Genomic DNA, 228,902 nt, shown 5'->3' on the forward strand with positions numbered 1-228,902 from the left:
CGTGGCCGCCGCGCTCGATCTTCTCGAAGTTCATGATCGGGCGTGGATCGTCGGCATCGAAGGGATCGGGCGACAGGCTGCGGCCCAGGTCGCCCGAGGTCAGCATCGAAAGGATAGGCAGCAGGTTCGCCGTGATCTTCTGGTAGTGCTCCCGGTTGTGCCGGAACGTGCGAACCTGGGCGTCGAGCACCTTGCTGCGCTGGTTCTGCGCGACATGGTGCTCGTAGTAGGCGACGAATCCCATCAGGTCGGCGCTCGCCGCCTCGGAGGGCCGGCGCATATTGCCACGGTGGGCATCGTGCAGCAGCTTGCGCATCTCGGGTTGGTCGCGCCAGCCATTGCCCAGCAACAGCTCGTAGAAGCGCCGCAGCGAGGCTTCCAGCACCGGCTCGATGCCGCCTTCGATGTACTTGGTGAGCTTGATGAGGTTCGGCCGCTCCTCCAGTTCGACCAGGCCTTGCACCACGACGTTGACGGCGTCCCAGCCGAAGGCCGTGAAGGCGCCGGCCGTGTCGGGCGGCATGATGGACTGGATGCGCGATGCGATCTCGGTGGGCTTTTGCCAGTTGAAGGTGAAGTCCAGGCGGACACCGCGTTCCGGAAAGGAGGGGTGGAACTCCATGAAGGTGTCCGCCTCGCGGTAGTCCTCGCAGGCCCGCTCGACCACCCGCTTCAGGCGGCGGCTGTTCTTGGGATCGATCACGATCACGACGTCGCCGCGACGCACGGCCTGGGTGATCAGGTTGGCCAGCGCCACGCCCTTGCCCGACTGCGTGGTGCCCACCAGCAGCGTGCCGCCTTCAAAGTTCTGCAGCGGCCGGTGCAGCGGGCGTTCGGTCGGCTCCACCCCGTGGATGTAGGGCAGGCCGATCTCGGCATCGGGCTGGGCCGCGCCACCTTGCCCCAGGGCATGCTGTAGCCACGGGGGCACGGTGAACTCGCGGTAGTCCACCTTGGCGAGCTCGTAGAGACGCTGCGCATGCACGGGCCGCCACTCAAAGCCGAAACCCAGGAACACCTGGGCCGGATCGGTGCACAGGCGGCCCAGTTCCTGCGTGCTCAGCCCCTGGATGCGGCGCCCGCCGAGCGATCCGCGCAGCCGCAGTATCCGCAGCGCCTGGGCCGTCCGTCTGCAGGCCATCAGCAGGCAGGCGGCAGCGAGGACTAGCGAAGGAAGGACAGGCAGCGGGCCGATCAGCGCGATGAGCGCAAAGTACAGCGAGGCGGCCAGCCACACCAGGCCCGCATGGGCCTCGAAGGCACGCCGCCAGGGCATTTCGTAGCGGCGCACCAGCATGTCAGCGGCCCCGGTGCAGTGTGGCTGCAGAGTCGGAAGATGCGATCACTTCTCCCTCGGCTGCGGGGGCAAAGGCCTTCGGGTCCAGGCCTTCGACATGCGCGGGCGCCAGGATCACGCCTGCAACGGTGGCGTCGCGAATCCGGCGTGAGACCGTTGGCGGGCCGCCCGGCTGCGGACGGCGGATCATCCGCGTGTCGTCCAGGGCGCGGATCGCGATGCTGGGCTGTATGCCGCGTCGCTCGAAATCGGCCAGCGGCACGAAGATGCCCTCGGCCAAGGTGCAGACGTCCGAACTGGCGGCGCTGTCATTGAGGGTCGCCACGATCTCGGCCAGGGCATTGCGCACGGCAGGGTTCAGGCGCATCGGTGCCCGCAGGCGGATGGCGAGTGGTTCCGGCCCTGAAAGCGTTGCAGCGGGCGCTTCAGCCAAGGGGGCGGCCTCTTGCGGCGCAGCGATGGGCGCGTCGGTATTGCTGGCGTCATCCAGCAGCGACAGCTGTTCTGCCGGCGCCGCTGTCGCTGTTGCTTCGGGCGGGGCGGTCAGTGGAGGAGAGGGCGTGGCAGTCGCGGCGGCTGGCGAATCTTCGGCTGCCACTGGCTTCGCGTTCGGTGCCTGACCCGGCGGCTTCGTTGGGGAGGGTGGCTGAGCGAGAAGGTGGATGGTCAGGGCGGCGGGCTGGGGATCGAGGCCTGCCAGTAAGATCGCCGCATTGGCGAGCTTCACCGCTTCGATGGCTGTTTTCGCGCCCGGCGGCTGTATGTCCCAGGTTTCTCGACCGCCACCGCCAGCCACCAGAACCTTCGCCTCGAGCAGCAGGTCCAGCAAGGTGTGGGGTGATTTGGGGATGCCGGCCAGTTGGTCACTCTCCAGCAGCGACAGCGCATCCTCGGCCGCTGTGGGCCAGACCAGGAACAACCCCTCCGGCCCGAGCCAGACGCGGCTCTTGTCGCGGTTCGGCGCCCACGCGGAATGGCCGGCGGCGAGGCGGCGCAGCGCGTCCACGAGATAGCGCTCGAGGTGCGATCCATACTGGGGTTTGCCGTAGCGGTCGGCGCTGGCCAGCAGGTTGCGGTCGATGACCAGTGCCATCGACCGGCGCACGAGTTCGTCCAGAACGTTGTGCTCTCGGTACTGGGGGACACCCGCGATGCTGGCCAGGAGCTGCGGCACCACGATGGAATTGCCATCGCCCAGCATCTGCAGCACTTCGGCCGGGACGACATGGGGTAGGGCGAACAGGCCTGTGCCGCGGGACTCCCGCGCATTGGCGCGCCAGCGCACGAAGTAGCGATCGGCCACTCGTCGCTCCAGCCATGGTGCCAGGCCGCCCAGGAAGGCGGGCCATTCCTCGCCGTCTGCGGTGGTCACGATCAGCTGGGTCAGCGTCCGGTGCAATTCGCAGCACAGGCCGCCGATGAAGGTCGCGATGCGCCAGCGCGGCTCCAGCTCACGCCGCTCGGAAATCGTGGCGCGACCGGAGAAGATATGCGCGTCCGTGCCCTGCAGGCTGAAGAACGCCGTCTCCAGCCCGAGCTGCAGCAGGCCGCCAGGTGTGTGGAAGTAATTGTCGGCGGTGGCGGGGAGCAAGTGCACGAAACGTGCGTAGCCGTGAACCAGCGGCATCAGCTCGCGCTCGAAGGTGGCGCGATCAGCGCCGAAGCACAGCTTGATGCGGGCCAGGAGCGCCTGCTGTCCCGCGATCACCGCAGCCAAGGGCACGGCCTCGAAGCCGGGATCCGAGGATGCGAAGGGTTGTGCGGCGGCGTTGGAGGAGGAGCCGGTAGCCATCGAAGAATCTCCGCGCCTGTGCGGGGCGCATGGACATTCATTGTGCGGAAAAGGCTAGGTTTCGGCTGCCGGCAATGAAGGCGAAGTGGAGGGGGTTTCGCCATTGGCATCCGTGAGCAAGTCCTGAACAGGCATCAGATGGGCGATCAGATCCTCGGAAGCCGGCGGCGGCTCGGCGAAGGATGCGGTGAGGCGCGGATCGCGGGCGTGTCGATCGAGTAATTGGCAGAAGGGGCAGGGCCGTGCCGTCGTGTCGGCGCCTCCCAGCGCGTCCAGGAATTCGCTGCCGCAGCGGGCGCACGCCGCCAGGCGGAAGCTGGGAGCCTTGGCGATCCACAGGCCTTCGGTGTGGGCCGCGAGGTCGAAAGCCCGGTCGAAGCTGATGCGGGGCGGGGGCCGGTACATCGACTGGTAGTAGCGGTACGCGCCGACCAGGGCTTCAGGCGCCGGAAATCCCAGATGGCGCATGCGCTGGAAGTTGGCGATGACGACCGACGCTTCAATCCGTTGCAGGAGGTTGGCGTTGTGGTACCACTCGCGGGAATTCGGGGCCCTGCCGCAGGGGGGCATGGCGTGCGCATTGAACAGCAGGTACAGCAGCTCGCGCGGGCGCAGCCCGGTGAGGTGGTGGATCGTGCGGATGCGCGCCCCCAGTGCTGCGCAATCATGGGCCAGCTGCAGCGCCCGCACGCGCTGGCTGATTTTGCTGCCCGGCATCTATCGGGACACCTGAATGTGCATAGGCGACGCAGGGAGGGGCGGACGCGCGGCGGCCAGGGTGCCCGCAAGTGCCGGCGGCGAGTCGATCAGCGCGACCAGATCGGCCCGCGGCACGAACAAGGATGTCTGGCCGACCGCATGCACCAGGTTCCAGACCTCGGCGGGGTTCATCGCCCGCAGGCGCTCGGCCTGGGCCGCATGCAGGTTGAATTTGCGGCAGGTCTCCACCATGTCGCGTGCCGTGCCGACAAGGATGGCATGGAGCAATTGCAGGTTGGTGGATTGCACATCGGATAGAAGCAGGTGGCGCATGATCGTTTCCTCAGATACCCCTCTGAAGGGGAGTGTCAACAACGTTTCACGGGTACTCGATTCGGATGGGCGGTGGTAAGGTTTGACTCAGCATATGCTGTGACCTGTGAATATGTGCACACCATTTGCTGCTTTCATGATGGATGGCTGAATTTGCCACCCGAAAGGGAAGGTGTTGGCGGTCGCTTCCGAAACTGGCTACATTCGGTAACTGAAGTAGCGGTAGAACACGCACTTTTGAGTTTTTTCCGTAGGAGATCGTGTGACTGCCAAGACAATGCCGTCGAGCCGCGCGGTGCCACGCCCGCCAGCGAGTCGGCGCGGAAGGCCGGAAGACAGCCGTGCAGTGAGTCGCGCAGGCCGTTCCCTTTCGGAAGGTGATCTCGACCTGGTTCCGGGAGTGCGTGACCGTTTGCAGGCGAGGTTGGTCGCCATGGGCATTCCCGCCGACAAGATGGTTTCGCATGTGGCCGGGATCACGCGGCGCGCGGCCCAAAGCGTGCGTCGCTGGTTCGATGCCAGCGAGCCTGGTTTGCCGGATCTGGAATCATTCGCCCGGCTGTGTGCGGGTCTGGGTTGCAGTGCCGACGAGATCATCGGCGCGCTGCGCCCGCACGCCGATGACCAGGCCCACTGCACGCAACTCATCCAGGTGGCCAATTGCATCCAGGCCATTACCGATTCACTTGCCCACCATGGCCAGTTGGGCACGCCGATGCAGGTCCCCGGAGACGAAATGGCGCCTCATCTGAAGGCGGGGGATCTTGTCTTTGTCGATCCGACCGTGACTCAACTGGCAGGCAACGGAATCTATGCGTTCACCTGCAATGGCAGTCTTTTAATTCGGCGGGTGGAGCGACGCGTTGACCGGAGCATCGTGCTCAAATGCGACAACAAGGCGTACCAGGACTACGAGTGGACGGGCGCAACGGCGGCGGCAAGGCGCAGCGTCAAAATCCTCGGCAAGGTGCGCAGCGCCATCAGCGCGCAGGTGTTCTGACGCTAGCCGGCGCCGGTGCGTGGAAGCGGGCGGAAGGGGAATATCCCCCCCGCCACGGTTCGTTTACGAACCGCTGACACCGCTCATGCCGCTTCGGCCAGCGGCTTCCATTCAGCCGCCGTCAGCTCGATCAGCTTGCCGCCCAAGACCTCGAACTCGGTGGCCCGGTCGTAGTCCTCGACTTCCTGGCTGTAGTGCGTTACCGCGTTGACCAGACCGTAGGCCGAAAGCTGGCCCTCGGCGATCAGGTGCCGCAGAACGCCCGAGCGTTCGGTGTCGTTGAGCGTGTAGCGCTGGGCCAGCACCTCGACCGACTTCACAGGATCGCCCTTGAGCGGGATACCCAGCGTCTTTTGCATCTTCGCCGCGGCCTGACGGAACGTCACCTCTGACACCGCGGCCTGCACGACGTCGCGCACCTTCAGGAAGAAGGCCTTGTCGTCGGCCTGCAGGGTGTCGTCCTGATAGACCGTCACGCCCTCATCCTCCTGGGCGAGCGAACGCCCGACGTGCGTCTTGCGCAGGGCGCGGTCCGCGACGATCAGGCCATTGCGGCACACGAGCCGGAACAGCAGCGGCTGCACCGACAGCGTGCCCTGGCCGACCTCGGAGTTCGAGATCGCGATGCCCGCCTGCACGATGTCGCCGGGCGCCATCTCGAACTTCAGCTGGGGCGTGACGCACTTGATGTACATGCGCGTCTCGGTCAGCTCCACCGACTCGAACCGGAACTCGGGCAGGCCCTTGAGGATCGGCAGGACATGCACGGCCAGGTCGTAGTTGTCCAGGCGCCGGTAGCGGTCGGACAGCACGGCACGCACCTGCCCGTCGAGGGTGCGCAGCAGGCGCCGGTCGGGCTCGCTTTGCAGCCAGGTGTTGACGTTGCGGTCCAGCAGCGCCGGCTGGTTCTCGCGCATGCGCTCGAAATAGGCATACGGAATGTTCAGCTTGTCGGCGAGCTGGCGACGTGCGAGCGGTGTCACGCCATACGCCGCGGGCCCGCTTGTTTCTTCGACCACGAGGGTCGTTCCACCGCCTTCGCTGGTGCTGTGGCGCACCAGGGGCGAGGGCACCACCAGATCCTTCTTGGTGTTGAGCTGGCGCTCCAGCTCCTGTGCCAGATTCAACAGGGTACGTCCGCTTCTCATGACAATCTCCTTCGGTGAGGAAAAGCGGAGACGGCAGAGCCCCGGCGGGGATGCACGTCCCCGCATGGGCTGATGAAGGACCGGCGAGAGCCGGCCCACGATGGCGCAACCGTGGTTGCGCGCAGAACTCCAAGGCTGCCTTCGCCGCATGACCTGTGTCATCAACGGCCTGGTCTGGCAGCGACCAGGGGAGAAACCTTTTCAGTGCAGGCTCAGGACCTGAACCTGCGCTGAAAAAGCCGGGGGTGGGCGAACCCACTCCCCGACGAACGTCACGCGGCGCGCAGCAGGCTGGCTTCCTGCCGCTGCCGCCACACATCGGCCCAGTCCGTGCCCGCCTGCCGGGGCAGGAAGACGCGCACCGTGCGGGGGCCGCTCTGGGCTTCCTCGCGCTTGAGTCGGCGCGCCACCGCATAGGCGCTGGCCTGGCCCGTGAAATCGCCGTCGGCATCGTTGTCGCCATAGACGCACACGCTGCGCACGGTGTCGGGCACCCAGAGCTTCTCGAGATTGCCCGCGCTCAGCGCGCACCACACCGGCTTGCCGGTCGCCAGGAACACCGCGACGCCGGTCTCGATGCCTTCGCAGACGGCCAGTTCATCCGTCGCCTCGGCCAGCCGCACGGCCGCGCCCGAGAAGCCGCCGCAGAGCACCTTCTTCGCATCGGGTGCATCGAGCTTGCGGCCCGCGCTCAGGTAGGTACGGTGCAGCGTCACGGCGCCCTGGGCATCCCGCACGCTGGCCAGCATCGCGGGGTACTCGGCCACCTTGCGGGCCTTGGCCGCTCCTTCCTTCTGGTAGTAGCCCAGCGCGGGATGAAAGCGCAGCGACGGCGGGTAGCTGGCCAGGGCCAGTCCCCGGCCGCGCAGGTAGCGGTCCACCTCGTCGCCGAGGGCGACGGGCCGCGCCTCGTTCCAGATGCGCTGCACCAGCTTCTTCATGCACTGCGGCGCGGCGGCATCCACCGGCGCAGCCGGCGGCAGCATGCCCAACACTTTCTCGACCGCGCACAGCGCCGCATGGAAGTCCATGCCCTTGCAGGCCTGCAGCAGCTTGAAGCCCCCGCCCGGACCGCACTTGCGGCAGTGGTAGTTCCCTTCGCCGAACTTGTCGGTGTACTGGAAGCGGTCCACGCCGTCCTTGCAGAGCGGGCAGGGACCAGGCTTGCGCTTGAGCAGCCGCTCGTCCAGGCCCAGGGCCCCGAGGATCTCGCTCCAACGCCCGTGTGCGCGCTGCTTGACGGCCTCCATGCGGGCGGCGTACTCAGCGTTCAGCACGGCAGCCTCCGTCGGGCAATGGCTGCGCATCGGCGCCGACCAGCGCCACCGAGCAGCCCGGCATGGCGCCGACTCCCACGGTCACTTCGAAGCGCTGGCCGTGCAGCAGGGGATATTTCCCCAGGCCGAGGTCGGACAGCAGGGAGACCAGCGTGGCGGCAGGGTCGGTCGAGCGCAGGCGGCGGATCAGGGCGGCCAGCGCATCGCGGTCGGCCTCCATGTCGGACTCGCGGTAGCGCTCATGCTCGTCGATGAAGCTGGACAGCTGGCACACGGGTTCGCCCGAGGTTTCCTCCGCGGGAACCAGGATCTGATCATCGCAGCAGACGCCATCGTCCACGATGACGGCCTCCTGGTCGCCGATGCGGATGCGTACCGACTCGCAGACGATGACCAGCGGCCAGACCCAGCGGCCCTCCAACTGGGCGCGCGCCGTTTCCGACTGCGGCTCGATCCGAGCCTTGTCGCTCTCGATGTAGCGGACATGGGGGTGAATCCAATGACCCTTGTCCAGGTAGTAGGCCTGGGCGATCATCCACCTCTTGTGCCTGGCGAGCATCCAGTGTCCAGCGTTCTCGTTGTCGGGAAATCCCAGCGACACCAGCGTGACCTGGCCTGATTCGATCTCATGCCGACCGGGCGCCATGGCAACGGTTGCCAGATAGTCTCGCTCGCCATGGCCCGACTGGATGGGATAGCCCGTGATGCGCTGGAAAATCTCCGCAGGCAGTGCGTCCATGTCATTGAGCAGATCCACATGGCCCCACTGGCGCATCGCATCGAAGTACGTCGCAACGAATTGCTGCGGCGCGAGCTGTGACTTCGCCATCTCCAGGATCATCCGCCAGGACTGCTTGACCTGGGCTTCGATCCGCCGGAGCTGCTGATCGGCATCGATCAGCGTGTCCCGGTCGGGAAGCCGCGCCATGAATTGCTGCGGGTCGAGATGGATGACGTTCACGTGACCGACCTTGAAGTAGGTCGGCCGCTTGACGCAGAAGCCCTGGAGAAAGACCAGCGTGTCTCGCGTGGCCTTGCCGCTGCCGTTGCCCGCGACATGCACCGCGCCGATCGGCGTGGGCACCAGCGCGAGATGATCGTCGGCGTAGCGGCGTTCCATCGGCTTGCCGTTGAACACCACATCGACCGGAAAGCCCTCGCACAGCGTTTCCATGCGATTGTCGAGATCGGCGATCTGGACGCCATGCAGCTCGATGGTGGTGCCCGCCACGGCTTGCACCATGATCTCGACCTCGAAGGCTTCGCGCCGCAGTGCCGCAGCGGTGTTGATGTCGACGCGCAGCAGGCCCGATGCGGCAACGATGCGCGTGGCCGCATACAGGCCCTTGGTGAAACCGATGCCGAAAGGGTGCTCCTGGGTGACCGTGTCGTCGTCCCATCCAGACTCATGGAAGCTCAGCAGCTTCTGGAAGTCCTCGATGCCATGTCCATCGTCGTGCACGCGCAGCACCTGCTCTTCGGCCAGGTGCTCGACGGCGATGTGGAACGCGCCCGCGCGGCGGGCGTTCTGCAGCAGCTCGGTGACCAGCGTGAACCGGTCGGTGAAGGCGAAGCGCTGGTTGCGCAGTGCGCCTTCTTCGTTGATGCGGATCTGGATCTGCATGGCGATCTCCTGAAATGCCAGCGGCCGCCCCGCACTGCGGGCAGCCCGCCGGCGGGGTGGTAGGGGGAAATCAGGCGCGTCCGCTTATGTCGCGGGGCACCGATGCGGTGAACAACTGGCCGCAGGCCAGGGCCTGGGCCAGGCTGTGGTGCTCGAACTCCCAGGGGAGCAGGTGCCGGCAATCCAGCACCTTGCCGCTCGCGTCCAGGCGCTCGACCTTGAAACCCAGCGGGTGCCAGTGCACCCGGTAAGGCAGGCGGTCGGCGCCGGCGATGACGAAGCGGCGGCCGGCCTGGCCGGTCAGCACCTCGCTTTCCTTGACGAGGTATTCGATGTCGCCCAGGGCCTGAACCGGGAGCCAGGGACTGGCGCGGGCTGTGCGATGTGCAATGGTGTGGTGCATGACTTGACTCCTCAGTGATCGTCTGGCTCACAGACGGATGGGGAAGATGCCGCCTTGGTACCAAGGCGCGCGGGCAACCGATCGGGCCGCGATCGCGCGGTACCCTCCGGCGTCGCGCAAGGGGGCGCGGAGCAGGGCAGCCGCAGGTCATTGCGCATGGTTTCTTCCATCGCGACGGCGTCCGGGTAGTCCAGGCGGCCGGCGAGGCCGTAGGCCACGAAGATCGCCAGCAGGCAGAGAACATCCTTCCATGAGGTCATGGCGGACTCCTTTCGAGGTTGAGGGTGGGAGCGCGGTGCGCTCCCACGATGGGGCGTCAGGCAAAGAGATCGCCCTCGAGGGCGACGCGCCTGACTTCTTCGTTGATCCACTGCGGGTTGCGGGCCAATCGGGCCTCTACCCAGTCGGGGTGGTCCACGATGGCTTCGCGCACCCAGGCGGGATAGCGCAGCAGGGTCTGGCGCAGCCACTGGGGGATCGCGAGACGAATGAAGTCCCGCACCTCCTCGGCATCGACCAGGCCGCAGTACGGCAGCGGTGACAGCGGGCTGCAGCCAACCACGCGCAGGCAGGACACAAAGCTGAACGGCCTGAGGTCCTTGTCGCGCTCGGTGAACACCCAGCGCAGCGTGTCGAACTTCTCTTCCAGCGGCGTCTCGGGGTCGGCCAGGCGGCCGATCTCCTTGAGCAGCCGCCAGTGCAGCAGCACGACGTCTTCCTCGCTCCATTCGATGGGCTGGTCTTCGTCCGCGTCGAGCGAAGCGAGGGCGCCCATGGACGGGGCAAGGGGCGCGTCCCCGGCTTGCAGCCGGCGGAGCAGCGCATCAAACAATGGCTGCGGCGACTGCTGATCCCCCGCAGGGGCACAGACGGAGGGAACGGAAAAAGTCTCGGGTGCAAGGCTGTGGTGCAGCATGGTCGGCTCCTGGGCGTGAAAGCGGGAGCCAACGCACCGATCAGGGGCGGTTAGCCCCAAGGGGTGGATGGGTGGACGGATCCGATGTGGGGATCGGGGACTCCAGGGCTGACTTGGATCGCAGCGGGATGCGCTGCGGGGCCGGTGTGCCAGCGACCGGCGGGGGAAGCTTTCGGCGCCAGGCCGAGGGGCGTGATCGCCCACGGGGCTGGCCTCGAAAGCCGCCGGCGGGAAGCGCTACGTCGAGACAGCGATCCCGCGCGTCGCGCTCGGGCCGTGTCGATGAAAACTCCAGGGCTTGCCAGGGGGTGCAGGGCCAGCTACTGCATGCTTCGCACAGTAGGGGCCCTCCCGTTGCACGTCAATGCCCGGCACGCCCGCAATGCCTGCCAATGCCGAAAGCAACCTGAGTTCGTGGTCGTTTCGCGTGGCGATGCCTGGCAGCGTGGCCGATCATTTCTCCGAACAGCGCTGCCTTAGGAGAACGCGACCATGGCCGACATCGATTTCGTCAAGCATGACCAAGGGGGTGTCAACGCCCGCATCCTCGCGAAGGAAACCAAGGCCGACTTCCGCCGCGTCGAAGCCGCCTCCTTGAAAATCAAGGCCAGTTTTGCCAGCGCCGAGGGCAAGCGCCTGTTCATCCGCTACTTCAACACCTTCCAACTGGGCATCCACTTCATCTCGGTGATCTCGCGAACCCGGCTGAACCACGATGACGTCAGCAAGGTCGAGGCGCTGATCCGGTCGCAGATGGACAAGGTGGCCGAGGAACTGAACAAGGCGATCGACGGTGCCGAGGCGCTGTTTCACGCCAATGGCATCACCAGCACCGCGACCTATGACACCGTGCCCCTGGATCTGGAGGTAGGGGTTCTGTCGTCGAGCAGCCGCCGGTATCTGGAGATACTGGGCAAGCTCGATCAACTGATGCCCTTGCTGCAGACGCTCGAGATCCATGAGGTCATCACCCAGCAGGCCGTCGATGTCGAAAGGGCGGCGCTCAAGCGCAAGGTGCGTGATGTTGCGAACGGGGCGCGCAACCTGGCGACCCGATTACGGAGGGAGATGAATGCGCTGGATACACGCCGCCCTGCGGGTGACGGTAGAAGCGAAGCTGACGCGGAACGCCCCCATGCCGACGAAACGCAGCCAACCAATGAAGCCGCAGCCAGCATCCTATCGGAGGCTGATGAAGGACCGGGCATGGCGGTGGCCGACGACATTCCACCATCCACGTCTCCGGAAACCGGCACAGTCCCGATGGAGTCGGCATAGCATCGTGACGTCTCCACGGGCAACTGGCTGCACACAGGGCCGATTGCCAGCACTGCGTTGAATCCAGCCGACACGCCATGGGCTCGCGAGCATAGAGTAGCGCAGCGGGGTGAATGATTGATCATCGCCCCGCAGCCCACCTGGCCAGCCTGGTGCGTCGCAGTCGTCACCTGCCTTCAGGCCGCGTCCAACTCGGCCCCATGTATCGAACACTATCTCCGCTGGCTCTGTGCTCCACGGGCGACAGGTGTTCATGATCTGACGATTCAAACCCTTCTACACCCATTGCCCTGTGCCTGACCGGAACGCCTGCACAGCGGTAGGAGCTGTGCGTTCCTCGGCAGCGAAAGCCATTCCAGACCACCTTCGCTGCGACTGAGCTGGTCATCCCCCTGCACCTTTGGCGATCGCCAAGACAAGGAATGATCATGCGAGTTACCTCGACCACCTCTCCCGCTCAACCTACCCATCAGGCGGAGCGGCCCATATTGCCCGAGACGGGCTTCGTCCGCCAGAAGCTGCTGCTGCGCTTCGTCCCGTTTTCCAAGTCCACCCTCTGGCGGCGCGTCAATGCTGGCGTGTTTCCCGCCCCGGTTCGCCTGTCGGTCGGGATCACGGCATGGCGGGCCGAAGACGTTCGGCGCTGGATTGCTGAGCAGAATTGAACGACGGGTGTGTTCCGGCTGCAGGACAGTGTGCGGGTACCCACCTTTATCGCATGAGCCTGTGCGCGTCATTGAAGGCAAGCCGCGATTTGTGTGGTCTGGTGCCACGGAGTCTGGAGCACTACATCAATGCCACCCCTGGCCTATGCGCGGCGATGGCGAGAGGTTAGTGCGCTTAGTGCTTTATGTGGAGCTGCAACAGACAGCAACGGTTCGACGTCTGGCTGATTCGGAACCACGGATCCCTTTGTGATAATAAATTTGTAGAGATAACTACATCATTGCAGTGATCATGACAGAGATTTAAGCTGCTGCCATGACTCTTGGTTCCGACCCCTGGCTGGCCCTCATTGTCAGCCTCCCATCCGCGAGCGCCACGGCGCGCATGCGGATCTGGCGCGCGGTCAAGGCGCTGGGCTGCGCCGCCTTGCGCGACGGCGCCTACCTGCTGCCCGCGCAGACCGAACAGGCTGCGCAGCTACAGGCACTGGCCGACGAGGCTCTGCAGGAAGGTGGCCAAGCCTGGTTGCTGCAGGTGCAGGCCCGGGACATGGCCGAGCAGGCCACCTTCCAGGCGCTGTTCGACCGGGCAGCCGACTACGCACCCTGGCTGGAGGCACTGGCGCAGGCGCGCCAGACATTCTCCAGCCTGAGCGCAGCTGAACTTCAGCGCCTGCAACGCAAGCTCGCGCGGGCCTACGAGGCCATCCGCAAGATCGACTTCTTCTCCGGTGAAACCTCGATCCGCGCCGAAGCCCAATGGCGGGACTTTGCCAACGCCATCGAAGCCATGCAGTCGCCGGGCGAGCCGCAGGCGACGGTCGGCCGCATTGCCCGGCGCGACCGCATGCAGTACCAGGGGCGGCTCTGGGCCACGCGCCGCCACCTGTGGGTGGATCGTGTGGCAAGCGCCTGGCTGATCCAGCGCTTTATCGACCCTAGCGCACGCTTTCTGTGGCTGGACACGCCGGCCGACTGCCCATCTGACGCGCTGGGCTTCGATTTCGACAGCGCAACCTTCTCTCATGTAGGCGAGCGGGTGACGTTCGAGGTCCTGCTGGCGAGCTTTGGCCTCGGTGACGACCGTGGTCTATCTCGACTGGCAGCGATGGTGCATGTGCTCGACGTGGGCGGCTCTTCCACGCCCGAGGCCAGCGGCTTCGAGGCCGTGCTGGCCGGCGCGCGCAAGCGTTGGCCGGACGACGACGCGTTGCTGGCCGACATCGGCGGGGTGTTGGACTCGCTCCATGCGCATTTCTCCAGCCCGCGCAAGCCGTAGCACACAGGCACCGCAGGAGCGAACATGAACGACCTGAACACCACGGCGGCGCCCGATGCGGGCGTTGCAAGCGACCCCCACTACACGCTCTGGCAACTCGTGCGCTACATGCTGGCCCTGGGCTCCTGGGGCTTTGGCGGCCCGGTGGCCCTGGCGGGCTACATGTACCGCGATCTGGTGGAAAGGCGCCAGTGGATCACCGACGCGGACTACAAGGAGGGCCTGGCGCTGGCCCAGTTGATGCCGGGGCCGCTGGCCGCGCAATTGGCGATGTACCTGGGCTATGTCCATTACCGCTTCATCGGCGCCACCCTTGTCGGCGTGGCCTTCGTGCTGCCGTCCTTCCTCATGGTGGTGGCACTGGGCGCTGCCTATACAGCCTACGGCGGCCTCGGCTGGATGCAGTCGGTGTTCTACGGCGTGGGCGCCGCGGTGATCGGCATCATCGCCATCAGCGCCTACAAGCTGACCTCCAAGAGCATTGGCAGGGACCGGTTGCTGTGGCCGATCTTTCTGATCAGCGCAGCGATCACCGTGGCCACACAGTCCGAAGAGGTCTGGCTGTTCCTCGGAGCCGGTGTGCTGGTGTGGTTCTGGCGCGCGCCGCCTGCCTGGCTCAAACGCGGCGGCCCTCTCCACAGTGTGGCCGCTCCCGTGGCTGCCCTGTTCGGGGCCAGCGCCATCGATTGGGTCAAGCTCAAGCAGATCGGCCTGTACTTCGCCTATGCGGGCAGCTTTGTCTTCGGCAGCGGCCTGGCCATCGTGCCCTTCCTCTATGGCGGCGTCGTCAAAGAGTACGGCTGGCTGACCGACCGCCAGTTCGTGGACGCAGTGGCCGTGGCCATGATCACCCCAGGGCCGGTGGTCATCACCACCGGCTTCATCGGCTTTCTCGTGTCCGGCTTCTGGGGGGCCGTGGTGGCGGCGCTGGCTACCTTCGTGCCGTGCTACCTGTTCACCGTCATTCCGGCCCCGTACTTCAAGAAGTACGGCAAGCGCCCGGACGTCATCGCCTTTGTGGACGGCGTGACGGCGGCGGCCATTGGCTCGATCGCGGGTGCGGTGATCGTGATCGGGCAGCGCTCCATCACGGACTGGATCACGGCGGCGCTGGCCCTGGCGACGACCGCCGTCCTGTGGCGCTTCAAGAAGATTCCCGAGCCGGCCGTCGTTGCGGTGGCCGCCGTGATCGGGCTGATCGTGCATCCCCTGGTCGCACACGCCTGACGGGATGCCTCACACACCAAGGAGCACTGCGATGGATCTGCAAGCACGTCCCCTCACTCTCAATCCGGCAACCCTCCATGGTTTGTCCGAAAAACTGATCGTCAGTCACCACGCGAACAACTACACCGGCGCCGTCAAGCGCCTGGGTGCCATCCGCCAGCAATTGGCACAGCTGGACTGGCCGAGCGCGCCGGTCTTCGCGATCAATGGCCTGAAGCGCGAGGAGCTGATCGCCGCCAACTCGGCCTGGCTCCACGAGCTGTATTTCGACTCGCTGGGCGGCGACGGGGCCTTGCCGGACTCCGGCCTGGCCGTGGCCGTGGCGCGCGACTTCGGCAGCGTCGACCGCTGGCGTGCTGAATTCTCCGCGCTGGCCAAGGCCATGGGCGGCGGCTCGGGCTGGGCGCTGCTGTCATGGTCCACGCGCGAGGCACGGCTGATCAACCAATGGGCGGCCGACCACACGCACCTGCTGGTCGGAGCCACACCGCTGCTGGCGCTGGACATGTACGAGCACGCCTACCACATGGATTTCGGCGCCAAGGCGGCCGCCTATGTGGATGCCTTCATGCAGAAAATCCGCTGGGAGGCCGTGATGCTGCACTACGGTGCGGCCGTAGGCGTAACGCTTGAAACGAAGGAGTAGCACCATGCAATGGATCACCCGCGAACGCCCCAAGATCGACCGCATCGCCTGCCCCTGGCTGATCGCGCGCTTCATCGATATGGAGCCCGAGTTTCTCTATGTGCCGGCCAGCGAGGTGCTGAGCACCGCCAACGCCACCGGTGCCATCCCCTACGACATCCCGAATGTCGAGCTGAGCCACGTGGGCGATCTGTGCAGCTTTGACGCCTTCCTGGCGAAGTACCACCTCCATGATCCGGCGCTGGATCAGTTGGCGGGGGTCGTGCGCGGCGCTGATACTTCCCGGCTCGACCTGACGCCGCAATCTGCGGGGCTCTATGCACTCTCGCTCGGGCTGTCGCACAACTTCAGCGACGACCACGAAATGCTCCAGCACGGCATGGTGATGTACGACGCGCTCTATGCGTGGTGCCGCGCATGCCAGGCCGAGACGCACAACTGGCCGCCAGCCATGACCGCCTGACCCGCCATGCAGAAAGCCTCTCGAACGCCCGCCATCGCCCGGCGCCTCATGCACTTGGCCGCCGCCGGAACCATGCTCTGTGCACTTGCCGCCGCAGCCAAGGAGGTGCCGCTGACCGGCCCGCAGATCCGGGCCGCCATCAGCGGCAAGTACCTGACCGATGAACGCCACTGGGGACACAAGTATTTTGTGGACGGGCGCGTCGAGCGGTCGGAAAACGGCCGCCAGCGGACGGCGCGCTGGTCCATCAAGGGCCATCGGCTCTGCCTGCTGCAACTGGAAATCAGTAAGGATGAGCCGATCTGCTACAGCGTCCTGCGCGACGGGCAGGAGCTGCAGTACAAGGACAATGCGCAGTTCGTGGTGTTTCGAGGAGTCATACGACCTAGCCCCAAGCGCGAGCCATAACCGGCTGCGCGGCTAGTGCTCGTGCCGATGGTGCGCATCCGGCACATGTGGGTGTGCATGCACCATCGGCTCATGTACGTGGGGGTGGCTGTGCGCGCCGACCGGCATTGGATCGTGCGTGTGGTTATGGTGACCGTCGTCGTGCCGATGGGCATGCTCATGTTCAAGTCGCTCGTGCGCATGCTCGTGTCCGTGGGACTCCGCCAAGTGCAACACCACCCCCAGCACCATCAGCAGGCCACCCACGGCCATGACCCAGGTGCCGCTACGGTCCCCCAGAGCAATGGCAATTGCGGCGCCGATAAAGGGGGCGAAGGCGAACACCGAACCCGTGCGCGCCGCGCCGAAGGCACGCTGGGCCAGCAGGTAAAAGCGCAGGCTCAGGCCGTAGCCCGTGGCTCCCACGGCCATCAGGCCCAGGGCCGATCCAAGCGTCGGCAGCGGATCGCCCGCCACAACAGCCAGAATGGCCGTGGCCGAAGCGCCCAGTATGGCCTTGCCCAGCACCACTTGGCCGGGATCACGCTCGGCCAGCGCCCGCGACAAGGTGTTGTCCCCTCCCCAGGCCATCGTGGCGACCAGAACGGCAAGCAGCCCCCAGAGCTGGCTGCCGCCCTGGCGCCCCTGGTCGAGCACCAGGGCTATGCCGCCGGCCAGCAGCAGAAGCATGGCGGCCCAGACACGCCGATCCATGGTCTCGCCATACAGAAGCCGTGCCAGCATGGCCGTGAACAGGGCTTCGAGCGTCAGCATCAGCGAGGCACCCGTGCCGCTGGTGTGTTGTAGGCCCCAGGCCAGCGCGACCGGCCCCAGCACGGCACCGAAGGCTGCCATCGACAGCAGCCGCGGAAAATCTGCGCGCATCAGGCGCGCCTCTTGGCTCACATGCTGGCGCGAGAGCATGCCGACGATGGCTGCACCGGCGTAGAGCAGCGCCGCCGTCGAGAACGCCCCCACGCCCGCGCCGATACGCTGCACCAGCGGAGTGCTGATACCGAACAAGGCAGCAGCCAGCAAGGCCAACAGGCCGCCCCGCAGGGCGGGCCAATGCATGTGAGCGTTCATAGTGCGCAGCGTATCTCTGTTGCCTTACTTGACCGTGAAGCGAACGGTCACGGTCTTTTTGCCGGCGGTTTGCAGCGCTGCCACGACCTTGGCGCCCGAGCCCAGCTTCACGCCCTTAGCCTCCAGCTTGTTGCCGCCGGCGGGCTTGAGGTCGGCCTCGGACTTGTCCGCGCCGTTGAGCACCGTCAGCTTGCCGCTCACGCCGGCGGTGTCGTAGTCCTTGCCGTGGTCAATGACATAGAGGGTGGCGCCATCGGCGGCGGCCACCAGCTCGAACGACAGGTCGCTGGCGGTTCGCACGATCCCGCCGTGCTGCGGCTTTCCATCCCCATGCGCGAAGACGGCGGGAGCGGCCAGTAGGGAGGCCGCACACAAAGTGGAAGTGACCAGCAGGCGCAGGCAAGCAGGTTTAATGTTCATCAGATCATCCTTTCAGGGTGCGGCGCGCTTGGAAAGAAGGCGGCACCGCAAAGCCTTGTCGAAAGCAGCATTCGTGCGGGGTGTCAGACGGATCGCATTAAAAAGCCTCCTGCAGTGCTGGTGCATTGCTCGCCACCTCTGGCTCCGCCTGCAGCAGCCGCTCGGTGGGCTTGCGACCCAGCAACCAATACAACACTGGAGTGAGCAGCGTGTCGAGTACCGTCGAGCTGACCAGGCCACCGAAGATCACCACCGCCACTGGGTGCAGGATTTCCTTACCCGGCGCATCGGCGGCCAGCAGCAGCGGCGTCAACGCGAAGGCGGCGACCAGTGCGGTCATGAGCACGGGCGTCAGCCGCTCCAACGAGCCGCGCACGATCATGGGGATGCCGAACTGCTCGCCCTCGAAGCGGCACAGGTTGATGTAGTGGCTGATCTTCAGGATGCCGTTGCGCGTGGCGATGCCCGCCAGCGTGATGAAGCCCACCATCGAGGCCACAGACAGGCTCACGCCCGCGATCCACATCGCCACCACGCTGCCGATGAGCGCTAGCGGGATATTGGCCATTACGATGCCGGCCAGCACCGCCGAGCGGTAGCGCGAGTACAACACCAAGAAGATCATCGCCAGCGAGACCAGCGACAGAGCGCCGATCAACTGCGCCGCCTGCTCCTGGGCCTGGAACTGGCCTTCCATGCTGATGAAGTAGCCAGGTGGCAGCTGCGTCTCGCCGATGGCCTGGCGGATCTGCGCCACGATAGCGCTCATGTCGCGGCCATCGGTGTTCGCATAGACCACAATGCGCCGGCGCCCGTTTTCGCGGCCGATCTGGTTGGGGCCATCCTCCTCCGCCACCGTGGCGAAGGCCGAGACCGGCAGGCGCCCGGCCGGCGTGTCGATCAGCGTCGCGGCCAGGTCCTGCGGGCTGCGCCGCTGGTCAGGCAGGCGCAGCACCAGGTCGTAGCGGCGCGGGCCGTCTACGATCTCGGCGCTGTGTGCGCCGTCGGTCAGCGCCTTGAGCACGCGCACCGCCTCGCCGGGCGCGAGGCCCGTCTGCGCCAGCTTGCGCGGGTCGATGCGCACGCTGATCTGCGGGATCAGCACCTGTTTTTCCACGGTGAGGTCCACCAGTCCCGGGATGCCGGAAAGGCGGCCGCGCAGTTGCTCGGCCAGACCCCGCAGGGCATCCGTGTCGTCACCAAAGACCTTGAGCGCGATCTGCGCCCGCACGCCCGAGAGCAGGTGATCCAGGCGGTGCGAGATCGGCTGGCCGATGGTGGCCTGCGCTGGCAACAGGGCCAGGCGTTCGCGGATGTGGGCCATGATGGCTTCGCGGCTGCGAGCCGATGGCTTGAGGTCCACGTCGATTTCGGCCGCATGCACGCCCTCGGCATGCTCGTCCAGCTCGGCGCGGCCGGTGCGCCGGCCGACCTGGCGCACTTCGGGCACCTCGGCGATCAGCCGCTCGGCCTCGGCGCCGATGCGGTTGGCCTGCTCCAGCGAGGTGCCCGGAGAGAGCACCAGCCCGAGCACCAGCGAACCCTCGTTGAATGCCGGCAGGAAGGCGCGCGGGAAGAACGGCACGCTGGCTGCGGCCAGCAGCACTGCCACGGCGGCTCCCGCCACCAGAATCCGTGCCCTTGGGAAAGACCAGGCCAGCACGCGGGTGTCCAGCCGCTTGAGCCAGGCGACCAGCGGGCTGTCGCCATGGTCGATGCGCTTCATGCGCGGCAGCATGTAGTAGGCCAGTACCGGCGTCACCGTCATCGACACCAGCATGGAGGCCAAGATGGAGACGATGTAGGCCACGCCCAGCGGCGCGAACAGCCGCCCTTCGATGCCCGGCAGCGCGAACAGCGGCACAAACACCAGCACCACGACCAGCGTGGCATAGACAATGCCCGAGCGCACCTCCACACTGGCGCGGCGTACCACCTCCAGCACCGGCACGGAATCCCCCACCGCGCGGTTCTGCTTCAGACGCCGCAGTATGTTCTCCACGTCCACCACGGCGTCGTCCACCAGTTCGCCGATGGCAATGGCCAGCCCGCCCAGCGTCATCACGTTGATCGACAGGCCGAAGGCACGGAAGGCCAGCGCCGCCACCGCCAACGAAAGGGGGATGGCCAGCAGCGAGATCAGCGTGGTGCGTGCCGACAGCAGGAAGGCGAACAGGATGACCGCCACCATCACGGCGCCGTCGCGCAGCGCCTCGCCCACGTTGCCCACCGAGGCTCGGATGAAGTCGGCCTGGCGGAACAGCACCTGCGGCTTCGCCAGCCCCTTGGGCAGACCGGGCTCCAGCTCCTGCAGCGCCGTCTCTACGGCAGCGGTGAGTTTCACGGTGTCGGCGCCGGGTTGCTTCTGCACGCTGGCAATCACGGCGGGGCCGCCGTTGTAGCCGCCATCGCCGCGCTTGAGACCCGGCGCGAAGCCGACCTGCGCCACCTGCTCCAGCAGCACGGGCCGGCCATCCTTCCAGGCGACGGCCACACCGGCGAGGTCGCCGCCCAGGGCGTCACGGTCGGCCGAGCGGCCGACGTGGCGAATCAGGAACTCGCGCCCGTTCAGGTCAATGAAGCCGCCGCCCGCGTTGGAGGCATAGCCTTTCATGGCCTGCTCCACCTGGGTGAGCGAGACACCGAACTGCGCCATGCGTGCGGTGTCCGGCGCGACGCGCAGGGTGCGCACGTCGCCGCCGATAGGGATCACCTGCGACACGCCGGGAATGGACAGCAGACGCGGGCGCAGCACGAAGTCCGCGTACTCGCGGGCCTGCATGGGCGAGGCGCCACCGTCGGCCTGCGCCGAGATCGGTAGCGCGATCAGCATGATCTCGCCCATGATCGAGGACACCGGCCCCATGGTCGGCTCGATACCGGCGGGCAGTTGCGCGCGCGCCAGCGCCAGGCGCTCGACGACGAGCTGGCGGTTGCGGTAGATGTCGGTACCCCAGTCGAACTCCGCATAGACGATGGACAGGCCCACGCCGGACATCGAGCGCACGCGGGTGACCCCCGGCATGCCGTTGAGCGCGGTCTCTAACGGGAAGGTGACGAGTTGCTCCACCTCCTGTGGCGCCATGCCGCCGGCCTCCGTCAGTACGGTGACCAGGGGTTTGTCCAGGTTGGGGAACACGTCCACGGGCGTGCGCCAGGCGCTGACGGCACCCCACACCAGCAGGAAGGCCGCGACGGCGAGCACGAAAAGGCGGTTGCGCAGACTGCTGCGCACGATCCAGTCGAACATCGCGTGCTCCTTACCGGATCTGCGCCAGCAATGCGGCGCCTTCGACCACGACGCGGTTGTCCGCGCCCAGTCCTTGCACGACGACCACCGTCGCCGCGTCCAGCGTCCGCACGCTCACCGGCTGCGGGATGTAGCGCTCCGCGCCGGACTTGATCCACACCACCTGCTCGTTGGCGGCATTGCGCACCACGGCCTGGGCCGGCAGCACGAAGCCTTCGACGCGTTCGGCGAGCTGGGCGATCAGCGTCACGGGCTGGCCCACCGCGAGCGGCAGTGCTTGCCCGGCGCCAGCGGTTTGCAGACGGAAGTTGACCGGCATCACGCCGTCACGCAGCGCGCCACCCGCGCCCACCAGTTGCAGACGCGCGCCGGGCGCCTCGCGCAGGGAGGCGCCAGCCATGCGGGCCGGCAGCGCCGTGTCCGCGGTCGTGGCCTCGACCATCAGCCGGGAGGGATCGACGATCTCGAACAGCAGTTCGCGGGCATCGGCCACCTGTCCGGCCACGGCCTGCGTGCGGGCGATCACGCCCGAGACGGGAGCTACCAGCGCTTCGCGTGCGCCCAGGCTGGCACCAATGCTCTTTTCTCGTGCGGACAGGCTTTGCAGCTCGGCCCTGGCCGCCTCGATTTCCTTACGCGGCACTGTGCCTTCCAGCGATTGCAGGCGCTCGACGCGCTGGGCCGCGAGCTGCCGGCTGCTGCGCAGCTCGGCCAGTTGCGCTTCCTGGTTGGCCTGCGCATAGGGTTCGGCATGGTGGCGGATATAGGCCAGTACCTCGCCTTGCCGCACCGCTTGGCCCGCCACCGGCAGGCCGCGCGGGCCTGCCTCGACGCGGCCGCCATGCACGGCCTGCACGCGGCCGCCGGCGTTCGGGTCCATCACCACACGGCCGGCCAGCTCGACCGTGGCCTGCGCCTGTGAGGCGGCGACGATCTGCGTGCGGATGCCCATGCGCCGCTGCGCGAGCATCGGCACGTTCACGCTACCTTCCGGCAAGCGCATCAATCCGTTGACGTTTGCGGTCTGCGGCGCATCAAGGTGTTCGTCGTTGGGGCCATGCGCTCCGGGCGAGCCCCAAGCAGGAGAACCCGCCAGCAGGTGGATGGCCGCTGCCAGCAGCGAGACAGAAATAAGACGGTTATTCATTGGGCGCCTCCTTGGGCCTTGCGGGAGCTGCGGGTCATCCAGACGCTGGCCGCAGCCAGCAACAGCATCACGAGCACGACCCAGGCCACGTTGGGGATGCCGTGTCCGCCGTCGTCATGCGCATGTCCGTGGTCATCACCATTGGCAGCAGCCGCAGCAGCGTTCGCCGGGCCGGTCTGCAGCGTCCCCTCCAGCAGATCCGATTCCGTGCCGGCCAGGATCGTGACGATCAGGGGATGCGCCCCCGGAGCCTTCAGCACCTTGAGGAAAGCCGGGTCATCGACGGCGTAGTCGCCCATGTCCTCGTGGAATTTGGCGACTGCCTTCGCCGTGCCGGATTCGACTTCGACTGTGGCTTGCAGCACCGGCTCGCTGGTCTCGAAGCGGTTGATGAGCATCGACAGCTCGTCACCCCAGAGGTGGGCCACCAGCTCGAAGCTCTCGGAGCGGGCCTCCATGCGCGGCGCGGTGCTGGCGCTGCCTGCCGTCGCTGCGGGGCTGTCCAGGTGCTCGCCATTGGGACCGTGGGCTCCAGGCGAAGCCCAGGCGCCGGCACTGGTAAGAATCAGCAGAAAGGCCAGCGCGGCGCAGGCCAGCCATTGCAGCCAGCCACCGAGCCTGGAGCCATGGCGGGAAAGGGTTATGGAGTTCATGGAAGGAGTCCGAGGGTTTGTTGCAGTAGTGCCTGGGCCAGGCCCAGCGCCGCCTGTTGGCGTGCCAGGGCGGCGTCTGCCTGCGCGGCGGCGTTGGCCGCGCGCAGCAGTTCGGGCAGCGGGGTTTCTCCCGCCTGGAACGATTTGTCGATGAGCTGGGTGCGCTCGCGCAGCAGCGAGGCGCGGTCGCGCGCATCCTCCAGTTGGCGGGCGGCGTTGCGCACGGCCGAGCGGGCCAGGCCGAGGTCCGCCTCCTGCCTTTCGCGCAGCCGCAGCTCCGTGGTTTCCGCAACATCCAGATCGCCCAGCGCGGCGGCCTGCAGCGGCGCGTTACGGCCATCGGTACCAAAGGGAATGCGCACTCCGATGCCGACGCTGCGCTGAGCTGCCTGACCGGTGCCCGGCGATTCCTCGCGGTAGCGCAGCAGTAGCTCGGGGGCATCGCGCCGCGAGGTATTGACTACCTCTACCCGCTTGCGCGCCCGCTCCATGGCCTGGGCGGCCAACTGCAGCTCGGGGTGTTCCTCACTGGTCTCCGCGTCGAGCCCGGCGAACAACGTGGACGGCGTCGCCACTTCCGGCATGGCTTCCAGGCCAGTCAGGTTGCGCCACTGCGCCTGCGCTGCCAGAAGCCTCTGGCGCACCTCGCCCAGCAGGGATTGGGCGTCCAGCAGCTCGGCACGCGCCGCCAGCGCATCGGCACGCGCAAGGTCGCCGGAATGCACGCGGCGCTGCACGTCGTTGGCCAGGCGCTGCAGGTATTGCACCTGGGCCGCGGCCGCATCGGCTTCGGCCTGGGCTGCCGACCAGCGCCAGGCCGCCTCGCGCACCTGGCCGGCCACCCGCAGGCGCGCTGCACGGGTTTGCGTGTCGGCAAGCCGGAGTTCGGCGCCGGCCGCCGCGGACCGGGCATCGCGCTGGCCCGGTTGCCACAGTGGCAATGCGACACCGACTTCGTTCTCGCGCCGCCCGGCATTGGTTTGCCAGCGGTCATTGCGGTGGTTGAGTTCGAGCGACGGCGGCGCGGCCCAGAGGCTGGAGGCTGCCGTCTGTTCGGCTTGGGCACGCCGACCTTGGGCCTGGGCCTCGCGCGCCTGCACAGCGCGCTGCCATGCAGTCTCCACGGCGTCGGCCAGCGTGACGCGGCGGTTGTCAGCCGGAGTGGCTGGAAGGGTTGGCGGAGGGGTTTGCGCGGCGGCGGGCAAAGCGCCCCCCACAGCCGCGCAGCCTGCGATGGCGCAAGCCACGAACCAAGGAACGGGTTTCACGAAAGTCCTGACTCACTCGATGGCGATCCGCAGGCACGCACCGTCACGTCCAAATGGATACGTGGACGCGCACGGCTACGTGAGGGGAACGCCGGCTTGAAAACGTCCCGGCCGCGCGGGGGCGCAGCGGGGGAAGGGTTTTCTGAAGATCAGGACAGCCGAGGGGGCCTTCGCAGGCCGTCGAGCAAGGGCGCCGGCAAGAGCCGCTCATCCATCATGGGCGGACGAGCGGGATATATGGGAATGAGTGTGAAGTGGGTCGCAGCCTGCAAAAAAGGGCTGCTCACGCCGCCATCGGCGACTACATGCTCCCAGGATTCATCGGAATCGTCTTGGACGACCGAGCCATCGTCATGGTGGTGGTGCGCCCCGCTCAGCGAGTGCATCGCCATGTGCGCCACTTCGTGGGCATCCGCGAATGCCTCAGCCTGCCCTCCAAGGGCAAGGGACTGCCACAGGATGGAGAGCAACATCAGGGCAAGGGCGAACTTGCGGCGCATCGTGGAATTCTAATTTGCTAATAGATGCCAGAATCACTGAGGGGGCAAGCGCATCGTCATGCGGCGGCGGGTTGCACCTCGACCGTGACATGCGACAGCTCGTGGATATGCGCCAGCAGCGCCTTGTAGTGCGCAGGCTCCTTCGGCTCCCGGGCCATCAGCGAAACGATGGCCGCGAAATGTCCCGGCCCCACCTGCCAGACATGAAGATCGGTAACCTCGCTTCCGGTGGGCTGCATGGCCTCATGAATCTCCTGCCGCACTTCCTGCCCCTCGGCGGCGGCATCCAGCAGCACGCTGCCGGAGTCCTGGATCAGCCTCCATGACCACCGGGCGATCACCAGTGCGCCGGCCACGCCCATGACCGGATCGGCCCAGAGCCAGCCATAGCTGCTACCCAGCAGCAAGGCGACGATGGCCAGCACGGATGTCAGCGCATCGGCCAGCACATGGATGTATGCGGCGCGCAGGTTGTTGTCGCGGCTCTTGCTCGGCGCATGATGGTCGTCGTGGTCATGATCATGGTGGTGGTGATGTCCATGATGGTGACCATGATGCGCATGGTCGTCCTTCAGCAGCCAGGCACAGACCAAGTTGACGACCAACCCGACAGCAGCCACGGCGATTGCCTGATTGAAATCAATGTGGATCGGCTGGGTCAGCCGCACCAGGCTTTCCCAAGCGATCAGCAGGGCGATCAAGGCCAGGACGATCGCGCTGGCAAAGCCGGCCAGATCGCCGAGCTTGCCCGTACCGAAGGTAAAGCGCGGATTGCCCGCATGCTTGCGCGCGAACCGGTAGGCCAGTGCGGTAATCAGCATGGCGCCGGCATGAGTGGACATATGCCAGCCGTCGGCCACCAGCGCCATCGAGCCGTAGATCGTGCCAGCGCTGATCTCCACCAGCATCATGCTGGCCGTGAGAGCGATCACCAGCCACACCTTGCGCTCGTTGCGTTGGTGGTCGGTGCCCAGGAAGAAATGGTCGTGTGCGGACGCGGCGAGTGTGGTGGTTGTGGCGCTGGTCATTCGTGGTTTCCTGAATGGGAACGGTCTGCGGGCGGCAAGTTCACTTCATGTAGGCCCGGATGACTTCGATCATTTCCTCGCCGCCCTGGTGGCGTTCTTTGTCGTCCGATGGTGCTATGACGTGCTCGCGCAGGTGGTCTTCCATCACCTCGGCGGTCAAGCCACTGACCGCGCCCCGGACGGAAGCGATCTGGCGCAGCACCTCGACACAGGCCGCATCTGCCTCCAGGGCGCGCTCGATGCCTTCGAGCTGGCCCTTGATGCGGCGGACACGCGCGATCAACTTGGATTTTTCTCGGGAGGTGTGGGACATGGAATGGGTCAAGCAATATACTCTAGGGGGCTATATTAAATGACGAAACCAGGCATGCCAACGAGGTTCATACAAAACTCGACTGAGCGGATGGGCTTCAGGCTGGCTGACTTGATGAGTCGAGATCATAGAAATCGATGTTTACTTTGCAATATCGGGCAGTGGCGGTAATGGATGAGCGGTATGCCAAGTCCAGACCATTGATTTGCTGTCCGTCTGAATCACTTTTTCTTTGAGGGACCGATCCTTGGGACTCATGAATTCGCTGATCAAATGCAAGGGGACGGGCGTGGCGCCGCAATCCAGCAGCAGGGCGTTGGGGAAGGCCGCCGCGGCTTTGGCGTCATAGCGCAGCGGTTTCAGGAAGCGCCGCTTCTGGGCGATCAAACTATCGATAAGCGGCAATTCATGGACGCCCTCCACCGGAATCCACTGTTCGCTGAGCAGCATCAGGCTGGCGGCGTCGATCTCGTAGGTGAATTCCCGCCGGGCGCGGATCAGCGCCGCCATGATGAGTCGAACAGGGTGGCCGGTATCTGCATCGCGGGCTTCCAGCATGGCCGCATAGATGCGGGCCAAACGATCCCACGCGCGCGCATCCATCAAAAGCGGAGCATCCGGCATGTGGCGGATCCAGATGCGGCAGTCACGCTCACCGCGTTCGCAGGCCTTGAATTCTCCGATTACGAGCGCCAGCGGCGCTTGGCCGTCGTGGGGTTGCAGCACCGCCAGCTTGGCGTGCCGGCGCTGCGCGATGTCGGCCTTCGCGGATTCGCTGAAGGGCTCGGGGACATAGAGCCTTTCGGCCAGGGACTTGCCCTTGACCTCAATGTCAGCCGCGGCCTCCAGCAGGTACTTGCACAGGACGCCCTGGTTCCGCTTGCCGGCCATGGCCGGCGTCCACCGGTTGAAGCCGGCTTGCTCGAACAGGAAGTGCAGGACGGCCCTGAGCGTCATCCGTCGCCGTGGTACAGCGACCTCTCCCGGTTCGTCCGGCTCGCCACGCGCCACCGCCCGTCCATGGATGCGCGTCCACGGAAAGTCGACGCGAAGCTCGATGTGGCCTGGATGCGTTTCGAGCACGGCGTCGCCCACCAGGTCACCCAGTCCCGAATAGGCGTTGTCGGGCTCATAGGATGGGCACAGTGGATGATGGGTTTTGCCGGTGTCCGGCATCCGCTTCACGAGGTAGTGGCGGTGCCGCGCCACATACATCTCGATCCCGTCGGGCATGCACAGGCAGCGCGGTCGTTCCGCCGTGTCGTGGATCTGGGCGAGCGCGTCTTGCAGGCCCGGGTCGGTGAGCTGCCAGACCCGGCCGCGGATGGCGAAGCGCTGTACGTCTGGAGATAAATCGACTGTGGATCCGCCCATGGCCGCTACACCAGGTCGGTGGTCAGGGTGTCCAGCGATGGCAGGCGGCGGGGGAATTGCTCCCGCACCGCGCTGCGATCGGCGATGCCCAGCAGCAGTCCTACCTGGGACTCGTCCGCGCCTCTCGCATAGAGGCGGTCGGCCACGGTATGGCGTACCGTGAGCGCGGTCATCTGCTTGAGCTCCGCGTAGCGGAAAAGTTTTCGGTAGGTCTCCTGGATGGCGCGGCATCGGAACCGCTTCTGGCCCTCCGCCCCGTAGGGCTTGATCTCGAAGCCCTGGCCGCTCGCGGACAGAAAGAGCCGGCTGGCCGGATCGAGACCCCGGTATTCGCTGCTGGCTCCCAGCCCTTGCTGGGCGGCCACGCGTTCCGCCAGGTAGGCATTCAAGGCTTCCTCAAGCCGTACGCTACAGAAGAAAAGCGGACGTTCCCGCCCAGTGATGGCGACATCAGGCCGGATGCATGAGACTCGGCGCACACCGCCGTCGGCATGGAGATAGTCGCGAACTTCAAGGCGGGCGATTTCCAGCGGCCGCGCTCCCGTGGCGAGCAGGATGTAGTAGAGGGCCAGGTCCTCGTGGGGCTGGTGACTGCGGCCCCGAATGCGCAATGCACCCGAGGTGATTTCCTCGTCGGTGAGAACGCGGATGTGCCGTGCATGGGCCGGTGGCTCACTGCCCAATTCGTCCAGAGCATTGCGGATGGCCTCGCGATGCAGCCGGAGTCTGCGCACAAAGGCCGCGCCCTCCGCATTCAGTCCTGCGATGCCGGCGGTCGACGCGACATGCATGGAAACGGCCTTGATGCGCCGCTCGACGGCCGTGCGCGTGATGCCGTGCCGGGATGCGACGGCGTCGTAGGTATCGCCTTCCAGAATGCCGCGCAACATGGTGATCGCGAGCGTCCAGGAGCTTTGCTGAGCTCCATCCGGGGCGTCGATGGGTTCCTCCACTTGCACGCTATCGCTCCTTGTTGCAGCAGCCTGCTCCATGGAGCCATGCTGAACAATTACCTGGCTGCGCGCCAGCCGAAACCGCAGCGAAATGCGGAGAGTTTCGGCATCAGCCAAGTGTGCGCCTTGCTCGCAAAAGCTACGCCTTGGGCAATCCCGAAGAATCGACTCGGGATTGTTGGGGCTGTTGGATCTTGCCCGTGCGACCGCTTGAGGGCCCGAAATCAGGGGTTGATGGCGACCTGTTGAGCGAGAGCATGAACCATCGGAACTTCCCGACATTCATGAAGGAGCACTCCATGGCACAAGCCATCGTCACGGTGCAGGGCGAACCGGGCTCTTTGCCGACCCTGCTGGGCCAGGCCCCTGCACGCATCCCCACCGGCGGCAAGATTCGCCCAGGCATCATGGTGCTCACGCGCAAGGCGGCCGAGCAGCCCGAGGCCAAGGCCATCTATACCCAGGGTGTGGCGGAGGGGCGGTCGTTCGAGGCGATCGAGAAGGCGCTGGCGCAGGCGCTGCCCCAGCTCAAATCCCCGCTGGTGCCGCGCAACGTTCCGTGGTTCACGGTACGCGGGTCGGACTTCCCCAACCCGGAAATCGCCCGCGAGATCCTCGACACCTATGGCGAGGATCGGGGGCAGGGCCATCGGTTGTACCGCTTCCCGGTCGTCTTCCCGTCGGACCACTGGCAGACCGTGATGCCGCACGAGCTGGCGGCCTGGAGCACGCATGAAAAGCGCTTCTGGTCGCAGTACTCGCCCGACGGGCAGGTGCGCCACTGCATACGCCATGCACCGGTGCCGGTGGACGACACCGGGCGGCGCACGATCCGCGTCTTCGGTGGGCGCAAGACCATGCCCCGCGAGGAAAACGGCGGTATCTGCAACCCGGAAACCTGCCCCGAGTACCAGGCCCGCCAATGCAATCTCACGGGCCGCTTCCTGTTCTTCATTCCCGGCATTCGTTCGATCAGTGCGCTGGAACTGCCCACCACAAGCTTCTACGCGATGAGCGCCGCCATCCAGCGCTTCCAGGCCATCGCCCAGATGCGCGGCGGACGCATCTCCGGGTTTCTGGGGCGCGACCGCACGAGCTTCTTCCTGACCAAGGTGCTCAAGGAGGTGCCGCACATTGACGAGCAGGGGCGGGCGGTACGCGTGCCCCAATGGATCATCGAGCTCGAGGCGCCCGTGGACGTGACCGCACTGCTGCGGGATCACGAGGACGCGGAGACCGCCATCCAGCAGGCGCGGCTCGCCACGCAGGTGCTTGAAAACTCTCACACGCCTCCCGATGCCGTGAATGCCTCGGCCGAAAGTGACACGGCCGCGCAGTACCCCGGCTGCCCCACGCTCGAACAGTTGCTGGACAGGGCGCAGGTGATGGGGGTGCCTCGCGAACGCTATGCGGCCTACGCGGATCGCCGCTGGGGGCGGGGCTGGCGGGTCAATCCGCATGGCCGTGGCCGTGCCTGGGATGAGCTCGACCGGTACCGCAACGATCCAGCGGGTTACTTGGACAAGATCGAGACCGAGCTGAGTCAAATGGCCTGAACCGGGGAGGCACCATGCGAATCGCACAATTTTCTGATCTGCACTACGGCACGAAGACCCTGGTGGAGGCCGACCGCTGCTTCGGCGCAGCCATCGACCGCGCCGTGGCCCTGGGCGCACAGGTCGCTGTGATCTCTGGCGATGCGACGGACCATGCACTCGATCTGCATGCGCCCGCCGCAGCACGGCTGGTAGCGCAGGTACGCCGCCTCGCCGATCACTGTCCGGTCCTCATGCTGCAAGGAACCTACTCGCACGAACCACCCGGCACGCTTTCAGTGTTCCGCTCGGTTGGCGGGCGTCACTCCATCCATGTTGCTGATCGCATTCAACAGGTGGCGCTGACCCGGCGCGGCTGGGTGGCGTCGGCGGCGTGGTGCTTCGAGGCCTTGCCACCGGATGCCGAGGTGCTGATTTCCTGCCTGCCCACGGTGAACAAGGCTGCGGTGGCCGCTGCCATCGGGGCGACGGATGCGGCGCAGTCGGTGGGCGAGCAACTGGGACGGCTGCTTGCTGGATTCGCCCCGCTGCACCGGCGTGTGCGCAGTTTGGGCTTGCCCACGATCGGGGTGTCGCACGGGACCGTGTTCGGTTGCCTGAGCGAGCACGGGGTTCCGATGGCGGGCTTCGACCATGAGTTCACCACCGGTGCCCTGTTTGCCGCCGAGGCCCAGGCTTTCATGTTGGGCCATATCCACCGGCACCAGTCCTGGGCGCAGCAAGGGCTGGCGGGCGAACAGCTGATCGCCTATGCAGGCTCCATTGGCCGCTTTCACTATGGAGAGGAGGGAGAGAAGGGATTCCTGCTGTGGGAGGTGGGCGCGGAGTCGGCCCGCTGCACCCTGGAGCCCACCCCGGCGCGCCGAACCATGGATATCGTGTTCGAGGGCCGCCCGGATCTCGACACTTTGCGCGAGGCGGTCGCACGGCAGGACATCGCTGGTGCCAGCGTGCGCGTGCGCTGGACCGTGGCGGAGGAAGACCGTGGCGCCGTGGACCGCGACGCCATCCAGCGGATCCTCGCTGGGGCCGCCGAGACGAAGCTGGAGGGCCGCATCGTTCCCGTGGTGCGCACACGCATGGCAGGCATCTCGCGCATGGCGCGGATGGAGGACAAGCTGCGTGCCTGGGCACAGGTGTCCGACATCAATCCGGAACCGCTGCTGGCGTGCCTGGCGGCGCTGGAGGAGGCAGCTCCCGAAGACATTGCCGCCAAGCTTCTGGGCGAGAAGGCAGAAGAGAGTCAGCCTGCCGAGCCGATGCGGCTGGTGGCTTGACGTAGCAGGTAGGCAGGACTACGGCAGTACTTCCAGGAGCGCTTCGGCGACCGCATTGAAATCACCGAAAGCCTGCGCGAATGCCGGTGTGTCGCCCCCATAGACCAGGGGCAGCAGGTTGCCGGTGAACTCCGCCTGGATCTTTGCGTCCGCGCGGGCTTGCCGCAACGCGCCGCTCAGCACCTGGCGGGGCGCTGCGGCAAAGTCCGGAAACTGGGCGCCGAATTCCTTCTGGTCACCCGCGACCAGCGCGGGGAACGCCCGCCGGGCGGCGGCCAGCACCTCGGGTTGGCGCTGGTAAATGCGATGCACGTCATACAGATGCCGGACCAGGGCGGTATCCCAGGCTTGGCGCATCAGTCCGGCGCGATGCTGCGCGTAACGGCGCAGGAATGAGAGGGATTTCTCCGCAACCGTTTCTGCCACGGCCACCACCGGCACCTCGAAGGCGTGATCGCTGCGGCCGGCGAGTGCGTCGGCCAGGCTGGTGATTCGGCGGACTTCCGTGGGCAGCACCGGCGTGCGTGCCGTCAACTCGATCTGCAGGTGCGGGCGCAGGCCGGCGATGGAAGCGTAGTGCCGCGCATAGCAGAAGTAGCGATTCTCGTTGAACGCTTGCCCCTTGGCTTTGTCCTCGGTCAGGCCAATGCCGGCCAGGGTGTTGGTCACCAGGGTTCTCAGCTCCGACAGACGTCGCCGGGTTTCGGCACGCGACTGATCCAGGTCAGGGAACACCACCTTCAGGTCGGCATCCTCGGACATGCGCTCGATCAGTCCGTAGGCCTTGGACAGGCTGGTGCCGCCGCAGAACACCAGTTGCACCCCTTCGGGTTGCAGGGCGAACAGGGCCCGGAGCGCATCGGTCAGGTGCTCATCCTTTTCCAGCAGGCCTGCCGTGATCCTGCCTGGCGCCGCTTCCGCGACAAGCGCTTCGATCAGTTCCTGCCGCTGCGGCGCCAGCACCCTCATGCGTGCTCGTACCGGATCGCCTTGCCGTTGAAGCCCAGCTTGCGGGCGATGCGGCGCCGGCCGACGTTGAAGACGATGCCCGCGGGCACCTGGGTACTGCGCCCGGCGTTGTACTCCTGGGTCAGGCGGCTGGCCATGACGGTCACTCCCAGCTTCTGCAGTGCCTCGGGGGCCAGAACCTCCAGCGGTCGTACCGGAATCGGCTCGCCGGTCAGCACACTCGGTTTGGCCTTGGCATAGACGCCCAGGCCCAGGCGAACCAGCGTGCCCTCCAGCATCAGCTCGCGCAGCGCGCGGCCGACCTGCGCGGCACTGCCGAAATGGTTGAATTCGTTGCGCAGGAGCACATCGTCGCCGCGGTTGGCAACGGAGCGTCTGATGCGGTTGAGCGTGTTCATGGCGGTGGAGGGGCGATCCTTGGTGGACGATTTTACCTCTCTTGCAAATTCATATAACTTACTGATTGCAAAAGGTATTTTTGCGCGTAACTCGATCATTTTCTGGGAAAGGCGTTCCGGAGTCAGGCCGCTACTCCCAAGCCCTTGATCTCTCCCGACCCCGCGGGAAACTGGGATGCATCAACCCCATGGAGATCACCGCCATGCAACTACTATCCCTGACCCTCAAGGGTTTTCGTGGGATCCGCGACGGCCTGGGCCTGAATGTCCTGACCCTGGATTTCGAGGCTCTGTGCGATGGGGCCGAACTGGTCGCCATCGCTGGCGCCAACGGGCGCGGCAAGACCACGGTGCTCGACAACATGCACCCATATCTCGCCATGCCCTCGCGCGCGTCCGCCGCGGGCGCCGGTGGCTTCAGCTATTACGACCATGTGTTCCTCCCGGAGAACGAGAAGGATCTGGTCTGGGCCTTGGAGGGGCGCAGCTACCGCTCCCAGGTCGTGATCCGGCTCAACGGCCGACGCCGGACGGAGGCCTTCCTATTCGTACTCTCCGATGCAGGGGCTTGGCGCCCGCTCACCCTGGAGGACGGCACGGTGTCTGACGGCAAGGTCGAAACCTATACGCGCTGCGTGGAGCACTTGTGCGGCAGCGCCGACACTTTCTTCACCTCGGTGTTCGGCGCCCAGGGCAAGCGCCAGCTCAGCGACTACCGCAACGCGGAGATCAAGACACTGCTGGCCGACCTGCTGGGACAGGAGCAGATCCGGGAACTGGGGCGCAAGGCCGGGGAGACGGCCAAGCTGCTGAAGGCCGGGCTGGTGGCGCTGCGCCAGGAGGCCGCAGCCATGGACTCCGAGACTGGGCGGCTGGCGCGCGCGCAGTCCGATGCCGCCGATGCGCCGGCACGTGCCGATCAGGCCCAGGCAGCCGCGACAGCGGCAGCGTTGACGCTGGGGGAGGCGCGCCAAGTCTACGCCCAGGTCACGGTACAGCGCGAGCAGGCCCGCGAGGCCGATGCGCGGCGTGCCCAGTTGCTGCAGGAGCGGGAAGCTGTGCAAGCAGCAGGCAGAACCGGAATGCAGGAGCTGGAGGACCGCGAAAAAGATGAGCTTCAGCGGCTGGATCGGCTCACGCGCCGCGCCGCGCAGCGGCAGGCCCAGGTCGGGCAGCGCCGCGAACGGCTGGAGGACGCACAGGCCCGGTGCCGCGCCTTGCTGGCCCGGGAGCACTTGGTGCGCAACGCGCTCCGGCGCTTGCCGCAGGCCGAGCGGTTGCTGGCGCTGCGCGCTGAGCGTGCACGCCAGGGTCGAGACCAGGTGGCCGAGTGGGAGCAGGCCAAGGGTCAGTTGCGCGCTCTGGTGCAACGGGTTCAGGGCATCGAGCGCGAGGCGGGGCAGGCTGCCTTGCAGGCGCAGTCGCTCCGGCGCCGTTTGGGCCTGGCCGCTGAAGTACCGTGCGCGGGCATGCCGCTGCAGGGGGCTTGCCAGTTGCTGGCCGATACCCGGGAGGCTCAGGCACTGATCCCCAGCGCCGATGCGGTGCTGCGGCGTCTGGCCGACGAGAAGGTAGAGGTCGAACGGGACGGCTGGGCTGTCAAGGCACGAGTCCAGGCCTTGGCGAAGGCTGGCGGTCAATTGGAGGCCGTCGAACGGCGCCTGGAGCGCGCGCGCAATCGCGCGTCACGGCTGGCCTTGCTGGCGGCGAAGGCGGACGACATGCGGGTCGTGCGCCAGCGCCTGGCTGAGGTTCTGGCTGAACTGTCCGGCCTGGGTGATCCTGGGGGAGAAGAAGCTTCGGTCGAAGCAGGAGCCGAGCGGGAGGAGCGGGACGCCATTACCGCAGGCATGCAGGCCATCGACGCACAGCGGACGCAGCAGTCCGAGCGGCTGCGGCAGGCGCTGGCCCGGCTGGATGCAGTGCTGCAGACCTTGCCTGAACCCTTTGAACCCCAGCAGTTGGTCACCGCCGCGACGGCGTGCGATCACGCCGTCGCGGCGCATGAGAATGCGCAACGAGCGCATATTGACGCCTTGAAGCAGTTGGAAAGCCTGCAGGCGCTGCGCCAGCAACAGAAGGTATTGGCCCAGTGCCAGGCCACGGCACGTCGGCGCGTCCAGCGCGTCGAGAGCGCGATGGGCGATTGGGCCCTGCTGGCGCGGTGCATGAGCAATGACGGCTTGATCGCGCTGGCGATCGACGACGCGGGGCCGGCCCTGTCAGGACTGGCGAACGAATTGCTGCTGGCCTGCTATGGCCCACGCTTCACGGTCTCCATCCTCACGCAGGCAGAGACGGCCAAGGGCGAGAAGCGGGAGGACTTCGATATCCTGGTGCATGACGCCGAATCGGGGGAGGGCAAGAGCGTGCGGCTCATGAGCGGAGGGGAGCGGGTCTGGATCAACGAATGCCTGGTGCGAGCCGTGGCGCTGTACCTGGCGCAGACCAGCGAGCGGCGCTACGAGACACTGTTTTCCGATGAGGCCGACGGCGCGCTGGATCCAGACCGAAAGCGCATGTTCGGCGCAATGAAGCGCGAGGTATTGCGGTTGGGCGGCTACCGGCGCGAATTCTTCGTTTCGCAGACGCCCGAGTTGGCGGGTATGGCAGATGCAGTGATTGATCTGGAGGCACTGCGGACTGACGCCGATCCGGTTCCCATGGAGCGATGGCGATGAAGACGGCCAAACCCCGGCGCATGGTTTCGGCGCCGGGGTGGTCTTACAGGATGGGATCTTGGGGAGCGAAGGCCGGCAGTCCCGCGATGGTGGGTGCCTCGCTGTCGAATTTCAGCCAGACGATGCCGGCTTGCTCAGCGGCCTCGAAAATCGTTGCCAGATCGGATTCCAAAGGCAAGCGATAGCGCGGTGAGCCTACGAATACGAAGCCCCCGAAGTCGGTTGGATAGGCATTGACGGATAAATCGTCTTCTCGCAGCTTCTGCCGCGTGGCTGGCGTCAGATGGGTTAGCGAAAGCGCCGTCAGGGGTTCGGCCAGTTCGCGCAGCCGCTCAATGCAATGGGTGTGCATGGTTCATTCCTTGTGTGGCGATATCGGCATGGATTCCGGGATACCTTGCGGACTTCGCGAACTTCATGTCAGAGTGCAAAGGAAACCCGTGGGGATTCCCGAAAGCGAACCACGGGTCAGTGGCCGCTATCGGTGTGTGTGCAGCGTGACAGCTTCGATTACATCAATCCCTGCTCGGCGAACGACAGCAGGTGGTCGCCCGCGACGATGAAGTGGTCGATGCAGCGCACATCCACCAGCGCCAGCGCCGAGCGCAAGGTTTGCGTCAGTTGCCGATCGGCCGCACTGGGCTCGACGTGGCCGCTGGGGTGGTTGTGGGCCATGGCGATGGCGGCCGCATTGTGCCGCATGGCAGCCTTGACAACCTCGCGTGGATAGACCGACGTCTGCGTCAAGGTGCCGCGAAACATCACCTCAGCGTCGATGATGCGCTGCTGTGCATCGAGGAAGACCATCAGGAATATCTCGTGCTCGAGATTGGCAAAGCGCAGGCGCAGCCATTCCTTGAAGGCGGCCGGACTGTTCACCATCGGTCGAAGGATCCAGTCGTGTCGTAGATCCCTCATCAGCAGTTCTTTGGAGAGATCCAGAATGCGCCGCAGGCGTTGCTGCTGGGATGCCTGTGTTGCCAAGGGCAATGCCGCCTGGATGTATGGGTGGCTGTCTGCTGCCATTGGCTCGGCATGTCCAGGCGAAAGCAGTTCGTTGATGAGAGCCTGGTCGCTCATGAGTGTGATTTCCACGGCGTTCTCCTTGATTGAAAAGCAAGGGAACGCCTATTCCCCCGGGGACGGCGTCCCCGGTGGGAAGAAGGTGCGCAACGGTTGTCGGCACGGTGGTCTTGGCAGGTAACGACTGCGACGCCGGCGAGTTGCCGGAGAACCTCCATCAGGAGGAAAGTGGGTTTTGGCAGTGTGACCCTGGCCTCGCTGCGTCACAAGGGGGGGATACCTGTGCCGGCAGGAAGCCGTGGTGATTGACCCGCAATTCATTCCCGAATTCGGGTGGCGATTGCGCAGCGGTGTCGCCCATCGTCAACACCTTGAACGCCAGATGCATGTGACATGAGGTCTCGTGACACTTGAATGTCACTCCAGTGCCATTCAAGAAATTTCTTGATCAAGTGCCGTTGATTCGCTCTCAGCGAGGTCTTTTTGCGTCAGCATAGTGGCCATCAAGGGGTTTCACCATGATCTGCCTGGGCTCCCAGATCCGTTTGACGCACAAGGAAATCGAGTATTTTCGTTGGCTGACCGACATCGAGCCGGTCGGCATCCGCACGTGCGCGGATCTGGATGCGTATGTGGCGCAGTGCAAGGCGCACTACTGGGGCGTGTCCCAGGACACGCAGTTCCTCCACTGGATGATCGACCAGGAGGTTGCGCGTTGCCTGGCGGCGTGAGCCTGCAACAGAGGAAATTGGTCAGTTGTCCAGCGCTGGCCGGTGAAGCACCGCGCTCCCCCGGCCGGGTGGCCAGGGGGGCGGGATGAATGGCTCAGCCGACGGCTTGAGCCGCTCGGGGCGCCGAGTCCACCGCTTCGGGCTTCGCCTGCGGGGCGGCGGGTGTCTCCGCGATGGCGGGCGCCTTGAATGCCGCGCGGGCGGCACGTACCTTCGGGTTTTTCGCCAGACGCTGGATCTGCGCCGTGGCGGGCTCGGAAGGCTCCTCGGGCAGGCAGGCTGAGGCGAGGTCGCTTCCGCGTCCCAGCACGCGCCGTGCATTCGCTGGGAACCGGACGAACAGGCCGCCGAGCAGCCAGCGCACGAAGCGGCCGAAGCGCTGGTTGCGTGTCTCGCGCGCCTGGTGCAGGCGCAGCGACTCGCGGCAGCACAGGTACAGCGCCAGGTGCTCGCGCTTCATCTCGGGGTCGGTGTCCAACTGCGCCAGCACTTCGGCGGCGATCACGGGGTCTTTGCCGGCACGCCGGTAGAAGGACACCCAGGCGCGTTCCTCCTCTGTGCCGATGGCGCTGCGCTTGGGGCGGGCTCGCGCTGCGGTCAGGTTCATGGTCCTATCTCCTTGCTCATGGGAAGCACGCGCCCAGCCCTGATCGGGAGGCGTCAGTCTCCCGGGGTTGTGGCGGTGTGCCGCTTTGCTAAGCTGGCATCCCACACGCCTTGGACAGCCCACACATGCTTCGTGCAGGCCACTCACTCCGGTTCACGCCCACCGAGATCGAGGAATTCCGAAGACTCGGACTCGATGTCGACGGGACGCGAACGCAGGACGATCTCGGCCAGGCGCTGGCCCGATGGGCCGGCACGCTGGCCGGGGAACGTCCGGAACTGCTGGACAAGATCGCCTTTGCCATGGCAAAAGCGAAGGGAACCTCGCTACCCGCGCGCTTGACGCGCGTGCGCTGAGGTAGCTCGCCGGGCGTTGGCTTCGGCGACCGCGATCCAGCGGTCGGCGATCCGGTCCAGGTAGACCAGATCGTCGGTTTCGATTTCGCCCGCTGTGCGCAGGCGGGTGATGACTTCCTTGACCAGAAAGGGATCCTCCCGGGCCAGTTCGACGACGGTGGTGGCGATGCGCCGGCGGTACAGATCGACCGGCATGGTCAAGCTGCAACGCGGCAGTCCGCACACGGGCGGCCCATGCACTTGCCGAGGCAAGGCAGGGGACGCAGCAGTACCGCAAGCTTGCGCTGCGGCAAGGGGGCAGGGCGAGCAAGGCCCGATCCACCCAACAGCACCGGAATGCGGCGCGACTCTCTGGCTGCAAGGGCAGCAAACATGGCGTTCTCCTTCGTTGAAAAAGGGGAACGCCCAACCCCGGCGGGGACTGGGGTCCCCGTTCGGGTGTGCCTCGCGCAAGCGGGGCGGCTAGGCGCCGGCCTGGACGGCCGACGTGGGATGAAGGCCCGGTGCCTTGCGGCAAGGGCCTTCGCTCTGTGGCGCGCAACGGTGAAGCTGCGCGTCAATTGGGAAGGTCGGCCTGGCGGCCGACAGGAACTCACGGCTGCCGAGGCAGCCACCCAGGCCAGCGCCAGGGAACTCGAGGGCAGGTAACGACTGCGACGCCAGCAGAGCTGGACTTCGGCGCAGCGCGAGCTGCGAGGAAGGCTTTGTGGACGCGATGCCCACGGGAAGCCCTTGCAGTATGGTCTTCTCGGATGCCAGCGGCGATCGAATAAGGGGAGTGCCTGCCGGAAACACCCCTCAGGTCGGGCACTTGCGGGTGGCGACCTGATGCCGACCGTAGCTTCCTTCAATAAAAAGCGCCCCACCACCTTTCGGTAGTGGAGCGCAAACTCACGCGGCCTGGCGCATCGCCTCGCCATCCAGGCTGGCGTTGCCCGCCTCATCCTTGTCGAGGTCGAGCTGCTTGAGCAGCTCGCGCTGGCGTACCAGCAGCACGGTCAGCCGGCTTTCGTGCTCGAACGGTCGGGCCAGCTCGAGCGTCAGATCCTCCAGCCGCTTGCGTCGCATGGCGAGCTGCGTGGCTGTCGCGGCCTGCTGCTCGCCCACCGATGCCAGTACCGCCAGCAGCGCGGACACGAGGCCCGGCCCGGTCTGGTACGGCTCGGCGTCGTAGCGGCAGCGCCCCGCGAGGAAGAATGCTGGCGTGGCCTCGGTGCCAATGGCCTGCAGCCCCAGCTCGAAGCCGCCGAAGCGGCCCACGACCTGGCCGGACCGCAAGGCGCTACCGCGGATGCCCGCACGCGCGGTCTTCACCAGCTCGCGCAAGGCGTCGCCCACCGCATCCGGCCCGGCGATCTTGCGGCCACCGAGTTCCACCGCGATCCGCCCCATGGTCTGGGGCTCGGCTTGGGCCTGGGCCGCGTCTTCCACATGCAGCGCCAGCTTCTGCTCCAGCGAATCGATCAGCATCGGCAGCCGTCCCACCTCGCTCTCGTTGGCCCAGCGCTGATTGCGCCAGACCGAGAACAGGGTGGAGAGCTTGGCCACCTCGGCGTCCACACCAGCCTTCTCGATCACCATCGGGTTGCCCGACGCCAAGGCCTTGACCTCGGCATAGCTCAGCGTAGCCAGTTCCACGTCCTCGATGGCCCGCAGGCCCTTGTCGCCGCGCATGACCTGCGCGATGAAACGCGCCTTGGTCTCCAGCGTCTGCCACATGTACGCGTCGAAGCTCTGCTCGGTCACGTAGCGGAAGATCTCGACCTCCTCGCATTCGTTGCCCTGGCGCAGGATGCGGCCCTCGCGCTGCTCGACGTCACAGGGACGCCACGGGGCATCGAGGTGGTGCAGCGCCACCAGGCGGGTCTGCACATTGGTGCCCACGCCCATCTTGCCGGTCGATCCCAGCAGCACGCGCACACGGCCTTCGCGGACCGCCTTGAACAGCGTGGCCTTCTGGACGTCGGTGCCGGCGTCGTGGATGAATGCGATCTCCCGCTCCGGGATGCCCGCGTCCACCAGCCGCTGCTCCAGATCCTCGTAGACGCTGAAGGCTTTGCCGCCCTTGGGGCTGGACAGGTCGCAGAACAACAGCTGCGCGCCGCGGAAGCCCGCCGTGCGCTGCCAGATCGCCAGCACCTCGCGGGCGCAGGCGCCAACCTTGCCCTCCGGATCGAACCGCGCCGTGGGCGCGACCAGCCGGAAATCCAGCGCCGCCGCCCGCCCGTCGTTCGTGACCGCGAGCATGTTGTCCTCGGTCGGATCGACATGCCCGTTGCGGATCGCCTCGGCTCGCTTCACCAGCGTCTGCACATAGGCCTTGAGGGCCGCGCTCGCCGGACAGGCCACCGTGCGCGCCTTGCCGCCACGCAGCTTCGGCACCGGCAGGTTCAACATCTCGGCGGTGCGGATGTCCGCGACCTCGCCGAAGACGGCCATCAGCTCCGACACGTTGATGAAGCGCGCGAAGCGCGTGTGCATGCGGTAGCCGCTGCCGTCCGGCGCGATCTCCAGCGCCGTCACCGACTCCCCGAAGGTCGCGGCCCAGGCATCGAACTGCTGCAGGCCCAGTTCCTCCAGCCGGCGCGGCTGCAGGTAGCGCTGCATCGTGTGGATCTCGGCCATGGTGTTGGCCACCGGCGTCGCAGTCGCGAAGACCACGCCGCGCTGCGCATTGCCGTGCAGCTTCATCGTGTAGCGCGTCTTCAGGTACAGATCGAACGCGCGCTCCGAGTTGGACAGCGGCAGGCCCGCGACCCGCGTCATCTTCGTGAACCTATAGAGATTCTTGAAGCAATGTGCCTCGTCTATCCACAAGCCGTCGATGCCCAACTGTTCCCAGGTCAGCAGGTCGTCCTTCTTCTTGTCGGCGGCCAGCCGTTCCAGCCGCACCTTCCAGCTCTTCTTCTGCGCCTCGAGCTGCTTGATGATCCGGTTGCTCCGGTCACCGCTCTTCTCGGCGCGTACGGCCATTTCTATCTCATGGATCACCTCCGCGATGTAGTCCTCGGTGAATTGCGGCGACATCCGGATGCGCTCGAAGCTCGAGTGAGTGATGACCACCGCGTCCCAGTCGCCCGTGGCGATGCGCGACACCAGCTCACGCCGGCGATCGCCTTCCAGATCCTCCTTTCCGGCCATAAGCACCGAGGCTTGTGGGTACAGGCGCACGAACTCGGCCGTGTACTGGGCGAGCATGTGGTTCGGGACCACATGGCAGGGCTTCGCGAGGAAGCCCAGGCGGCGCATCTCCATGCTCGCGATCACACACACCGCCGTCTTGCCGGCACCGACCACGTGGAATAGGCCCACATTGCCGGTCTGCACGACGCGCCAGACGGAGTCGCGCTGGTGCGGATGCAGTTCGAAGCACTGCGAGAACCCCGGCAGCTTCAGGTGCGAGCCATCGAAATGCCGCGGCCGCGTGGCGTTGAACAGGTCGTTGTAGACCCGGCACAGCCGCTCGCGCCGCCCGCTGTCCTCGAAGGCCCAGGCCGCAAAGCGGTCCTTGAGCGCCCCGAACTTCTCCCGCGCCGCCAGCGTTTCCGCCGGATTGACGTGGTAGCGGTCCGTGGCCGGATCGCGGTCGCGCACCGTCGGCACCTGCACGTTCAGCGCCGCCTGCACCAGGTCGATCGCGTTCATGCGCGCGGTGCCCCATTCCTGGGTCACCTTGACGTTGTGCCGCGCACTCCACTCGGGATAGGCCACCGACCAGGCGCCGGCCTCGGCCGAGTACGACACCTGGCAGTCCTTGAGTTCGAGCACCTCGTGGATGAAGCCCTCGACGTCGCCCGCCGGAATCCACACCGCACCCAGGCGCGGCTCGATGGAAGCGGGCGGCAGGTCTTCGGGCTGCACCCGCTCCAACGCCTCCACGTTGCGGCGGACGGACGGGCCGGACAGCACCGCCTGCTTGAGCTTCTCCTTGACGTTGCCCGACAGGTAGTCGTCGGAGGTCTTCCAGGCGCGGTCCGCCGGGTCGAGAAAGATCTGTCCGGCCTCGGACAGCGCGGCCAGCACCTCGTCCTCGGGCGCCGACAGCAACTGCGCCATATAGGCCGGATCGACCCGGCCGCGCCATTGCACGGATGTGGCCAACGCCTCCAAGGGCTCGCCGACCGCCGTGGGCGCCGACACCCGCCGCAGCGTGCGCTGGGTGAACAGCGCCGCCTTGCGCGCGGTGTCCGACTCCTCGTCGTAGTGCTCCAGCGACAGCAGCAGCGGGTAGTCCGGGTCACGCCGGAAAGCCAGTGCGTTGGCCCGCGTGCTGAGGCAGCCGTGGCGCGCCACGTAGCGGTCGTAGGTGCCGTTGAGCACCACCCGCAGATGGGTAAGCCCTTCGTCACCGTCCTGCGCCAACTGCGCATCGAGCAGTGCCCGGGCATGGTCCCGGATCGCGCACAGGCCCGCGATGCGGGCGCGCTGCGTGGCGTTCAGGCTGTCATGCAGATCGACCAGCTCGGCGCCTTCGACCCGGTGCACGCGCCCGTGGTGGACGCGAAAGCTGCCGGGCCGTGCGCCGGGCTCGGCCGGTACGGAAGCGCGCACGGACGCCAGCGCCACCGGCTTGGCCGTTTCGTACACGCCGTTGGGCAGCAGCGCGATGCGTTCGGCCAGCGCCGGCTCGAGGTCGCCCTCGAACACGACCGTCGGCACTTCCTCGTAGCCGTTGCTCTCCTGCGTGACCTGGCCGATACAGAAACCGGGGTTCCGGGCGTACCAGGCGTTGATCTGCAGGTACTTTTGCGCGCACCGCGGATGCCGCAGTTCGTCAGGCACCATCACGCGCTCCAGCCAGGCACCGCTCACGGCCTCGCCGGGATGGCGCTTGCGCAGGAACAGAATGTCCGTCTGCACGTCCGTCGAGGCCAGGCCGGCGAAGGCGCCCTGGGGCAGCCGGATCGCGCCCAGCAGCTCGGCCTGGGAGGCGACGTACTCGCGCACGGCGTCCGCGCGCGCCTCCATCGTGCCGGTGCTGGTGATGAAGCACACCAGCCCGCCGGGGCGAACCAGGTCCAGCGCGCGCCCGAAGAAGTAGTTGTGGATGCGGAAGCGTGCGTAGGGCTTGGGGCCCGCATCGGCGGCCGGGTAGTTGCCGAACGGCACGTTGCCGATCACCAGGTCGAACCAGTTCTCGGGCAGCTCCACCTTCTCGAACGGCGCGATGCGCACGTCGGCGCCATGCGGCACATACAGCGCCCGCAGCAGCCGGCCGGAGAGCCGGTCGATCTCGATGGCCGTGACCGCGCTGCGCTCGGCGAGCGCGCGGGGCATGGCGCCCAGGAAGTGGCCGACGCCGGCCGCGGGCTCGAGCACGCGCCCGCCAGTGAAGCCGAAGCGCTCCACGGCCTGCCACATGGCCTCGATCACATGGACCTCGGTGTAGTGGCTGTTGTTGACCGAGGCTCGGGCGGACGCGTAGTCATCGGCGGGCAGCAGGGTCTGCAACTCCTCGGCGCGGCCGCGCCAGGACGGATCCGTGCCTTCGAGGTTGAAGGCCGCGGGCAGACCGCCCCAGCCGGTGAAGCGAATCAACTGGCGGCGCTGGTCGGCGCTCGCAGGCTGCTGGCCGGCTTCGAGGCCTTGCAGCACTTGGATCGCGGCCACGTTGGCCTCGAACTTCGTGGCAGTGCCGTTCAGTCCGAGCAACTGCTCGCGGCCGAGGGCCGGCCACAGGCTGCGCGGGGCGTCAGGCTTCTTGCCGTCAATGACGCGCCAGCTCGCACGCGGTGCTGCCGCGGGCGGAGGCTCCAGGTCGGCGACGGCACAGGAGGTGGGGGCAGCGACCGCCTCAGGGGAAGGCGGTGCGCTGAACAGATCTATCTCGGGAGACGGATCGGGAAGATCAGGTCTGTCCGGATCGAATCCGGGCAGCCACAGCGAAGGCGTGGAATGGCGAGCCATCGGTGGTTCTCCGAAAGGAAGCGGGGAACGCGCCGACCCATGGGGGAGGCGAGCTCCCCGGATGGGATGGACGAATGGGCACGGCCCTGGGCCCTGTGGGCGATAGGGCCAGGGCGTGTGGTGAACGGGCTGCGCAGGGCTGCCGTGGCGGTGGGGCGGGTATCGACCGCTACGCCCGAGCGGACTCGGGAACGCCCGTGGGGCGTGCGTTGGCCGGAGCCAGGATGCGAGGATCAGTATGTGGCGCGGCGGGCTTGGGCCGCGAGTTCTTGGAGCGGCGCCTGCGCAAGCGACAGCCCACCGGGAAGAAACCCCGTGGCGCTGTACTTCCCATCCCGGGAGTCAACCGTGAAATGCGGGGCGATACCATGCCAATGGCGTCGAAATTTGACATCGATATCTGCTGGGAGAGGGCGGGTCGCAGACGCCGATGACCAAGGATGTTTTATGAGTGACTACTTCAGCGACCGCGAACTGGGTCCCAAAGCCAGGGTCGAGCAGGAGATGGGCCCTGTGACCTGGGCTGGTATCGCGGCGCTCGCGGCTTCATTGGCCAATAGCGGGGCCTTTGGGGCGAGCTATCCGAAGCGGTGCCCCGATGGGCAGGCCATCTGCGGCAACGAGATATCCGATCTGAAAAGCGCGATCGAAGCAGAACTCCACGGCTTGACATGGCCACTGCAGACCGACCGAATCGATGAGGAAAGCTTCATTCGCACCAGCGAACCCTGGGCGCCTTCGACCTTGATGGCGCTGGACTTCGTGGAGTTCGTTTGGCGCAAGGTGGCGCTGCCTGTCGTTGGCTGGCATCACGACTACCACCGACACCACCACCTCACGTTCGACATCGAGGCGGGGCGTGCGGCATTCCGTTCGGATGTGAACCGGATCCTGGCTCGCAATGGCATGGCCTATGAACTGGGAGAGGACGGTGGGATGCGGCGTTTGCTGCCGGCCGTGCTCGGGGAAGCCCTGGTGCGGACCTACTTCCGGACCGGGGATCGGACGCTGGACGTGATGCTGGAGGAGAGCCGGACGAAGTTCTCAGACCCGGATCCCCTGATTCGGCGTGAAGCGCTGGAGCGGCTGTTCGATGCCTGGGAGCGCATCAAGTCCCTGGCCGATGCCAACAAGGCCAGGTCGGTTCAGCTGATCCTGGACAGGTGCGCTTCCGAGCCCGCGTTTCGCGAGGTTCTCGAGAAGGAGGCGCGCGAGCTGACGCAGATCGGCAACGGTCATCTGTTGCGCCACCATGAGCGCAACCAGACACCGGTGATCGATGTCGACCATGTGGACTGCCTATACCACCGGTTGTTCGCGTTGGTCGAGTTGGTCATCCGCCGGAACTCGCCGCGCTAGGAAACCGGTCGACGATGGCGCAACCACACCGACCACCGCCGCTCGAAACACTGCGCGACGCGATCGCCGAAGCCTTGTGGGGTGCCGTGAGCGCACCCGCGCTGCCCGCCGCCTGCGTTGCCCTGGGCCTGCGCGACGGCGATTCGGTCGAGGCGATGAACAGCAAGCGCAAATACGTGCGCAGCCGCATCACAACATTCAAGGGGCCAGAGCTGCTCGCGCTGGCGCAGCGCGTGGTGGAAGAGTACGGTGTTGCGGACTTGGCAGACTACGTGAGTGAGCTGACGACGCATGCCGATCACCGCATCACGGATCTCACCCGTCGCGCCGTAATCGCGGAACTGGTCTCGGTGGGAGAGTTATTCGGCGATCTGCCAGTCTGGGACGGCATCGCCGTGCTGAGTCCGGATCTCGAGAAGCCCGCGCAATACTCAACCAAGTTCGCGGCCACGCTGCGCGATGACATTCAGCGGCACTATGTAGAAGACAACGATCTGAATAATGCCGAACTGCTGGAGCGGTGCGGCGCATTGACGTGCTCGCAGCAGCGCTTCTTCGACATGCTGGAAAGGGTTGTCGATCCGGTCTGCCGCCGCGGGCGGGAGCAGGAACGCCTCGTTCAAGCGTTGAACAAGCTGCTGGTGGCGGACGGCTTCGTGCTTGTCGTCATCGGAGAGGTCTCGCGGCATCCGCAGTACGGTGTGCGCCGCGCGGCCAGTGGGGTGGCCGGCGCGCCGAAGAACCTGATCTTTGCAGCGATCAACTGCAAGCCGGACCTGTACTTTGCCGACGCGATCAACAACGACGTTGCCATCGCCAACGATTCCGACGCCTTGATCTACGACCGTGTGTTGTCCGATGGCGGCCTTCGCTGGGACGCTCTGGTCGATTGGTGGCGCGACCGGGAGCGACAAGAGGAGGTGGCGGACGCCAGGAAGAGCCTTTTCGTGAGACTGCGCGCCGCGGTTCACGCCGCCCAGTCGCCCGGCGAAGTGGCTATCTTTGAGGCCTACTACGCTCACTTCGCGCGCAGCATGGGCGACAAGCTGCCGGCGCTGATTCCTCAGGTCTATCTGCACTACGACCCCAGGACGGCGTCGGAGCGTGGCGCCGGCCGCGTCCTCGCGAGGCAGCGCATGGACTTTCTGCTCCTTCTGGGGCATGGCGTCCGTGTCGTGGTAGAGGTGGATGGCAAGCACCATTTCGCCAATGGAGAGGTGGCGTCGCCGGCGCGGTATGCGGAGATGGCGGCGGAAGACCGCCGCCTGCGCTTGCAGGGCTACGAGGTCTATCGTTTCGGCGCCGCCGAGTTTGCGGATGTTGAGCGCGTTGATGGGCGTTACGCGGTGGGGCCACGCTCGAAGCAGCTCATCGTGGACTTCTTCGAAAAGCTGTTCGCCCGGCATCTGGATCGTTCGAGCGCATAGTCGCCGCTGACACGCACAGCGAAGCCCGAGATGGGAGTCTCGGGGTCCGCCGTGCGGCCTGCGGTTCAGGCTTCAGTGGAAAACACGGGGCTCGACGGTCTCGCCGCACATGAAGGCGAGGTAGCCGGCTGCCTTGCCGATATCCGCAAAGCAGGCCACGACGGTTCCGTCATGCAACACCTGCCAGGGCATGTCGGCCTTGTCACGATCCTTGCGGATCGTCAGGTCGGGCGTGCGATAGACCGGGTGCCGGTAGAGGTCGCGGCCCGATTCCCAGTCGATCAGGCGCAGTAGGCAATTCGCCAAGATGGCCGTGCCACCACCATCGGCGCCGGCCTCGATCAGCAACGGCACTTTCATCATGCCGCCAGAACGGCCGATCCGGCCGACCACATCGCGCTCGTCCAGCCAGCAGCGGCCGGTAGCGGTGTCGCCCTGCACCAGCCGCACCTTGCAGCCATCGCGGCGACATTTCTCCAGCGCCCGGACCGCCTTCGGATCGGTGCCCGGGTCGAAGTAGGTCTGCAGTGTCAGTTGTGAACGGCCCCAGGCGGCGATGGCGGCCTGGTACTTGGCGTAGCCGACCAGCGCGCCGTGGTCGCTGGTCGCGAAGGCCAGGTCAGGCCGTTGCAGCCGGGCGGCGATTTGGTCGGCATGGCTGCGCGCGTTGTCGAAGCCCAGGCAGGTGTAGCCATCGCCGCAGGGGATGACGTACAGCCGTTGCTCGGCATTCAGGGTCACGTTCATGGCGGGTTCCTTGAGGGTTGGGGCAGAACCCGCTCCCCAGCGGAGCGAGCCCCGCCGGGTTGGATTGGAAAAGCAGATGCCGTGGCATCCACCCGATGCTTCAGGCGACCAGCCGTTGCGGCTGGGCCCGCACCGTGGTGACGAACAGGCGCCGCAGCGCCGTCACTGCACCAATGGTCAGGGATGCGCAGGCGCCGACCTCGGCCATGCCCGGTCGCACACCAGGATGCTGACGAAAATCAGGCAACCGCTGGAGAGAGAGGACAGTTGGCGGCCTGTCGGCGGTCTCGGGGCGCGGGTTGGGTATTCAGCCTGCGTGCAGGACGACCGAAGGCCGGTCGAAGTGGTGTTCGACAACCCGGTTGCCGACGTTGAAGCACTGATCCAGGAAGATGCCTTCGATCAGGCTGGCGGGTGGCTCGATGCCCAGGGTCGCTAGTTTGTCGGCCACGGTGTTGATGTCGCTCCAATCCAGGCCAGGGTCGCCCAGACTGTCGTAAACGAACGCTTCCTCCTGATGGGGAGCCGCATCGTTGTCGTGGATCACGTGCAGGTACAGCTCACGCAGCGGCCGGTCGTAGCCGGCCACTATGGTGAGCTTGCGGCCCTGGCGGAGCAGGTGCAGGAGATGGCGGCTCATGCCGGCCGCTCCAGTGACGTCGTCACTGCGACGGGGGCGGGGCGCCTCGGACGGCGGGTGCGACTGAAGTCCATGCCGCACTGGTGGCAGCGGAACCAAGTTCGCAAGCCCAGCGCGCCGAGCAGCGCACCTTCACCTGGGCAGAGGGGACATGCGGGGGCATGGCGATGAGACATAAGGGTGATCTCCAGAAAAAGCGGGAACACCCTCCCCACGGGAGCAGTGTTCCCAGGGGGATATGAAGCGAAAGGGCGGCTGTCCTTTCTCGGGCAGGTGACGACTGCGACGCCCGGCTGGGCCGGGAGGGCTTGCGCAATGCAAGCAGGGGAATTTCCAGTATGGCTGCGATGCCACAAGATCTGTGGCGCTGCCGATCCGAAGTCAACCGGTAAGCGTCTGGATCGATGGCCGAATCACGGTGGCATAGGTGTCCGAGCTGCGCCTGGGCTGCCCCCTATGGCTGTGGAGTGTGGAAAAGCAGTAAAATGCATGAAATTTCAATGAGAAACTAGCCATGCCTGCCGTTGCCCAATCTCCTGTTGTCTCCTTGAGAGGCGGGGCTGCCCACCTTGCCGACGAGTTGCAAGCCGGGCGCGTTTACCGGAGGGAGGATCTCGCAGGCCTGTCCACGGCGGTGGATCGGCATCTGCGTGAATTGGTGGCTACCGGAAAGCTGAAGAAGCTGGCTCAAGGCCTGTACCACGCACCGAAGCAGTCCAGCTTCGGTCCACTTCCACCGGCCGATGAGCAAGTGGTGGGCGGGTTCCTGCGCGACAAAGATTTCCTGGTGTTCTCTCCCTCGGCATACAACGCCGTGGGTCTGGGTACCACCCAGCTCTACAACCGCACGCTGGTCTACAACCACAAGCGCCACGGCGTCTTCAAGCTCGGCAACCGGCAGTTCGACTTCCGGATGAAGCCGCGCTTTCCCAGGAAGCTGACGCCGGAGTTCCTGTATGTGGATCTGCTGAACAACCTGGACGAACTGGCGGAGGACCGTGATGCGGTCTTGCGGCAGGCGCGCAGCAAACTGCCTTCATTCGATCCCAGCCGTCTGCAGCGCGCCGCCGACAGCTTTGGCAGCGTGGCCACGCGCAAGCGTCTGCGGGAGTGGGTGGGTGGCTGAATTCCTGCACGAACGACGAGACTTCGATCAGTTGCTGTCGGTGGTTGCAGACGAGCGCGGCCTCGATCCCGTGCTGGTCGAGAAGGACTACTGGATCATGCATTGCCTGTGGGGCCTTCAGGCGCAGGGCTTTCAGTTCGAGCTGAAGGGCGGGACGTCCTTGTCGAAGGGGTTCGGTGTCATCCACCGCTTCTCCGAAGACATCGACATCCGCATCGAGCCGCCCGATGACATGGACGTGAAGACCGGGCGCAACCAGGACAAGCCGGCGCATGTCGAATCGCGGCGTGCGTACTACGACGCGCTGGCAGCAAGGATTCGAATTCCGGGCATCGACAGTGTTGAGCGCGACATACAGTTCGACGACGACAAGATGCGCAGCGCCGGTATTCGCTTGATCTACGCACCCCGTGTCCCCGCGCTCGCCGGCGTCAAGGATGGCATCCTGCTGGAACTCGGGTTCGATGACACTGCTCCAAATCGGCCGATCACGATTTCGTCGTGGGCGCTGGATGCGGCCGTAGAGCGCGGTGTGATGGTGGAAGACAACCGTGCAGTGGCCGTGCCGTGCTACGCGCCCACGCACACATTCGTCGAGAAGTTGCAGACGATCTCCACCAAGTACCGCCGACTCGATGAAGCCCAGGCGTTTCCCGCCAACTTCCTGCGGCACTACTACGACGTGTACTGTTTGTTGGCGTTGGAGGAGGTCCAGACCTTCATGAGAACGCCGGCTTACCACAAGCGCAAGGCGCAGCGCTTCCGAACCGGCGACGAGCAGGCCATTGCCCGCAATCCAGCTTTTTTGCTGGCTGACGCCGATCAGCGTCTGCGTTTTGCGCAGGAATAGCCTACTAGCGTATTCGGGACGTTCGTTAGATCGCAATATCTGGGGGTTACGCCGTCGATCATGGCGGCAATGTCCGGAGAGAACCTTCGCCGTAGATCCTCATAGGATTGTCCCAGCCGCCAGGTGCTGGTGATTCCGACTTGGCACTCGGGTACCTGTCGTAACGCATCTTCCAAGATCGATAGGCAACAGAAGTGCCTCGACTCATGGCAATGCTCTGGGTGCAGGACCCCATCAAAATCCAAAAAAAGTATGGGCACAGTGCAATTTCAGAAACAGATTTCCAACAGGGATGAAATTTCCACCGAGTTAGCGAGCCAATGAGACTATTTGGTCGTGGTCTTTTTAGTCTCATTGAACGGAAATCGGGTGGATGTCTTCCCGAAAGCGTGTTCCACCCCAAGCCGACTTTGGTCGGGCGCTGCAGCAGTTGCGCGCGGCACGCGGCTTGGTTCAGGAAGACATGTTGCTGGCAACGAGCCGCCGACACATCAGTCGCATCGAGCAGGGACATCAAGTGCCCAGTATCCGCACCATCGAGGTATTGGCCGAGCAGATGCAGATCCACCCCTTGGCTGTCGGGCTCTGCGTCCGGCAGTGGCAGCCCTCGCGGATCGTAGATGCGGGTTTCAGCACCGAGGGCGCGCAGCAGTCGCGCAGCCTCTTCGGTCAGCAATCGGCTATAGGAGCGCTCTCTCACAGAGCCGTAGAGCAGCAGGATGCGGGGTGCATGGGTAGAACGCTGTGCGGGCACGAGTCGCTCAAGATCGGCCTGCTCGAAGAGCGTGGCATCAACGTTGGGAAGATCCGGATTCATACCAGTCCTTTGAAGAGTTCACGACCTTGACCACCAGCAGCATGACCGGCACCTCGATGAGCACCCCCACCACCGTGGCCAGGGCCGCACCCGAATGAAAACCGAACAGGCTGATGGCTGTCGCCACGGCCAGCTCGAAGAAGTTGGAAGCACCGATCAATGCTGATGGGCAGGCAATGGCATGCTTTTCTCCCGCTGCGCGATTGAGCCAATACGCCAGTGCCGAGTTGAAGAACACCTGGATCAGGATGGGTACGGCCAGCAATGCGATGACCAGGGGCTGCTGCAGGATGGCCTCGCCCTGGAACGCGAACAGCAGCACCAGGGTGAGCAGTAGCGCAGCAATGGACCAGGGACCAATGCGATGCAGCGCAGCGTCGAACACGGCTTGACCTCGGGCCAGCAGTGCCCGGCGCAACCATTGGGCCAGCACAACGGGAATCAAGATGTACAGGACGACAGAGGTGAGCAACGTGTCCCACGGCACCGTGATTGCCGACAGGCCCAGCAGGAAAGCCACGAGCGGCGCGAACGCGACGATCATGATGCTGTCGTTCAGCGCGACCTGGGACAGCGTGAACAGCGGGTCGCCCCCCGTGAGACGGCTCCACACGAACACCATGGCGGTGCACGGGGCGGCGGCCAGCAGGATCAAGCCAGCGATGTAGCTGTCGATCTGGTCAGCTGGCAGGTATGGGGCAAACCACTGACGTATGAACAGCCAGCCCAAAAAAGCCATGGAAAACGGCTTGACCAGCCAGTTCACGAACAAGGTGACCCCGATGCCGCGCATGTGGTTGCGCACTTCGCCCAGGGCGGCAAAGTCCACCTTGAGCAGCATCGGAATGATCATCACCCAGATGAGCAGGCCCACCGGAATGTTCACGCGGGCGACTTCCCACGCACCAATCGCGCGTGCTGCGCCAGGAAACACCTGGCCCAACCCGATCCCCACCACGATGCACAGCACCACCCACACGGTGAGGTAGCGCTCGAACACGCTCATGCTGGATTTCTGCATCGCGTTTCTCAGTTTGTGACCAGTTGGCGAGCGGTGGTCTGAAGCACCGCCTTGGCCAGCTTGTCTTCGGGAAGGCTCACCAGCAGTTCGAGCCGACGCTTCATGGCGTGCAGCGTCTGTCGGAAGGCTTCAAGTTTCTGCTCGTCCGTGCCGTCGCCCTCGCTGGGGTCTGCATAGCCCCAGTGCGCTGTGGCGGGGTGGCCTGGCCAGATGGGGCAGACCTCGCCCGCCGCGTTGTCGCACACCGTGATGATCAGGTCCATCTGGGGCGTGTCGGGCGTGGCGAACTCATCCCAGCTCTTGCTGCGCAGGCCTTCGGTGGAAATGCCTGCTTTTTGCAGCACCTGCAGACCTAGGGGGTTGGGTTGCTGGTTGTCGCGTGGGCTGCTCCCAGCGGAGTAGGCCTTGAACCGACCGGCACCCATGTCATTGAGCAGCGCTTCGGCCAGGATGCTGCGCGCCGAGTTGTGAGTGCAAAGAAAGAGAACTTTCAAGGGTTGTGGGGTTGCGCTCATGGTGAACTCCAGGGTCAATGGTGGTGAGATAGGTGAATCTGGGCTGAGCGCACAGGCGCTTGGGGCATGGATTGCCCTACAGGGAACCCTCAGCAGTTGCAGGAGGCGGCCTCTTCAGTGAGGCATAGCGCACCCTGGCAACAGTTTTCTGTCAGGTAGGCCAGCAGACCGTTCATGGTCTGGTACGAGGCGCGATACACCAGGTTGCGCCCGTGGCGCTCCTGGCTCACCAGGCCAGCATGGGCCAACTCTTTGAGGTGAAACGACAGGGTGTTGGAGGCTACTCCCAGCTGCTCGGAGATTGCGCCAGGGGTGAGACCATCCTTGCCTGCCACGACGAGTGCGCGGAAGACACGGAGGCGTACTTCTTGAGCAAGCGCTGCAAGCGAGCGGACAACTTCAGGCTCATTCATTTCTCAATAATACACCAATTATTGAAATATAAGCCGGCTAAATCCACTCCTATTTGCATGGCGAGTGGCGGCTCGGGAAATGCGATTCGCCCCAATGGCCGTGATGAGTGGCACGCTCCAAAATCACACACCCTGGCTCGACCATCGAGGTACGCAGTCCAAAAGGCGCCAGCATCGGTCAGGGGTGGCGGCTTGCATCCGAAATCCTTGATTGAAGGAATCAGTCAGTAGACTGATTGGTCTTCTCTCAGGGCCGTCAACAACAACAGAAGGGATTTCTCGACTGCGGCACGATCCCGCTCACTCAGGCAGGCAAGCAATTGCACTGCGTGGTCATCCAGGGCAGCATTCCAATGATTGACTGACTGAAACCCTTCGTCGGTGAGCGTGACCAACCATTTCCGGGAATCGGCGGGATTGGGCTCCTTGACGACCAGACCACGGGTCGCCAGTGCGTCAACAGAACGCGACACCCAACTTTTTTCGCGTCCAACCCGCCTGCCCAGTTCAGTCATCGCAAGCGTCCCGGAGCGCTCCAGTTCGGCGAGCAGATTGCATTGGCTGTTCATCTTGCTGTTGCGTTCCACTGACCTACTTTGCGATTGTGTGAACAAACGGGCGACCTCCCGCAACAGACTTCCCGAAATGGCCGTTGTCATTTTGGTGCGTATTGCAGTGGATAGTATGAAGTCTTGGATTTTTCGTGTGGCCAACTCTTCCACTCAAGAGCCAAGGCGGTCGGCTCATAGCGCCGAAACTAGCTAGTGGAAGTGAGCATGTTCAGCCAGCTATGCGGTCTGGCTACCTTCGTGCCCTTCGAAGAAGGCGCAGGCCATTGCCCACGACCAGCAAGCTGGCCCCCATGTCTGCGAAGACCGCCATCCACATGGTCGCGGTGCCGACCACCGCCATCACCAGGAAGACGCTTTTGATACCCAGTGCCAAAGTAATGTTCTGCCACAGAACGGCGTGAGTATGTTTGGACAGTCGCACCGTCTCGGCTACACGCTGCAGATCGTCGTTCATGATGACCACATCGGCTGCTTCCATGGCCGTGTCGGTTCCCGCCGCACCCATGGCAAAACCGATGTCAGCCTGCGCTAGCGCCGGCGCATCGTTGATGCCGTCGCCGGTCATTCCAGTGGCGCCATAGCGCTTTTGCATTTCCTTGATGGCGTCGAGCTTGGCTTCGGGGAGCAAATCGCCACGGGCTTCATCAATTCCGGCCTGGGCAGCGATGGCCATTGCCGTGGCCGCGTTGTCACCCGTCAGCATCACCGGCGTCACTCCCAGCGCCTTGAGGTCGACGATGGCCTGTTTCGACGTCTCGCGAATGGTGTCCGCTACCGCAAACAGCGCCAGGACGCGCGATTCGTCCGCCAGGAGGGTGACCGTGCGGCCTTGTTTTTCTTGGATGGCCAGCTCCGCCTCCAACTCCGGACCGCACAGTCCTTGCTCATGGATCAGACGGTGATTGCCCAGCGTCAACCGCACACCATTGACCATGCCTTCGACGCCGCGCCCGGGCAGCGCTTTGAAGTTTTCAGCCTCGGGCCCCTTGATCTCCAGTCCCTGGACGATTGCCTTAGAGACAGGGTGGTCGGACCGAACCGCAAGGCTGGCAGCCATTTGCTGGACTTCCGTCTCATCAGCACCACCCCACACCTGCCACTTCACCAGCTTGGGTTTGCCTTCGGTGATGGTGCCGGTCTTGTCGAGCGCCACCGCCTTAAGGAGCCGGGCATCTTCCAGGTAGGTTCCGCCCTTGATCAGGATCCCGCGGCGCGCTCCTGCAGCCAATCCGCTGACCACCGTGACCGGCGTGGAAATGACCAGAGCGCACGGGCAGGCGATCACCAGCAGAACCAGGGCCTTGTAGAGCGCCTCCAGCCAGGTAAGGCCCATCAGAAAAGGAGTAAGGACAGCTACCGCCACGGCAATGGCGAAAACTGCGGGGGTGTAGATAGAGGCGAACCGGTCCACAAATCGCTGCGTCGGAGCGCGCGTTCCTTGCGCTTGTTCGACAGCTTGGATGATCCTGGCCAAGGTGGTATTGCTCGACAAGGCCGTAACCTCGAACTCCAGTTCACCGGTCTCGTTGATCGTGCCGGCGAACACCTGGTCTCCAGGTGCCTTGTCCACGGGGATGCTCTCGCCAGTCACAGGGGCCTGGTTGATGGCGCCGTTGCCCTTGGTCACCATACCATCCAGCGGCACGCGTTCGCCAGGCTTGATGCGCACGGTCGCTCCAATGGCCACCGAGGCCACCGGTGTAGCGGTCCATGCTCCGTTGGTGCCCAGTACCAAAGCCTCTTCGGGCGCCAGTTCCAGCAAGCCCTTGATAGCGTTTCGGGCCCGGTCCACTGCCTTGGCTTCGATGAGCTCCGCAATCGCGTACAGAGCCATCACCATCGCGGCTTCTGGCCACTGACCAATGAGGAATGCGCCGGTGACGGCCACCGACATCAGCGCATTGATGTTCAGCCTGCCGCGCAGCAGCGCCGCAATGCCTTTTTTGTAGGTGTCGATGCCGGCCAGCCAGATAGCCAGAGCGGCAATCGCCATGCCGGCCACTTTCCAAGCCATCTGGTCTGGCGCGAAGAACGCGAGAACCTCAGCCCCCGTGGCGAACACGAGTGCGGCAACCAAACGTGAGATGCCGCCTGCAAAACCATGTCCATGGTCGTCGCCTTCGGCGGATCCAACCACGTGTCCCCCCTTGGCTTCGCCCGCGTCTGCCACTGGTTGCGGATCGAAACCCGCATTGCGGATGGCTTCGAGTGCCAACGGGTAGTCCCGGCAAATCGCCGAGGGCTGATTCAAATCAAGGGACAACACCATGACCGTTCGCAAACCCCTCTCGCTCACTTTGATTGCCTTCGCTATCGCGGCTCCAGGATTGGCATCTGCCTCGTCGCTGTACCATCCCGCCGACGGCGAAGTGGGCATGACCACCCATCCCGACCACATGCAGAGCACAATGTCCCGTGGCGATGTGCTTCAGGCTGTCGAAGTGGCGCGCAAGGATGGCACCCTGGCGATCCTTTCACGCGGGGGTGCGTTGCCTGTCAAAGCAACGGGCGTAACGAAGACCCGCGAGCAAGTTCAACAGGAATTTCTCAACATGTCGGCAGCTGAAAAGAAGGCGCTTCTGGACATGAACGGCGGCGCTCGCTGATTTCCCACCCCAGTGCCCTTCAGCGGCCATCCAAGCCTCAGTGCGCCCTTCATGACGCATGCTAGACTTCAATAATGCGCCGCTTGATCGCTGTTTTTATGCTTGCATTGCTTCCGTTCCAGTTCAGCTGGTCTGCGGTGGCTGCTTATTGCATGCATGAGAACTCAACCGCGCAGTCGCAGCACCTTGGGCATCACGAACACAAGCATGAAGCCAAAGGCGGGAATGGTCAGGCCGAAAAGTCCAGCCAGGGAGCCGATGCATTTGATGTTGACTGTTCAGTCTGTCATGGCGCGGGTATCGGGGCCTTAAACTGGTCAGATGCAAAGCCAGTCTTCATCCATGAAAGCCGCGTGGAGCCTCCTTCAGGCAAGCGCCTGCTGGCTGTAACCCCCACGCCCCCAGACCGCCCTCAGTGGTCCGTCCTCGCCTGATCGGCGGGGGCACCTCACTTCTCTTTTTCAGTCTTGTCCGCCATCGCGGCGGAAGCAGTTGCGTGTGTTGCAGCTGAAGTGACTGACGAGTTGCCAGGCAGCTGCACGGTTGCCAGTCCGCCGATTCCCGCGTGTTTTGAAATCACTGGAGAATCGGATGTTCAAGGGTACTTACCTTCAAGAGATGCCGCACGCATGGCGCGGCCGTAGAAAGATCAAGCTCGCGGCAGGCGCCGCAGCTATATGGCTGGCCTCGGGCGGTGCCTTTTCGCAGGGCTTGCCACCAGGGCACGTCGTTGGAGAACGAGCACCTGAGGCTGCTGCAGCCGCCACTGCGGAGCCATTGTCGTTGGCCAAGGCCATCGAATTGGCCCTGGAGGGAAATCCGGAGGTGGCTGCGGCGAAACGCCAATTGGAGGCAACCGAAGGACAGGTTCTTCAAGGACGCTCGCGCCCCAATCCAGAGCTTGCGTACTCCCTGGAAGACGCACGCTCCAAGACGCGTACGCAGAGCTGGCAACTCAATCTTCCCTTAGAACTGGGTGGGAAACGTGCGGCGCGCACCAAGGCGGCCGAAAAATCACGCGAGCAAGCACAAGCCCAACTCGCCGAGCTTAAAGCTACCGTGCGGGCCAATGTCGCTGCCGCTTACTTTGACGTTCTGACTGCGCAGGAACGATTGGTACTGGCCAGAGACAGCGCAGCGTTGGCCAAATCCTCAACGGATACCGTCGCAAAGCGTGTAGCTGCTGGCAAAGTATCCCCTGTGGAAGAGTCCAAGGCCCGGGTTGCAGAAGCCGGCGTCCGCGTCGAACTCGCCCAGGCTGCGAGCGAACAACGCAATGCTCTGTCCCGTCTGTTCGCGCTGTTGGGACGGATCGACACGCCTTTCACCGTCCTGGAGGGCAAGGCCGAGAACCTGCCCTCGGCCCCGAGCCTCGCCGATCTCCAGCCCCTGATTTCTTCAGCGCCAGGCGTGGTACTTGCGCGAATCGAGGTGGATCGGCGCAAGGCCTTGAGCGACCTGGAACAAAGCAAGCGCGTGCCCGATGTCACCGTCAGCGTCGGCATGCAGCGCAGCAACGAGACGCAGCGAAACGTCCTTCTTCTCGGGGTCTCTGTGCCTCTTCCCGTCTTCGACCGCAACCAAGGCAACCTCCTGGAGGCGCTGAAACTTGAAGACAAGGCCCGCGATGAGCTGCAAGCGGCCACCGTGCGCCTGCACAGCGAAGTGGCGCAGGCACGAGAGCGCCTTACCACGATCACCGCAGAGGTTCAGTCACTGCAGCAGGACGTTCTGCCCGGTGCTAAGTCGGCCTATGACGCCGCCGCCATTGGTTTCGAGAACGGTAAGTTCAATTTCCTGGAAGTGCTCGATGCCCAACGCACTTACTTCACCGCCAAATCCCAGTACCTCAAAGCCCTTGGCGAAGCACACCGTGCAGCGGCTGATATCGACCGCCTGCTCGGGGCCAGCATGGTTCCCGGCCTGATCGCAACGCAACACTGAGCATGACCATGAACATGAACTCCAGCAAATCCACCATCAGTAAAAAACACCTGATCGCCATAGCAGTAGTCCTCGCACTAGGGGTCAGCGCGGGAGCCTTCATCTTGCAAGGTGGCGGCAAGCCCAAAGCTGCGACCGCCGAGGGCGATGGCCACGGGCACGGCGGCCACACCGAGGCCAAGGGGCACGGCGACGGCGAGCACCATGGCAAGGGTGGCGAAATGGGCCACGACGATGACAAGGGGCATGCCGATGGTGAACACCACGAAAAGAGCGAAGCCAAGGGCCCACATGGCGGTACCGTGTTCAAGGAAGGCGACTTCAGCTTGGAAGCGTTGTTGTCTGAAGACGGTGGCGAGCCTCGACTGCGAATCTGGCTGTCCGACAAAGATAAACCGCTGCCCCTGAATGCTGCAACGGTCACGGCAACTGTGATCCGCCCGACAGATGAAAAGCAGAAGCTGACGTTTACCACTGAAAAGTACAGTCTGGTCAGCCGCGAGATCGTTGCGGAACCCCACGCGTTCGACATCGAGATCATCGCGCAGACTGCCACAGAGCCCTTCATGTTCCTGATGAGCAAGGAAGAAGGAAAGATCGAACTGAGCGATGCCCAGATCAAGGCTGCATCCATCAAGGTGGACTCTTCGATCAAAGCCAACATCAAGACAGCGTTGCTCCTTCCCGGCGAGATACGCTTGAACGAAGACCGCACGTCTCACGTTGTGCCCCGGCTTGCGGGAGTCGTGGAAAGCGTCAATGCCAGCTTGGGTCAAGTGGTCAAGAAAGGACAAGTCTTGGCGGTGATCGCGAGCCCGACTGCTTCCGAGCAACGCAGCGAGCTGCAGACGGCCCAAAAGCGCTTAACGCTGGCAAAGACCACCTACGAGCGAGAGAAAAAGCTGTGGGAGCAGAAGGTGTCTGCCGAGCAGGACTACCTGCAGGCTAAGCAGGCCTTGAGCGAAGCAGAAGTTGCTGTCGCCAACGCCCATCAGAAGCTGAGCGCCATGGGGTTGTCTGCCTCGTCAGTATCTGGACTCAATCGCATAGAGCTGCGTGCGCCCTTTGACGGCATCGTCATCGAAAAGCACCTGAGTCTCGGCGAAGCCGTGAAGGAAGATGCTGCGGTTTTCACCATCTCGGACCTTTCCCAGGTGTGGACCGAGATCAATGTTCCGGCAAAAGACTTACCAGCGGTGCGTGTGGGTGAAAAGGTCACGATCAAGGCCACCGCCTTTGACGCCTCCGCTACAGGCACTGTCGCTTTTGTAGGAGCGCTCATTGGCGAGCAAACCCGCACGGCAAAAGCCCGCGTGGTTCTTGACAACCCCAAGGGCGCTTGGCGCCCCGGCCTGTTTGTCAATGTTGAGGTGGTGTCCGAAGAAACGGTAGCGCCTGTAACCATCTCGGCCGACGCCGTCCAAAACGTCGGGGAAAAGCCGGTGGTCTTCCTCAAGGTTGATGGAGGCTTTCTCGCTCAACCCGTGAAGCTGGGCCGAAGCGATGGCAAGCGGGTCGAAGTCCTCTCGGGTCTCAAAGCCGGTATGCCCTACGCCTCGACCGGCAGCTTCGTCGTGAAGTCTGAACTCGGCAAGGGATCTGCCGAACACACGCACTGATCGCGGAGCGCATACATGTTTGAAAAACTCATTCGATTCTCTATCGAGCAGCGATGGTTGGTGCTTCTAGCGGCCCTGGGCATGGTGGCGCTTGGCGTCTTCAGCTACCAAAAGCTGCCTATCGATGCGGTCCCTGACATTACGAACGTCCAGGTTCAGATCAACACCCAGGCCGCAGGCTACTCGCCTTTGGAGACTGAGCAGCGGGTTACATACCCCATTGAGACGGTCATGGCTGGCCTGCCAAACCTGGAACAGACCAGGTCGCTTTCGCGGTACGGTCTGTCGCAGGTGACCGTCATTTTTAAAGACGGAACCGACATCTATTTTGCTCGCCAGCTCGTCAACGAGCGTATCCAGGAGGCGCGTGACAAGCTGCCTGCAGGCATCACGCCAGCGCTGGGGCCCATCTCGACCGGGCTGGGCGAAATCTATCTCTGGACTGTAGAAACCAAGGACGGGGCGAAGAAGCCTGACGGCTCGCCCTATACCGCGACAGACCTGCGCGAGATTCAGGACTGGATCATCAAGCCACAGCTGCGAAATGTTCCAGGCGTGACCGAGATCAACTCCATTGGTGGCTTTGCCAAGGAGTACCAGATTGCACCCATCCCAGAACGACTGGCATCCCTGGGCGTGACATTGCAGGATGTAGTCACTGCGCTGGACCGCAATAACGGCAACGTGGGCGCGGGCTATATCGAAAAGCGCGGCGAGCAGTACCTCATTCGCGCGCCCGGTCAAGTCAAATCGCTGGAAGACATTGGAAACGTGATCCTCAGCAGTGCCAACGGTGTTCCTGTGCGCGTGCGCGACGTGGCAGAGGTGGGCATTGGCCGAGAGCTGCGCACCGGTGCCGCAACCGACAACGGGCGCGAAGTGGTCCTCGGCACGGTGTTCATGCTGATCGGTGAGAACAGCCGGACCGTCTCGCAGGCAGTGGACAAGAAGATGTTGGAAGTCAACAAGAGCCTCCCAGAGGGAGTGCACGCGGTGACGGTCTACGACCGTACCGTGCTTGTTGACAAAGCCATCAGCACGGTGAAGAAGAACCTGCTGGAGGGCGCGGTTCTCGTGATCGTGATCCTGTTCCTCTTTCTGGGCAACATCCGCGCTGCCATCATCACGGCAATGGTCATCCCCTTGTCGATGCTCTTCACCTTCACGGGTATGGTCCAGTACAAGGTGAGCGCCAACCTGATGAGCCTGGGAGCGCTGGACTTCGGCATCATCATCGATGGCGCTGTGGTGATCGTTGAGAACTGCGTACGGCGCCTTGCCCATGCACAAGCGCACCACGGTCGGCCACTGACGCGGGCCGAGCGCTTCCATGAGGTGTTCTTGGCATCCCAGGAGTCAAGGCGCCCATTGCTATTCGGCCAGCTCATCATCATGGTGGTGTACCTGCCCATCTTCGCGCTCACGGGGGTGGAAGGAAAGATGTTCCACCCCATGGCCTTCACTGTGGTCGCTGCTTTGGTGGGCGCAATGATCCTGTCGGTAACCTTCATCCCCGCAGCGGTAGCCTTGTTCATCGGCAATCGGGTCAGCGAGAAGGAGAACTTCCTGCTGGGCCATGCCAAGCGCTTGTACGGTCCGCTGCTCGACCGTGTCATGGCCGCAAAGGCGGTCGTACTGACCGCAGCCGCAGTTGCGGTGGTCTTGTGCGGCTTGATCGCCACGCGCATGGGCAGCGAGTTTGTGCCCAATCTCAATGAAGGCGACTTTGCGATCCAGGCGCTGCGCATCCCAGGCACCAGTCTTTCCCAGTCAGTCCAAATGCAGCAGCAGATTGAAAGGACCTTGAAAGAGAAATTCCCCGAGATCGAGCGCATTTTCGCCAGAACCGGAACAGCGGAGATCGCCTCAGACCCCATGCCGCCGAACATTTCGGACGGGTACATCATGCTCAAGCCAACGGCCGAATGGCCCGAACCTCGAAAAACCCGCGACGAACTACTCGCGGCGATTCAGGAAGTCATCGGGAAAATCCCCGGCAACAACTATGAGTTCTCCCAGCCCATTCAGCTGCGCTTTAACGAGCTGATCTCCGGGGTGCGCAGTGACGTGGCCGTGAAGATCTTCGGTGACGACATGGATGTCCTGAACAAGTCCGCTGAAGAAGTATCTGCGATGCTGCAGAAGATCCAAGGTTCCTCTGAGGTGAAGGTGGAGCAGACGACGGGCCTTCCTATGCTCACAGTGAACATCGACCGCCAAAAGGCCGCCCGCTATGGTCTGAACGTCGCCGACATCCAAGACACCGTGGCCACCGCGATTGGTGGTCGTGAGGCGGGCACCATGTTCGAGGGAGACCGCCGGTTTGACATCTTGGTTCGCTTGCCTGAGGCACTGCGTAACGACTTGGAAGGGATGAAGCGGCTGCCGATACCGCTGCCGCGTTCTGCCAGTGGTACGGATGCCAAGACGAACTTCATCCCGCTGGGCGAAGTGGCAACGTTCGAGCTCGCTCCTGGCCCGAATCAGGTGAGCCGAGAAAACGGCAAGCGCCGCATCGTCGTGAGCACCAACGTGCGCGGGCGCGATGTGGGCTCTTTCGTCGCAGAGGCTGAGCTAGGCCTGGCCCAGATCAAGATTCCTACCGGCTATTGGACGAGCTGGGGGGGAACCTTCGAGAACTTGCAGTCGGCCACTCAGCGCCTGCAGATCGTCGTGCCGGTGTCCCTGCTGCTGGTTTTTGTGCTGCTATTCGCTATGTTCGGCAACGTCAAGGATGGTCTGCTGGTCTTCACCGGCATCCCATTCGCTTTGACGGGGGGCATCCTGGCGCTTTGGCTTCGCGACATTCCGATGTCTATCTCTGCGGCGGTCGGCTTCATCGCGCTTTCTGGGGTGGCCGTGCTCAATGGTCTGGTGATGATTTCGTACATCCGCAGCTTGAGGGAAGGCGGTGTGGGTCTTGACGAAGCAATCCGTGACGGAGCGCTCACCCGGCTACGGCCGGTTCTGATGACTGCCCTTGTGGCCTCGCTGGGCTTCATTCCCATGGCCATTGCGACAGGTACCGGCGCTGAAGTCCAGCGTCCCCTGGCCACTGTAGTGATCGGCGGAATTCTCTCGTCCACGCTGCTCACGCTTCTCGTACTGCCGATTCTTTACCGTCTGGCCCACCGACCCGATGAGGAAGATGAGGATGTGTCTGCTGAGCCATCGCATCCCCCGGACGTGTCTGCGCCCGTGTAGTTGAAACGGTCCCGCTCGCTGATTGCGGGACCGTCCCCTTTCTCCAACCCCTAAGGAACTGTCATGAAACTCTCACAACTCATTCTTGCCCTGTCAGTGTCGATCTCGGGCGCAGCCTTCGCTGCGGACAATCACGGCCACGACCTAAAGCCGATGCACGGTGGTGCTGTCGCAGAAGCCAAGGAGGTCGAGTACGAATTCGTTGCCAGCGCCGACAAGCTGCAGCTCTATATGCGCGACCATGGAAAGCCAGTTGCCGTGGCGGGAATGACCGCCAAGGTCACGCTGCTGGCAGGCAGCGAGAAACAGGATGTCCAGCTCCAAGCCGGTGACGGCAAGCTGGAAGCCACGGGCAGTTTCAAAGTCCCCGCCGGTACCAAAGCCGTCGTCGCCGTTTCGAAGGCCGGCAAGTCGGTTGCCTCCGTGCGTTTCACGCTGAAGTAGTACGAAGCCTGGCTGGGGGGGGCGCCCTCGCGACGCCCCAGTGTTGATCCATTTTTCGCAGTCCGTTCATGTCAAAGCAGCTGACTACATATCGGCGAGTTCGATCCGCCCATCGGCAACATGCCTGTGCTGGAGGCTAAAAAAAGGAGCGATCCATGTCAATGCAGGTGGCACAGGTCGCGCTTTTTGCCAAGCTGTTCTGGATTTGGATCGGCTTGTTGACCTCCGTGTTTGTGTTTTGGAGGTTGCGGCGTATCTGGCTCAAACGCCACCCGCCATTGGACGTGAGACTCAAGTACAGCCGACGCTTGGCCAAGAGACTGAGGGATCGGCAGGCAATGCGTTTGAAATACCGAAAAGCACCGAAATCGCGGCACCGCCAGATGCAATCCAAGGAAACAGACCGTGGGTAAAAGTGCCGGAGTCGCTGACAAACCTGCAGTCGCTGATCAACAACCTCCACAGCAAAGAATCAGATCCATGACAAAAATTCCTGCACATTCAGGCACCCGCCGCCTCTGCGTGATCCTTACTTCTGTGCTGGCTGCTAGCTTGCTGGCGGGTTGTGCTACCCCTACTGGGGCCGATCCTTCCGCAGAAGCGCCATACTGTTACAAAGCCAGGAAGGGTCGAGTAATCGCATGCACTCGGGTGCCCGCACCCAGCCTGAATGCCGACGCTCAGGCGAAGCGCTTTAATCCCGATCCGAATGCGCTCACCGTCTATGTCGTGCGGCGCAACTGGGGAGATGGCGGGCGCTTTGTCAAGATCAGCGCGGATAACGAAATGACCGCAGAGACACTCCCTAACACGATGGTGCGCTTCAAGTTGAAGCCAGGAACGCATACGTTCACCTTGGATTTCGAAGGAGAGCGTCAAGTCGCAACTGTGGATGGCAAAGCCGGTGACCTACGATTTCTTCGTATCGATGGAACGGTTTGGGCGTGGAAGAGCACGTTTGTATGGACGACTGACGGCGAGGATGCTATTCGGGAAAGGGCTTACAAGGCTCGCCTGGTCTCCGACCTGACGGTCAAGTGACCTCGGGGGAGCAGACAAAAAAATACCGGGGGTTCAGTGAACGTGTTGATGGTGCACGTCAGGAGCATGGGGATGGGCGTGGGTCATAGGTTCATGGGTGTGCATGTGACTGTGGCTGCCCTTTGGCATCACAGCGTGCGTATGTGAATGGTGCCCATCGTCGTGCCGGTGGGCATGCTCATGCTCCAGCACCTCGTGCGTGTGCTCATGTCCATGGCTTTCCGCCAGATGGAGCACTACTCCCGCCAACATGGGGGCACCTCAGAAAACGGAAAATAAAGCACGCTAAGGCATAGCTGACCTTGCCAGGCCTGCTTCGCCCTGTAGTGACGCGATCAACGGGCAGGAAACATTCCCCTTTCGTGCATGGCAGGCGCACACGAGTTCAGACAGCACGGTTTCCATGCGCGCCAAGTCGGCCATCTTCTCGCGCACGTCCTTGAGCTTGTGTTCGGCCAGGCTGCTGGCCTCCTCGCAGTGGGTGCCATCGTCGAGCCGCAACAGCTCGGCAATCTCGTCCAGACTGAACCCCAGCCGCTGTGCCGATTTCACGAATTTCACCCGAACCACGTCCGCCTCCCCATAGCGGCGGATGCTGCCGTAAGGCTTGTCCGGTTCCGGCAACAGGCCCTTGCGCTGATAGAAGCGGATTGTCTCCACGTTGACCCCGGCCGCCTTGGCAAAAACGCCAATGGTCAGGTTTTCCAAATTATTTTCCATATCGCTTGACTCCGTACATGAGTACGGAAGTAAGGTTACGCTATCCAATCCAAATTCAAAAGGGCCAACGTATGTCTGAACCACAAAACGGGCGCGGTGCGCTCTTCGCCGGCGGGCTGGCCGCCATTCTTGCATCGACCTGCTGCCTGGGGCCGCTAGTACTGGTCGCCCTGGGCTTCTCCGGTGCTTGGATCGGCAACCTGACGGTGCTGGAACCCTATCGACCGTTGTTCATCGGCGCGGCGCTAGTGGCGCTGTTCTTCGCCTGGAAGCGGATTTACCGGCCCGTGCAGGCATGCAAGCCAGGTGAGGTCTGCGCGATTCCGCAGGTGCGCGCCACCTACAAGCTGATTTTCTGGATCGTGGCCGTGCTGGTCCTGGTCGCGCTTGGATTTCCCTATGTCGTTCCATTTTTCTATTAACCAGGAGTTCATCATGAAGAAACTGTTTGCCTCCCTTGCCCTCGCCGCCGCTGTTGCCCCGGTGTGGGCCGCTACCCAGACCGTCACGCTAGCGGTTCCCGGCATGACTTGCGCCGCCTGCCCGATCACAGTCAAGAAAGCGCTCTCCAAGGTCGAAGGCGTGAGCAAGGTCGATGTGGGCTTCGAGAAGCGCGAGGCCGTCGTCACTTTTGACGACACCAAGGCCAGCGTACAGAAGCTGACCAAGGCCACCGCAGACGCCGGCTATCCGTCCAGCGTCAAGCAGTGAGCCAGCAAGCCAACGACAACAGCGAGAGCCGCTTCATGGGACTGATGACACGCATTGCCGATAAAACCGGCGCGCTCGGCAGCGTCGTTTCCGCGATGGGCTGCGCCGCCTGCTTTCCAGCCCTCGCCAGCTTCGGCGCGGCCATCGGGCTGGGCTTCTTGAGCCAGTACGAGGGACTGTTCATCAGCCGCCTGCTGCCGCTGTTTGCCGCGCTGGCCTTCCTGGCGAACGCGCTGGGTTGGTTCAGTCATCGGCAATGGCTGCGCAGTCTGCTCGGCATGATCGGCCCGGCCATCGTGTTTGCGGCCACGGTCTGGCTGCTCGGCAACTGGTGGACGGCGAACCTGATGTACGTCGGCCTGGCCTTGATGATTGGGGTGTCGATCTGGGACTTCGTGTCGCCGGCGCATCGCCGTTGCGGACCGGACGGCTGCGAACTCCCCGCCAAGCGCTTGTGAAAGACGGCTGACCGTGCGACACGGCGGCCCACACGAATAAGGAACGATGGTATGAGCACTCTCAAAATCACCGGCATGACTTGCGACTCGTGCGCAGTGCATGTCAAGGACGCCCTGGAGAAAGTGCCCGGCGTGCAATCAGCGGATGTCTCCTACGCCAAGGGCAGCGCCAAGCTCGCCATTGAGGTCGGCACGTCACCCGACGCGCTGACGGCCGCTGTAGCTGGACTCGGTTATCGGGCCACGCTGGCCGATGCCCCCTCAGTTTCGACGCCGGGCGGATTGCTCGACAAGATGCGCGATCTGCTGGGCAGAAACGACAAGACGGGTAGCAGCGGCGCATTGCATATCGCCGTCATCGGCAGCGGCGGGGCCGCGATGGCAGCGGCGCTGAAGGCCGTCGAGCAAGGCGCACGTGTCACGCTGATCGAGCGCGGCACCATCGGCGGCACCTGCGTCAATGTCGGTTGTGTGCCGTCCAAGATCATGATCCGCGCCGCCCATATCGCCCATCTGCGCCGGGAAAGCCCGTTCGATGGCGGCATCGCCGCTACCACGCCGACCATCCAGCGCACGGCGCTGCTGGCCCAGCAGCAGGCCCGCGTCGATGAACTGCGCCACGCCAAGTACGAAGGCATCTTGGAGGGCAATCCGGCGATCACTGTGCTGCACGGCTCCGCCCGCTTTAAGGACAATCGCAACCTGATCGTGCAACTCAACGACGGCGGCGAGCGCGTGGTGGCATTCGACCGCTGCCTGATCGCCACCGGCGCGAGCCCGGCCGTGCCGCCGATTCCCGGCCTGAAAGACACTCCGTACTGGACTTCCACTGAAGCGCTGGTCAGCGAGACGATTCCTAAGCGCCTGGCCGTGATTGGCTCATCAGTGGTGGCGCTGGAGCTGGCGCAGGCGTTCGCCCGACTCGGAGCGAAGGTGACGATCCTGGCTCGCAGCACGCTGTTCTTCCGCGAAGACCCAGCTATAGGCGAAGCCGTCACGGCCGCATTCCGCATGGAGGGCATCGAGGTGAGGGAACACACCCAGGCCAGCCAGGTCGCGTATATCAATGGTGAAGGGGACGGCGAATTCGTGCTCACCACGGCGCACGGCGAACTGCGCGCCGACAAGCTGCTGGTCGCCACCGGCCGCGCGCCCAACACACGCAAGCTGGCACTGGATGCGACGGGCGTCACGCTCACCCCGCAAGGCGCTATCGTCATCGACCCCGGCATGCGTACAAGCGTGGAACACATCTACGCCGCAGGCGACTGCACCGACCAGCCGCAGTTCGTCTATGTGGCGGCAGCGGCCGGCACTCGCGCCGCGATCAACATGACCGGCGGTGACGCGGCCCTGAACCTGACCGCGATGCCGGCCGTGGTGTTCACCGACCCGCAAGTGGCGACCGTAGGCTACAGCGAGGCGGAAGCGCACCATGACGGCATCAAAACTGATAGTCGCACGCTAACGCTGGACAACGTGCCGCGCGCGCTCGCCAACTTCGACACGCGCGGCTTCATCAAACTGGTGGTTGAAGAAGGCAGCGGACGACTGATCGGCGTGCAGGCAGTGGCCCCGGAAGCGGGCGAACTGATCCAGACGGCCGCACTGGCGATTCGCAACCGGATGACGGTGCAGGAACTGGCCGACCAGTTGTTCCCCTACCTGACGATGGTCGAAGGGTTGAAGCTCGCGGCGCAGACCTTCAACAAGGATGTGAAGCAGCTTTCCTGCTGCGCCGGGTGAGGACAAGGAGGTGTGCGATGAGCGCCTACACGGTATCGCAACTGGCCCATAACGCTGGGGTGAGCGTACATATCGTGCGCGACTACCTGGTGCGCGGCTTGTTACGGCCGGTGGCCTGCACCGCGGGCGGCTACGGCGTGTTCGACGATGCGGCCTTGCAACGGCTGTGCTTCGTGCGCGCGGCCTTTGAGGCGGGTATCGGCCTGGATGCCCTGGCGCGGCTGTGCCGTGCGCTCGACGCAGCGGACGGCGCACAAGCCGCAGCGCAGCTTGCCGTGCTGCGCCAGTTGGTCGAGCGGCGGCGCGCGGCGTTGGCCCATCTGGACGCGCAACTGGCCTCCATGCCAGCCGAGCGGGCGCACGAGGAGGCATTGCCGTGAACGCCCCTGACAAACTGCCGCCCGAGACGCGCCAACCCGTTTCCGGCTACCTGTGGGGTGCGCTGGCCGTGTTGACCTGCCCCTGCCATCTGCCGATTCTCGCCGCCGTGCTGGCCGGGACGACCGCCGGTGCCTTCCTTGGCGAGCATTGGGGTGTTGCCGCGCTCGCGCTGACCGGCTTGTTCGTTCTGGCCGTAACGCGGCTGCTGCGCGCCTTCCGGGGCGGATCATGACGAGTTCGCAGCCCGCCGGATGGACGGCGGCCGAGTTGGCGCAGGCGGCGGCGCGCGGACAGCTTGACCTGCATTACCAGCCGCTGGTCGATCTGCGCGATCACCGGATCGCTGGCGCGGAAGCGTTGATGCGCTGGCGGCATCCGAGGCTTGGCCTGTTGCCGCCCGGCCAGTTCCTGCCGCTGGCCGAGTCGTTCGGCCTGATGCCGGAAATAGGCGCGTGGGTGCTGGGCGAGGCCTGTCGCCAGATGCACAAGTGGCAAGGACCGGCATGGCAACCGTTCCGTCTTGCCGTCAATGTGTCCGCCAGCCAGGTTGGGCCAACGTTCGACGACGAGGTAAAGCGGGTGCTGGCCGATATGGCCCTGCCCGCCGAGCTTCTGGAGATCGAACTGACCGAATCGGTCGCATTCGGCAATCCAGCCCTGTTCGCCAGTTTCGACGCCTTGCGCGCCATCGGCGTGCGCTTCGCCGCCGACGACTTCGGCACCGGCTATTCCTGCCTGCAACATCTGAAATGCTGCCCCATCACCACATTGAAAATCGACCAATCCTTTGTCGCCAGGCTCCCGGATGATGCCCGTGACCAAACTATCGTGCGGGCGGTGATCCAGCTCGCGCACGGGCTGGGCATGGAGGTGGTAGCCGAGGGTGTGGAAACACCCGACTGCCTTGCGTGGTTGCGGCAGGCGGGTTGCGACACGGTGCAGGGTTTCCTGTTCGCCAGGCCGATGCCGGCGGCGGCCTTCGTCGGCTTCGTCAACCAATGGAGGAACACCACCATGAACGCCAATGAACCGAGCACCAGTTGCTGCGTGTGCTGCAAGGAAATCCCGCTCGATGCCGCCTTCACGCCGGAAGGGGCCGAGTACGTGGAGCATTTCTGCGGGCTGGAGTGCTATCAGCGCTTCCAGGCGCGGGCCAGCACTGCGACCGAAACCAGCGTCAAACCGGACGCTTGTGATTCGCCGCCGTCAGGTTGAGGCATACCCTAACTTGGCGTCAAGCATTCGCAGCGAATTACGTTGTCATTTTCAGCAGACGACTGCACCATTCAGCGCGGTTTGAAGCCTGTTGTGCATACGGCTCCTGACAGCCAGATATCAGGACTTCTCTGCACGAAACCCGTCTATGCTCAATACTCGTGTGCACCAAAGCGAGGTGAGCATGGCGACCGATACCGCACCGATTGCCGAGCACGGCGTGGCCACCCTGCCAGAACAGGCATGGGAGCGTGCGCGTCGTCGCGCGGAGATCATTGGGCCGTTGGCGCAGTCGGAGACGGTCGGGCATGTAGCGGCCGACGCGGCAGCCCATGCACTGGGTCTGTCCCGGCGGCAGGTCTACGTCCTGATCCGCCGTGCCCGGCAAGGTTCGGGGCTGGTCACTGACTTGGCTCTTGGGCAGTCGAGCGGTGGCAAAGGTAAAGGCCGCTTGTCGGAGTCGGTCGAACGAATCATCCGTGAGCTACTGCAAAAGCGCTTCCTGACCAAGCAGAAGCGTAGCTTGGCGGCGTTCCACCGCGAAGTTGCGCGGGCGTGCAAGCTGCAAATGCTGCGGGTGCCGGCGCGCAACACGGTGGCGCTGCGGATCGCCAGCCTTGATCCACTCAAGACCACTCGCCTTCGGGAAGGTCAGGATGCGTCCCGCACCCTGCAAGGTGTTGGTGGTGTTCCGCCGCCTGTCTTCGCACCGCTGGAGCAGGTGCAGATCGACCACACAGTCATCGACCTGATCGTGGTGGACGAGCGCGAGCGGCAACCGATTGGCCGTCCGTACCTGACCCTAGCCATCGACGTATTCACCCGCTGCGTGGTTGGCATGGTGGTCACGTTGGAAGCGCCCTCCGCCGTCTCGGTCGGCCTGTGCCTGGCGCATGCCGGCTGCGACAAGCGCCCTTGGTTGGAAGGGTTGGACGTAGAGATGGATTGGCCGATGAGCGGCAAGCCCAGACTGCTCTACTTGGACAATGCGGCTGAGTTCAAGAGCGAGGCGCTGCGCCGTGGCTGCGAGCAGCATGGCATCCGGTTGGACTATCGCCCGCTCGGGCAGCCGCACTACGGCGGTATCGTGGAACGGATCATCGGCACGGCGATGCAGATGATCCACGACGAATTGCCAGGGACGACCTTCTCCAACCCAGACCAGCGTGGGGAATACGCCTCCGAAAGGATGGCCGCCCTGACACTGCGCGAGCTGGAGCGCTGGCTCGCATTGGCGGTGGGCACCTATCACGGCTCCGTGCACAACGGCCTGCTCCAACCGCCGGCTGCGCGCTGGGCCGAAGCTATCGCACGGACCGGCGTGCCAACCGTCATCACTCGCGCCACGGCTTTTCTGGTCGATTTTCTGCCCATCATCCGCCGCACGCTGACCCGCACCGGCTTCGTCATCGACCACATCCACTACTACGCCGATGCGCTCAAGCCGTGGATAGCGCGCCGCGACCGCTTGCCTGCGTTCCTGATCCGGCGCGATCCGCGCGACATCAGCCGCATATGGGTGCTGGAACCAGAGGGGCAGCATTACCTGGAAATCCCCTACCGCACCTTGTCGCACCCGGCTGTCACCCTCTGGGAACAACGACAGGCGCTGGCGAAATTGCGGCAGCAAGGGCGCGAACAGGTGGATGAGTCGGCGCTGTTCCGCATGATCGGCCAGATGCGCGAAATCGTGACCACCGCGCAGAAAGGTACGCGCAAGGCGCGGCGCGACGCGGATCGACGCCAGCATCTCAAGGCAACGGCACTGCCTGTCAAAACCACGCCACCACCGGACGCGGACATGGCTGACCCGCAGGCAGACAACCAGCCGCCGGCCAAACCGTTCGACCAGATCGAGGAGTGGTAGCCGTGGACGACTATCCCATCATCGACCTGTCCCACCTGCTGCCGGCGGCGCAGGGCTTGGCCCGGCTGCCGGCGGACGAGCGCATCCAACGCCTTCGCGCCGACCGCTGGATCGGCTATCCCCGCGCGGTCGAAGCGCTGAACCGGCTGGAAACCCTGTATGCGTGGCCGAACAAACAACGCATGCCCAACCTGCTGCTGATTGGTCCAACCAACAACGGCAAGTCGATGATCGTCGAGAAATTCCGGCGCACGCATCTGGCTAGCTCCGATGCCGACCAGGAGCACATCCCAGTGTTGGTTGTGCAGATGCCGTCCGAGCCGTCGGTGATCCGCTTCTACGTCGCGCTGCTCGCGGCAATGGGTGCGCCATTGCGACCGCGCCCACGGCTGCCGGAAATGGAGCAACTGGCGCTGGCACTGCTGCGCAAGGTCGGCGTGCGCATGCTGGTGATCGACGAGTTGCACAACGTCCTGGCCGGCAACAGCGTCAACCGCCGGGAATTCCTCAATCTGTTGCGCTTCCTCGGCAACGAATTGCGCATCCCACTGGTCGGGGTTGGTACGCGCGACGCCTACCTGGCCATCCGCTCGGATGACCAGTTGGAAAACCGCTTCGAGCCGATGATGCTGCCGGTGTGGGAGGCCAACGACGATTGCTGCTCACTGCTGGCCAGCTTCGCGGCTTCGCTCCCGCTGCGGCGACCCTCGTCGATTGCCACGCTGGATATGGCCCGCTACCTGCTTACGCGCAGCGAGGGCACCATAGGCGAACTGGCGCACTTGCTGATGGCGGCGGCCATCGTCGCCGTGGAGAGCGGCGAGGAAGCGATCAACCACCGCACGCTCAGCATGGCCGATTACACCGGCCCCAGCGAGCGGCGGCGGCAATTCGAGCGGGAACTGATGTGAAGCCAGCGCCACGCTGGCCGCTGCATCCGGCTCCCAGGGAAGGCGAAGCCTTGTCTTCGTGGCTCAACCGCGTGGCCCTTTGCTATCACATGGAGGTATCCGAGCTGCTGGAGCATGATCTTGGTCACGGCCAGGTTGATGACCTGGACACCGCGCCACCACTGGCGCTGCTGGCGATGCTCTCCCAGCGGAGCGGCATCGAGCCGGACCGGCTGCGTTGCATGAGTTTCGCCGGTTGGGTGCCTTGGCTACTGGACAGCCTTGATGATCAGATTCCAGACGCATTGGAAACCTATGCGTTCCAGCTCTCGGTGCTGCTGCCGAAACTCCGCCGTAGGACGCGATCCATCACGAGCTGGCGTGCCTGGCTGCCCAGCCAGCCGATACATCGCGCCTGTCCGCTCTGTCTGAACGACCCGGCAAACCAAGCCGTACTGCTTGCATGGAAGCTGCCCCTGATGCTGAGCTGCCCGCTGCATGGCTGCTGGCTGGAATCCTATTGGGGCGTGCCTGGGCGGTTTCTCGGCTGGGATAACGCCGACACTGCGCCGCGCACCGCCAGCGACGCGATTGCAGTGATGGACCGGCGTACCTGGCAGGCACTGACGACCGGCCATGTGGAGCTGCCGCGCCGACGCATCCACGCTGGATTGTGGTTTCGGCTGCTACGCACGCTGCTCGATGAGTTGAACACCCCGCTTTCGGCGTGCGGAACCTACGCGGGGTATCTCCGCCAAGTCTGGGAAGGCTGCGGGCATCCGCTGCGTGCTGGGCAAAGTCTGTGGCGACCGTATGAAACCCTGAATCCGGCAGTACGGTTGCAGATGCTGGAGGCGGCGGCAACGGCAATCAGCTTGATTGAGGTGAGGGATATAAGCCCGCCAGGCGAGCATGCAAAGCTTTTTTGGTCCGAGCCCCAAACCGGGTTCACCAGTGGTCTGCTGGCGAAAGCCCCGAAGCCCGAACCCGTCGATCACTGGCAACGGGCGGTCCACGCTATCAATGAGGCGATCATTGAAGCGCGGCACAACCCCGAGACGGCGCGCTCGCTGTTCGCGTTGGCTTCCTATGGTCGGCGCGACCCCGCTTCCCTGGAACATTTGCGCGCCACCTTTACAAAGGAAGGCATCCCCACGGAATTTCTGTCACATTATGAGCCTGACGGACCCTTTGCATGTCTTAGACAGAATGACGGGTTAAGTGACAACTTTTGACGACCTTAACTTTCCGGCGCACACTGTCACATAATCGAACGTATATGTGACAGGTATGACATGCTGATCGGCTACATGCGGGTATCGAAGGCGGATGGCTCCCAGGCCACTGACTTGCAGCGCGACGCGCTGATCGCTGCCGCCATCGATCCGGCGCATCTTTACGAAGACCAGGCATCCGGCAAGCGCGAGGATCGTCCCGGCTTGGCGAGCTGTTTGAAGGCGTTGCGTTCAGGGGATACCTTGGTCGTATGGAAGCTCGACCGGCTCGGGCGCGACCTGCGCCATCTGATCAATACCGTGCACGATCTGACCGGGCGCGGCGTTGGCCTCAAGGTTCTGACCGGCCACGGAGCCGCCATCGACACGACGACCGCTGCTGGCAATCTGGTTTTCGGCATCTTCGCCGCACTGGCCGAATTCGAGCGCGAGCTGATCGCAGAGCGCACAGTAGCGGGCTTGGCCTCGGCGCGGGCGCGCGGCAGGAAAGGCGGTCGGCCTTTCAAAATGACGGCCGCCAAGCTGCGCCTGGCGATGGCGGCAATGGGGCAGACTGAAACCAATGTCGGCGACCTGTGCCAAGAGCTCGGTATCACGCGACAGACCTTGTACCGGCATATTTCTCCCAAAGGGGAATTGCGCGCGGATGGAATACGACTGCTGTCCAAGGTGTAAAAGAAAAACTGGCCTCTACATGGTCAGCACGGATTCGAGGATGAAGGCGCTCATCGCGGCATCAATTCACCTATTCACGCCGTCAAATCAGCTTTTTTGTACTGTCATTTGACGCGATGACCGCAAATTGATTGTAAAGGCCACCACAACGATGAATAACACAGCGAATTGCGCTGAGAGTGTTTGCCACGACGGATAGATGCCCAGCAGATCAATGCGTGGGATCGATATTGGGCTGGTATGCAATAACCCTGCTTCTTGCAGACCTGCGATGCCCTTGCCTGCCAAGACCACGGCAAGTATGGCCACCAGCAGTGAGCTGGCAGCGAAGAACTGGCCAATCGGCAGGCGCGCACTGGTGCGCAGCAGTATGACTGCCAGCAGGGCCAGGATTCCCATGCCAGTGCCCAAGCCCGCCAGCAGGGGCCAGCCATTTCCTTCTGTCCAGAGCGCTGCGTAGAACAGCACCGTCTCGAACACCTCACGGTAGACGGCGACGAAGGCCAGCGAAAACAAGAACCATGCCGTGCGCTTGTTCAGCGCCGACGACAGCTTTTCCTTGAGGTAGACCTGCCAACGACCGGCAACGCTCTTCTGGTGCATCCACATGCCCACACCCAGCAAGACCACGGCGGCAAAGAGTGACGAAAAGCCTTCCGTTAGCTCCCGGCTTGCCCCACTGACGCCGACCAAGTAAGTTGCCACTGCCCATGTAATGCCGCCTGCGGCCAGCGCGGATGCCCAGCCTGCATGCACGTAGATCAATACGTCTTTCCGTTCGGCTTTCTTGAGAAACGCCAGCATGGCAACGACCACCAGCAGGGCTTCCAATCCTTCACGTAGCAAGATGGTTAACGCACCGATGAAGGCCGCCACGGCATCGTCGTCGGAGGGAGCAAGCACCTTGTCCGCTTCATCCAGCAAGCCGCGCAAATGCAGCTCCGCTGTCTGCACATCGGCAGGCGAACCATTGGCTATCAATGCCCGGTAGGACACCATCGCGGCTTCGATCTTCTCGAACAGCGGCCGATTGCGAGTGGCCAACGCCGGTTCGACCGGCTCGAAGCCATCGAGGTAAGCAGACAAGGCTAGCTTGGTCGCACCTGCACGGTCGTCAGCCAGCAATGCCGTCACGCTCTCACTGAGTTTGGCTTTGGCAATCGCGGTGCCCTTCGGACTGCTGATATTCAGCGCGCTCGGATTGGCGCGCAAATAGGCCGTCAGGGCTCTGGCGGAAGGCTCATCCAGCCTGTCCGCCAAGACATGCTCAGATGTTTGCGTCAGCACATCCAGACTGACGAGCGTCTGGCGAACCTGCGCGTTGGCTTGCCAGAGCTTGGCTCCTTCGTCCTTGTCGCTTTGCGTATAAGGTAGCGTGCCAACAAAGAACGCCAATGCCCATCGGTCTTCATCCGACAACGCGCCAAAGCCCTGCATAGCGGTGCCCTGGACACCGTTGCTGATAATTTGGTGTAGCGCGAATAAGCTGCGCTCGCGCGCCCGCATGTGATCGGCCAGCGCGGTCGGCTTGGGGTTGAGGGATGCCGCTAGGGGGCCATCACCGCGCCCTTGCTGACCGTGACAGGCCGCACACTGGGCCTGAAACAACTGCCCTCCCTTCGCTAAGACCGGCATGGCAGTCGGTGCGACTGGAAACGGGTACGCCTTTTGCACCGCACTGGACAGCGCGTGCGCCAGTTTTGCTACGCTGGCCGGATCGGCTTTGGCAGCTACCGCAGCACGCAAAGCGGTCGCTTGTTGCAACAAGCGACCCTTGTCGGTCTGGTCAGGTAATTCTCCCAGTTGACGTTCGGCTGTCGCTGAAAATTCCTGCATTTCAGCGTACTCCGACGATTTCAGGACCACACCGTTGGCTACCGCGCCGCCGTAATCGACGGCGACGTAGTCCAGAAGTTGCCAAATCTGTTTGGCTTTGAGTTCGGTGGTGTTGGCTGCGTAGCTTGGCCCGCCGATTAACGAGCAAATCGCCAACAGCAAAGCCATCAGCCAGCGATAGGGTAATCGGCAGGGCATGGGAATTCTCTGGTTAAATCATTGAGAATGATTATAATTCGCAATTGATCCTGTGTCCATCCTCTTTTCCCGGGTCTGCATCTGCATGATGAGCAAAGCAGCGCCCGACGTGATCGCCACGTCAGCGAGGTTGAAGGCGGGCCAGTGCGCGAGCCGCCAATGGAAGTCGAGGAAATCAACCACCTGTCCACGCAACATGCGATCCGCCACATTGCCGAGCGCACCACCAAGGATCAGGCTGTAGCCCATCGCTTCGAGACGTGGCCGTTGCTGGCACAGCATGCGACCCAGCCAAGCAGAAACAACCAGACCCAACGTGATGAAAAAGTAACGTTGCCAGCCGCCAGCGTTCGCCAAAAAGCTGAACGCCGCACCCGGATTCAGGACGTGAACGAGGTTGAAAAACGGAGTGATTTCGACTTGCTCACCGTAGGCAAACGTGCGAATGATGGCGAACTTGGTGAGCTGATCTGTCATGACAATAGTGGCGGCCACGGTGAACCAGATCCAGGCCGACGTGCGACGAGCCGATTGCCATACAGAGGCGGCCAGCGGAAGCAGCCACCGGGCGAGTGCCGTGCAGCTCCATCCCAGCGCCCACCCCGCCAACACATCCGCCGGGAAGTGCATTCCCGCAGCGATGCGCGACCAGCCGACCAACGTGGCATATAGCACCAAGCCGACGCGACCATGGCGGCCCATCAACGGCCAGAGTGCACCGACCACCAGCGCGGCATAGGTGGCATGCCCGCTGGGCAGGCTGTAGTGAAGCTCTTTGTCCCCGATGACGCGCACCAGCTCGCCAAGGACGGCAGGCGGGCGTGGAAAGTCGAACCATAGCTTCAAGACGGTGGCGACCAATAACGCCAGCAAGAAGGCCGCGCTAAAACCAATAAGGCGATGCCGAACGGCCGTGCCACGCGCCGCGTTAGTAGCCGATTTCGACCACCACCACAGACCCAACAGCATCAGCGGCGCTGTCCAGTAACTTCCCACGAGGCTAAAGAACCATGCCAGTGGTTCCAGCGTGGCGGGCGTGCCTGTGTTAATGACTTGAAACAACGCGATGTTCAGGCCACCCCAGTCATAGAGAAAGAGTTTCCAGCTCATCGACGCAACAGCCTCAAGCCGTTGCCGACAACAAGCAAGCTGGCACCCATATCGGCGAACACAGCCATCCACATGGTCGCGTGACCCGTGAAAGTGAGCACCAGAAATACCGCCTTGATGCCAAGGGCCAGCACAATGTTTTGCATCAGCACCTGTGCTGTCGCACGCGACAGACGCACGAAGGTCGGAATCTTGCGCAGGTCATCGTCCATCAGGGCCACGTCGGCGGTTTCAATGGCGGTATCTGTGCCTGCCGCTCCCATTGCAAAGCCAATGTCCGCACGCGCCAAGGCCGGTGCGTCGTTGATGCCATCACCGACCATGCCAACCTTGCCATTTCTGGACAATTGCTCCACTTCGCGCAGTTTGTCGTCAGGCAGTTGGTTGCCTTGCGCACGGTCAATGCCAGCTTGTGCGGCAATGGCCTGTGCCGTGTGGGGGTTATCGCCGGTCAGCATCACGGTGTTGATGCCCAGAGCATGCAGCTCGGCGATGGCTCTCCTGCTGCTGTCCTTGATGGTGTCCGCAACGGCGAATAAGGCATGTACCCCTTTTGCGCCTACCAACATCACGACGGTCTTGCCTACGGTTTCCAGCGCCGCGATGCGCTGCTCCAGCTCTGGTGTGCACTGCCCCAGCTCTTCAAGCATTCGGTGGTTGCCCAGATAGTAGGTCTCCCCGTCGATTTGGCCTTGCACACCCCGACCGGGCAGCGCGCTGAACTCGGCCACGTCGAGCAAGGCAACTCCATCCCGCTGCGCAGCCTGTGCCACCGCCTTGGATACAGGATGATCGGAGCGGGCCGCCAAACTGGCAGCGATACAGCGGCTATCGGAGGCGAGTGCGTTGCCCCATGCGACAAAATCGGTTTGTGCGGGCTTGCCGTGAGTGACCGTGCCGGTCTTGTCCAGAGCCAGCCAGCGCAGCTTGCGGCCTTCTTCCAGATAGACACCGCCCTTGACAAGAATGCCGTGGCGGGCAGCGGCGGCCAAGCCGCTGACGATGCTGACCGGCGTGGAAATCACCAGGGCGCATGGGCAGGCAACCACCAGCAGAACCAGTGCACGGTAAATCCAGTCCATCCATGCCGCGCCCATGAGAAGCGGGGGTAGCAGTGCGACGGCAATGGCTAGGGCGAACACGAGAGGCGTGTACCAACGGGCGAACTGATCGACAAAACGCTGGGTCGGTGCACGGCTACCTTGTGCAGCCTCTACTGCGTGAATGATGCGGGCCAAAGTGGAGTTGCTGGCCAAGGCAGAGACGCGGTACTCGAAGGAACCAGATTCGTTGATCGTGCCCGCAAACACCGGATCGCCGGGAGACTTCTCGACCGGGAGGCTTTCGCCCGTGATCGGGGCTTGGTTGACCGTGGAGCGTCCGTCTAGCACCTCGCCATCGAGCGCGATGCGCTCACCCGGTTTGACCCGGACTCGGCTGCCAATGGCGATTTGCTTGGCACTTACCTCTCGCCAAGTGCCGTCAGGCTGCTGCACCGTGGCCTGCTCCGGGGTCAGGTCGAGCAGTCCACGGATGGCGTTACGGGCGCGATCCAATGACTTGGCCTCGATCACCTCGGCCAGCGCGAAGAGCACCATTACCATCGCAGCTTCGGGCCAGTGGCCGATGAACATAGCACCCGTGACGGCAATCGACATCAGGGCGTTCATGTTGAGGTTACGGTTCTTGAGCGCGATCCAGCCCTTCTTGTAGGTGGACAGCCCCCCCGTCAAGACCGCGACAAGCGCCAGAATGACGACTGACCAATGATTGCCGTCGTGGAACCAGTAGACCGCTTCGGCCGCCGATGCAGCGATGAGGGAAATGCCGAGCGGCCACCAGTTGGTCGGCGTTGTCACAGGGGACGCGGATGGCGACGCGGCCACGGCCTTGTCCTCGACCTGCGCCTCGAATCCGAGTGCTTGTAGTGCCACAAGCACATCCGGCAGAACCCCGTCAGCATGGCGTACCGACAACGTGCGCTGCATCAGGTTGAAATCGAGATTGGCAACCCCGGCCACGGTGCCGAGCTTGTTGCGGATCAACGCCTCTTCGGTCGGGCAATCCATCTTGGCAATGGACAGCTTGGTCGTCTGCCCGGCCGACGCCTCATCCATGCGCACAGCTTGCATGCCGATGGCCTTCAGTGCCTGCTCAACGGGAGACAGCGAAGGCAATTCGTGCCGCACGGCCAAGGTACGCTGCATCAGGTTGAACTCAAGACCAACCACACCCGCCAGCCCAGCCAGCTTGCCTCGGATCAGCGCCTCTTCCGTGGGGCAATCCATGTTCTCGATGCGGTACACCGCTTGAGCCGATCCGGTTGCCAGCGGGGCTTGTGCCGTGGGTTGGATGATTGGCCCAGTCGAGCAGCCACACCCCTTTGAAGCGCATTCGCTCATGGATAACTCCTTCAAATCGTCTATTCAGCCTCCATTAAAAACTCTATAGTCGCTATAGTGTCAAGTGAAAAATGGAGATTGAGGCATGGAAATCAGAATTGGCGACCTCGCCAAGCGCTCTGGGTGCGAGGTCGTGACCATCCGCTACTACGAAAAGGAAGGGCTGCTGCCGAAGCCAGCGCGAAGTGGTGGCAACTTTCGGTTGTACAGCGATGTGCACATCGAGCGTTTGCAGTTCATTCGTCATTGCCGTTCGCTTGACATGACGCTGAGCGAAATCAGGATACTGCTGGGCCTACGAGATAACCCTGCTCAGGACTGCGGCGACGTCAATGCACTACTGGATGTCCATATTCGTCAGACCGAAGAGCGCGTGGAAGCGCTGTTGCAATTGAAGCGGCACTTGCTCTCGCTGCGTGAAAAATGCTCGGGCGCTCGACGAATAGAGGCATGTGGCATCTTGCAAGGTTTATCAGATTGCGATCATCCGGGATGCAACGCATAGCATGAAGTGTCTCGCACGCCGACATTGGCCTGCGATTTTGGGCTCGTGAGCGGCCTGCCTAATTGGCATCGGAGAAGGTCGTGCGGCTGACTTCTGATATTCCGTGCTGTCGTCTTCTGAAAATGACAAGTTTGGCTTTTGCTCGACCTGTCGAACTGTCTCACACGCAGTTTCATGCTCAAGGATCAGGCCTGACAGGGTCGGGCGCGCAGATTGGGGACTTCCTCTTCAAGGAGCAAGGTCAAGCGCTTGCCATTGTGGAAATCAAAACCCCAGATGCACCCTTGATGCTTGCCACGCCGTACAGGAAACCGCATGTTTTCGGCCCTCATTCAGAACTGAGTGGCGCTATCACCCAGGTGCTGCATCAACAAAGTGAGTTGCGTACGCGGTGGCAGACACATGTTTTCGATAACCCGTCCCTGCGCCCGTCCCGGGCGGACGTCGTCAAATGCATTGTGCTTGCGGGACGACGGCCTATTGAAGAGCATGAACTGCGTTGTTTTGAGGTCTTCCGCAACGCTTGCAAGGACGTGGAGGTGATTACCTTTGACGAACTGTTGGCCAAACTCGAATACCTGCAGCAGCACCTGCAACCAATTCCCGATGAGGTACCTTTTTAAGGCATGTCACGCAACTGAAGGACAGGATCAACGTCTCGCCATCAAACCGACCACCCCAGCTTATGCGCTTTTGTGGTCTGGTCATGGCGCACATCATCTTCCGTGTGCACATAGATGCTGGTGGTGGAAATATTTGCGTGCCCCAGGTTGTCGCGAACAGCCTTGAGATCCATGTTGTCGCTCTGATGGGTGCCCGCCGTATGTCTCATCCAGTGGGCGGAGGCCTTCTCCACATGAGCGGCAGCGGCCTCATGGTCAGGACCCAGAGCGCGCAGGCGGGCTGCGGTTTCACGGAAGATAGTCTTGACCAACTCATGCACCGCACTGCGTCCCATAGGTTTAGACCCACCAATCAACGGCAGGAGTAGTGGGGCGGAATCGCCCTCACGAGGTAGAGGTCCCAGGTCATTCGACTTTCGGTAGCGCATCAGCTCTGAGACCAACTCGTCTGTCGCGGGGATCACTCTGGTTTTTTCTCCCTTACCACGAATCTCCAGCCACCAACGCTCCCGTCCATCAGCTCCCCGTCGCCAGTAAAAGTCGCCCATCGAGTTGTTACAGACCTCGGAAATCCGCAGGCCACCGATGTAGAGAAGAGAGAAGAGCCATCGGTATCGAGCCGCTTGGAGAGCAAGCCGAGGCGTGCCTTTGGGAAGAGACTCAATCGTCGCGCGTACTTGCGCCCAGTGGTCGTGGGGCAGGAACCTGCTGGTCTTGGCGGGTCGCGCCACCGACTTGCGGCGGCGCAGAGCCAAAGGGTTGCCAGCCAGATAACCGGCTTGAACCAGCCAGTTGAAGAGGCTGTTGAGGATCGACAGTGCCTGGCGCTGGCTCTGCCGGTCCAGCGGCTTGGCGAACGGACGCCAGTGGGGCGAGGACCTCGGCGCCTTCTGAGCGACCTGCATGACCCATCGATCATCCGGTTGGGGGTCTTCCAAAAAGGACTCGTAGGCCAAGAAATCCTCGTGGGTCAGATCGGACAGCGCCTTTCCGTGCTGGTGCACGCACCAAAGCAGCAGCCTTTCCGCCTCCTTGCGATAGCTGGCCAGCGTGGCCGGTGACTCCTTGTAGCGCGCCAGCCAGGCCAAAACTGCAGAGCGGTCGTCATTGGCCGCCACTTGGGGCAGTCCCTGGGCCCGATTGCGTCCCCGCTCGCCTGAGAGGTGAAGGGGAAGCGCCAAGCCGTCCAAGGGCTCAAGATGCGCAAAAACGACCGGCGTGACGCTCAAACTGCTCATGAGTCAAATTCTATGGACATTAGAGTAATTATGTCCAGAAATTGCAAATTAATTCATTGATTCTTACGTTATACGTTGTACTATTTAATAATGAGCGAAGAATCCGAAATCCAAGCCGAAGTTGAGGCGCTGCGAGAGCGTTTCAGCGATACGAAAGCGCTGTACCGCGAGGTGTGCGCGTTGCTGTTTTTCCGGTACGGCATCACGCCGACCGCGAGCAAGCTATATCAGCACGTGCGGAAAGGATCCATGAGCGCTCCGGCCGATGCTCTGGCCAAGTTCTGGGAAGATTTGCGCAGCAAGGCGCGGGTGGAGATTGACCACCCGGATCTACCCGACCCGCTGAAACAAGCTGCCGGCCAAGCAGTCAGCGTGCTGTGGACCCAGGCGACGGAGTTGGCGCGCGAGGAACTAGCGGCGCTGCGGGCAGAGGCAAGCACAGAAGCCCAAAGAGCCCAGGCCGACCTGCAGGAGGCTCAGCAGCGAAGCATCGCCCTGGAGGCCCAACTACAGGAAGTACAGAGCAAAGTCACCGAACTGGAGACCCGAGCTCAGGCCCTTGCTGCAGAGCTTGAGCAGGAACGGCGTGCGCACGCTGCGAGCACAGCGAGAGGTGAGGCGCTGTCCAGGCAGGTGGATGAGCTGAAGCTGGAGCAATCGAAGAGCAGGCAGCATTTCAGTGCTGAACTTGACAAGGGGCGCGCGGCCATCGATGAGGCGGCCTCCCGTGCGGCCGAAGCCGAGCGCCGCGCGCTTCGTGAAATTGATCGGGAGCGCACCGCTCGAACGCAGGTAGACAAGCAACTGGAGCAACTGCGGGGCAAGCTCGCAGAAGTGGAGCGTGATCACCATACCAAGGTCCTGGAGGCCAACGCAGCCCAGACACGATTGGCCGCAGACTTGGAGAGCGCACGGGCTTCGCTGGCCGAGAACGCCCGCGTGAACCAACTGCAAGGCGTTGAGCTACAGCAGGCACTGCAGGCAGTGGCGCAGCACAAAGCGGAGGCTGACACCCTGCGCGCATTGGTGGCGCAGTTTCAACCGCCGCCCAGGCCCGCTCGCAAGAAAAAACCGATGGACGGCCATTGATTGCTTGCACGCCGGCCGGCAGTCGGCGAAAAAGCTCCACACAGTATCTGCATATAACCTAGCGACGATCCAATGGCACGCGACGACTTCACGAAACCAACCAAGAATCAGGCTTACCAGCGGGTGGCGGGTCGTTGCTCCAATCCCGATTGCCGTGCCACCACCTCCGCGCCAGTGGGGGAAGTTGACTTCTCCAATGTAGGGGTCGGCGCGCATATTCATGCAGCATCGCCTGGGGGGCCGCGTTATCTCGCTGCAATGACCGCAGAGGACCGGCGCGGCTTTGGCAACATCATCTGGCTATGCCAGACATGCTCGACGATCATCGACCGAGATCCGGACTCGTACCCTGCAAAAACGCTCAAAGCATGGAAAACATCGGCTGAGGCAAGGGCTCTGATGGAGCAAGGCAAGCGGCTTCCCGAGGAAAAGGATATCTATCGCATGGCGGCCATGGCCATGGGCACCCGAACGCCTGGGTTTTATCCAGAAGCCATAGGCAACGTGCACAAAGCCTTGGTCGATCAATTGGAAGCAGTGGATCCAAGGTTCACTGTTTCAACGGCGTACTCGGCTGGAAACACAACGATTACCGTGGGCGCGAAAGAGACCGTGTCTTTCTCCATCAAGATTGGACAGGAATCGGCTGATGTCTGGCGCAAGGGCCTTCAGGCGTCCATTGACGAGGGCCGTGAAGCGACGCTGCCCCTCGATGGGGTCGTGTTTGAAGGATCAAAACTCTTCGATGTGCTGCACAAAGATGCCGACCTGGCATCGATAACGATCGTGCCGATGGCACGTCCAGCCGTGTTGAAGATACTTGCGCCCCAGATCGAACCGGCAATTTTTGAAACCATTGGTGGTCAACTAACAGCTGGGCGCAAGCAAATCCGATTTGCAGGCGCTGGATGTGGCGGTCTTCTGGACGTGGAATTAGCTTTCACCCCAACGAATCGCAATGATGTTCACTCGGTATCGACTCTGACTACCAACTTAAAAGCGTGGCAAGGAAAAGAGGCTGCCAACCCTCCCTACTTGGACGTCTTTATCAACCTGCTTGAAGCAATTCTTGATCCATCCGCGTCTGTTTCGTTCGTCTTGGAAGTCGATGGAAATCAAGCTGCAGCGGGGAAGTTTCATATACCAAAGCATATAGAGGCGATGAACGAGACCCTCGCATTTGCTCACTACGCCAGACGAGCCAGAAATGTGCTTAGATACCTCAGGAAAAGTGCGCCGATCGATATTTTCGAGAGCATTTCCACTGACGATCATCGGGCCCTGGCGCGAGTCAGCGATATCGTTGAGGGCAAGCTCTCCTACCAGCGCTCACAAGTCACAGCACCGCCGGAGATGACTGTCGGCTGTACTGTTGAGGAGGAAAAAAACCTGATGGAAATCGTGCGCAGAGGTAGCTTTTCCGTCCTCAAGCAGACAGAGTCCGCATCGTTGGTCACCATCTATGGGAAAAAATACGAAGTACCCCCGACTACCAGCTATTACTCGCCTGTGAGACTGCATATCCTGAGCAAGAAGAAGAAAAAGCAGATTGTTGACTTCCGACTGCGAATCGAAATGGCGGACAACTTCACAAGCCAAACTTTCTTCGACGTACAGCAGTGATTGGCGGGCGCCTCCGAAGCTCGGAGGCTTCTATGATGCGGCCAATTGCTCCAAGAGAGGTGTTCGGTGCCAAAGACGCTGAGTCAAATGAAAAAACGCCTAGAAGAGGCAATGAGCCAAGCCAACGACGCGGAGGAGATCATTCCTCTGTTGAAGAAGGTTATTGCTCAATACGATCTGATTCCAGGCGATCTGTTTGATCAGTCCCATCAAGCCCCCAAGTTGGCAACTCAAAAACACCCAAAGACGCCAATTACACGGCCACAGGTACAGGCGGTCTACCAAGACGGCAATGGCAACACCTGGGCGGGACGCGGGCGGCGGCCAACATGGCTGAACGAAGCGCTTGAACGAGGGCACACCCTAGAGAACTTCAAGGTTCCGAGCAAACGTGTGAGTCGAGCTAAGTGATTGATATCACTTGATTTTTTGCGGGTGATTTCAGGTTTTGCTCAAAAACCGAGATCACCCCTACAGCGGCATCCTGCTGCCGGATGTGCCCGGCCTCTCGCCCCGTGAGGTGCGCGACCTCTACAGCGCCCAATACCCCGAACTGGTCAGCGCCGAGGTCGAAGCCGGTCCGGTCGCCAACGGACGGCAGGACTTCACGTTCCGCAAGGCCGTGGGCACCAAGGGCGCGGGCCAATCCGAGCAGCCCGGCCCCCGCCTTGCGGCGCTGCTGGCTTGCGTTCAGCCCCGGCAGACCGGCCCGGCCAGCGCGACGGCCAAGCTGTCCCGTGCCGTATCGCAGCGCGCCGTGGTGAATCGCTCGGCGGCCTGGAGCCGCTTTGCTCGCCAGACCCTGGAGCAACACCGGAGCGAAGGCGCGGCCCCGCGCGCAAGCGTCACCAGCGAAATGCTCACCCCGCTGCCGTGATGACCACGGCCATGCCTGTCGCTCCCATGCTGGCGCTGCCCAGCCTGCAACCCGGCATTCCGCTGGCGGTAGCTTCCTTGTCCCAGGCCAGCGCGAACGCGGCGCTGTGCCGCTTCCTGATCGCATCGGGCGCGGTACGGGAAGATGACCTGCCGGAGGGCGAGGCCGACCCGCTCAAAGCCTGCCAGCGCGCCATCGACGCCTGGATCAAGCGCCAGATCGGCCCGCTGTACTGCCTGGAGCCGCGCTTCGCCATCAACGTGCTCGACGAGCATGGCCAGCATCCGGCGATGCGCAGCGGTCCGCCGGCCCCCTATGCCCAACTGGACGTGTACTGGTGCGAATACCGCGAGGCCGAGTGGCCAGTGGGCCGCAGCCTGGAGGCGTTGAACGAGGCCATGCCGCACCTGGGGGCCACGGTGTTGCAGGTGCTGCGCCAGCAGGGCCGCTACGTGTACCCCCTGTTCACCCCGGACATTGCCGATGACGTGGCGTCCTACGTGTACTGGCAGGGAGAAATGGATGAGGAGGCGGCGCTGGACATGATGTGCGAGGACAGCGACGACGCCGACCGCGAAGCCATGCGCGAGGAAATGGTCACGCGCCGTATGCTGGACGATGCCTATCCCGAGTGGGCGCGCCGCTGGCTGGTGCGGCCGGACAAGAGTGCGGGTGGGCGCAGGCGCACCCCGGCATGGCGACCATGCAGCCTGCGCCACGCCGCCAGGACGCTGACCGACCCCCACCAACGCCAGATCGCCGCCGACGCGCTGGCGCTGTCCCGCCTGACGCTCACCGACGACTTCCATCCCGACATCGAGGGCGAATACATCGGCTTCGGCGCGGTATTGTCCTGGGAGGAGGGCGACGTCACCACGCGCATCTACGACGACCTGCTCAATCTGGCGCACCAGTCCGAATACTGCGACCGCATGGGCGAGGTGCTGATTCCTCTGGATGACCCCGGCGCGCTGCAAGCCTGGTTCCTGCGCATGGGCCAGCGCTTCGAGGCCATCGCGCTGATCGATCGCTTGATCCACGCCCTCTGCGAAGGACACTGACTCTATATAGATAGGAGGTGTTCCCCATGAACGAGGCGGAGTTTTCCATTCACACGCCCACCGACAACGTGCTGGAGCTGGATCAGGCGGTGCTGCTGTATCACGGACGCTCGGGCAGCGCGCTGGCCACGGTGCATGAAGTCATCACGGTGGACGGCGCCCCGGTGATCGGCGCGGGCCGGGCCATGACCGCCCAGGCGGCACGCGAACTGGCTGCAGCTTTGCTCCAGCGCGCGGCCCATGGCGGCTTTCTGCCCGAGACGGTGCTGTATCTCCAAGGCGATCTGCTGGTGTGGTGGGTGCCACCGGCACGCAGGCATCTGGCGTTCCGCGTGGACGCGGAGCAGGCCGAGGCATTTGGCGGACGCGAGCGCGGCGAGACGGTGCCGCAGCCGGGGCTGGTCTTCGCCGCCGCCAGCAACGTCTGGAGGGTGTGGGCCGTGAAGGGCCAGCACCGCCCGACGCCGCAGACGCCGCTGTTCCAGGCCCCGTACTTCAACGTCGATGGCCGGGGCTGCATCTGCCAGGGCAATGTGCCGGTGCCCACCGGTACGACCGTGGAAAAGATCAGCGCCTGGAACGACGCCTTCCTGCGCTCCTACTTCACTCACCCCAACGTGGCGGGCAAGCTGCTGCGCTACCGGGGCGGGGCTTACACCTTCTGGCGCGACATGCTCGACGGGCGCTTCGCGCGCTTTCCCGACCGGGTGCTGGTCGATACCAAGATCACGCTGGGCCAGTTGCTTGGCGAGCCGGGGGCCAAGTGATGGACCCGAGGGACCAAGCCCTGCTCGCCGCCTGCCCGGTGGTCGCCGCGCCGCGCTTCGGCGCGCTGCCGGACATGGGCAACGGCCAGCGCATCATCGTCGCCCGCAACGGCTGGTTCGTGCAGACCAAGCTCGACTGGCTCGACAGCATCGTGGCCTTGGGCCACGATCAGCCGCAGATGCGCCTGCCCTATGGCGAGGTCGCGGAGCGCCTGCGCTTCAGTTTCGGCGTGCTGCCCATCCGCTTGATCGAAGCGTTCGTGGCGGCGAGCCGGGAGCGCCTGCCCAATGAAGCCGCTGGGGTGCTGATCTATTCGCGCTGCTCCGGGCAACTGCGGCTGGCGATGTGCGAGCCCGAGCGGGCCTCGCCTGTCCACATCCGCTACCGGCGTCCCGCGATGGCCGAGGACGAGACGGTGGCGGTGGACCTGCACACGCATGGCCGGGCACCAGCATTCTGGTCGGGCGAGGACGACCGGGATGACCAGGGCATCAAGGTGGCGGGGGTATTCGGCTTGCTCGACCGGCCCCGGCCTTCGGCCTGCTTCCGGTTGGTGATCAATGGCCTGTACCAGCCGCTGGGCAAACACCCCTGGCGGGGCGCGCAGGACGAGTGGCCGGAGCAGGGCGCTGAGGCACAGCGCGGCGAAGGCTGGATGCGCCGCGTGCTGTGGCGCTGGCGGGAGCGCCACCTGCAGGGTTGAAGGCTCCCCCTTCCGCGAGAGACTGGATGCAGGACATTCGATTGGAGGCGCTGGTGGAACACCTGATTCATCCGAAGCTGCTGGAGCGCCGCGTGGCGGTGCATCTGGTGGGCATGGGCGGCAACGGCGCGCAGATGGCCGCCTGCCTTGCCCGCCTGGACATTGCGATGCGCGCCCTTGGCCATCCGCTGGGCCTGCACGTCAAGGCATTCGACGCCGACCGCGTCAGCGAGGCCAATGTGGGGCGGCAGCTCTACAGCGCCGCCGACATCGGCAGGCACAAGGCGTTGGTGACCATCCACCGCCTGAACCAGTTCTATGGACTGGATTGGGAAGCCTATCCCATGCGCTACGAGGAATACGTGCTCGCTCGCCGCTACGCAGCCAGCGGCGACCTGCTGGTCAGTTGCGTGGACAGTCGCTCGGCACGGCAGACACTGCATCGCCTCGCGTGGCGGGACGCCAACCACTACGACTATTGGCTCGACCTTGGCAACACCGAGTCCACCGCGCAGGTGGTGCTGGGCGAACCGCATACCGGCGCGACGTCACGGCAAGGGCAAGGCCCGCGCCTGCCGTGCGTGACCGAACTGTTTCCCGAACTGCTCGACGAGTCTGCGCCCGAGGACAACCAACCTTCCTGCTCGGTGCGCATGTCGCTGGCCTCCCAGGGGCTGTTCGTCAATGACGTGGCGGTGCGCTATGCCGCGCAACTGCTCTACGAACTGTTCTCCAAAGGGAGGCTGTCCGCGCACGGTGTCGTCGTCAATCTCGACTCCAAGCGCAGCGGCCCCATCGAGGTCGATCCGCGCACCTGGGCGCGCTTCGGATTCAGCCACGAGGACGACATGCACCAGGAGCCAGAACTGGAAGCCGTGGCCGAGGAGTGCGCCCCATGACCATGAAGCCATGGAATGTGCGCGTGATGCGCCACGGGCAGGCTGTTCATGTCGGGCAGGTAGCCGAGTCCACCGAGACGCTGGCACGATGCGCTGCGCTGTCGAGATATGGGTTATCCGAAGACGAGGCAGAAGAAGTGGAGCGGGGCCATGCTGGCTCACGCGGCGCGGCGATCTTCCCGGACGAGGAGTTCGACGTGTCGCCCGCGACGTGAGTGCGAGGGCCTGCTATAGACTTGGCTTGTGGTCTGGGTGTGTGACTCGCCCCCACGATCACGCATTCCAACGCATTCCAATGACAAAGGCTGCCATGGCTCGCAAATCTCCCAAACGTACGGCACAGGAAATCGACGCCGAGATCGCCAGATTGCAAAAGGAGCGGGAGCAACTCCGCGACGCCGAGAAGGCAGGCGTGGTGGAGCGCATGAAGGAGGCCATTGCCTACTATGGCATCACCGCCACCGACCTGGCACTGGATGGTGCCAAGCGCAAGGGGCCGGCCAGCGCTGCGAAGGCCAAGGGCTCGAAGACCCAGCGCGCCGCAGGCCGCCTCAAGTACAAGGACGATGCGGGCCACGCATGGTCAGGTTACGGCCCCAAGCCCAAGTGGTTCACCGAGGCACTGGCCGACGGCAAGACCGAGGCCGATCTGCGCGCTGCCTGATGCTTCAGGCCGGTGGGTTCGCCTCCGGCTTGTCGGTGGATGGCCTGCTGCCTGCGCTGCACTTCGGCATTGCCGAGCCGATGTAGGCTCCCGCAGCTCTCATCCGGGCATGACCGGCTCGCTCGGAGACCGTGAGCCGTGCGGCCCGGTCCATGTCGGCGGCCACCGACCCGCCGCCCCGCACCGGTGATGGACCACCAGCGACACCTTCGTAGAGGTCGTTCAGGTTCCCGTGTCGCAACCCGTGGCCCGTCACGCCGGTCTGCCGCTTCGTGATGCCGAACTTCTCCAGCGCATAGTCCAGCCGGCGCAGGTTGCGCTTGAGGGTCAGCGCCGGATCTCCCATGTGGGCATCGCGACTCCTGACCAGTGAGCGCGCCAGCGCCACCGCCGCACGCTGACCTTCCGTCTCCAGCGGCACCCAGCGCACGCGCCCGCCCTTGCCCTTGATCCATACATACTCATCCGCCTTGCGGCTTTCGAGGGGCAGGCCGGTCTGCTCGAAGGGCACGACGTGCTCGTAGGGCCTGAACATCACCGACTCCTTGCGCCGCAACGCCAGCGTGTGCATCAACCGCATTGAAGCCGCGATCCGCGCATCGAACCGTGCCACCTGGGCGAGAACCGTTTCCACGTCGACGCCATGCGCGCTCCAGCTCCTATCGCGCTGCGCGTATTCGTGGCGCTCGTATTCCTCCAGGCTCAGGCCGTAGCGTGCCGGCGGTCGCACGAAGCCCGGCTTGCCAAGCCAAGACGCGAGACCGCGCAGAAAGCTCAGGTAGGTCTGGATCGTGGCGGGCGCCAGCCGCTCGCGCTGCCAGACCTGCACCATCGCGTGCAGATGCTTCTGCCCGAGGTTGCGCGGGTCGGGCACCGTGTGGAAGCCGGCCTTGCGCTTGAGGTCGTGGAAGAAGCGCCGCAGAAAGCGCGCTCGTTCTGCACGAGTCTTGTGCGAGACGGTTTTCTCGCGTGCCGTGTGCCGGGTGTTGAACAGATCGATCAGGGTATCCAACACCCGCAGCGGATCGGCATGGCCGGGCCTCAGGCGGGCCAGGATTTCGTGGGGCGTCTTGCCCGCCCAGGCTTGGGGGCGAGGTCGATCCATGCCAGGGATACGTCCTGGGCTGACCGGATCGGCCGGTCGGGGTGAAGGTGTCGTCATCGTGTTCTCCAAGTGAAGGGACGGCGCGCCGCCCGAACAGCGCACCGGCAGGAATCCGGGAGGGCCAACCCCAGCGACGGATTCAGCCATCCGCTGGAGCGGGTGGTCAGGCGATCACGGCAGCACGCGTGACCACACCGCGTGCCGCCGACCCAAGGGTTGCGCCAGCCACATGCGTGTGCAGGGGCCAACTCGGTCGGTCTTAAAAATGAAAACATGTGATCCGGCTCCGTCCGTGCATTTCTGCAACCACGGAGGCTCGTGACGCGCCACCGCCTCGGGGGCGGGCAGCCGCGTCGGCAGCGAGATCGGGTCTCGCGCCTGCTGGTGGATCAATCCTGGAGTTCGCAGCGCCATCAGCGCGCATGGGTCCGCCCCTGACCGAAAGTCCAGGGCGGTGTCGGGCGTTTGAGCGGGGACCAGCGGGGAGCCCAGGAGGGCAAGCACAACCGCTGGCGGCGTGAAACACGCGTGCTCGGGTGATGGCGGGATCGGGAACCGGCATCGGGTGCCGGAACAGTCAATCGACGGCCTTGACGCGCTTCCAAGAGCGCCCAGCCACAGGGCTGGCACAGGTCGAAGGCACATGCACTACGAAAGAGAACCTCGGGGCGGTCGCCTCGGGGGCGACGGCCGCCCCGGCTCGGGGCCGGGGCTTGAAGGGCAGGTAACGACTGCGACGCCTTTTGCTCCGCGATGGAGCGGGCCAAGGACGGCCCTCGGGAGTCTGTAGTGGATGACGAAAGGGGCTTGCAGGTCAATGCCGGCGTGGCCATGCGACGGCATGGACGAAGCCTTGCAGGTGGCGCTTGCGGGCACGCGACGGCGTGATAGGGGCGATTTAGTGTCCCGCGCCGCCGCAGAGCAAGGCTGCATGCGGGCTTGACAGGCAAAAGCTCTGCCTCTGGTCCCAAGCGGTGCGCTCTAGTGCTTGCGCAGCTCCAGCGAACCGTGCGGGCTGTCAGCGTGCCGGCGGGGTTGACGAGTGCCAGAGCAGTGGGACCGTGGTGACACACAAGCAGTTCGTCGCGGGGTGGAGCCTCGGCAGGTGTCATTGAACTGCCGCCCGAATCTCATTGGAGTGGCAGCCAGTGGCTCCCGATCCCGAAAGCCGGGTCATTTCGTGCGGGTTGCGCGTGGCGTGGTCGCATCCCCTTGGTGATGCTGACCGTCATGTTTCCCCACTTTGGAGCACTCTCATGGAATTGATCGTCAGAGCGGTGGATGTCGGCTCCGGCAACACCAAACTCGTCACCGGCGTCGCGGGCGCCGACATTCGCTGCGCCAGCTTCCCGTCGGTCGCCTACCCGTCCAGCGGCGAGACGCCGCAGTGGCCCGCCAGCGAAAGGCGCAAGACCTTCTGCATCCCGGTCGGCCCGCTGTTCTACGAGGTCGGGCCGGACGTCGGCTTGGCCGCCGACACCTTCCGCGCCAAGCAGCTGCACGACGAATACACCGAGTCGCCGGAGTACATGGCGCTGCTGCGCGGCGCGCTCAGCATGATGAAGGTGCCGCACATCGACCTGCTGATCGTCGGTCTGCCGGTGGCGCTGTTCACATTGAAGAAGGCGGCACTCGAGAAAGCCATGGTTGGCAACCACCAGGTCGGCGGCGGCAAGACCGTGATGGTCGCCAAGGCGATGGCCGTGGCCCAGCCGCAAGGTGCGCTGGTCCACTACGCGGCCGAGCATCAGAAGATCGAGACCATCGGTACTGAGCAGAGCCTAGTCATCGATCCTGGCTCGCGCACCTTTGACTGGCTCGTGACGCGCGGAATGCGCCTGGTGCAAAAGCAGTCGCACTCCATCAACCGCGGCATGTCCGACGTGCTGCGCCTGCTGGCGGCCGAGATCTCGAAAGACATCGGCACGCCATACCGCGACTACGACGCGATCGACCTGGCGCTGCGCACCGGCAAGGCGCCGGTCATCTTCCAGAAGCCCTATGACATGAAAAAACACCTGCCGCTGGCCGAGAGCGTGGCCCAGCAGGCGGTGTCCACCATGCGGCAGTGGATCGAGACGCCTGAGAGCCTGCAGAACATCATCCTGGTGGGCGGCGGGGCCTTCCTGTTCAAGAAGGCGGTGAAAGCGGCGTTTCCGAAGCATCGGATCCACGAGGTCAAGGAGCCGATGTTCGCCAATGTGCGAGGGTTTCAGCTTGCGGGGCAGAACTACGCCGCCAGCACGATGGCTCCCGGCCGTGATCGTGGGGCAGGGGAGGCCGCATGAACGCACATCCCCAGAACGATCCCAAGCCGGTACGGCTGGTGTTCGAGCTCGCCCGAGACGACAACCCGCGGCTGTATGACGAACTGGCGCGGTTTCCGCAGGGCGCCAAGCGTGTGAACAGGCTGCGTGTGCTGGCCTATGACGGGTTGCTGGTGCAGTACGGGGTGTTTGCCGTGGAGGGTGCTCGCCTGGCGCCGGCCCCCATAGGCGGCGACCCGTCAACGCGCGCGGCCGTGACCAACGACGTCTTCGCGCCGAGTCTGGCCGAGTGAGGTGGGTATGTCCAAGCGAAGAAAAAGACCGGGGGACGAGGTGAGCGCGACGGAGCTGGCGGAGATGGGCTTCTGCGAGAAGAGGGTGCAGCTGGCCTATATATATGGAGAACAGGTCACGCCCGAGCAGCGCCAAGCCATGGTCCGAGGACGGGCGGTTCACCAGCGGTACTTGGAGGAGGGACTGGCAGCGACATCGGATCGCCGGTGCTTCGTGGCCACCTTCGTGTTCGGCCCGGATGCGCAGGAGACGCAGGTGCTTCGTGCGTACCGCGATGCTGTGCTGTTGCGGCAGCGTTGGGGGAGGGGCCTGGTGGCAGCGTACTACCGGGTTGCGCCGACGGGCTGTCGCATCATGGAGCGATCACCCGCGATTGTGGTCGGCGTGAGCTGCCTGCTGCGCATCGTGGTTGCCCGGTGTGAGAAGGTACTGGGCGACAGGAGTTTGCCGTGATCTGGTCGGCCGCCTATGTGCTCGCCGGCTTGGTGCTGACGCTTTGGCTGGTGCGGGTGTGGATCCATCGGCGCCCATCCGGCGAGCGAGCGTCCCGGCCGCGAGAGCTGGCCAATGCTGAGCTGGTCTATATGGAGAAGCTCTTCCGCATCCGAGAGCCCATCCGGCTCGTTGCGAAGGTGGACCGGGTGTACAGGCTCCCAGGAGGATCGCTGGTGCTTGTCGAGTTGAAGACGCGAGGCCAAGACCGCCCTTACCTGACGGACATCATTCAGTTGTCGGCCCAGCGGCTCGCCATTGAGGTTCAGACGGGCGTAGTGGTCGAACCCTACGCCTTCGTTTCCGCCCTTGGACGAAATCGCAAGATGCGTTCGCACCAAGTCCGGCTGCTCGATGCGGCAGCAGTGGTTGATCTCCATCGGCGACGCGAGGCAATCCTCGCCATGCGAGCGTCACCTGTCTATGCCCGCACAGAATCAGTATGCCGAGGCTGCGCATTGCGATTGAGGTGTGATCGCTTCATCAGATAGTTGCCCTTGTCCGGTGCATTGGTCTTGTAGGGAGCGTGATTGGCGATCGGCGCATTGCGCCCCAGTGAGGTCACGAGGCTGCGCACCGCCGTGCTTGCAGCTCCTTCAGCGTCTGAGGACGGGCGGATCACTTGTAAGATGATGTAGTAATCAGTCGAGGACGAACTGAATGGCTGCATCGAAGCGTGGCGGGTCCTCCCGCCCTAAAAATCGAAGAACTGAGGTGCCGGGCCAGGCATTGGGCTATGGTCTGCAGTACACGCGCCTGACGCAAATCCTCTTGAGTGCTCCCGCCGGAAGCTTTTGCAGCATGGAGTATCTCGATGCTGTTGCACAGCAGCACACAGACGGCGGCGTGCGTTTGATCCAGAGCAAGAGCGCGCTGACGGCCAACCCTGTCTCGGATCGCGCCAAGTCGCTCAGGAAGACGCTTTCCAATTGGACGACGCTGGCGACGGAGTCCGATTGCGACTTGGAGAAGACCATCTTCGAGATCTATGTCTCCCGTCCGGTCGGAGGCCAGCTTGTCGAGGCATTCGCCAATGCTTGTACGCTGGAGGAAGCACGGTTGGCCATTATGCGAGCGCGTGACGCCTTGTGGGGGAAGTCTCCCGACTTCGCGCTGAAAAGCACCGTGGCCGACGAGATCGGCCCCTACTTGGAACGCGTCTTCAATGCAGACCCGGCCTGCTTGGAGCGGATCATTTGCAATTTTCAGCTGACTCATGGCAGCGGCAGTCTCCAGGCCGATATCGAGGCCGTGATCCGCACCCACCCGGTTTCCGCGAGCAAGGTCGCTGACATCGCCGACCATATGTGTGGCGTCGTGAAGCGCCGGGGGGATGAACTGCTGGAATCCGGGCGGCCGGCCGTCATCGCCCGTGACGCGTTCTATGGCTGGTACACCGCCTACCTGCGCAAGGTCGATAGGGACACCGTACTGCCCAGCCGAGCCAAGGCGCCGAGCGAGGAGGAGTCGCGCAATCAATTGCCGAAGATCTTCGTGCAGCAATTGGACCTCATCGGGCTGCCCTTTGAGGACAAGCTGGAGGCCGCGAGCGACTATCTAATGGCCGCCGCCGACCGCACGGCTTGGGCCATCAGCGGCGAAGTTGATGAGTCGTCGTTCGATGACCTGGACGCTGCGTTGAAGCGCAGTTGGAAGAACAAGCGACGCACTTGTGAACCGCCCCGGGTTTTGAGGAGGCTCCAACACTTGAGAAGATGGAGCTATGAACAAGTCACCGAAGTTCTCCCCGGAAGTGCGCGAGCGCGCCGTGCGCATGGTGCAGGAGCACCGAGCCGACTACCCGTCGCTGTGGGCAGCGATTGAATCGATTGCCCCCAAGATTGGCTGCGTGCCACAGACCTTGAACGACTGGGTCAAGAAGGCCGAGGTCGACAGCGGCCAGCGCCCCGGCACCACCACCTCGGATGCGCAGCGCATCAAGGAACTGGAGCGTGAGGTCAAAGAATTGCGCCGGGCCAACGACATCCTGAAGACGGCCAGCGCGTTTTTCGCGCAGGCGGAGCTCGACCGCCGACTCAAGTCGTGAAGGCCTACATCGACCGCCACCGTGATGACTACGGGGTCGAGCCCCATCTGCCGGGCGCTGCAGATGGCCCCGTCGTGTTACTGGCGCCACGCAGCCCGGCAACGCAACGCGCAACTGCGCAGTGCACGCGCCCAGCGTGACGAGGGTTTGAAGGCCGACATTCAGCGCGTGTGGCACGCCAACTGGCAGGTCTACGGAGCCGACAAGGTCTGGCTGCAGATGAACCGCGAGGGCATCGTGGTGGCGCGCTGCACGGTCGAGCGTCTGATGCGTGCCATGGGCTTGCAAGGGGCACGCCGTGGCAGGGCGGTGCGCACCACCACGCCGGATACCTCGGCCCCGTGCCCGCTGGACCACGTCAACCGGCACTTCCATGCCAGCCGTCCCAACGAGCTATGGGTGTCGGACTTCACCTATGTCTCCACCTGGCAAGGCTGGTTGTATGTGGCCTTTGTGGTGGATGTGTACGCTCGGCGCATCGTGGGCTGGCGCGTCAGTCGCAGCATGCAGACGGACTTCGTGCTCGATGCCCTGGAGCAGGCTCTGTACGAACGCCAGCCAGCGGCCCATGTCTTGACGCACCATTCCGACAGGGGCAGTCAGTACGTCAGCATCCGCTACACCGAACGCTTGGACCAGGCGGGCATACAACCTTCGGTGGGCAGCAGGGGAGACAGCTATGACAACGCGCTGGCCGAGACCATCAACGGTCTGTACAAGGCCGAGTTGATTCACCGCCGGGGACCTTGGAAGACCAGGGAATCCGTGGAACTGGCCACCCTGCAATGGGTGCACTGGTTCAACCACGTCCGACTGCTCACGCCGATTGGGGGCATCCCTCCGGCAGAAGCTGAGGCAAACTACTGGAGGCAACTCGCCGCCAGCGACACCTCGACAGAAGTGTCAACTTAAACCAATCGGCCTCCTCGAAAGCCGGGGCGGTTCAGACTGCCCGATGTGCGGGAGCCATACGGACTCGGCCAAGCGGAAGTTGGCGGTGCTGTCCGAGCGCCTACAGGAAGTCGAGGCTGAGGCCGGCATCGACAAGGAGGTACCGGCGGCCTTCGACCGCGAACTGCAGCGCGTGACGACGGAGGTTGGACAGGCGACGGAGCGGCTGCGCTCGGTTCAGAGTCGCAAGCGGGCCTTGTCGGGGCGTTCGGACGAAGCGCGTCAGCGGCAGTTTGCCGCGCAGCGGGCCGAGCGGTTCGTCGGAAACCTCGAATCCGCCCTTGACCTGCATCGGCGGCTGGGCAGTGACAGCGAACTCGTCGAGGAGGTGGGGCGTCTGAGGGAATTGGTACAGCAGTTGGAAGTCGAACTGCGCGAGCAGGATGTTGAAGCTCGGAAGCGTCGGGCCCTGCATGCCATCAGCAACAACGCGGGCCGACTCCTGCTACACCTCGATGTCGAGAGTCCGAACGATCCAATCTCCCTGGAGATCAATGACCTGACGATCAAGGTGCGCGGCAAGGAGCGTGACGACTACCTATCTGAGATTGGACGTGGCTCTAACTGGCTCTCTTATCACCTTGCGGTGCTTTTGGGGCTTCACCAGTTCTTCTTATCGCAACCTAGGAGTCCAGTTCCTGCTTTCCTCGTGTTCGACCAGCCGAGCCAAGTGTACTTTCCGAAGCGAATCGTGGCGCGACCGGAGGACCAGAAGGACGAAGAGGTCGAGGAGCCCCAACTGCAGGATGAAGACGTGGACGCCGTTCGACAGGCGTTCGAGGTGATGGGACGTGTGGCTCTGGGCACTAAGGGTGCTTTGCAACTCATCGTACTCGACCACGCTTCGCGCGATGTGTGGGGCGACATCGACGGAGTCGTCGGCTTACCCGAGTGGCGCAATGGCGTGAAGCTCGTGCCTATGGCGTGGTTGGACGAAGCCTGACCTCGGAAGCCTGCGGTGGGCGGTTGTATGTACCTCTCTCTGACGGTGCTTCCCTGCGATGCGCTCTGCGGGTTGAGGCAGAGCGCGGAGGTGGGACAATGGCCTTCCATCTTTGGCTGGTTCAGTACGTCTCCAGCGGTCTACTGAAGTCCCACGGTCAGTGGGTAGCCAGATGGGTAGCTGGGGCCACGAGATTTGCTTGAGTGTTTCGTAAGTCATTGATTCAAAAGGGACTGTTGGCCGAAATCGGAACAATACGACATCGTGCTGCTGTGAGGCATAGCCGGGCTTGCGGCCCCAAGCAGAATTACCGAGTACTGCGGTGGGTCCGACCGTGCGTGTGCCTGCTGCGCGGAGCCCCGAGTCCTGTCACGAAGCCGAGAATGAGGGCGAGTACGGGGTCGGTGGACTCGGCCATGCGGTTTGGGAGGAAGGTCTGCGCGGCCTCGATCGTGCCGAGACAGAGCGCGACCACGATGGCCGCAGCCATCGGGTGTCCACCCTTGGTGCTGAGCAGCACAATCAAGGCGCCATAAAAAAAGCTTTTCTCGATGAGGTTCAGCAGGTTCACGCCCATGCTGCCTTCAAGCATTCCCGTGAACGGAATCCAGTGGAATGCCTGGGGCTGGTCGAGTGGGTCAAACGGCATCAGTCCGGAGGCAAACAGACTGACGAACATGGCGATGGCCAGGACGGGGAGGGCCGTGTTGTGCTGGCGCCAGGGCAGCCAGGCAAGGGCCAGGCCAAGGCCGATCACATTGGACGGCGAGATGCTGGCGCCGGCGATGAGAGTTTTGGCTGCCACGACGAAGAGGGCGGCAGTGGCCAACGCCAGGGCAGGCATCCGCCTGGCGCTGGAGATGTCCCACAGCTTGAAAAAAGCAGCCCAGGCGAGGGCCGTGTGCAAGGTCCGTACGCCATCGATCTGGGGTGCGCGCAGCAGTGGCTTGAGCGCATTGATGATGTTTTGCAGATCCAGCGTCGGCACCAACGGGAACCACTGATAACTGAGCCAGAGCAGCATCAGCACGGCAGGCGCGAGCGCGTGCGGCATGCTGGCTGCGTTGCGAAGCGGATGCGTGACGGCGGCGGGGATCAGCTTGTATGCCAGCCCGGCTGTGGTGGCCCCGAGCAGCATGCCGGCACCATTGGCAGCCACATCGCTCAAGGCCGGCACCCGGCTTGGCACCCAGAGCTGGGCCAGCTGCAAGGCGAGCGCGAGCAACAAGCCCAGGGCGAGCAGCGCTACAAGCCCGCCGGCAGCCGTGCGTGGCGGCCTGCGTGCATGGCTGAGCAGTACCGCGACAAGGCCGTAAGGGGCGAACAGCAGCAGGTTGCCAATCAGATCGCCGCGGCTCATGCGCAGTTCGGGCGCGGTGAAAAGTGCAACCGCCTCCCGCAGCCAGTTGTCATTGGCTGCGAAGTGGAATGGATAGAGTGAACCGTAGCTGATCAGTGCGGCAATCAGCAGGAGGAGTGAATGCATGTGCCTGGCTTGTTCTGACAGGCGCACATCATTACACCGGCAACCTCAAGCGGGGCAAATATTACAGTCGCCGCAGTCGCGCTATGGCCTCGCGCAGCGTCTCGTCCTTCTTGGCGAAGCAAAAGCGCACCACGCGCTGGTCGAAGCCGTCGCCGTAGAAGGCCGACAGCGGGATGGCGGCCACGCCGATCTCGCGCGTGAGCCACTGGCAGAAGTCGGCCTCCCCGAGGTCGCTCACGGCGGAGATGTCCACGCACTGGAAGTAGCTGCCGGTGCTGGGCAAAAGCCTCAGGCGCGAGCCTTCGAGCCCCAGGCGAAACAGGTCGCGCTTTGCCTGGTAGAAGGCGCTCAACTGCAGGTAGGGCGCTGGGTCTTGCAGGTATTCGGCCAGGCCATGCTGCATGGGCGTGTTCACGGTGAACACGTTGAACTGGTGCACCTTGCGGAGTTCCGCCGTCATGGCGGCCGGAGCGGCCACGGTGCCCACCTTCCAGCCCGTGACGTGGAAGGTCTTGCCGAAGCTGGAGACGATGAAGGCGCGCGCCGCCAGGCCGGCAAAGCGCGCTGCGCTCTGGTGCTCGGCGCCGTCGAAGACCATGTGCTCATAGACCTCGTCGCTGATCAGCAGCACGTTGGTGGGTGCGAGCAGCTCGTCCAGTTGGCGCATGTCCTGCTCGCTCCACACTGTGGCGCTGGGATTGTGCGGGCTGTTGATGATCAAGAGCCGCGTGCGTGGCGTGATGGCGGCGGAGATTTTCGCGAAGTCGGGGCGGAAGCTTCCGGGCGTGAGCGGCACGCGCACCACCACGCCGCCGGCCAGCTCGATGTTGGGCACATAGCTGTCGTAGCAGGGCTCCAGCACGATGACCTCGTCGCCCGGCTGCACGCAGGCGAGGATGGCCGTGAGGATGGCTTGCGTGGCCCCGGCGGTGATGGTTATTTCGGCGTTGGCGTCGTACTGGCGGGCGTGGAGTGCTTCAATTTTAGAAGCGACTGCCTGCCGCAGGGCGGGAATGCCGGCCATGGGCGGGTATTGGTTATGGCCGGCCTGCATGGCACGGGTGACGCCGTCCAGCAGCCTGGGGTCGCAGTCGAAGTCCGGAAAACCCTGGCCCAGATTCACGGCTTGGTGTTCCAGAGCCAGGGCCGACATGACGCTGAAGATGGTCGTGCCCACGTTCGGCAGGCGGCTGGGAAAGGTCGGCGAGGGGAGGCTGTTCACGGGTTTTTTACAGTTCGTAATCGTTCACATGCCCGGTCATGGCGCGGGCGATCAGGTCGCGGCTCAGGCGGTCGCTGAGCAGCTCGGCAAACTTGTAGACGAAGTTGCGCAGGTAGGCACCGCGCTTGAAGGCCACGCGGGCCACGCTCTGGCCGAACAGATGGCCCACGGGGCGCACCACCAGGTCGCCCAGCGGGTCGTCGCGCATGGCCATTTCGGCCACGATGCCGATGCCCAGGCCCAGGCGCACATAGGTCTTGATCACGTCCGAGTCAATGGCCTCGAGCACGATGCGCGGCTGCAGCTTGCGAGCCTGGAAAGCCTGGTCGATCTTGCCGCGGCCGGTGAACGAGGGGTGGTAGGTGATCAGCGCCTCGTGCGCGATGTCTTCCAGGCCTATGCGTTCCTTTTGCGCCAGCGGGTGGCCGGGCGGCAGCACCAGCACATGCTGCCATTCATAGCAGGGCAGGGTGACGAGATCGGGGTAGTCGGCCAGCGACTCCGTGGCCATGCCGATCTCGACGACCTCGTCGATCACCATGCGTGCCACCTCGTGCGGAGTGGCCTGGTGCAGGCTGATGTTCACCTTGGGATAGGCCTCGCGCAGCCTGGCCACGGGCATCGGCAGTACGTAGCGCGCCTGCGTGTGGGTGGTGGCAATTGCCAGGGTGCCGCTGTCCTGTGCGCTGTACTGCTCGCCGATGCGCTTCAGGTTGCCCACCTCGCGCATGATGAGCTCGATGCTCTTGAGCACATGCTGGCCGGGTTCGGTCACGCGCTTGAGCCGTTTGCCGTGGCGCGCAAAGATATCCACGCCCAGTTCGTCCTCGAGTTCGATGATGGCCTTGGAGACCCCGGGCTGCGAGGTGTGCAGCGCCTTGGCGGCTTCGGTCAGGTTGAGGTTGCGGCGGGCAGCCTCTTGCACAAAGCGAAATTGGTGCAGGTTCATGTCGAATTGCGGCTAAAGAGTCGCGTCATTATGTCGCATGAATCTAACGAATTGTCTCGTCTGGGTTTCTGGCTGCAATGGCTTCGCTGGCAATGTCAGCCATCAGCGCGGTCATGCGCTCGTCTTCGCCGATGAGAGGCAGCAGCCGCAAATGCATGGGTGCAAAGGCCTGGCCCAGTTCCTGCACCATGTGGGGAAGGTCTTCGCGCACATGACGGCCTGCTCCCAGGAACATCGGGACGATGCTCACGCGTGCCATGCCTTGTGCGGACATGGCGGCGATGATTGTGGCCAGGTCGGGCTCGCACAGCTCCAGGTAGGCGCAGCGCACCTCCACGTCGGGCTGGGTCGCCTGAATGCGCGCGCGCACGGCCTCCATGGGGCGGCGCCACAGCGGGTCGCGTGAGCCGTGAGCCAGTAAAACTATGCCGTGGGTGTTTGTTGAGGGCATCGATGAGTCCACTATGCGTTAGCGCCGAAGCACCAGCCAGCCAAAGGCCGCCAGTGACAGCAGGGAGTAAATCAATCCCGGTGCTGCTGCAGTAAGCCAGGGTGACCAGTTCTGCAGGTTGCCGGCAAAGCCGAAGACGTTGTTCAGCAGGAAGAAGCTGATGCCCGCCATGACTCCGCCGAACACGTAGCCGGCAATGCCGCCCGAGCGGAAGTGCAGGTAGGCAAAGGGCAGGGACAGCACCACCATCACCAGGCAACTCAATGGGTAGAACACCTTGCGCCAGAACTCGATCTCGTAGCGTTGCGCTGCCTGGCCATTGGCTTCGAGGTGGCGGATGTAGTGAAACAGGTCGATGGTGGCCATCTTGTCAGGCTTGAGCACTGATGCTGCCACCATGTCCGGGCTGATGCGCGTGCGCCACTGCAGGCTCGGTTCCTGCAGTCGAGTGACACGCACCTCTCCATCGGCTCGCTGCTCGAACATGGTGCGCTGGACTTGCAACAGCGTCCAGGCGTCGCCGCCATCGACAAATTGCGCCCCTTCGGCGGCGGTGGTGGAAGCCACGCGGCCGCGGGCATCGAATTCAAACACACGCACGCCGCGCATGTCGCCATTGCCGTCGATGGCCCGTACGTTCACGGCGAAAGAGTGCTCGCCCTGGCGCTCCTTGAGCCATGCGCCCGTGGCGCCGGTACTGATCTGGCCGAGTCTGCGCGCCTTGACCAGTGCGGCTGCGCGTTCGCTGGCAGGTGCCAGGTAATCGCCCACCGCGAAGGTGAGGGTGACAAATGCGCAACCCAGCAGCAGCAAGGTGCTCAGTGCCCGCCATGGTCCCAGGCCGCTGGTGCGCATGATGGTGAACTCGGAGCTCTGCGCCAGGCGGGCCATGACGAATATGGTGCCGATCAGCACGGTGATGGGCAGCAGCTCGTACAGGTGCTGGGGCAGGCTCAGTGCTACGAACAGCAGCGCGTGTGACAGCTGGTAGCCCAGGCCCGAGCGCCCAACCCAGCGCAGCTCGTCCACCAGATCGAAGAAGAAAAACAGCGCCAGAAAGGCCAGGGTGACAAAGGCCACGCTGGCGATGACCTCGCGGTAGATGAAGCGGCGAATGGTTTTCACGCATTTCCCCTGCGTGGCAAGAGTGCACGCAGCGACCAGTGGTTGTGGCGCGCGGTCACCAGCAACAGGCCCAGCGCCAGCGTGCCGCCATGCAGCGCCAGCATGAAGGGCGGCATCCCTACCCGGCCCGCTCCAATCCAGGCCTGGCCTACGGTCATGAGGTTGTAGTACACCATGAAGGCAAACAGCGCCAGCGCCAGGCTGGTGCTGCGGTGGGCGCGCGGGTTGACGATGGCCACGGCCAAGCCCAGCACGACGAAGTTAAGGGCTGCAAAGGCCGTGCCCAGGCGCCAACCCAGCTCCGCCTGGGACTGTGCCTGCGGGTCGCGCGCCAAGTCCCAGGTGTCGCGCGTCTTGATGGCGCCCGCGTCCATGCCACCTTGCGGCCCACCGCTGATCAGTGTTCCGTACTCGGCAAATTCGCTGATGCGCAGCCCGGGCTTGTCCTGCATGGTCTCCAGCCGCTGGCCGTTGTGCAGCAGCACCAGGCGCTCTCCACTGCGTATCTCCAGGCGTGCGCTCTGCGCCGAGGTAACGGTTTCGCGCTGGCCTTCGCGGGTGGCGATGAACACGTTGTTGGCGGCATTGGTGTCGGGCGCATCTTTGTCGATGAAGAATACGCGTGAGCCGTTGGCGGATTCCTGGAATTCCCCCGGCGCAATGCGGTCTACGTCGCTGCGCTGCTCATACTGGGTCTTGAGCTCCTGGATTTGCCGGTTGGCCCAGGGCCAGACCACAAGCGACAGGGCCGCGATGGCCAGCATGACGGGCCAGGAAAAGCGCAGCAGCGGCGCCAGCAGGCTGATCAGGCCGCGCCCCGCGGAAAACCAGATGACCATCTCGCTGTCGCGGTACATGCGCGACAGCGTGCCGACCACGGTGATGAACAGGCTCAGGCTGAGAATGGTAGGCAGTTGCCCCAGCACCGTGAAACCCATCACCAGCATCACGTCGGCAGGTGCCACGCTGCCGCGCGAGGCCTGTCCCAGCGTGCGAATCAGCATCATGGTCATGACCACGGTGATCAGCACCACCAGGGTCGCGCCAAAGCTGCGGGCCAGCTCCTTGCGAATGGATGAATCGAATAACATTGGCTCGAAGTAAAAGGTCGATTATGAACTTCGAATTGAAGACACTCTCCTTGTCTGCAGCTGCTGCACACAAATGTGATTTGCTGGTGCTGCTGGTGCCTGAAGGCTTCCAGCCGCAGACGGATCCCCTGTCCGTCCTGATCGCCGAGGCGCTCAAGGCCGGGGATCTGGAGACCAAGCCCGGCAGGCTGCTATCGCTTTATCTGCCGGCAGGCATCGCGGCGCGCAGGCTGGTGCTGGTGGGCTGTGGCCAGGGCAATGCGCATGCCGTGCGCCAGGCCGTCCAGGCATTGGGCGCCACATTCAAGTCCCCAGCCATCAAGCGTGCAGCGCTGGTGTTTGCCATGGATGGCGAGGCCGGTGTCGTGGGGGCGGCGGTGCGCGCGATCGCCGATGCCAGCTACGTCTACACAGCCACCAAGTCCAAGGCGGAACCGCGCTCCCTGTCTCGCGTGACGGTGGGGGTGGCCGATGCGGGCGCGGTGCGCTCGGAGTTCGCAACCGCTGCCGCCCTTGTGACGGGCATCGAATTTGCGCGCGAGTGGGCTAACCGCCCCGCGAATCACGCCACGCCGACATTGGTGGGTGAGGCCGCCAAGGCGCTGAGCAAGCACGCGGGCATCCAGTGCAAACTGCACGGCCCCGCGCAGGTGGCTAAGCTGGGCATGGGCGCCTTTCTGGCCGTGGCCCAGGGATCGGAGCAGCCACTGCGTTTTGTTGAGCTGCACTATGACGGCGCCGGGCGCTCGCAGCCTCCTGTCGTCCTCATAGGCAAGGGCATCACCTTTGATACGGGCGGCATCTCGCTCAAGCCCGCTGCCGAGATGGACGAGATGAAGTTCGACATGAGTGGCGCGGCCAGCGTACTCGGAGTGTTCCGAGCTTTGGCCGAGTTACGACCCGCCATCAATGTGGTGGGGCTGATTCCCGCCTGCGAGAACATGCCCGATGGCAAGGCCGTCAAGCCCGGTGACGTGGTCACCAGCATGAGTGGCCAGACCATAGAGATACTGAACACCGATGCCGAGGGGCGCCTGGTGCTGTGTGATGCGCTGACCTATGCCGCGCGTTTCAAGCCTGCCGCCATGATCGATGTCGCCACCCTCACGGGCGCCTGCGTCGTGGCCCTGGGTGGACTGCGCAGCGGTCTTTTTGCCTCGGATGATGAACTGGCGGCACGCTTGGTGGCCGCGGGCGACGCGGCGCTCGATCCCTGCTGGCGCATGCCGCTCGATGATGAATATGCCGAAGGACTGAAGAGCAATTTTGCCGACCTGGGCAATGTCGCCGGGCGTGCCGGTGGCGCCATCACCGCAGCCAAGTTCCTGCAGCGCTTCGTTGGCGACATTCCCTGGGCGCATCTGGATATTGCGGGGACGGCGTGGAAGGGCGGGGCGGCCAAGGGAGCGACAGGCCGGCCCGTCGGCCTGCTGCTGCACTATCTGCTGGACATGGCGGGCGCACATGCCGCCAAGCGCAAGGCGGCAGCGCCCAGGCGCGCACGCCCGGCCGCCTGATGGGCAAGCCAGGAAGCGAGGCGGGCATGACGGAGGTGGCGTTTCATTTCAATGCGCCAGACAAGCTGGCCTATGTCTGCCGTCTCGCGCGCAAGGCCATGCGCCAGGATGTGTGCGTGGCGATCACGGGAAGCGGGCAAGACTTGCAGCGCCTTGACCGCATGTTGTGGGCCATGGGGCCGACGGACTTTGTCGCACATTGCCTGGATGATGCGGACGAGCAGATGCGGCAGGCGTCAGCCGTTCTGCTGGTATCAGACCCGCGCACATGCGGTCGGCATGATGTGCTGGTGAATGTCGGTGATGCCGTGCCGCAGGGTTTTGAGCAATATGCCAAGCTGGTGGAGGTGGTCAGCCAGTCCGATCAGGCAGACCGGGGGCGGGCCCGCGAGCGCTGGCGCCACTATGCCGCGCAGGGCTTCACAATTGTTCGGCACGATCTGGTGTTGCGAGAGGGGGTATAGATGACGGCCTCACCCAGGACGCCGCCACGATTCGTGCCCACACTCACCGATGTGGTGCATCTGTCCGATGACGCGCAGCTTGTCGCCTCCAAGCTGGCGCAGGTGCCGGCGGCAGAGGCTGCACCTCTGGCACCAGTTCCTGTGGCTGTGGCGGCTGCGCAGGCTTTGGCCCATGCGCCATTGCCGGAAGCTGAAAACGGAGCGCGCAACTTACCCGCTGGCATGGAGGAATATGTGGTGCACCGCGTCATGCAGCGTGTCGATCTGGTGCTGGACCAGCGCCTGCGTGAGGCCATTGCCTTGGTGGTGCAGGAGCAGACCCGCTCCATGGTTCCGCGCTTGCGTGAAGAGGTGGAATCGGTAGTGCGGCATGCCGTGTACGAAGCCGTAGCCGATGAACTCGCTGGCGATAGCCGCCCTCACTGATCCGTTGATCGGGTATTTCCCTGTGGTGTTTTCGACTCCCTCTCGTGTTCCCTAGTGGGACGAGCCAAAAAATTGCGATATGTTTCTCCGCGTTGGACTACACAAAAATTTCCAGCGTTTTTCTTAATTGGAGACCCCTATGCAACTGAAGTTGAAGCTGACCGTAGCCGCTGCGATCGCAGCCATTGCCGGCGTGTCCGCCGCTCAAGAGGTGGTAAGAATTGGTCACGTGGCTCCGATTTCCGGGCCCCAGGCACACTACGGAAAAGACAACGAAAACGGTGCCCGCATGGCCATCGAGGAGCTGAACGCTCAGGGCGTGGTCATCGGTGGCAAGAAGGTCAAGCTGGAGATGCTGGCCGAGGATGATGCGGCAGATCCCAAGCAAGGTGCAGCGGTTGCGCAGAAGCTGTGCGATTCCAAGGCCGTGGGCGTTGTCGGCCACCTCAACTCCGGGACCACGATTCCGGCCTCCAAAGTCTATAACGACTGTGGCATCCCCCATGTGACCGGCGCCGCCACCAACCCCAACCTGACCAAGCCCGGCTACAAGACCACGTTCCGCATCATTGCCAATGACAATGCGCTTGGGGCAGGTTTGGCCGCGTATGCATCAGAAACGCTCAAGCTCAAAACGGTGGCCGTGGTGGACGACCGTACTGCCTATGGCCAGGGTTTGGCCAATGTGTTCAAGCGTGTCGCAGCCGAGAAGGGCATCAAGGTCGTGGATGAGCAGTTCACGACCGACAAGGCCACGGACTTCATGGCGATTCTGACGGCCATCAAGGCCAAGAACCCCGATGCCATCTTCTACGGTGGCATGGACCCCCAGGCTGGCCCCATGTTGCGGCAGATGGAACAGCTGGGCATGGGGAATGTGAAGTATTTCGGCGGTGACGGCCTGTGCACCACCGAAATCGCCAAGCTTACCGGCGGGGCCAAGACCTTGAGCAACGTCGTCTGCGCCGAGGGCGGTGCATCGCTGGCGAAGATGCCCAGCGGCATGACCTGGAAGGCCAAATACGACGCCAAGTACCCAGGCCAGTACCAGATCTACAGCCCCTACACCTACGATGCCACCATGCTGCTGGTTGATGCCATGAAGCGCGCAGGCTCCTGGGATCCCAAGGTCTATATCCCCGAGCTGCTGAAGTCCAACTACAAGGGGGTGACTTCCAGTATTGCGTTTGAACCCAATGGCGAAATAAAGAACCCGGCCATCACCTTGTATGTCTACAAGGATGGCAAGAAAACGCCGCTGAATTAATCGATTCGCCAGCCGAAACGGTGGCTCGCTGCCCCGTTTCCTGCAAAAAAGGGCTTCAACGAAGCCCTTTTTGCATGGTGCGCCCAGGCCCGGCATGTGCGCCCGCCTGCGGGTGCACGTCCCGCTGCGCGCCGATCACGGAGAGCCAAGCAAAGCGCAGCTGCGTGAGGCTACGGCTGCGCATGTTGCACCGGGGTCAGGAATGCGTCGCCGTGCGCCCGATTTCGGGCCAGCGGTGGTGCAGGTAGATCCAGGACAGCAGGCCCACGCCCATCATCAGCAACGACGCGGTGGCCAGCAACACGGTGGAGTGCATGACCAGCGGCGCCACCACGCCCGCCACCAGTCCGTTGGCTGTGGAGCCCACGAAGGCCTGCAGCGACGAGGCCATGCCGCGGCGCGCGGGAAAGAGTTCCAGCACCAGCAGCGTCACCACGGGCACCATCAGCGCCCAGCCGAACGAGAAGATGCCTATGGGCCACATCGCCCATGCCACATGGGCCGGCCATAGCAGGTTGGCGCCCAGGTTCAAGAGCCCCATGGCCAGCATGATCACGAAGCCATGGTGGATCTGGCGTTTGGGTGGAATGCGCCCCGCCAGCCGACCGCTGACCCAGGCGCCGCCCATGATGCCGGAGATGGTGGTCAGAAAGAACCAGAAGAACTGCGTGGGCGCGAGGCCCAGCAGATCGCCCAGGAAGGCCGGTGCCGACAGCACGTACAGAAACATGCCGTTGAACGGCACACCGCTGGCCAGCGCCAGCAGCAGAAAGCGCGGGCTGGTGCCCAGTTCCCAGTAGCCGTGCAGCAGGTGGCCCAGGTGCAGGCTCTGGCGGCTCTGTGGCGGCAGCGACTCGGGCAGCAGCCGCCAGTTGGCAAACCACAGCAGCACGCCCACGCCGGTCAGGAACCAGAACACGCTGTGCCAGCCCAGGTGCACCGACAGCCAGCCGCCCACGATGGGGGCGATGGCCGGCGCCACGCCAAAGAAGATGGTCACCTGGCTCATCACCCGCTGGGCCTGGGTGGGGGGAAAGATGTCGCGGATCACCGCGCGCGAAACCACGATGCCCGCGCCCGCCGACAGCCCCTGCAGCGCCCGGAACACCACCAGCTGGCCGATGCTCTGCGACAGCGCGCAGCCCATGGAGGCCAGCGTGAACAGCGCCAGCCCCCACAGCACCACCGGGCGGCGGCCAAAGCTGTCCGACAGCGAGCCGTGGAACAGCGTCATGAAGGCAAAGGCGAACAGGTAGGCCGATAGCGTCTGCTGCATTTGCACCGGCGTCGCGCCCAGTGCCTGGCCGATGGCCGGAAAGGCTGGCAGATAGGTGTCGATGGAGAACGGCCCCACCATGCCCAGCAATGCCAGCAGGATGGCAAGGGCCCAGCGCGGGCCGCGCCAGAGGATTTGGGCGTCAGGGTACATGGTGGCAGGCAGTGCAGGCGCGCGGCATGGGCGCGGTGCAAAGCCGGTGATTATGGGTCAAGCCGCCACTGGATACCGCCCGGCAACTGAGCCTGTAACTATAAAAATAATAGCTTCCAGCGCTTTTTGGTAAAGCGCTGGAGCCAAAAAACGCTCAAAAACTCACGCCGTGGCTCAGTGGCCGCCGTGCTTGCCATGCCCGGCGGCAGGCGCGGCCGTGGCGTTCAGGGCGCGCGCCGGCACCTGCAGTTCCTGCGTCTGGCGCTGGCCGTCCTTGCCCTCGAAGACCAGGATCAGCGGCACGGTGCTGCCCTGGGCCACGGGCTGCTTCAGGTCCAGCAGCATGATGTGGTAGCCGCCGGGCTTGAGTTCCACGGCCTGGCCGGCGGGCAGATCCAGCACGGGAACGGCGCGCATTTTCATGACGTTGTCCACGAGTTTCATTTCGTGCACCTCGGTCACGCCGGCCGCGGGGCTGCTGGCGGCCACCAGGCGCATGTCCTGCGCGGCCGTCAGCCGCATGAAGGCGCCCGTGGCCTTTTGCTGGGGCACGGTGGCGCGCACCCAGGCGTCCTGTACGCTGACCTGGGCATGGGCCAGGCCGGACAGCAGCAGGGCGGCGGCGAGCGCCAGGCGGGTGGTGAATTGCTGGGTTTGCATGGGAAATTCCTTGAGTCAAAAACGAGTGGATCGGCAGGAAACGGCCGCCGCGCGTGGCGGTGACCGCAAGATCGGGTGATTCAGGCCCAGGCGGGTGGGGCGCGCGGCGGAAACGGCGCGCGGCTGAGCGGCGGCACATGGGCCTGGCGCAGCGCGCCAGCCACATGCTGGGGCAGTGCTTGCGCCGGCGTCGGAGCCAGTGCTGCGGCCGGCGGCAGCATGGCGGGCAGGCACAGCACGCAGTCCAGTCCGTGATCCTGACGACTATCCTGCACGGCGGCGTTGCCGCCCGCCGCCACCCAGCGCGCCTCGCCCGAGGCGCTGCAGACCCGCTCCATGCCCTGCGCGTGCACCAGCGGCGACAGCATCGCCACGCCCAGCGCCACGGCAAAGCAGGCCAGCAACAGGCGGGCCAGGTGACGAGTGCGGCGCAGGGGCTCCATGGTGGTGGGCATTATCGGCGCCCGCACCTGGCTCTGGCCGCCCGCCGGCCATTGTTTTGCTGCGCTGCCACGACGCTACAGCCACGCATGTTGATAAAAGTCATTTCATATTCTCCTTAAGTTCTGGCATGCTATGCAAACGCTAATCACTCGCATTTGCTTTTATTTCAAGGCCCAGCATGTCTCCTGTCCCATCCCTTGCCCGTCATTCCCTGCGGCCCCATGCGCTGATGCACCCGATCGCCTGTGCGCTGGCGCTGCTGGCTCTTCCAGCACATGCCGATGAGCCAGCCGCCGTGCTGCCGGCCGTCACCGTGCGGGCGGACGCTGCCGGCGAGGGCGCTGCGCCGCTGCGCCCCTCGCTGCTGGCCGAGCGCGAGCGCCTGGCGCGCGTGCCCGGCGGCACCAACCTGGCGCTGCCGCAGCAGGAGGCCCGCCTGACCACGCTGCGCGATGTGCTGGACTACCAGCCCGGCGTGGTGATACAGGACTTTTTCGGCGCCACCGACCAGCCGCGCCTGTCCATCCGGGGCTCGGGCATACAGAGCAACCCGGTGAACCGCGGCGTGGTGCTGCTGCAGGACGGCCTGCCGCTGAATGAGGCCGATGGCTCCTTCATCATCGGCACGCTGGAGCCGCGCAACAGCGCCCTGGTCAGCGTGCGCCGGGGGGCCAATACGCTGACGCCCAGCGCCACCACTCTGGGCGGCGAGCTGGACTTCCAGTCCCTGACCGGGAGTGACCAGAAAGGCCTGGCAAGGGCTGAGTTCGGCAGCTTTGGCCGCAAGGCGCTGCAGGGCGCCGTGGGCCTGGTGGGCGAGCAGTGGGATGGGCGCATCAGTGTCAGCGGCGACCGCTTCGATGGCTACCGCCACCACAGCGCCTCGCAGCGCGACGCCCTGCATGCCAATGTGGGCTTCCAGGGCGACGGGGTGGAAAACCGCAGCTATCTGTCGTGGACGGATCTGGAGTTCGAGATCCCCAACGTGGTGCCCAAGGACCGTGTGGGCAGCGCCCCCCGGGGGGTGATGGGTGATGGCAGCACGCCGCAGGATCAGCTGCTCAACATCTACCGGCGCGACCCGCGCCGCGAGGCGCAGCAGCTGCGCCTGGCCAACCGCACGCGCTGGGGCAGCGATGCGCTGCGCCAGGAGCTGGGCCTGTACTGGCAGGATACGGACGACTGGTTCAAGGACCCCACCGTCGGCACCCGCACCGACAGCCGCACCCTGGGTGCCCAGTGGCGCATGGACGGGCAGGCGGGCGCTCAGCTGCGCTGGCACACGGCCCTGGCCTGGTCGCGCAGCCATATGGACAGGCGCCTGCAAGCCGTCAGCCCGGCCAATGGCAGCGAGCTGCAGCTCTTTGGCGACTACGGCCTGCGGGCCGAGAACCTGCAGGGCCAGCTGGGCGCGGACTGGCGCGTGGCACCGGCCTGGAGCGTCGCCGGCCAGCTGGGCTGGAGCCGGCAAAGCCGTGATGCCAGCAGCCGCCAGACCGGCCAGCGGCTCGACCAGCAGTGGACCTTTGCCACCCCGAAGATCGGCGTGAACTGGCAGGCCACGCCCGCCACCCGTGTCTGGGCCAACGTGAGCCGCAGCCAGGAGGCGCCCACCTTCTGGGAGATCGTCGCCGCCACGGTGCCCAACCCCGCCAACCCCGCCACGGCCAGCAGTAGCCTGACCCAGCTGGACCTGCAGCGCGCCACGACCTGGGAAATCGGCAGCCAGGGCCGCTGGGGCGAGGGCGCGCGCGCCACCCAGTGGCAGCTGGCGTACTACCGCAGCCAGGTGGCAGACGAGATCCTGAGCGTCTCCAACGCCTACGGCCAGCCCCTGGGCACCACCAACTACGCCGGTGGCACGCGCCACCAGGGGGTGGAGGCGGGCCTGTCCGGCTCCTGGGCGCTGGGTGCCAATGGCGCGCTGGATTGGCGCGGCTCGTGGACCTACAGCGACTTCCGCTTCAAGGACGGGGCCTATGCCGGCAACCGCATTGCCGGCGTGCCGCGCCACTTGATCAATGCCGAGCTGATGTGGCGCAGCGCCACCGCCCTCGGCACCTGGCGGCTGGGGCCCAACCTGCGCTGGATGCCCAAGGACACGCCCATCGACCATGCCAACACGCCGGGCAGCACGCAGGACAGCTACGCCTTGCTGGGCTTCAAGCTGGAGTGGACGCAAGGCCCCTGGCGCGCCTACCTGATGGCCGAGAACCTGACGGGCCGGCGCTACGCCAGCAGCTTCGCCATCCGCGATAAGGCCACCGCCGCGCAGCCCGGCTACCTGCCGGGCCTGGGCCGCAGCGTGGCGGTGGGTGTCAACTATCTTTTCTAACAAGGCGGTGCTGCCCATGAGCAATTCCTTTAACCGCCGCCAGTGGCTGCAAGCGGGCACGGCCCTGGCCGCACCGGTGCTGCTGCCGGCGGCCTTTGCGGCGCCCCTGTCCCGGCTGGTGCTGGCCGGGCCGCCGGCCATCGTCTCGGCACCGCTGATCCACATGGCGCAGGGCAATGCCCTGGCTGGCGTGGCGGCCAAGACCGAATTCGTGCCCTGGCGCGACCCCGATCAGCTGCGCTCTATGGCCATCGGCAAAAAGGCCGACATCCTGGCCATGCCGAGCAACGTGGCGGCCAACCTCTACAACCGGGGCGCGGGCGTGCGCCTGCTCAACATCTCCACCTGGGGCGCGCTGTGGATCGTCACCCGCGATGGCGCGCGCAAAGCCCTGGCCGACTTCAAGGGCGAGGAGATCGCCGTGCCCTACCGGGGCGACATGCCCGACCTGATGCTGCAGCTCTTGTGCGCCAGGCAGGGCATCAACGCCCGCCGCGACATGCAGCTGCGCTATGTGCCATCGCCCATGGAGGCCATGCAGCTGCTCATCACCCGCCGCGTGCGCCACGCACTGCTGGTGGAGCCGGGGGTGTCGATGGCGCTGCGCAAGACCCGGTCCTTTCCGGTCAGCGTGGTGGCCCCCGAGCTGCACCGGGGCGCGGATCTGCAGCAGGAATGGGGCAGGCTGTTCCAGCGCCCGCCCCGCATTCCGCAGGCCGGCATTGCCGCCGTGGGCGCGGTGCGCGATCAGCCTGAGGTGCTGTCCGCCGTGCAGCAGGCCTACGCCGCCTCGGTGGCCTGGTGCCGCGCCAACCCGCTGGAGTGCGGCAGGCTCGTGGCCCAGTATGTCGAGCTGCTGACCCCCGAGGCCGTGGCCGACGCCATGCCGCACAGCCAGCTGGGGGCGGTGGACGCCCAGGCCGCGCGTGCCGACATTGATTTCTTCTTCCAGCAACTGTTGGCCCAGGACCCGGCCCTGCTGGGCGGCAAGCTGCCGGACGCCGGGTTCACCGGAGGCTGACAGTGGGCGTGTTGTGGCGTCTGCTGCGCGGCATGCCCGCGTATCTGTGGAGCGGCTGGGGCGCATGCGCCAGCCTGCTGTTGTTCGTGGCCCTGTGGGAGCTGGGCGCGGCCTGGTACGGGGAATTGATCCTGCCCGACCCGCGCACCACCTTTGCCACCCTGGCGGAGTTGCTGCAATCGGGCGCGGCCTGGCCGGAGCTGGCCATCACCGCGCGCCGCGCGCTCGCCGGCCTGCTGCTGGCCGTGGGCGTGGGCAGCAGCCTGGGCCTGCTGGCGGGCCTGTCGCTCACGGCGTCGATGATGGTGCGGCCCTGGGTCACGCTGCTGCTGGGCATGCCGCCGATTGCCTGGCTGGTGCTGGCCATGCTGTGGTTTGGCGCGGGCGACGGCACGCCTGTGTTCACCGTCTTCGTCGCCTGCCTGCCGGTGGTGTTCATTGGCGCGCTGCAGGGCACGCGCACGCTGGAGCTGCATTTGAAAGACATGGCCCGTGCCTACCGCCTGCCCTGGCGCATGCGCCTCTTTGACCTGTACCTGCCCCATGTCCTGGCCTACCTGTTCCCGGCGTGGATCACGGCCTTGGGCTCGTCGTGGAAGGTGGCCGTCATGGCCGAGCTGCTGGCCACCAGCGACGGGGTGGGCGCGGCCCTGGCCGTCACGCGTTCGCACCTGGACATGGGGGCATCGCTGGCCTGGATCTGCGCCGTGGTGGGCATCCTGCTGCTGCTCGAATACGGCGTGCTGGAGCCCATCAAGCGCGAGCTGGAGCGCTGGCGCAGCGCCGGCGGCTCGCAGCCCATGGCGTGAAGAAAAGGCAAGACAAAGAATGACTCTCAGCCTCTCACTGCAGGTGCGCGGCCTGGACCATGCCTATGGGCCCACCACCGTGCTGCAGCACATAGACCTGGATGTGCCCGCCGGGCGCATCGTCGCGCTGGTCGGCCCCTCGGGCTGCGGCAAGACCACGCTGCTGCACCTGTGCGCGGGCCTTTTGGCGCCGCAGCAGGGGCGCATCGCACGGCCGGCAGGCCCCTCGGCCATCATGTTCCAGCAGCCGCGGCTGGTGCCCTGGATGGCCACTTTGGACAACATCGCCCTGGGCCTGAAGGCACAGGGTATGGCGCGTGCCCAGCGCCACCGGCTTGCGCGCGAGGTGGCGCTGGCGCTGGGCCTGCCCGAGGCATCGCTGGCGCAGTACCCCGCGGAGCTGTCGGGTGGCATGCAAAGCCGCGCCGCGCTGGCGCGTGCGCTGGTGCTGCAGCCGGCGCTGCTGCTGATGGACGAGCCGTTTTCGGCGCTGGACGTGGGCCTGCGCGGGCAACTGCACCAGCTGCTGCTGGCGCGCCAGGCGCAGTCGGGCATGGCCGTGCTGCTCATCACCCACGACCTGATGGAGGCCGTGCGCCTGGCGGACGAGGTGCTGGTGCTGGCGGCCACGCCGGGGCGCATCGTGGCGCGCTACCAGCCGCCGGGCCAGGCGCGCGCGCGCGGCGAGGCGCTGGTGCACCGCTGTGCGGCCGAGCTGCTGCAGCAGCCCGAGGTGCGTGCCGCGTTCGGCCTGCCGGAGCAGGAAGCGCCCGACAGCGCCACGGCGCCGCCTGCCATGGAGGGCGCGGGCCTGTGGCTCCCGGCCGCGCATTGCCCGGCATCGCGCGCCGGCCATGGATGTTGAACTTGAATAACTATGAAATTGGCCATTAACGCTTTACCAATAAGCGCTGATGGCTATTGTTTTGATATGAATGGCTCCCGAAACCCCTTGCGCCGCGCGCATCCGGTCTGGATGTGCGGCATGCGCCCGTTCTTTCTGCTGGCCATGGTCTCGGCCCTGGGGCTGCTGGGCCTGTGGGGTCTGGCGCTGGGCGCCGGCCTGCCGCCGCCGCAGGTCGAAGGCGGGCCTGTCGTCTGGCATGTGCATGAGCTGGTGTTCGGCTTTGCCATGGCCGGCGTGGCCGGCTTTGCGCTGACGGCGCTGCCCGAGTTCACGGGCGCGGCGGGCGCCTCGCGCGCCCAGCTGCGGGCGCTGGCACTGCTGTGGCTCATGGCGCGCGCGGGCTTCTGGGCCTCGGGCTGGGGCGGCGCCGCTGCGCTGTGGCTGGCGGGCGCGGCCCAGGTGGCGCTGCCGCTGGCGGTGCTGGCGGTGCTGGCACCGGCGCTGGCCACGCCCGCGGGCCGCAGGCACTGGTCGTTCGGCTGGGCGCTGCTGGCGTTGGCGGGCATGGCGCTGGGCTTTTATGCCGACGCGCTGCGCGGCGCGGCCGGCCTGCGCTGGCTGCACGCCACGCTGGGCGTGCTGATGCTGCTGATCGTGGTGGCCGCCAGCCGCATCTCGATGCGCATGGTCAACCGCGCCATAGAGCAGGTCACGCCGGGTGCGCCGCCCTACCTGGCGCGGCCGCCCAAGCGCCACCTGGCGGCGCTGTGCATCACGCTGGCCACGCTGGTGCAGTTTGCCCGGCCGGGCAGTGCGCTGGCCGGCTGGCTGGCGCTTTCGGCCGCTGCCGCCATGTTCCATCTGATGAGCGACTGGCATGTGGGTCCGGCGCTGTGGCGCAGACGCTTTCCGCTGCTGCTATACGCCATGTACGCGTGCATGGCGCTGGGCTTCGGGGCGCTGGGGCTGGCGCACCTGGGCGCGCTGCCGGGCGCCGGCGCGGGCTGGCACCTGCTGGGCGCGGGCGCCGTGGGCATGGGTGTGTTCGTCGTCATCGCCATCGCCGGGCGTGCCCATGCCGGCCTGCCGCCCGACGCCGGGCCCTGGATACCGCTGGGCGGCGCGCTGGTTCTGGCGGCCACGGGGCTGCGCGCGGTGACGGCTCTGCTGGGCTGGGGCGGGGGCGCACTGGCGGCTTCGGCCGCCCTGTGGTGCCTGGCCTATGGCGTGCTGCTGTGGCGCGTGGGCCCGGGGCTGTGGCGCCGGCGCACGGACGGGCGCGATGGCTGTGACGGCCCCGCACCGTAGCCCACGCGGGGTTGCGCCGCCGCCACACGGTCCAGCTTGCGTTGATGAATCTGTTTTTTTCCTTTTTTGCATGGTAGAGTCTTATCAATACGAATAACAATGATTCGTATTTTGATAAATTTCATTCCGTGCATGCATTGCGCATGCCGCGTGCCGGCGGCTCTTGAATACAGGAGCTTTCGATCGGCAGCCACCGGGATGGCGCCTTCCAACCGTTACCCACCCTTCCGCTCAGCCCCACGCGCGTCTTTGCATGCCAGCGTCCAGCCATCGCGGTTTTCGCCAGGACGTTCATGCTTCTTACCTCACCCCGTACCTTGCCCGGGCTCTGCCGCCCACATCCTCTTGCCGCCGCTGCCGCGGCCCTGTGCCTGACCGGCGCCGCCCATGCGCAGCAGGCCGGGGCAGCGCAAACCGTGGCGCTGGCGCCCGGCCAGCACCTGCCCGCCGTCACCGTGACGGCCACCATGACCGAGCAGGACGCGCGCACCGCGCCGGCCAGCGTCACCGTCATCACCGCCGAGGAGCTGGCCGAACGCAATGCCTCGGACCTGCTGGACGCCGTGCGCGGTGCCCCCGGCATCACGCTCACCGGGCGCCAGGTGGGCGGGCGCAAGACGCTGGCGCTGCGCGGCCTGGAAGGTAAGCACACGCTGACGTTGATCGATGGGCGGCGCATCAGCGCCAGCGACGACGTGATCGGCCACTCCGATTACCAGTATGGCTGGCTGCCGATCTCGGCCATCGAGCGCATCGAGGTCATCCGCGGCCCGATGTCGGCGCTGTACGGCTCCGAGGCCCTGGGCGGGGTGATCAACATCATCAGCAAGAAGCCCAGGGATCGCTGGAGCGGCTCGGTGGGCGTGTCGGGCGCCACGGGCCTTGCCAGCGACGCGGCCAGCGAGGGCGGCACCTCGGTGTACGCCGCCGGCCCGCTGGGCGAGCGCGCGCGCCTGTCGGTGAATGCCGAGTACGCGCAGCGCAATGCCACGCCCGATGTGGATGACCGGCGCTACAGCGAGATCGAAGGCCGCAAGCCGCGCAACCTGGGCCTGAACGCTGAGTTCGACCTGACGGCCCGGCAGCGCCTGCAGGCCGGCATCAGCGATGGCAAGGAGCTGCGCCTGTACGACGACGTGAACAGCGCCGGCCGCACCTATCGCAACCGCTACGACCTGGACCGGCGCCAGACCCATGTGGGCTGGACCGGCGATTTTGGCGACACAAAAGCCCAGCTGCGCGCCTATCGCAGCGAGATGAGCGTGGTCAACACCCGCACCAATGGTGTGGCGCCGACGCGGCCGCAGGACATGCGGGACGATGTGGTGGACGGCCATGTCACGCTGCGCCGTGGCGGCCACCAGATCGCGCTGGGCGGCGAGTGGCGGAGCGAAGAGCTGGTCAACGCCGGCCTCAAGGGCGGACGTGACGATGTGACGCACAAGGCGCTGTTCGTGCAGGACGAGTTCGCGCTGGGCGCCAACCTGATGGCTACGCTGGGCCTGCGTGCCGACCATCACGGCATCTTCGGCTCCGAGCTGAGCCCGCGCGCCTATCTGGTGTGGGAGGCCAGCCCCCGGCTCGTCGTCAAGGGCGGCTACGGCCATGCGTTCAAGGCGCCCACGCTCAAGCAGATCTCGCCCAACTACGTGGGCGCCGAGGGGCCGCACAGCTTTTTGGGCAATGCCAACATCCAGCCCGAGACCTCGAACTCGCTGGAGATCGGCGCCGACTGGCAGGCCGCCCCCGGCTGGTCGCTGCGCGCCACGGCGTTCCATACCGAGGTCAAGCAGCTCATCACCTACCGCCTGCAGCAGCAGATCGGCGTCAGGCGCATCTACCAGTACGACAACGTGGACGCCGCGCGCATCCAGGGGCTGGAGGCGGGCTTTACCTGGGCCATCACGCCGCAGCTGGCCTGGAGCACCGATGCCACGCTGCTGCACACACGCGACAAGACCACGGGCCAGCGCCTGAACGACCGGCCCAGGGCCAGCGTGGCCTCCCACCTGGCCTGGCGCGCGGTCGGCTGGGATGCGCGCCTGGGCCTGCAGCACACCGGCGGCCAGGACAGCTCGGGTTACCGGCTGCCGGCCTACACGCTGTGGAACGCCAGCCTGGGCCGCGCCTGGAAGCTGAACGCCACGCAGAGCCTTCAATTTCGCGCCGGCCTGGAGAACCTGGGCAATGCGCGCCTGGCCGAGAAGTCGCCCAACTTTGGCTATGCCGAGCAGGGGCGTCGCGTGTTCCTGTCTGCCCGCCTGGACTTTTAACTATAAAAATAGTAGCTACTAGCGCTTATCCATAAAGCGTAGGAGGCCAATTTGACTATAAATCACAAGCTACGCTGGTTGCTGTGCGCCGCGCTGCTGCTGCTGGCCGGTGCGGCGCGCGCCGCGTCGGTGCTGTTCATCGCCACGGGCAATGTGCCCCAGGGCAAGTTCCACCAGCTCGCCGAGATCGCGCGCCCGCACGGCCTGACCGTCGAGGTGCGCTACCTGAACAGCCTGCCGGCCGATGTGGACGCCGGCCTGTGGCGCGGGTGGGATGCGGTGTTCTTCGACAGCTACCTGCAGGACGAGGTGCGCAGCCGCCTGGTGCGCGCGCTGCCTGCGCTCAAGGCGCCCAACGCCTGGCTGTACGACGCCAAGCCCGCCTGGGGCGGCGGATTGAGCGAGGCCGTGGCGCGCCGCCTCATTCATTACTACGCCAGCGGCGGGCGGCAGAACTACGAGGGCTTCTTCGCCACGCTGGCGGCGCAGCTCGCCGGCGGCAAGCCCCTGGTGGCGGCGCCCGACCCGGTGGTCTTCCCCAAGACCGGCGTGTACCACCCGCGCTGGTCCGGCCTGGTGACGGCGGACGTACACGCCTTCCTGCGCAGCCAGGGCGTGGATCTGGCGGCACCCGCGCGCAAGCCCGTGGTCGCCATCGCGCTACACCAGCAGTACATAGGCGCCATGCAGACGGCCTTCATCGACGACATGGTCGCGCGCATTGAGGCCGGGGGCGCCGTGGCACTGCCGTTCTACACGCCCATGATGGGCGAGGGCGGCTTTCCCAGGGTGCTGCAGCCCGCAGGCCCGGGCACGCCGGTGCTGGCCGATGTGCTCATCAACACCCAGATCACGCTCAATGCCGACGAGCGCCGTGCGGAGTTCGAGCGCATGGGCATCCCGGTCATCCAGGCCATGACTTACCGCCGCGGCGACGAGGCCGACTGGGCCGCCAACCCGCAGGGCGTGGCCACCATGGACGTGCCCTTCTACCTGGCGCAGGCCGAATACGCGGGCATCACCGACATCCAGGTCGCCTCCGCCACGCGCAAGGGCGATGAGCAGATCATGCCCATCGCCCCCCAGGCCGCCGCCGTCGCCGCCAAGGCGCTGAACCTGGTGAAGCTGCAGCGCAAGCCCCATGCCGACAAGCAGGTGGCGGTGATGTTCTGGAACTACCCGGCGGGCGAGAAAAACCTGAGCGCCTCGTTCCTGAACGTGCCGCGCAGCCTGCAAGGCACGCTGGCCGCCATGGCGGCCGCGGGCTACCGCACCGAGGTGCCCGACGAGACGCACCTGATCACCCTGCTGCAGCGCCTGCTGGCCCCGGCCTACCGCGGTGGCGAGCTGGCGCCGCTGCTGCAGGACGGGCTGGCCGCGCTGCTGCCGGTGCAGGACTACCGCGCGTGGCTCTCCGGCCTGCCGCAGCCCACGCAGGACGCGCTGCGCAGCGCCTGGGGCGCGCCCGAGAAATCCCATTGGGTGATCCGCCGCGGCGGGCAGGACTTCTTCGTCATCCCGCGCCTGCAGCTGGGCCGGGTCACCCTGCTGCCGCAGCCCGGGCGCAGCGGCATGGCCCCGGGCAGCCAGGACGCGCGCGCCAAGGAAAAGGAGATCTACCACTCCACCACCAACCTGCCGCCGCACCACTATCTGGCCACCTATCTGTGGACGCGCCAGCACAACGACGCGCTGGTGCACTACGGCACGCACGGCACGCAGGAATGGCTGCCGGGCAAGGAGCGCGGCCTGTCGGTGCATGACGCGCCGCTGCTGGCGCTCGGCGACATCCCCGTGGCCTACCCCTACATCGCCGACAACATCGGCGAGGCCACCCAGGCCAAGCGCCGCGGGCGGGCAACCATAGTCAGCCACCAGACGCCGCCGTTTGCCCCCGGCGGCCTGCACGATGCGCTGACCCAGATGCACGACCTGCTGCACCAATGGCAGGCGCAGGACGAGGGCGCCGTGCGCGAGCGCATGGCCGCCGACCTATTGGCCGCCGCCAGGAAGGAGCGCCTGATCGCCGACATGGGCTGGACCGAGGCCAAGGCGCGTGAGCGCTTTGCCGACTTCGTGCAGGAGCTGCACAACCACCTGCACGAACTGGCGCAAACCGCCCAGCCCCAGGGCCTGCACACCCTGGGCCGCGCGCCCGAGGAACTGCACCGCCTGGGCACCGTGCTGCTGATGCTGGGGAAAAACTTCTGGGAGGCCGCGGCGCAGCATGCCGGCGTGCCCGCGGCTGACATCGACGAGGCCCTGGTCGGCCCCTGGGACAAACTGGAGAAAACCGCACCCTATCAGTTGCTGCAGCGCCATGTGGTCGCCGGCGAAGGCCTGGATGGCCTGCCCGCCAATCTGCAAAAGGCGTTGCGGGACGCGCGCCAGGCCTATGACAACCTGGGCGCGCAGGGCGAGCTTGCGGGCCTGCTGGCCGTGCTGGACGGGCGCTACCTGCCCACCTCCTACGGCGGCGACCCGATCAAGAACCCCGACGCCTACCCTACGGGCCGCAACCTCTACGGTTTCGACCCCTCGCGCGTGCCCACCAAGCAGGCCTGGGAGGCGGGCAAGCAGGCGGCCGAGAACCTGCTGGCAGAACACCAGAGGCTGCACGGCAGGCTGCCGAAAAAGCTCACCTTCAGCCTGTGGTCGGTGGAGACCATGCGCCACTTCGGCCTGCTCGAAGCCCAGGCCCTGTGGCTGCTGGGGGTGGAGCCCGTGTGGGACGGCGGCGGGCGCGTCACCGGCGTGAAGCTGGTTGAGCGCGGGCAGCTGGGCCGTGCGCGCGTGGACGTGGTGCTGTCGGCCACCGGCCTGTACCGCGACCATTTTCCCAACGTCATGAAGCAGCTGGCCCAGGCCGTGCTGCTGGCGGCGCGCGCCAGGGAGGCGGACAACCCCGTCGCCGCCAACGCCCAGCGCATTGCGCAAAAAATGATGGACGCCGGCGCCGACGCCCAGGCCGCCGAGCTGGCCGGCGCCACGCGCATCTTTGCGTCCGAGAGCGGGCGCTACGGCACGGGACTCGATGATGCGGCCCTGGCCACCGACACCTGGAAGGGCAAGGCCGAGGGCGACCGCAAGCTGGCCCGGCTGTACCTGGACAAGATGCAGTTTGCCTACGGCCCGGACGAGTCGCAGTGGGGCCGGGCCGGCGTAGGCGGCGTGGGTGACGGCAAAGGCGGCAAGGCCGTCAACCTGTATGCCGAGCACCTGAGCGGCACCGAGGGCGCCGTGCTCTCGCGCAGCTCCAACCTCTACGGCATGCTGACCACCGACGACCCCTTCCAGTACCTGGGCGGCATCGCGCTGGCCGTGCGGCATCTGGACGGCAAGGCGCCCGAGCTGTACATCAGCAACCTGCGCGGATCCGGAGCTGGCCGGGTGGAGGGCGCGGCGCAGTTCCTGGCCAAGGAGCTGGCCACGCGCCAGTTCCACCCCGGCTACATCCAGGGCCTGATGAAGGAGGGCTACGCCGGCACGCTGCAGGTGCTGGACGCCACCAACAACTTCTGGGGCTGGACGGCCACCGCGCGCGAGATCGTGCGCGACGACCAGTGGCAGGAAATGGTGGATGTCTACGTGCGCGACAAGCACCAGCTGGGCCTGCAAAAATGGTTCGAATCCAAGAACCCCCACGCCCTGGCACAGACCATGGAACGCATGCTGGAGGCAGCGCGCCAGGGCTACTGGCAGGCCGACGCCGCCACCGTGCGCGAGTTGAAAGAGCGCTGGCGCGACCTGTCGCGGCGCTTTGACGTGCACACCGACAACGCGCGCTTTGCCGCGTTCGTGGCCGATGGCGCGCCCAATGCCGCCCAGGCCGGCTACGGCCTGCAGGCGCCCATGCCTGCGGCCGATGCGCAACAGGCCCAGCCAGAAGCGCAGGCCGAACCCCAGCCCACGGCACCGCCCGTGGTCACCGGCATGCGCCTGGCCAAGGTCGACCCCCCGCAGGCGCCGCCCCTGAGCCCTGCCACGGCGCTGTTCGCGCTGGCCCTGGCGGGCATCAGCGGCGCAGGTGCGCTGGCGCAGCGCCGCAGCAACGGTTTTTCACTCTCCAACTAACCAAGACACCATGACCGTCAATCCCATCGAATCGGCGATGTATTCCGCCAGCCAGCTGTTTCTCACGCCCGTGCTGGTGCTCATCGCCCTGCTTTTCGTGCATGCCTTCTACGCCCTGGGCGCCTTTCTCTGGCAGGCCTGGCAGCGCCACAGCGGCCAGGCCGGGGGCTTTGAGCTGGCGGCGGCCCTGGCGCGCAACCCGCGGCTCACGCTGACCGAGCTCGAAGCCCTGGCCACGAAGCGCATGGAGTTTGCGCGCATCGCCACGCGCATCGCGCCCATGCTGGGCCTGGTGGCCACCATGATCCCCATGGGGCCGGCGCTGATGGCGCTGTCCGACGGCCAGATGGCGGACGTGTCGCGCAACCTCACGGTGGCCTTCTCGGCGGTGATCCTGGCGCTGTTGGCAGCATCCATCAGCTACACCGTGGTCAACGTGCGCCGGCGCTGGTACGCCGTGGACCTGGCGGCCATCGAGCACGATGCACCGGCCGTCGAAGTGAGCCCACGCGGCCATGACCCCGTGGCCGTCATGGCCGTGGAGGGGGCCCTATGAGCCGCCTGCGCCTGATGGAAGACCTGGAGGCGGACGACCCCATCCTCTCGGTCGTGAACCTTATCGACGTGTTCCTGGTCATCATTGCCGCCCTGCTGCTGGCCGTGGCCAACAGCGCGGTCAACCCGTTCGGCAACGAGTCGGTGACCGTGATCAAGAACCCGGGCAAGGAGAATATGGAAATCATCGTCAAGGACGGCCAGAAGCTCGATCGCTACAAGGCCAGCGGCGAGATCGGCGAGGGCCAGGGTGCCAAGGCCGGCGTGGCCTACCGGCTCAAGGACGGCTCCATGGTCTACGTGCCCGAGGCGGGCGGGGGAGGCTGACGGGCGCCTGGGCGCGGGCGCCGGCACCGGGCTTGGGTGCTATGCCGGCTGGGGGCCTGGGTGGCCGTCTTGCACCACGAAACGGGCCAGGGTGTACGCGTCGCTGCCCGCGTCGAGCGGATCGCGGATGGCGCGCAGCTGGGTCGTCCACTGCGTGGGCGTGATGTCGCACAGGCCATAGCCGCGCTCCTCGCTGCGCGCCAGCAGCACATGGGGGTTGCTGCGGCGAATGGCGTCTGCCTTGTCCTGCGTGGTGCCGGCGCGCGAGCTGATCGAGGTGCCGCAGAATTCGCTCGCCAGAATGCGGGCTGCGCCGTCATTGGGAGGCGCCATCACGTTGCAGACATAGTTCTGGTGGATGTCCCCGCCCAGTACGACGGTGTTGCGCGGCGGCCGCTCGGCCAGTCTGCTGAGCAGGCGCTCGCGTGCGGCGGGGTAGCCGTCCCAGCTGTCGGCAGACTGCTGGCCCGATGGGTAGTGGCGCGGCGAGAGCAGGGTCTGCTGCGCCAGCACGCTCCAGCGGGTGGATTGCATGTGCGCATCCTGCTCCAGACCGGCCTGCAGCCAGTCTTCCTGCTGCCGGCCCAGGAAGCTGCGCTGGGGGGCTGCAAGCTCCGGGCAGGTCGCCGGACGCACCGCACCGGCCGATCTGCTGCCTGGCACGCGGCACGCCTGCAGGTCGCGGTATTGGCGTGTGTCCAGCACATGCAGCCTGGCCAGCCGTCCCCAGGCCAGGCGCCGGTAGATCTGCAGGCCCTGGAAGGCGGAAGGCTCCAAGGCCGCTGCGCGCAGCGGCATGTGCTCATAAAAGGCCTGCCAGGCGGCCGTGCGCAGGAGTAGCCACTCGGCGGCGTCACCAAGACCGTGGCTGCCGGCATAGTCGTTCTGCACCTCGTGGTCGTCCCAGGTCACCACCCAGGGGGCGCAGGCGTGGGCCGCCTGCAGGTCGGGATCGCTCTTGTAGAGGGCGTAGCGCTCTCGGTAGTCGGCGAGCCTGCGTGGCAGGTGCAGGCCGTGCACGCGCGCCAGCCCGCTCTGGTCCTTGGGCGTGGGATTCTCGTAGATGTAGTCGCCCAGGAACAGCACCAGGTCGGGCTGGTCGGCACAGGCATGGCGCCAGGCGGCGTAGAAGCCGTTTTCCCAGCGCTGGCATGACGCATAGACCAGGCGCAGCCGCTGCTCCAGCGTATCTGGTGCGGGAGCCGTGCGCGTGCGGCCGGTGGCGCTGGCCACGTTGTCCAGCATGAAGCGGTAGTGGTACCAGCGGGCGGGCTGCAGGCCTCTCACCTCGACGTGCACGCTGTGCGCCAGCTCGGGCAGAGCGGTGGCGGTGCCGCGCTGCACGATACGGCGAAACTGTGCATCGTCGGCGATCTCCCAGCGTACGGTGAGCGGGCCGGCCCAGGGCGCACCGGCGTCGGCCAGGTTTTCCGGCAGCAGGCGGGTCCAGAGCACCACGCCTTCGGCCAAGGGCTCGCCGCTGGCCACGCCCAGGCCGAACGGGTTGTGCCGCAGGCGCTGCTGGCACCAAGCCCAGCGCGGCAACTGCGTGGCCATGGCGGCCGAGGCTGCCTGACGGAGCAGCCTGCGCCGGTCGGTGGCGACCATGGGCATTGGCATGACCCCGTGTCTATGCGGCCAGCACGCGGTTTTTGCCGCTGCGCTTGGCCAGGTACATGCCCTGGTCGGCGCGGCGTATGGCGTCGGCATAGCCGTTGTCGCCCTCTACCTGCGCCACGCCGGCGCTGAAGGTGATGAGCACACGCTCCTGTTCCTGGAGAAAGTATCTCTTGGTCAGCTCACGTTGCAGGCGCTCCATGGCTTTCACGCCCTCGGCCAGCGCGGTGTCGGGCAGGATGAGTACGAACTCTTCGCCGCCGTGGCGTGCCAGCTGGTCCTGTGGCCGCATGACTTCGCGCGTGACCTGCACCAGATGCTTGAGTGCCTCATCGCCCGCGTCGTGGCCCAGGCGGTCGTTGATGGACTTGAAGTTGTCCACGTCCAGCAGGGCTACGCACAGGGGCGTGTCCTGGCGGCGTGCGCGCGCAATTTCGCGCTCCATGGCTTCATCCAGTCCCTTGCGGTTCAGGGTGCCGGTCAACGGGTCGTGGCGCGCCTGGGTGCTGGCGTGGTCCAGGTCGCGGCGCAACTGCTCGATCTCGGCATGCGTGGCCTCGGCGCGTTCGCGCAGGTCCTGCAGCTCGGCGCGGGCCATGCGGCTGCTCAGTGCCATGGCGCGGGTGGAGGCAATGACTTCTTCCAGCAGCGGCATGATGTCCTGCAGCTGGGTTGCCTGGCCTATGCGCGCGGCGCAGTCCTCCATCTTTTCGTTGTAGTTGCTGCTGGATTCGTCCATCTGCGCCAGGCCCTCGATGAAGGTGGCCAGCAGTTCGCGCATCTGGGTCTGTGCCTGGGCGGATCGCTCCTTGGCCTCGGACTGCTTGAAGATCACGTCCCTGAGCCGCTGCTGCACGTCGTCGAGCCGGCGCAGCGTGAGCGGCGGCGTGGAGGCGGCCAGCAGGGCCTCGGCCTGGCCATGCAACCATGGCTCGTCCATGCTCAGGGCGGAAATGTTCTCGAATATGAGGCGCAGCAATCCGAGCAGACCCTGTCGTATGGCGGCCTGATCTTCGGCTGCAAAGGACAGCCGGTAGCTGTAGTTGCCCAGCATTTGCTCCGTCAGGGGTACCGGGGGATTGGGTTCGCGCAGGAACAGGCTCAGCTGTTTCGCCTGCTCGTGCACGCGGGCATCGTCTTCGCTCAGGGCTGGTAGCGTGTTCTCCACCAGGCGCGCCAGATTCTGGGCAAGTATGGGGGGCAGATGGGTGATGCTGATGCTGGTAGCTTGCGGCGCCGCAGCCGGCGACAGCCCTAGGTTGGCATAGCCCACGAACACATTTTGCAACATGGGCCAATCCTGCTGCTCGATGGCTTTTTCCAGCAGCTTGAGCTGGCGCTGCTGCCCTGGGGTCTGGCAGGGTATGACGCGCATGATCTGGCGCAACTGCGTGGCCGGAAACAGTGGAGCAGACCGGATGCCGGCCACCTCTTCGTAGAGGGCCTGGTAATTTTCCGGAGAGGGAGGCAGTCGGCGCGCGGCCAGCAGCTTGAGGGTTTCACGCGCGATATCGGAAGGGGACTGGGCGGAAGGGGGTTTGGCAGAGTCCATCTGCAGTATCGGCGGGAAGATGCAAGGCTACGAAGTGTGACAGAGCAGGGCGGACTTGAATAGCCACAGCACTCATATTCTGTGCTGGCGCATCGATCCGGGAGCGGCAATAGGGGTGCATCGCCTCCCCCTCCTACAATGCGTTGCACTCAGTCATCCTGACCATGAAGATCCTGATTTCCAATGATGATGGCTACCAGGCGCCGGGCATTGTGGCGCTGCATGACGCCCTCAAGGCCATTGCCGACGTCGAGGTGGTGGCCCCCGAGCACAATAACAGCGCCAAGTCCAACGCCCTGACGCTGCACGCGCCACTTTATGTGCACCGCGCGGGCAATGGTTTTCGCTATGTGAATGGCACGCCGGCCGATTGTGTGCATATCGCGCTGACGGGGTTGCTGGGCTACCGGCCGGATCTTGTGGTCTCGGGCATCAACAACGGCGCCAACATGGGAGATGACACCATCTACTCGGGCACCGTGGGGGCGGCCATGGAGGGCTATCTGTTCGGTATTCCGTCGATTGCCTTCTCCCAGGTGGATAAGGGCTGGGGTGAGATCGATTCCGCGGCGCGCAAGGCGCGCGAGATCGTGGAGCAGATGCTGCGGCAAAGACTGGTCGGGGAGGCGCCGTGGTTGCTGAACATCAATATTCCGAATATGCCGTTCGATGCGCTGCGCCCTTTGCGCCTGTGCCGCCTGGGCCGGCGCCATGCGGCCGAGCGCGTCATAGAGCAGCAAAGTCCGCGCGGCGAGATGATGTATTGGATAGGCGGCGCTGGAGCGGCGAAGGACGCGGCCGAGGGCACGGATTTCCATGCCACTGCCCATGGTCACGTATCCATGACGCCGCTCAAGGTGGACTTGACCGACCATGACGGTCTGGGCTACTGGGCGCAAACCGCTGCACGTCTGGCGTCAGTTGTCGCTCCGGCAGGGAACCCGTGATGCAGCGCCGCCCCGGATTTCCCGCACGTATTGGCCGGCCGCAGGGCCCTGGGGCCGGCGCCGCGGTTGCGTCACCTAGCGTATTACGTGCGGCGCAACCGCCCACGCCGCAGGGCGTGGGCCTGGATTCGGCGGCGGTGCGCGGGCGCATGGTGCAGCGGCTGGCGGCCTCCGGTGTCACGGCCGCGCCTGTGCTGCAGGCCATGGGGGAGGTGGAGCGGCACCGCTTTGTCGATACCGCCCTGGTCAACCAGGCTTACGAGGACACCAGCCTGCCTATAGGACTGGGCCAGACCATCTCCAAGCCCAGCGTCGTGGCGCGCATGACCGAGTTGCTGCTGGGTGCGGATTGCGCGCGTGCGCATGGCCTTGGCCGGGTGTTGGAAATTGGCACCGGTTGCGGCTATCAGGCAGCCGTGCTGGCTCGGCTGGCGCGCGAGGTGTACACCATAGAACGCTTGCGCGCGTTGCACGAAAAGGCGCGTGACAACCTGCGCCCGATGCGCCTGGCCAATGTCCACCTGATTTTGGGCGACGGCATGCAAGGCTATGCCTCTGGCGCTCCCTATGCGGGCATCATTTCCGCCGCAGGCGGCAGCAGCCTTCCCGCGCAATGGGGTGAGCAGCTGGCTGTGGGCGGGCGCCTGGTCGCACCCATGGCGGGCCCTGATGGGCGCCAACTGTTGCTGGTTGTGGACAAAACTTCGCAGGGCTTGAAACAGAGTGTTCTCGAAGCCGTGCATTTCGTGCCCCTAAAATCAGGGGTTGCCTGAAGGAAGTACTTATGTTGGTATCGCGTGGTCTTGTGACTTGGGGGTTGATGACCCTGGCCGGAGTTTGGCTGGCGGGCTGCAGCACCCCGGTGAACAGGGCGCCGGTGGTGGATCGAGGCACATTCGCCAATGGTGGAGCAGCCCCGGCTCCGGCTGCGCCCGAGGTCAAGCCCCTGCCGGGCGCTGAAAACGCAGGAAAGCCGGGTTACTACACCGTCAAGCCCGGGGACACCCTGATTCGAATCGGCTTGGAAAACGGGCAGAGCTGGAAAGATATCGCGCGCTGGAACAACCTTGAGAACGCCAACCTGATCGAGGTGGGCCAGGTCTTGCGTGTGGCGGCCCCGGGTGCGGCCGCTTCCGCCGCTGCCGTGGCTTCCGACACGGGTGTTGTGACCCGGCCGGTTTCCTCTTCGCCCTTGGCATCGGCCGCAGTGGTCGGTGCGCCCAAGCCAGCTGCCTCCGCAGCTTCTGCAGCTTCGACGGCAGCAATCACCGCGCCGGCTGCGCCAGCGGTGGCGCCAGCTCCCGCAGCCGCGCCTGCAGTGGCCGTTGGTGGCGACGACATGAACTTCATCTGGCCATCTTCGGGATCTCTGTTGGCGGGGTTCGACGAGGCGCGCAACAAGGGCTTTGACATAGCGGGCAGGGCGGGTGACCCGGTGCTGGCCGCGGCCGATGGCCGCGTGGTGTATGCCGGTGCGGGCCTGCGCGGCTATGGCAATCTGGTGATCCTCAAGCACAACAACACCTATCTCACGGCTTATGCGCACAACCAGACGCTGCTCGTGAAAGAGGATCAAAACGTGCGCCGCGGACAGAAGATCGCCGAAATGGGCAGTACCGATGCCGATCGCGTGAAGCTGCATTTTGAAATTCGCCGGCAGGGCAAGCCGGTGGATCCCGCACGCTATCTGCCTCAGCGTTGAGCGAGCCGGTGTCGGGCGCCGGGCCGCTGTGGCCGGATGAAGATGCGGCTCAGCCGGCGGAGGAAGCCGAGTTTGAGCTGCGCGACGTGCTGGTATCGGCCGCGCAGCACAACGCGCGCCTGGACAAGGCACTGGCGGAACTGGTGCCAGAGTTTTCACGCAGCTATCTGCAGCAATTGCTGGCCCATGGCAGCGTGCGCCTCAATGGTCAGCCGGCACCCAAGCCCGCCCACAAGGTCAGGGCAGGTGATCGCGTGGTGGTGGAGATGCGCCCCACGCAGCAAAGCCAGGCCTTCAAGCCCGAATTCCTGCCGCTGGACGTGGTGTATGAGGATGAGCATCTGCTGGTCGTCAACAAGCCGGCTGGGCTGGTGGTGCACCCGGCGCCTGGCAACTGGAGCGGTACTCTCCTGAACGCGCTGCTGGGGCGTGATGCCCAGGCCCTGCAGGTGCCGCGCGCGGGCATCGTGCACCGGCTGGACAAGGACACCAGCGGTCTCATGGTGGTGGCGCGCAATCGCGCCGCCATGGATGCACTGGTACGCATGATTGCGGCGCGCGAGGTCAGCCGGCAATACCTGGCGCTGGCCTGGGGCGGGTGGCACGGTCCGCCTGCACGCAGCGTACAGGCGCCGATAGGGCGCGACCCGCGCAACCGCCTGCGCATGGCCGTGGTTGATCTTGAACAGCACGCGGGCAAGCCTGCGCGCACCGATTTCGAGTTACTAGCGAGCAGTGACGAGGTGTGCCTGGTGCGCTGTACGTTGCACACCGGACGCACGCACCAGATCCGTGTGCATATGGCGTCCCTGCGCCATCCCCTGGTGGCCGATGCGCTGTATGGCGGCGAGCAAGTCGGCCCCATGCAGCGGCAGGCCCTGCATGCCTTTCGCCTGGCCTTCTCGCATCCCGTGACTGGTGAGACCATGGAGTTTCGCGCCCCGCTACCCCCTGACATGCTGCAAGCCCTTGATTTATGGGGGCTGCGTTACAATGGACGGTGACGGCTGATTCGCCGCAGGCGTTCGGGTTTTATGCCGCTCACGCCATGCCTGCCCAGTGATGGCGCGCTGCCACTTGCAGCACTTTCGCGCTGCAGATGTCCCCAATCCCAGGTAACTGCCCCGTCATGGCGAGCGGTTGCCTTTATCGGAACTGCTGAACCATGAATTCGGTGGATGCCAAACGGGTTCTAGAAACCGCGTTGATCTGTGCTCCTCAGCCTTTGACGGTGCGTGAGCTGCGCACCCTGTTCGACGATGCAGTGGGGTCAGACTCGGTGAAGGCGCTGTTGTTGCAACTGCAGCAGGAATGGGCCCTGTGCGGCGTGGAGCTGGTGCAGGTGGCCACTGGCTGGCGCTTTCAAAGCCGCCCGGAGATGCGTGAGTACCTTGATCGCCTGCATCCGGAAAAACCACCGCGCTATACCCGCGCCACACTGGAGACTCTGGCCATCATTGCCTATCGCCAGCCGGTGACGCGCGGCGATATCGAGGACATCCGGGGCGTGACCGTGAACAGTCTGATCATTAAGCAGCTGGAGGACAGGGGCTGGGTAGAGGTCATTGGCCAGCGCGAAACCGTGGGGCGTCCGGCATTGTTCGCCACTACGCGGCAGTTTCTGGACGACCTGGGGCTTCAGTCTCTGGATCAACTGCCCACGCTGGAAGACCCAGGCGTGCAGGCCGCGGTGCTGGATGCCCTGGGTGTAACTCCCGGGGTGCCGCAGGGTAGCGAGACGGAATTGGAGATGGCCCTGGATGCTGCCGAGGTGCTGACCGAGGTTGATGTGGAGATTGAAGACGCGGCCGCTTCGGTGGGCGGCGTGGAAAACGAGGATGTTGGCGCTGGCGTCACAGGAAATTGATATGAACGATACGCACAAGAACTTGGATGCGGCCCAGTTGCCCGCCGAGACGCACACCGCCGCCTCTGGGGAGGTGGTCAAGACACGCAGGCCGCGCAAGCGCACGCCAGCTCGGGGCTCTGCCGCGGATGGGGTGGAGCTTGTGCCACAGCAGGCGCATGAAGATGTCAGTCCTGAGCAGCAAGAGGCAGTGCAGTCAGGGCAAAAAAACCAAGGTGCCGGCCATCGTGATGCCCGTGATCAGCACGACAAGCGCACGCAAAGGCAGGCTCCCGAGAGGGAGGGTTATCGTTTTGCCGACGTGGTGTCGGGGCAGCTCGATCAGGACGAGGGCAACGCCGAGGTGGCGCCGCCCAAGCGCGTGCTGCAACCCCAGCCGGAAACCCCCAAGTTGCACAAGGTGCTGGCCCAGGCGGGCATGGGCTCGCGCCTGGAGATGGAGCAACTCATCCTTGAAGGACGCATTTCTGTCAACAACGAGCCGGCGCACATCGGTCAGCGCGTGCAATTTGGCGACCAGATCAAGGTCAATGGCAAGCCGATTCGCTTTCGCATAGCGCCGCCGCCCATGCGCGTGATCGCCTATCACAAGCCGGCCGGCGAGATCGTGACACACGACGACCCGCAGAACCGCCCCACGGTGTTTCGCAAGCTGCCGCGTCTGCAGCAGGGCAAGTGGCAATCGGTGGGGCGCCTGGACTTGAATACCGAAGGCCTGCTGCTGCTCACCAGTTCCGGCGAACTGGCCAACAAGCTCATGCACCCGCGCTTCGGACTGGAGCGCGAATATGCCGTGCGCGTTCTTGGTGCGCTGAGCGAGGAGGAAAAACAGCTCCTGATCGGCGGGGTGCGGCTCGAAGACGGCATGGCTGCCTTCGGCTCGATCGAGGAGGGCGGTGGCGAGGGGGCCAATTGCTGGTATCGCGTGACGATTTCCGAAGGTCGCAACCGCGAGGTGCGGCGCATGTTCGAGGCCGTCGGCCATGCGGTGAGTCGGCTGATCCGTATCCGCTACGGCGCCATGATGCTGCCACGCGGTTTGAAGCGCGGTGCCTGGCTGGAGCTCGACGAGCATGACATCCATGCGCTGATGCAGGCCGCAGGTGTTTCTGCTGACCTTGCTGCTGCACGTGCCACAGGCGGGCCGGGCAGGAATGACCGCCGCGGCGACCGTAAGCCCCTGGGCGTGAAGGTGGCCGGTGGGCGTGACAAGGCGGTGGGGCGCACCGGGCGCTCGGTTGGCAATGCGCAGCCCGACCCCATGCGTACTTCGGTGGGCTATATAGGGGCCGACAGCCTGATGCGCCAGCGCCAGCAGCAGCAGCGCAGCGGCGGCCCGCGCCGTGGTGGACGCTAGGGACTTGGTGAAAAGTTAGAATGTGCGGTTTTGCCTGCTGGGCAAAAAATACCGCAACACCTGTTCACAAGGAAAATCAACATGGCTATCGAACGCACCCTCTCCATCATCAAGCCCGACGCCGTCGCCAAGAATGTGATCGGCCAGATCTACGCCCGCTTCGAGGCCGCCGGCCTGAAGATCGCCGCCGCCCGCATGATTCACCTGTCGCGCGCCGAGGCCGAGCAGTTTTACGGCGTGCACAAGGAGCGCCCCTTCTTCAAGGATCTGGTGGACTTCATGATCTCCGGTCCCGTGATGGTGCAAGTGCTGGAAGGCGAGAATGCCGTCCTGAAGAACCGTGAACTGATGGGCGCCACCGATCCCAAGAAGGCTGACGCCGGCACCATTCGCGCAGACTTTGCCGACAGCATCGATGCCAACGCTGTGCATGGCTCCGACGCCGCCGAGACCGCCCAGGTCGAAGTGGCCTTTTTCTTCCCCGGCCTGAACGTCTACGCGCGCTGATGCGGCGGTCGCGGGTGCACTGCAGGCCTGCATGGGGTCTGGGCGCACCCACGGCGCACTATGTGGGCGTGGACATCCGACAGACGTTATGACCACGAACCTTCTGGACCTGGACCTAGACGCCTTGGCCGCCTTCTGCGAGCGGTTGGGTGAGAAGCGTTTCCGGGCCACGCAATTGTTTCGCTGGATCCACCAGCGTGGCGCGAGCGATTTTGACCAGATGAGCGATCTGGCGAAGTCCCTGCGCGAAAAACTCAAGGGCTGCGCCCATGTATCGGGCCTGCAGGCCATCAGCGAGCATGCCTCGGCCGACGGCACGGTGAAGTGGCTGTTCGACGTGGGCGGCGGCAATGCCGTGGAGACGGTGTTCATCCCCGAGGACGACCGCGGCACGCTGTGCATCTCCTCGCAGGCGGGCTGCGCCGTGGGTTGCCGCTTCTGCTCCACGGGGCACCAGGGCTTCAGCCGCAACCTCACCACGGGCGAGATTGTCGCCCAGCTCTGGCATGCCGAGCATGTGCTGCGCCAGCGCCGCGGCGATGGCGAGCGAGTGATCTCCAACGTCGTGATGATGGGCATGGGTGAGCCACTGCAGAACTACTCGGCCCTGGTGCCGGCGCTGCGCATCATGCTCGACGACCATGGCTATGGCCTGTCGCGTCGCCGGGTGACTGTGTCCACCTCGGGGGTGGTGCCCATGATGGACCGCCTGGGTCAGGACTGCCCCGTGGCGCTGGCCGTGTCCCTGCATGCGCCGAATGACACGCTGCGCGACAACCTGGTGCCGCTGAACCGCAAATATCCGCTGCAGGAGCTGCTGGCGGCCTGCCGGCGCTATCTGGATCACGCCCCGCGTGACTTCATCACTTTCGAATACTGCATGCTCGATGGCGTGAACGATCAGCCCGAGCATGCGCGTGAGTTGATTGCGCTGGTGAGCCGCAGGGCTGCGGATGGCGGCGTGTCCTGCAAGTTCAACCTGATTCCGTTCAACCCGTTTCCCGCATCGGGCCTGCGCCGCTCTCCTGCGGCGGTGGTGACAGCCTTTGCCAAGCTGCTTTCCGATGCCGGCATTGTGACCACGGTGCGCAAGACGCGCGGCGACGATATTGACGCCGCATGCGGCCAGCTGGCTGGCGATGTCAAGGATCGTACGCGTGTTCATGAACGCATGGCCAGGCTGCGTGTCATTGAAATCAAGCCTGTTTGAGAGCTGAGGCGCAGACTTGGTAAGCAACGAAGAGAGGCAATTCATGACGCTGCGGCGCACGGATCGAATTTGGTCAGGACGCTGCTTGCTGGCGGCATGCATTGGGTTGGCGGCACTGGCTGGGTTGCCGGGGTGCGCGCACCAGGCGGCAGCCGATCACGGTGCCAGTTCTTCCGCTGATCCTGTCTCGGCATCGGGCGACACGGATCTGCGCAGACGTGCGCGCATAAGGCTGGAGCTGGCTGCCAATTACCTGCAGATGGGGCAAATGGCCATCGCCCTTGAGGAGGTGCGCCAGGCACTGGTCACAGACCCCCGCTACGCCGACGCCTACCACCTGCGCGGCTTGGTGTACATGGCCATGGCAGATCTGCCCCTTGCCGAGGACAGCCTCAGGCGTGCCCAGGCCATGAAGCCGGCGGATCCGGACATCATGCACAACTATGGCTGGCTGCAGTGCCTGCGCCAGCAGTATGAGCAGGCCCATCAGCAGTTCGAACGTGCCTTGGCTGTGCCCACCTATGCTGCGCGCAGCAAGACGCTGATGTCCCAGGGCCTGTGCTATCAGAGGGCGGGACGCGTGGCCGATGCGGAAAAGGCCTTGCTGCGCGCCTATGAGATTGATGCCGGCAATCCGGTGGTGGGCTACCAGCTGGCCTCCATCCTGCTGGCCCGTGGCGAGACCAAGCGGGCGCAGTTCTACATACGGCGTGTGAACAATGGGGAGTTTGCCAATGCCGAGTCGCTGTGGCTTGGTATCAAGATTGAGCGCGCTTTGGGCGATTCGGTGGCCATGCATCAGTTAGGGGATCAGCTGCACAAGCGCTTCCCTGAGGCCAAGCAAACGCTGGCGTTTGAGAGAGGGGCATTTGATGAATGAGTCGATGGTGACGCAGGACGCTGATCAGGCGGGGCACGGTGCACCAGGTGAGCCGACGGGCATTTCGGCCGGTGTTTTGCTCCGGCAGTCGCGCGAGGCAGCCGGGGTGCACATAGACGTTCTGGCCGGGGTTTTGAAGGTGCCGGTTGCCAAGCTGCAGGCGCTGGAGGCCGGTCACTACGAGGCATTTCCCGATGCCGTCTTCATGCGGGGGCTGGCGTCCGGCATGTGCCGGGCGCTGAAGGTGGACGCCGCACCGGTTCTGGCCCTTTTGCCTCAGGGCAGCCCGATTCATCTTCCGCCGGAGAGGGGCATCAACGCCTCGTTCAAGGACTCGGGCCGCCGGCAGGGCAAGGGGGGCTCGATTGAGCGGCCCAAGTCGCGCCTGGTTGGCGTTGCCGTGGTGGCCCTGCTGCTGGCCGCCTTGGTGCTGGCTTTCCTGCCCATGGGCAACGAAGGCAAGGATGAGGGTGCAGCCGTGGCTCCGGCGCCTGCGCAGACGAGTCACGCAGTGCAAGAAGCACCAGATGGCGCGGCCGCGCAGGCCGGGCCCACGGCCGATCCAGTGGTGCAAGCGGCGCCGGCCCAGGCCCCCGGTGCACCCATGGCCGTGGAGCTGCCCGTGGCCAGCGGCACGCCTGCAACCGCAGGGCCCGAGGCTGCCAAGGCCGTCGCGTCCGAAGACGTGCTGCTCATCAGTGCGCGTGCGCAGTCCTGGGTGCAGGTACGCGATGCCGCGGGCCGTGTGGTGCTGCAGAAGGCGCTGGCCGCCGGCGAGAGTTTTTCTGCCGAGGGTTCGCCGCCATGGAGCGTGGTGATTGGCAGGGCGGACGCCACGGACGTCATCGTGCGTGGCCAGTCCATGGATCTGAAGGCCATTGCGCGCGAGAACGTCGCGCGTTTCGAGGTGAAGTAAATGAATATGTCCGCTGCTGCATGCCCCATAGCGATGGCCGCGCCGCTGGCGCGCCGCTCGCGCCAGGCACGCATCGCCTGGGGTGGCCGTGTCGTCACCGTGGGCGGCGACGCGCCTGTGCGTGTGCAGTCCATGACCAATACCGATACGGTGGACGTGATCGGCACGGCCATCCAGGTCAAGGAGCTGGCGCAGGCCGGCTCGGAGTTCGTGCGCATCACGGTGAACACGCCCGAGGCCGCGGCGGCCGTGCCCTACATCCGCGAGCAGCTCGACCGCATGGGCGAGAGCGTGCCCCTGGTGGGCGACTTCCACTACAACGGCCACCGCCTGCTGACCGAATTCCCGGACTGCGCCAAGGCGCTGTCCAAGTACCGCATCAACCCCGGCAACGTGGGCAAGGGCGACAAGCGCGACAAGCAGTTCGGCCAGATGATCGAGGCGGCCGTGCGCTGGGACAAGGCTGTGCGCATCGGTGTCAACTGGGGCAGCCTGGACCAGGAGCTGCTGGCCGAGCTGATGGACGCCAACAGCCGCCGCGCCCAGCCCTGGGACGCGCGCCAGGTCATGTACGAGGCGCTGATCACCTCGGCCATCGAGTCGGCCAGGCGCGCCGAAGAAATGGGCCTGAACGGTGACCAGATCATCTTGTCGTGCAAGGTCAGCGGCGTGCAGGACCTGATTGCCGTGTACCGCGAGCTCAGCAGCCGTTGCGACTACGCCCTGCATCTGGGCCTGACCGAGGCCGGCATGGGCACCAAGGGCATCGTGGCGTCAAGTACGGCGCTGTCCATCCTGCTGCAGGAGGGCATTGGCGACACCATCCGCGTGTCGCTCACGCCCCAGCCCGGCGAGGCGCGCACCCAGGAGGTGGTGGTGGCCTCCGAAATCCTGCAGTCTCTGGGGCTGCGCGCCTTCGTGCCCAGCGTGACCGCCTGCCCTGGCTGCGGACGCACCACCAGCACCACCTTCCAGGAGCTGGCCAAGCAGATCGACGACTACCTGCGCGCGCAAATGCCCGTGTGGCGTCTGCGCTACCCAGGCGTCGAAAAGCTCAAGGTGGCCGTCATGGGCTGCATCGTCAACGGCCCGGGCGAGAGCAAGCATGCCGACATCGGCATCAGCCTGCCGGGCACCGGCGAGGCGCCTGCAGCCCCCGTGTTCATCGATGGCGAGAAGGCTATGACCCTGCGCGGGGACAACATCGCGCGGGAGTTCCAGGACATTGTTGATGGCTATATCGCCAGGCGCTTCGGCGCGGACGCGTAGCGATGCAATAAAAAAACATAGCTGCTTGCGCTTGATGGATAAGCGTTAGAGGCTGATTTCATTCAAACAAAAGATTCACACAAGATGCAGAAGCTGGTTGCCATCAAGGGCATGAACGACATCCTGCCGCCGGACTCGGCGCGCTGGGAATGGTTGGAGGACAAGGTGCGCTCATTGATGGCGCGCTTCGCCTACCGCAACATCCGTACCCCCATCGTCGAGCCCACGCCGCTGTTCGTGCGTGGCCTGGGCGAGGTGACCGACATCGTCGAGAAGGAGATGTACTCCTTTGAAGACCGCCTGAACGGCGAGCAGCTCACGCTGCGCCCCGAGGCCACGGCCGGCGTGGTGCGCGCCGTGGTCGAGCACAGCATGCTGTACGACGGCGGCAAGCGCCTGTACTACATGGGCCCCATGTTCCGCCATGAGCGGCCGCAGCGCGGTCGCTACCGCCAGTTCCACCAGATTGGTGCCGAGGCCCTGGGCTTCGGCGGGCCCGAGGTGGACGCCGAGATCATCCTGCTGGCCCACGCGCTGTGGGCCGAGCTGGGCCTGAAGCATGTGCGCCTGGAGCTCAACAGCCTGGGCCAGCCCGACGAGCGCCGCGCCCACCGCGCCGCCCTCATCGCCTACCTGGAGCAGCACCAGGAGGTGATGGACGAGGAGGCCAGGCGCCGCATGTACACCAACCCCCTGCGCGTGCTGGACACGAAGAACCCGGCGATGCAGGACATGGTGAATGCCGCGCCGCGGCTCATCGACTTCCTGGGCGAGGCCTCGCTCAGGCATTTCGACACCGTCAAGGCCATCCTGGACGCCAACGGCGTGGCCTGGAGCCTCAACCCGCGCCTGGTGCGCGGCATGGACTACTACAACCTTACGGTGTTCGAGTTCATCACCGAGCAGCTCGGCTCGCAGGGCACGATCTGCGGCGGTGGGCGCTACGACTACCTGATCGAGCAGATCGGCGGCAAGAGTGCGCCCGCCGTAGGCTGGGCCTTGGGCGTGGAGCGCGTGCTGGAACTGCTCAAGGAGCAGCAGGTGCAGGCCCCGCTTCTTGCGGCCGACGCCTACGCCGTTGTGCCCGATGCCTCGGTTCTGCCGCAGGTCATGCAGGCCTTGCAACGGCTGCGCGCCCTGGGCGTGGCGGTGCAGATGCATGCCCCGGCGCAGGCGGGCGAGGGCATGGGCAGCATGAAATCACAGTTCAAGAAGGCCGATGGCAGCGGTGCCCGCTTTGCCCTGGTCTTTGGCGCCGACGAGATGGCGCGAGGCGCCGTCACCATCAAGCCCCTGCGCGACGGCGGCGAGCAGGTCGAACGCCCGCTGGCCACCCTGTCGGACTGGGCTGCCAGCCTACAATCGCCGCGCTGAACGGAAACCCCCAACATGGCCAACAACTTCGACCTTCAAGAACAAGAACAGCTCGACGAGCTCAAGCATTTCTGGAGCAAATGGGGCACGCCCATCACCTGGACGCTGCTCGTCATCATGGGCGGCTTTGCGGCATGGAACGGCTACCAACTGTGGCAAAACCGCCAGGCACAGCAGGCCATGGCCCTGGTCGAGGCCGTGGAGCTGGCAGCCCAGGCTGGCGACATGGCGCGCGTGGAGCAGGCCTTTGGCGATCTGCAGTCTGGCTACGGTGGCACGACGCAGGCCGGTCAGGCGGGCCTGCTGGCCGCCAAGGCCTTGGCCGATGCCGGGAAGTGGGATGCAGCCAAGGGCGTGCTGACCTGGGTGGCCGAGAAATCTGCCGATGACGGCTATATGGCATTGGCCAAGCTGCGCCTGGCAGGGGTGCTGATGGAGCAAAAGGCCTATGACGCGGCGCTGGCCCAGCTGTCGGGGCGCATGCCGGTCGAGTTCGCCGGCGTTGCAGCGGATCGCAAGGGTGACGTGTTGGCGCTGCAGGGCAAGAACCAGGAGGCCATCGCCGAATACCGCCGCGCCTATCAGGCCTTTGGCGACAGCGTGGAATACCGCCGTTTGGTGGAAGCCAAGCTCAATGCCTTGGGTGCACAGGTCGAGGCCGTGGCCGCAGCCGCTGCGCCAGGGGGGGCACAGTGAGTACGGCCCGCATGAACATGGGCTCGAAGGCGCTGTTTGCAGCGCTTGCCCTGACCGCGGTGCTGGGTGTAGGTGGATGCTCTTTGTGGGGGGGCGCGTCCAAGCCCAAGCCCGCCGAGCTGGGGCCTAATGTCCCGGTGCTTGGTGTGCGTCAAGCCTGGACGGCCCGCATCGGCGCCGTGGAGGGCATGGCCCTGGATGCCCACGTGAATGGCAACGCGGTCACGCTGGCCTCCGCCAATGGCGAGGTGGCGGCGATCGATGCGCGCACGGGCGGCGACATCTGGCGTACCCGGCTGGATATGCCGCTGGCCGCGGGCGTGGGCAGCGATGGGCGCTGGGCCGCGGTTGTCTCGCAAAGCGCCCAGCTCATCGTGCTCGATGGCGGGCGTGAAATCTGGCGTAAGCCATTGTCGGCGCAGGCCTATACGGCCCCGCTGGTGGCTGGCAATCGTGTCTTTGTGTTGGCCGCAGATCGTTCCGTCACTGCCTTCGATGCCGCCACGGGCTACCGCCTGTGGGGGCAGCAGCGCCCGGGTGAGCCGCTGATCCTGCGCCAGGGCGGTGTGTTGATGGCTGTGGACGACACGCTGGTGGTCGGCCTTTCCGGGCGTCTGGTGGGCTTTAACCCGGACAATGGCGTGGTGCGCTGGGAGGCACCATTGGCTAGTCCACGGGGCACCAATGACGTGGAGCGCCTGGTGGAAATCGTGGGCCGCACTAGCCGCGTGGATGACAACCTGTGTGCACGCGCCTTCCAGGCCACCGTGGGCTGCATTGACGCAGCGCGTGGCGCCCTGTTGTGGACGCAACCGGCTGGCGGCAGCGAAGGCATAGACGGCGATGCCAGCATGCTGTTCGGCACCGAAAGCAATGGCACTGTTGTTGCTTGGCAGCGCGCCGATGGCAAGCGTGCATGGACGTCAGAACGACTGCAGTTTCGCAAGCTCACTGCACCACTGCTGCTGGGTCGCTCGGTGGTGGTTGGTGATGACACGGGCCTGGTGCATCTGCTGTCGCGTGACGATGCTGCACCGCTCAATCGCCTGGCGACGGATGGCTCCGCTATTGCCGCGGCGCCCCTTGCGGCCGGTGACACGCTGGTGGTGGTGACGCGCAAGGGTGGCGTCTACGGCTTTCGCCCCGACTGACCTGACTGATAGATAGGACACTGGTATGAAACCAGTCATCGCCCTGGTGGGGCGGCCCAATGTGGGCAAATCCACCCTGTTCAACCGCCTGACCAAGTCGCGCGATGCCATCGTGGCCGACTTCGCCGGTCTCACGCGCGACCGCCACTACGGCAACGGCCGCCAGGGCAAGCACGAGTACATCGTCATCGATACCGGGGGCTTCGAGCCCGACGCCGGGAGCGGGATTTACCGCGAGATGGCCAAGCAGACCCGGCAGGCCGTGGCGGAGGCCGACGTAGTGATCTTCGTCGTGGATGTGCGCGGCGGTCTGTCGGCACAGGACCATGACATTGCCAACTACCTGCGCCGCCTGGGCAAGCCCTGCGTGCTGGCCGGCAACAAGGCCGAGGGCATGCAGGACAGCGCCCATCTGGCCGAGTTCTACGAGCTGGGCCTGGGTGAGGTGTACCCCGTCTCGGCCGCGCACGGACAGGGTATTCGCAGCCTGGTGGAGCTGGCACTCGAACCCCTGGCCCTGCCCGAGGTGGACGAGGGCGATGTCAGCGCGGAGACCAACGTCATACGTCTGGCGGTGGCGGGGCGCCCGAATGTCGGCAAATCCACGCTGATCAACACCTGGCTCGGCGAGGAGCGCCTGGTGGCCTTCGACCTGCCGGGCACGACGCGTGATGCGATCTCTGTGCCATTCGAGCGCAATGGCCAGAAATTCGAGCTCATCGACACTGCCGGCCTGCGCCGCCGAGGCAAGGTGTTCGAGGCCATCGAGAAGTTTTCTGTGGTCAAGACCCTGCAGGCCATCGAGTCTGCCAACGTGGTGCTGCTGTTGCTTGACGCCACCCAGGGCGTGACGGATCAGGACGCGCATATCGCGGGCTACATCCTGGAGAGCGGCCGCGCTGTGGTCATCGCCGTGAACAAATGGGATGCGGTGGACGACTACGCCCGCCAGCAACTCGAGCGCTCCATTGAGTCGCGCCTGTCTTTCCTCAAGTTTGCCCCGCTGCATTTCATCTCGGCCATCAAACGTCAGGGTATCGGGCCGCTGTGGACCTCCATCGTGCAGGCCTACAAGTCGGCCAACCGTAAGATGCCTACGCCGGTGCTCACGCGCCTGCTGCAGGAGGCCGTGCAGTTCCAGACGCCCAAGCGCGCCGGCGCGTTTCGCCCCAAGCTGCGTTATGCGCACCAGGGTGGCATGAACCCGCCGGTGATCGTGATCCACGGTAACTCGCTGGAACATGTCTCGGACGCCTACAAGCGCTTTCTGGAAGGGCGCTTCCGCAAGGAGTTCGACCTGGTCGGAACGCCCCTGCGTATCGAGTTGCGAACCTCTAGCAATCCGTACGCGGACAAAAACGCATCCTGAACCCTTGCGCCGCATAAGGCCGCGCAGCTGTGGTAAGGTGTCGGTTTACAACAACATTTTTGAACACGGAGAATATCGTGAGCAATAAAGGTCAGCTTCTTCAAGACCCTTTCCTGAACGCACTGCGTCGTGAGCATGTGCCGGTGTCCATCTATCTGGTCAACGGCATCAAGCTTCAGGGGCAGATTGAATCGTTCGATCAATACGTTGTGCTGCTGCGCAACACAGTGACCCAGATGGTCTATAAGCACGCTATCTCCACCATCGTTCCGGGACGCGCCGTCAATTTTTCGACGGCAGAACCCGCCGCCGATGGATCCAATCAGTAAACTCCGATCCCAGCTTGAGGCATTGCTGGCGCACAAGCGCTTTGCATGCAAGGGCCCGCAGCCTTGAGTTCCAAACCATCCTTTGACTCCCATTCCACGCCGGTCCTATTGGTCGGCGTGGATTTTGGTGCTGCCCATTTTGATGCCGAATTACAGGAGCTGGGCCTGCTGGCTCAGACTGCGGGACTCAATCCCGTCGCACGCCTGACCTGCAAGCGCAAGACGCCGGATGCGGCGCTGTTCGTGGGCAGCGGTAAGGCCGATGAGATTCGCACCCTGGCGCAAATGCATGGCGTCAAGGAGGTGCTGTTCGACCAGGCACTGAGCCCGGCGCAGCAGCGCAATCTGGAACGCCATCTGCAGATGCCGGTCAACGACCGGACCATGCTCATCCTGGAAATTTTTGCACAACGCGCGCGTAGCCACGAGGGCAAGTTGCAGGTGGAACTGGCGCGCCTGCAATACCTCAGCACGCGCCTTGTGCGGCGCTGGTCGCACTTGGAGCGTCAGCAAGGTGGTATTGGTATGCGCGGGGGGCCGGGTGAGACGCAGATTGAACTCGATCGCCGCATGATCAGCGAGGCCATCAAGCGCACGCGCGAGCGGCTGGTGAAGGTGAAGCGCCAGCGTGCCACCCAACGCCGCCAGCGTGAGCGACGCGACACCTTCAGCATCTCATTGGTTGGATACACCAATGCGGGCAAGTCCACTTTGTTCAATGCGCTCGTCAAGGCACGCGCCTATGCCGCCGATCAGCTGTTTGCCACCCTGGATACCACGACGCGACAGCTCTATCTGGGCGCGGGCGTGGGCTCGGTTTCGCTCTCAGATACGGTGGGTTTCATCCGCGATTTGCCCCACGGGCTGGTCGATGCGTTCCAGGCAACGCTGCAAGAGGCGGTGGATGCCGATCTGCTGCTGCATGTGGTGGACGCCGCCAACCCCGATTTTCCGGAGCAGATTGCGCAGGTGCAACTGGTGCTGGCCGAAATCGGAGCGGCGGATATCCCGCAATTGCTCGTATTCAACAAGCTTGATGCCATGGCCCCCGAGTCCAGGCCCGTACGCCGGCAGGACATGTATGAGCTCGATGGGCACCAAGTGCCCCGCATCTTCGTGAGTGCGCGCCAGGGGGAGGGCATTGCTGTACTGCGTGAGCAGCTGGCAAGCATGGCCATGGCTGCATCGCTGCCCGCCATGACCCCTGGGCAGGCTCCTGAATTGCCAAGCCCGCCGGGCTGATTGGGCACAATGCCGGTTGTTACAGATCAATAGAGAACCAGAGAACTTGCGCATGAATCTTCATAACCGCGCCTCGCGCTGGGCACTGCTGCCGGAGCGCATTCGAGGGATGTTCAATCTCAACGATCCGCGCTGGGGCCGTGGGGACGACAAGGGCGAGGCTGAGGAACGCCCACAGTCTGAACGGCCTTCGAACGATAACCCCCAGGGCGGGCGGGGGCGCGATCAAGGCCCCGCGGGTCAACCCCCGGACCTCGACGAGCTTTGGCGCGACCTCAATCGCAAGCTCGGTGGCTTGTTTGGCGGTGGCAATGGCGGCAATCGTGGACGCCCTTCCAATGGTGGCAATGGCGGCTTTCAGCCCGACATGAAAAATGCCGGTGTGGGCGTGGGCCTGATCGCAGCCATTGCCGTGCTGATCTGGCTGGGAACGGGTTTCTTTATCGTGCAAGAAGGCCAGCAGGCCGTGATCACACAGTTTGGCAAGTACAAAAGTACCGTCAATGCTGGCTTCAATTGGCGCCTGCCGTACCCCATTCAGCGCCATGAGCTGGTGTTCGTGACTCAGATCCGATCCGTGGACGTGGGGCGCGACACGGTCATCAAGAGTACGGGCCTGCGCGAATCGGCCATGCTGACGGAAGACGAGAACATCGTCGAGATCAAGTTCGCCGTCCAGTACCGCCTAAATGACGCGCGTGCGTGGTTGTTTGAAAGCCGCAACCCGGCCGATGCCGTGGTGCAGGTGGCAGAGACTGCCGTCCGTGAGGTCGTGGGCAAGATGAAAATGGACACGGCCCTGGCCGAGGAGCGCGACCAGATCGCGCCGCGTGTACGCAGTCTGATGCAAACCATTCTGGATCGCTACAAGATTGGCGTGGAGGTGGTCGGCATCAACCTGCAGCAGGGCGGCGTGCGTCCGCCGGAGCAGGTACAGGCAGCATTTGACGATGTGCTCAAGGCTGGCCAGGAGCGCGAGCGCGCTAAGAACGAGGCGCAGGCCTACGCCAATGATGTGATTCCGCGGGCTGTGGGTACGGCATCGCGACTGGCCGAAGAGGCTGCGGCCTACAAGGCGCGCATCGTGGCTCAGTCGCAGGGTGATGCACAGCGCTTCAGTGCCGTGCTTGCCGAATACCAGAAGGCCCCACAGGTGACGCGCGATCGTATGTATCTCGAAGCCATGCAGCAGATTTACGGCAACGTCACCAAGGTGCTGGTGGAGTCGCGCCAAGGCTCGAATCTGCTGTACCTGCCGCTGGACAAGATCATGCAAAGCGTGTCCCAGACGGCCCCCGTCGCCGGGCTGGAGGTGCCACCCGCAGTGGCAGGCAGTGGCCTCCCGCCAGCGGTATCGCCTCAATTTCCCAGTGATTCGCGCCCCCGCGATACCAATCGCTCGCGCGAGCGTGAATCTCGATAGGAGATCTGTGTGAACAGAATCGGATTTTTTGTTTCGACCATTCTGGTGCTGCTGGGCCTGCTCAGTTCCATGCTGTTTGTGGTCGATCAACGGCAGTTTGGCGTGGTGTATGCGTTGGGGCAGATCAAGGAAGTGATCACTGAGCCTGGCTTGAACTTCAAGCTGCCGCCTCCGTTTCAGAACGTCCGGTATATCGACAAGCGCCTGCTCACGCTGGACAGCTCTGATACCGAGTCGATGTTGACGGCGGAAAAGCAGCGCGTGGTCATTGACTGGTATGTGCGCTGGCGCATCAGTGATCCGTCAGAATACATCCGCAACGTGGGGTTGGATGAGAATGCGGGCGCCATGCAACTCAATCGCGTGGTGCGCAATGCGTTTCAAGAAGAGGTCAACCGCCGCACGGTCAACGAGCTGCTGTCGGTCAAGCGCGATGCGCTCATGTCGGACGTAAAGCGCGAAGTGCTTGAAGCCGTGCGCGGCGCGAAACCCTGGGGTGTGGACGTGGTGGACGTGCGCATCACCCGTGTTGACTATGTCGAGGCGATCACGGAGTCCGTGTACCGGCGCATGGAGGCTGAGCGCAAGCGCGTTGCCAACGAGTTGCGCTCCACCGGCGCAGCCGAAGGCGAGAAAATTCGTGCCGATGCCGACCGTCAGCGTGAAATCACCATCGCCAATGCCTACCGCGACGCGCAAAAGATCAAAGGCGAAGGCGATGCCGAGGCCTCGCGCCAGTATGCAGAGGCATTCGGCCGTGATCCGCAGTTTGCCCAGTTCTACCGCAGTCTTGAGGCTTACAAGTCCAGCTTCAACCGTAAAAGCGACGTGATGGTGCTCGATCCTTCGTCCACTGAATTCTTCAAGGCCTTCCGAGGTGCTGCCCCTGCTGCGCCAGCAGCACCGCGCAAGCCCTGAACTTGATGTAGCCAGTCCATGGATTGGGCGGGTAGCTTTTGGATGGCGCTGGGCCTGGTGCTGGTGATAGAAGGGTTTTTCCCCTTCGTTTCGCCCACGGGCTGGCGGCGCGTGTTCACGCAAATTTTGCAGCTGCGCGATGGGCAAATCCGGTTTTGTGCACTGCTTAGCATGCTTGCCGGTGCCCTGGTATTGCTGTTCCTGTAGCAGCCACGATCGCATGCGAGGGTGCTCTTGGCCTGAGCCGCTAGAATCGCTCTTTTAACAGCACCCCCCTTTCCCCATGTCTGCTTGGGTCCTGCCGGATCACATTGCCGATGTGCTGCCTTCCGAGGCTCGGCACATCGAAGAACTTCGCCGCGGGTTGCTCGACACCGCTTGCAGCTACGGCTATGAGTTGGTCGTGCCCCCGCTGCTGGAGCATCTTGACTCACTCTTGACTGGCACCGGCGAGGCGCTGGATCTGCAAACCTTCAAGTTGGTGGATCAACTCTCGGGCCGTTCCCTTGGACTGCGTGCAGATACCACTCAGCAAGTGGCTCGTATCGATGCACATTTGCTCAACCGCCGCGGCGTGACAAGGCTGTGTTATTGCGGCCCCGTGGTGCACACCCGCCCAGACCGCCCCCATGCCACGCGTGAGCCCCTGCAGTTCGGGGCGGAAATTTATGGACACTCTGGCATAGAGGCCGATATCGAAGCCGTACTGTTGTCGCTGGAGTGCTTGCGCGGTGCGCATGTGCAGGATGTCAGTGTCGATCTGGCGGATGTCCGCATAGTCCGCAGCTTGCTGGCGGGTGTGCCCGAGGGGTTGCAAACCCTGGGCCGCGTGCATGCAGCGCTTGCCGCCAAGGATGCAAGTGAGCTGCTATCCCTGACTCGCAATTTTCCGATCGCTTCGCGTGAGGGCCTGTTGACGCTGCTGCAACTGTACGGTGATATTGGTGTGCTCGATGAGGCTGAAATTGCCTTGAAATCCTTTGCTGGCGTGCGTAATGTGCTATTGGATTTGAGGGCTATCGCATCGACCATTCACGATACCCGGGTGACCTTCGATTTGGCAGATCTGCGTGGTTATGCCTATTACAGTGGCGTCCGCTTTGCCATCTACACCCAGGGCGCGAGCGATGCGCTTGTGCGCGGCGGCCGTTACGACGAAGTCGGAGCGGTGTTTGGACGCAACCGCCCAGCGGCTGGCTTCAGCCTAGATGTCAAGCAACTGGTTGGCGTGGTGTCGCCACGTCCGCTCAAAGCCGCCATCCGTGCTCCCTGGGGGGAGGGGCGTGACGTCAGTGAGGCAATTGCCGCCTTGCGTGCGCAGGGTGAAACCGTGGTGTGCATGCTGCCTGGACACGGCACTGAGGTTGACGAATTCCACTGCGACCGTGAGCTGATCCAAGTTGGTGATCGCTGGGTCGTTCGGGCCATTTGATTTTTTAGTATCTGAATCGGGTTTGATATGAAAGCAAGCAAAGGTCGTAACGTCGTCGTGGTTGGCACCCAGTGGGGTGATGAAGGCAAGGGCAAACTGGTGGACTGGTTGACCGAAAGTGCACAGGGCGTGGTGCGCTTTCAGGGGGGGCACAACGCGGGGCACACCCTGGTCATCAATGGTGTGAAGACCGCTCTGCACCTGATTCCCAGCGGCATCATGCGCCCCGGCGTGAAGTGCTATATCGGCAATGGCGTGGTGCTCTCGGCAGCCAAGTTGTTCGAGGAAATCGAGGGCTTGGAAAAGGCGGGCGTCGAGGTGCGCTCGCGCCTGCGAGTGAGCGAGGCCTGTCCACTGATCCTGCCCTTCCATGTGGCGCTGGACGTGGCGCGCGAAGCCGCGCGTGAACATGGTGGTGTCGAGAAGATCGGTACCACTGGTCGTGGTATCGGCCCGGCCTACGAAGACAAGATCGCGCGCCGAGCTCTGCGCGTACAAGATCTCAAATACCCTGAACGCTTCGCCGCCAAACTGCGTGAGTTGCTGGCCTTGCATAACCATGTGCTGTCCACCTTTCTGGGCTCGGCGGGCTTTCAGTTCGGCGATGCGCTCAAGCCTTACATCAACGATGGCCAAGTGCAGTTCGAACCGGTATTCGCCGAAGCCATGCGCCACGCCGAGATGCTCAAACCCTTGATGGCCGACGTATCGCATGAACTCAATGCTGCGCATGTCGCCGGCGCTAACCTGCTGTTCGAGGGGGCGCAGGGCACCCTGCTGGACGTGGACCACGGCACCTACCCTTATGTGACATCGAGCAATTGCGTGGCAGGCAATGCCGCCGCAGGCTCTGGCGTCGGGCCTGGCCTTCTGCACTACGTTCTTGGCATCACCAAGGCCTACTGCACCCGTGTTGGCGGTGGCCCATTCCCGACCGAGCTGGAATGGGAGAAACCGGGTACGCCTGGCTATCACATGAGCACCGTGGGTGCGGAAAAAGGTGTCACCACGGGGCGTAGTCGTCGCTGTGGTTGGTTTGATGCGGCACTGCTCAAGCGCAGCGCTCAGGTCAATGGCCTGTCAGGGCTGTGCATCACCAAGCTCGACGTGCTGGATGGCTTGCAAGAACTGCAGCTGTGCGTGGGCTATGAACTTGATGGCGAACGCATCGATTTGCTGCCCATGGGGGCGGAAGACATTGCCCGCTGCCAGCCTATCTACGAAAAAATGCCAGGTTGGACGCACTCGACCGTGGGCGTTACGTGTTATGACGAATTGCCGGTGAATGCGCGGCGCTATCTTGAGCGTATTGAGCAGGTGACGGGCGTACCAATAGCCATGATCTCCACCAGCCCCGACCGTGACCATACGATCTTGGTGCAAAACCCTTACGCGGCTTGATAAAAGATGAGAGATGTGGCTTTAGCACTTAGGAATAGAGCGCAAAGCGCTATCAATTGAGGAGTGAAAATGCTGACTGAAGACGGTAAGCACCTCTATGTGAGCTACGATGAATACCATAACCTCATTGAAAAGCTAGCGTTAAAGGTGCATCAATCCGGGTGGGAGTTCGACACCATCTTGTGCCTTGCGCGTGGTGGTTTGCGTCCCGGCGACATCCTGAGCCGTATCTTTGACAAGCCTTTGGCCATCATGTCCACCAGTTCGTATCGGGCCGAGGCGGGCACTGTTCAGGGACACCTTGATCTTGCCCGGTTCATCACCACGCCCAAGGGCGAAATTGCAGGGCGCGTACTGCTGGTCGATGATCTGGCGGACTCTGGCCATACGCTCAAGGCTGTCATCTCCATGCTTAGGACCAACTACGCACCTATCACCGAATTGCGCAGCGCAGTGATCTGGACCAAGGGAATGTCAACATTCACTCCAGACTATTCCGTGGAGTTCTTGCCCACGAACCCCTGGATTCATCAGCCCTTTGAGGGCTATGACAGCTTGACGCCAGTCAAGTTGGCCGAGAAGTGGCGCTGGTGAACATAAAACAGCCGGAAACTGGTAAGCGGAGTCGAAAGAGCGGATTTTTCGGCTACACTTGCACTCTTGCTGCAGGACAGGATGCCTTTCTAAGGGTTCGGCATCTGCGGCGAGTCAGGAGAAGTAAAAAATTTTCTGACTTGAGTTGCAAGGGTTTAAAAAACCGATGTATACTTCAAGGCTTCGCTGATGAAGCGGTTCTGCAATAAAGATTGCGCCGATCGAAACAGCGAAAGGTTGAAAGACCACAAAGTTTGACAGGACTTTAAAACCTGTGTTAGAATTCAAGGCTTCGCTGATCACAGCAAAGTTTAAAAGTCAGAAAAAATTCTGGCTTGTGGGATCCTTAAAAACATACAGCCGATAAGCGTGGGCGTTTGATGGCGAATGCCAAGTTCTTTAGAACTATCAAACGCTCATGAGAATAGAAGTGAAGTTCACTTCAATTCCGTTTTTATGAGTGAAGTCGAAAGACTTTAAATTTCAAGATCGAACTGTAGAGTTTGATCCTGGCTCAGATTGAACGCTGGCGGCATGCCTTACACATGCAAGTCGAACGGTAACAGGTCTTCGGATGCTGACGAGTGGCGAACGGGTGAGTAATACATCGGAACGTGCCCGATCGTGGGGGATAACGAAGCGAAAGCTTTGCTAATACCGCATACGATCTACGGATGAAAGCGGGGGATCTTCGGACCTCGCGCGGACGGAGCGGCCGATGGCAGATTAGGTAGTTGGTGGGGTAAGAGCCTACCAAGCCGACGATCTGTAGCTGGTCTGAGAGGATGATCAGCCACACTGGGACTGAGACACGGCCCAGACTCCTACGGGAGGCAGCAGTGGGGAATTTTGGACAATGGGGGAAACCCTGATCCAGCCATGCCGCGTGCAGGATGAAGGCCTTCGGGTTGTAAACTGCTTTTGTACGGAACGAAAAAGCTCTCTCTAATAAAGGGGGTCCATGACGGTACCGTAAGAATAAGCACCGGCTAACTACGTGCCAGCAGCCGCGGTAATACGTAGGGTGCAAGCGTTAATCGGAATTACTGGGCGTAAAGCGTGCGCAGGCGGTTTTGTAAGACAGAGGTGAAATCCCCGGGCTCAACCTGGGAACTGCCTTTGTGACTGCAAGGCTGGAGTGCGGCAGAGGGGGATGGAATTCCGCGTGTAGCAGTGAAATGCGTAGATATGCGGAGGAACACCGATGGCGAAGGCAATCCCCTGGGCCTGCACTGACGCTCATGCACGAAAGCGTGGGAGCAAACAGGATTAGATACCCTGGTAGTCCACGCCCTAAACGATGTCAACTGGTTGTTGGGTCTTAACTGACTCAGTAACGAAGCTAACGCGTGAAGTTGACCGCCTGGGGAGTACGGCCGCAAGGTTGAAACTCAAAGGAATTGACGGGGACCCGCACAAGCGGTGGATGATGTGGTTTAATTCGATGCAACGCGAAAAACCTTACCCACCTTTGACATGTATGGAATCCTTTAGAGATAGAGGAGTGCTCGAAAGAGAGCCATAACACAGGTGCTGCATGGCTGTCGTCAGCTCGTGTCGTGAGATGTTGGGTTAAGTCCCGCAACGAGCGCAACCCTTGCCATTAGTTGCTACGAAAGGGCACTCTAATGGGACTGCCGGTGACAAACCGGAGGAAGGTGGGGATGACGTCAAGTCCTCATGGCCCTTATAGGTGGGGCTACACACGTCATACAATGGCTGGTACAGAGGGTTGCCAACCCGCGAGGGGGAGCCAATCCCATAAAGCCAGTCGTAGTCCGGATCGCAGTCTGCAACTCGACTGCGTGAAGTCGGAATCGCTAGTAATCGCGGATCAGAATGTCGCGGTGAATACGTTCCCGGGTCTTGTACACACCGCCCGTCACACCATGGGAGCGGGTCTCGCCAGAAGTGGGTAGCCTAACCGCAAGGAGGGCGCTTACCACGGCGGGGTTCGTGACTGGGGTGAAGTCGTAACAAGGTAGCCGTATCGGAAGGTGCGGCTGGATCACCTCCTTTCTGGAAAACTGCATTCAATATTGAACGCCCACACTTATCGGTTGTTGGAAGACAGCGGGAAAAACTGCTGGTGCAAACTGGCGGGAGGGTCTGTAGCTCAGCTGGTTAGAGCACCGTCTTGATAAGGCGGGGGTCGTTGGTTCGAGCCCAACTAGACCCACCACGAATTCCGCCGAGCCAAGAGCGCGAAACACCCCTGGGGGATTAGCTCAGCTGGGAGAGCACCTGCTTTGCAAGCAGGGGGTCGTCGGTTCGATCCCGTCATCCTCCACCACATCAGCGGTAGATTTCATTTACACCAAAGCAGCTTTAAGCAAGGCTGTTTTGGTGTTGATCGAGATAGATCGATTAATTGGCTGTTCTTTAAAAATTCATAGAGTCGAATCAGCGTTGCTAGCGGAAAGCGCCGGAAGGCGCACCGTGCCGCTAGCAACCTAAATTTGATTGCGTCAAAACGAACAAAAGCAATTTTGTTCAAGTAATGACGAATCGTTCTCTAAGACACTGTGGCGCGAGCCATGGTGCCAAAGAAACATTCACATTACGGCATAACGCGCGAGGTGCGAGACCTCGCAAGTCTTTGAACTCAAAAATGGAGGCTTCTTGCAAAAGAGGTCAAAGTTATAGGGTCAAGTGACTAAGAGCATGTGGTGGATGCCTTGGCGATGATAGGCGACGAAAGACGTGATAGCCTGCGAAAAGCTTCGGGGAGCTGGCAAATAAGCTTTGATCCGGAGATCTCTGAATGGGGAAACCCACCCGCAAGGGTATCGCACACTGAATACATAGGTGTGCGAGGCGAACCGAGTGAACTGAAACATCTAAGTAGCTCGAGGAAAAGACATCAACCGAGATTCCGAAAGTAGTGGCGAGCGAAATCGGAGGAGCCTTCTAGTGATAGTCAGACGGTTAACAAAACGGCATGGAAAGGCCGGCCATAGTAGGTGATAGCCCTGTATGTGAAAACCGACTGGTGGTACTGAGCTAGAGAAAAGTAGGGCGGGGCACGAGAAACCCTGTCTGAACATGGGGGGACCATCCTCCAAGGCTAAATACTCATCATCGACCGATAGTGAACCAGTACCGTGAGGGAAAGGCGAAAAGAACCCCGGGAGGGGAGTGAAATAGATCCTGAAACCGCATGCTTACAAAAAGTAGGAGCCTCGAAAGGGGTGACTGCGTACCTTTTGTATAATGGGTCAGCGACTTACATTCAGTGGCAAGCTTAACCGAATAGGGGAGGCGTAGAGAAATCGAGTCCGAATAGGGCGTTCAGTCGCTGGGTGTAGACCCGAAACCAAGTGATCTATCCATGGCCAGGATGAAGGTGCCGTAACAGGTACTGGAGGTCCGAACCGACTGGTGTTGCAAAACCAGCGGATGAGCTGTGGATAGGGGTGAAAGGCTAAACAAACTTGGAAATAGCTGGTTCTCTCCGAAAACTATTTAGGTAGTGCCTCAAGTATTACCTGCGGGGGTAGAGCACTGTTTTGGCTAGGGGGTCATGGCGACTTACCAAACCAAGGCAAACTCCGAATACTGCAGAGTACAGCTTGGGAGACAGAGCACCGGGTGCTAACGTCCGGACTCAAGAGGGAAACAACCCAGACCGCCAGCTAAGGTCCCTAAAATTGGCTAAGTGGGAAACGAAGTGGGAAGGCTAAAACAGTCAGGATGTTGGCTTAGAAGCAGCCATCATTTAAAGAAAGCGTAATAGCTCACTGATCGAGTCGTCCTGCGCGGAAGATGTAACGGGGCTAAGCCAGTTACCGAAGCTGCGGATGCACAGTTTACTGTGCGTGGTAGGAGAGCGTTGTGTAAGCCTGTGAAGGTGTCTGGTAACGGATGCTGGAGGTATCACAAGTGCGAATGCTGACATGAGTAGCGTTAAAGCGGGTGAAAAGCCCGCTCGCCGTAAGCGCAAGGTTTCCTACGCAACGTTCATCGGCGTAGGGTGAGTCGGCCCCTAAGGCGAGGCAGAGATGCGTAGCTGATGGGAAACAGGTCAATATTCCTGTACCGATCAATAGTGCGATGTGGGGACGGAGAAGGTTAGCTCAGCCAACTGTTGGATATGTTGGTTCAAGCCTGTAGTCGTGCCTGGTAGGCAAATCCGCCGGGCTAAGATGAGGGGTGATAACGAGTCTGCTTGCAGACGAAGTGAGTGATACCCTGCTTCCAGGAAAAGCCACTAAGCTTCAGCTATTGACGACCGTACCGCAAACCGACACTGGTGCGCGAGATGAGTATTCTAAGGCGCTTGAGAGAACTCAGGAGAAGGAACTCGGCAAATTGATACCGTAACTTCGGGAGAAGGTATGCCCTGATTAGGTGAACTTGTACAAAGGAAGCCGAAAGGGGTTGCAAAAAATCGGTGGCTGCGACTGTTTAATAAAAACACAGCACTCTGCAAACACGAAAGTGGACGTATAGGGTGTGACGCCTGCCCGGTGCTGGAAGATTAAATGATGGGGTGCAAGCTCTTGATTGAAGTCCCAGTAAACGGCGGCCGTAACTATAACGGTCCTAAGGTAGCGAAATTCCTTGTCGGGTAAGTTCCGACCTGCACGAATGGCGTAACGATGGCCACACTGTCTCCTCCTGAGACTCAGCGAAGTTGAAATGTTTGTGATGATGCAATCTCCCCGCGGAAAGACGGAAAGACCCCATGAACCTTTACTGTAGCTTTGTATTGGACTTTGAACGGATCTGTGTAGGATAGGTGGGAGGCTTTGAAGTGTGGTCGCTAGATCACATGGAGCCAACGTTGAAATACCACCCTGGTGCGTTTGAGGTTCTAACCCAGGTCCCTTATCGGGATCGGGGACAGTGCATGGTAGGCAGTTTGACTGGGGCGGTCTCCTCCCAAAGTGTAACGGAGGAGTTCGAAGGTACGCTAGTTACGGTCGGACATCGTGACGATAGTGCAATGGCATAAGCGTGCTTAACTGCGAGACTGACAAGTCGAGCAGATGCGAAAGCAGGACATAGTGATCCGGTGGTTCTGTATGGAAGGGCCATCGCTCAACGGATAAAAGGTACTCTGGGGATAACAGGCTGATACCGCCCAAGAGTTCATATCGACGGCGGTGTTTGGCACCTCGATGTCGGCTCATCTCATCCTGGGGCTGTAGTCGGTCCCAAGGGTATGGCTGTTCGCCATTTAAAGAGGTACGTGAGCTGGGTTTAAAACGTCGTGAGACAGTTTTGTCCCTATCTTCCGTGGGCGCTGCAGATTTGAGGAAGCCTGCTCCTAGTACGAGAGGACCGGAGTGGACACACCTCTGGTGTATCGGTTGTCACGCCAGTGGCATTGCCGAGTAGCTAAGTGTGGAAGAGATAACCGCTGAAAGCATCTAAGCGGGAAACTCGTTTCAAGATGAGATCTGCCGGGGCCTTGAGCCCCCTGAAGGGTCGTTGTAGACCACGACGTTGATAGGCTGGGTGTGGAAGTGCAGTAATGCATTAAGCTAACCAGTACTAATTGCCCGTGCGGCTTGACCCTATAACTTTGACTGCTCCAACCAGCAGTTCAAGACTGTTATGCCAAGTACGCAATCAAATACCTCAAGCTGATATAGACTCTATGAATTCGCCGTGCAGTCACCACATGACTGCACAGCACCCAGTTATGCCTGATGACCATAGCAAGTCGGTCCCACTCCTTCCCATCCCGAACAGGACAGTGAAACGACTTCGCGCCGATGATAGTGCGGGTTCCCGTGTGAAAGTAGGTCATCGTCAGGCTATTACAGCCCAAACCGCCCTCCCCCTGATACCAGGGGGAGGGCGTTTTGCTTTGCGCGGAAAGATGAAATGCAGCTTCAGGAGATTCTTTATTCTCAAGGTTTTGGTACCCGTCGTGTCTGTGCGGGCTTGATTCAGCAAGGCTGGGTATCTGTTTATCCGCCGGGTTTGGCTGAACCTGTGGTGTGTGTGGATCCGACTCGGAGTTTTTTGGTTGAAGGCTTGAGGCTGAGAGTGCAGGGAGTGGATTGGTGTTATCAAGCCAAAGCGTATGTCATGCTGCACAAGCCTGTTGGGATGGAGTGTTCGCAAAAGCCTTCAACCTATCCTAGTGTGTTCACACTGCTGCCAACGCCGCTTCGGCAGCGCCCAGGTAAGGGCGCAATCAATGGGGTGCAGGCCGTGGGGCGCCTGGATCAGGATACGACTGGCCTGTTGCTGCTCAGTGATGACGGGCAATTTATTCATCGTATGAGTTCCCCCAAGAAACATGTGCCCAAGGTGTATCAGGTGACGACCAAGCATCCTGTTGATGCGTATCAGGTGCAGCGCCTGATGGCTGGCGTGGTGCTCGATGATGATCCCAGGCCCGTGCGTTCCGCTGCATGTATTCAGCTAGATACTTACCGGATAGACCTGACATTGACTGAGGGAAAATACCACCAAGTCAAGCGCATGATTGCGGCGGTGGGTAACCGTGTGGACGCCTTGCATCGTTCACGTATTGGTCTCTTGGAGCTTCCAGCGGATATGTCGCCAGGGCAGTGGCGCTGGCTAAATGCAGATGAGTTGTCGTTGCTGATATAGCGTTCCCGAGTTGACACAAGGTGGCTCCTGCTTTGGCAATTTGTGCGCGAACAATGGAGGTGAATTCAAAACTGACTCTTATGGGGCAACAAAAAAACCCGCAAGGCTAATAGCCATGCGGGTTTTGGGCGGTTGTGGAGTTGTGTGAAGCGTGCTTTTGGCCTGCCCGGAGGGACTCGAACCCCCGACCTATTGCTTAGAAGGCAATTGCTCTATCCGGTTGAGCTACGGGCAGCTGGCATGGCCAAGGTGTTGAATGATACCCGGGTGCGGGCCATGAGCCAGCAATGGCTGAACGATTTGGCATGGACTAGCGGCTGCGTCACAGGCACGGAAGTCAGGAATGCCTTTTTATATGCAAAAAATGGCTTTAATCTATATTGGTAAAGCGTTAGCAGCTATGTTTATATGAGTGACTTGCCGGGCTTGCCGCGTGTATTCAATGGACTTTCTCGAACATTTGGGAGCGATGTCATCGCGCGTGCCGTGTTGCCCAGATGGCCGAGAGGTGATTGGCCGACTAGCTGTTGAGGAGCCCGTCAGCGGATGACATCGGGGCCTGTGGGCGATTGGGGCAAACCAGTGCCCACACAACAGGCTGGATACAAGGCAGCAGTCGACTTCTTCATAACGTGATGCTGATTGCTACTTGTGGCCGAGAGTCATCCATACAAGCCCTATGAAGGACTGCAAGGTCATGGTGGTCATCCATAGGGAATAAAGACCCCGAGACGCCGATCTTCGGCGTGGCTGACTGACTATCGGCTGGAGGCGGATCTGTTCCAGGCGGTGCCGGAACTGGCCAAGATGCTCTGATTCCGCTCGGATAAAGCATGGAGTTCAGGCAGCTACGCTGCGTTCTTGCGGTGGCCGCAGATCCCCACTTGGCCAGACTGCCTTGCACCAGCAAGGTGTTGGAAGAGGCGCCGCGCACGCTGCAACTATTGTTTTTTATGGTGTTCAGCGCAGCACCACCACCGGCACCGAGCACAGCCGCAGCAGGGCCGTGGTGGTGCTGCCCACGATGAGCTGGCGGATGCGCGAGTGCCCGTAGGCGCCCAGCACCAGCAGCACGTTGCCGAGCGACTGCAGCAGGGCTGGCAGAGCCTCCTCGGGCACGCCGGGCACGATCTTCGTGGTGATGGCAAAACCCGCCTGCTCCAGGTGTGTCTGGGCGCTTTGCAGCTGTTCCAGCATCTCCAGCGTGGGCTCGCCAGCCATGGCGAGTGTTCCGGGCATGCCGCGCAGCAGCGGGCTGCGGGCCACGGCCTCCACGGCGCGGCGGGCGGTGACGCTGCCGTCAAAGGCCACGACGAAGCCTTCGGGCTGTACGAACGTGGGCGTGGTCATGACCATCACGGGCTGGCGCACGCTACGGATCACGCTCTCCACGCGGTGATCCAACCGTTGTTTGCGTGCCGCCGTGGCGCGGTGTTGGCGCCCGAGCACAAACAGGCGTGCCTCGGACTCATGCTCCAGCAGCACGTCGGTCAGATCACCGTGGCGCAGCAGCACCTGCAGCGACGGTATGCGCGTGCTGTCCACCCGCGCCTGGGCCTCTGCCAGCATGCGGCGTGCGGCCTCCTGGGCAACCTGGCTGCGTTCCTCGTCCAGGGTGTTCAGGCGCTGCAGCAGCACGTCCTGCGCGCCCATGCCGATGACGCCGCTGTAGTCACCCACGGGCGGCATGGGCTCGGGCCGTTCCAGCGCGTGCAGCAGGGCCATGGGAGCCTGCACACGTTGCGCGGCCCAGAAAGCACTGTCCACCACGGCCTGGGTGGTGGCGAGTCCGTCGATACAGGCGAATACGGTGTCGTGGCTGTTCATGGGGCTCCTCCTTGGCGATCGGGGCAATGGGTTGAGTGTGGCACTGCAGCGCATGACGTGCCAGCCAGTTGCCGGTGCATGGCGGGTGATTTTGGGTCATATTGGCCATAAATCGTCTATGGGTGAGCGCTTGCAGCTATGGTTTTGATGTTTTATCCGCCCTGGGGACGATGCTGTGCCGCCAGCTGGTACAGCGCCTGCGCGGCCAGCGACAGGCCCCGGTCGCGTCGGCGCACCAGGTAGATCTGCCTGGTGAGGCCAGGCAGGGCCAGTGGCCGCGTGGCCAGGTCCGGGTGCTGGAAGTGAAACAGCGTGAAGGTGGGCACCACGCTGATGCCCAGCCCCGCGCGCACCATGCCCATGATGGTGGCCAGCTGCTCCACCTCCATCAGCGTGCGCATGGCCTGCGGGTGGAAAGCTGCCTCCAGGTACTGGCGCACGCTGCTGTGCCGCGCCAGGTGGATGAAGGGCCACTGGGCCAGCGCGCGCAGCTGTGCCGGGCCTCGGGGCAGGGGGCGTGTGGCCAGCGGATGGTCGGCGCGGCACACCAGGTGAAAGCCGTCCTGGCAAAACGGCTCGGCCTGCAGCTCGGGGGTGTCGGCGCGGATGGCGGCCAGCGCGAAGTCGGCCCGGCCCGTGGCCACGCGCTCGATGCAGGGTTCGGACAGTACGTCGGCGATGTCCAGCTCCACGCCCGGGTGTTGCGTATGGAACTGGGCCAGCACACCCGGTAGCCAGCCTGCGGCCAGCGACGGTAGCAGTGCGATGGCCACGCGTCCGCGGCGCAGCAGGGCCGCGTCGCGCATGGCGGCCAGCGCCGCATCCACCTCGGCGCGGATGCGCAGGGCCGATGCGTGGAAGTTCTCGCCCTCAGCCGTCAGGCTCACATGGCGCGTGCTGCGGTCGAACAGGCGCAGGCCCAGGCTGTCCTCCAGCGCGCGGATCAGGGCGCTGAACGCCGGTTGCGAAAGATGGCACTGCGCGGCCGCGCGCGTGAAGCTGCGCTGGGTCGCCAGCGCGAGGAAGGCGTCGATCTGGCGCGAGGAGATATTCATTTGCTTTATCGATGAATTGATCTTGACAATCTATTTCACAGAATAACCGTCTGAGCCTACAGTGCGCCACAGGAGACAACCCAAGGACACGCGATGGCGAACCTTTCCCCCTTGCTCATAGGCTGCGCGGCCGGCTTCTCGGGCGACCGCATCGATGCCGCGGCGCCCGTGGTGCAGGCCCTGGTGGACAGCGGCCGCCCCGGCGTGCTGATCTTCGAGACCCTGGCCGAGCGCACGCTGGCGCTGGCCCAGCTGGCGCGCCGCGCCAATCCCGAGGCGGGCTACGAGCCGCTGCTGGACGACCTGCTGCGCCCGGTGCTGGCGCAGTGTCTGCGGCATGGCGTGCGCATCGTGAGCAACTTTGGCGCGGCCAACCCGCGGGGCGCGGCCCAGTACATCCAGCGCCTGGCGCAAGAGCTGGGCGCACGCCGCCCGCGCGTCGCCGTGGTGCATGGCGACGACCTGAGCGGCCTCGAGCACCGCCCCCTGCTGGCCCAGTCCCTGGGACAGGACATGCCGGCCCAGCCCATCGTCAGCGCCAACGCCTACATCGGCGCCGAGCCCATTGCCGACGCGCTGCGCGCGGGCGCCGACATCGTGGTCTGCGGCCGCGTGGCCGATCCCTCGCTGGTGCTGGGCCCGGCGCTCGCGCACTACGGCTGGCAGATGGACGACTGGAACCGCCTGGCGCGCGCCACCATGGCCGGCCACCTGCTCGAATGCGGCGCCCAGGTCACGGGCGGCTATTTCGCCGATCCGGGCTACAAGGACGTGCCGGGCATGGCCCGCCTGGGCTATCCGCTTGCCGAGATCGACGCCGACGGCCACTGCACCATCACCAAGCCCGCGGGCACGGGCGGGCGCGTGGACGAGCGCACGGTCAAGGAGCAGCTGCTGTACGAGCTGCACGACCCCGCCGCCTACCTCACGCCCGACGTGGTGGCCGACATCAGCGCTGCCCGCGTTGCCCAGGCCGGCAGCGACCGCGTGCGCCTGGACGGCGTGCGCGGCCATGCGCGTCCGCCCTCGCTGAAGGTCAACGTGTGCTTCGAGTCCGGCTGGTTCGCCGAGGGCGAGATCTCCTACGCCGGCGCACGCGCCGAGGAACGCGCACGCCTGGCGGGCGAGGTGCTGCGCGAGCGCCTGGCGGGCGTGGCGCCGCTGCGCATCGACCTGATCGGCGTGGCCAGTGTCTTTGCCGACGACGCCGGACGCTGGCTGCAGGCCCGCGCAAGCCAGGGCGCGCAGGACGTGCGCCTGCGCGTGGCGCTGCAGCACCAGGACCATGCCAGCGCCCAGCGCCTGGTGCGCGAGGTGACCGCGCTGTACTGCTGCGGCCCGGCCGGCGGCGGCGGCGTGCGCACCGCCATGCGCCCGCGCCTGGGCACGGTGTCCTGTCTGGTGCCGCGCGCGGCGGTAGCCACGGGCTTCACGCTGCTGGACTGAAAGGCTTTTCGACCATGACCGACACTGTTTTCACAGTCCCCCTGTACCGCCTGGCGCACGGCCGCACGGGCGACAAGGGCAACCGCTCCAACATCAGCGTGATCGCCTGGCACCCCGCCCTGTGGGACGTGCTGCTGCAGCAGGTCACCGAGCAGGCCGTGGCGCGCCAGTTCGCGCTGCGCCGGCCCAGCCGCGTCACGCGCTACCTGTTGCCCGAGCTGCGGGCGATGAACTTCGTGCTCGACGGTGTGCTCGACGGCGGCGTGAACGACGCGCTCAACCTCGACAGCCACGGCAAGGCCCTGTCCTTCCTGCTGCTGGACCTGCCCGTGCAGGTGCCGGCGGCGCTGGCGCAGCATCTGGCCGGCCCCCCGTGACGCGGGGGCAGCCGCTTTCCTTTTTTCAACATGGCAACACAGGAGACAACATGAACCCATCCATGCATCGCCGCTGCGCACTGGCTATCGCCGTCGCTGCGTTCACCCTGGCGCTGGCCGGCACGGCCGGCGCCCAGGCTCAGGCCTATCCGGCCAAGCCCGTCACCTTCGTCGTGCCATTCGCGGCGGGCAGCGCCACCGACCAGCTTGCGCGCGCCCTGGGCCAGTCCGTCAGCACCGACACCAGGCAGCCCGTGGTGGTGGACAACAAGGCCGGCGCCAGCGGCATGATCGCCGCCCAGGCCGTGGCCAAGGCGGCGCCCGACGGCTACACCGTGCTCATCACCACCAACACCACGCATGCCGCCAACGAGCACCTGTACAAGAAGCTGTCCTACGACCCGGTGAAGGACTTCGCCCCGGTCACCGGCCTGGGCAAGGGCGGGCAGGTTCTGGTGGTCAACGCCAGCTCGCCCTACACCAGCGTGGCCGAACTGCTGGCCGCAGCGAAGAAGAGCCCCGGCAAGCTCAGCTTCGGCAGCGGCAGCTCGTCGAGCCGCATGGCCGGCGAGATGCTCAAGCAGCTCGCGGGAGTGGACCTCCTGCACGTGCCCTACAAGAGCAACCCGCTGGCCATCACCGACCTGCTGGGCGGGCAGATCGACCTGATGATCACCGATACCTCCACCGGCGTGCCCCAGGTGAAGGCCGGCAAGCTGCGCGCCCTGGGCTACTCCACGCAAAAACGCGGTGCCCAGCTGCCCGACGTGCCCACCATCGCCGAGGCCGGGGTGAAGGGCTACGACATGGGCTACTGGTTTGCCGCCTATGTGCCCGCCGGCACGCCCGCGCCCGTGGTGGCGCGCCTGAACGAGCTGCTGGCCCACGCCACCAGGAGCGCGGCCGCCAAGGCGTTCTTCGATACCGCGGGCTCCGAAGCCTGGACCACCACGCCCGAGGAGCTGGCCAGGTTCCAGGCGGCCGAGACCCAGAAATGGGGCAAGGTCATCAAGGCCGCGGGCATCGAGCCCGAGTGAGCGCGTGAGCGGTTTGGGGTGTTATTAGCCTGTAACGCGCTATGGGTAAGCGCTGGTAGCTATGTTTTCAGGAGTTTTTCCCATCATCGGCCGGCGCGAACAGGCCCCAGGTGGCCATGAACAGCGCCGCGATGACAGGGCCAATGACAAAGCCCGTCAGCCCGAACAGCGCCATGCCGCCCAGGGTGGAGATCAGCACCACGTAGTCCGGCATCTTGGTGTCCTTGCCCACCAGCACAGGGCGCAGCAGATTGTCCACCAGTCCGATGACGCCGACACCGTAGGCGGTCAGGATCGCGGCCTGGCCGGTGGCGCCCGTGGCCAGGAAGTAGATGGCCACGGGCCCCCAGATCAGGCTGGCGCCCACGGCCGGCAGCAGCGACAGAAAGGCCATGAGCACGCCCCACATCACCGGCCCCTGTATGTCCAGGATCCAGAAGATGAGCCCGCCCAGGGCGCCCTGCGATGCCGCCACCACGATGTTGCCCTTGACGGTGGCGCGGATCACGGTGGTGAACTTCAGGGCCAGCTGCTCCTTGTGCAGCGTGTCCAGCGGAATCGCCTGGCGGATGCGTGCCGCGAGCTGGCGCCCATCGCGCAGCAGGAAGAACAGCAGGTACAGCATGACGCCGAAGCTCACGACGAACTGCAGCGTGTTCTGCCCCACGTCCAGCGCCTTGGTGGCCAGGAACTGGCTGGCCTGGGCGCCGACGGCCGTCAGGCGTTCCTGCACCTCCGCCATCGATGTGAGGTGGAAGCGGTCAAGCAGCTCCAGCACCCAGGCGGGCAGGGCGGCCAGCACCTGCTGCAGGTAGGCACCGTAGTTCAGCTGTCCCGAGCGCACCCGTTCATAGGCGACGCTGGCCTCCTGCACCAGCGAGATGCCGATGAGCGCCATGGGCAGAATCACGATCACCAGGCAGAGGCACAGCGTGATGAAGGCTGCCAGGTTGCGCCGCCGCGGCATGCGCCGCAGCAGCCGGCGGTGCAGCGGCGTGAACAGGATGGCCAGCACCACGCCCCAGAAGATGGCGCCATTGAGGGGCCACAGGATGGCGCCGAAGGCCAGGGTGACAACGGTGAGCAACAGCAGCAGCGTGCGGTTCTGGAGCAGGAGCGGATGCATGGCGGGGCCAAGGTGGGCTGGGCCCCAGAATGTAAGCCAAGGCGCAAGCCGACTCCCAGCGGCGCAAAGGCGTTCGGTGGCACAATACCGCCCGCACCCAGGCCCCTTCCCAGCCACAGTCGCATCCGCCAATCGGTTCAGCCGTGTCGCGGAAGGTTTGTCAACCAGCTAAAGCCTCCCTCAGGGAGGCAGAGGTCAGCGAAGCATGAGCGAGACAACGTCCGTTTACCAAGCCTACCAAGGCAACACCTACCTCTTCGGCGGCAATGCGCCCTATGTCGAAGAGATGTACGAAAACTACCTAGCCAATCCCGGCAGCGTGCCTGATTCCTGGCGCGAATACTTCGACGCCCTGCAGCATGTGCCTGCCGTGGACGGCAGCGACGCGCGCGACGTGCCGCACCTGCCTGTCATCAACGCCTTTGCCGAGCGTGCCAAGCAAGGCGGCACCCGCGTGGTGGTGGCCACAGGCGCCGATACCGAAATGGGCCGCAAGCGCGTGGCCGTGCAGCAGCTCATTGCCGCCTACCGCAACGTAGGTCAGCGCTGGGCCGATCTCGACCCCCTGAAACGTACCGAGCGCCCCTCCATCCCCGAGTTGGAGCCCTCGTTCTACGGTTTCACGGATGCTGACCAGGAAACCGTTTTCAATGTCGGCAACACCTTCTTCGGCAAGGAAAACCTGTCGCTGCGCGAGCTGATCAACGCGCTGCGCGAAACCTATTGCGGCACGATTGGCTCGGAGTACATGTACGCCTCCGACCAGAACCAGAAGCGCTGGTGGCAGCAAAGGCTGGAATCGATCCGCAGCAAGCCGGCCTTCAATGCCGACAAGAAGAAGCGCATCCTGGACCGCCTCACCGCGGCCGAAGGCCTGGAGCGCTTCCTGCACACCAAATACGTCGGCCAGAAGCGGTTTTCGCTCGAGGGGGGGGAGTCCTTCATCGCCGCCATGGACGAGCTGATCAACGCTGCCGGCGCCAAGGGCGTGCAGGAAGTGGTGATCGGCATGGCCCATCGTGGCCGCCTGAACGTGCTGGTCAACACCTTGGGCAAGATGCCCGCCGACCTGTTCGCCGAGTTCGACCACACTGCGCCCGAGGACCTGCCCGCCGGTGACGTGAAGTACCACCAGGGCTTCAGCTCCGACGTGTCCACCCCTGGCGGCCCGGTGCATCTGTCGCTGGCCTTCAACCCCTCGCACCTGGAAATCGTCAACCCGGTGGTCGAGGGTTCGGTGCGCTCGCGCATGGACCGCCGCGCCGACCCCAAGGGCAAACAGGTGCTGCCGGTGCTGGTGCACGGCGACGCCGCCTTTGCCGGCCAGGGCGTAAACCAGGAGACGCTGGCCCTGGCGGAGACCCGTGGCTACACCACGGGCGGCACGGTGCACATCATCATCAACAACCAGATCGGCTTCACCACCAGCGACCCGCGCGACCTGCGCTCCACGCTGTACTGCACCGACATCGTGAAGATGATCGAGTCGCCCGTGCTGCACGTGAATGGCGACGATCCTGAGGCCGTGTGCCTGGCCGTGCAGCTGGCCCTGGAATTCCGCATGGAGTTCTCCAAGGACGTGGTGATCGACATCATCTGCTACCGCAAGCTGGGCCACAACGAGCAGGACACGCCCATGCTCACCCAGCCGCTGATGTACAAGAAGATCGCCCAGCACCCCGGCACGCGCAAGCTCTATGCCGACAAACTGGCCGCGCAGGGCCTCGGTGAGAGCCTGGGCGACGACATGGTGAAGGCCTATCGCGCCGCCATGGATGCGGGCAAGCACACGGTTGATCCGGTGCTGACCAATTTCAAGAGCAAGTACGCCGTGGACTGGAGCCCCTTCCTGGGCAAGGCCTGGACCGACGCTGGCGACACTGCCATTCCGCTGACCGAGTGGAAGCGTCTGGCCGAGCGCATCACCACCATCCCCGACAGCGTCACGCCGCACATGCTGGTGAAGAAGGTTTACGACGACCGCGCCGCCATGGGCCGGGGCGAGATGAATGTGGACTGGGGCATGGGCGAGCACATGGCCTTCGCCTCGCTGGTGGCCAGCGGCTATCCGGTGCGCCTGTCGGGCGAGGACTGCGGCCGCGGCACCTTCACGCACCGCCATTCCGTGATCCACGACCAGAAGCGCGAGAAGTGGGACGAGGGCACCTACATCCCGCTGCAGAACGTGGCCGAGAATCAGGCCCCGTTTGTCGTCATCGACTCCATCCTGTCGGAAGAGGCGGTGTTGGCGTTCGAGTATGGCTACGCCTCCAACGACCCCAATTCGCTGGTGATCTGGGAAGCGCAGTTCGGCGACTTTGCCAACGGCGCGCAGGTGGTGATCGACCAGTTCATCGCCTCGGGCGAGGTGAAGTGGGGCCGCATCAACGGCCTGACGCTGATGCTGCCGCACGGCTATGAAGGCCAGGGCCCCGAGCACAGCTCGGCGCGCCTGGAGCGCTTCATGCAGCTGGCGGCGGATGCCAACATGCAGATCGTGCAGCCGACCACGGCCAGCCAGATCTTCCACGTGCTGCGCCGCCAGATGGTGCGCAACCTGCGCAAGCCCCTGGTCATCATGACGCCCAAGAGCCTGCTGCGGAACAAGGATGCGACCTCGCCGCTGTCCGAGTTCACCAAGGGCAGCTTCCAGACCGTGCTGGGCGAGCGCGACGAGGCGATTGCCAAGAACGCCGCCAAGGTCAAGCGCGTCATCGCCTGCTCGGGCAAGGTGTACTACGACCTGGTGAAGAAGCGCACCGAGGCCGAGCGCAGCGACGTGGCCATCATCCGCGTCGAGCAGCTCTACCCCTTCCCGCACAAGGCCTTTGCCGCCGAGCTGAAAAAGTACCCCAACGCCACCGACATCGTGTGGTGCCAGGACGAGCCGCAGAACCAGGGCGCCTGGTTCTTCATCCAGCACAACATCCACGAAAACATGCAGGATGGCCAGAAGCTCGGCTATGCCGGCCGTGCGGCCTCGGCTTCGCCGGCCGTGGGTTATGCGCACCTGCACCAGGATCAGCAAAAGGCCTTGATCGAGGCCGCCTTCGCCAAGCTCAAGGGTTTTGTCCTGACCAAGTAAGGCCACCCACCCACTCATTCAGAACAGAACACTTTTTGGAAAGAACACAAAATGGCAATCGTAGAAGTCAAGGTTCCCCAGCTGTCCGAATCCGTGGCCGAGGCCACCCTGCTGCAATGGAAGAAAAAGCCCGGCGAGGCCGTCGCCGCTGACGAAATCCTGATCGAGATCGAGACCGACAAGGTGGTGCTGGAAGTGCCCGCCCCGGCAGCCGGCGTGCTGGCCGAGCTGGTGGTGGGCGATGGCGGCACGGTGGTGGCCGAGCAACTCATCGCCAAGATCGACACCGAGGCCGTGGCCGGTGCGGCGGCCCCGGCTGCGGCCCCCGCGCCCGCTGTTGCGGCCCCGGCGGTGGCTGCAGCGCCGGCGGCTGCCGGAGGCAGCAAGGGCGACGTGGCCATGCCCGCCGCCGCCAAGATCCTGGCCGAAGCCAATCTGACGGCCTCCCAGGTGGCGGGCAGCGGCAAGGATGGCCGTGTGACCAAGGGCGACGCCCTGGCGGCCGTGGCCGCTGGCGTCAAGTCCAGCGCCGCCGTCATCCCCACGGGCGTGCCCACCAAGGCGCTGCCCCAGGTGGCCGCGCCCGCCGGCCTGGACCTGGGTGATCGCCCCGAGCAGCGCGTGCCCATGAGCCGCCTGCGCGCCCGCGTGGCCGAGCGCCTGCTGCAGTCGCAGTCCACCAACGCCATCCTGACCACCTTCAACGAGGTCAACATGGCCCCGGTGATGGAGATGCGCAAGAAGTTCCAGGACGCCTTCACCAAGGAACATGGCGTGAAGATCGGCTTCATGTCCTTCTTCGTGAAGGCGGCGGTGCACGCCCTGAAGAAGTTCCCGGTGCTGAACGCCTCGGTCGACGGCAATGACATCGTCTACCACGGCTACTTCGACATCGGCATTGCCGTGGGTTCGCCCCGTGGCCTGGTGGTGCCGATTCTGCGCAACGCCGACCAGATGAGCTTTGCCGAGATCGAGAAAAAGATTGCCGAATTCGGCAAGAAGGCGGCCGAAGGCAAGCTGGGCATCGAGGAGATGACCGGCGGCACTTTCTCGATCAGCAACGGCGGCACCTTCGGCTCGATGATGTCCACCCCCATCATCAACCCGCCGCAGTCGGCCATCCTGGGCGTGCACGCCACCAAGGACCGCGCCGTGGTCGAGAACGGCCAGGTCGTGGTGCGCCCGATGAACTACCTGGCGATGAGCTATGACCACCGCATCATCGACGGCCGCGAAGCCGTGCTGGGCCTGGTGGCCATGAAGGATGCGCTGGAAGACCCCTCGCGCCTGCTGTTCGACCTGTAATCGGTCACCCGCCCGGACAACCCACCCTCGGCAGCGCCCAGCGGTGGGTTTTTTCTCCCCATTTTTTCAAGCACATCATGAGCAAACAATTTGACGTCGTCGTCATCGGCGCCGGCCCCGGCGGCTACATCGCCGCCATTCGCGCGGCACAACTGGGCATGAAGGTTGCCTGTATCGACGCCTGGACCAACGACAAGGGCGGCCCCGCACCCGGCGGCACCTGCACCAACGTCGGCTGCATCCCGTCCAAGGCGCTCTTGCAGTCGTCCGAGCATTTCGAGCACGCGACCAAGCACTTTGCCGAGCACGGCATCAGCACCGGCAAGGTGACCATGGACGTGGCCACCATGATCGGCCGCAAGGACACCGTGGTGAAGCAGAACAACGACGGCATCCTGTACCTGTTCAAGAAGAACAAGGTCAGTTTCTTCCATGGCCGGGGTTCGTTCGTGAAAACCGTCGAAGGCGGCTATGAGATCGCCGTCAAGGGCGCGGTCGACGACACGTTGGTGGGCAAGCAGGTCATCGTTGCCACCGGCTCGAATGCGCGCGCACTGCCGGACGTGGATTTCGACGAGGTCAACATCCTCTCCAACGACGGCGCGCTGCAGATCGGCGCCGTGCCCAAGAAGCTGGGCGTGATCGGTTCCGGCGTCATCGGCCTGGAGATGGGCAGCGTCTGGCGCCGCCTGGGCGCGGATGTGACGGTGCTCGAAGGCCTGCCGACCTTCCTGGGGGCCGTGGACGAGCAGATCGCCAAGGAAGCCAAGAAGGCCTTCGACAAGCAGGGCCTGAAGATCGAGCTGGGCGTGAAGATCGGCGAGGTCAAGAGCGGCAAGAAAGGCGTGGCCATCGCCTACACCAATGCCAAGGGCGAGGCGCAGACGCTGGACGTGGACAAGCTCATCGTCTCCATCGGCCGCGTGCCTAACACCATCGGCCTGAATGCCGAGGCCGTGGGCCTGAAGCTGGGCGAGCGCGGCGAGATCGTGGTGGACGGCGACTGCCGCACCAACCTGCCCGGCGTCTGGGCCGTGGGCGACGTGGTGCGCGGCCCGATGCTGGCGCACAAGGCCGAGGAAGAGGGCGTGGGCGTGGCCGAACGCATGGCGGGACAGCATGGCCATGTGAACTTCAACACCATCCCCTGGGTCATCTACACCAGCCCCGAGATTGCCTGGGTCGGCCGCACCGAGCAGCAACTCAAGGCCGACGGCGTCAAGTACAAGGCCGGTACCTTCCCGTTCCTCGCCAACGGCCGCGCGCGCGCCCTGGGCGACACCACCGGCATGGTCAAGTTCCTGGCCGACGCGGCGACGGACGAGATCCTGGGCGTGCACATCGTCGGCCCCATGGCCAGCGAGCTGATCGCCGAGGCCGTGGTGGCCATGGAGTTCAAGGCCAGCGCCGAAGACATCGCCCGCATCTGCCACGCCCACCCCTCGCTGTCGGAAGCCACCAAGGAAGCGGCTCTCGCGGTGGACAAGCGCACCCTCAATTTCTAAATAGAATTTGGGGTGAAATTGGCTGCTAGCGCTTTATGTAAAAGCGCTAGCAGCTATTATTTTTGTAGTATTGGAGTGTGCAGTGAAGGTCAGGCAGGCGTACGAGGCGGAGCTGGCCGCCAAGGGATTTTCGAGCGACCCGGCGCAGCTGCGCGCCATCGACGCCCTGGAGCGCTGCGCGCAGGAGTGGAGCGTCTACAAGGCCAAGCGCTCCAACCGCTTCAAGAAACTCATCAGCCGTCCCGACATTCCCAAGGGCGTCTACATGTACGGCGGCGTGGGGCGTGGCAAGAGTTTTCTCATGGACTGCTTCTTCAACGCCGTGCCCTTGAAGCGCAAGGTGCGCCTGCATTTCCATGAATTCATGCGTGAGGTGCACCGCGAACTGGCCAGCCTGCAGGGCCAGCAGAACCCGCTCGACGTGTTGGGCGCCAACATCGCCAAGCGCTACAAGCTGATCTGTTTTGACGAATTCCACGTGTCGGACGTGACCGACGCCATGATCCTGCACCGCCTGCTGGCGTCCCTGTTCGACAACGGCGTGGGCTTTGTCACCACCTCCAATTTCAAGCCCGATGAGCTGTATCCGGGCGGCCTGCACCGCGACCGCATCCTGCCGGCGATTGCACTGCTCAACGAGCGCATGGAGGTGGTGAACGTGGACAACGGCACCGACTACCGCCGCCGCACCCTGGAGAACGCCAAGCTCTACCACTGCCCCCTGGGTCCCGAGGCCGACGCCGCTATGCAAAAGACCTTCAACCTGCTGGCCGAGGTGCACGACGAAGACCCGGTGCTGCACATCGAGGCGCGCGAGATCCGCGCGCTGCGCCGCGCAGGGGGTGTGGTGTGGTTTGACTTTCGCGAGCTGTGCATGGGCCCGCGCTCGCAGAACGACTACCTGGAGATCGCCAGCCAGTTTCACACCGTGCTGCTCTCGGGCGTACCCTATATGCCGGTGAATATGGCTTCGCCCGCGCGGCGCTTTACCTGGCTGGTGGATGTGCTCTACGACCGGCGCGTCAAGCTCATCATCTCGGCCGCCGTGCTGCCCGAAGACCTGTACCTTGAAGGGCCGCTGGCGCATGAATTCCCGCGCACCGTCTCGCGTCTGAACGAGATGCAGTCCAAGGAGTACCTGCAGCTGGAGCGGCGTGTCGTCGATACCGGACTGACCTGATGCGCCTCTCCCTCGACCGTTTCTTTTTTGGCCCACTGGCGGCACTGTGCCTGGCAGCCCTTTTGCCCATGCAAGCCTCGGCCCAGGCGGCCGCGCCCGATGCGGTTCCACCTGAGGTGCAGGAGGCGCAGCTGCAGCGCCAGGCGCGGCGCGCGCAGATCCAGGTCGAACGCCAGGCCCTGCAGGCGCAGCGCAGCAAGGAAGAGGCGGACTGCTACCAGCAGTTTGCCGTGCATGACTGTCTGCGCGGGGTGCGCACCCAGGCGCGCGCGGCAGACAACCGGCTGCGCCGCCAAGAGGTGCAGCTCAACGACGAAGAGCGGCGGGAAAAGGCAGCCGAGCGCCTGCGTTCCATCGAGGAGCGGCAGCAGGAGCAGCGCCAGGGAGTGCAACCGGGTGAGCGGCCACCCGCCATGCGCGCCACGGAGCGCGGCAGCGCGCAAATGCGTGAGCAGCAGGCCCGCCAGCGCGCCGAGCAACAGCAGCGGCGCAGCGCCGAGCACGCGGCAGACCAGCAGCAGCACCGGCAGGCCGAGCGCCAGCGCGCCGCCGAGTCGCGTGCGCGCTATGAGGCCAAGCAGCAGAAGGCGCGCGAGCGCCGCGAGCAGCATCAGCGCGACCAGGCGCAGGCTGCAGGCTCGGGGCGCAAGGCATCGGCCCCGCTGCCCGACCCCAGCCCTTGATCATGCCGACAGCGAGAGCCAGGGCTGCTGTGGCAACTGGGGTTGCTTTTTCTCTTCGTTCAAGGCCTCGATCTTCACGACGATCAGCGACAGGTTGTCGCCACCGCCGCGCGCTCTGGAACGGGCCTTGTCGATCAGGAATTCCGTGGCTTCGCGCGGCGTGAGCGATTCCAGCACCGAGGCCAGCTCGGCCGGCGAAAAGTAGTGCCACACTCCGTCGCTGCAGGCCAGCAGTATGTCGCCCGGTTGCAGCTGAGCGATCAGGTGCGCGCTGATGGGCGGATCGCTGTCCGAGCCCAGGCAGCCGATCAGGATGTTGGAGTGCGGATGGTTGTTGGCCTCGGCCTCGGAGAGTTCGCCCCGGTTCACCAGGGCTTGCACATAGGAATGATCGGACGTGCGATGCACCAGCCGCCCGCCGTGGAACTGGTAGATGCGCGAGTCGCCCGCATGCACCCAATGGCAATCACCGCGCGGGTTGATCAGGAAGGCGGCGATCGTGCTGTGGGGCTCCTGCTCGGCGGAGATGGCGGTCAGGCGGATCACGATGTGCGACTCCTGCACGATGTGCCTGAGCAGTGCGACGGCATCGTCCGTGTCGGGTGAATAGCGCTCGAACAGCTGGCGCGTCGTCATCATCACCTGGTCGGATGCCTTGCGCCCGCCGCTGCGCCCACCCATGCCGTCGGCCACCACGCCCAGCACGCAGCCATTGAAGCGCGGGTGCGAGAGCAGGGCGACCTGGTCTTGCTGGTAATCACGGTCACCCTTGTGGATGCCGGTCGAGGCAATAAGGCGGAACGCTTTGGTCATGAAAAAGGAGGTGAGCGGTCGAAGGCCCCGGGATCGCTGAGGCGGCTGGCAGGGAGGGTTATTATCGTCAAGCAACGCCGCACTGTCGGTGCCGCCGGCTCCAGTGACACTCCAACCCATCAGGCGCGTGCATTTCAGCTCATTTCGCCCATGTCCTTGAGTGATCTCGTTGCCCAGGCGTTTGCGCCCGATGGCCCGTTGGCACGTGGGCCGGCGCACTTTTACCCACGTTCGGGGCAGGCAGCCATGGCACAGGCGGTGGCGCAGGCCATCCACTCCCGGGAACGGCTCGTGGTGGAAGCCGGTACGGGGATCGGCAAGACCTTCGCGTATCTGGTTCCGGCATTGCTCAGCGGTGAACGTGTGCTGGTTTCTACCGCCACCAGGGTGCTGCAGGACCAGCTGCACGGGCGCGACCTGCCGCTGCTGCTGCGTGCCCTGGCCTTGCCCCTGCGCTCGGCCTTGCTCAAGGGGCGGGCCAGTTATCTGTGCCGCCACCGCCTGGAGCTGGCGCTCCAGGGGGATGGAGCGCACCAGTATGGGGCGCAGCTGGCAGACCTGGCGCGCATAGAGCGTTGGGCCCTGGCTACGCGCACTGGCGATCTGGCGGAGCTGCCCGAGCTGGACGAGCGCTCGCCGGTGCTGGCATGGGTCACCTCGACCCGGGACAACTGCCTGGGCCAGGACTGCCCGCGTTTTCGTGAGTGCCATGTGTACCAGGCACGGCGCCAGGCCATGTCTGCCGATGTGGTGGTCATCAACCACCATCTGTTTTTTGCCGACCTGGCCGTGCGTGCATCGGGCGTGGCCGAGTTGCTGCCCAGCGCCGGTGTGGTGATCTTCGATGAGGCACATCAGCTGGCGGAGGTGGCGACCGAGTTCTTTGGCATGCGCCTGGGCACCGGCCAACTGCTGGAGCTGGCACAGGATATGCTGGTTATCGGCCTGCGCTGCGCACGGGGCCTGGCCGACTGGCAAGGGGTGCAGCAGCGCTTACGCCTGGCGGCGCGCGGGCTGCGCCTGGCCAGCGGAGGGCAGGATGATCCGGCGGCCATACCTGGGCGCATGCGCTGGGCCGGCGCGACCCCTGATGGCGTGGACGCCGGACGGTGGGCGGCAGCGTTGCAAGCCGCCGTGGACGCGCTGCGCGAAGCCTTGGCAGCGCTGGATGGCGTGACGGTCCTGGCCCCTGATTTGGCGCATCTGCACGAGCGCACGGTGGCCCTGCTGGCGACGCTGCTGCATTTTTCGGCCCCCTGGCAAGCCGATTGCGTGCGTTGGCTGGATAGGGCCAGTCAGTTGCGCTTGAATGAGTCACCGCTGGATGTCGCACCCGCGCTGCACGCGTTATGGCATGGCCAGCCTGCGGAGCCGGGTGCATGGGACGAGGAGGAGCTGGTAGCGGCGCGGCAGGGGCGAGCCTGGGTATTCACTTCCGCCACGCTGGGCGACGATCCCGGTCTGCGCTGGTTCACGCAGGCCTGTGGCCTGGAGGAGGCCCGCATACTGCGCCTGGACAGCCCGTTTGACTATGCGTGCCAAGCCGCCCTCCATGTGCCGCAGCAGCTGCCGCCCCCCACCGATCCGTCACACAGCGAGCAGCTTGGGCATTGGGTCGCCGATGCCGTGCAGCGCCTGGGCGGGCGCACGCTGGTGCTGACCACCAGCCTGCGCGCGCTTGAGGTCATTGCCAGCACATTGCAGCAGCGCTTGCCCCCCGGTTGCGGCATCGAGGTGCTGGTACAGGGCCAGGCGCCCAAGCGGCGCATCATGGAGCGCTTTCGGGCGCCCGCAGGCGAGGCGGGCCATGTGCTGGTCGGCTCGGCCAGCTTTTGGGAGGGTTTTGATGTGCCTGGCGATGCGCTGCAGTTGCTGGTCATCGACAAGCTGCCGTTTCCGCCGCCGGGTGATCCGCTGGTGCGGGCGCAGGGCCAGCGCCTGCACCAGCTGGGGCGCAGCGCCTTTCGGGACTACGCGCTGCCGGCGGCGGCCGTGGCGCTCAAGCAGGGGGCCGGGCGCCTGATACGCAGTGAAAGCGATCGGGGTGTGCTGGTCGTGGCCGACCAGCGCCTGCTGCGCATGGGTTATGGCAAGCGCCTGTTGCGGGCACTGCCCGCCATGCCCATGCTCGAGTCGCAAGAGGAATTCGAGGCGGCGCTGGATGCGTTCACCAGAATTTCCACCACGGATTGTCCTGTGCCTTGAAGCCGGCCTTGAGCAGGGTGCTATTGGGATATGAGGCCTCCAGCACGCGGCGTGCGTCGTCGCGCAGCTGCGTCATGCCCAGTGCGTCGTAGGAGCGCACCAGGATGTACAGCGCCTCCTCGGTGGCGGGCACGTCCTTGTAGTCCGCTAGCGCACTTTGTGCCCGGCCCACGGCCGCTACATAAGCGCCGCGTTCGTAGTAGTAGCGGGCCACATGCACCTCGTACCGGGCCAGCGAGTTCACGATGTAGGTCATGCGCAGGCGCGCGTCGGGCGTGTAGCGCGATTCGGGAAAGCGGGTCACCAGCTCGCGGAAGGACTCGAAAGAATCCTTGGCCGCCTTCTGGTCGCGCTCGGACAGGTCCTGGCGCGCGAGCCACGAAAACAGGCCCAGGTTCTCGTTGAAGTTCACCAGGCCCTTGAGGTACAGGGCATAGTCGAATGCGGGGCTGGCCGGGTGCAGCTTCATGAAGCGGTCTAGCGTGGCGATGGCCTGGGCCTTTTCACCCCCCTTGTACTGGGCGTAGGCCTTCTCCAGCTGGGCCTGTTGGGCCAGCGGCGTACCGGCGGCACGGCCTTCGAGCTTTTCCAGCAGCGGTACGGCCTTGTCATAGGCGCCGCCGTTGAGCTCGTCACGCGCCTCGGCGTAGATCCTGTCGGTGCTCCAGCCGGCGGTCTTGTCTTCGGAAGGGCTGGCGCAGGCGGCCAGCAGGCCGGCGGCCAGCAAGGCGGGTATCAGAGACAGGGGGAAACGCGGCATGGCGGCAGCTCTCGGGGCAGGAATTGAAAGGCTATCGCGGCGACTCTACCCAGCGGGGGCTGGTCGTGCGGTAGCGCGACATTGTATGTAACCCGCCGGCAGGCCCAAGCCCAGGTTTCTACAATGCCAGGATGTTTGTCCACCTGCGCCTGCATACCGAATTTTCCGTCGTGGACGGAACCACCCGCATCGACGAGGTCGTCAAGGCGGCAGCCAAGGACGGCCAGCCTGCCCTGGCCATCACCGACCTGAACAACCTCTTTGGCGGCATCAAGTTCTACAAGGAAGGGCGGGGCAAGGGGGTCAAGCCCATTCTGGGTGCCGAGATCTGCCTGGAGGGCGCCGCGGGCGCGCCGCCCGCGCGCATGCTGTTGCTGGTGCAAAACAGCCAGGGCTATCTCAACCTGTCCGAGTTGCTGGCGCGCGCATGGACGCGCAATGTCGTCAAGAACCTGCCGCTGTGTACCTGGGACTGGCTACAGGAGCTGAACCAGGGCCTGATCGCACTCGCCGGTGCCCAGGCGGGGCCGGTGGGGCAGGCCCTCATGAAGGGCGACGAGAGCGCTGCCGCGGCCTTGGCTCTGCGGCTTGCGGGCATCTTTGCGCACCGCTTTTACATCGAGGTACAACGTGCCGGTCGCGCCGACGACGAGGCTCATGTGACCCAGGCCGTGCAGCTCGCGGCCCGGCTGCAGTTGCCGGTGGTGGCCACGCACCCGGTGCAGTTCACCACAACCGATGGCTACGAGGCGCACGAGGCGCGCGTGTGCATTGCGGAGGGCGAGATCCTCGCCAACCAGCGGCGCGTGCGCCGCTTCACCCGCGAGCAATATTTCAAGAGCAGTGCCGAGATGCTGGCCCTGTTTGCCGACCTGCCATCGGCCATTGCCAACACGCTGGAGATCGCCAAGCGTTGCAACCTCACGCTGGTGCTGGGCAAGCCGCGCCTGCCGGACTTCCCCACGCCCAACGGCATGCCTATCGAGGAGTATTTCCGCTATGCCTCGCACGAGGGCCTGAAGGAGCGCCTGCTGTACCTATTCCCGAACGAGGCCGAGCGTGAAAGGCAGCGCCCGCGCTACGAGGAGCGGCTGGAGTTCGAGCTGGGCACCATTCTGAAGATGGGCTTCCCGGGCTACTTCCTCATCGTGGGCGACTTCATCCAGTGGGCCAAGACCCATGGCTGTCCGGTGGGGCCGGGCCGGGGCTCGGGCGCGGGCTCGCTCGTGGCCTACGCGCTCAAGATCACCGACCTGGACCCGCTGCAGTACAACCTGCTGTTCGAGCGCTTTCTGAATCCCGAGCGGGTTTCCATGCCTGACTTCGACATCGACTTCTGCCAGGCCAACCGCGACCGGGTGATCGACTATGTGAAGGACAAATACGGCAAGGATGCCGTGAGCCAGATCGCCACCTTCGGCACCATGGCCGCCAAGGCGGCGATCCGTGACGTGGGCCGCGTCATGGATATGAGCTACACCTTCTGCGACGGGATTTCCAAGCTGGTGCCCGGCAAGCCCGGCCAGACCTACACCCTGGCCTACCCCCCCGAGCCCAAGAAGGAGGGCGACAAGAACAATTACGCCCTGGAGCTCGAACCCCAGTTGTACGAGCGTGTGCGCAAGGAAGAGGATGTGCGCACCATCATCGAGATGGCGCAGCAGCTCGAAGGCATGACGCGCAACATCGGCATGCACGCCGGCGGCGTGCTGATTGCGCCGGGCAAGCTCACCGACTTCTGCCCGCTGTACCAGCAACCGGGCAGCGAGTCTGCGGTGAGCCAGTACGACAAGGACGATGTGGAGGCCATAGGCCTGGTGAAGTTCGACTTTCTGGGACTGGCCACGCTCACCATCCTGGAGATCGCGCGCGAATTCATCCAGAAGCGCCACAGGGGTCAGGAGAGCTTCGCCTTCGAGAACATACCGCTCGACGACGCCGCCACCTACAGGCTGTTCTCGGAGGGCAAGACCGAGGCCGTGTTCCAGTTTGAAAGCCGCGGCATGCAGGGCATGCTCAAGGAGGCACGCCCGAGCCGCCTGGAAGACCTGATCGCACTGAACGCGCTGTACCGCCCGGGCCCCATGGACCTGATCCCGAGCTTCGTGAACCGCAAGCATGGCAAGGAGGTGGTCGAGTATCCGCACCCGCTGGTCGAGCCGGTGCTGGCCGAAACCTACGGCATCATGGTCTATCAGGAGCAGGTGATGCAGACGGCGCAGGTGCTGGGCGGCTACAGCCTGGGCGGCGCCGATATGCTGCGCCGCGCCATGGGCAAGAAAAAGCCCGAGGAAATGGCCGAGCACCGGATCATCTTCCGTAAGGGAGCTGCGGATAAAGGCATCAGCCAGGACAAAGCCGACGAGGTGTTCGACCTGATGGAGAAGTTCGCGGGCTACGGCTTCAACAAGTCGCACGCCGCCGCCTACTCGCTGCTGGCCTACCACACGGGCTGGCTCAAGGTGCATTACACGGCCGAGTTCTACTGCGCCAACATGACCGTGGAAATGGACGACACCGACAAGCTCAAGGTGCTCTACGAGGATGCGGTCAAGCATTTCGGCATGAGTTTCGAGCCGCCGGACATTAACCGCGGCATGTACCGCTTCGAGCCCGTGACCGACAAGGTCATCCGCTACGGCCTGGGCGCCATCAAGGGCACGGGCCAGCAGGCCATAGAGGCGATCATCGCCGCCCGCGAGGGCCGCGGCGAAGGGCCGCGCGGCGGGGAGCAGGGGCCGTTCACCAGCCTGTTCGACTTCTGCGTGCGCGTGGACCGCGCGCGCATCAACAAGCGCACGGTGGAGGCTCTCATCAAGGCCGGCGCCTTCGACGCCTTGCACCTGAACCGCGCTGCGCTCGTGGCCTCCATCGACCGGGCCTTCGACTTCGCGGCGGCGCAGCTGGCCAACGTCAACCAGGGCGGTCTGTTCGACATGATGGGCGACGACGCTATAGGCTCCAGTACCCAGGAGCCGGAACTGGTCGACGCCACGCCCTGGGGCATCAAGGCGCGCCTGATGCAGGAAAAGACCGCCGTGGGCTTTTACCTGTCGGGCCATCTGTTCGACGAGGTGCAGCAGGAGGTGCGCCGCTTCGTGCGCACCCCCATCGCCGAGTTGGCCGACAGCCGTGAGACCCAGGTGCTTGCCGGCATCGTGGGTGATGCACGCGTGATCAGCGGCCAGCGCGGCAAGTTGGCACTGTTCAAGCTCGACGACAAATCGGGCGTGATCGAGGCCTCGGCCGACGAGGGGGTGATCGCCGCCTGCGCCGGTTTGCTCAAGGACGACGAGTTTGTGGTGCTCAGCGGGCGGCTGCAGTTCGACCATTTCAGCGGGGGCTTGCGCGTGAAGGTGCAGCAGGTCTGGGACTTGGGGGCGGCGCGTGCGCGCTTTGGACGCTACCTGCTGGTGGGCACCAATGGCGGCATGAGGCCCGACGTGGCATCGCTGGTGCGCGAGTTTCCGCCGCTGCGCGCCGAGACCGAGCATGGCGAGGTTCTGTCCCACGGTTTGCGCGTGCGCATGGGTGTGCATTGCACGGCGGCCGGAGGCGCGGCCACGGCCGAGTTGCAACTGGGTGAGGCCAGCCGCTTTTTCCCCAGCGACGCGGCCCTGGCCGCATGGGGCGTTCAGGTGGGCAGCGGCAACGTGAGCGTGGTGTACGAAAGCGCTTGAAAAAGCCGACTTTGGCATCAGGTGCTGCGACTGTCGTGCCAATGTTCGACGCACTAGAATGAAATACATGGCAACCAAACCACCAAAGCCCGCGCCAGCGCCCCGCACCCCGACCTGGGACGAGGGCGGCTCGGTCGTGCTGGAGCGGCGTACCCAGAAAACCAAGCCGCCGCAGATGTATCAGGTGGTGATGCTCAACGATGATTACACGCCCATGGAGTTCGTGGTCATTGTGCTGCAGGAGTTTTTCAACAAGGATCGCGAGGCGGCCACGCAGATCATGCTCAAGATCCATCTGGACGGTAAGGGTATTTGCGGCGTTTACACGCGCGATGTGGCCGCCACCAAGGTGGAGCAGGTGCTGGACGCGGCGCACAAGGCCGGACACCCGCTGCAATGCCTGAGCGAGCCAATCGAATAGCCTGTTGAATAAATGGCCTTTGCCCCCGATCTAAAGTCACCCTTACCTCGCAAGCACATAGGAGTTCTCACATGATTGCCCAGGAACTGGAAGTCAGCTTGCACATGGCCTTTGTCGAGGCCCGCCAGCAGCGCCACGAGTTCATCACCGTGGAGCACCTGCTGCTGGCGCTGCTGGACAACCCCAGCGCCGCCGAGGTGCTGCGCGCCTGCGCGGCCAATATCGACGATCTGCGTGCGTCGCTGACGAATTTCATCAAGGACAACACCCCCCAGGTGGCTGGCACCGACGAGGTGGATACGCAGCCCACGCTGGGCTTCCAGCGCGTGATCCAGCGCGCCATCATGCATGTGCAGTCCACCGGCAATGGCAAGAAGGAAGTCACGGGCGCCAACGTGCTCGTGGCCATCTTTGGCGAGAAAGACTCGCACGCCGTGTACTACCTGCATCAGCAGGGCGTGACGCGCCTGGATGTGGTGAACTACATCGCTCACGGCATCAAGAAGGGCGAGCCGCCAGAGCCGCCCAAGCCCGAGGGGCAGGCCGAGAGCGAAGAGGCTACTCAGGGCGAGCGCGGCGAGAAGGCCTCGCCGCTGGAGCAGTACACACAAAACCTCAACCAGGCCGCCAAGGATGGCAAGATAGACCCGCTGATCGGGCGCGACTATGAGGTCGAGCGCACTATCCAGATTCTTTGCCGTCGGCGCAAGAACAATCCGCTGTTGGTGGGTGAGGCCGGTGTGGGCAAGACGGCCATCGCCGAAGGGCTGGCATGGCGCATCACCGAGGGTGCTGTGCCTGAAATCCTGGCCGAGGCCACGGTGTATTCGCTGGACATGGGTGCACTGCTCGCGGGCACCAAGTACCGCGGCGACTTCGAGCAGCGCCTCAAGGGCGTGCTCAAGAGCCTCAAGGACAAGCCCAACGCCATCCTGTTCATTGACGAGATCCACACGCTCATCGGTGCGGGCGCGGCCTCGGGCGGCACGCTGGATGCGAGCAACCTGCTCAAGCCGGCGCTGAGCTCGGGCTCCCTCAAGTGCATTGGCGCGACGACCTTCACCGAATACCGCGGCATTTTCGAGAAGGACGCGGCGCTGTCGCGGCGTTTCCAGAAGGTGGATGTGGTGGAGCCCTCGGTGGCCGAGACGATCGAGATCCTGAAGGGCCTGAAATCGCGCTTCGAGGAGCACCACAGCGTCAAGTACGCGGCCGCCGCCCTGCAGGCCGCAGCCGAGCTCTCTGCCAAGTACATCAACGATCGTCACCTGCCCGACAAGGCTATCGACGTGATCGATGAGGCTGGCGCGGCGCAGCGCATCCTGGTACCCACCAAGCGCAAGAAGACCATCGGCAAAAGCGAGATCGAGGAAATCGTGGCGAAGATTGCGCGCATCCCGCCCGCCAGCGTGTCCAACGACGACCGCAGCAAGCTGCAGACCCTGGAGCGGGACCTCAAGAGCGTGGTTTTCGGCCAGGACAAGGCGCTGGAGGTGCTGGCCGCCGCCGTCAAGATGGCGCGCTCCGGCCTGGGCAAGGGTGACAAGCCCATTGGCTCATTCCTGTTCTCCGGCCCCACGGGCGTGGGCAAGACCGAGGCTGCCAAGCAACTGGCCTACATCATGGGCGTGGACCTGATCCGTTTCGACATGTCCGAGTACATGGAGCGCCATGCCGTCAGCCGCCTCATCGGCGCGCCTCCCGGCTACGTGGGCTTCGATCAGGGAGGCCTCTTGACCGAGGCTATCACCAAGAAGCCGCACGCGGTGCTGCTGCTCGACGAGATCGAGAAGGCCCACCCCGACATCTTCAACGTGCTGCTGCAGGTCATGGACCACGGCACGCTGACCGACAACAACGGGCGCAAGGCTGATTTCCGCAACGTCATCCTAATCATGACGACGAACGCAGGCGCCGAAACCATGAACAAGGCCACCATCGGCTTCACGACCCAGCGCCAGCCTGGTGACGAGATGGGCGATATCAAGCGACTGTTCACGCCCGAGTTCCGCAACCGCCTGGACGCCATGGTCAGCTTCAAGCCGCTTGACGAGCAGGTCATACTGCGCGTGGTCGACAAGTTCCTGCTGCAGCTGGAGCAGCAGCTGGCCGAGAAGAAAGTCGAGGTGACCTTCACCGACGCCATTCGCAAGTACCTGGCCAAGAAGGGTTTCGACCCGCTCATGGGCGCGCGTCCCATGCAGCGCCTGATCCAGGACACCATCCGCAAGGCGCTGGCCGACGAGTTGCTGTTCGGCCGCCTGACCGAGGGTGGGCGCCTGACGGTGGACTTGGCGCACCAGACGGACGAGCAGGGCGTGGAAAGCACCGAGGTGCTGCTGGACATCCAGCCACTCCCCAAGAAGGAACGCGGCACAAAGTCGGAGCCGGCCGAACCCGAGGAAGCCACGGCAGACTAGCGCACTCGGACTGCGAGGCCATCACCGCCGCACAGCGCAGTCGGGGTCGCTCTTTTATTGATAGCTTTTAGGGCTTGTTGGGAAAGGCTTATGGCCGATTTTCACCTAAAACTCGCGCTGGCACAGATTGAATGCCCCGTGCCGCGCGCCCTCGGTGAATGCCTCCATCACACCATTAGTACACCAGCCGTTCGGGCCGCACTTCCTGCAAGATGGTGGTAGCGATCTCTTCGATGCTCTTGGTGGTGGTGGAGAGCCAGCGTATGCCTGCGCGGCGCATCATGGCCTCGGCCTCGTTGACCTCGTAGCGGCAGTTGGCCAGGTCGGCGTAGCGCGAATGGGGGCGGCGCTCGTTGCGGATCTCGGACAGGCGCTCGGGCTGTATGGTCAGGCCAAAAATCTTGTTGCGGTAGGGCATGAGTGCGGGTGGCAGCTGGCGGCGCTCGAAGTCTTCCGGGATCAGCGGGTAGTTCGCCACCTTCAGGCCGCATTGCATGGCCAGGTACAGGCTGGTGGGCGTCTTGCCGCTGCGCGAAACGCCTATCAGGATCACGTCGGCCCCTTCCAGGTCGCGGTGGCTCTGGCCGTCGTCGTGGTCCAGGCTGAAGTTGATGGCCTCGATACGGTCGAGGTATTCCTTGGAGCGTGTGATGTCGGAAAAACGCCCCACGCGGTGCAGCGACTTGATGCCCAGTTCCTGCTCCAGCGGGCGCACGAAAGTGCTGAACATGTCCATCAGCATGCCCTTGCAGCCCTCTTGTATCACCTTGAGCACCTCCATATTCACGAGGGTGGTGAAGACGATCGGCTTCCGGCCTTCCAGCTCTGCCGTGTGGTTCACCTGGCGCACGGCCTGGTGGGCCTTGTCCACGGTGTCTATGAAGGGCAGGCGCACATGGCGCGGCTTTATTTCGAACTGGGCCAGGATGGCGTTGCCGAAGGTTTCGGCCGTGATGCCGGTGCCGTCGGAGATATAGAACACGGTGCGCGTGTGCGTGGGCAGCATGAAAGCGGGGCGGTGTGCGTTTGGAAGGAAGGAGCACGGGATATGGTGGCGCCCCTACAATGGCACCCATTATTCCCAATTTTCGTCCTATGCACCGCGCCGGCCCACAACCACAACAGCAAAGCCGTGGCCGCTGCATGGGCGCTCGCCTGCCGCATTTCATGCTGGCTGCAGGCGCAGATCCGGTTTCAACTTCTGGAGCTTTCCCATGTCTGCACGTTTCGAGGCGACCGCCCTGGTCGTACCCTTTGAGAACCTGAGAATGAGCGACGTCGAGGTCGTCGGCGGCAAGAACGCCAGCCTCGGCGAGATGATCTCGCAACTGCCCCAAGGGGTGCGCGTGCCCACGGGCTTTGCCACCACGGCGCACGCCTTCCGTGAATTTTTGAAGCACGAGGGGCTGGCCGAGCGTATCAGCCAGCGTCTGGCTACCCTGGATGTTGACGATGTGCGGGCGCTGGCCGCGGCCGGTGCCGAGATCCGCGGCTGGCTGGAAAACCAGCCCTTCCCGGCCGATCTTGAACAGGCCGTGCGCGCCGCTTTCGCCACCCTGAGCGAAGGCAACCCCCAGGCGAGCTTTGCCGTGCGCAGCTCGGCCACGGCCGAAGACCTGCCCGACGCCTCCTTTGCCGGCCAGCAGGAAACCTTCCTGAACGTCGTCGGCATCGAGGACGTGCTGCACAAGATGAAGGAGGTGTTCGCCAGCCTCTATAACGACCGTGCCATTTCCTACCGCGTGCACAAGGGCTTTGCGCACGACGTGGTGGCCCTGTCGGCGGGCGTGCAGCGCATGGTGCGTTCGGATCTGGGCGCGGCCGGGGTTATGTTCACCATCGACACCGAGAGCGGCTTTGAAGACGTGGTCTTCATCACCAGCAGCTACGGCCTGGGCGAGACGGTGGTGCAGGGCGCCGTGAACCCCGACGAGTTCTACGTGCACAAGCCCATGCTGCGCGCCGGCAACAAGGCCGTGATCCGCCGCAACCTGGGCTCCAAGCTGATCCAGATGGTGTTCGCCTCGGCCGAGGAAAAGGCCGCTACGGGCAAGCTGGTGAAGACGGCCGACGTGGCCACCGAGCTGCGCAACCGCTACAGCCTCTCCGACGCCGATGTCGAGCAGCTGGCGCACTACGCCCTGGTGATCGAGGGGCACTACGGCCGCCCCATGGACATCGAGTGGGGCAAGGACGGCCAGGACGGTCAGCTCTACATCCTGCAGGCGCGCCCCGAGACGGTGAAAAGCCAGGCCAAGGGCCAGGCCGAGCTGCGCTACAAGCTCAAGGGTCATGGCAACGTGCTGGCCGAGGGCCGCGCCATCGGCCAGAAGATTGGCACCGGCCCGGTACGCCTGGTGCACGACATCCGCGAGATGGACAAGGTGCAGGCCGGCGACGTGCTCGTCACCGACATGACCGACCCGAACTGGGAGCCGGTGATGAAGCGCGCCAGCGCCATCGTCACCAACCGTGGTGGGCGCACCTGCCACGCCGCCATCATCGCGCGCGAACTGGGCATTCCCGCCGTGGTGGGTTGCGGCCATGCCACCGAGCTGCTCAAGGACGGCACGCTGGTCACGGTGAGCTGTGCCGAGGGCGACACGGGCAGGATCTACGACGGCCTGCTGGCCACCGAGGTCACCGAGGTGCAGCGCGGCGAGATGCCGCAGATCGCCACCAAGATCATGATGAACGTGGGCAACCCGCAGCTGGCCTTCGACTTTGCCCAGCTGCCCAACGAGGGCGTGGGCCTGGCGCGCCTGGAATTCATCATCAACAACAACATCGGCGTGCACCCCAAGGCCATCCTGGACTACCCCGCCGTCGATGCCGACCTGAAGAAGGCCGTGGAGTCCGTGGCGCGCGGCCATGCTTCGCCCCGCGCCTTCTACGTGGACAAGGTGGCGGAAGGCGTGGCCACCATTGCCGCCGCCTTTTATCCGAAGCCCGTCATCGTGCGCCTGTCGGACTTCAAGTCCAACGAGTACCGCAAGCTGATTGGCGGCAGCCGCTACGAGCCAGAGGAAGAAAACCCCATGCTGGGCTTCCGGGGCGCGGCGCGCTATGTCAGCCAGGAGTTTGGCGAGGCCTTTGCCATGGAGTGCGAAGCGCTCAAGCGCGTGCGCAACGACATGGGGCTGACCAACGTGCAGGTGATGGTGCCCTTCGTGCGCACGCTGGGCCAGGCCGAGCGCGTCACGCAGCTGCTGGCGCAGCATGGCCTCAAGCGCGGCGAGAACGAACTCAAGCTCATCATGATGTGCGAGATCCCGAGCAACGCCATCCTGGCCGAGCGCTTCCTCGAATACTTCGACGGCTTCTCCATCGGCTCGAACGACCTGACCCAGCTCACCCTGGGCCTGGACCGCGACTCGGGCCTGGAGCTGCTGGCGCAGGACTTCGACGAGCGTGATCCGGCCGTCGAGACGCTGATCCACCTGGCCATCAAGGCCTGCCGCGCGCAGGGCAAGTACATCGGCATCTGCGGCCAGGGCCCCAGCGACCATCCGGACTTCGCGCAGTGGCTGGCGGCCGAGGGTATTTCGTCGATCTCGCTGAATCCCGACAGCGTGATCAGTACCTGGCAGACCCTCGCCGGCTGATCGCCGCTTCCCAAGCCCATGCCGCACCGCAGGACGTTCACGGAAGGCCTGATGGAGGGTGAATATGCGGGGGCCCCCTTTGCCCCCGATCTGCACGATGCGCGCCACCTGTGGCTCAAGGCCGGATTGCTGCTGGTGTGGGCGCTGGTGTCCTTCGTGGCCTGCTTCTTCGAGCGCGACCTGCGGATGATGGTGGGGCAGTGGCAGCTGGGGTACTGGATCGCCTCCCAGGGGGCGGTCTTGATGTTCATCGCCATCGTCTGCGTGTACTGTGCGGCGATGAGCCATTTCGAGCGGCAGGATCTGGCGGCCCAGCGCAAGGCCAGCAAGGCCCAGGCACATGACTGAGCGCGGGGCTGGGCGCTCCTACATGGCGCGCTTGAACCGCATCGTGGCGCTGTACGTGGTGGGCCTGCTGGGCTTCGTGGCCCTGATGGCCTGGTCCGAGCAGCGTGGCCTGTCGCGCCAGTGGATAGGCCCCATTTTCCTGTTCCTGACGGTGATGGCGTATGCCGCCATCGGCGTCTACGGCCGTACCACGGACCCCGACGAGTACTACGTGGCCGGCCGCCGCATTCCCCCCATCTACAACGGCATGGCAGCGGCGGCCGACTGGATGAGTGCGGCCTCGTTCATCAGCCTGTCGGGCGCCCTGTACCTGCAGGGTTTCTCGGGCACGCCAGACCAGCCCGGCGGCCTGGCCTACCTGCTGGGCTGGACGGGGGGGTTTGTGCTCGTCGCCATGCTGGTGGCGCCGCATTTGCGGGCCATGAATCTCTACACCATCCCCGACTTCTTCCAGGTGCGCTTTGGCGGGCGCTGGCCGCGCATCATCGCGGCGCTGGCGGCCGTGCTGTGCTCGTTCACCTATGTCGTGGCGCAGATCTATGGCGTGGGGCTGATTGCATCGCGCCTGACGGGTGTGCAGTTCGAGATCGGCATCATGCTGGGCCTGGGCGGTGTGCTGCTGTGTTCCTTTTTGGGCGGCATGCGCGCCATCACCTGGACACAGGTGGCGCAGTACATGGTGATCCTGCTTGCCTTTTTGATACCCGTTTCCTGGCTGGCCTATAAGCAGCTGGGCAACCCGGCGGCGCCCTTCGTGGTCGGCACGCAGATAGGCAAGATCGCGCAGCTGGAGGACGGCCTGCTGGCCTCCGAGGTCGAGGGCCAGGTGGTGGCGGCCTATCTGCAGCGCGCACGCGACTACGAGGCGCGCCTGGCCGATGTGCCCGCGGCGCTGGCGCGCGAACGCGATGCCATACGCGCACGCATTCAGCGCCTGCGCGCACAGAACGCCGATGTGGGGCTGATCGTCGCGGCCAGCCGCGAGCTGGCGGCCATGCCGCGCGACGTGCCGGCCGCACGCGAACGCTGGACGCGTGAGATGCAGGCCAACTACGAGCGCGCGCGTGCGCTGGGCGGCCTGCCGCGCCATAGCCAGGCCTTTGCCGGCGACCCGCACGGCACACCGGCAGAGCAACAGGCATTCGAGCATTCGCGGCGCAACTTCCTGGCGCTGATGTTCTGCCTCATGGTGGGTACCGCCGGCCTGCCGCACCTGCTCACGCGCTACTACACGGTGCCCTCGGTGGCGGCGGCGCGCACCTCGGTGGCCTGGTCGTTGTTCTTCATCGCCCTCTTGTACCTGAGCGCGCCGGCCCTGGCTGTGCTGGTGAAGTACGAGGTCATGAACAACCTGGTGGGCAGCAGCTTCGACCAGCTGCCCAACTGGATGGCGCAGTGGGCGCGCGTGGACTCCTCGCTGCTGTCGGTGGAGGATATGAATGGCGACGGCATCGTCCAGTTTGGCGAAATCCGCTTCGGCGCCGACCTCATCATGCTGGCCACGCCCGAAATTGGCGGCCTGCCCTATGTGATCTCGGGTCTGGTGGCCGCGGGGGGGCTGGCCGCGGCGCTGTCCACCGCCGACGGCCTGCTGCTGACCATCAGCAACGCGCTGGTGCGCGACCTGTACTTTCAGGAGACGCGGCGCAAGGCCTCGCCCGAGCAGCGCGTGATCCTCACCAAGTTTGCGCTACTCACGGTGGCGTTGTCAGCGGCGTTCGTCGCGGCGCTCAAGCCCGCGGAAATCCTGCCCATGGTCTCGGCCTCGTTCTCGATTGCGGCCTCGGCCTTTGTTCCGGCGATGGTGCTGGGCATCTTCTGGCGCGGCACCACGCAACGCGGTGCGGTGACCGGCATGCTTGCAGGGCTGTCGGTGACCATGTATTACCTGCTGGTTCAGGTTGATAGCGTGCGCGATTGGGTGCCCGCGCTGCTGCGCACGGATGGCTTGTGGTTTGGCATACACCCGATTTCTGCCGGGGTGTTCGGGGTGCCTACGGGTCTGGCCGTGGCCTGGCTCGTGAGCCTGGCCACGCGGCCGGGCAGGGCGCGTGTGGTGGCTCCTGATGGCTTGTGAGCCCTCCAAGGCCATAAGGCCATGGTCTTGCCAAATTCATTAACCCATTCGTGGCAGGCTGAAATCCTGTTGGCGTGACTGTGCCGTGATGTGGTGCGAAGCGAGGAAGCGCGTGATTTTTATCAAGACTGAAGCCGGACAGCAGTTGCTCAGGGAGCGCCAAGGCGTGCTTTCGTTGCGCCAGCGATCAGCGTTCCTCCTGTTTGACGGTGAGCGCACCCTGCAGCAAGTGCTTGCGCTCACTGAAACCATGGGCATCACCGGGGGTGACGTGCAGCTCATGGTCGATGCCGGATTGTTGGAGCACACCCGGCCGGCGCCGCAAACCCGGAGCCCCAAGGTGCCGGCGACGGCAGACCTAGCTGAGCAGTGACTGCTGACCGGGCGCGCGCCGGCCGTGGGTGAGGCAAGGTGCGGGCGGTTGGAGCAGGTGCTGCTGGCGTGAAATATCGCCACGGGTTTCGGCAACAAAAAAGGGAACGTCCAGGACGTTCCCTTTTCTGCATGGGTGCCTGCGCGGCTTATACGCGCTTGCGGTATTCGCCCGTGCGGGTGTCGATCTCGATCTTGTCGCCCTGGCCCACGAACAGGGGTACGGCGACCTCGAAGCCGGTGGCGATCTTGGCGGGCTTGAGCACCTTGCCGGAGGTGTCGCCCTTCACGGCGGGCTCGGTCCAGGTGATCTCACGCTCCACGCTGGTGGGCAGTTCCACCGAGATGGCCTTGCCGTCGTAGAACACCACTTCGGCGGTCATGCCGTCTTCCAGGTAGCTGATGGCGTCGCCCATGTTGCCGGCCTCGACCTCGTACTGGTTGTAGTCGGCGTCCATCCACACGTACATCGGGTCGGCGAAGTAGGAGTAGGTGCAGTCCTTCTTGTCCAGGATGACGTTGTCGATCTTGTCGTCGGCCTTGAACACGATTTCGGTGCCCATGTTGCCCAGCAGGGACTTGAGCTTCATGCGCACGGTGGCGGCGCCGCGGCCGCCGCGGGCGTATTCGGTCTTCAGGACGATCATCGGGTCTTTGCCTTGCATGATCACGTTGCCGGCGCGGATTTCTTGAGCGATTTTCATGGCTTGCTTGGGAAGGTAAGGTTAGCCGCTCCACAAGTCGGGGCGGGTGGGCTGGGCCCGCAGTGTTGAGTGACTAGGGCCGCCTTCCACCCCGGCGCATGTTCCGCGGCGGGGGCGCCGGCTGGGCACGCGAACGTCCTGCCTTTGGTAATGGCGCAAAGCCTGCAATTCTAGCTTTTCTCGGTCACAAACCCTAGTAGTAAGGTCAATAAATCCGCTTGTGCCAGCAGACGCGTGCGCGCAGCCATGACGCAGGCATGCCATTCGGCCAGCGTGGCGGCATCGAGCTGCGGCAGCGCCGGCGCAGTCTCCAGCCCGTTCCACAGCGCGTGGAAGCGCCGCAGCGAGGCGGGCGCCTGCAGCCAGTCCAGGAAGGCCAGCAGCTTGGCGTGGTGCGCGGCGTCGTGCTGCGGGTAGATCTGCCAGACGAAGGGCTGGCCGGCCCAGAGTGCGCGCACCAGCGAATCCTCGCCCCGCACCAGGTTCAGGTCGCAGGCCCACAGCATTTCGTCGAATGCTGGCTGCGGACAGGGCTCAAGATATGAAACTAATAGCTGCTTGCGCTTGTTCCATAAGGGTTTGAGGCTGATTTCATGCAAAACAGCAGCCGTGGCGCGGCCCGGCGTAACCAGCAGCCGCGCATCGCTGCGTGTGTGCAGTTGCTCCAGCAGCAGGGGCAGGGCGGGCGGCTCGTAGCAAAACAGCGAGACCGCCAGATCGCGCGGTGCGATGCCGCGGCCGGTGCGCCAGGCCTGGCGGTCAAAAGCCGCCTGGCGCGTGGCCAGGTCGCGCTCGCGCAGCAGGCCGCCCGTGCGCGGCGTGAAGCCGGGGTAGAAGAACCAGCGCGTCAGGCCCGCGCCGGGGCCACTCATCAGGGGCGAGGGCAGGCGGTGGCAGCGCTCCACATAGCCCTCGGCCGACAGGTATTCGAGGTTGATCCATAAGGGTTTTTTGCCATCAGCGCTTGTGTGGCGAGCGATAGCAGCTATGAAGTCAGGAGCAATCTCGCAGCCGAAGGCCTCCACCACCACGTCGCCCGGCCCATCCGGCGGTGCTTGGGCTGGCCAGGGCAGCACCTGTACGCCCGCGGCGCCCTGCGGTGCCATCCAGGCCAGGGCGCTGGCGTCATCGATCCACAGGCGCACGGCGTGGCCGCGCGCGCCGAGCTCGGCCGCCAGGCGCCAGCACACGCCGATGTCGCCGTAGTTGTCTATGACCTGGCAGAAGAGGTCCCAGCGCAACGGCGCTTGCACTGCGGCGCTCATGCGGTGGCCTCCACGGGTTGGGCGCGCAGGTGCTCCACCAGCAGCTGGGCCACGCCCGAGAGCGGCTCCTGCGCGCGCACGCACAGCGACAGGCGCCGGCGCGCCCAGGGCTCGGCCAGGGTAATGGCGCGGATCGCCAGCGTGCCGCGCAGGTTCTGCGCGCTGCCGCGCGGCAGCACGGCCACGCCCAGGCCGGCCGAGACCATCAGGCACAGCGCGTCGTAGCTCGTGACCTGCATGCGCAGCTTGAGGGGCATCTCCAGCTCGGCCGCCACGCGCGTGAGCAGGTGGTTGATGGCGCTGCCCGGGTGCATGCCGACGAAGTCGCAGGGCAGGGCGTCCGCCAACTGCACGCTGCGCCTTCGTGCCAGCGCATGGCCCGTGGGCACGATGAGCACCAGCTCGTCCTCGCGGTAGGGCAGCAGGGTCACGCGCTCGCCATAGCTGCCGTGGTTCAGTATCCCCAGGTCGGCTGCGTTCTCGGCCACGGACTGGGCGACGGCGCTGCTGATCTGCTCCTGCAGGCGCACATCGACCTGCGGGTGCGCGGCCATGAAGCGCTGCAGTTCGCCCGGCAGGAATTGCGTAATGGCTGAAATATTGGCCACCACGCGTACATGGCCGCGCACGCCGGCACGGTAGTCGCGCATCTGCGTAGCGATGCCGTCCAGGTCGTTGAGCACGCCGCGTGCCAGGTGCAGCAGCGCGTAGGCCGCGGCCGTGGGCTCGCTGCCGCGGTTGCTGCGCGTGAACAGCTCCACGCGCAGCATGTCCTCCAGCTCGGCCAGGCGGCGGCTGGCGGCGGACGGGGCAATGTGTTCGCGCGCGGCGGCGCGGGCGATGGCGCCGTCCTCCATCACGGCGACGAACAGGCGCAGGGAGAGCGGGTCCAGCTTCATGGGCAGCGATGGTACTGCGCCCACGCCCGGCCATGCCGCTTTGCGATGGCAGCCTCGCGCCAAAGCTCTTTGCCTGAGGGCCGGGCCGGCGCATGATGCGCGGCGGATTTTCAGGAGACAAGGCATGCAAGACACAGCCACCCCCACTCCCGCGGCGCTCGCAGGCGTGCGCGTGATCGAGATGGGCCAGCTCATCGCCGGGCCGTTCTGCGGCAAGACGCTGGGCGAGTTCGGCGCCGACGTGGTGAAGATCGAGGCCGTGGGCGCGGGCGACCCGCTGCGCAACTGGCGCCTCATCAAGGAAGGCACCTCCGTCTGGTGGCAGGTGCAGTCGCGCAACAAGAGGTCGGTGGCGCTGGACCTGCGCCAGGCCGAGGCGCAGGACATCGCGCGCCGGCTGATCGCCGAGGCCGATGTGCTGATCGAGAACTTCCGTCCCGGCACGCTGGAGGGCTGGGGCATGTCCCCCGAGCAGTTGCACGCCCTCAACCCCGGCCTGGTGATCCTGCGCATCTCGGGCTACGGTCAGACCGGGCCCTATCGCGACCTGCCGGGCTTCGGCGTGATCGGCGAGGCCATGGGCGGCCTGCGCCACCTGACGGCCGAGCCGGGCCGCGTGCCGGTGCGCGTGGGCGTGTCCATTGGCGACACGCTGGCCGCGCTGCACGGCGCCATCGGTGTGATGATGGCGCTGTACCACCGCAAGGTGCATGGCGGCGCGGGCCAGGTGATCGACGTGGCGCTGCACGAGGCGGTGTTCAACTGCATGGAAAGCCTGATCCCCGAATACAGCGCCTTCGGCGCCGTGCGCGAGGCCGCGGGCAGCGCGCTGCCGGGCATCGCCCCGTCCAACGCCTACCCCTGCCAGGACGGCTGGGCGCTGGTGGCCGGCAATGGCGACAGCATCTTCAAGCGCCTGATGGCCACGATCGGCCGCCAGGACCTGGGCGATGACCCGCAGCTGGCCGACAACGCCGGCCGTGTGGCGCGCGTGGCCGAGATCGATGCCGCCATTGGCGCCTGGACCGCCGTGCGCACCGTGGCGCAGGTCATGGAGCTGCTGGCCGCCGCACGCGTGCCCGCGGGCAAGGTCTACACCGCCAAGGACATTTTTGATGACCCGCACTACCAGGCGCGCGGGATGCTGCTGACTCAGCAGACGCGCGACGGCTATGAACTGCAGGTGCCGGGCATCGTGCCCAAGCTCTCGGCCACGCCGGGCACCATCCGCAGCAGCGCGCCGCGCCTGGGTGACGACACCGATGCCGTGCTGGCCGAGGCCGGGCTGACGGCCGAGCAGATCGCGCTGCTGCGCAGCAAGGGAGTGATCCAATGACGACGAGCGTGTGGAGCGGCGCCTGGCACCGCATCGAGATCTGCGACGTGGGCCTGCGCGATGGCCTGCAGATGGAGGCGCAGTTCGTTCCGACCGAAGACAAGATCGCGCTCGTCAACGCGCTCTCTGCCGCGGGCCTGGCGAAGATCGAGGTGACCTCATTCACCTCGCCCACGGCGATCCCCGCGCTGCGCGACGCCGAGGTGGTGATGCGCGAGATAGCGCGCCGCCCCGGCGTGACCTACACCGCGCTGGTGCCCAACGCGCGCGGCGCGGAGCGCGCCATCGAGTCGCGCACCGACGAGCTGAACCTGGTCATGTCGGTCAGCGAGACGCACAACCTGGCCAACCTGCGCATGACGCGCGCGCAGTCGTTCGCGGCACTGGCACAGGTGATCGCCATGGCGCAGGCCGCGCAGGTGCCGGTGAACGTGTCGCTGTCGTGCGTGTTCGGCTGCCCCATGGAGGGCGACGTGGCCCGGGACGCCGTATGGGACCATGTGCAGCGCTTCGCCGATCTGGGCGTGCAGGGCATCACGCTGTGCGACACCACGGGCATGGCTTTTCCCACGCAGGTGGCGCAGCTGGTGGCCGCGGCGCGCGCGCGCTGGCCGGGCCTGGCCTTCACGCTGCACTTTCACAACACGCGCGGCATGGGCCTGGCCAACGTGTTGGCGGCCATCGACGCGGGCGCGCAATGCTTCGACGCCTCGCTGGGCGGCCTGGGCGGCTGTCCCTATGCGCCGGGCGCCACGGGCAATGTGTGCACCGAAGAAGTGGTGCATGCGCTGCAGCTCATGGGCTACGACACGGGCATCGACCTGCCGGCGCTGATCGCCGCCGCGGCCCGCCTGCCCGCACTGATCGGCCACGAGGTGCCCAGTCAGATTGTGAAGGCCGGGTGCCGGCTGGACCTGCATCCGGTGCCTGCGGGCTTTGACGCGATCCGCGAGCGCGCGCTGGCGCGGTAGCAGCCATTTTCATGACGACAGGAGACCTCCCCATGCCTTTGACCTCCGCACTCCATCGCCGCCGGGCCGCGCTGGCCCTGGGGGCCGCCCTGGGCGCCATGCTGTGCGCCGCGCCCCTGGGCGCCGCCGCGCAGGACAAGTACCCCTCCAAGCCCATCACCCTCGTGGTGCCGCAGGCCGCGGGGGGCGCCAATGACGCCATCGCGCGCGTGCTGGCGCAGCGCCTGACCGAGCAGATGGGCCAGAGCGTGATCGTGGACAACCGCCCCGGTGCGGGCGGCACGCTGGCCACGGCGGCCCTGGCGCGTGCCAAGCACGATGGCTACACGCTGCTGGTCACGGCCGACAGCGCGCACGTAATCGGCCCGGCGCTCTACAAGAACCCGGGCTTCGATGCCGTCAAGGACTTCGAGCCCGTGGCGCCCATCGCCACCGCCGGTTATGTGCTGGTGGCGCATCCCTCGTTCCCGGGCAACAACGTGGCGGACCTGATCCGGCTGGCCAAGGCCAGCCCCGGCAAGTACGCCATCGCCTCGGCCGGCAACGGCACGCTCAACCACCTGATCGGCGAGCTGCTGCAAAAGGCCGCGGGCATCCAGCTGCAGCACATTCCCTACAAGGGCTCGGCGGCGGCCGCCACCGACGTGGCGGGCGGGCAGGTGCCGCTGTCGGTGCAGAGCCTGCCTTCGTCGATCGCCTTCATCAAGGCGGGCAAGCTCAAGGTGCTGGGCGTGGTGAACGAAAAGCGCGTCGCCGCGCTGCCCGACGTGCCCACCATCGGCGAGACGCTCAAGGGCTTCGGCCAGGCGCCGTGGTACGCCATGTTTGCGCCGGCCGGCACGCCCGCACCGATCGTCGAGCGGCTGCAGGCCGAAGTGGCGCGCGCGCTGGACCACAAGGACGTGGTGGACAAGCTTGCCGTCGTCGGCTGCGAGCCGTTCAAGGGCACGTCCGCCCAGCTCGGCGCACTCGTGCAGTCCGATCTGCCCAAGTGGGCGCGCGTGGTCAAGGACACCGGTGCCACCGTGGATTGACCCCCTTCTTTTCACCAACTCCCACAACTCTCACAAGGAGACATAACCCATGTTGACAATGCGCATTACCCGCAAACAATTCGGCGCGCTGGCGCTGTCCACGCTGGCGCTGTCCACGGCCTGGGCGCAGGGCGGCTACCCGAACAAGACCGTGACCTTCATCGTGCCCGCCGCTGCCGGCGGCACCACCGACATCTCGGCCCGCATGGCCGCGCAGGCGCTGGCCCCGGTGCTGGGCCAGTCGGTGGTGGTGGACAACAAGGGTGGCGGCAACGGTGCCATCGCGGCCAACATCGTCAAGCGCGCCGAGCACGATGGCTACACGCTGCTCATGCAGTACTCGGGCTACCATGTGATCTCGCCGCACCTCACCAAGGCGCCGCAGTGGGAGCAGAAGGACTTCCAGCCCATCGCCAACGTGATCTCGGCGCCGCAGATCATCGTGGTGCGCGAGGGCCTGCCGGTGAAGAGCCTGGCGGAGCTGGTGGCCTACGCCAAGGCCAACCCCGGCAAGCTGAATTACGCCTCGTCGGGCAACGGCTCGCTGCAGCATGTGACCGGCGCCATGCTGGAGCAGCAGGGCGGCATCAAGATGGTGCACGTGCCCTACAAGGGCACGGGCCCGGCGCTGCAGGACCTGCTGGGCGGCCAGGTGGACCTGACCTTCGGCACCGCGCCGCCGTTCATGCCCCATATCGCTGCCGGCAAGCTGCGCGTGCTGGCCGTCACTGGCAAGGAGCGCCTGGCCAGCCTGCCCGACGTGCCCACCACCGCCGAGGCCGGCTACCCCGGCGTGAACGCCACCTCGTGGTTCGCGCTGTTTGCGCCCGCGGGCGTGCCCAAGCCGGTCATCGACAAGCTGGCCGCCGACATGAAGAAGGTGGTGGAAGACCCGGCCTTCCGCAAGAAGGCCCAGGAGCAGGGCGCCGCGGCCGACTACCAGGGCCCGCAGCAGCTGGGCGAGCGCGTGAAGAGCGACTTCGCCAACTGGGCCGGCGTGATCAAGAGTTCGAAGATCGAGGCCGAATAAGGCGCCGCGCAGGCGTCAAGGCGCCTCGGGCGCCGTCATGGCGTCGCGCTGCTGCGTGAAACACTCGCGCACGACATGCGCGAACAGCGCGGCGCGCGGATTGGCTGCACCCAGGCGCTCGGGGTAGGCCATGACCACCGACTGGGCGGCCAGCGGTCCGCGCAGGCGCCGGCAGGCCAGGCGCTTGCCGTCGTAACTCCAGTCGCGCACCGGGCGCGTGGTAAGCAGGGATACGCCCAGGCCATTGGCCACGAGCGAGCGCACCATTTCTATCGAGGGTGAGGCATGGGCGATGCGTGGTGCCACGCCCGCCTGGCGGAACAGCGACAGGAAGTACTCGCGGCTGTGCGGCAGGTCGATGAGGATGAAGGGCTCCTGCGCCAGCGCGGCCAGCGGCAGGCTGGTGCGCGCTGCGAGCGCGTGGCCCGCGGGCAGCAGGGCGTAGGGCACGAAGGCCGTCACGGCCTCCAGGCGCACCGGGCGCGCCAGGCCCATGTCATAGAGCAGGGCGGCATCGAGGGCTCCACGCTCGAGCATCTGCAGCAGCGCCTCGGTGTCGGCCTCGTGCACTTCGATCTCCACCTGCGGATGGCGTTCGCGCATGCGCACCAGCATGGCGGGCAGGTGGCGTGGTGCCAGCGTGGACAGGCAGCCGACGCGCAGCAGTCCCGCTTCCTCGTCCGTGCGCGGTCCTTCGAGCGCGCGTGCGCGCTCGAGCAGCGCGTGCGCCTCCCGGTGGCGCATCTGGCCCGCGGTCGTAAGCTCCAGGCCGCGCGCATGGCGGCGCACGAACAGCGTTTCGCCCCACAGCGCCTCCAGGTCGGCAATGGCCTTGGAGATGCTGGGCTGCGACACGCTGAGCGCCTCGGCCGCGCGCGCCGCGCCGCCATGCTGGGCCGCGGCGGCGAAGTATTCGAGCTGGCGCAGGCTGATGTTTATCAAAATGATTGATTCAAATTATCAAGATTGAATATTTTATTTTGATATCGGTTTGGGCAACCATGGGCACCTTGCATACCCGAAGGAGCCCCGCATGTCCGCATCGCCCCCCACCACCAGACCGCTCGACGGCTTCCGCATCCTTGACTTCAGCCGCGTCCTCGCGGGGCCGCTGTCCACGGCGCTGCTCGCCGACCTGGGGGCCGAGGTCATCAAGGTCGAGCCTCCGGGCGGTGACGACTACCGCCATATCGGCCCCATGCGCGATGGCATCAGCAGCCTGTTCACCGCGCTCAACCGCAACAAGAAGAGCTTGGTTCTGGACCTCAAGCACCCCGAGGCCGCGGCGACCGTCGCCCAACTCGTCCAGAACGTGGATGTGGTGGTGGAGAACTTCCGCCCCGGCGTGGCCGAGCGCCTGGGTGTGGGCCCCGAGGCGCTTTGCCGTGCCAACCCACGCCTGGTGTACGTGAGCGTATCGGGCTTCGGCCAGACGGGGCCGCTGGCGCACCTGCCGGCCTACGACATCATCGTGCAGGCCATGAGCGGCCTGATGGAGGCCACGGGCGAGCCCGAGGGCCCACCCACCATGGTGGGCGAGGCCGTGTCGGACGTGATCGCCGGCCTGTTCGCGTCCTGGGCCACGCTGGCCGCGCTCCTGCAGCAGCGCCGCACCGGCCTGGGCCAGCATGTGGACGTGGCCATGTTCGACGCCACGCTGGCCTTCCTCGTCACGGGCGTGGGCCGCTACCTGTTCACGGGCGAGAGCGCGCGGCGCAGCGGCAACCGGCATTCCTTCTCGGCACCGTTCGGTGTGTATCGCGCGCGCGACGGGCATTTTGCGCTGGCCGTGCTCAACAACAAGCTGTTTGCGACGCTGGCGGCGCTGATTGGCGCGCCTGGTTTCGCGCAGGACGCGCGCTTTGCCACCGACGAGCTGCGCCGGGCGCACGAGGGCGAGCTGGCCGCCGCCATCGAGGCCTGGGCTGGCCGGCACAGCGTGGCCGAGGTGGTGGCGCAGCTGGAGGCCGCCGGCGTGCCCGGCAGCCCGTTGTGGACCATGGCGCAGGCCCTCGAATCCGAGCAGGGCCTGGCGCGCGGCCTGCTGTCAGCCGTGGACGATCCGCGCCTGCCCGGGCTGCGCGTGCCCACGCAGCCCGTGAAGTTTGGCGGCTCCGCCCCCAACCGCACCGAGCCTGCGCCCGCGCTGGGCCAGCACACCGACGAGCTTATGGCCGGGCTGCTGCAGGCGGGCGGCGAGCGGCTGGCCGCGCTGCGTGCGGCGGGGCTGTTCGGCCCCGCCATGACACACACCGTTTCCCTTTGATGTTCAGGAGCCGATGAAATGAACCAGACAAACCGCTTGGGCGTGAGCCCCGACGATCAGGCCGTGGCTGACGCCGTGGCCCGCTTCGCCACCGAGACCCTTGCGCCGCGCGCGCGGGAGATTGATGAGCACGGCCTGTCCACCACCTGCCATGTGCCGCAACTGGCCGCGCTGGGCGTGATGGGTATGAACCTGCCAGAGCCGCTGGGCGGCGCGGGCGTCACGCCTACGGCCATGCTGCTGTCGCTGGTGGAAATTTCGCGCGCCTGCGCCGCCACCTCCTCGATGATCGGTGCGCATTACCTGGGTACCGATGCGGTGCTCATCGGCGGCAGCCCCGAGCAGCACGCACGGTGGCTGCCGCGTGCGGCCAGCGGCGAGTGGCTGGCGGGCTTCGCGCTGACCGAGCCGCGCGGCGGCTCGCACCCGGCCGACCTGCGCACGCGCGCCGTGCGTGAGGGCGAGCATTACCGTATCGACGGCGTGAAACATTTCATCTCGAACGCGAAGGAGGCCAGGTTCCTCGTGGTCTTCGCCAAGACCGACTCCGACGCCGGCGCGCGTGGCGTCAGCGCCTTCGTGGTGGAAACCGATTCGCCCGGCATCAGCATCTCCTCGCCCGAGAGGCTCATGGGCATCCAGGGCGCGCACGCGTTCGAGGTGGCGTTCGACGGCGTGATGGTGCCGGCCGCGAACCGCCTGGGCGCCGAGGGCACGGGCTTCAAGACTGCGATGAAGGTGCTGGACAACAGCCGCCTGGACGTGGCGGCCACGGCTCTGGGCATTGCCGAGGCCGCGCTGGCCGATGCCACGCGCTGGATGCGCGAGCGCCAGATCGGCGGCGAGCCCATCGCGAGCAAGCAGGGCCTGCAATGGATGCTCGCCGACATGAAGCTGCGCCTGGAAGCATCCTGGGCCCTCACGCTGCAGGCGCTCGCGCTGCGCCAGGCGGGCCAGTCTTTTACGCTGCAGTCGGCCATGGCCAAGCTGCACGCCTCCGAGATGGTGGGCTTCGTGACCGACGCCGCGCTGCAGATCCACGGCGGCTACGGCTACACGCGCGAGATGCCGCTGGAGCGCTACGTGCGCGATGCGCGCATCCTGCGCATCTATGAAGGCTCGTCCGAAGTGCAGCGCAACATCATCGCGCGCATGGTGCTGGCCGACTGATCGGCCCTTGCGGTGCCCCGTTGCGGGAAGCGCCGCAGCGTGTTCCCGGGAGGTGGGAAGAAGGCCGTTTTCCTGGCGTCCGAGCAGTGCATTCCTAGTGTTTACCCTGTATAGACAGGTGCGAGGGGACCACGATCATCGCGGCAAGGAAGCAAGGCCTGCTTCCCAATCTGGGCAAGCCAAAGAACTTTTTCCTACAGGAGACGATATATGAGCCAAACGGTTGTGAAGATGGCGTCGCTAGCGGCGACGGTGGTCTGTGTAGCGGGGCTGGCCGCGCCGGCCCAGGCCCAGGAGACCAAGGTGGTGCTGGGCATGTCGGGCTGGACAGGCTTTGCGCCGCTGACGCTGGCCGACAAGGCGGGCATCTTCAAGAAGAACGGCCTGGACGTGGAGCTGAAGATGATTCCGCAGAAGGACCGCCACCTGGCCCTGGCCTCCAAGGCCATCCAGTGCGCCGCCACCACGGTGGAGACGCATGTGGCCTGGAACACCAACGGCGTGCCCATCGTGCAGATCTTCCAGATGGACAAGTCCTATGGCGCCGACGGCATCGCCGTGCGCAATGATGTCAAGGGCTTTGCCGACCTCAAGGGCAAGACCGTGGGCGTGAGCGCTCCCGGCACAGCGCCGCACTTCGGCCTGGCCTGGATGCTGTCCAAGAACGGCATGAGCCTCAAGGATGTGAAGATCGTCTCGCTCGAACCCCAGCCCGCGGCCCAGGCCTTCATCTCGGGGCAGAACGATGCGGCCATGACCTACGAGCCCTACCTGTCCACCGTGCGTGCCAACCCGCAGGCCGGCAAGATCCTGGCCACCACGCTGGACTACCCCATGGTGATGGACACCGTGGGCTGCGACCCCGCCTGGCTCAAGGCCAACCCCAAGGCCGCGCAGGCACTGGCCAACTCCTACTTCCAGGCGCTGGAGATGATCAAGGCCGACCCTGCCAAGTCCAACGACATCATGGGCGCAGCCGTCAAGCAGACGGGCGAGGCCTTTGGCAAGTCGGCTGGCTTCCTGCGCTGGCAGGACAAGGCGGCCAACCAGAAGTTCTTCGCGGGCGAACTGCAGCAGTTCATGAAGGACGCGGCAGCCATCCTGCTGGAGGCCGGCGTGATCCGCAAGCTGCCGGACAACTACGGCGCGATGTACGACGACAGCTTCATCAAGTGAGCACAGGGTGCCAAAGGAACGTGATATGAACCAGGCAATGACTGCGGCCCCGCCGCTGGCGGGGCAGGAGAGGCACGTGCGCCGCCGCGCCCTGGCGCCACTGGAGCCCGTGAGCGCCCGCATGCGCGTGGCCCTGGGCGTGGGCTTTTTCGTGCTGTTCTTCGTGGTGTGGGCCTTCTTCACGCTGGGCGGCTTCGTCTCGCCCACGTTCCTGGCCAGCCCCATCACCATGGCCAAAGAAGGCTGGCTGCTGTTTACCGAGTTCGGCTTCCTGCACGACATCGGCATGACCGTGTGGCGCGTGCTCGGCGGCTTCATCATGGCCGCCGTGGTGGCCGTGCCGCTGGGCATCGCGATGGGGGCGCACAAGGGGGTGGAGGCCTTCCTGGAGCCCTTCGTGTCGTTCTGCCGCTACCTGCCGGCCTCGGCCTTCATCCCGCTGCTGATCCTGTGGGCGGGCCTGGGCGAGCTGCAGAAGCTGCTGGTGATCTTCATCGGCTCGGTGTTCCAGATCATCCTGATGGTGGCCGTCACCGTGGGCAATGCGCGCAAGGACCTGGTGGAGGCCGCCTACACGCTGGGCGCCACGCCCACGGGCATCGTGCGCCGCGTGCTGATCCCGGGCGCCGCCCCCGACATTGCCGAGATCCTGCGCCTGGTGCTGGGCTGGGCCTGGACCTATGTCATCGTGGCCGAGCTGATCGGCTCGGCCTCGGGCATAGGCCACATGATCACCGACAGCCAGGCGCTGCTGAATACCGGGCAGATCATCTTCGGCATCATCGTCATCGGCCTGATCGGCCTGGTGTCCGACGTGTTCTTCAAGACCATCAACCGCCGCCTGTTCGCCTGGAGTGCCTTGTGATGAGCCCGCTCTTGTCCATTCAAGCCGTGTCGCGCACCTTTGTCAGCCCCAAGGGGCAGGCCACGCAGGCCCTGCTGCCCGTCGATTTCGACGTGCAGGAGAACGACTTCGTGACCATCCTCGGGCCGTCGGGCTGTGGCAAATCGACCATGCTGCGCATCGTTGCCGGGCTGGACCATCCAAGCTCGGGCCGGGTGCTGCTGGGCGGGCAGCCCGTCCTGGGGCCAGGTGCCGACCGCGGCATGGTGTTCCAGAGCTATACGCTGTTTCCCTGGCTCACGATCGAGCAGAACATCCGCTTCGGCCTGCGCGAGCGCGGCATGCCTGAAGCCGAGCAGAAGGAGCGTGCGGCCTACTTCATCGCCAAGGTGGGGCTGCGCGGCTTCGAGCAGCACTTTCCCAAGCAGCTCTCGGGCGGCATGCAGCAGCGCACGGCGATTGCCCGGGCCCTGGCCAACGACCCCAAGATCCTGCTCATGGACGAGCCCTTTGGTGCACTCGACAACCAGACCCGCGTGCTCATGCAGGAACTGCTCCTGGGCATCTGGGAGGCCGAGCGCAAGACGGTGATGTTCGTCACGCACGACATCGACGAGGCCATCTTCATGGCCAACCGCGTGGCCGTGTTCAGCGCGCGCCCGGGGCGCATCAAGAGCGAGATCGCCGTGAATCTGCCGCACCCGCGCCATTACACGATCAAGACCTCGCCCGAGTTCATGGAGCTCAAGGCGCGCCTGACCGAGGAAATCCGCGCCGAATCCATGGCCGCCGAGGCGCATTGATCCGCCGCAGAGCATCTATGCCCCCCGCTTCCTCTGCACGCACCAGCACCCGCCAGCCCGCCGCGCACGGCGAATCGCCGGGCGTGGCGCTGTACCAGCAGGTCAAGGACCATATCGCGCGCAAGATCCAGGACGGCTCGTGGAAGGCCGGCGACCGCCTGCCCTCCGAGAACGAGCTGGTGCTGCAATTCGGCATCTCGCGCATGACCGTGAACCGCGCCCTGCGCGAGCTGACGGAGCAGGGACGCATCGTGCGCGTGGCGGGCGTGGGCAGCTTCGTGGCCGAGGGCAAGCCCCAGTCCACGCTGCTGCAGATCGCCAACCTGGCGAGCGAGATCCGCGCCCGAGGCCACGACTACCGCTGCCAGGTGCTCAGCGTGGAGCGCGTGGCGGCCAGCATGGAGGTGGCGGCGGCGCTGGACCTGCGCACGGGCGAGTCGGTGTTCCATGCCCTGTGCGTGCACCTGGAGGATGGCGTGCCCGTGCAGCTGGAGGATCGCTACGTGAATCCCCGCATCGTGCCCGACTTCATCGAGCAGGACTTCGCGCAGCTGCAGCCCTCGGAATTCCTGGTGCGCAACGTGCCCTACGACCAGATGGAGCATGTGGTCGATGCCGTGCTGCCGACGCGCGAGCAGGCCCAGCTGCTGGAGATGGAGCCGACTCAGCCCTGCCTGCTGCTGATGCGCCGCACCTGGAGCCGGGGCACGCCCGTGACGCTGGTGCGCTGTCTGCACCCGGCGTCGCGCTACCGCCTGGGCTGCCGCATACGCGCCGACGGCAACCCGGTATTTGGATAGTTGCGGCTTGCGTCCGCACGGATCGTTTTTGTTGACCGTACTTGTATATACAGGATCATCGCCATGAACCTCGCCAACCCCTCCCATTCCGAAGCCCTGGTGCTATGCCCCGGCCAGGTGAGCCTGGCCGAGCTGCGCCGCCTGGCCGCGGGCGGCGTGCTCCTGCGGCTCGACCCGGCCGCGCAGGCCGCCATGCTGGCGGCGCAGGCCACGGTGCAGCGCATCGTCGATGAAGACCAGGTGGTCTATGGCATCAACACCGGCTTTGGCAAGCTGGCCAGCACCAAGATCGCCCACGACCACCTGGCCGACCTGCAGCGCAACCTGGTGCTGTCGCACAGCGTGGGCACGGGCGAGCCCCTGCCCGACCCGGTGGTGCGCATGGTGCTGGCCACCAAGGCCGTGAGCCTGGCACGTGGCCACTCGGGCGTGCGCCCGGCCCTGGTCGATGCGCTGCTGGCCCTGGCCAATGCCGATGTGCTGCCGGTGATCCCGGCCAAGGGCTCGGTGGGCGCCTCTGGCGACCTCGCGCCGCTGGCGCACCTGGCCTGCGTGCTGATCGGCGAGGGCCAGGCCAAGGTGAAGGGCCAGATCGTCTCAGGCCGCGAGGCGATGGCGGCCGTGGGGCTGGCGCCCTTCGTGCTGGGCCCCAAGGAGGGGCTGGCGCTGCTCAATGGCACGCAAGTGTCCACGGCGCTGGCGCTGGCCGGCCTGTTCCAGGCCGAGAGCGTGTTCGCGGCCGGCCTGGTGTCGGGTGCGCTGACGCTCGAGGCCATCAAGGGCTCGGTCAAGCCGTTCGACGCGCGCATCCACGAGGCGCGCGGCCAGGCGGGCCAGATCGCCGTGGCCGCCGCCGTGCGCGCGCTGCTCGAAGGCAGCGCCATCGACCCCTCGCACCCGCACTGCGGCCGCGTGCAGGACCCGTACTCCATCCGCTGCGTGCCCCAGGTCATGGGCGCCTGCCTGGACAACCTCGCGCACGCCGCGCGCGTGCTGCGCATCGAAGCCAATGCCGCGTCGGACAACCCGCTGGTGTTCACCGATACCGGTGAGGTGATCTCGGGCGGCAACTTCCACGCCGAGCCCGTGGCCTTCGCGGCCGACATCATCGCGCTGGCGCTGGCCGAGATCGGCGCCATCTCCGAGCGGCGCCTGTCGCTGCTGCTCGACCCCGGCCTGTCGGGCCTGCCGCCGTTCCTGATCCGCGAGAGCGGCCTGAACTCGGGCTTCATGATCGCCCAGGTCACGGCCGCGGCCCTGGCCGCCGAGAACCAGTGCCTGGCCCACCCCAGCAGCGTGACCAGCCTGCCTACCTCGGCGAACCAGGAGGACCATGTCTCCATGGCCACCTACGGCGCGCGGCGCCTGCTGGAGATGGCGCGCAACACGGCCGTGATCGTGGGCGTCGAGGCCATGTCGGCCGCGCAGGGCATGGAGTTCGACCGCTCGCTCAAGTCATCCCCCCTCGTGGAGGTGCAGTTCGCCGCCATTCGCCAACGCGTGGCCTTCCTCGAACAAGACCGTTACCTCGCGCCCGACATCGAGGCCATGCGCCTGTGGGCCCAGGCGGGCGACTGGCCCGAGGCACTGCGGCGCATTCTGCCCAGCTGGGTGGGTTGAATGCGGCTCAGAAACTGCCTGTGAATCGATAGCGCGATGCCGGATGCCACAGCGCCGATACCGAGGCCACCTGGCCTTGGGATCTCGTGCTGCGGCGCAGCACCAGGCAGGGTTCGCCGGCTTCCATGCGCAGCATGTCCGCCACCTCGGTGCCGGGCATGCTGGCCTCGATGGAGAACTGCACGCCCTGCAGCGGCGCTACCCGCATCAGGTAGGCGTTGGGCGTCTGGCTGCCGAATTCCTGGGTCAGGTAGTCGGGCGCAACCGCTGGATTGACATAGCGGTCCTCGACCTGGATCGGTAGGTTGTTCTCGTAGTGCACCACCACCGAATGGAACAGGGTGGTCTGGCCGGCGGGTAGCTCGAACTGCCGCGCCAGGGCGGTATCGGCGCGGCAGCGCTCCAGCTTCTGCAATTCACCGCGGTGTACGTGGCCACGCGCCGCGATCTCGTCTGCGATGTTGCGCAGCTGGACCAGGGTGGATTGGTACTTCTGCTGGGCCACAAAAGTGCCGGAGCCCTGTACGCGCGTCAGCGTCTGTTCGTCACTGAGCTCGCGCAGGGCACGGTTGACCGTCATGCGCGCCACCTCGAACTGCTTTGCCAGGGCCGCTTCGCTGGGAATGGCATCGCCTTCCTGCCATGTGCCGCTCTGGATCTGCTGCAGCACATAGTCCTTGATGCGTTGGAACGTCGGAATGGCCGCCGGGGAAGACGTACGAGTTGGAGTGCGCATAGGGTTTGTACGGATAAAAAAACCTGTATAGACAATTGACGGTGCCATGAGTAAAACACAAAATTGATCTATACAACTTAAGCGAAATTTCCATTAAGTTGTATGCACATGATAGAGGCTATTCAAGGGAACGATGGAGCATTCCATGAGTATTCAGACCACCGCGCCGGCATCCGCCGGCGCCATCGAGACAAGAACCATCGACATGGTTCCGGAGTCGGAGCGCCATGGCTCTCCCTCCAGCCAGTTCACCCTCTGGTTCGGTGCCAACCTGCAGATCACCGCGGTGGTCGATGGCGCGCTGGCGGTCATCTTCGGTGTCGAGGCCTGGACGGCCATCATCGGCCTGCTGATCGGCAACATCCTGGGCGGCGCGGTGATGGCGCTGCATTCGGCGCAGGGGCCGCGCCTGGGGCTGCCGCAGATGATTTCCAGCCGCGTGCAATTTGGTGTCAAGGGCGCGGCGCTGCCGCTGGTGCTGGTGATCATCATGTACCTGGGCTTTGCCGCCACCGGCACCGTACTGTCGGGCCAGGCGATCAACAGCATGTTCGGCATTGAGGCGCCAGCGTTCGGCATCATCGCCTTCGGCACCATGACGGCCATCGTCGCCGTGATCGGCTACAACCTGATCCACAAGCTGGGCAGGATCGCCAGCGTCGTGGGCATCGCCGGCTGGCTGTTCCTGGCCTACCAGCTCTTTCACCAGTACGACGTGGCCTCCGCGTTCGGCCAGAAGCCCTTCAGCGTGGCCACGCTGCTGCTGGCGATCTCGCTCTCGGCCGGCTGGCAGCTGACCTTCGCACCCTACGTGGCCGACTACTCACGCTATCTGCCGTCGAACACCACCGTTTCTTCGACCTTCTGGTCCACCTTCATCGGCACCGCTCTGGGTGCGCAGCTCGCCATGACCTTCGGCGTGCTGGTGGCAGCGGTGTCGGGCGCTGCATTCCTGAAGAACCAGGTCGGCTTCATGGGCGACCTGGCCGGCCCGGCGGCCGCAGTGGTGATCTACCTGGTGATCGTGATGGGCAAGCTCACGGTCAATTGCCTGAACGCCTACGGCGGCTTCATGTCGATACTGACCACCTCCAGTGCCTTCAACAACAAGAGCCGGATTTCGCCGTTTGCGCGCATGCTGTTCATCGTCGGCTTCGTGGTGGTGTCGATGCTGATCGCGCTGGCTGCCAGTGCTGACTTCCTGAACAACTTCAAGAACTTCGTGCTGCTGTTGCTGGCCGTGTTCGTGCCGTGGAGTGCCGTCAACCTGGTGGACTACTACCTGGTGTCCAAGGAGCACGTCGACATTCCGGCGCTGTACGACAGCAATGCCCGCTACGGTGCTTACAACGCGGTGGCCCTGGGCTGCTACGTGCTGGGCATCGTCGTCCAGATTCCCTTTCTGGCCCAGAAGATGTATACCGGCCCGTTCACCAAGATGCTGGGCGGGGCCGACATTTCCTGGATCGTGAGCCTGGTCGTCACGGCGCTGGTGTATTACCCGCTGGCCAAGAAAACCATGCGTGTCCCCGGCCAGATGATTTACCCAGCCGAGCCGGCCACCACGCTGCCAGCCGCTGCCGCCATGTCGGCAACCTGAATGCCGCCCCTGCCGTCCACACCGGCAGCCCCTCTTTCCCGCCCCCTTTTTTTCATGAAGGAAACGACCATGAACGCCAACGACACCATCCTCCAAGCCGCCGATCCGCGATTCGACGCCAGCCGCGTCATCCGCGCTCCCCACGGCTCCACCCTGCACTGCAAGAACTGGCTGGCCGAAGCCGCCTACCGCATGCTCCAGAACAACCTGGATCCGGACGTGGCCGAGAACCCCAAGGCCCTGGTGGTCTACGGCGGCATCGGCCGCGCGGCGCGCAACTGGGAGTGCTACGACCAGATCCTGGAATCGCTCAAGAAGCTCGAAGCCGATGAGTCGCTGCTGATCCAGTCCGGCAAGCCCGTGGGCGTGTTCAAGACGCACGAAAACGCGCCGCGCGTGCTGATCGCCAACTCCAACCTGGTGCCCAAGTGGGCCAACTGGGAGCATTTCAACGAGCTCGACCGCAAGGGCCTGTTCATGTACGGCCAGATGACCGCCGGCAGCTGGATCTACATCGGCAGCCAGGGCATCGTGCAGGGCACCTTCGAGACCTTCGTCGAGGCTGGCCGCCAGCATTACAACAACGATCTGACGGGCAAGTGGATCCTCACCGCCGGCCTGGGCGGCATGGGCGGCGCCCAGCCCCTGGCCGCCACGCTGGCCGGCGCCTGCTCGCTGAACATCGAGTGCAAGCAGTCCAGCATCGACTTCCGCCTGCGCACGCGCTATGTGGACAAGCAGGCCAAGGACATTGACGATGCGCTGGCCCTGATCAAACACCACACCGAAAGGGGCGAGGCCGTCTCCATCGCCCTGCTGGGCAATGCCGCGGAAATCCTGCCCGAGCTGGCCCGCCGCGCCAAGGCCGGCGGCATCCGGCCCGACATCGTGACCGACCAGACCTCGGCCCACGACCTGATCAACGGCTACCTGCCCGTAGGCTGGTCCGTGGAGCAGTGGAACGCCGCCGCGGCCGACCCCGGCCAGCATCCCACGCTCAGGGCTGCGGCCGCCAAGAGCTGCGCCGTGCATGTGCAGGCCATGCTCGACTTCCAGGCCATGGGCGTGCCCACGGTGGACTATGGCAACAACATCCGCCAGGTGGCCTTCGACGAGGGCGTTCAGCGCGCCTTCGACTTCCCCGGTTTCGTGCCCGCCTACATCCGGCCCATGTTCTGCGAGGGCAAGGGGCCGTTCCGCTGGGTGGCGCTGTCGGGCGACCCCGAGGACATCTACAAGACCGACGCCAAGATCAAGGAACTGTTCCCCGAGAACAAGCACACGCACCGCTGGCTGGACATGGCCAGGGAGCGCATCGCCTTCCAGGGCCTGCCCGCGCGCATCTGCTGGCTGGGCCTGGGCGAGCGCCACCTGGCGGGCCTGGCCTTCAACGAGATGGTGAAGAACGGCGAGCTCAAGGCCCCCATCGTCATCGGCCGCGACCACCTGGACACCGGCAGCGTGGCCAGCCCCAACCGCGAGACCGAGGCCATGCGCGACGGCACCGATGCCGTCTCCGACTGGCCGCTGCTCAACGCCCTGCTCAACACCGCCGGCGGCGCCACCTGGGTCAGCCTGCACCATGGCGGCGGCGTGGGCATGGGTTACAGCCAGCACTCGGGCATGGTCATCGTGGCCGACGGCACGGACGCCGCGGCCGAGCGCCTGGCGCGCGTGCTGGTCAACGACTGCGGCTCGGGCGTGATGCGCCATGCCGACGCAGGCTACGAGCTGGCCATTGCGACGGCGAAGAAGCAGGGCCTGAAACTTCCCATGATCAAGTAAACCAGGGACCACCATGACCGCACCCTTTGTCTGGCAGGGCCGCATTGACGCCGAAGAAGTGGGCGACAGCCGCCGTTGGCACCAGTGCGTGCAGCCTTTTACACCGCAGAGCCGCTCGGGCGTGGCCCTGATTGGCTTCGCCGTGGACGAGGGCGTGCGCCGCAACGGCGGCCGCCCGGGCGCCGCGCAAGGACCAGCGGCGGCGCGCAAGGCGCTGGCCAACCTGCCCATCCTGGGCGAACCGGCGCTCTGGGACGCGGGTGATGCGGTGTGCGAAGGCGGCGCGCTCGACGCGGCGCAAACCGCTCTGGCGCAGCGGGTGGCGCAGGCCCTGGCACAGGGCTGCACGCCCCTGGTGCTGGGCGGTGGGCACGAGGTGGCCTGGGGCACCTTCCAGGGGGTGGCGCGGGCGCGGTCCGGCGCGCGCATCCTCATCGTCAACCTCGACGCGCATTTCGACCTGCGCCAGGCGCGCGAGGGCAATTCGGGCACGCCGTTCCGCCAGATCCAGGAACACTGCGCCGCGCAGGGCCTGCCGTTTGACTACCGCGTGCTGGGCATCAGCCGCTATGCCAACACCCAGGCCTTGTTCGACCGTGCCGATGCCTTGCAGGTGCGCTATGTGCTGGACGACGCCTTGCAGACCGAAGCCGGCGTACACGCCGCGCTGGCCGATCTGGCACCGGACCTGCAGGCCTGCGACGCCGTGTACCTGACCCTGGATACCGACGTGCTGCCCGCCGCCGTCGCCCCCGGCGTATCGGCGCCTGCGCCGCTGGGCGTGCCGCTGTGGTGCGTGGAGGCCGTGGTGGATGCCGTGCTCGCCAGCGGCAAGCTGGTGGCGGCCGATGTGGCCGAATTCAACCCCGCCTTCGACCGCGACGGCATCACCGCCAAAGTGGTCGCCCGCTTGGCGGCGCGCATTGCCAGGGTCTGCTGAACAGGCGTATTGAAGAGGGGCCCGCATTCCCATTTTTTGACATTGGTACTGCCGCCATGAACAAGAGTGCTTCGCCCACCGCTGTGCCCACGGCCGACCGTGTGCTGCAGGTGCTGGCCGTGCTGGCGCAGCAGGGCAAGGCCTTGTCGGCCGCCGAGCTCATGGAGCACACGGGCCTGGCGCGCAGCACGCTGTACCGCCAGCTGGCGCGGCTCAAGCGCTGGGGCTTCGTGCTCGAGAGCGACGGCTATTACGCGCCCGGGCCGCTCGGCCTGCAGCTTGCGCTGGGGTTCGACCTGGCCTCGCACCTGGTGCGCCAGGCGCGCCCGGCCATGGTGGAGCTGGCGCAGCAGTCGCAGGAAAGCGTGGGCCTGGTCGTGGCCGTGAACGACCGGGCCATCTGCCTGGACATGGTGGAGAGCCAGCAGTTGCTGCGCTGCTCGTTCGAGAAGGGGCGCAGCGTGCCTCTGCGTGCGGGCGCCTCGGCCAAATGCGTGCTGGCCCACCTGCCCGAGGCCGCGCGCGCGGCCGTGCTCGACGCCCAGTGGGGCCCGGGCACGCCCGCGCGCCAGGCCGCGCAGGACGAGCTCGATGCCATTCGCCGCGCCGGTTTTGTCATGACCGCGGCCGAGGTGGACCCCGGCGTCTGGGGCTGCAGCGTGCCGCTGTTCGGCGCCTCGCGCCAGGCCGTGGGCGCCATCACGCTGATGGCGCCGATCCTGCGCGCCCAGGGGCAGGAGCAGGCGCTGATCCGCATGGCCGTCGTCGCCGCGGCGCGCATATCGCGCCAGTTGGCCATCCACTGAATCCTCTATACGCCCTGATCCGCCCATGCACTCCTTCGACCTCGCGGCCGTGCCGCCCACCCCCTGGAAGAACGGCGGCGGCCACACGCGCGAGCTGGCCTGCTGGCCGCCCGACGCGGGCATGGAGGGCTTCGAGTGGCGCGTGAGCGTGGCCACCATCGTCGCGCCCGGGCCGTTCTCGGCCTTCGCGGGCGTGGATCGCCGGATCATGCTGCTCGATGGCGACGGCGTGCACCTGCGCGCGCGGGACGACAGCCTGGACCACAGGCTGGATAGGCGCTGGCGGCCGCTGGCCTTTTCCGGCGAGGCGGCCGTGGACTGCACCCTGCTGGGCGGCGCCTGCACCGACTTCAACCTCATGCTGCGCCGGGGCCGCTGGCGCGGCGAAGTGCAGGTGGTGCGCGACGCACGCCAGCCCGGCGGCACGCCCGCGGGCCTGTGCCTGGTGCTCGCGGGCCGCTGGAGTCGGGGTGACGATCGGCTGTCTGCCGGCCAGGGCCTGTGGTGGAGCGCCGCCGAGGCCGGACCGGCGCTCGTGCCGCAGGCGGGGCAGGGCGGCGATGCGCCCGTCCTGGCCTGGGTGGAGTTGCGGCCTGTTATTTGATGAAATATGCCTTTTGCGCTTGATAGGCAAGCGCTGATAGCTATAACTAATGTAGTAATTGAGCCATGAAAAACGCTGATACCACCACCGCCCTCAGCGCCGACGGCGTCTGGGAAGACCTGCGCCTCGCACCCGGGCTGTTCCGTGGCGATAGTCCCCTGGCCGAGCATGAGGCCGCCAGCCTGGTGGTGCAGGGCGGGGTGCTGCGCTGGGTGGGCCCGTCCTCGGCGCTGCCCCTTGACTACGCAGGGCTGGCGCGCCATGCCGGCGGCGGCCTGCTGGCCACGCCCGGCCTGGTGGATTGCCACACGCACCTGGTCTATGGCGGCCAGCGTGCGGGGGAGTTCGCCATGCGCCTGGCCGGCGCCAGCTATGAAGAAATTTCCAGGGCCGGCGGCGGCATCGTCTCCAGCGTGCGCGCCACGCGTGCCGCCAGCGAGGACGAGCTGTTCGCTGCCGCGCTGCCGCGCCTCTCGGCACTGCTGGACGAGGGCGTGTGCGCCATCGAGATCAAGTCCGGCTATGGCCTGGCCCTGGAGCACGAGCGCAAGCAGCTGCGCGTGGCGCGCCGCCTGGGCCAGGCGCTGGGCGTGACGGTGCGTACCACCTTCCTCGGCGCGCACGCGCTGCCGCCCGAATATGCCGGGCGGAGTCAGGACTATGTTGATCTGGTCTGTAGCGAGATGCTGCCCCAGCTTGCCGCCGAGGGCCTGGTGGATGCCGTGGATGTGTTCTGCGAACGCATCGCCTTCTCGCTGGCGGAAACCGAGCAGGTGTTCCAGGCCGCGCAAAGGCTAGCCATCCCGGTCAAGCTGCATGCCGAGCAGCTCTCGGACATGGGCGGCGCACAGCTCGCGGCGCGCTTTCGTGCCCTGTCCTGCGACCACATCGAGCACCTGTCGCAGCAAGGCATCGACGCGATGCAGGCCGCCGGCACCGTGGCCGTGCTGCTGCCCGGCGCCTACTACACGCTGCGCGATACGCAGCTGCCGCCCATCGCGCAGCTCCGCGCAGCGGGCGTGCCCATGGCCGTGTCCACCGACCACAACCCCGGCACCTCGCCCGCATTGAGCCTGCTGCTGATGGCCAACATGGCTTGCACGCTGTTTCGCCTCACGGTGCCCGAGGCGCTCGCGGGCATCACCACGCACGCCGCGCACGCGCTGGGCCTGTCGGACACGCACGGCCTGATCGCGGCGGGGCGGCCCGCCAATTTCGTGCTGTGGAACCTGCGCGAGGCCGCCGAGCTCGCCTACTGGTTTGGCCACAACCCGGCGCGCACCATCGTGCGCCAGGGCCGCATCGTGAAGGGTGCCTGACCCGGGCCTGAGCCAGGGCCATGCGCCGCACGAGTGTGCCGCGCGTGGATACTTGCATTGCAACCCAGGGGGCACCATGCTCGACACCACCCATCCGCTTTTCAGCTTCCACCAGGGGACGGCGCCGCTGCTCATCTCCATGCCCCATGCGGGCACCTACCTGCCGCCGGCCATCGCCGCGCGCCTGACACCCGAGGCGCGCCAGGTGCCGGACACCGACTGGCACCTGCCGCGCCTGTACGACTTTGCCCAGGCGCTGGGCGCCTCCATCCTTGTGGCCACGCATTCGCGCTACGTGGTGGATCTGAATCGCCCGCCCGATGGCGCCAGCCTTTACCCCGGCCAGAGCGTGACCGGCCTGTGCCCCGTCGATAGCTTCGACGACGCACCGCTATACGCCAATCCTGCCGATGTGCCCAACGAGGCCGAGGTCGCCGCGCGCCGCGAAGCCTACTGGGCGCCTTACCACGCGCAACTGCGCGCCGAGCTGGAGCGCCTGCGCGCCGCGCATGGCGTGGCCGTGCTGTGGGACGCGCACTCCATCCGCTCGGTGCTGCCGCGCTTCTTCGAGGGCCGGCTGCCCGACCTGAACCTGGGCACGGGCCAGGGCGCGAGCTGCGCCCCGGCGCTGGCCGAGCAACTGCTCGCCAGCGCCAAGGCCGCCCAGGGTTACACGGCCGTGCTCAACGGCCGCTTCACGGGCGGCTACATCACGCGCCACTATGGCGAGCCGGCGCGCAACATCCACGCCGTGCAGCTGGAGATGACGCAGTGCAGCTACATGCAGGAGACGCTGCCCTTCGACTATCTGCCCGAGGTGGCTGCAGGCGTGCAGCCGCATTTGAAGCGCATGGTCGAGACGGCGCTGGCCTTTGCCCCGACCAGGCGGTAGGCCGTTGCGACGGAGTTGTCAGAGCCGTTCGTCGAGCACGCGAATGGTTTCATACAGCACGCGCGTGCCATCGAGCAGCTGCGACGGCTCAATCCACTCTTGCGGTGTGTGACTGCGGCCATTGAGGCAGGGGATGAAGATCATGCCGATGGGGCCGGTGGGGGCCATGTAGACGGCGTCGTGGCCTGCGCCGCTGGGCATGCGCATGTTGGCGTAGGCCAGGTTCTGGCAGGCCTGCTCAATGCCCTGCATCACCAGCTCCTGGCAATCCGTGGGCAGTGACCGGCTCAGATCGTGCATTTCGGCGCGCACGCGCAATTGCGCGAGGCCTGCCTGCGCTTCAGCGAATAATTCATCGGGGAAGGTGTCGAGCACGCTCTGGGCGTCGCTACGCACTTCCAGCATCATCTCCACCATGCCGGGCACGGCGTTCGATGCGTTGGGCGTGAGCGAGAGACGGCCCACGGTGGCCACCACGTAATGCGGCTTGCCTGCAAGTGCGCCGGCCTTGCGGTTGGCTGCGTCGATGATGCGCGCTGCACCTACCAGTGCGTCATGGCGGATGTCCATCGGCGTGGTGCCCGCATGGTCGGCCTGGCCGTGGACCGTGAAGGAGACGCGGCGGATGCCGACGATGTTGGTGACTACGCCGATCGGCAGCCCCCGTTGCTCCAGCACCGGGCCCTGCTCGATGTGCAATTCAACGAACGCTGCGGTGCTGTCCTTGCCGCGCAGCGGCTTGTCGAGTGCTTCGGGCGTGGCGCCAATGCGGCGCATACCCTCTGCGAGCGTTTCTCCTTGCGGGTTCTTCGCGGCGAGCATGCCTGCGTCGAGCTTGCCGGAGATGGCGCGGCTGCCGATGCAGGAGATGCCGTAGTCGCTCGGCTCCTCGGAGAGGAAGTCGATTACCTCAAACGGGTGTTGCAAGACAATGCCGTTTTCGTGCAGCGTGTGCGCGACCTCAATGCCCGCAAGCACGCCGATGATGCCGTCAAAGCGCCCCCCCATCATCACTGTGTCGCAGTGCGAACCGGTCACGATGGGCGCGCGCTCGGGCGCTCCGGCTGCCGCAGGAAGGCGGCCCACCAGGTTGCCGCCTTCGTCGAGATGTACCTGCATGCCCGCGGCCCTGAACTCGTCGGCCAGCCACGCGCGGGCCTTCTCGAACTCGGGTGAGAAGGCGCGGCGCGTCCATGGCACGTCGGGCAGCGTGAACGTGGACAGGGTCTCTATGCGGCGCCACAGGCGCTCGGCATTCAGGGGCGGGAGCTTGATATGTGCAGTCATGCCGGGCCTGTCAATCGTCGTAGGAAGGGGGCACGCCGCGGCTGGCGTGCGGGCGCAGGAAGTGGCCGTCGCCGGCCTTGTTCAATACCCTGCTGCCGTCGAACACCTGCTGGCCGCGGCACCAGGTGCCGGCCACGCGCACGGTGAATTCCATGCCTTCGAACGAACTCCAGTGCACGGCGGAGAGGCTGGTCGACGGATCAAAAGCATAGCGCTCGGGCTTGAGAATGACGATGTCGGCGTCCATGCCCACGTCCAGCGTGCCCTTGCGGTCGTCCAGCAGGAAGTGGCGCGCTGGGTTGCGCGAAAGCTGGCGCACCACCATCGAAGGGGCAATGCCGTGCCGCTCGCAGCCGGTCCAGAACGCGGGCAGCAGCGTCTCCAGGCCCGGTCCGCCTGAGGAATTCTTGAACACGTCGGGATTGCCCTTGCGCTCCAGGCCCCAGCTCACATGATCGGACGAGACGAAGGTGCAGGCATCGCGCGCAATATGCGTCCACAGCAGATCCACCTCGGCCTTGGGGCGGATGGGGGGATAGTGCTTGGTCTTGGCGCCGAAGCGGCGGGTGTGCTCCTCATGGTTGAGCATGAGGTACTGGATGCAGGTCTCGATGGTGGCGGCAGTGCCGTTCCTGCGGTACATGTCGCATAACTCGAAGCCGCGCGATGTCGAGACATGCACGGCGTGCGCGCGTGCGCCGGTTTCTGCGCCCAGCTCATAGATGATGCCGGTGGCCAGGTTCTCGATCAGCGGCGTGTGGGCGCGCATGAAGGCATCCCAGCCGGTGTCCCCGGCCTCCTGTAGGCGGCGGATGTTCTTGCGCGTCAAGTCCTGCATCTGGTTGTGCACGCCGCACACCAGGCCCGAGGGCGCGATCCGCTTGAAGGCCTCGAACAGGTCGTCCTCGTCCACGCGCGGAAAGCGCCCCGGAGTGGCCTCGAAGGTGGAGAACTTGAAGGCGCAGACGCCGCCTTCGATCAGGCCGGCCGCGGCCTGCAGGCCATGCTCGGCGTTGAGCGTGCCGAACAGGGCCACGTCCACATGGCAGTCGCGCTCCACCTCGGCAATCTTGGCGTCCAGCTGCGGGCGCGATGCCACCGGCTGCGGGTCGTCGTAGGGCATGTCCACCATCACTGTCACACCGCCGGCCGCGGCTGCGCGCGATGCCCAGCCCAGGCCTTCCTGGCCGGCCTGGCTGCCCGAGTGCACCTGGCCATCGACCACGCCCGGCACGATCCACTGGCCGCGCGCGTCTACCTTCTCTCGCGCTGCGGGTGCTGCGCCTTCACCGCGTGCGGCGACCTTGCCGTCGCGTACGCCCAGCCAGCCATCCTGCACGACACCGCGTGCGTCAACGATATTGCCTTGAACGACAAGGTCAAAGTCACTCATGTTTGCTCTCCGAAATCACAGGAAGTAGGAAAAGTGTAGGAGTGCAATTAACAAAATGTCATATGCTTAAATATGCGAAGTAATTAACATCAGGTTATTCATGAAGCTCAATCTGCGCCAGATCGAAGTGTTCCGGGCCATCATGCTCAGCGGCTCCATCAGCGGAGCGTCCAAGCTGCTATATGTGTCCCAGCCCGCCGTGAGCCGGTTGATCGCCTATACGGAGCAGCGATTGGGATTGCAGCTCTTTGAACGCATCAAGGGCAGGCTGTACCCCACACCCGAAGCCCGCCGCCTCTTTGAAGAGGTGAGCGTGCTCTACCAGAACGTGCAGCGGGTGAACGAGGTGGCGGAGAACCTCGCCCTGAACAGGGAGGGGCAGATTCGCATTGCCTGCAGCCCCAATATCGGTCAGTCGCTTATTCCGCTGGCGGTGGCGCGTTTCACGCGGCTCTTTCCAGAGGTGCGCGTGGTGCTGCACACCCATATCCCCCATGTGATGCTGCAAGCGCTGCTTACCCAGCAGGTGGAGCTCGGTGTCACCTACATGCCGATCCCCCACCCGAGCCTGGCCATGCAGCCGCTGTATGAAAACCGCATCGTCGCCGCGCTGCCCCAGCACCACCGGCTCGCCGGGCGCGAGCAGATCTCTGGCGGTGACCTGCAGGGCGAGCGCTTTATCGGCTACGGCAGCGAGATTCCTTTTGCGCAACTGGTGCACCGCATCTTTGGCAACGAGGAAAACCAGCCTGTGCCCCGCGTCGAGGTGCAGCAGGCGCATGTGGCCTGCGCCATGGTGCAGGCGGGTGTGGGCGTGGCGTTGGTCGATGAGCTCACCATCCGTGGGCCGTCCTGGTCCAATGTGGTGGCGATCCCGGTAGCGCCCATGGTGCACGCGCCCATCCACGCCTTCAACCTGGCGTTGCAGCCCATGTCGCGCCTGGCGCAGGAGTTCGTCCGGGTGCTCAAGACGCTCGATTAATCACGCGCTACAACGATGAGCTGCCCGCAAAGGCCTTCCACCGCCATGGAAAAAGTCGCTGCGAACCGCTTGGGATCGGGTTGAAGCTTCCGGTGACTACCTAGTATTTTCCCTATATTGGCTTGATGCAAGGCATGGCTGGGATGGTGCACCTGTGCACGCACCCGGAGGTGGTGCGTGCCCGTTTTCCCTTTGTCGGAAAGGCTGAACGGGGATAAAGGCCGCCTCGCACCAAATGCATCAATTAACTTGATGTTAATTGCTATCAATAAAATGTAATGCGACATTGTTGGTGGCGAGCTCTAGCATCCAACCCATTCAATAGCTCTTCTTCCATGCCCCAACTGCCATGGCCCACATTACCGCATCCTCATATCCGGGAGCCGCTAAGGCTCAGGTCGCCTCCACAGCGCCCGTTACACATGATGCGCGCTCCAGCAAGCGCGCCGTTATCGCGGCGTCCACCGGCAACGCGCTGGAGTGGTATGACTTCACGGTCTATGCACTGTTTGCCGTCTACATCGGCCAGAACTTCTTCCAGAACGACAACCCGACGGTGCAACTCATGGCATCGTTCCTTGCGTTTGGCTTGGGCTACCTCGCCCGCCCGCTGGGCGCGCTAATCCTCGGCTCCTACGGCGATCGCAAGGGCCGCAAGGCCGCGCTGACCATGACCATCATGCTGATGGCCGCGGGCACTTTGCTCATCGCTGTCGCTCCTCCCTACGCCGCCATCGGCATCGGCGCACCGCTGCTGATCGTGGCTGGCCGCGTACTGCAGGGTTTTTCCGCAGGTGGTGAAGTAGGCGGCGCCACGGCCTTCCTTGTCGAGCATGCACCGCCGGAAAAGCGCGGCCTGTATGCATCGTGGCTGCAGGCCAGCATGGGCATCAGCAACATGATGGCCGCACTTGTTGCCACCGGCGTGACCATGATTTTCACTACACAACAGGTACATGACTGGGCTTGGCGCATTCCGTTCATCATCGGTCTGGCGATTGCCCCCGTAGGCTTGTGGATGCGCCGCGCGCTGGATGAAACCCCGCACTTCAAGGAAGAAGCTGAGCGCGCCGCAGCTTCCGGAGGGGGCGAGAAGAAGGCGCCGCTGCTGAAGGTGCTGCGCGAGTGCCCGCGCCAGTTGCTGACGGGCCTGGGCCTGTCCGTGCTGTGGGCGGCGGCTCCCTATGCCCTCATCATCTATCTGCCCATCTACGTACAGAAGAACATGGGCTTCGAGAGTTCACAGGCCTTCACGGCAGCCCTCATCGGCAATATCTTCCTGGTGGCCGGTAGTCTGGTCTCTGGCACGCTGTCGGATCGTTTCGGTCGCCGCAACATGCTGCGCTTTGGCGCGATCCTGTTGTTCGTTGGCGCCTATCCGCTGATGGCCTGGCTCCATGGGAACCACACGACACTGGCGCTGATCATTGTGCAGTCAGCCATGTGTTCCATGGTGGCGCTATTCGTGGGGGCCGCTCCTGCTGCGCTGTCCGAGATCTTCCCCACGGCCGTGCGCTCCTCGGGCATGTCTCTGTCGTATAACGCTGCCGTGACGGTGCTCGGCGGCTTTGCTCCTGCGCTGCTCACCTGGATCACCTACAAGACCGGTGTCGCCTACGCGCCGGCACTGTATGTGATGGCTGCCGCCGTTATTGCGCTGGTCGCGATCACCTTTCTGCCCAAGCGCGCAGAGGATTGAAGTAGTTCCAATTAGGGGGCGGCGATGAGCTGGTTTTCATGCGCTCGGTAGCGCCGCGCAGCACCGCGCCGGCAGCTGCAGCCAGCGCCCGGCCGCGGCCTGCAGCGCGGCCAGCTGGCCGGTGGTGTAGAGCGTGATCTGCCCCGGCTCGGTTTCTGCATGTGCCAGCGCGCCGGCCTGGGCCAGGATGCGGCGCGTCTGGCGCGCCACGGCGGCGCCGGTGTCCAGGATCTGTACCTCGGGCCCGACCAGGGTGCGCAGCGCGTCCTTGGCAAACACATAGTGCGTGCAGCCCAGCACCAGCGTGTCGATGTCGCCGGTCTTCAGGCCAAAACTGCCTAAAGCGCCCGTGTACTGTGCGCAAAGCGCTCCTATTTTTGTTGCAGACTCGGTGGCCGGCAGCGGCTCCTCGGTGCTTTGCTCTATGGCCCGGGCCAGGCCGTCGCAGGCCTGCACGGCAAAGCGCGTGTGCGCCGAATGCGCCTCCAGCAGCCTTTGAAAGCGCGCGCTGCCCACCGTGCCGCGCGTGGCCAGCACGCCCACATGGTGCGTCTGGCTGCAGGCAGCGGCGGGCTTGAGTGCGGGCTCCACGCCGATGGCGGGCAGGTCGGGCAGGGTGGCGCGCAGCTGCTCCACGGCAGCGGCCGTGGCGGTGTTGCAGGCCACCACCAGGGCCTTGATGCCGTGCTGCGCGCGCAGCCAGCGCGCGATGGCCAGCGTCCGCCCCTGCACGAAGGCCTCGCCCTTCTCGTCGCCGTAGGGCGCGTTGCCGCTGTCGGCCAGGTAGACGAAGTCTTCGTGTGGCAGCTCGTGGCGCAGGGCCTGCAGCACGCTCAGGCCGCCTATGCCGCTGTCGAACACGCCGATGGGCCGGGCGGCAGGGGCTTGTGTCATGGCTGGTGCAAACAGGGGGTAATGGGGTGGTTGGTGCGCGCGTGGCGCGCTGCAAGGCCGCAAGTATGCCCGCGCCGGCCGTCACGCCATGGCCGTGCGGCGGAACACCAGCAAGCGGTTGTTGGCCGGCATGGGGTGGTCGTGCTCCAGTGCCAGGCCATGGCTTGCAGCCAGCGCCAGGATGTCCTCGAAGTGGCGTATGCCGCTCGCTGGGTCGCGCGCACGCAGCCAGGCGTCGAAGGCGCGGTTGCTGTCGCTGGTGTAGGTGCCGCCGTAGTTGAACGGGCCGTACAGCGCCAGCACGCCGCCCGCGGGCAGGTGGGCGCCCGCCAGCGCGAACAGCTGCTCCACCAGCGGCCAGGCCACGATGTGTGCGGTGTTGGCGGAAAACACGGCGTCGAATGGGCCGTCGGGCCAGCCGCTGCTGGCCAGGTCCAGCAGCAGCGGCGGGCGCAGGTTGGGCGCGGGGTACGCGGCCTGCCAGGCGCGTATGCCGGCGTGGTTCCCGGCCAGGTCGCTGGTCTGCCAGACCAGGTGCGGCAGGCGCGGCGCGAAATGCACGCCGTGCTGGCCCGTGCCCGAGCCGATCTCCAGCACCTGGCGGCGGTCGGCAAAGGCCTGGAGCAGTACGGCCAGGATGGGGGCCCGGTTGTTTTCGCAGGCCTGGGAGAAGGGCAGGTCGGGGGGGTGTGGGACGGTCATGGGAGCTGGAGCATGCACCGCCCGATTATTCCCCTTGTCAGTAGGCGGCACTGGGCGGCGGTTCGGCGCCGGCGCCCGTGCTACCCAGCTCGGTGCGCCTTTTGCGCGCCGCCTGGGTGAACATCAGCACGTCCACCCCCACGGCCACGAAGCTGCAGCCCAGATCCAGGTAGCGCCGCGCCAGCGCCGGGTCCGAGGTCAGCGTGCCCGCGGCCTTGCCGCTGGCGATGATGGTGCGCATGGCGCCCTTGATGGCGGCCTGCACCTCGGGATGGCCGGGGTTGCCGCGGTGGCCCATGGACGCGGCCAGGTCGGCCGGGCCGATGAACACGCCGTGCACGCCGTCCACGGCGCAGATGGCCTCCAGGTTGCCGAGCGCCGTGGCGGTCTCGGCCTGCACCAGCAGGCAGACCTCGTCGTCGGCCACGTCCAGGTAGTCGCTGCGGCGGCTCCACTGCGAGGCGCGCCCCACGGCGCTGCCCACGCCGCGCACGCCCCGGGGCGGGTACTGCGTGGCGGCCACGATGGCGCGCGCCTGTTCGGGCGTATCCACCATGGGCACGAGCAGGGTCTTGGCGCCTATGTCCAGCATCTGCTTGATGAGAGCCGTGCTGCCCTCCACCACGCGCACCACGGGCTGGCCGGGATAGGGCGCCACGGCCTGCAGCGCGGCCAGCGTGCCGCGCAGGTCGTTGGGGGCATGCTCGCCGTCGATCAGCAGCCAGTCGTAGCCGCAGGTGGCGGCAGCCTCGGCCAGATAGGGCGTGGCCATGGACAGCCACAGGCCGATCTGGGGCTGGCGCGCGGCCAGGGCGGATTTGAAGGGGTTGTGTGCGGGCATGGCTTGTCAGTCGAGTTGGCCTTGGCAGACGTACTTGGTGTGCAGGTAGTCGTCCAGCCCGTGCGTCGATCCCTCGCGCCCGTAGCCCGACTCCTTCACGCCGCCAAAGGGTGCGGCCTCGGCCGAGATGGCGCCCTCGTTGATGCCGACGATGCCCGATTCGAGCGCATCGGCCACGCGCCAGATGCGGCGCACGTCCTGGCTGTAGAAGTAGGCGGCCAGGCCGAAGGGCGTGTCGTTGGCGGCCCGGACCACCTCGTCCTCGCTGTCGAACCGGGTCAGCGGCGCCACGGGGCCGAAGGTCTCCTCGCAGGCGCAGGCCATGCTGGAGTCGGCGCCGGTGAGCACGGTGGGGGCGTAGTAGGTGGGGCCCAGGGCCGGCAGACGCTGGCCGCCCGTGAGCACCTTGGCGCCCTTGGCGATGGCGTCCTGCACATGGCGCTCGATCTTCTCCACGGCGCGGTCGTTGATCATGGGGCCGATCTGCGAGGCCGGGTCGCTGGCCGGCCCGACCTTGAGCGCGGCCACGCGTGCGGCGAGCTTTTGCGCAAACGCATCGAACACGCCGCGCTGCACGAACACGCGGTTCGGGCAGACGCAGGTCTGGCCGCCGTTCCGGAACTTGGCGGCCATGAAGCCTTCGACGGCGGCGTCCACGTCGGCGTCGTCGAACACGATGAAGGGGGCGTTGCCGCCGAGCTCGAGCGAGAGTTTTTTCAGCGTATCGGCGCTGCGCCGCGCCAGGTGCTTGCCCACGGGCGTGGAGCCGGTGAAGGTGATCTTGCGCACGCGCGGGTCGTCGAGCCACACATCGACCACCTCGGGCGTCTTCTCGCGCGAGGCGGTGACGATGTTGAGCACGCCCGCGGGCACGCCCGCCTCCTGCGCCAGCAGCACCAGGGCCAGGGAGGTGAGCGGCGTGTCCTCGGCGGGCTTGCAGACCACGGTGCAGCCGGCGGCCAGGGCGGGGGCGATCTTGCGCGCGATCATCGCGGCGGGAAAGTTCCACGGCGTGATGGCGGCCACCACGCCCACGGGCTCGCGCAGCGCGAACATGCGCCGGCCCGGCACGGGCGCGGGAATGAGCTCGCCGTTCATGCGCGTGGCCTCCTCGCCGAACCATTCGATGTAGCTGGCGGCGTAGGCGACCTCGCCCTTGCCCTCGGCCAGGGGCTTGCCCTGTTCGCGGGAAATGAGCTTGCCCAGGTCGTCCTGGTGCGCCATCACGAGGTCGTGCCAGCGCTTGATGATGGCCGCGCGCTGCTTGGCCGGCAGCTTGCGCCAGGCGGGGAAGGCGGCGTGCGCGGCGGCTAGCGCGGCGCGGGCCTCGGCCGCGCCCGAGTCGGGCACCTCGGTGATGAGGGCGCCGGTGGCCGGGTCGGTCACGGCCAGGCGCGCGGCGGGCGTGGCGGTCCAGGCGCCGTTGATGAAGTTGGCGCTGCGGATCAGCTCGGTGCGGGTCAGGGTCAGAGGCATGGCTTTGAATAAAATTGGCCTCCAGCGCTTATTGGTAAAGCGCTGGCAGCTATTGTTTCAGGAGTATTAGCTGACGATGCCCAGGTGCCAGGGCACGAACTCATTGTCCCCCAGGCCCAGGGCTTCGCTCTTGGTGGGCTCGCCGCTGGCGTGGTGCAGGATCTGTTCGAAGATGCGCCGGCCCATCTCGGCCACCGTGCATTCTCCATCGACGATCAGGCCGCAGTTGATGTCCATGTCCTCCGAAAGGCGTTGGTACATGGGCGTGTTGCTGGCCAGCTTCATGGTGGGCGCGGGCTTGCTGCCGAACATGGAGCCGCGCCCGGTGGTAAAGCAGATCAGGTTGGCGCCGCTGGCGATCTGGCCCGTGGCGGCCACGGGGTCGTAGCCGGGCGAGTCCATGAAGACGAAGCCGCTCTCGGTGATGGGCTCGGCGTATTCGTAGACCGCGCGCAACGGCGTGGTGCCGCCCTTCATGGCGCTGCCCAGCGACTTCTCGAAGATGTTGGCCAGGCCGCCGGCCTGGTTGCCGTGGCCCACCACGCCGTTGAACTGCGCGTTCTGGCCGGCGGCGTAGCGCTCCCACCAGGCCAGGCGGTCGAGCAGCTTCTGGCCCACCGCGGGGCTGATGGCGCGGCGCGTGAGCATGAACTCCACGCCGTGGATCTCGGGCGTCTCGCTCAGGATGGCCGTGCCGCCGTGGCGCACCAGGATGTCCATGGCCGCGCCCAGCGCCGGGTTGGCGGTGATGCCGGAGAAGCCGTCCGAGCCGCCGCATTCCAGGCCGATCTTGAGGTGGCTGGCACTCACCGGCTGGCGCCGCGCCTGGTTGGCGATCGGCAGCATTTCCGCTATGGCCTTGATGCCCGCCTCTATGGTGACGCGCGTGCCGCCCACTTCTTGCATCACCATGGTGCGCAGCAGCCGGCCTTCCTGCAGGCCCTGCGACTGCACCAGCCCATCGACCTGGTTGCGCTCGCAGCCCAGGCCGACGATGAGCACGCCCGCCAGGTTGGGGTGGCGCGCATAGCCGGCCAGCGTGCGGCGCAGCACGTCGAAATGCTCGCTCGGCGAGGACATGCCGCAGCCGCTGGTTTGGGCAAAGGCCACCACGCCATCGACGTTGGGAAAGGCCGCCAGCCGCTCGGGCGTGAAGTGCGCGGCGATATGCCGGATTACCGTGGCCGAGCAATTCACCGACGACAGGATGCCGATGAAGTTGCGCGTGCCCACTCGGCCGTCGGCGCGCACAAAGCCCTGGAACGTGGCGCGCTGCGCTTCAGGCACGTAGTCGACGGGCTGGACATCCGCGCCGAAGGCCGGGTCGCGGTAGTAGTCCACGATCTTCAGGTTGTGGCTGTGCACGTAGTCGCCCGGCTCCAGGTCGCGCGTGGCCACGCCGATCACGGTGTCGTACTTCTTCACCTGCTCGCCCTCGGCGATGCGGCGCGCGGCGACCTTGTGCCCAGGAGGCACCTGGGCGCGCGTGCGCACGCCCAGCTCGGGAATCTCCTGGCCCAGCGCCAGCGCGGTCTTGGCGACGTACACGTTGTCGTTGGGGTGCAGGTGCAGCAGCAGTGGATTGGGGCGCATGGTCAACCTTTCATCAGCTCACGCAGCTTGAGCTTGTCGATGAGCAAGGTCTCCTTCTGGTAGACGGTGTTCACGTATTTCTCGTAGTCAGGGCCGTCCAGGTACAGCAGCGGCGCGTCGAGCTTCTCGGCCACGGCCTTGAACTCGGGGCTGGCCACGGCCTGGCGGAAGGCATCGCGCAGCCTGGCCAATACGGCGGGGTCCAGGCCCTTGGGCGCGCCGATGCCGTTGGGGGCGTCCACCACCACGTTGTAGCCCAGGTCCTTGAGCGTGGGCGTGTCCTTGAAGCGGGCGGTGCGCTGCTCGCCCCAGGTGGCCAGCAGGCGCAGCTTGCCAGCCTCCACATGCGGGGCCCAGGAGCTGGAATCGGCCAGCGCATCCACATGGCCGCCCAGCACGCCCTGCAGCGCCTCGGCGCCGCCCTTGTAGGGCACATGGTTGAGCTGTATGCCGGCGGCCATGGCGAATTCCTCCATGCCCACATGGGTGGCGCCGCCCACGCCCGCGTGGGCATAGGTCACCTGGCCAGGCTTTGCCTTGGCGGCGGCGACGAAGTCCTGCAGCGTCTTGAACGGCGAGGCGGCCGGCACGGCGATGCCAAAGGTCTGGCCGGAGGTGCGTGCGATGTAGCTGAAGTCCTTGCGCGGATCGGCCTGCAGGGTGCCCAGCTGCGAGAAGCGCGTGACCGAGATCGGGATCTGGCCGATGGTGTAGCCGTCGGGCTTGGCCGCTGCCAGCGCCTTGGCGCCGATCATGCCCGAGGCGCCGGCGCGGTTCTCCACGGCGATGGCCTGGCCCAGCACGCGGCCGGCCACGGTGCACAGCGCGCGCATCGACTGGTCGGCCGTGCCGCCGGCGGGCCAGGGGCAGATGAAGGTGATGGGGCGCTCGGGCCAGGCCTGGGCGAACAGGTGCCTGGAGCTGGTGGTGAGGGCGGCGGCGCCAAGTGCGCCGAAGACGAATTGACGGCGGCTACTGCGTGGGGTCTGCATGCATGTCTCCTATTTGCGGGGGGCTGACATAAGGATCAGTCGGCCCGCATTGTTCGGTGCTGCGGCATAACAATCCAATGAAAATACCGACTTGCTACATTGCAAAATGGTTATGAATCTGATGGCGCACAAGGAGTCCTGGCGATGGCACAGATAGACCGCGTACTGCGCAGCAACCTTAAGCTGCGCCACCTGCAGATGCTGGTGGCGCTGGACCAGTTTCAGCACCTGGGGCGGGCGGCCGAGTTTTTGTCGCTGACGCAGCCCGCCGTCTCCAAGACGCTGGCCGAGATCGAGTCCATGTTCGGCCTGCCGCTGTTCGAGCGCTCCACGCGCGGCACCAGGCCCACGGCGGCGGGGGCGAGCGTGGTGCGCTTCGCGCGCTCGGTGCTCGCGGGCTACGAGCGCACGCGCGACGAGATCGCCGCCGAGGCCAGCGGCGCCAGCGGCCGCACCAGCGTGGGCGCCATGGTGTCGGCCACGCCGGTGCTGCTGGCGCAGGCCGTGGAGCGGCTCAAGGCGCGCTCCAGCCGCACCACGGTGCTCATCGAGGAGGGCGACCTTGCACGCCTTTTACCGAAGCTGCGCCTGGGCGAGCTGGACCTGTTCGTGGGCCGCCTGGAACCCGCCTATGCCTCGCCTGACCTGGAGACCGAGCCGCTGTGCGAAGACCCCATGGTGGCCGTGGTGCGCCCCGGCCATGCGCTGGCGCGCAAGCGCGCCGTGCAATGGGCCGACCTGGCCGGGCAGCCCTGCGTGCTGCCGCCGCCCTGGGCCTCGCTGCGCGTGAAGCTGGAGCAGCAATTTTTTGCCCATGGCCTGCACCCGCCGGTGGACATTGTCGAGTCCGCCTCTTTTCTGTCGCAGCTCACATTCATGCACCAGCGCGGCGCCGTGGCCTTTATGGCGTGCAACGTGGCGCAGCATTTCGCGCAGCAGGGCATGCTGGCGCTGCTCAAGCTGCCCGTGCCGGTCGAACTGCCGCCCCTGGGCCTGATCACGCTGCGCGGGCAGCGGTTGACGCCGGTGACGGCGCTGCTGGTCGAGTGCCTGAAGGAGGGTGCGGCTCTCAGGGAGAGGCGCAGGAATCATCCAGCCCCGCCATCCCCGCGAACTTCTGCATGCGTGAACGCTTGTCCAGGCAGTCCTGGTGCCGGGCCTCGCGTGCCTTCTGTTGCGCCAGGCGCGTAGTCTGTGCACGCTCGGCCTGCAGCTGGCTGATGCGCGCGCGGATCTGCGCCATGGCGGCCAGGGCGGCCTTCTCGCCCTCCACGATGGCGCTGGCGCGCTGGTTGAAGTCCACCGGGCCCATGTCCAGCACCTGCGGGCGTATGACCACGTCGGCACGCGCCAGCTCGGCCTGGCCGAGCTTCTGGCCCATGATGGCAATCGACTGGTTCAATGCCCCCAGCATATGTTCCGGTGTCTTGCCCCGGGCCTTGCTGGAGATGTCCACGGCGATCACCAGGTCGGCGCCCAGCTGGCGCGTGGCATCCACGGGCACGGGGCTGACGATGCCGCCATCGACGAAATGGTATTTGCCTATGGCCACGGGCTGGAACACGCCGGGGATGCTGCTGGAGGCGCGTACCGCCTGGCCGGTATTGCCGCGCGCGAACACGGTGCGCTCGCCGTCCTCCAGGCGCGTGGCCACGGCAACGAAGGGCTTGGGCAGCTGTTCCAGCGGTTTGCGCTGCACTTGTGCGTTGACATAGTCCTCCAGCTTCTGGCCCTGCACCAGGCCGCCCGAGGACAGCTGCAGGTCGCGGATCTTGGCCTCGTCCAGCGCCACGGCCTTTTCCTGCAGCTCGAAGGCGTCCATGCCGCTGGCGTAGAGCGCCCCGACCACGCTGCCCGCGCTGGTGCCCGCCACTACCGACGGCGCCAGGCCATTCGCCTCCAGCATCTTGATCACGCCGATATGCGCAAAGCCCTTGGCCGCGCCACCGCCCAGGGCGATGCCGATCTTGATCGGCGCGGCCGGAGTGCTTGCCTCGGCTTCGCGGGTGGCCGCGGGCTGGCTTGGCCCAGGGCTGCTGCATGCTGCCAGGCCGGCCAGGCTGAAGGCCGCCAGCGGGCGCCAAAAAGCACGCCTGCGCGTGCCAAGAAATCCTGCATTCATAGCGGCGGGGAGTATAGGGGGGGTGCTTTGCCTCTGTGTCAGCAGTGTTGTTGCATTGCAGTAAATTTAATATAAAAACAGCTGCTAACGCTTTTTGGTAAAGCGTCAGCAGCTATCAAATAAAGAGTCAATGTGGGCGCGGTCTTCAGCCCTTGGCAATCCGGGCTGCAATGGCCTCGCCCACCTGCTGGGTGCTGGCCTGGCCGCCCAGGTCGGGCGTGCGCGGGCCGGTCTTGATGACCTCTTCGATGGCGGCCACGATGGCGTCGTGCGCGGCGCGGCCAGCGCCCTGGCCCTGGGTCAGGAAGTCCAGCATCAGCGCGCCGGACCAGACCATGGCAATCGGGTTGGCGATGTTCTTGCCGTAGATGTCGGGCGCCGAGCCATGCACCGGCTCGAACAGGCTGGGGAAGCCGCGCTCGGGGTTCAGGTTGGCCGACGGCGCCAGGCCTATGGTGCCGGTGGTGGCCGGCCCCAGGTCGGACAGGATGTCGCCAAACAGGTTGGTGGCGGCCACCACGTCAAAGCGCCCCGGCTGCAGCACGAAGCGTGCGGTCAGGATGTCGATGTGCTGCTTGTCCAGCGCCACGTCGGGGTAGTCCTTGGCCACATCGTCTGCGCGCTGGTCCCACCAGGGCATGCTGATGGCGATGCCGTTGCTCTTGGTGGCCAGGGTCACGTGCTTCTTCGGGCGGCTCTGGGCCAGGTCGAAGGCGAACTTGAGCAGGCGGTTGGCGCCGTGGCGCGAGTAGACCGATTCCTGGATCACGATTTCGCGCTCGGTGCCTTCGTACATCACGCCGCCCAGCGAGGTGTACTCGCCCTCGGTGTTTTCGCGCACCACGTAGTAGTCGATGTCGCCTGGCTTCCTGCCCGCCAGCGGGCAGGGCACTCCCTCGAACAGGCGCACCGGGCGCAGGTTGATGTACTGGTCGAATTCGCGGCGGAACTTCAGCAGCGAACCCCACAGCGAGACATGGTCGGGCACGGTGGCCGGCCAGCCCACGGCGCCGAAGAAGATAGCGTCCATGCCCGAGAGCTGGGCCTTCCAGTCGTCGGGCATCATCTTGCCGTGCTGCGCGTAGTAGTCGCAGTGTGCCCAGTCAAAGTGGTGCAGCTCCAGCGCCAGGCCGAAGCGCTGGGCGGCGGCCTGTACGGCGCGCAGGCCTTCGGGCATGACTTCCTTGCCAATGCCGTCGCCGGGCAGGACTGCGATCTTGTAAGTGGCTTGCATGTTGTGGTTCTCCAAGAGGTGGTGGCCGCCATTGTTCACTGATGACGAGATCCATACAATGCGCGGTTCTGTGGTTCTACTGTTCACGCTTCGTGCAGAAAATCCCGCCTACTGAAGATTTGCGCGTCTTCTGCACCGTGGTGCGCAAGGCCAGCTTTGCCGCGGCGGCGCAGGCGCTGGCGGCCTCGCCGGCCTATGTGAGCAAGCGCATCCGCCTGCTGGAGCACGAGCTGGGCGTGCCGCTGCTGCACCGCACCACGCGCCGCGTGACCGTCACCGACCAGGGCGAGCGGGTATTCCACTGGGCGCAGCGCATCCTCGACGACATGGACCAGCTCATGCAGGAGGTGGCCGTCACACGGCGCGAGCCGCAGGGGCTGCTGCGCGTCTCCAGCAGCTTCGGCTTTGGCCGCAACGTGGTGGCGCCCGTGCTCTCGCACCTGGTGCAGCGCCACCCGGGCCTGCAGGTGCGGCTGGAGGTGTTCGACCGGCTGGTGGACGTGGCCGGCGAGGGCTTTGACCTGGATGTGCGCGTGGGCGACGAGATCGCCCCGCACCTGATCGCGCGGCGCCTGGCCGACAACCACCGCGTGCTCTGCGCCGCACCCGATTACCTGGCGCGCCGGGGCACGCCGCGCACGCCGGCCGAGCTGCCCATGCACGACTGCCTGGTGATCAAGGAGCGCGACCATCCGTTTGGCGTATGGCGCCTGCGCGCGGGCGCGCAGGAAGAGACGGTGAAGGTGACCGGGCCGCTGTCGGCCAACAACGGCGAGATGGTGGTGCAGTGGGCCGTCCATGGGCGCGGCATTGCGCTGCGCTCGCTATGGGATGTGGGTGCCCACCTGGAGGCGGGGCGCCTGGTGCAGCTGCTGCCCGAGTGGCGCCAGGAGGCCAACATCTGGGCCGTCTACCCCACGCCGCTGGAGCGTTCGGCCAAGGTACGGGTGTGCGTGGAGTTCTTGCAGGAGTATTTTGCCAAGGGCCGGCTTGGGCGGGCCGCCGCGCCTTGGCCTACCCCGCCAGCGCCGCCTTGACCGCGCTTGACACCAGGCCCATCTCGGCCTTGCCGGCCAGGCGCGTCTTGACCACGCCCATGACCTTGCCCATGTCGCCCGGGCCCTTGGCGCCCACTTCGGCCACGATGGCCTGGACGGCCTGCAGGATCTCGGCCTCGGACATGCGCGCGGGCAGGTAGGCCTGCAGCACGGCAACTTCAGCCTTTTCCTTGTCGGCCAGGTCCTGGCGGCCCGCGCCCTCGAAGGCGGTGATGCTGTCCTTGCGCTGCTTGATGAGCTTGTCCACGATGGCGACGACGGCCGCATCGTCGAGCGTGATGCGCTCGTCCACTTCCTTTTGCTTCATGGCCGCCTGCAGCAGGCGGATCGTGCCCAGGCGCTCGCTGTCCTTGGCGCGCATGGCGTTCTTCATGTCTTCGGTGATCTGGTCTTTGAGGCTCATGGCAGCTTCCTTCAATCAGTGGGT

The 228,902-nt window shown here is 64.9% G+C and carries 203 protein-coding genes, 3 tRNA genes, 3 rRNA genes, 5 pseudogenes and 1 other annotated feature (1 of these 215 cut by a window edge); of the genes and pseudogenes, 136 read left to right on the forward strand and 78 right to left on the reverse strand.

All coding sequences use genetic code 11. The features are described 5' to 3' along the window. The 4 genes in view from traD to P7644_RS06700 are tightly spaced (at most 54 nt apart) and all read right to left on the reverse strand, a layout consistent with a single transcriptional unit that may run on beyond the window. Positions 1–1,297 carry the 5' portion of a conjugative transfer system coupling protein TraD gene (traD, locus tag P7644_RS06685; RefSeq protein WP_404302375.1) on the reverse strand. 605 nt of this gene lie to the left of the window's left edge, so only the first 1,297 of its 1,902 coding nucleotides appear in the window; its start codon is at positions 1,295–1,297; the stop codon falls past the left edge of the window. 1 nt (position 1,298) lies between these two features. Then, the gene (mobH, locus tag P7644_RS06690; RefSeq protein WP_404302376.1) at positions 1,299–3,089 is read right to left on the reverse strand and encodes a MobH family relaxase; all 1,791 of its coding nucleotides are present in this window, start codon (positions 3,087–3,089) and stop codon (positions 1,299–1,301) included. A gap of 54 nt (positions 3,090–3,143) precedes the next feature. After that, positions 3,144–3,806 (reverse strand): FlhC family transcriptional regulator, encoded by a 663-nt coding sequence (locus P7644_RS06695; protein WP_404302378.1) that lies wholly within the window; start codon positions 3,804–3,806, stop codon positions 3,144–3,146. Then, positions 3,807–4,121, reverse strand: coding sequence for a hypothetical protein (locus tag P7644_RS06700; RefSeq protein ID WP_404302380.1), 315 nt, complete (start codon positions 4,119–4,121; stop codon positions 3,807–3,809). Between the two features lie 433 nt (positions 4,122–4,554). On the opposite strand from P7644_RS06700, the gene P7644_RS06705 reads away from it, so the two are divergent. Next, positions 4,555–5,121, forward strand: a complete 567-nt coding sequence (locus tag P7644_RS06705; protein WP_404302382.1) for a helix-turn-helix transcriptional regulator — start codon at positions 4,555–4,557, stop codon at positions 5,119–5,121. Between the two features lie 83 nt (positions 5,122–5,204). Here P7644_RS06705 and P7644_RS06710 read toward each other — a convergent pair whose 3' ends face one another. The 6 genes from P7644_RS06710 to P7644_RS06735 all read right to left on the reverse strand — a co-directional run bounded on the left by P7644_RS06710 (position 5,205) and on the right by P7644_RS06735 (position 10,348). Beyond that, positions 5,205–6,269, reverse strand: coding sequence for a DUF932 domain-containing protein (locus P7644_RS06710; RefSeq protein WP_404302383.1), 1,065 nt, complete (start codon positions 6,267–6,269; stop codon positions 5,205–5,207). 272 nt (positions 6,270–6,541) lie between these two features. Then, the gene (locus P7644_RS06715) at positions 6,542–7,546 is read right to left on the reverse strand and encodes a toprim domain-containing protein (protein WP_404302385.1); all 1,005 of its coding nucleotides are present in this window, start codon (positions 7,544–7,546) and stop codon (positions 6,542–6,544) included. Then, positions 7,533–9,170 carry an ATP-binding protein gene (locus P7644_RS06720; RefSeq protein WP_404302386.1) on the reverse strand — a complete coding sequence of 546 codons (1,638 nt, stop codon included), beginning with the start codon at positions 9,168–9,170 and terminating at the stop codon, positions 7,533–7,535. Before P7644_RS06720 ends, P7644_RS06715 begins: the two co-directional genes overlap by 14 nt. Positions 9,171–9,240: 70 nt before the next feature. Further along, complete coding sequence (locus P7644_RS06725; RefSeq protein WP_404302387.1) at positions 9,241–9,573, reverse strand: hypothetical protein; 333 nt, start codon at positions 9,571–9,573, stop codon at positions 9,241–9,243. Between the two features lie 11 nt (positions 9,574–9,584). Beyond that, positions 9,585–9,833, reverse strand: a complete 249-nt coding sequence (locus tag P7644_RS06730) for a hypothetical protein (RefSeq protein ID WP_404302388.1) — start codon at positions 9,831–9,833, stop codon at positions 9,585–9,587. A 56-nt stretch (positions 9,834–9,889) separates the two neighbouring features. Next, positions 9,890–10,348: a hypothetical protein gene (locus tag P7644_RS06735; protein ID WP_404302389.1), complete on the reverse strand. Its 459-nt coding sequence runs from the start codon at positions 10,346–10,348 to the stop codon at positions 9,890–9,892. Positions 10,349–10,981: 633 nt separating this feature from the next. Here P7644_RS06735 and P7644_RS06740 point away from each other — a divergent pair. The 7 genes from P7644_RS06740 to P7644_RS06770 all read left to right on the forward strand — a co-directional run bounded on the left by P7644_RS06740 (position 10,982) and on the right by P7644_RS06770 (position 16,455). Continuing rightward, positions 10,982–11,767, forward strand: a complete 786-nt coding sequence (locus P7644_RS06740; RefSeq protein WP_404302390.1) for a DUF1845 domain-containing protein — start codon at positions 10,982–10,984, stop codon at positions 11,765–11,767. A 428-nt stretch (positions 11,768–12,195) separates the two neighbouring features. After that, positions 12,196–12,432, forward strand: coding sequence for a helix-turn-helix transcriptional regulator (locus tag P7644_RS06745; RefSeq protein WP_404302391.1), 237 nt, complete (start codon positions 12,196–12,198; stop codon positions 12,430–12,432). Between the two features lie 316 nt (positions 12,433–12,748). Beyond that, the gene (locus tag P7644_RS06750) at positions 12,749–13,711 is read left to right on the forward strand and encodes a chromate resistance protein ChrB domain-containing protein (RefSeq protein ID WP_404302392.1); all 963 of its coding nucleotides are present in this window, start codon (positions 12,749–12,751) and stop codon (positions 13,709–13,711) included. Positions 13,712–13,735: 24 nt separating this feature from the next. Further along, positions 13,736–14,938, forward strand: coding sequence for a chromate transporter (locus P7644_RS06755; protein WP_404302393.1), 1,203 nt, complete (start codon positions 13,736–13,738; stop codon positions 14,936–14,938). A 31-nt stretch (positions 14,939–14,969) separates the two neighbouring features. Next, positions 14,970–15,584 (forward strand): superoxide dismutase, encoded by a 615-nt coding sequence (locus P7644_RS06760; RefSeq protein ID WP_404302394.1) that lies wholly within the window; start codon positions 14,970–14,972, stop codon positions 15,582–15,584. 4 nt (positions 15,585–15,588) lie between these two features. Next, positions 15,589–16,047: a chromate resistance protein ChrB domain-containing protein gene (locus P7644_RS06765; RefSeq protein WP_404302395.1), complete on the forward strand. Its 459-nt coding sequence runs from the start codon at positions 15,589–15,591 to the stop codon at positions 16,045–16,047. 6 nt (positions 16,048–16,053) lie between these two features. Beyond that, positions 16,054–16,455, forward strand: coding sequence for a hypothetical protein (locus tag P7644_RS06770; RefSeq protein WP_404302396.1), 402 nt, complete (start codon positions 16,054–16,056; stop codon positions 16,453–16,455). Between the two features lie 12 nt (positions 16,456–16,467). Here P7644_RS06770 and P7644_RS06775 read toward each other — a convergent pair whose 3' ends face one another. From P7644_RS06775 to P7644_RS06825, 11 genes are all read right to left on the reverse strand, one after another. Then, complete coding sequence (locus P7644_RS06775; RefSeq protein ID WP_404302397.1) at positions 16,468–17,508, reverse strand: EamA family transporter; 1,041 nt, start codon at positions 17,506–17,508, stop codon at positions 16,468–16,470. A gap of 36 nt (positions 17,509–17,544) precedes the next feature. Beyond that, positions 17,545–17,940 carry a hypothetical protein gene (locus tag P7644_RS06780; protein WP_404302398.1) on the reverse strand — a complete coding sequence of 132 codons (396 nt, stop codon included), beginning with the start codon at positions 17,938–17,940 and terminating at the stop codon, positions 17,545–17,547. Positions 17,941–18,037: 97 nt separating this feature from the next. After that, positions 18,038–21,190, reverse strand: a complete 3,153-nt coding sequence (locus P7644_RS06785) for an efflux RND transporter permease subunit (RefSeq protein WP_404302399.1) — start codon at positions 21,188–21,190, stop codon at positions 18,038–18,040. A 10-nt stretch (positions 21,191–21,200) separates the two neighbouring features. After that, positions 21,201–22,337 (reverse strand): efflux RND transporter periplasmic adaptor subunit, encoded by a 1,137-nt coding sequence (locus P7644_RS06790; RefSeq protein WP_404302400.1) that lies wholly within the window; start codon positions 22,335–22,337, stop codon positions 21,201–21,203. Further along, positions 22,334–22,990: a hypothetical protein gene (locus tag P7644_RS06795; RefSeq protein ID WP_404302401.1), complete on the reverse strand. Its 657-nt coding sequence runs from the start codon at positions 22,988–22,990 to the stop codon at positions 22,334–22,336. Before P7644_RS06795 ends, P7644_RS06790 begins: the two co-directional genes overlap by 4 nt. Further along, entirely contained in the window at positions 22,987–24,258 is a 1,272-nt protein-coding gene (locus P7644_RS06800; protein ID WP_404302402.1) for a TolC family protein, read from the reverse strand. The genes P7644_RS06795 and P7644_RS06800 overlap by 4 nt, the downstream gene beginning before the upstream one ends. 149 nt (positions 24,259–24,407) lie before the next feature. Next, positions 24,408–24,758: a hypothetical protein gene (locus P7644_RS06805; protein WP_404302403.1), complete on the reverse strand. Its 351-nt coding sequence runs from the start codon at positions 24,756–24,758 to the stop codon at positions 24,408–24,410. Positions 24,759–24,814: 56 nt separating this feature from the next. Then, complete coding sequence (dmeF, locus tag P7644_RS06810) at positions 24,815–25,786, reverse strand: CDF family Co(II)/Ni(II) efflux transporter DmeF (protein ID WP_404302404.1); 972 nt, start codon at positions 25,784–25,786, stop codon at positions 24,815–24,817. Positions 25,787–25,826: 40 nt separating this feature from the next. Beyond that, positions 25,827–26,099 carry a metal/formaldehyde-sensitive transcriptional repressor gene (locus P7644_RS06815; RefSeq protein ID WP_404302405.1) on the reverse strand — a complete coding sequence of 91 codons (273 nt, stop codon included), beginning with the start codon at positions 26,097–26,099 and terminating at the stop codon, positions 25,827–25,829. 141 nt (positions 26,100–26,240) lie between these two features. Further along, complete coding sequence (locus P7644_RS06820) at positions 26,241–27,473, reverse strand: DUF1173 domain-containing protein (protein WP_404302406.1); 1,233 nt, start codon at positions 27,471–27,473, stop codon at positions 26,241–26,243. Between the two features lie 5 nt (positions 27,474–27,478). Continuing rightward, complete coding sequence (locus P7644_RS06825) at positions 27,479–28,543, reverse strand: tyrosine-type recombinase/integrase (protein ID WP_404302408.1); 1,065 nt, start codon at positions 28,541–28,543, stop codon at positions 27,479–27,481. A 182-nt stretch (positions 28,544–28,725) separates the two neighbouring features. On the opposite strand from P7644_RS06825, the gene P7644_RS06830 reads away from it, so the two are divergent. Both P7644_RS06830 and P7644_RS06835 read left to right on the forward strand, forming a co-directional pair. After that, entirely contained in the window at positions 28,726–29,982 is a 1,257-nt protein-coding gene (locus P7644_RS06830; protein ID WP_404302409.1) for a hypothetical protein, read from the forward strand. A gap of 14 nt (positions 29,983–29,996) precedes the next feature. Further along, entirely contained in the window at positions 29,997–31,259 is a 1,263-nt protein-coding gene (locus P7644_RS06835) for an exonuclease SbcCD subunit D (RefSeq protein ID WP_404302410.1), read from the forward strand. Between the two features lie 18 nt (positions 31,260–31,277). Here the strand turns inward: P7644_RS06835 and P7644_RS06840 are convergent, their stop codons facing one another. Together P7644_RS06840 and P7644_RS06845 are read right to left on the reverse strand one after the other, a co-directional pair. Then, positions 31,278–32,228 carry a nucleotidyl transferase AbiEii/AbiGii toxin family protein gene (locus P7644_RS06840; protein WP_404302411.1) on the reverse strand — a complete coding sequence of 317 codons (951 nt, stop codon included), beginning with the start codon at positions 32,226–32,228 and terminating at the stop codon, positions 31,278–31,280. After that, on the reverse strand, positions 32,225–32,626 hold the full coding sequence (locus P7644_RS06845) for a DUF6088 family protein (protein ID WP_404302412.1): 402 nt from the start codon (positions 32,624–32,626) through the stop codon (positions 32,225–32,227). Before P7644_RS06845 ends, P7644_RS06840 begins: the two co-directional genes overlap by 4 nt. Before the next feature lie 188 nt (positions 32,627–32,814). On the opposite strand from P7644_RS06845, the gene P7644_RS06850 reads away from it, so the two are divergent. Next, complete coding sequence (locus P7644_RS06850) at positions 32,815–35,307, forward strand: DNA repair protein (RefSeq protein WP_404302414.1); 2,493 nt, start codon at positions 32,815–32,817, stop codon at positions 35,305–35,307. Positions 35,308–35,350: 43 nt separating this feature from the next. Here the strand turns inward: P7644_RS06850 and P7644_RS06855 are convergent, their stop codons facing one another. After that, complete coding sequence (locus tag P7644_RS06855) at positions 35,351–35,659, reverse strand: hypothetical protein (RefSeq protein ID WP_404302416.1); 309 nt, start codon at positions 35,657–35,659, stop codon at positions 35,351–35,353. Between the two features lie 158 nt (positions 35,660–35,817). Next, positions 35,818–36,402 carry a JAB domain-containing protein gene (locus P7644_RS06860; protein WP_404302418.1) on the reverse strand — a complete coding sequence of 195 codons (585 nt, stop codon included), beginning with the start codon at positions 36,400–36,402 and terminating at the stop codon, positions 35,818–35,820. A 446-nt stretch (positions 36,403–36,848) separates the two neighbouring features. Between P7644_RS06860 and P7644_RS06865 the strand changes: the two genes are divergently transcribed. Further along, positions 36,849–37,061: a hypothetical protein gene (locus P7644_RS06865; protein WP_404302419.1), complete on the forward strand. Its 213-nt coding sequence runs from the start codon at positions 36,849–36,851 to the stop codon at positions 37,059–37,061. A 94-nt stretch (positions 37,062–37,155) separates the two neighbouring features. Here P7644_RS06865 and P7644_RS06870 read toward each other — a convergent pair whose 3' ends face one another. After that, positions 37,156–37,668: a hypothetical protein gene (locus P7644_RS06870; RefSeq protein ID WP_404302420.1), complete on the reverse strand. Its 513-nt coding sequence runs from the start codon at positions 37,666–37,668 to the stop codon at positions 37,156–37,158. Between the two features lie 110 nt (positions 37,669–37,778). Here P7644_RS06870 and P7644_RS06875 point away from each other — a divergent pair, with 110 nt between their 5' ends. Next, entirely contained in the window at positions 37,779–38,024 is a 246-nt protein-coding gene (locus P7644_RS06875) for a hypothetical protein (protein ID WP_404302422.1), read from the forward strand. Here P7644_RS06875 and P7644_RS06880 read toward each other — a convergent pair. Together P7644_RS06880 and P7644_RS06885 are read right to left on the reverse strand one after the other, a co-directional pair. Continuing rightward, complete coding sequence (locus P7644_RS06880; protein ID WP_404302423.1) at positions 37,995–38,219, reverse strand: hypothetical protein; 225 nt, start codon at positions 38,217–38,219, stop codon at positions 37,995–37,997. The genes P7644_RS06875 and P7644_RS06880 overlap by 30 nt on opposite strands. Before the next feature lie 696 nt (positions 38,220–38,915). After that, complete coding sequence (locus tag P7644_RS06885; protein ID WP_404302424.1) at positions 38,916–43,931, reverse strand: Eco57I restriction-modification methylase domain-containing protein; 5,016 nt, start codon at positions 43,929–43,931, stop codon at positions 38,916–38,918. Between the two features lie 447 nt (positions 43,932–44,378). On the opposite strand from P7644_RS06885, the gene P7644_RS06890 reads away from it, so the two are divergent. Continuing rightward, positions 44,379–45,290 carry an AbiJ-NTD4 domain-containing protein gene (locus tag P7644_RS06890; protein WP_404302425.1) on the forward strand — a complete coding sequence of 304 codons (912 nt, stop codon included), beginning with the start codon at positions 44,379–44,381 and terminating at the stop codon, positions 45,288–45,290. A 14-nt stretch (positions 45,291–45,304) separates the two neighbouring features. Next, positions 45,305–46,717, forward strand: coding sequence for a hypothetical protein (locus P7644_RS06895; protein ID WP_404302426.1), 1,413 nt, complete (start codon positions 45,305–45,307; stop codon positions 46,715–46,717). 72 nt (positions 46,718–46,789) lie between these two features. Here P7644_RS06895 and P7644_RS06900 read toward each other — a convergent pair whose 3' ends face one another. Both P7644_RS06900 and P7644_RS06905 read right to left on the reverse strand, forming a co-directional pair. Then, positions 46,790–47,464: a hypothetical protein gene (locus P7644_RS06900; protein ID WP_404302427.1), complete on the reverse strand. Its 675-nt coding sequence runs from the start codon at positions 47,462–47,464 to the stop codon at positions 46,790–46,792. Between the two features lie 307 nt (positions 47,465–47,771). Then, on the reverse strand, positions 47,772–48,104 hold the full coding sequence (locus tag P7644_RS06905) for a hypothetical protein (protein WP_404302428.1): 333 nt from the start codon (positions 48,102–48,104) through the stop codon (positions 47,772–47,774). 514 nt (positions 48,105–48,618) lie between these two features. Between P7644_RS06905 and P7644_RS06910 the strand changes: the two genes are divergently transcribed. Together P7644_RS06910 and P7644_RS06915 are read left to right on the forward strand one after the other, a co-directional pair. Continuing rightward, positions 48,619–49,230 (forward strand): hypothetical protein, encoded by a 612-nt coding sequence (locus P7644_RS06910; RefSeq protein WP_404302429.1) that lies wholly within the window; start codon positions 48,619–48,621, stop codon positions 49,228–49,230. Next, a complete protein-coding gene (locus P7644_RS06915) occupies positions 49,223–50,080 on the forward strand; it encodes a nucleotidyl transferase AbiEii/AbiGii toxin family protein (protein WP_404302430.1) in 858 nt (285 codons plus the stop codon). The genes P7644_RS06910 and P7644_RS06915 overlap by 8 nt, the downstream gene beginning before the upstream one ends. Here P7644_RS06915 and P7644_RS06920 read toward each other — a convergent pair. Next, on the reverse strand, positions 50,053–50,340 hold the full coding sequence (locus P7644_RS06920; RefSeq protein WP_404302431.1) for an HAD domain-containing protein: 288 nt from the start codon (positions 50,338–50,340) through the stop codon (positions 50,053–50,055). The two genes, P7644_RS06915 and P7644_RS06920, sit on opposite strands and share 28 nt — an antisense overlap. Positions 50,341–50,543: 203 nt before the next feature. On the opposite strand from P7644_RS06920, the pseudogene P7644_RS06925 reads away from it, so the two are divergent. Next, positions 50,544–50,591: pseudogene (locus P7644_RS06925) on the forward strand (XRE family transcriptional regulator); the annotation flags it as partial. A 66-nt stretch (positions 50,592–50,657) separates the two neighbouring features. Here the strand turns inward: P7644_RS06925 and P7644_RS06930 are convergent. From P7644_RS06930 to P7644_RS06955, 6 genes and pseudogenes are all read right to left on the reverse strand, one after another. Next, positions 50,658–50,897: pseudogene (locus P7644_RS06930) on the reverse strand (NADPH-dependent FMN reductase); the annotation flags it as partial. After that, on the reverse strand, positions 50,872–51,903 hold the full coding sequence (gene arsB, locus P7644_RS06935) for an ACR3 family arsenite efflux transporter (protein WP_404303146.1): 1,032 nt from the start codon (positions 51,901–51,903) through the stop codon (positions 50,872–50,874). The pseudogene P7644_RS06930 and the gene arsB, both read right to left, overlap by 26 nt. Positions 51,904–51,926: 23 nt before the next feature. Further along, complete coding sequence (locus P7644_RS06940) at positions 51,927–52,433, reverse strand: arsenate reductase ArsC (RefSeq protein ID WP_404302433.1); 507 nt, start codon at positions 52,431–52,433, stop codon at positions 51,927–51,929. Positions 52,434–52,522: 89 nt separating this feature from the next. Continuing rightward, on the reverse strand, positions 52,523–52,846 hold the full coding sequence (locus P7644_RS06945; RefSeq protein WP_063459325.1) for a helix-turn-helix transcriptional regulator: 324 nt from the start codon (positions 52,844–52,846) through the stop codon (positions 52,523–52,525). Positions 52,847–53,070: 224 nt separating this feature from the next. Then, on the reverse strand, positions 53,071–53,505 hold the full coding sequence (locus tag P7644_RS06950; protein WP_024815622.1) for a MarR family winged helix-turn-helix transcriptional regulator: 435 nt from the start codon (positions 53,503–53,505) through the stop codon (positions 53,071–53,073). A 142-nt stretch (positions 53,506–53,647) separates the two neighbouring features. After that, on the reverse strand, positions 53,648–55,687 hold the full coding sequence (locus P7644_RS06955) for a heavy metal translocating P-type ATPase (protein ID WP_404302435.1): 2,040 nt from the start codon (positions 55,685–55,687) through the stop codon (positions 53,648–53,650). Here P7644_RS06955 and P7644_RS06960 point away from each other — a divergent pair. From P7644_RS06960 to P7644_RS06995, 8 genes are all read left to right on the forward strand, one after another. Continuing rightward, complete coding sequence (locus tag P7644_RS06960; RefSeq protein WP_404302437.1) at positions 55,686–56,024, forward strand: DUF4148 domain-containing protein; 339 nt, start codon at positions 55,686–55,688, stop codon at positions 56,022–56,024. The genes P7644_RS06955 and P7644_RS06960 overlap by 2 nt on opposite strands. A gap of 74 nt (positions 56,025–56,098) precedes the next feature. Then, complete coding sequence (gene czcI, locus P7644_RS06965; protein ID WP_404302438.1) at positions 56,099–56,458, forward strand: cation efflux protein, CzcI family; 360 nt, start codon at positions 56,099–56,101, stop codon at positions 56,456–56,458. Between the two features lie 157 nt (positions 56,459–56,615). Next, complete coding sequence (locus tag P7644_RS06970) at positions 56,616–57,968, forward strand: TolC family protein (RefSeq protein WP_404302440.1); 1,353 nt, start codon at positions 56,616–56,618, stop codon at positions 57,966–57,968. Between the two features lie 2 nt (positions 57,969–57,970). Then, positions 57,971–59,587, forward strand: a complete 1,617-nt coding sequence (locus P7644_RS06975; RefSeq protein ID WP_404302441.1) for an efflux RND transporter periplasmic adaptor subunit — start codon at positions 57,971–57,973, stop codon at positions 59,585–59,587. A 15-nt stretch (positions 59,588–59,602) separates the two neighbouring features. Next, complete coding sequence (locus P7644_RS06980; protein ID WP_404302442.1) at positions 59,603–62,791, forward strand: CusA/CzcA family heavy metal efflux RND transporter; 3,189 nt, start codon at positions 59,603–59,605, stop codon at positions 62,789–62,791. A gap of 63 nt (positions 62,792–62,854) precedes the next feature. Then, positions 62,855–63,235, forward strand: coding sequence for a hypothetical protein (locus tag P7644_RS06985; protein ID WP_024815608.1), 381 nt, complete (start codon positions 62,855–62,857; stop codon positions 63,233–63,235). 40 nt (positions 63,236–63,275) lie between these two features. Continuing rightward, a complete protein-coding gene (locus P7644_RS06990; RefSeq protein WP_404302443.1) occupies positions 63,276–63,719 on the forward strand; it encodes a hypothetical protein in 444 nt (147 codons plus the stop codon). Beyond that, entirely contained in the window at positions 63,716–64,276 is a 561-nt protein-coding gene (locus tag P7644_RS06995) for a hypothetical protein (protein WP_404302445.1), read from the forward strand. Before P7644_RS06990 ends, P7644_RS06995 begins: the two co-directional genes overlap by 4 nt. A 33-nt stretch (positions 64,277–64,309) precedes the next feature. On the opposite strand, the pseudogene P7644_RS07000 reads toward P7644_RS06995, so the two are convergent. Next, positions 64,310–64,537: pseudogene (locus tag P7644_RS07000) on the reverse strand (EamA/RhaT family transporter); the annotation flags it as partial. A 24-nt stretch (positions 64,538–64,561) separates the two neighbouring features. Then, positions 64,562–64,996, reverse strand: coding sequence for an Hg(II)-responsive transcriptional regulator (merR, locus tag P7644_RS07005; RefSeq protein WP_005303925.1), 435 nt, complete (start codon positions 64,994–64,996; stop codon positions 64,562–64,564). 71 nt (positions 64,997–65,067) lie between these two features. Here merR and P7644_RS07010 point away from each other — a divergent pair, with 71 nt between their 5' ends. The 11 genes from P7644_RS07010 to P7644_RS07060 all read left to right on the forward strand — a co-directional run bounded on the left by P7644_RS07010 (position 65,068) and on the right by P7644_RS07060 (position 74,174). Continuing rightward, entirely contained in the window at positions 65,068–65,418 is a 351-nt protein-coding gene (locus P7644_RS07010; protein ID WP_001294663.1) for a mercuric transport protein MerT, read from the forward strand. Between the two features lie 13 nt (positions 65,419–65,431). Then, positions 65,432–65,707: a mercury resistance system periplasmic binding protein MerP gene (merP, locus tag P7644_RS07015; protein ID WP_000732292.1), complete on the forward strand. Its 276-nt coding sequence runs from the start codon at positions 65,432–65,434 to the stop codon at positions 65,705–65,707. Positions 65,708–65,742: 35 nt separating this feature from the next. Further along, positions 65,743–66,165 (forward strand): organomercurial transporter MerC, encoded by a 423-nt coding sequence (gene merC, locus P7644_RS07020; protein WP_001340589.1) that lies wholly within the window; start codon positions 65,743–65,745, stop codon positions 66,163–66,165. Positions 66,166–66,216: 51 nt separating this feature from the next. After that, positions 66,217–67,911 (forward strand): mercury(II) reductase, encoded by a 1,695-nt coding sequence (gene merA, locus P7644_RS07025; protein WP_000105636.1) that lies wholly within the window; start codon positions 66,217–66,219, stop codon positions 67,909–67,911. Positions 67,912–67,928: 17 nt separating this feature from the next. Next, positions 67,929–68,291, forward strand: coding sequence for a mercury resistance co-regulator MerD (gene merD, locus P7644_RS07030; RefSeq protein WP_247193159.1), 363 nt, complete (start codon positions 67,929–67,931; stop codon positions 68,289–68,291). Beyond that, positions 68,288–68,524 carry a broad-spectrum mercury transporter MerE gene (gene merE, locus P7644_RS07035; protein WP_000993386.1) on the forward strand — a complete coding sequence of 79 codons (237 nt, stop codon included), beginning with the start codon at positions 68,288–68,290 and terminating at the stop codon, positions 68,522–68,524. Before merD ends, merE begins: the two co-directional genes overlap by 4 nt. Next, positions 68,521–69,507: a DUF3330 domain-containing protein gene (locus P7644_RS07040; protein ID WP_016240397.1), complete on the forward strand. Its 987-nt coding sequence runs from the start codon at positions 68,521–68,523 to the stop codon at positions 69,505–69,507. The genes merE and P7644_RS07040 overlap by 4 nt, the downstream gene beginning before the upstream one ends. A gap of 184 nt (positions 69,508–69,691) precedes the next feature. Further along, positions 69,692–71,374, forward strand: a complete 1,683-nt coding sequence (locus tag P7644_RS07045; protein WP_404302446.1) for a Mu transposase C-terminal domain-containing protein — start codon at positions 69,692–69,694, stop codon at positions 71,372–71,374. A gap of 2 nt (positions 71,375–71,376) precedes the next feature. Further along, the gene (locus P7644_RS07050) at positions 71,377–72,285 is read left to right on the forward strand and encodes a TniB family NTP-binding protein (protein WP_404302447.1); all 909 of its coding nucleotides are present in this window, start codon (positions 71,377–71,379) and stop codon (positions 72,283–72,285) included. Next, positions 72,282–73,499 (forward strand): TniQ family protein, encoded by a 1,218-nt coding sequence (locus tag P7644_RS07055; RefSeq protein ID WP_404302448.1) that lies wholly within the window; start codon positions 72,282–72,284, stop codon positions 73,497–73,499. Before P7644_RS07050 ends, P7644_RS07055 begins: the two co-directional genes overlap by 4 nt. Before the next feature lie 60 nt (positions 73,500–73,559). Then, the gene (locus P7644_RS07060; protein WP_404302449.1) at positions 73,560–74,174 is read left to right on the forward strand and encodes a recombinase family protein; all 615 of its coding nucleotides are present in this window, start codon (positions 73,560–73,562) and stop codon (positions 74,172–74,174) included. Between the two features lie 87 nt (positions 74,175–74,261). Here P7644_RS07060 and P7644_RS07065 read toward each other — a convergent pair whose 3' ends face one another. From P7644_RS07065 to P7644_RS07075, 3 genes are read right to left on the reverse strand one after another with little or no spacing between them, the layout of a single operon-like run. Next, positions 74,262–76,178 (reverse strand): FTR1 family protein, encoded by a 1,917-nt coding sequence (locus tag P7644_RS07065; protein WP_404302450.1) that lies wholly within the window; start codon positions 76,176–76,178, stop codon positions 74,262–74,264. Between the two features lie 48 nt (positions 76,179–76,226). After that, complete coding sequence (gene lspA / locus P7644_RS07070) at positions 76,227–77,318, reverse strand: signal peptidase II (protein WP_013124605.1); 1,092 nt, start codon at positions 77,316–77,318, stop codon at positions 76,227–76,229. After that, positions 77,315–79,720 carry a heavy metal translocating P-type ATPase gene (locus tag P7644_RS07075; protein WP_062791214.1) on the reverse strand — a complete coding sequence of 802 codons (2,406 nt, stop codon included), beginning with the start codon at positions 79,718–79,720 and terminating at the stop codon, positions 77,315–77,317. Before P7644_RS07075 ends, lspA begins: the two co-directional genes overlap by 4 nt. Before the next feature lie 85 nt (positions 79,721–79,805). Here P7644_RS07075 and cadR point away from each other — a divergent pair, with 85 nt between their 5' ends. Then, the gene (gene cadR / locus P7644_RS07080) at positions 79,806–80,225 is read left to right on the forward strand and encodes a Cd(II)/Pb(II)-responsive transcriptional regulator (RefSeq protein WP_013124607.1); all 420 of its coding nucleotides are present in this window, start codon (positions 79,806–79,808) and stop codon (positions 80,223–80,225) included. A gap of 80 nt (positions 80,226–80,305) precedes the next feature. Then, a complete protein-coding gene (locus tag P7644_RS07085) occupies positions 80,306–80,848 on the forward strand; it encodes a Shedu immune nuclease family protein (protein WP_404302451.1) in 543 nt (180 codons plus the stop codon). Between the two features lie 41 nt (positions 80,849–80,889). On the opposite strand, the gene P7644_RS07090 is transcribed toward P7644_RS07085, so the two are convergent. Then, entirely contained in the window at positions 80,890–82,086 is a 1,197-nt protein-coding gene (locus P7644_RS07090) for a tyrosine-type recombinase/integrase (protein WP_404302452.1), read from the reverse strand. Positions 82,087–82,176: 90 nt separating this feature from the next. Here P7644_RS07090 and P7644_RS07095 point away from each other — a divergent pair, with 90 nt between their 5' ends. The 10 genes from P7644_RS07095 (at position 82,177) to P7644_RS07140 (ending at position 89,770) form a co-directional block, all read left to right on the forward strand. Next, a complete protein-coding gene (locus tag P7644_RS07095; protein ID WP_296338679.1) occupies positions 82,177–83,175 on the forward strand; it encodes a DNA-binding protein in 999 nt (332 codons plus the stop codon). A gap of 72 nt (positions 83,176–83,247) precedes the next feature. Next, entirely contained in the window at positions 83,248–84,798 is a 1,551-nt protein-coding gene (locus tag P7644_RS07100; protein ID WP_404302453.1) for a hypothetical protein, read from the forward strand. A gap of 66 nt (positions 84,799–84,864) precedes the next feature. Beyond that, positions 84,865–85,209: an H-NS histone family protein gene (locus tag P7644_RS07105; protein ID WP_172727744.1), complete on the forward strand. Its 345-nt coding sequence runs from the start codon at positions 84,865–84,867 to the stop codon at positions 85,207–85,209. 37 nt (positions 85,210–85,246) lie between these two features. Next, the gene (locus tag P7644_RS07110; protein WP_404302454.1) at positions 85,247–85,675 is read left to right on the forward strand and encodes a PRTRC system protein C; all 429 of its coding nucleotides are present in this window, start codon (positions 85,247–85,249) and stop codon (positions 85,673–85,675) included. 11 nt (positions 85,676–85,686) lie between these two features. Further along, on the forward strand, positions 85,687–86,736 hold the full coding sequence (locus P7644_RS07115; protein ID WP_404302455.1) for a PRTRC system protein F: 1,050 nt from the start codon (positions 85,687–85,689) through the stop codon (positions 86,734–86,736). A gap of 26 nt (positions 86,737–86,762) precedes the next feature. Further along, positions 86,763–87,503 carry a PRTRC system protein B gene (locus P7644_RS07120; protein ID WP_404302457.1) on the forward strand — a complete coding sequence of 247 codons (741 nt, stop codon included), beginning with the start codon at positions 86,763–86,765 and terminating at the stop codon, positions 87,501–87,503. Continuing rightward, the gene (locus P7644_RS07125; protein ID WP_404302458.1) at positions 87,503–88,207 is read left to right on the forward strand and encodes a PRTRC system protein A; all 705 of its coding nucleotides are present in this window, start codon (positions 87,503–87,505) and stop codon (positions 88,205–88,207) included. The genes P7644_RS07120 and P7644_RS07125 overlap by 1 nt, the downstream gene beginning before the upstream one ends. 53 nt (positions 88,208–88,260) lie before the next feature. Then, positions 88,261–89,106, forward strand: coding sequence for a PRTRC system ThiF family protein (locus P7644_RS07130; protein ID WP_404303148.1), 846 nt, complete (start codon positions 88,261–88,263; stop codon positions 89,104–89,106). Beyond that, positions 89,103–89,321, forward strand: coding sequence for a hypothetical protein (locus P7644_RS07135; RefSeq protein ID WP_404302459.1), 219 nt, complete (start codon positions 89,103–89,105; stop codon positions 89,319–89,321). Before P7644_RS07130 ends, P7644_RS07135 begins: the two co-directional genes overlap by 4 nt. Positions 89,322–89,416: 95 nt before the next feature. Continuing rightward, entirely contained in the window at positions 89,417–89,770 is a 354-nt protein-coding gene (locus tag P7644_RS07140; protein WP_404302460.1) for an H-NS family nucleoid-associated regulatory protein, read from the forward strand. 4 nt (positions 89,771–89,774) lie between these two features. Here the strand turns inward: P7644_RS07140 and P7644_RS07145 are convergent, their stop codons facing one another. Beyond that, positions 89,775–90,875 (reverse strand): phage integrase N-terminal domain-containing protein, encoded by a 1,101-nt coding sequence (locus P7644_RS07145; protein ID WP_404302462.1) that lies wholly within the window; start codon positions 90,873–90,875, stop codon positions 89,775–89,777. A 1,256-nt stretch (positions 90,876–92,131) separates the two neighbouring features. Between P7644_RS07145 and P7644_RS07150 the strand changes: the two genes are divergently transcribed. From P7644_RS07150 to P7644_RS07180, 7 genes and pseudogenes are all read left to right on the forward strand, one after another. After that, the gene (locus tag P7644_RS07150) at positions 92,132–93,163 is read left to right on the forward strand and encodes a PRTRC system protein D (protein WP_404302463.1); all 1,032 of its coding nucleotides are present in this window, start codon (positions 92,132–92,134) and stop codon (positions 93,161–93,163) included. After that, positions 93,160–93,435 carry a hypothetical protein gene (locus tag P7644_RS07155; RefSeq protein WP_404302464.1) on the forward strand — a complete coding sequence of 92 codons (276 nt, stop codon included), beginning with the start codon at positions 93,160–93,162 and terminating at the stop codon, positions 93,433–93,435. Before P7644_RS07150 ends, P7644_RS07155 begins: the two co-directional genes overlap by 4 nt. 7 nt (positions 93,436–93,442) lie before the next feature. Then, on the forward strand, positions 93,443–93,889 hold the full coding sequence (locus P7644_RS07160; protein ID WP_404302465.1) for a CFI-box-CTERM domain-containing protein: 447 nt from the start codon (positions 93,443–93,445) through the stop codon (positions 93,887–93,889). Next, entirely contained in the window at positions 93,886–94,419 is a 534-nt protein-coding gene (locus P7644_RS07165; protein ID WP_404302467.1) for a PD-(D/E)XK nuclease family protein, read from the forward strand. Before P7644_RS07160 ends, P7644_RS07165 begins: the two co-directional genes overlap by 4 nt. Positions 94,420–94,588: 169 nt before the next feature. Further along, complete coding sequence (locus tag P7644_RS07170) at positions 94,589–95,752, forward strand: hypothetical protein (protein ID WP_404302469.1); 1,164 nt, start codon at positions 94,589–94,591, stop codon at positions 95,750–95,752. Next, positions 95,652–96,887 (forward strand): annotated as a pseudogene (locus P7644_RS07175) (IS3 family transposase). The gene P7644_RS07170 and the pseudogene P7644_RS07175 overlap by 101 nt, the downstream one beginning before the upstream one ends. After that, positions 95,930–96,047: a sequence feature (AL1L pseudoknot), on the forward strand. It overlaps the preceding pseudogene by 118 nt. Positions 96,888–96,972: 85 nt before the next feature. After that, positions 96,973–97,869 carry a DUF3732 domain-containing protein gene (locus tag P7644_RS07180; protein WP_404303150.1) on the forward strand — a complete coding sequence of 299 codons (897 nt, stop codon included), beginning with the start codon at positions 96,973–96,975 and terminating at the stop codon, positions 97,867–97,869. A gap of 307 nt (positions 97,870–98,176) precedes the next feature. Here the strand turns inward: P7644_RS07180 and P7644_RS07185 are convergent, their stop codons facing one another. The 6 genes from P7644_RS07185 to lptF all read right to left on the reverse strand — a co-directional run bounded on the left by P7644_RS07185 (position 98,177) and on the right by lptF (position 104,193). Further along, a complete protein-coding gene (locus P7644_RS07185) occupies positions 98,177–99,355 on the reverse strand; it encodes a VanZ family protein (protein ID WP_404302470.1) in 1,179 nt (392 codons plus the stop codon). A gap of 61 nt (positions 99,356–99,416) precedes the next feature. After that, entirely contained in the window at positions 99,417–100,508 is a 1,092-nt protein-coding gene (locus P7644_RS07190) for a pyridoxal phosphate-dependent aminotransferase (protein ID WP_404303151.1), read from the reverse strand. A 76-nt stretch (positions 100,509–100,584) separates the two neighbouring features. After that, entirely contained in the window at positions 100,585–101,526 is a 942-nt protein-coding gene (locus P7644_RS07195; protein ID WP_404302471.1) for a CysB family HTH-type transcriptional regulator, read from the reverse strand. Positions 101,527–101,569: 43 nt separating this feature from the next. Continuing rightward, the gene (locus P7644_RS07200) at positions 101,570–101,977 is read right to left on the reverse strand and encodes a sirohydrochlorin chelatase (protein WP_404302472.1); all 408 of its coding nucleotides are present in this window, start codon (positions 101,975–101,977) and stop codon (positions 101,570–101,572) included. Positions 101,978–101,995: 18 nt separating this feature from the next. Next, positions 101,996–103,102 carry an LPS export ABC transporter permease LptG gene (gene lptG / locus P7644_RS07205; RefSeq protein ID WP_404302473.1) on the reverse strand — a complete coding sequence of 369 codons (1,107 nt, stop codon included), beginning with the start codon at positions 103,100–103,102 and terminating at the stop codon, positions 101,996–101,998. After that, positions 103,099–104,193, reverse strand: coding sequence for an LPS export ABC transporter permease LptF (gene lptF / locus P7644_RS07210; RefSeq protein WP_404302474.1), 1,095 nt, complete (start codon positions 104,191–104,193; stop codon positions 103,099–103,101). Before lptF ends, lptG begins: the two co-directional genes overlap by 4 nt. A gap of 23 nt (positions 104,194–104,216) precedes the next feature. Here lptF and P7644_RS07215 point away from each other — a divergent pair, with 23 nt between their 5' ends. The 4 genes from P7644_RS07215 to P7644_RS07230 all read left to right on the forward strand — a co-directional run bounded on the left by P7644_RS07215 (position 104,217) and on the right by P7644_RS07230 (position 107,867). After that, entirely contained in the window at positions 104,217–105,710 is a 1,494-nt protein-coding gene (locus tag P7644_RS07215) for a leucyl aminopeptidase (RefSeq protein ID WP_404302475.1), read from the forward strand. 26 nt (positions 105,711–105,736) lie between these two features. Beyond that, positions 105,737–106,174, forward strand: coding sequence for a DNA polymerase III subunit chi (locus P7644_RS07220; protein ID WP_404302476.1), 438 nt, complete (start codon positions 105,737–105,739; stop codon positions 106,172–106,174). A gap of 33 nt (positions 106,175–106,207) precedes the next feature. Next, positions 106,208–106,600: a hypothetical protein gene (locus P7644_RS07225; RefSeq protein ID WP_404302478.1), complete on the forward strand. Its 393-nt coding sequence runs from the start codon at positions 106,208–106,210 to the stop codon at positions 106,598–106,600. A 139-nt stretch (positions 106,601–106,739) separates the two neighbouring features. Then, positions 106,740–107,867, forward strand: a complete 1,128-nt coding sequence (locus P7644_RS07230) for a branched-chain amino acid ABC transporter substrate-binding protein (protein ID WP_404302479.1) — start codon at positions 106,740–106,742, stop codon at positions 107,865–107,867. Between the two features lie 196 nt (positions 107,868–108,063). On the opposite strand, the gene P7644_RS07235 is transcribed toward P7644_RS07230, so the two are convergent. The 3 genes from P7644_RS07235 to P7644_RS07245 form a co-directional block, all read right to left on the reverse strand. Then, on the reverse strand, positions 108,064–109,296 hold the full coding sequence (locus P7644_RS07235) for a multidrug effflux MFS transporter (protein WP_404302481.1): 1,233 nt from the start codon (positions 109,294–109,296) through the stop codon (positions 108,064–108,066). Positions 109,297–109,470: 174 nt separating this feature from the next. After that, positions 109,471–109,956, reverse strand: coding sequence for a copper chaperone PCu(A)C (locus P7644_RS07240; protein ID WP_404302483.1), 486 nt, complete (start codon positions 109,954–109,956; stop codon positions 109,471–109,473). 80 nt (positions 109,957–110,036) lie between these two features. Beyond that, a complete protein-coding gene (locus tag P7644_RS07245) occupies positions 110,037–110,411 on the reverse strand; it encodes a DUF2946 family protein (RefSeq protein ID WP_404302485.1) in 375 nt (124 codons plus the stop codon). A 218-nt stretch (positions 110,412–110,629) separates the two neighbouring features. Between P7644_RS07245 and P7644_RS07250 the strand changes: the two genes are divergently transcribed. The 9 genes from P7644_RS07250 to P7644_RS07290 all read left to right on the forward strand — a co-directional run bounded on the left by P7644_RS07250 (position 110,630) and on the right by P7644_RS07290 (position 123,949). Next, complete coding sequence (locus P7644_RS07250; RefSeq protein ID WP_404302487.1) at positions 110,630–112,735, forward strand: TonB-dependent receptor family protein; 2,106 nt, start codon at positions 110,630–110,632, stop codon at positions 112,733–112,735. A 16-nt stretch (positions 112,736–112,751) separates the two neighbouring features. Continuing rightward, entirely contained in the window at positions 112,752–113,756 is a 1,005-nt protein-coding gene (locus P7644_RS07255) for an ABC transporter substrate-binding protein (protein WP_404302488.1), read from the forward strand. 32 nt (positions 113,757–113,788) lie between these two features. After that, positions 113,789–114,565: an ABC transporter permease gene (locus tag P7644_RS07260; RefSeq protein ID WP_404303152.1), complete on the forward strand. Its 777-nt coding sequence runs from the start codon at positions 113,789–113,791 to the stop codon at positions 114,563–114,565. Positions 114,566–114,584: 19 nt separating this feature from the next. After that, positions 114,585–115,430 (forward strand): ABC transporter ATP-binding protein, encoded by an 846-nt coding sequence (locus P7644_RS07265; RefSeq protein WP_404302490.1) that lies wholly within the window; start codon positions 114,585–114,587, stop codon positions 115,428–115,430. Between the two features lie 66 nt (positions 115,431–115,496). Further along, positions 115,497–116,720 carry an NnrS family protein gene (locus P7644_RS07270; RefSeq protein ID WP_404302492.1) on the forward strand — a complete coding sequence of 408 codons (1,224 nt, stop codon included), beginning with the start codon at positions 115,497–115,499 and terminating at the stop codon, positions 116,718–116,720. Between the two features lie 293 nt (positions 116,721–117,013). Beyond that, positions 117,014–118,993 (forward strand): TonB-dependent receptor plug domain-containing protein, encoded by a 1,980-nt coding sequence (locus tag P7644_RS07275; RefSeq protein WP_404302494.1) that lies wholly within the window; start codon positions 117,014–117,016, stop codon positions 118,991–118,993. 51 nt (positions 118,994–119,044) lie between these two features. Then, positions 119,045–123,067: a cobaltochelatase subunit CobN gene (gene cobN, locus P7644_RS07280; protein ID WP_404302496.1), complete on the forward strand. Its 4,023-nt coding sequence runs from the start codon at positions 119,045–119,047 to the stop codon at positions 123,065–123,067. A gap of 10 nt (positions 123,068–123,077) precedes the next feature. Then, positions 123,078–123,623 carry a MotA/TolQ/ExbB proton channel family protein gene (locus P7644_RS07285; RefSeq protein WP_404302498.1) on the forward strand — a complete coding sequence of 182 codons (546 nt, stop codon included), beginning with the start codon at positions 123,078–123,080 and terminating at the stop codon, positions 123,621–123,623. Further along, the gene (locus tag P7644_RS07290; RefSeq protein ID WP_404302500.1) at positions 123,620–123,949 is read left to right on the forward strand and encodes a DUF2149 domain-containing protein; all 330 of its coding nucleotides are present in this window, start codon (positions 123,620–123,622) and stop codon (positions 123,947–123,949) included. Before P7644_RS07285 ends, P7644_RS07290 begins: the two co-directional genes overlap by 4 nt. 39 nt (positions 123,950–123,988) lie before the next feature. Here P7644_RS07290 and P7644_RS07295 read toward each other — a convergent pair whose 3' ends face one another. Both P7644_RS07295 and P7644_RS07300 read right to left on the reverse strand, forming a co-directional pair. Next, entirely contained in the window at positions 123,989–125,569 is a 1,581-nt protein-coding gene (locus P7644_RS07295; protein WP_404302502.1) for an alkaline phosphatase D family protein, read from the reverse strand. Positions 125,570–125,579: 10 nt separating this feature from the next. Beyond that, complete coding sequence (locus P7644_RS07300; protein ID WP_404302504.1) at positions 125,580–127,118, reverse strand: diguanylate cyclase; 1,539 nt, start codon at positions 127,116–127,118, stop codon at positions 125,580–125,582. A gap of 164 nt (positions 127,119–127,282) precedes the next feature. Here P7644_RS07300 and surE point away from each other — a divergent pair, with 164 nt between their 5' ends. From surE to P7644_RS07445, 29 genes are all read left to right on the forward strand, one after another. Beyond that, on the forward strand, positions 127,283–128,065 hold the full coding sequence (gene surE / locus P7644_RS07305; protein ID WP_404302506.1) for a 5'/3'-nucleotidase SurE: 783 nt from the start codon (positions 127,283–127,285) through the stop codon (positions 128,063–128,065). Then, positions 128,065–128,838, forward strand: a complete 774-nt coding sequence (locus P7644_RS07310) for a protein-L-isoaspartate(D-aspartate) O-methyltransferase (RefSeq protein ID WP_404302507.1) — start codon at positions 128,065–128,067, stop codon at positions 128,836–128,838. Before surE ends, P7644_RS07310 begins: the two co-directional genes overlap by 1 nt. A gap of 11 nt (positions 128,839–128,849) precedes the next feature. Next, positions 128,850–129,767 carry a peptidoglycan DD-metalloendopeptidase family protein gene (locus tag P7644_RS07315; protein WP_404302508.1) on the forward strand — a complete coding sequence of 306 codons (918 nt, stop codon included), beginning with the start codon at positions 128,850–128,852 and terminating at the stop codon, positions 129,765–129,767. Continuing rightward, positions 129,764–130,771: an RluA family pseudouridine synthase gene (locus tag P7644_RS07320; protein ID WP_404302509.1), complete on the forward strand. Its 1,008-nt coding sequence runs from the start codon at positions 129,764–129,766 to the stop codon at positions 130,769–130,771. The genes P7644_RS07315 and P7644_RS07320 overlap by 4 nt, the downstream gene beginning before the upstream one ends. A 161-nt stretch (positions 130,772–130,932) precedes the next feature. Beyond that, positions 130,933–131,634, forward strand: coding sequence for an SMC-Scp complex subunit ScpB (gene scpB / locus P7644_RS07325; protein WP_404302510.1), 702 nt, complete (start codon positions 130,933–130,935; stop codon positions 131,632–131,634). A gap of 1 nt (position 131,635) precedes the next feature. Beyond that, entirely contained in the window at positions 131,636–132,991 is a 1,356-nt protein-coding gene (locus P7644_RS07330; protein ID WP_404302511.1) for a pseudouridine synthase, read from the forward strand. 81 nt (positions 132,992–133,072) lie between these two features. Next, positions 133,073–133,498 carry a nucleoside-diphosphate kinase gene (gene ndk, locus P7644_RS07335; protein ID WP_404302512.1) on the forward strand — a complete coding sequence of 142 codons (426 nt, stop codon included), beginning with the start codon at positions 133,073–133,075 and terminating at the stop codon, positions 133,496–133,498. An 88-nt stretch (positions 133,499–133,586) separates the two neighbouring features. Continuing rightward, complete coding sequence (gene rlmN, locus P7644_RS07340) at positions 133,587–134,708, forward strand: 23S rRNA (adenine(2503)-C(2))-methyltransferase RlmN (RefSeq protein WP_404302514.1); 1,122 nt, start codon at positions 133,587–133,589, stop codon at positions 134,706–134,708. 43 nt (positions 134,709–134,751) lie between these two features. After that, complete coding sequence (gene pilW / locus P7644_RS07345; protein ID WP_404302516.1) at positions 134,752–135,588, forward strand: type IV pilus biogenesis/stability protein PilW; 837 nt, start codon at positions 134,752–134,754, stop codon at positions 135,586–135,588. Further along, the gene (locus P7644_RS07350; protein ID WP_404302517.1) at positions 135,581–136,504 is read left to right on the forward strand and encodes a helix-turn-helix domain-containing protein; all 924 of its coding nucleotides are present in this window, start codon (positions 135,581–135,583) and stop codon (positions 136,502–136,504) included. The genes pilW and P7644_RS07350 overlap by 8 nt, the downstream gene beginning before the upstream one ends. Then, the gene (gene ispG, locus P7644_RS07355; protein ID WP_404302518.1) at positions 136,505–137,773 is read left to right on the forward strand and encodes a flavodoxin-dependent (E)-4-hydroxy-3-methylbut-2-enyl-diphosphate synthase; all 1,269 of its coding nucleotides are present in this window, start codon (positions 136,505–136,507) and stop codon (positions 137,771–137,773) included. 84 nt (positions 137,774–137,857) lie between these two features. Next, the gene (hisS, locus tag P7644_RS07360) at positions 137,858–139,147 is read left to right on the forward strand and encodes a histidine--tRNA ligase (RefSeq protein WP_404302519.1); all 1,290 of its coding nucleotides are present in this window, start codon (positions 137,858–137,860) and stop codon (positions 139,145–139,147) included. A gap of 15 nt (positions 139,148–139,162) precedes the next feature. Beyond that, positions 139,163–139,843, forward strand: coding sequence for a YfgM family protein (locus P7644_RS07365; RefSeq protein WP_404302520.1), 681 nt, complete (start codon positions 139,163–139,165; stop codon positions 139,841–139,843). 11 nt (positions 139,844–139,854) lie between these two features. Further along, positions 139,855–140,994: an outer membrane protein assembly factor BamB gene (gene bamB, locus P7644_RS07370; protein ID WP_404302522.1), complete on the forward strand. Its 1,140-nt coding sequence runs from the start codon at positions 139,855–139,857 to the stop codon at positions 140,992–140,994. A 25-nt stretch (positions 140,995–141,019) separates the two neighbouring features. Further along, complete coding sequence (gene der, locus P7644_RS07375) at positions 141,020–142,363, forward strand: ribosome biogenesis GTPase Der (protein WP_404302523.1); 1,344 nt, start codon at positions 141,020–141,022, stop codon at positions 142,361–142,363. 77 nt (positions 142,364–142,440) lie between these two features. Then, entirely contained in the window at positions 142,441–142,692 is a 252-nt protein-coding gene (hfq, locus tag P7644_RS07380) for an RNA chaperone Hfq (protein ID WP_404302525.1), read from the forward strand. A gap of 45 nt (positions 142,693–142,737) precedes the next feature. Further along, positions 142,738–143,934: a GTPase HflX gene (gene hflX / locus P7644_RS07385; RefSeq protein WP_404302526.1), complete on the forward strand. Its 1,197-nt coding sequence runs from the start codon at positions 142,738–142,740 to the stop codon at positions 143,932–143,934. A gap of 52 nt (positions 143,935–143,986) precedes the next feature. Next, positions 143,987–145,357, forward strand: a complete 1,371-nt coding sequence (hflK, locus tag P7644_RS07390) for an FtsH protease activity modulator HflK (protein WP_404303153.1) — start codon at positions 143,987–143,989, stop codon at positions 145,355–145,357. A 9-nt stretch (positions 145,358–145,366) separates the two neighbouring features. Further along, the gene (hflC, locus tag P7644_RS07395) at positions 145,367–146,275 is read left to right on the forward strand and encodes a protease modulator HflC (protein ID WP_404302528.1); all 909 of its coding nucleotides are present in this window, start codon (positions 145,367–145,369) and stop codon (positions 146,273–146,275) included. Between the two features lie 18 nt (positions 146,276–146,293). Continuing rightward, complete coding sequence (locus P7644_RS07400) at positions 146,294–146,482, forward strand: DUF2065 domain-containing protein (protein ID WP_404302529.1); 189 nt, start codon at positions 146,294–146,296, stop codon at positions 146,480–146,482. A 76-nt stretch (positions 146,483–146,558) separates the two neighbouring features. Beyond that, positions 146,559–147,707, forward strand: a complete 1,149-nt coding sequence (locus P7644_RS07405; RefSeq protein WP_404302530.1) for an ATP phosphoribosyltransferase regulatory subunit — start codon at positions 146,559–146,561, stop codon at positions 147,705–147,707. A gap of 27 nt (positions 147,708–147,734) precedes the next feature. Further along, entirely contained in the window at positions 147,735–149,108 is a 1,374-nt protein-coding gene (locus P7644_RS07410; RefSeq protein WP_404302532.1) for an adenylosuccinate synthase, read from the forward strand. A 69-nt stretch (positions 149,109–149,177) separates the two neighbouring features. Next, the gene (locus P7644_RS07415; protein ID WP_404302533.1) at positions 149,178–149,702 is read left to right on the forward strand and encodes a phosphoribosyltransferase; all 525 of its coding nucleotides are present in this window, start codon (positions 149,178–149,180) and stop codon (positions 149,700–149,702) included. Between the two features lie 491 nt (positions 149,703–150,193). Next, positions 150,194–151,721: ribosomal RNA gene (locus P7644_RS07420) — 16S ribosomal RNA — on the forward strand. An 86-nt stretch (positions 151,722–151,807) separates the two neighbouring features. Then, a tRNA-Ile gene (locus P7644_RS07425) sits at positions 151,808–151,884 on the forward strand. Positions 151,885–151,919: 35 nt separating this feature from the next. After that, positions 151,920–151,995, forward strand: a tRNA-Ala gene (locus P7644_RS07430). 353 nt (positions 151,996–152,348) lie between these two features. Continuing rightward, positions 152,349–155,226: ribosomal RNA gene (locus P7644_RS07435) — 23S ribosomal RNA — on the forward strand. Positions 155,227–155,355: 129 nt separating this feature from the next. After that, positions 155,356–155,468, forward strand: a 5S ribosomal RNA gene (rrf, locus tag P7644_RS07440). Together the 16S, 23S and 5S rRNA genes with 2 tRNA genes alongside form the textbook arrangement of a ribosomal RNA operon. A gap of 69 nt (positions 155,469–155,537) precedes the next feature. Then, positions 155,538–156,275: a 16S rRNA pseudouridine(516) synthase gene (locus P7644_RS07445; RefSeq protein WP_404302534.1), complete on the forward strand. Its 738-nt coding sequence runs from the start codon at positions 155,538–155,540 to the stop codon at positions 156,273–156,275. A 158-nt stretch (positions 156,276–156,433) separates the two neighbouring features. On the opposite strand, the gene P7644_RS07450 is transcribed toward P7644_RS07445, so the two are convergent. From P7644_RS07450 to P7644_RS07460, 3 genes are all read right to left on the reverse strand, one after another. Next, positions 156,434–156,510, reverse strand: a tRNA-Arg gene (locus P7644_RS07450). A 725-nt stretch (positions 156,511–157,235) separates the two neighbouring features. Next, positions 157,236–158,102: a universal stress protein gene (locus P7644_RS07455; RefSeq protein WP_404302535.1), complete on the reverse strand. Its 867-nt coding sequence runs from the start codon at positions 158,100–158,102 to the stop codon at positions 157,236–157,238. A gap of 152 nt (positions 158,103–158,254) precedes the next feature. Next, positions 158,255–159,157 carry a LysR family transcriptional regulator gene (locus P7644_RS07460; protein ID WP_404302537.1) on the reverse strand — a complete coding sequence of 301 codons (903 nt, stop codon included), beginning with the start codon at positions 159,155–159,157 and terminating at the stop codon, positions 158,255–158,257. 93 nt (positions 159,158–159,250) lie between these two features. Here P7644_RS07460 and P7644_RS07465 point away from each other — a divergent pair, with 93 nt between their 5' ends. From P7644_RS07465 to P7644_RS07475, 3 genes are read left to right on the forward strand one after another with little or no spacing between them, the layout of a single operon-like run. Next, positions 159,251–160,603, forward strand: coding sequence for an acyclic terpene utilization AtuA family protein (locus P7644_RS07465; RefSeq protein WP_404302538.1), 1,353 nt, complete (start codon positions 159,251–159,253; stop codon positions 160,601–160,603). A 14-nt stretch (positions 160,604–160,617) separates the two neighbouring features. Then, the gene (locus P7644_RS07470; RefSeq protein ID WP_404302540.1) at positions 160,618–160,980 is read left to right on the forward strand and encodes a hypothetical protein; all 363 of its coding nucleotides are present in this window, start codon (positions 160,618–160,620) and stop codon (positions 160,978–160,980) included. 50 nt (positions 160,981–161,030) lie between these two features. Beyond that, the gene (locus P7644_RS07475) at positions 161,031–162,017 is read left to right on the forward strand and encodes a Bug family tripartite tricarboxylate transporter substrate binding protein (protein ID WP_404302541.1); all 987 of its coding nucleotides are present in this window, start codon (positions 161,031–161,033) and stop codon (positions 162,015–162,017) included. Between the two features lie 67 nt (positions 162,018–162,084). Here P7644_RS07475 and P7644_RS07480 read toward each other — a convergent pair whose 3' ends face one another. After that, positions 162,085–163,143, reverse strand: a complete 1,059-nt coding sequence (locus tag P7644_RS07480) for an AI-2E family transporter (RefSeq protein ID WP_404302543.1) — start codon at positions 163,141–163,143, stop codon at positions 162,085–162,087. Positions 163,144–163,348: 205 nt separating this feature from the next. Here P7644_RS07480 and P7644_RS07485 point away from each other — a divergent pair, with 205 nt between their 5' ends. From P7644_RS07485 to P7644_RS07505, 5 genes are all read left to right on the forward strand, one after another. After that, positions 163,349–166,228 (forward strand): 2-oxoglutarate dehydrogenase E1 component, encoded by a 2,880-nt coding sequence (locus tag P7644_RS07485; RefSeq protein ID WP_404302544.1) that lies wholly within the window; start codon positions 163,349–163,351, stop codon positions 166,226–166,228. 51 nt (positions 166,229–166,279) lie between these two features. Then, positions 166,280–167,533: a 2-oxoglutarate dehydrogenase complex dihydrolipoyllysine-residue succinyltransferase gene (gene odhB / locus P7644_RS07490; RefSeq protein WP_404302545.1), complete on the forward strand. Its 1,254-nt coding sequence runs from the start codon at positions 166,280–166,282 to the stop codon at positions 167,531–167,533. Positions 167,534–167,610: 77 nt separating this feature from the next. Next, on the forward strand, positions 167,611–169,038 hold the full coding sequence (gene lpdA / locus P7644_RS07495) for a dihydrolipoyl dehydrogenase (RefSeq protein WP_404302547.1): 1,428 nt from the start codon (positions 167,611–167,613) through the stop codon (positions 169,036–169,038). Between the two features lie 82 nt (positions 169,039–169,120). Next, on the forward strand, positions 169,121–170,218 hold the full coding sequence (gene zapE, locus P7644_RS07500; protein ID WP_404302549.1) for a cell division protein ZapE: 1,098 nt from the start codon (positions 169,121–169,123) through the stop codon (positions 170,216–170,218). Continuing rightward, the gene (locus tag P7644_RS07505) at positions 170,218–170,901 is read left to right on the forward strand and encodes a hypothetical protein (RefSeq protein WP_404302550.1); all 684 of its coding nucleotides are present in this window, start codon (positions 170,218–170,220) and stop codon (positions 170,899–170,901) included. The genes zapE and P7644_RS07505 overlap by 1 nt, the downstream gene beginning before the upstream one ends. On the opposite strand, the gene P7644_RS07510 is transcribed toward P7644_RS07505, so the two are convergent. Continuing rightward, entirely contained in the window at positions 170,902–171,714 is an 813-nt protein-coding gene (locus P7644_RS07510) for a PP2C family protein-serine/threonine phosphatase (RefSeq protein WP_404302551.1), read from the reverse strand. 150 nt (positions 171,715–171,864) lie between these two features. Between P7644_RS07510 and P7644_RS07515 the strand changes: the two genes are divergently transcribed. Continuing rightward, on the forward strand, positions 171,865–173,919 hold the full coding sequence (locus tag P7644_RS07515) for an ATP-dependent DNA helicase (protein WP_404302552.1): 2,055 nt from the start codon (positions 171,865–171,867) through the stop codon (positions 173,917–173,919). Here P7644_RS07515 and P7644_RS07520 read toward each other — a convergent pair. Next, positions 173,882–174,679, reverse strand: a complete 798-nt coding sequence (locus P7644_RS07520; protein WP_404302553.1) for an outer membrane protein assembly factor BamD — start codon at positions 174,677–174,679, stop codon at positions 173,882–173,884. The genes P7644_RS07515 and P7644_RS07520 overlap by 38 nt on opposite strands. Before the next feature lie 131 nt (positions 174,680–174,810). On the opposite strand from P7644_RS07520, the gene dnaE reads away from it, so the two are divergent. From dnaE to clpA, 3 genes are all read left to right on the forward strand, one after another. Continuing rightward, positions 174,811–178,359 (forward strand): DNA polymerase III subunit alpha, encoded by a 3,549-nt coding sequence (dnaE, locus tag P7644_RS07525; protein ID WP_404302554.1) that lies wholly within the window; start codon positions 174,811–174,813, stop codon positions 178,357–178,359. A gap of 58 nt (positions 178,360–178,417) precedes the next feature. Beyond that, on the forward strand, positions 178,418–178,780 hold the full coding sequence (clpS, locus tag P7644_RS07530) for an ATP-dependent Clp protease adapter ClpS (protein WP_404302555.1): 363 nt from the start codon (positions 178,418–178,420) through the stop codon (positions 178,778–178,780). A gap of 71 nt (positions 178,781–178,851) precedes the next feature. After that, entirely contained in the window at positions 178,852–181,200 is a 2,349-nt protein-coding gene (clpA, locus tag P7644_RS07535; RefSeq protein WP_404302556.1) for an ATP-dependent Clp protease ATP-binding subunit ClpA, read from the forward strand. 175 nt (positions 181,201–181,375) lie between these two features. Here the strand turns inward: clpA and P7644_RS07540 are convergent, their stop codons facing one another. Next, on the reverse strand, positions 181,376–182,206 hold the full coding sequence (locus P7644_RS07540; RefSeq protein ID WP_404302557.1) for a pyruvate, water dikinase regulatory protein: 831 nt from the start codon (positions 182,204–182,206) through the stop codon (positions 181,376–181,378). Between the two features lie 208 nt (positions 182,207–182,414). Between P7644_RS07540 and ppsA the strand changes: the two genes are divergently transcribed. From ppsA to P7644_RS07560, 4 genes are all read left to right on the forward strand, one after another. After that, complete coding sequence (gene ppsA / locus P7644_RS07545; RefSeq protein WP_404302558.1) at positions 182,415–184,805, forward strand: phosphoenolpyruvate synthase; 2,391 nt, start codon at positions 182,415–182,417, stop codon at positions 184,803–184,805. Between the two features lie 18 nt (positions 184,806–184,823). Next, complete coding sequence (locus tag P7644_RS07550) at positions 184,824–185,153, forward strand: DUF4212 domain-containing protein (protein ID WP_404302559.1); 330 nt, start codon at positions 184,824–184,826, stop codon at positions 185,151–185,153. Next, positions 185,146–187,230, forward strand: a complete 2,085-nt coding sequence (locus P7644_RS07555; RefSeq protein WP_404302560.1) for a VC_2705 family sodium/solute symporter — start codon at positions 185,146–185,148, stop codon at positions 187,228–187,230. Before P7644_RS07550 ends, P7644_RS07555 begins: the two co-directional genes overlap by 8 nt. Before the next feature lie 112 nt (positions 187,231–187,342). Beyond that, positions 187,343–187,603 (forward strand): hypothetical protein, encoded by a 261-nt coding sequence (locus P7644_RS07560; RefSeq protein WP_404302561.1) that lies wholly within the window; start codon positions 187,343–187,345, stop codon positions 187,601–187,603. Between the two features lie 148 nt (positions 187,604–187,751). On the opposite strand, the gene efp is transcribed toward P7644_RS07560, so the two are convergent. From efp to P7644_RS07575, 3 genes are all read right to left on the reverse strand, one after another. Then, the gene (gene efp / locus P7644_RS07565; protein ID WP_404302562.1) at positions 187,752–188,306 is read right to left on the reverse strand and encodes an elongation factor P; all 555 of its coding nucleotides are present in this window, start codon (positions 188,304–188,306) and stop codon (positions 187,752–187,754) included. 170 nt (positions 188,307–188,476) lie between these two features. Next, on the reverse strand, positions 188,477–189,571 hold the full coding sequence (gene earP / locus P7644_RS07570) for an elongation factor P maturation arginine rhamnosyltransferase EarP (RefSeq protein WP_404302563.1): 1,095 nt from the start codon (positions 189,569–189,571) through the stop codon (positions 188,477–188,479). Further along, entirely contained in the window at positions 189,568–190,470 is a 903-nt protein-coding gene (locus P7644_RS07575) for a LysR family transcriptional regulator (protein WP_404302565.1), read from the reverse strand. The genes earP and P7644_RS07575 overlap by 4 nt, the downstream gene beginning before the upstream one ends. Positions 190,471–190,594: 124 nt before the next feature. Between P7644_RS07575 and P7644_RS07580 the strand changes: the two genes are divergently transcribed. From P7644_RS07580 to P7644_RS07595, 4 genes are read left to right on the forward strand one after another with little or no spacing between them, the layout of a single operon-like run. After that, complete coding sequence (locus P7644_RS07580) at positions 190,595–191,806, forward strand: CaiB/BaiF CoA transferase family protein (RefSeq protein ID WP_404302566.1); 1,212 nt, start codon at positions 190,595–190,597, stop codon at positions 191,804–191,806. Further along, positions 191,803–192,777, forward strand: coding sequence for a hydroxymethylglutaryl-CoA lyase (locus tag P7644_RS07585; RefSeq protein WP_404302568.1), 975 nt, complete (start codon positions 191,803–191,805; stop codon positions 192,775–192,777). The genes P7644_RS07580 and P7644_RS07585 overlap by 4 nt, the downstream gene beginning before the upstream one ends. Before the next feature lie 32 nt (positions 192,778–192,809). Further along, on the forward strand, positions 192,810–193,811 hold the full coding sequence (locus P7644_RS07590) for a Bug family tripartite tricarboxylate transporter substrate binding protein (RefSeq protein ID WP_404302569.1): 1,002 nt from the start codon (positions 192,810–192,812) through the stop codon (positions 193,809–193,811). 58 nt (positions 193,812–193,869) lie between these two features. Continuing rightward, positions 193,870–194,841: a Bug family tripartite tricarboxylate transporter substrate binding protein gene (locus tag P7644_RS07595; protein WP_404303154.1), complete on the forward strand. Its 972-nt coding sequence runs from the start codon at positions 193,870–193,872 to the stop codon at positions 194,839–194,841. A 15-nt stretch (positions 194,842–194,856) separates the two neighbouring features. On the opposite strand, the gene P7644_RS07600 is transcribed toward P7644_RS07595, so the two are convergent. Continuing rightward, positions 194,857–195,783, reverse strand: a complete 927-nt coding sequence (locus tag P7644_RS07600) for a LysR substrate-binding domain-containing protein (protein ID WP_404302570.1) — start codon at positions 195,781–195,783, stop codon at positions 194,857–194,859. Between the two features lie 91 nt (positions 195,784–195,874). On the opposite strand from P7644_RS07600, the gene P7644_RS07605 reads away from it, so the two are divergent. The 7 genes from P7644_RS07605 to hutH all read left to right on the forward strand — a co-directional run bounded on the left by P7644_RS07605 (position 195,875) and on the right by hutH (position 203,520). Further along, complete coding sequence (locus P7644_RS07605; RefSeq protein ID WP_404302571.1) at positions 195,875–197,107, forward strand: CaiB/BaiF CoA transferase family protein; 1,233 nt, start codon at positions 195,875–195,877, stop codon at positions 197,105–197,107. 18 nt (positions 197,108–197,125) lie between these two features. Beyond that, on the forward strand, positions 197,126–198,277 hold the full coding sequence (locus P7644_RS07610) for an acyl-CoA dehydrogenase family protein (RefSeq protein WP_404302572.1): 1,152 nt from the start codon (positions 197,126–197,128) through the stop codon (positions 198,275–198,277). Positions 198,278–198,487: 210 nt separating this feature from the next. Next, positions 198,488–199,453, forward strand: coding sequence for an ABC transporter substrate-binding protein (locus P7644_RS07615; RefSeq protein ID WP_404302573.1), 966 nt, complete (start codon positions 198,488–198,490; stop codon positions 199,451–199,453). A 25-nt stretch (positions 199,454–199,478) separates the two neighbouring features. Next, the gene (locus P7644_RS07620; protein ID WP_404302574.1) at positions 199,479–200,318 is read left to right on the forward strand and encodes an ABC transporter permease; all 840 of its coding nucleotides are present in this window, start codon (positions 199,479–199,481) and stop codon (positions 200,316–200,318) included. After that, the gene (locus tag P7644_RS07625; protein ID WP_404302576.1) at positions 200,318–201,100 is read left to right on the forward strand and encodes an ABC transporter ATP-binding protein; all 783 of its coding nucleotides are present in this window, start codon (positions 200,318–200,320) and stop codon (positions 201,098–201,100) included. Before P7644_RS07620 ends, P7644_RS07625 begins: the two co-directional genes overlap by 1 nt. 17 nt (positions 201,101–201,117) lie before the next feature. After that, positions 201,118–201,900, forward strand: a complete 783-nt coding sequence (hutC, locus tag P7644_RS07630; protein ID WP_404302578.1) for a histidine utilization repressor — start codon at positions 201,118–201,120, stop codon at positions 201,898–201,900. A gap of 63 nt (positions 201,901–201,963) precedes the next feature. Further along, on the forward strand, positions 201,964–203,520 hold the full coding sequence (gene hutH / locus P7644_RS07635) for a histidine ammonia-lyase (protein WP_404302580.1): 1,557 nt from the start codon (positions 201,964–201,966) through the stop codon (positions 203,518–203,520). A gap of 7 nt (positions 203,521–203,527) precedes the next feature. Here hutH and hutC (P7644_RS07640) read toward each other — a convergent pair whose 3' ends face one another. After that, on the reverse strand, positions 203,528–204,256 hold the full coding sequence (hutC, locus tag P7644_RS07640; protein ID WP_404302582.1) for a histidine utilization repressor: 729 nt from the start codon (positions 204,254–204,256) through the stop codon (positions 203,528–203,530). Positions 204,257–204,401: 145 nt separating this feature from the next. On the opposite strand from hutC (P7644_RS07640), the gene P7644_RS07645 reads away from it, so the two are divergent. From P7644_RS07645 to hutG (P7644_RS07675), 7 genes are all read left to right on the forward strand, one after another. Further along, positions 204,402–205,856 carry a purine-cytosine permease family protein gene (locus P7644_RS07645; protein ID WP_404302583.1) on the forward strand — a complete coding sequence of 485 codons (1,455 nt, stop codon included), beginning with the start codon at positions 204,402–204,404 and terminating at the stop codon, positions 205,854–205,856. Positions 205,857–205,925: 69 nt separating this feature from the next. Further along, positions 205,926–207,641 (forward strand): urocanate hydratase, encoded by a 1,716-nt coding sequence (hutU, locus tag P7644_RS07650; protein ID WP_404302584.1) that lies wholly within the window; start codon positions 205,926–205,928, stop codon positions 207,639–207,641. A 13-nt stretch (positions 207,642–207,654) separates the two neighbouring features. Then, positions 207,655–208,581 (forward strand): formimidoylglutamase, encoded by a 927-nt coding sequence (gene hutG, locus P7644_RS07655; protein ID WP_404302586.1) that lies wholly within the window; start codon positions 207,655–207,657, stop codon positions 208,579–208,581. Between the two features lie 56 nt (positions 208,582–208,637). Further along, a complete protein-coding gene (locus P7644_RS07660) occupies positions 208,638–209,387 on the forward strand; it encodes an IclR family transcriptional regulator (protein ID WP_404302588.1) in 750 nt (249 codons plus the stop codon). 25 nt (positions 209,388–209,412) lie between these two features. Further along, positions 209,413–209,991 (forward strand): HutD family protein, encoded by a 579-nt coding sequence (locus P7644_RS07665; protein WP_404302589.1) that lies wholly within the window; start codon positions 209,413–209,415, stop codon positions 209,989–209,991. Positions 209,992–210,056: 65 nt separating this feature from the next. Beyond that, positions 210,057–211,310 carry an imidazolonepropionase gene (gene hutI, locus P7644_RS07670; RefSeq protein WP_404302591.1) on the forward strand — a complete coding sequence of 418 codons (1,254 nt, stop codon included), beginning with the start codon at positions 210,057–210,059 and terminating at the stop codon, positions 211,308–211,310. A 76-nt stretch (positions 211,311–211,386) separates the two neighbouring features. Continuing rightward, complete coding sequence (hutG, locus tag P7644_RS07675) at positions 211,387–212,202, forward strand: N-formylglutamate deformylase (RefSeq protein ID WP_404302593.1); 816 nt, start codon at positions 211,387–211,389, stop codon at positions 212,200–212,202. A gap of 18 nt (positions 212,203–212,220) precedes the next feature. On the opposite strand, the gene P7644_RS07680 is transcribed toward hutG (P7644_RS07675), so the two are convergent. Both P7644_RS07680 and P7644_RS07685 read right to left on the reverse strand, forming a co-directional pair. Further along, entirely contained in the window at positions 212,221–213,489 is a 1,269-nt protein-coding gene (locus tag P7644_RS07680) for a Zn-dependent hydrolase (protein WP_404302594.1), read from the reverse strand. Between the two features lie 10 nt (positions 213,490–213,499). Then, positions 213,500–214,882: a dihydroorotase family protein gene (locus P7644_RS07685; protein ID WP_404302595.1), complete on the reverse strand. Its 1,383-nt coding sequence runs from the start codon at positions 214,880–214,882 to the stop codon at positions 213,500–213,502. A 100-nt stretch (positions 214,883–214,982) separates the two neighbouring features. Between P7644_RS07685 and P7644_RS07690 the strand changes: the two genes are divergently transcribed. Then, entirely contained in the window at positions 214,983–215,864 is an 882-nt protein-coding gene (locus tag P7644_RS07690; RefSeq protein ID WP_404302596.1) for a LysR substrate-binding domain-containing protein, read from the forward strand. A gap of 349 nt (positions 215,865–216,213) precedes the next feature. Continuing rightward, positions 216,214–217,563, forward strand: a complete 1,350-nt coding sequence (locus tag P7644_RS07695; protein ID WP_404302597.1) for an MFS transporter — start codon at positions 216,214–216,216, stop codon at positions 217,561–217,563. A 36-nt stretch (positions 217,564–217,599) separates the two neighbouring features. Here the strand turns inward: P7644_RS07695 and murI are convergent, their stop codons facing one another. The 6 genes from murI to P7644_RS07725 form a co-directional block, all read right to left on the reverse strand. Next, a complete protein-coding gene (gene murI, locus P7644_RS07700) occupies positions 217,600–218,457 on the reverse strand; it encodes a glutamate racemase (protein WP_404302598.1) in 858 nt (285 codons plus the stop codon). Between the two features lie 81 nt (positions 218,458–218,538). Then, positions 218,539–219,159, reverse strand: a complete 621-nt coding sequence (locus P7644_RS07705; protein ID WP_404302599.1) for a DUF938 domain-containing protein — start codon at positions 219,157–219,159, stop codon at positions 218,539–218,541. 37 nt (positions 219,160–219,196) lie between these two features. Further along, positions 219,197–220,000: an aldolase/citrate lyase family protein gene (locus P7644_RS07710; RefSeq protein WP_404302600.1), complete on the reverse strand. Its 804-nt coding sequence runs from the start codon at positions 219,998–220,000 to the stop codon at positions 219,197–219,199. Between the two features lie 6 nt (positions 220,001–220,006). Then, a complete protein-coding gene (locus P7644_RS07715) occupies positions 220,007–221,476 on the reverse strand; it encodes an NAD-dependent succinate-semialdehyde dehydrogenase (protein ID WP_404302602.1) in 1,470 nt (489 codons plus the stop codon). A 66-nt stretch (positions 221,477–221,542) separates the two neighbouring features. Beyond that, positions 221,543–223,069 (reverse strand): UxaA family hydrolase, encoded by a 1,527-nt coding sequence (locus tag P7644_RS07720; protein WP_404302603.1) that lies wholly within the window; start codon positions 223,067–223,069, stop codon positions 221,543–221,545. A 2-nt stretch (positions 223,070–223,071) separates the two neighbouring features. Further along, positions 223,072–224,061 carry a Bug family tripartite tricarboxylate transporter substrate binding protein gene (locus P7644_RS07725; protein ID WP_404302604.1) on the reverse strand — a complete coding sequence of 330 codons (990 nt, stop codon included), beginning with the start codon at positions 224,059–224,061 and terminating at the stop codon, positions 223,072–223,074. A gap of 144 nt (positions 224,062–224,205) precedes the next feature. Here P7644_RS07725 and P7644_RS07730 point away from each other — a divergent pair, with 144 nt between their 5' ends. Beyond that, positions 224,206–225,252: a LysR substrate-binding domain-containing protein gene (locus tag P7644_RS07730; RefSeq protein ID WP_404302605.1), complete on the forward strand. Its 1,047-nt coding sequence runs from the start codon at positions 224,206–224,208 to the stop codon at positions 225,250–225,252. 358 nt (positions 225,253–225,610) lie between these two features. On the opposite strand, the pseudogene P7644_RS07735 reads toward P7644_RS07730, so the two are convergent. Beyond that, positions 225,611–226,183: pseudogene (locus P7644_RS07735) on the reverse strand (patatin-like phospholipase family protein); the annotation flags it as partial. A gap of 145 nt (positions 226,184–226,328) precedes the next feature. Beyond that, entirely contained in the window at positions 226,329–227,417 is a 1,089-nt protein-coding gene (locus P7644_RS07740; RefSeq protein ID WP_404302607.1) for a tartrate dehydrogenase, read from the reverse strand. A 41-nt stretch (positions 227,418–227,458) separates the two neighbouring features. Between P7644_RS07740 and P7644_RS07745 the strand changes: the two genes are divergently transcribed. Continuing rightward, entirely contained in the window at positions 227,459–228,454 is a 996-nt protein-coding gene (locus P7644_RS07745) for a LysR substrate-binding domain-containing protein (RefSeq protein WP_404302608.1), read from the forward strand. Here P7644_RS07745 and P7644_RS07750 read toward each other — a convergent pair. Then, on the reverse strand, positions 228,432–228,878 hold the full coding sequence (locus P7644_RS07750) for a GatB/YqeY domain-containing protein (protein ID WP_404302609.1): 447 nt from the start codon (positions 228,876–228,878) through the stop codon (positions 228,432–228,434). The genes P7644_RS07745 and P7644_RS07750 overlap by 23 nt on opposite strands. Positions 228,879–228,902: the final 24 nt, after the last annotated feature.

The organism is Alicycliphilus denitrificans (assembly GCF_044792555.1).
Classification (GTDB): Bacteria; Pseudomonadota; Gammaproteobacteria; order Burkholderiales; family Burkholderiaceae_C; genus Alicycliphilus; species Alicycliphilus denitrificans_A.

Excerpts from the sequence above, each read along its gene's own strand:
- P7644_RS07185 (WP_404302470.1), bottom strand. The coding sequence starts at position 99,355 with ATGCATTCACTCCTCCTGCTGATTGCCGCACTGATCAGCTACGGTTCA.
- P7644_RS06695 (WP_404302378.1), bottom strand. The coding sequence starts at position 3,806 with ATGCCGGGCAGCAAAATCAGCCAGCGCGTGCGGGCGCTGCAGCTGGCC.
- P7644_RS07285 (WP_404302498.1), top strand. The coding sequence starts at position 123,078 with ATGACCGTCAATCCCATCGAATCGGCGATGTATTCCGCCAGCCAGCTG.
- P7644_RS07135 (WP_404302459.1), top strand. The coding sequence starts at position 89,103 with ATGACCATGAAGCCATGGAATGTGCGCGTGATGCGCCACGGGCAGGCT.
- P7644_RS07555 (WP_404302560.1), top strand. The coding sequence starts at position 185,146 with ATGACTGAGCGCGGGGCTGGGCGCTCCTACATGGCGCGCTTGAACCGC.
- P7644_RS06765 (WP_404302395.1), top strand. The coding sequence starts at position 15,589 with ATGCAATGGATCACCCGCGAACGCCCCAAGATCGACCGCATCGCCTGC.
- P7644_RS07460 (WP_404302537.1), bottom strand. The coding sequence starts at position 159,157 with ATGAATATCTCCTCGCGCCAGATCGACGCCTTCCTCGCGCTGGCGACC.
- P7644_RS07645 (WP_404302583.1), top strand. The coding sequence starts at position 204,402 with ATGAGTATTCAGACCACCGCGCCGGCATCCGCCGGCGCCATCGAGACA.
- P7644_RS07715 (WP_404302602.1), bottom strand. The coding sequence starts at position 221,476 with ATGCCTCTGACCCTGACCCGCACCGAGCTGATCCGCAGCGCCAACTTC.
- P7644_RS07265 (WP_404302490.1), top strand. The coding sequence starts at position 114,585 with ATGACTCTCAGCCTCTCACTGCAGGTGCGCGGCCTGGACCATGCCTAT.
- P7644_RS07465 (WP_404302538.1), top strand. The coding sequence starts at position 159,251 with ATGGCGAACCTTTCCCCCTTGCTCATAGGCTGCGCGGCCGGCTTCTCG.
- surE (WP_404302506.1), top strand. The coding sequence starts at position 127,283 with ATGAAGATCCTGATTTCCAATGATGATGGCTACCAGGCGCCGGGCATT.
- P7644_RS06865 (WP_404302419.1), top strand. The coding sequence starts at position 36,849 with ATGATCTGCCTGGGCTCCCAGATCCGTTTGACGCACAAGGAAATCGAG.
- P7644_RS06815 (WP_404302405.1), bottom strand. The coding sequence starts at position 26,099 with ATGTCCCACACCTCCCGAGAAAAATCCAAGTTGATCGCGCGTGTCCGC.
- clpS (WP_404302555.1), top strand. The coding sequence starts at position 178,418 with ATGAAATACATGGCAACCAAACCACCAAAGCCCGCGCCAGCGCCCCGC.
- P7644_RS07625 (WP_404302576.1), top strand. The coding sequence starts at position 200,318 with ATGAGCCCGCTCTTGTCCATTCAAGCCGTGTCGCGCACCTTTGTCAGC.
- dmeF (WP_404302404.1), bottom strand. The coding sequence starts at position 25,786 with ATGACCAGCGCCACAACCACCACACTCGCCGCGTCCGCACACGACCAT.
- P7644_RS07605 (WP_404302571.1), top strand. The coding sequence starts at position 195,875 with ATGTCCGCATCGCCCCCCACCACCAGACCGCTCGACGGCTTCCGCATC.
- lptF (WP_404302474.1), bottom strand. The coding sequence starts at position 104,193 with ATGTTATTCGATTCATCCATTCGCAAGGAGCTGGCCCGCAGCTTTGGC.
- merC (WP_001340589.1), top strand. The coding sequence starts at position 65,743 with ATGGGACTGATGACACGCATTGCCGATAAAACCGGCGCGCTCGGCAGC.
- P7644_RS06985 (WP_024815608.1), top strand. The coding sequence starts at position 62,855 with ATGAAACTCTCACAACTCATTCTTGCCCTGTCAGTGTCGATCTCGGGC.
- P7644_RS07040 (WP_016240397.1), top strand. The coding sequence starts at position 68,521 with ATGACGAGTTCGCAGCCCGCCGGATGGACGGCGGCCGAGTTGGCGCAG.
- efp (WP_404302562.1), bottom strand. The coding sequence starts at position 188,306 with ATGAAAATCGCTCAAGAAATCCGCGCCGGCAACGTGATCATGCAAGGC.
- P7644_RS06730 (WP_404302388.1), bottom strand. The coding sequence starts at position 9,833 with ATGACCTCATGGAAGGATGTTCTCTGCCTGCTGGCGATCTTCGTGGCC.
- P7644_RS06745 (WP_404302391.1), top strand. The coding sequence starts at position 12,196 with ATGCGAGTTACCTCGACCACCTCTCCCGCTCAACCTACCCATCAGGCG.
- czcI (WP_404302438.1), top strand. The coding sequence starts at position 56,099 with ATGCGCCGCTTGATCGCTGTTTTTATGCTTGCATTGCTTCCGTTCCAG.
- hutC (WP_404302582.1), bottom strand. The coding sequence starts at position 204,256 with ATGCGCACTCCAACTCGTACGTCTTCCCCGGCGGCCATTCCGACGTTC.
- P7644_RS07365 (WP_404302520.1), top strand. The coding sequence starts at position 139,163 with ATGGCCAACAACTTCGACCTTCAAGAACAAGAACAGCTCGACGAGCTC.
- P7644_RS06805 (WP_404302403.1), bottom strand. The coding sequence starts at position 24,758 with ATGCGCCGCAAGTTCGCCCTTGCCCTGATGTTGCTCTCCATCCTGTGG.
- lpdA (WP_404302547.1), top strand. The coding sequence starts at position 167,611 with ATGAGCAAACAATTTGACGTCGTCGTCATCGGCGCCGGCCCCGGCGGC.
- P7644_RS07315 (WP_404302508.1), top strand. The coding sequence starts at position 128,850 with ATGTTGGTATCGCGTGGTCTTGTGACTTGGGGGTTGATGACCCTGGCC.
- P7644_RS07300 (WP_404302504.1), bottom strand. The coding sequence starts at position 127,118 with ATGGACTCTGCCAAACCCCCTTCCGCCCAGTCCCCTTCCGATATCGCG.
- P7644_RS07060 (WP_404302449.1), top strand. The coding sequence starts at position 73,560 with ATGCTGATCGGCTACATGCGGGTATCGAAGGCGGATGGCTCCCAGGCC.
- ispG (WP_404302518.1), top strand. The coding sequence starts at position 136,505 with ATGAATATGTCCGCTGCTGCATGCCCCATAGCGATGGCCGCGCCGCTG.
- P7644_RS06980 (WP_404302442.1), top strand. The coding sequence starts at position 59,603 with ATGTTTGAAAAACTCATTCGATTCTCTATCGAGCAGCGATGGTTGGTG.
- P7644_RS07075 (WP_062791214.1), bottom strand. The coding sequence starts at position 79,720 with ATGAGCGAATGCGCTTCAAAGGGGTGTGGCTGCTCGACTGGGCCAATC.
- P7644_RS07590 (WP_404302569.1), top strand. The coding sequence starts at position 192,810 with ATGCCTTTGACCTCCGCACTCCATCGCCGCCGGGCCGCGCTGGCCCTG.
- P7644_RS07710 (WP_404302600.1), bottom strand. The coding sequence starts at position 220,000 with ATGCCCGCACACAACCCCTTCAAATCCGCCCTGGCCGCGCGCCAGCCC.
- P7644_RS07550 (WP_404302559.1), top strand. The coding sequence starts at position 184,824 with ATGCCGCACCGCAGGACGTTCACGGAAGGCCTGATGGAGGGTGAATAT.
- hflX (WP_404302526.1), top strand. The coding sequence starts at position 142,738 with ATGCAAGGGCCCGCAGCCTTGAGTTCCAAACCATCCTTTGACTCCCAT.
- P7644_RS06710 (WP_404302383.1), bottom strand. The coding sequence starts at position 6,269 with ATGAGAAGCGGACGTACCCTGTTGAATCTGGCACAGGAGCTGGAGCGC.
- P7644_RS06895 (WP_404302426.1), top strand. The coding sequence starts at position 45,305 with ATGGCGCAACCACACCGACCACCGCCGCTCGAAACACTGCGCGACGCG.
- P7644_RS06885 (WP_404302424.1), bottom strand. The coding sequence starts at position 43,931 with ATGGCTCGCCATTCCACGCCTTCGCTGTGGCTGCCCGGATTCGATCCG.
- P7644_RS07475 (WP_404302541.1), top strand. The coding sequence starts at position 161,031 with ATGAACCCATCCATGCATCGCCGCTGCGCACTGGCTATCGCCGTCGCT.
- lspA (WP_013124605.1), bottom strand. The coding sequence starts at position 77,318 with ATGAGCTGGAAACTCTTTCTCTATGACTGGGGTGGCCTGAACATCGCG.
- hisS (WP_404302519.1), top strand. The coding sequence starts at position 137,858 with ATGCAGAAGCTGGTTGCCATCAAGGGCATGAACGACATCCTGCCGCCG.
- earP (WP_404302563.1), bottom strand. The coding sequence starts at position 189,571 with ATGAGCGCCGCAGTGCAAGCGCCGTTGCGCTGGGACCTCTTCTGCCAG.
- P7644_RS07010 (WP_001294663.1), top strand. The coding sequence starts at position 65,068 with ATGTCTGAACCACAAAACGGGCGCGGTGCGCTCTTCGCCGGCGGGCTG.
- P7644_RS07190 (WP_404303151.1), bottom strand. The coding sequence starts at position 100,508 with ATGTCGGCCCTGGCTCTGGAACACCAAGCCGTGAATCTGGGCCAGGGT.
- P7644_RS06720 (WP_404302386.1), bottom strand. The coding sequence starts at position 9,170 with ATGCAGATCCAGATCCGCATCAACGAAGAAGGCGCACTGCGCAACCAG.
- P7644_RS07615 (WP_404302573.1), top strand. The coding sequence starts at position 198,488 with ATGAGCCAAACGGTTGTGAAGATGGCGTCGCTAGCGGCGACGGTGGTC.
- P7644_RS07690 (WP_404302596.1), top strand. The coding sequence starts at position 214,983 with ATGAAGCTCAATCTGCGCCAGATCGAAGTGTTCCGGGCCATCATGCTC.
- hutU (WP_404302584.1), top strand. The coding sequence starts at position 205,926 with ATGAACGCCAACGACACCATCCTCCAAGCCGCCGATCCGCGATTCGAC.
- dnaE (WP_404302554.1), top strand. The coding sequence starts at position 174,811 with ATGTTTGTCCACCTGCGCCTGCATACCGAATTTTCCGTCGTGGACGGA.
- P7644_RS07720 (WP_404302603.1), bottom strand. The coding sequence starts at position 223,069 with ATGCGCCCCAATCCACTGCTGCTGCACCTGCACCCCAACGACAACGTG.
- P7644_RS07680 (WP_404302594.1), bottom strand. The coding sequence starts at position 213,489 with ATGACTGCACATATCAAGCTCCCGCCCCTGAATGCCGAGCGCCTGTGG.
- merR (WP_005303925.1), bottom strand. The coding sequence starts at position 64,996 with ATGGAAAATAATTTGGAAAACCTGACCATTGGCGTTTTTGCCAAGGCG.
- P7644_RS07290 (WP_404302500.1), top strand. The coding sequence starts at position 123,620 with ATGAGCCGCCTGCGCCTGATGGAAGACCTGGAGGCGGACGACCCCATC.
- P7644_RS06830 (WP_404302409.1), top strand. The coding sequence starts at position 28,726 with ATGGCACAAGCCATCGTCACGGTGCAGGGCGAACCGGGCTCTTTGCCG.
- P7644_RS07400 (WP_404302529.1), top strand. The coding sequence starts at position 146,294 with ATGGATTGGGCGGGTAGCTTTTGGATGGCGCTGGGCCTGGTGCTGGTG.
- P7644_RS06880 (WP_404302423.1), bottom strand. The coding sequence starts at position 38,219 with ATGCCGGTCGATCTGTACCGCCGGCGCATCGCCACCACCGTCGTCGAA.
- P7644_RS07480 (WP_404302543.1), bottom strand. The coding sequence starts at position 163,143 with ATGCATCCGCTCCTGCTCCAGAACCGCACGCTGCTGCTGTTGCTCACC.
- hutG (WP_404302586.1), top strand. The coding sequence starts at position 207,655 with ATGACCGCACCCTTTGTCTGGCAGGGCCGCATTGACGCCGAAGAAGTG.
- P7644_RS06820 (WP_404302406.1), bottom strand. The coding sequence starts at position 27,473 with ATGGGCGGATCCACAGTCGATTTATCTCCAGACGTACAGCGCTTCGCC.
- mobH (WP_404302376.1), bottom strand. The coding sequence starts at position 3,089 with ATGGCTACCGGCTCCTCCTCCAACGCCGCCGCACAACCCTTCGCATCC.
- P7644_RS07620 (WP_404302574.1), top strand. The coding sequence starts at position 199,479 with ATGAACCAGGCAATGACTGCGGCCCCGCCGCTGGCGGGGCAGGAGAGG.
- hutI (WP_404302591.1), top strand. The coding sequence starts at position 210,057 with ATGAAAAACGCTGATACCACCACCGCCCTCAGCGCCGACGGCGTCTGG.
- P7644_RS07575 (WP_404302565.1), bottom strand. The coding sequence starts at position 190,470 with ATGAAGCTGGACCCGCTCTCCCTGCGCCTGTTCGTCGCCGTGATGGAG.
- P7644_RS07295 (WP_404302502.1), bottom strand. The coding sequence starts at position 125,569 with ATGCCAATGCCCATGGTCGCCACCGACCGGCGCAGGCTGCTCCGTCAG.
- P7644_RS07270 (WP_404302492.1), top strand. The coding sequence starts at position 115,497 with ATGAATGGCTCCCGAAACCCCTTGCGCCGCGCGCATCCGGTCTGGATG.
- P7644_RS06760 (WP_404302394.1), top strand. The coding sequence starts at position 14,970 with ATGGATCTGCAAGCACGTCCCCTCACTCTCAATCCGGCAACCCTCCAT.
- P7644_RS07045 (WP_404302446.1), top strand. The coding sequence starts at position 69,692 with ATGGCGACCGATACCGCACCGATTGCCGAGCACGGCGTGGCCACCCTG.
- ppsA (WP_404302558.1), top strand. The coding sequence starts at position 182,415 with ATGTCTGCACGTTTCGAGGCGACCGCCCTGGTCGTACCCTTTGAGAAC.
- P7644_RS07240 (WP_404302483.1), bottom strand. The coding sequence starts at position 109,956 with ATGCAAACCCAGCAATTCACCACCCGCCTGGCGCTCGCCGCCGCCCTG.
- P7644_RS07230 (WP_404302479.1), top strand. The coding sequence starts at position 106,740 with ATGCAACTGAAGTTGAAGCTGACCGTAGCCGCTGCGATCGCAGCCATT.
- rlmN (WP_404302514.1), top strand. The coding sequence starts at position 133,587 with ATGACCACGAACCTTCTGGACCTGGACCTAGACGCCTTGGCCGCCTTC.
- P7644_RS07260 (WP_404303152.1), top strand. The coding sequence starts at position 113,789 with ATGCCCGCGTATCTGTGGAGCGGCTGGGGCGCATGCGCCAGCCTGCTG.
- P7644_RS07245 (WP_404302485.1), bottom strand. The coding sequence starts at position 110,411 with ATGCCCACCACCATGGAGCCCCTGCGCCGCACTCGTCACCTGGCCCGC.
- P7644_RS07745 (WP_404302608.1), top strand. The coding sequence starts at position 227,459 with ATGACGAGATCCATACAATGCGCGGTTCTGTGGTTCTACTGTTCACGC.
- P7644_RS07140 (WP_404302460.1), top strand. The coding sequence starts at position 89,417 with ATGGCTCGCAAATCTCCCAAACGTACGGCACAGGAAATCGACGCCGAG.
- P7644_RS07725 (WP_404302604.1), bottom strand. The coding sequence starts at position 224,061 with ATGCAGACCCCACGCAGTAGCCGCCGTCAATTCGTCTTCGGCGCACTT.
- P7644_RS06955 (WP_404302435.1), bottom strand. The coding sequence starts at position 55,687 with ATGGTGTTGTCCCTTGATTTGAATCAGCCCTCGGCGATTTGCCGGGAC.
- P7644_RS07610 (WP_404302572.1), top strand. The coding sequence starts at position 197,126 with ATGAACCAGACAAACCGCTTGGGCGTGAGCCCCGACGATCAGGCCGTG.
- P7644_RS07195 (WP_404302471.1), bottom strand. The coding sequence starts at position 101,526 with ATGAACCTGCACCAATTTCGCTTTGTGCAAGAGGCTGCCCGCCGCAAC.
- P7644_RS06850 (WP_404302414.1), top strand. The coding sequence starts at position 32,815 with ATGGAGATCACCGCCATGCAACTACTATCCCTGACCCTCAAGGGTTTT.
- P7644_RS07665 (WP_404302589.1), top strand. The coding sequence starts at position 209,413 with ATGCACTCCTTCGACCTCGCGGCCGTGCCGCCCACCCCCTGGAAGAAC.
- P7644_RS07510 (WP_404302551.1), bottom strand. The coding sequence starts at position 171,714 with ATGACCAAAGCGTTCCGCCTTATTGCCTCGACCGGCATCCACAAGGGT.
- P7644_RS06845 (WP_404302412.1), bottom strand. The coding sequence starts at position 32,626 with ATGAACACGCTCAACCGCATCAGACGCTCCGTTGCCAACCGCGGCGAC.
- P7644_RS06900 (WP_404302427.1), bottom strand. The coding sequence starts at position 47,464 with ATGAACGTGACCCTGAATGCCGAGCAACGGCTGTACGTCATCCCCTGC.
- P7644_RS06950 (WP_024815622.1), bottom strand. The coding sequence starts at position 53,505 with ATGACAACGGCCATTTCGGGAAGTCTGTTGCGGGAGGTCGCCCGTTTG.
- P7644_RS07150 (WP_404302463.1), top strand. The coding sequence starts at position 92,132 with ATGGAATTGATCGTCAGAGCGGTGGATGTCGGCTCCGGCAACACCAAA.
- clpA (WP_404302556.1), top strand. The coding sequence starts at position 178,852 with ATGATTGCCCAGGAACTGGAAGTCAGCTTGCACATGGCCTTTGTCGAG.
- bamB (WP_404302522.1), top strand. The coding sequence starts at position 139,855 with ATGAACATGGGCTCGAAGGCGCTGTTTGCAGCGCTTGCCCTGACCGCG.
- P7644_RS07220 (WP_404302476.1), top strand. The coding sequence starts at position 105,737 with ATGACGGAGGTGGCGTTTCATTTCAATGCGCCAGACAAGCTGGCCTAT.
- hutC (WP_404302578.1), top strand. The coding sequence starts at position 201,118 with ATGCCCCCCGCTTCCTCTGCACGCACCAGCACCCGCCAGCCCGCCGCG.
- P7644_RS07115 (WP_404302455.1), top strand. The coding sequence starts at position 85,687 with ATGCCTGTCGCTCCCATGCTGGCGCTGCCCAGCCTGCAACCCGGCATT.
- P7644_RS07660 (WP_404302588.1), top strand. The coding sequence starts at position 208,638 with ATGAACAAGAGTGCTTCGCCCACCGCTGTGCCCACGGCCGACCGTGTG.
- P7644_RS06890 (WP_404302425.1), top strand. The coding sequence starts at position 44,379 with ATGAGTGACTACTTCAGCGACCGCGAACTGGGTCCCAAAGCCAGGGTC.
- P7644_RS07330 (WP_404302511.1), top strand. The coding sequence starts at position 131,636 with ATGAACGATACGCACAAGAACTTGGATGCGGCCCAGTTGCCCGCCGAG.
- P7644_RS07750 (WP_404302609.1), bottom strand. The coding sequence starts at position 228,878 with ATGAGCCTCAAAGACCAGATCACCGAAGACATGAAGAACGCCATGCGC.
- arsB (WP_404303146.1), bottom strand. The coding sequence starts at position 51,903 with ATGAGCGTGTTCGAGCGCTACCTCACCGTGTGGGTGGTGCTGTGCATC.
- P7644_RS07145 (WP_404302462.1), bottom strand. The coding sequence starts at position 90,875 with ATGGATCGACCTCGCCCCCAAGCCTGGGCGGGCAAGACGCCCCACGAA.
- P7644_RS07470 (WP_404302540.1), top strand. The coding sequence starts at position 160,618 with ATGACCGACACTGTTTTCACAGTCCCCCTGTACCGCCTGGCGCACGGC.
- P7644_RS06735 (WP_404302389.1), bottom strand. The coding sequence starts at position 10,348 with ATGGGCGCCCTCGCTTCGCTCGACGCGGACGAAGACCAGCCCATCGAA.
- P7644_RS06910 (WP_404302429.1), top strand. The coding sequence starts at position 48,619 with ATGCCTGCCGTTGCCCAATCTCCTGTTGTCTCCTTGAGAGGCGGGGCT.
- P7644_RS06795 (WP_404302401.1), bottom strand. The coding sequence starts at position 22,990 with ATGAACTCCATAACCCTTTCCCGCCATGGCTCCAGGCTCGGTGGCTGG.
- P7644_RS07310 (WP_404302507.1), top strand. The coding sequence starts at position 128,065 with ATGCAGCGCCGCCCCGGATTTCCCGCACGTATTGGCCGGCCGCAGGGC.
- P7644_RS07515 (WP_404302552.1), top strand. The coding sequence starts at position 171,865 with ATGTCCTTGAGTGATCTCGTTGCCCAGGCGTTTGCGCCCGATGGCCCG.
- P7644_RS07410 (WP_404302532.1), top strand. The coding sequence starts at position 147,735 with ATGAAAGCAAGCAAAGGTCGTAACGTCGTCGTGGTTGGCACCCAGTGG.
- hflK (WP_404303153.1), top strand. The coding sequence starts at position 143,987 with ATGAATCTTCATAACCGCGCCTCGCGCTGGGCACTGCTGCCGGAGCGC.
- P7644_RS07685 (WP_404302595.1), bottom strand. The coding sequence starts at position 214,882 with ATGAGTGACTTTGACCTTGTCGTTCAAGGCAATATCGTTGACGCACGC.
- P7644_RS07485 (WP_404302544.1), top strand. The coding sequence starts at position 163,349 with ATGAGCGAGACAACGTCCGTTTACCAAGCCTACCAAGGCAACACCTAC.
- P7644_RS07505 (WP_404302550.1), top strand. The coding sequence starts at position 170,218 with ATGCGCCTCTCCCTCGACCGTTTCTTTTTTGGCCCACTGGCGGCACTG.
- P7644_RS06975 (WP_404302441.1), top strand. The coding sequence starts at position 57,971 with ATGACCATGAACATGAACTCCAGCAAATCCACCATCAGTAAAAAACAC.
- P7644_RS07585 (WP_404302568.1), top strand. The coding sequence starts at position 191,803 with ATGACGACGAGCGTGTGGAGCGGCGCCTGGCACCGCATCGAGATCTGC.
- merP (WP_000732292.1), top strand. The coding sequence starts at position 65,432 with ATGAAGAAACTGTTTGCCTCCCTTGCCCTCGCCGCCGCTGTTGCCCCG.
- P7644_RS07580 (WP_404302566.1), top strand. The coding sequence starts at position 190,595 with ATGCAAGACACAGCCACCCCCACTCCCGCGGCGCTCGCAGGCGTGCGC.
- P7644_RS06785 (WP_404302399.1), bottom strand. The coding sequence starts at position 21,190 with ATGTTCGACTGGATCGTGCGCAGCAGTCTGCGCAACCGCCTTTTCGTG.
- P7644_RS07235 (WP_404302481.1), bottom strand. The coding sequence starts at position 109,296 with ATGTACCCTGACGCCCAAATCCTCTGGCGCGGCCCGCGCTGGGCCCTT.
- P7644_RS07155 (WP_404302464.1), top strand. The coding sequence starts at position 93,160 with ATGAACGCACATCCCCAGAACGATCCCAAGCCGGTACGGCTGGTGTTC.
- P7644_RS07415 (WP_404302533.1), top strand. The coding sequence starts at position 149,178 with ATGCTGACTGAAGACGGTAAGCACCTCTATGTGAGCTACGATGAATAC.
- odhB (WP_404302545.1), top strand. The coding sequence starts at position 166,280 with ATGGCAATCGTAGAAGTCAAGGTTCCCCAGCTGTCCGAATCCGTGGCC.
- P7644_RS07705 (WP_404302599.1), bottom strand. The coding sequence starts at position 219,159 with ATGACCGTCCCACACCCCCCCGACCTGCCCTTCTCCCAGGCCTGCGAA.
- P7644_RS07540 (WP_404302557.1), bottom strand. The coding sequence starts at position 182,206 with ATGCTGCCCACGCACACGCGCACCGTGTTCTATATCTCCGACGGCACC.
- P7644_RS07215 (WP_404302475.1), top strand. The coding sequence starts at position 104,217 with ATGAACTTCGAATTGAAGACACTCTCCTTGTCTGCAGCTGCTGCACAC.
- der (WP_404302523.1), top strand. The coding sequence starts at position 141,020 with ATGAAACCAGTCATCGCCCTGGTGGGGCGGCCCAATGTGGGCAAATCC.
- P7644_RS07090 (WP_404302452.1), bottom strand. The coding sequence starts at position 82,086 with ATGAGCAGTTTGAGCGTCACGCCGGTCGTTTTTGCGCATCTTGAGCCC.
- P7644_RS06770 (WP_404302396.1), top strand. The coding sequence starts at position 16,054 with ATGCAGAAAGCCTCTCGAACGCCCGCCATCGCCCGGCGCCTCATGCAC.
- P7644_RS07455 (WP_404302535.1), bottom strand. The coding sequence starts at position 158,102 with ATGAACAGCCACGACACCGTATTCGCCTGTATCGACGGACTCGCCACC.
- P7644_RS06700 (WP_404302380.1), bottom strand. The coding sequence starts at position 4,121 with ATGCGCCACCTGCTTCTATCCGATGTGCAATCCACCAACCTGCAATTG.
- P7644_RS07595 (WP_404303154.1), top strand. The coding sequence starts at position 193,870 with ATGCGCATTACCCGCAAACAATTCGGCGCGCTGGCGCTGTCCACGCTG.
- P7644_RS06740 (WP_404302390.1), top strand. The coding sequence starts at position 10,982 with ATGGCCGACATCGATTTCGTCAAGCATGACCAAGGGGGTGTCAACGCC.
- P7644_RS06755 (WP_404302393.1), top strand. The coding sequence starts at position 13,736 with ATGAACGACCTGAACACCACGGCGGCGCCCGATGCGGGCGTTGCAAGC.
- P7644_RS06945 (WP_063459325.1), bottom strand. The coding sequence starts at position 52,846 with ATGAATGAGCCTGAAGTTGTCCGCTCGCTTGCAGCGCTTGCTCAAGAA.
- murI (WP_404302598.1), bottom strand. The coding sequence starts at position 218,457 with ATGACACAAGCCCCTGCCGCCCGGCCCATCGGCGTGTTCGACAGCGGC.
- P7644_RS07695 (WP_404302597.1), top strand. The coding sequence starts at position 216,214 with ATGGCCCACATTACCGCATCCTCATATCCGGGAGCCGCTAAGGCTCAG.
- P7644_RS06870 (WP_404302420.1), bottom strand. The coding sequence starts at position 37,668 with ATGAACCTGACCGCAGCGCGAGCCCGCCCCAAGCGCAGCGCCATCGGC.
- merA (WP_000105636.1), top strand. The coding sequence starts at position 66,217 with ATGAGCACTCTCAAAATCACCGGCATGACTTGCGACTCGTGCGCAGTG.
- P7644_RS07100 (WP_404302453.1), top strand. The coding sequence starts at position 83,248 with ATGGCACGCGACGACTTCACGAAACCAACCAAGAATCAGGCTTACCAG.
- hutG (WP_404302593.1), top strand. The coding sequence starts at position 211,387 with ATGCTCGACACCACCCATCCGCTTTTCAGCTTCCACCAGGGGACGGCG.
- P7644_RS07445 (WP_404302534.1), top strand. The coding sequence starts at position 155,538 with ATGCAGCTTCAGGAGATTCTTTATTCTCAAGGTTTTGGTACCCGTCGT.
- P7644_RS07255 (WP_404302488.1), top strand. The coding sequence starts at position 112,752 with ATGAGCAATTCCTTTAACCGCCGCCAGTGGCTGCAAGCGGGCACGGCC.
- P7644_RS07730 (WP_404302605.1), top strand. The coding sequence starts at position 224,206 with ATGGCACAGATAGACCGCGTACTGCGCAGCAACCTTAAGCTGCGCCAC.
- P7644_RS06970 (WP_404302440.1), top strand. The coding sequence starts at position 56,616 with ATGTTCAAGGGTACTTACCTTCAAGAGATGCCGCACGCATGGCGCGGC.
- P7644_RS06705 (WP_404302382.1), top strand. The coding sequence starts at position 4,555 with ATGGGCATTCCCGCCGACAAGATGGTTTCGCATGTGGCCGGGATCACG.
- cadR (WP_013124607.1), top strand. The coding sequence starts at position 79,806 with ATGGAAATCAGAATTGGCGACCTCGCCAAGCGCTCTGGGTGCGAGGTC.
- P7644_RS07520 (WP_404302553.1), bottom strand. The coding sequence starts at position 174,679 with ATGCCGCGTTTCCCCCTGTCTCTGATACCCGCCTTGCTGGCCGCCGGC.
- P7644_RS07095 (WP_296338679.1), top strand. The coding sequence starts at position 82,177 with ATGAGCGAAGAATCCGAAATCCAAGCCGAAGTTGAGGCGCTGCGAGAG.
- P7644_RS07120 (WP_404302457.1), top strand. The coding sequence starts at position 86,763 with ATGAACGAGGCGGAGTTTTCCATTCACACGCCCACCGACAACGTGCTG.
- hutH (WP_404302580.1), top strand. The coding sequence starts at position 201,964 with ATGAACCTCGCCAACCCCTCCCATTCCGAAGCCCTGGTGCTATGCCCC.
- P7644_RS06835 (WP_404302410.1), top strand. The coding sequence starts at position 29,997 with ATGCGAATCGCACAATTTTCTGATCTGCACTACGGCACGAAGACCCTG.
- P7644_RS06940 (WP_404302433.1), bottom strand. The coding sequence starts at position 52,433 with ATGAGCGCAACCCCACAACCCTTGAAAGTTCTCTTTCTTTGCACTCAC.
- P7644_RS07350 (WP_404302517.1), top strand. The coding sequence starts at position 135,581 with ATGAATGAGTCGATGGTGACGCAGGACGCTGATCAGGCGGGGCACGGT.
- P7644_RS07200 (WP_404302472.1), bottom strand. The coding sequence starts at position 101,977 with ATGCCCTCAACAAACACCCACGGCATAGTTTTACTGGCTCACGGCTCA.
- P7644_RS06905 (WP_404302428.1), bottom strand. The coding sequence starts at position 48,104 with ATGAGCCGCCATCTCCTGCACCTGCTCCGCCAGGGCCGCAAGCTCACC.
- P7644_RS07125 (WP_404302458.1), top strand. The coding sequence starts at position 87,503 with ATGGACCCGAGGGACCAAGCCCTGCTCGCCGCCTGCCCGGTGGTCGCC.
- P7644_RS07740 (WP_404302607.1), bottom strand. The coding sequence starts at position 227,417 with ATGCAAGCCACTTACAAGATCGCAGTCCTGCCCGGCGACGGCATTGGC.
- P7644_RS06750 (WP_404302392.1), top strand. The coding sequence starts at position 12,749 with ATGACTCTTGGTTCCGACCCCTGGCTGGCCCTCATTGTCAGCCTCCCA.
- P7644_RS07065 (WP_404302450.1), bottom strand. The coding sequence starts at position 76,178 with ATGGCTTTGCTGTTGGCGATTTGCTCGTTAATCGGCGGGCCAAGCTAC.
- P7644_RS06995 (WP_404302445.1), top strand. The coding sequence starts at position 63,716 with ATGACAAAAATTCCTGCACATTCAGGCACCCGCCGCCTCTGCGTGATC.
- P7644_RS06775 (WP_404302397.1), bottom strand. The coding sequence starts at position 17,508 with ATGCATTGGCCCGCCCTGCGGGGCGGCCTGTTGGCCTTGCTGGCTGCT.
- P7644_RS06725 (WP_404302387.1), bottom strand. The coding sequence starts at position 9,573 with ATGCACCACACCATTGCACATCGCACAGCCCGCGCCAGTCCCTGGCTC.
- P7644_RS06855 (WP_404302416.1), bottom strand. The coding sequence starts at position 35,659 with ATGCACACCCATTGCATTGAGCGGCTGCGCGAACTGGCCGAACCCCTG.
- scpB (WP_404302510.1), top strand. The coding sequence starts at position 130,933 with ATGAATTCGGTGGATGCCAAACGGGTTCTAGAAACCGCGTTGATCTGT.
- merD (WP_247193159.1), top strand. The coding sequence starts at position 67,929 with ATGAGCGCCTACACGGTATCGCAACTGGCCCATAACGCTGGGGTGAGC.
- pilW (WP_404302516.1), top strand. The coding sequence starts at position 134,752 with ATGACGCTGCGGCGCACGGATCGAATTTGGTCAGGACGCTGCTTGCTG.
- P7644_RS07405 (WP_404302530.1), top strand. The coding sequence starts at position 146,559 with ATGTCTGCTTGGGTCCTGCCGGATCACATTGCCGATGTGCTGCCTTCC.
- P7644_RS07160 (WP_404302465.1), top strand. The coding sequence starts at position 93,443 with ATGTCCAAGCGAAGAAAAAGACCGGGGGACGAGGTGAGCGCGACGGAG.
- P7644_RS07250 (WP_404302487.1), top strand. The coding sequence starts at position 110,630 with ATGCACCCGATCGCCTGTGCGCTGGCGCTGCTGGCTCTTCCAGCACAT.
- P7644_RS06840 (WP_404302411.1), bottom strand. The coding sequence starts at position 32,228 with ATGAGGGTGCTGGCGCCGCAGCGGCAGGAACTGATCGAAGCGCTTGTC.
- ndk (WP_404302512.1), top strand. The coding sequence starts at position 133,073 with ATGGCTATCGAACGCACCCTCTCCATCATCAAGCCCGACGCCGTCGCC.
- P7644_RS07170 (WP_404302469.1), top strand. The coding sequence starts at position 94,589 with ATGGCTGCATCGAAGCGTGGCGGGTCCTCCCGCCCTAAAAATCGAAGA.
- P7644_RS06790 (WP_404302400.1), bottom strand. The coding sequence starts at position 22,337 with ATGAATAACCGTCTTATTTCTGTCTCGCTGCTGGCAGCGGCCATCCAC.
- P7644_RS06780 (WP_404302398.1), bottom strand. The coding sequence starts at position 17,940 with ATGAACATTAAACCTGCTTGCCTGCGCCTGCTGGTCACTTCCACTTTG.
- P7644_RS07275 (WP_404302494.1), top strand. The coding sequence starts at position 117,014 with ATGCTTCTTACCTCACCCCGTACCTTGCCCGGGCTCTGCCGCCCACAT.
- P7644_RS06960 (WP_404302437.1), top strand. The coding sequence starts at position 55,686 with ATGACCGTTCGCAAACCCCTCTCGCTCACTTTGATTGCCTTCGCTATC.